Origin of the sequence: Pseudomonas sp. SR18 (assembly GCF_023701505.1) — a bacterium.
Taxonomy (GTDB): Bacteria; Pseudomonadota; Gammaproteobacteria; order Pseudomonadales; family Pseudomonadaceae; genus Aquipseudomonas; species Aquipseudomonas cyclaminis.
The window spans coordinates 1-228,129 of record NZ_JAMQAU010000005.1 but is presented as its reverse complement, the minus strand read 5'-3'; the positions used below and the strand labels follow the sequence as shown (position 1 = coordinate 228,129).

General features: G+C 58.7%; 212 protein-coding genes, 1 tRNA gene and 5 pseudogenes (1 of these 218 only partly in view). 91 read left to right on the top strand and 127 right to left on the bottom strand.

The window, feature by feature from the left end:
• Positions 1-1,549 carry the 3' portion of a GldG family protein gene (locus tag NDJ82_RS10445; protein WP_250925415.1) on the top strand. It extends 197 nt beyond the left edge of the window, so only the last 1,549 of its 1,746 coding nucleotides appear in the window; the start codon falls outside the window, past its left edge; the stop codon is at positions 1,547-1,549.
• Between the two features lie 4 nt (positions 1,550-1,553).
• On the opposite strand, the gene NDJ82_RS10440 is transcribed toward NDJ82_RS10445, so the two are convergent.
• The 3 genes from NDJ82_RS10440 to NDJ82_RS10430 form a co-directional block, all read right to left on the bottom strand.
• Positions 1,554-1,862 (bottom strand): hypothetical protein, encoded by a 309-nt coding sequence (locus tag NDJ82_RS10440; RefSeq protein WP_099586827.1) that lies wholly within the window; start codon positions 1,860-1,862, stop codon positions 1,554-1,556.
• Between the two features lie 260 nt (positions 1,863-2,122).
• Positions 2,123-2,557: a DoxX family protein gene (locus tag NDJ82_RS10435; RefSeq protein ID WP_099586828.1), complete on the bottom strand. Its 435-nt coding sequence runs from the start codon at positions 2,555-2,557 to the stop codon at positions 2,123-2,125.
• A gap of 101 nt (positions 2,558-2,658) precedes the next feature.
• On the bottom strand, positions 2,659-4,080 hold the full coding sequence (locus tag NDJ82_RS10430) for an MltF family protein (protein ID WP_250925414.1): 1,422 nt from the start codon (positions 4,078-4,080) through the stop codon (positions 2,659-2,661).
• Between the two features lie 236 nt (positions 4,081-4,316).
• Here NDJ82_RS10430 and NDJ82_RS10425 point away from each other — a divergent pair, with 236 nt between their 5' ends.
• The 6 genes and pseudogenes from NDJ82_RS10425 (at position 4,317) to NDJ82_RS10400 (ending at position 8,791) form a co-directional block, all read left to right on the top strand.
• Positions 4,317-5,123 carry a TatD family hydrolase gene (locus tag NDJ82_RS10425; protein WP_250925413.1) on the top strand — a complete coding sequence of 269 codons (807 nt, stop codon included), beginning with the start codon at positions 4,317-4,319 and terminating at the stop codon, positions 5,121-5,123.
• 96 nt (positions 5,124-5,219) lie between these two features.
• Positions 5,220-6,701: a methyl-accepting chemotaxis protein gene (locus tag NDJ82_RS10420; RefSeq protein WP_158878828.1), complete on the top strand. Its 1,482-nt coding sequence runs from the start codon at positions 5,220-5,222 to the stop codon at positions 6,699-6,701.
• Positions 6,702-6,899: 198 nt separating this feature from the next.
• A pseudogene (locus NDJ82_RS10415) lies at positions 6,900-7,685 on the top strand (type IV secretion protein Rhs); the annotation flags it as partial.
• Positions 7,674-7,865, top strand: coding sequence for an HNH/endonuclease VII fold putative polymorphic toxin (locus NDJ82_RS10410; protein ID WP_250925445.1), 192 nt, complete (start codon positions 7,674-7,676; stop codon positions 7,863-7,865). The pseudogene NDJ82_RS10415 and the gene NDJ82_RS10410, both read left to right, overlap by 12 nt.
• Positions 7,862-8,278: an Imm50 family immunity protein gene (locus tag NDJ82_RS10405; protein WP_250925412.1), complete on the top strand. Its 417-nt coding sequence runs from the start codon at positions 7,862-7,864 to the stop codon at positions 8,276-8,278. The genes NDJ82_RS10410 and NDJ82_RS10405 overlap by 4 nt, the downstream gene beginning before the upstream one ends.
• A gap of 150 nt (positions 8,279-8,428) precedes the next feature.
• Complete coding sequence (locus NDJ82_RS10400) at positions 8,429-8,791, top strand: DUF962 domain-containing protein (RefSeq protein ID WP_250925411.1); 363 nt, start codon at positions 8,429-8,431, stop codon at positions 8,789-8,791.
• Between the two features lie 3 nt (positions 8,792-8,794).
• Here the strand turns inward: NDJ82_RS10400 and NDJ82_RS10395 are convergent, their stop codons facing one another.
• The 3 genes from NDJ82_RS10395 to NDJ82_RS10385 form a co-directional block, all read right to left on the bottom strand.
• On the bottom strand, positions 8,795-9,592 hold the full coding sequence (locus tag NDJ82_RS10395) for an acyl-CoA thioesterase (protein ID WP_250925410.1): 798 nt from the start codon (positions 9,590-9,592) through the stop codon (positions 8,795-8,797).
• A 90-nt stretch (positions 9,593-9,682) separates the two neighbouring features.
• Positions 9,683-10,444, bottom strand: a complete 762-nt coding sequence (locus NDJ82_RS10390; protein ID WP_191960197.1) for a CHAD domain-containing protein — start codon at positions 10,442-10,444, stop codon at positions 9,683-9,685.
• A 45-nt stretch (positions 10,445-10,489) separates the two neighbouring features.
• Positions 10,490-10,768: a hypothetical protein gene (locus NDJ82_RS10385; protein ID WP_032888964.1), complete on the bottom strand. Its 279-nt coding sequence runs from the start codon at positions 10,766-10,768 to the stop codon at positions 10,490-10,492.
• Between the two features lie 218 nt (positions 10,769-10,986).
• On the opposite strand from NDJ82_RS10385, the gene NDJ82_RS10380 reads away from it, so the two are divergent.
• Positions 10,987-12,024: a patatin-like phospholipase family protein gene (locus NDJ82_RS10380; RefSeq protein WP_112194209.1), complete on the top strand. Its 1,038-nt coding sequence runs from the start codon at positions 10,987-10,989 to the stop codon at positions 12,022-12,024.
• Positions 12,025-12,078: 54 nt separating this feature from the next.
• Here the strand turns inward: NDJ82_RS10380 and NDJ82_RS10375 are convergent, their stop codons facing one another.
• The 6 genes from NDJ82_RS10375 to kdpF form a co-directional block, all read right to left on the bottom strand.
• Positions 12,079-12,768, bottom strand: coding sequence for a response regulator (locus tag NDJ82_RS10375; RefSeq protein WP_032892766.1), 690 nt, complete (start codon positions 12,766-12,768; stop codon positions 12,079-12,081).
• Positions 12,769-12,805: 37 nt separating this feature from the next.
• Positions 12,806-15,457 (bottom strand): DUF4118 domain-containing protein, encoded by a 2,652-nt coding sequence (locus tag NDJ82_RS10370; RefSeq protein ID WP_250925409.1) that lies wholly within the window; start codon positions 15,455-15,457, stop codon positions 12,806-12,808.
• A gap of 124 nt (positions 15,458-15,581) precedes the next feature.
• Positions 15,582-16,127: a potassium-transporting ATPase subunit KdpC gene (gene kdpC / locus NDJ82_RS10365; RefSeq protein ID WP_191960199.1), complete on the bottom strand. Its 546-nt coding sequence runs from the start codon at positions 16,125-16,127 to the stop codon at positions 15,582-15,584.
• 40 nt (positions 16,128-16,167) lie between these two features.
• Positions 16,168-18,225 (bottom strand): potassium-transporting ATPase subunit KdpB, encoded by a 2,058-nt coding sequence (kdpB, locus tag NDJ82_RS10360; RefSeq protein WP_250925408.1) that lies wholly within the window; start codon positions 18,223-18,225, stop codon positions 16,168-16,170.
• 14 nt (positions 18,226-18,239) lie between these two features.
• On the bottom strand, positions 18,240-19,934 hold the full coding sequence (kdpA, locus tag NDJ82_RS10355; RefSeq protein ID WP_099587314.1) for a potassium-transporting ATPase subunit KdpA: 1,695 nt from the start codon (positions 19,932-19,934) through the stop codon (positions 18,240-18,242).
• A 9-nt stretch (positions 19,935-19,943) separates the two neighbouring features.
• A complete protein-coding gene (gene kdpF, locus NDJ82_RS10350) occupies positions 19,944-20,033 on the bottom strand; it encodes a K(+)-transporting ATPase subunit F (RefSeq protein WP_003218754.1) in 90 nt (29 codons plus the stop codon).
• Positions 20,034-20,434: 401 nt separating this feature from the next.
• Here kdpF and eat point away from each other — a divergent pair, with 401 nt between their 5' ends.
• Positions 20,435-21,799 (top strand): ethanolamine permease, encoded by a 1,365-nt coding sequence (gene eat / locus NDJ82_RS10345; RefSeq protein ID WP_099587315.1) that lies wholly within the window; start codon positions 20,435-20,437, stop codon positions 21,797-21,799.
• A 111-nt stretch (positions 21,800-21,910) separates the two neighbouring features.
• Positions 21,911-22,078 (top strand): DUF2897 family protein, encoded by a 168-nt coding sequence (locus NDJ82_RS10340; RefSeq protein ID WP_250925407.1) that lies wholly within the window; start codon positions 21,911-21,913, stop codon positions 22,076-22,078.
• A 6-nt stretch (positions 22,079-22,084) separates the two neighbouring features.
• Here NDJ82_RS10340 and NDJ82_RS10335 read toward each other — a convergent pair whose 3' ends face one another.
• Positions 22,085-22,933, bottom strand: coding sequence for an urea carboxylase-associated family protein (locus NDJ82_RS10335; protein ID WP_250925406.1), 849 nt, complete (start codon positions 22,931-22,933; stop codon positions 22,085-22,087).
• A gap of 15 nt (positions 22,934-22,948) precedes the next feature.
• On the bottom strand, positions 22,949-23,593 hold the full coding sequence (locus tag NDJ82_RS10330; RefSeq protein ID WP_112194203.1) for a GntR family transcriptional regulator: 645 nt from the start codon (positions 23,591-23,593) through the stop codon (positions 22,949-22,951).
• Positions 23,594-23,723: 130 nt separating this feature from the next.
• Between NDJ82_RS10330 and NDJ82_RS10325 the strand changes: the two genes are divergently transcribed.
• On the top strand, positions 23,724-24,302 hold the full coding sequence (locus tag NDJ82_RS10325; protein ID WP_250925405.1) for a TetR/AcrR family transcriptional regulator: 579 nt from the start codon (positions 23,724-23,726) through the stop codon (positions 24,300-24,302).
• A gap of 16 nt (positions 24,303-24,318) precedes the next feature.
• Here NDJ82_RS10325 and NDJ82_RS10320 read toward each other — a convergent pair whose 3' ends face one another.
• The 20 genes from NDJ82_RS10320 to NDJ82_RS10225 all read right to left on the bottom strand — a co-directional run bounded on the left by NDJ82_RS10320 (position 24,319) and on the right by NDJ82_RS10225 (position 46,100).
• Complete coding sequence (locus tag NDJ82_RS10320) at positions 24,319-24,651, bottom strand: ComEA family DNA-binding protein (protein WP_099587319.1); 333 nt, start codon at positions 24,649-24,651, stop codon at positions 24,319-24,321.
• A gap of 111 nt (positions 24,652-24,762) precedes the next feature.
• A complete protein-coding gene (locus NDJ82_RS10315) occupies positions 24,763-26,760 on the bottom strand; it encodes a polysaccharide biosynthesis protein (protein WP_162633410.1) in 1,998 nt (665 codons plus the stop codon).
• A gap of 60 nt (positions 26,761-26,820) precedes the next feature.
• Positions 26,821-27,846: an MraY family glycosyltransferase gene (locus NDJ82_RS10310; protein ID WP_371929493.1), complete on the bottom strand. Its 1,026-nt coding sequence runs from the start codon at positions 27,844-27,846 to the stop codon at positions 26,821-26,823.
• Between the two features lie 17 nt (positions 27,847-27,863).
• On the bottom strand, positions 27,864-28,826 hold the full coding sequence (locus tag NDJ82_RS10305) for an NAD-dependent epimerase/dehydratase family protein (RefSeq protein WP_250925404.1): 963 nt from the start codon (positions 28,824-28,826) through the stop codon (positions 27,864-27,866).
• A 5-nt stretch (positions 28,827-28,831) separates the two neighbouring features.
• A complete protein-coding gene (locus NDJ82_RS10300) occupies positions 28,832-29,581 on the bottom strand; it encodes a glycosyltransferase family 2 protein (RefSeq protein ID WP_112194194.1) in 750 nt (249 codons plus the stop codon).
• A gap of 4 nt (positions 29,582-29,585) precedes the next feature.
• A complete protein-coding gene (locus tag NDJ82_RS10295) occupies positions 29,586-31,001 on the bottom strand; it encodes a mannose-1-phosphate guanylyltransferase/mannose-6-phosphate isomerase (RefSeq protein WP_112194192.1) in 1,416 nt (471 codons plus the stop codon).
• Positions 31,002-31,276: 275 nt separating this feature from the next.
• Positions 31,277-32,251, bottom strand: a complete 975-nt coding sequence (fcl, locus tag NDJ82_RS10290; RefSeq protein WP_352230436.1) for a GDP-L-fucose synthase — start codon at positions 32,249-32,251, stop codon at positions 31,277-31,279.
• 3 nt (positions 32,252-32,254) lie between these two features.
• Positions 32,255-33,379 (bottom strand): GDP-mannose 4,6-dehydratase, encoded by a 1,125-nt coding sequence (gene gmd, locus NDJ82_RS10285; protein ID WP_122306734.1) that lies wholly within the window; start codon positions 33,377-33,379, stop codon positions 32,255-32,257.
• Between the two features lie 29 nt (positions 33,380-33,408).
• Positions 33,409-34,365, bottom strand: coding sequence for a GDP-mannose 4,6-dehydratase (locus tag NDJ82_RS10280; protein ID WP_284738582.1), 957 nt, complete (start codon positions 34,363-34,365; stop codon positions 33,409-33,411).
• A gap of 3 nt (positions 34,366-34,368) precedes the next feature.
• Positions 34,369-35,475: a glycosyltransferase family 4 protein gene (locus NDJ82_RS10275; protein ID WP_250925403.1), complete on the bottom strand. Its 1,107-nt coding sequence runs from the start codon at positions 35,473-35,475 to the stop codon at positions 34,369-34,371.
• A 45-nt stretch (positions 35,476-35,520) separates the two neighbouring features.
• Positions 35,521-36,747 (bottom strand): O-antigen polymerase, encoded by a 1,227-nt coding sequence (locus NDJ82_RS10270; protein WP_250925402.1) that lies wholly within the window; start codon positions 36,745-36,747, stop codon positions 35,521-35,523.
• Positions 36,744-37,592, bottom strand: a complete 849-nt coding sequence (locus NDJ82_RS10265; RefSeq protein WP_250925401.1) for a glycosyltransferase family 2 protein — start codon at positions 37,590-37,592, stop codon at positions 36,744-36,746. Before NDJ82_RS10265 ends, NDJ82_RS10270 begins: the two co-directional genes overlap by 4 nt.
• Positions 37,593-37,645: 53 nt before the next feature.
• A complete protein-coding gene (locus tag NDJ82_RS10260) occupies positions 37,646-38,611 on the bottom strand; it encodes a glycosyltransferase family 2 protein (protein WP_502941229.1) in 966 nt (321 codons plus the stop codon).
• Positions 38,612-38,667: 56 nt separating this feature from the next.
• The gene (locus NDJ82_RS10255) at positions 38,668-39,993 is read right to left on the bottom strand and encodes an oligosaccharide flippase family protein (RefSeq protein ID WP_250925399.1); all 1,326 of its coding nucleotides are present in this window, start codon (positions 39,991-39,993) and stop codon (positions 38,668-38,670) included.
• Entirely contained in the window at positions 39,993-41,012 is a 1,020-nt protein-coding gene (locus NDJ82_RS10250; protein ID WP_250925398.1) for a GDP-mannose 4,6-dehydratase, read from the bottom strand. Before NDJ82_RS10250 ends, NDJ82_RS10255 begins: the two co-directional genes overlap by 1 nt.
• Entirely contained in the window at positions 41,009-41,893 is an 885-nt protein-coding gene (locus tag NDJ82_RS10245) for an NAD-dependent epimerase/dehydratase family protein (protein ID WP_250925397.1), read from the bottom strand. Before NDJ82_RS10245 ends, NDJ82_RS10250 begins: the two co-directional genes overlap by 4 nt.
• A 2-nt stretch (positions 41,894-41,895) precedes the next feature.
• Positions 41,896-43,209 (bottom strand): lipopolysaccharide biosynthesis protein RfbH, encoded by a 1,314-nt coding sequence (gene rfbH / locus NDJ82_RS10240; protein WP_250925396.1) that lies wholly within the window; start codon positions 43,207-43,209, stop codon positions 41,896-41,898.
• A 26-nt stretch (positions 43,210-43,235) separates the two neighbouring features.
• Positions 43,236-44,321: a CDP-glucose 4,6-dehydratase gene (rfbG, locus tag NDJ82_RS10235; protein ID WP_191947456.1), complete on the bottom strand. Its 1,086-nt coding sequence runs from the start codon at positions 44,319-44,321 to the stop codon at positions 43,236-43,238.
• A 2-nt stretch (positions 44,322-44,323) separates the two neighbouring features.
• The gene (gene rfbF / locus NDJ82_RS10230) at positions 44,324-45,097 is read right to left on the bottom strand and encodes a glucose-1-phosphate cytidylyltransferase (protein WP_191947457.1); all 774 of its coding nucleotides are present in this window, start codon (positions 45,095-45,097) and stop codon (positions 44,324-44,326) included.
• Between the two features lie 13 nt (positions 45,098-45,110).
• On the bottom strand, positions 45,111-46,100 hold the full coding sequence (locus tag NDJ82_RS10225) for an FAD-binding oxidoreductase (RefSeq protein ID WP_250925395.1): 990 nt from the start codon (positions 46,098-46,100) through the stop codon (positions 45,111-45,113).
• Between the two features lie 556 nt (positions 46,101-46,656).
• Here NDJ82_RS10225 and NDJ82_RS10220 point away from each other — a divergent pair.
• The 8 genes from NDJ82_RS10220 (at position 46,657) to NDJ82_RS10185 (ending at position 57,750) form a co-directional block, all read left to right on the top strand.
• Positions 46,657-48,750: a sulfatase-like hydrolase/transferase gene (locus NDJ82_RS10220; protein WP_250925394.1), complete on the top strand. Its 2,094-nt coding sequence runs from the start codon at positions 46,657-46,659 to the stop codon at positions 48,748-48,750.
• A 150-nt stretch (positions 48,751-48,900) separates the two neighbouring features.
• Positions 48,901-51,864, top strand: coding sequence for a PEP/pyruvate-binding domain-containing protein (locus NDJ82_RS10215; RefSeq protein WP_250925393.1), 2,964 nt, complete (start codon positions 48,901-48,903; stop codon positions 51,862-51,864).
• Positions 51,864-52,511: a gamma-glutamyl-gamma-aminobutyrate hydrolase family protein gene (locus NDJ82_RS10210; RefSeq protein WP_250925392.1), complete on the top strand. Its 648-nt coding sequence runs from the start codon at positions 51,864-51,866 to the stop codon at positions 52,509-52,511. The genes NDJ82_RS10215 and NDJ82_RS10210 overlap by 1 nt, the downstream gene beginning before the upstream one ends.
• The gene (locus NDJ82_RS10205) at positions 52,502-53,281 is read left to right on the top strand and encodes a phosphocholine cytidylyltransferase family protein (RefSeq protein ID WP_112194168.1); all 780 of its coding nucleotides are present in this window, start codon (positions 52,502-52,504) and stop codon (positions 53,279-53,281) included. Before NDJ82_RS10210 ends, NDJ82_RS10205 begins: the two co-directional genes overlap by 10 nt.
• A 2-nt stretch (positions 53,282-53,283) precedes the next feature.
• Complete coding sequence (locus NDJ82_RS10200) at positions 53,284-54,432, top strand: CDP-glycerol glycerophosphotransferase family protein (protein ID WP_250925391.1); 1,149 nt, start codon at positions 53,284-53,286, stop codon at positions 54,430-54,432.
• Positions 54,433-54,445: 13 nt separating this feature from the next.
• Positions 54,446-54,673 carry a hypothetical protein gene (locus NDJ82_RS10195; RefSeq protein WP_112194166.1) on the top strand — a complete coding sequence of 76 codons (228 nt, stop codon included), beginning with the start codon at positions 54,446-54,448 and terminating at the stop codon, positions 54,671-54,673.
• A gap of 118 nt (positions 54,674-54,791) precedes the next feature.
• A complete protein-coding gene (locus NDJ82_RS10190) occupies positions 54,792-56,384 on the top strand; it encodes a YidC/Oxa1 family membrane protein insertase (RefSeq protein ID WP_250925390.1) in 1,593 nt (530 codons plus the stop codon).
• 4 nt (positions 56,385-56,388) lie between these two features.
• On the top strand, positions 56,389-57,750 hold the full coding sequence (locus tag NDJ82_RS10185) for a formyl transferase (protein ID WP_250925389.1): 1,362 nt from the start codon (positions 56,389-56,391) through the stop codon (positions 57,748-57,750).
• Positions 57,751-57,834: 84 nt separating this feature from the next.
• Here the strand turns inward: NDJ82_RS10185 and NDJ82_RS10180 are convergent, their stop codons facing one another.
• The 12 genes from NDJ82_RS10180 to mtnA form a co-directional block, all read right to left on the bottom strand.
• Positions 57,835-59,211: a Wzz/FepE/Etk N-terminal domain-containing protein gene (locus NDJ82_RS10180; RefSeq protein ID WP_112194160.1), complete on the bottom strand. Its 1,377-nt coding sequence runs from the start codon at positions 59,209-59,211 to the stop codon at positions 57,835-57,837.
• A gap of 419 nt (positions 59,212-59,630) precedes the next feature.
• Positions 59,631-59,849 carry a lipopolysaccharide assembly protein LapA domain-containing protein gene (locus tag NDJ82_RS10175; protein ID WP_112194158.1) on the bottom strand — a complete coding sequence of 73 codons (219 nt, stop codon included), beginning with the start codon at positions 59,847-59,849 and terminating at the stop codon, positions 59,631-59,633.
• Positions 59,850-59,870: 21 nt separating this feature from the next.
• Positions 59,871-60,167, bottom strand: a complete 297-nt coding sequence (gene ihfB, locus NDJ82_RS10170; protein ID WP_003218804.1) for an integration host factor subunit beta — start codon at positions 60,165-60,167, stop codon at positions 59,871-59,873.
• Positions 60,168-60,299: 132 nt separating this feature from the next.
• On the bottom strand, positions 60,300-60,584 hold the full coding sequence (locus tag NDJ82_RS10165) for a hypothetical protein (protein ID WP_250925388.1): 285 nt from the start codon (positions 60,582-60,584) through the stop codon (positions 60,300-60,302).
• Positions 60,585-60,742: 158 nt separating this feature from the next.
• Complete coding sequence (gene rpsA / locus NDJ82_RS10160; RefSeq protein ID WP_027604177.1) at positions 60,743-62,428, bottom strand: 30S ribosomal protein S1; 1,686 nt, start codon at positions 62,426-62,428, stop codon at positions 60,743-60,745.
• 120 nt (positions 62,429-62,548) lie between these two features.
• Positions 62,549-63,238, bottom strand: a complete 690-nt coding sequence (gene cmk, locus NDJ82_RS10155; RefSeq protein WP_099587334.1) for a (d)CMP kinase — start codon at positions 63,236-63,238, stop codon at positions 62,549-62,551.
• Complete coding sequence (locus NDJ82_RS10150; RefSeq protein WP_250925442.1) at positions 63,235-65,445, bottom strand: bifunctional prephenate dehydrogenase/3-phosphoshikimate 1-carboxyvinyltransferase; 2,211 nt, start codon at positions 65,443-65,445, stop codon at positions 63,235-63,237. The genes cmk and NDJ82_RS10150 overlap by 4 nt, the downstream gene beginning before the upstream one ends.
• Positions 65,446-65,473: 28 nt before the next feature.
• Positions 65,474-66,586, bottom strand: a complete 1,113-nt coding sequence (hisC, locus tag NDJ82_RS10145) for a histidinol-phosphate transaminase (protein WP_191960222.1) — start codon at positions 66,584-66,586, stop codon at positions 65,474-65,476.
• A 9-nt stretch (positions 66,587-66,595) separates the two neighbouring features.
• On the bottom strand, positions 66,596-67,690 hold the full coding sequence (gene pheA / locus NDJ82_RS10140) for a prephenate dehydratase (protein ID WP_003172650.1): 1,095 nt from the start codon (positions 67,688-67,690) through the stop codon (positions 66,596-66,598).
• Entirely contained in the window at positions 67,690-68,775 is a 1,086-nt protein-coding gene (gene serC, locus NDJ82_RS10135) for a 3-phosphoserine/phosphohydroxythreonine transaminase (RefSeq protein WP_099587337.1), read from the bottom strand. The genes pheA and serC overlap by 1 nt, the downstream gene beginning before the upstream one ends.
• A 111-nt stretch (positions 68,776-68,886) precedes the next feature.
• Positions 68,887-71,547 carry a DNA gyrase subunit A gene (gene gyrA / locus NDJ82_RS10130; protein WP_099587338.1) on the bottom strand — a complete coding sequence of 887 codons (2,661 nt, stop codon included), beginning with the start codon at positions 71,545-71,547 and terminating at the stop codon, positions 68,887-68,889.
• Positions 71,548-71,971: 424 nt separating this feature from the next.
• On the bottom strand, positions 71,972-73,042 hold the full coding sequence (gene mtnA, locus NDJ82_RS10125) for an S-methyl-5-thioribose-1-phosphate isomerase (protein WP_250925387.1): 1,071 nt from the start codon (positions 73,040-73,042) through the stop codon (positions 71,972-71,974).
• A gap of 109 nt (positions 73,043-73,151) precedes the next feature.
• On the opposite strand from mtnA, the gene NDJ82_RS10120 reads away from it, so the two are divergent.
• From NDJ82_RS10120 to NDJ82_RS10105, 4 genes are all read left to right on the top strand, one after another.
• Positions 73,152-74,483: a TRZ/ATZ family hydrolase gene (locus NDJ82_RS10120; RefSeq protein WP_250925386.1), complete on the top strand. Its 1,332-nt coding sequence runs from the start codon at positions 73,152-73,154 to the stop codon at positions 74,481-74,483.
• 64 nt (positions 74,484-74,547) lie between these two features.
• Complete coding sequence (gene ubiG, locus NDJ82_RS10115; RefSeq protein ID WP_099587341.1) at positions 74,548-75,246, top strand: bifunctional 2-polyprenyl-6-hydroxyphenol methylase/3-demethylubiquinol 3-O-methyltransferase UbiG; 699 nt, start codon at positions 74,548-74,550, stop codon at positions 75,244-75,246.
• Positions 75,247-75,250: 4 nt separating this feature from the next.
• Complete coding sequence (gene mupP, locus NDJ82_RS10110) at positions 75,251-75,922, top strand: N-acetylmuramic acid 6-phosphate phosphatase MupP (protein ID WP_250925385.1); 672 nt, start codon at positions 75,251-75,253, stop codon at positions 75,920-75,922.
• Between the two features lie 179 nt (positions 75,923-76,101).
• The gene (locus NDJ82_RS10105) at positions 76,102-76,842 is read left to right on the top strand and encodes a YciK family oxidoreductase (RefSeq protein WP_150674640.1); all 741 of its coding nucleotides are present in this window, start codon (positions 76,102-76,104) and stop codon (positions 76,840-76,842) included.
• Between the two features lie 77 nt (positions 76,843-76,919).
• Here NDJ82_RS10105 and NDJ82_RS10100 read toward each other — a convergent pair whose 3' ends face one another.
• From NDJ82_RS10100 to NDJ82_RS10075, 6 genes are read right to left on the bottom strand one after another with little or no spacing between them, the layout of a single operon-like run.
• Positions 76,920-78,434, bottom strand: coding sequence for an ABC transporter substrate-binding protein (locus NDJ82_RS10100; RefSeq protein WP_250925384.1), 1,515 nt, complete (start codon positions 78,432-78,434; stop codon positions 76,920-76,922).
• Positions 78,435-78,469: 35 nt separating this feature from the next.
• Entirely contained in the window at positions 78,470-79,441 is a 972-nt protein-coding gene (locus NDJ82_RS10095) for an ABC transporter ATP-binding protein (protein WP_112194138.1), read from the bottom strand.
• A complete protein-coding gene (locus NDJ82_RS10090) occupies positions 79,438-80,394 on the bottom strand; it encodes an ABC transporter ATP-binding protein (protein ID WP_250925383.1) in 957 nt (318 codons plus the stop codon). Before NDJ82_RS10090 ends, NDJ82_RS10095 begins: the two co-directional genes overlap by 4 nt.
• Positions 80,391-81,248: an ABC transporter permease gene (locus NDJ82_RS10085; RefSeq protein WP_250925382.1), complete on the bottom strand. Its 858-nt coding sequence runs from the start codon at positions 81,246-81,248 to the stop codon at positions 80,391-80,393. Before NDJ82_RS10085 ends, NDJ82_RS10090 begins: the two co-directional genes overlap by 4 nt.
• Positions 81,245-82,192: an ABC transporter permease gene (locus NDJ82_RS10080; protein ID WP_250925381.1), complete on the bottom strand. Its 948-nt coding sequence runs from the start codon at positions 82,190-82,192 to the stop codon at positions 81,245-81,247. Before NDJ82_RS10080 ends, NDJ82_RS10085 begins: the two co-directional genes overlap by 4 nt.
• Before the next feature lie 3 nt (positions 82,193-82,195).
• Entirely contained in the window at positions 82,196-83,083 is an 888-nt protein-coding gene (locus tag NDJ82_RS10075; protein ID WP_099587349.1) for a proline iminopeptidase-family hydrolase, read from the bottom strand.
• A 183-nt stretch (positions 83,084-83,266) separates the two neighbouring features.
• Between NDJ82_RS10075 and NDJ82_RS10070 the strand changes: the two genes are divergently transcribed.
• Both NDJ82_RS10070 and NDJ82_RS10065 read left to right on the top strand, forming a co-directional pair.
• The gene (locus tag NDJ82_RS10070) at positions 83,267-84,031 is read left to right on the top strand and encodes a LuxR family transcriptional regulator (RefSeq protein WP_099587350.1); all 765 of its coding nucleotides are present in this window, start codon (positions 83,267-83,269) and stop codon (positions 84,029-84,031) included.
• Positions 84,032-84,124: 93 nt separating this feature from the next.
• Positions 84,125-85,051: a proline iminopeptidase-family hydrolase gene (locus tag NDJ82_RS10065; RefSeq protein WP_099587351.1), complete on the top strand. Its 927-nt coding sequence runs from the start codon at positions 84,125-84,127 to the stop codon at positions 85,049-85,051.
• Positions 85,052-85,179: 128 nt separating this feature from the next.
• Here the strand turns inward: NDJ82_RS10065 and NDJ82_RS10060 are convergent, their stop codons facing one another.
• Complete coding sequence (locus NDJ82_RS10060; RefSeq protein ID WP_112194130.1) at positions 85,180-86,682, bottom strand: nucleobase:cation symporter-2 family protein; 1,503 nt, start codon at positions 86,680-86,682, stop codon at positions 85,180-85,182.
• A gap of 157 nt (positions 86,683-86,839) precedes the next feature.
• Between NDJ82_RS10060 and NDJ82_RS10055 the strand changes: the two genes are divergently transcribed.
• Entirely contained in the window at positions 86,840-87,673 is an 834-nt protein-coding gene (locus NDJ82_RS10055) for a nucleoside-binding protein (protein ID WP_250925380.1), read from the top strand.
• Here the strand turns inward: NDJ82_RS10055 and punC are convergent.
• The gene (punC, locus tag NDJ82_RS10050; RefSeq protein WP_158877056.1) at positions 87,670-88,848 is read right to left on the bottom strand and encodes a purine nucleoside transporter PunC; all 1,179 of its coding nucleotides are present in this window, start codon (positions 88,846-88,848) and stop codon (positions 87,670-87,672) included. The two genes, NDJ82_RS10055 and punC, sit on opposite strands and share 4 nt — an antisense overlap.
• Positions 88,849-88,970: 122 nt before the next feature.
• On the opposite strand from punC, the gene punR reads away from it, so the two are divergent.
• Complete coding sequence (gene punR, locus NDJ82_RS10045) at positions 88,971-89,894, top strand: DNA-binding transcriptional activator PunR (RefSeq protein WP_112194124.1); 924 nt, start codon at positions 88,971-88,973, stop codon at positions 89,892-89,894.
• Here punR and NDJ82_RS10040 read toward each other — a convergent pair.
• Entirely contained in the window at positions 89,866-91,044 is a 1,179-nt protein-coding gene (locus NDJ82_RS10040) for an acetylornithine transaminase (protein ID WP_250925379.1), read from the bottom strand. The two genes, punR and NDJ82_RS10040, sit on opposite strands and share 29 nt — an antisense overlap.
• A 96-nt stretch (positions 91,045-91,140) precedes the next feature.
• Between NDJ82_RS10040 and NDJ82_RS10035 the strand changes: the two genes are divergently transcribed.
• Entirely contained in the window at positions 91,141-92,046 is a 906-nt protein-coding gene (locus NDJ82_RS10035) for a LysR family transcriptional regulator (RefSeq protein ID WP_158877061.1), read from the top strand.
• Here NDJ82_RS10035 and NDJ82_RS10030 read toward each other — a convergent pair.
• Both NDJ82_RS10030 and fabV read right to left on the bottom strand, forming a co-directional pair.
• Positions 92,043-92,666: an HAD family hydrolase gene (locus tag NDJ82_RS10030; RefSeq protein ID WP_158877063.1), complete on the bottom strand. Its 624-nt coding sequence runs from the start codon at positions 92,664-92,666 to the stop codon at positions 92,043-92,045. The two genes, NDJ82_RS10035 and NDJ82_RS10030, sit on opposite strands and share 4 nt — an antisense overlap.
• A 155-nt stretch (positions 92,667-92,821) precedes the next feature.
• Positions 92,822-94,018 (bottom strand): enoyl-ACP reductase FabV, encoded by a 1,197-nt coding sequence (fabV, locus tag NDJ82_RS10025; RefSeq protein WP_250925378.1) that lies wholly within the window; start codon positions 94,016-94,018, stop codon positions 92,822-92,824.
• A gap of 310 nt (positions 94,019-94,328) precedes the next feature.
• Between fabV and NDJ82_RS10020 the strand changes: the two genes are divergently transcribed.
• From NDJ82_RS10020 to NDJ82_RS10005, 4 genes are all read left to right on the top strand, one after another.
• Entirely contained in the window at positions 94,329-95,153 is an 825-nt protein-coding gene (locus tag NDJ82_RS10020; RefSeq protein ID WP_250925377.1) for an aspartyl/asparaginyl beta-hydroxylase domain-containing protein, read from the top strand.
• 148 nt (positions 95,154-95,301) lie between these two features.
• Positions 95,302-96,675, top strand: coding sequence for a nucleotide 5'-monophosphate nucleosidase PpnN (ppnN, locus tag NDJ82_RS10015; protein WP_099587360.1), 1,374 nt, complete (start codon positions 95,302-95,304; stop codon positions 96,673-96,675).
• A gap of 122 nt (positions 96,676-96,797) precedes the next feature.
• Positions 96,798-97,112, top strand: a complete 315-nt coding sequence (locus NDJ82_RS10010; protein WP_177411514.1) for an AbrB/MazE/SpoVT family DNA-binding domain-containing protein — start codon at positions 96,798-96,800, stop codon at positions 97,110-97,112.
• The gene (locus NDJ82_RS10005) at positions 97,109-97,501 is read left to right on the top strand and encodes a type II toxin-antitoxin system VapC family toxin (RefSeq protein WP_250925376.1); all 393 of its coding nucleotides are present in this window, start codon (positions 97,109-97,111) and stop codon (positions 97,499-97,501) included. Before NDJ82_RS10010 ends, NDJ82_RS10005 begins: the two co-directional genes overlap by 4 nt.
• A 43-nt stretch (positions 97,502-97,544) precedes the next feature.
• On the opposite strand, the gene NDJ82_RS10000 is transcribed toward NDJ82_RS10005, so the two are convergent.
• Both NDJ82_RS10000 and mqo read right to left on the bottom strand, forming a co-directional pair.
• Positions 97,545-97,874, bottom strand: a complete 330-nt coding sequence (locus NDJ82_RS10000; RefSeq protein WP_099587362.1) for a YXWGXW repeat-containing protein — start codon at positions 97,872-97,874, stop codon at positions 97,545-97,547.
• A 442-nt stretch (positions 97,875-98,316) separates the two neighbouring features.
• Positions 98,317-99,963 (bottom strand): malate dehydrogenase (quinone), encoded by a 1,647-nt coding sequence (gene mqo / locus NDJ82_RS09995; protein ID WP_099587363.1) that lies wholly within the window; start codon positions 99,961-99,963, stop codon positions 98,317-98,319.
• A gap of 480 nt (positions 99,964-100,443) precedes the next feature.
• Between mqo and NDJ82_RS09990 the strand changes: the two genes are divergently transcribed.
• A complete protein-coding gene (locus NDJ82_RS09990; protein WP_250925375.1) occupies positions 100,444-101,631 on the top strand; it encodes an MFS transporter in 1,188 nt (395 codons plus the stop codon).
• Between the two features lie 95 nt (positions 101,632-101,726).
• On the opposite strand, the gene NDJ82_RS09985 is transcribed toward NDJ82_RS09990, so the two are convergent.
• Complete coding sequence (locus NDJ82_RS09985; RefSeq protein ID WP_250925374.1) at positions 101,727-101,945, bottom strand: hypothetical protein; 219 nt, start codon at positions 101,943-101,945, stop codon at positions 101,727-101,729.
• A gap of 198 nt (positions 101,946-102,143) precedes the next feature.
• Here NDJ82_RS09985 and NDJ82_RS09980 point away from each other — a divergent pair, with 198 nt between their 5' ends.
• A complete protein-coding gene (locus NDJ82_RS09980) occupies positions 102,144-102,893 on the top strand; it encodes a metallophosphoesterase (RefSeq protein WP_250925373.1) in 750 nt (249 codons plus the stop codon).
• A 233-nt stretch (positions 102,894-103,126) separates the two neighbouring features.
• Here NDJ82_RS09980 and NDJ82_RS09975 read toward each other — a convergent pair whose 3' ends face one another.
• On the bottom strand, positions 103,127-103,492 hold the full coding sequence (locus tag NDJ82_RS09975) for a DUF6124 family protein (RefSeq protein ID WP_250925372.1): 366 nt from the start codon (positions 103,490-103,492) through the stop codon (positions 103,127-103,129).
• A 550-nt stretch (positions 103,493-104,042) separates the two neighbouring features.
• On the opposite strand from NDJ82_RS09975, the gene NDJ82_RS09970 reads away from it, so the two are divergent.
• Both NDJ82_RS09970 and NDJ82_RS09965 read left to right on the top strand, forming a co-directional pair.
• Positions 104,043-104,243 carry a hypothetical protein gene (locus NDJ82_RS09970; RefSeq protein ID WP_250925371.1) on the top strand — a complete coding sequence of 67 codons (201 nt, stop codon included), beginning with the start codon at positions 104,043-104,045 and terminating at the stop codon, positions 104,241-104,243.
• Between the two features lie 384 nt (positions 104,244-104,627).
• A complete protein-coding gene (locus NDJ82_RS09965; RefSeq protein ID WP_250925370.1) occupies positions 104,628-105,620 on the top strand; it encodes a protein kinase domain-containing protein in 993 nt (330 codons plus the stop codon).
• A gap of 468 nt (positions 105,621-106,088) precedes the next feature.
• Here NDJ82_RS09965 and NDJ82_RS09960 read toward each other — a convergent pair whose 3' ends face one another.
• Positions 106,089-107,039, bottom strand: a complete 951-nt coding sequence (locus NDJ82_RS09960; protein ID WP_250925369.1) for a helix-turn-helix domain-containing protein — start codon at positions 107,037-107,039, stop codon at positions 106,089-106,091.
• Positions 107,040-107,257: 218 nt separating this feature from the next.
• On the opposite strand from NDJ82_RS09960, the gene NDJ82_RS09955 reads away from it, so the two are divergent.
• The 4 genes and pseudogenes from NDJ82_RS09955 (at position 107,258) to tal (ending at position 110,057) form a co-directional block, all read left to right on the top strand.
• Positions 107,258-107,500 carry a CopG family ribbon-helix-helix protein gene (locus NDJ82_RS09955; RefSeq protein WP_250925368.1) on the top strand — a complete coding sequence of 81 codons (243 nt, stop codon included), beginning with the start codon at positions 107,258-107,260 and terminating at the stop codon, positions 107,498-107,500.
• Positions 107,490-107,753 (top strand): annotated as a pseudogene (locus NDJ82_RS09950) (type II toxin-antitoxin system RelE/ParE family toxin). Before NDJ82_RS09955 ends, NDJ82_RS09950 begins: the two are co-directional and overlap by 11 nt.
• 104 nt (positions 107,754-107,857) lie before the next feature.
• Positions 107,858-108,844 (top strand): tRNA dihydrouridine(20/20a) synthase DusA, encoded by a 987-nt coding sequence (gene dusA / locus NDJ82_RS09945; RefSeq protein WP_191958352.1) that lies wholly within the window; start codon positions 107,858-107,860, stop codon positions 108,842-108,844.
• 286 nt (positions 108,845-109,130) lie between these two features.
• On the top strand, positions 109,131-110,057 hold the full coding sequence (gene tal, locus NDJ82_RS09940) for a transaldolase (protein ID WP_099587410.1): 927 nt from the start codon (positions 109,131-109,133) through the stop codon (positions 110,055-110,057).
• Between the two features lie 192 nt (positions 110,058-110,249).
• Here tal and rssC read toward each other — a convergent pair whose 3' ends face one another.
• Positions 110,250-110,732 (bottom strand): anti-sigma factor antagonist RssC, encoded by a 483-nt coding sequence (rssC, locus tag NDJ82_RS09935; RefSeq protein ID WP_003172602.1) that lies wholly within the window; start codon positions 110,730-110,732, stop codon positions 110,250-110,252.
• On the bottom strand, positions 110,732-111,913 hold the full coding sequence (gene rssB, locus NDJ82_RS09930; RefSeq protein WP_099587411.1) for a two-component system response regulator RssB: 1,182 nt from the start codon (positions 111,911-111,913) through the stop codon (positions 110,732-110,734). Before rssB ends, rssC begins: the two co-directional genes overlap by 1 nt.
• A 277-nt stretch (positions 111,914-112,190) precedes the next feature.
• Here rssB and NDJ82_RS09925 point away from each other — a divergent pair, with 277 nt between their 5' ends.
• Positions 112,191-112,487: a PilZ domain-containing protein gene (locus NDJ82_RS09925; RefSeq protein WP_250925367.1), complete on the top strand. Its 297-nt coding sequence runs from the start codon at positions 112,191-112,193 to the stop codon at positions 112,485-112,487.
• Between the two features lie 63 nt (positions 112,488-112,550).
• On the opposite strand, the gene NDJ82_RS09920 is transcribed toward NDJ82_RS09925, so the two are convergent.
• Positions 112,551-113,240 (bottom strand): MlaA family lipoprotein, encoded by a 690-nt coding sequence (locus NDJ82_RS09920; RefSeq protein WP_099587413.1) that lies wholly within the window; start codon positions 113,238-113,240, stop codon positions 112,551-112,553.
• 195 nt (positions 113,241-113,435) lie between these two features.
• On the opposite strand from NDJ82_RS09920, the gene pcrP reads away from it, so the two are divergent.
• Together pcrP and NDJ82_RS09910 are read left to right on the top strand one after the other, a co-directional pair.
• Positions 113,436-114,044, top strand: a complete 609-nt coding sequence (gene pcrP / locus NDJ82_RS09915) for an HAD superfamily inactivated hydrolase PcrP (protein WP_191947481.1) — start codon at positions 113,436-113,438, stop codon at positions 114,042-114,044.
• Between the two features lie 110 nt (positions 114,045-114,154).
• Entirely contained in the window at positions 114,155-114,421 is a 267-nt protein-coding gene (locus tag NDJ82_RS09910; protein ID WP_099587415.1) for a DUF4404 family protein, read from the top strand.
• Between the two features lie 59 nt (positions 114,422-114,480).
• On the opposite strand, the gene queF is transcribed toward NDJ82_RS09910, so the two are convergent.
• Together queF and copI are read right to left on the bottom strand one after the other, a co-directional pair.
• Positions 114,481-115,311 (bottom strand): NADPH-dependent 7-cyano-7-deazaguanine reductase QueF, encoded by an 831-nt coding sequence (gene queF, locus NDJ82_RS09905; RefSeq protein ID WP_250925366.1) that lies wholly within the window; start codon positions 115,309-115,311, stop codon positions 114,481-114,483.
• Positions 115,312-115,436: 125 nt separating this feature from the next.
• Positions 115,437-115,949, bottom strand: a complete 513-nt coding sequence (gene copI / locus NDJ82_RS09900; protein WP_099587417.1) for a copper-resistant cuproprotein CopI — start codon at positions 115,947-115,949, stop codon at positions 115,437-115,439.
• 156 nt (positions 115,950-116,105) lie between these two features.
• On the opposite strand from copI, the gene NDJ82_RS09895 reads away from it, so the two are divergent.
• Both NDJ82_RS09895 and NDJ82_RS09890 read left to right on the top strand, forming a co-directional pair.
• A complete protein-coding gene (locus NDJ82_RS09895; protein WP_250925365.1) occupies positions 116,106-116,786 on the top strand; it encodes a heavy metal response regulator transcription factor in 681 nt (226 codons plus the stop codon).
• Positions 116,783-118,138, top strand: a complete 1,356-nt coding sequence (locus tag NDJ82_RS09890; RefSeq protein WP_250925441.1) for a heavy metal sensor histidine kinase — start codon at positions 116,783-116,785, stop codon at positions 118,136-118,138. The genes NDJ82_RS09895 and NDJ82_RS09890 overlap by 4 nt, the downstream gene beginning before the upstream one ends.
• A 53-nt stretch (positions 118,139-118,191) precedes the next feature.
• Here the strand turns inward: NDJ82_RS09890 and NDJ82_RS09885 are convergent, their stop codons facing one another.
• Genes NDJ82_RS09885 through NDJ82_RS09875 form a run of 3 tightly spaced genes read right to left on the bottom strand, consistent with a single transcriptional unit; the run spans position 118,192 to position 121,438 of the window.
• On the bottom strand, positions 118,192-119,436 hold the full coding sequence (locus tag NDJ82_RS09885) for a lipoprotein-releasing ABC transporter permease subunit (RefSeq protein ID WP_099587419.1): 1,245 nt from the start codon (positions 119,434-119,436) through the stop codon (positions 118,192-118,194).
• Between the two features lie 60 nt (positions 119,437-119,496).
• On the bottom strand, positions 119,497-120,180 hold the full coding sequence (gene lolD / locus NDJ82_RS09880; protein ID WP_250925364.1) for a lipoprotein-releasing ABC transporter ATP-binding protein LolD: 684 nt from the start codon (positions 120,178-120,180) through the stop codon (positions 119,497-119,499).
• Between the two features lie 7 nt (positions 120,181-120,187).
• Positions 120,188-121,438 (bottom strand): lipoprotein-releasing ABC transporter permease subunit, encoded by a 1,251-nt coding sequence (locus tag NDJ82_RS09875; protein ID WP_099587420.1) that lies wholly within the window; start codon positions 121,436-121,438, stop codon positions 120,188-120,190.
• 94 nt (positions 121,439-121,532) lie between these two features.
• On the opposite strand from NDJ82_RS09875, the gene NDJ82_RS09870 reads away from it, so the two are divergent.
• Both NDJ82_RS09870 and NDJ82_RS09865 read left to right on the top strand, forming a co-directional pair.
• Positions 121,533-122,111: a PilZ domain-containing protein gene (locus NDJ82_RS09870; RefSeq protein ID WP_099587421.1), complete on the top strand. Its 579-nt coding sequence runs from the start codon at positions 121,533-121,535 to the stop codon at positions 122,109-122,111.
• Between the two features lie 44 nt (positions 122,112-122,155).
• The gene (locus NDJ82_RS09865; RefSeq protein WP_099587422.1) at positions 122,156-122,878 is read left to right on the top strand and encodes a glycerophosphodiester phosphodiesterase; all 723 of its coding nucleotides are present in this window, start codon (positions 122,156-122,158) and stop codon (positions 122,876-122,878) included.
• A 42-nt stretch (positions 122,879-122,920) separates the two neighbouring features.
• Here the strand turns inward: NDJ82_RS09865 and sthA are convergent, their stop codons facing one another.
• Complete coding sequence (sthA, locus tag NDJ82_RS09860) at positions 122,921-124,315, bottom strand: Si-specific NAD(P)(+) transhydrogenase (protein ID WP_003189670.1); 1,395 nt, start codon at positions 124,313-124,315, stop codon at positions 122,921-122,923.
• A gap of 214 nt (positions 124,316-124,529) precedes the next feature.
• On the opposite strand from sthA, the gene NDJ82_RS09855 reads away from it, so the two are divergent.
• On the top strand, positions 124,530-125,063 hold the full coding sequence (locus tag NDJ82_RS09855) for a chalcone isomerase family protein (RefSeq protein WP_158877084.1): 534 nt from the start codon (positions 124,530-124,532) through the stop codon (positions 125,061-125,063).
• Between the two features lie 174 nt (positions 125,064-125,237).
• Here the strand turns inward: NDJ82_RS09855 and NDJ82_RS09850 are convergent, their stop codons facing one another.
• Positions 125,238-126,701, bottom strand: a complete 1,464-nt coding sequence (locus NDJ82_RS09850) for a glyceraldehyde-3-phosphate dehydrogenase (protein WP_099587424.1) — start codon at positions 126,699-126,701, stop codon at positions 125,238-125,240.
• Positions 126,702-127,041: 340 nt separating this feature from the next.
• On the opposite strand from NDJ82_RS09850, the gene mfd reads away from it, so the two are divergent.
• The 3 genes from mfd to NDJ82_RS09835 are packed head-to-tail and all read left to right on the top strand — an operon-like array spanning position 127,042 to position 133,769.
• Positions 127,042-130,491: a transcription-repair coupling factor gene (gene mfd / locus NDJ82_RS09845; RefSeq protein ID WP_099587425.1), complete on the top strand. Its 3,450-nt coding sequence runs from the start codon at positions 127,042-127,044 to the stop codon at positions 130,489-130,491.
• A gap of 11 nt (positions 130,492-130,502) precedes the next feature.
• The gene (locus NDJ82_RS09840) at positions 130,503-131,069 is read left to right on the top strand and encodes a CsiV family protein (RefSeq protein ID WP_250925363.1); all 567 of its coding nucleotides are present in this window, start codon (positions 130,503-130,505) and stop codon (positions 131,067-131,069) included.
• A gap of 9 nt (positions 131,070-131,078) precedes the next feature.
• Positions 131,079-133,769 carry a DEAD/DEAH box helicase gene (locus tag NDJ82_RS09835; RefSeq protein WP_250925362.1) on the top strand — a complete coding sequence of 897 codons (2,691 nt, stop codon included), beginning with the start codon at positions 131,079-131,081 and terminating at the stop codon, positions 133,767-133,769.
• Between the two features lie 80 nt (positions 133,770-133,849).
• On the opposite strand, the gene nagZ is transcribed toward NDJ82_RS09835, so the two are convergent.
• Together nagZ and NDJ82_RS09825 are read right to left on the bottom strand one after the other, a co-directional pair.
• Positions 133,850-134,860, bottom strand: coding sequence for a beta-N-acetylhexosaminidase (gene nagZ / locus NDJ82_RS09830; RefSeq protein WP_099587428.1), 1,011 nt, complete (start codon positions 134,858-134,860; stop codon positions 133,850-133,852).
• A gap of 144 nt (positions 134,861-135,004) precedes the next feature.
• Positions 135,005-135,712, bottom strand: coding sequence for a TetR/AcrR family transcriptional regulator (locus NDJ82_RS09825; protein ID WP_099587429.1), 708 nt, complete (start codon positions 135,710-135,712; stop codon positions 135,005-135,007).
• A 263-nt stretch (positions 135,713-135,975) separates the two neighbouring features.
• On the opposite strand from NDJ82_RS09825, the gene lexA reads away from it, so the two are divergent.
• Both lexA and sulA read left to right on the top strand, forming a co-directional pair.
• Positions 135,976-136,584, top strand: coding sequence for a transcriptional repressor LexA (gene lexA, locus NDJ82_RS09820; protein ID WP_003172575.1), 609 nt, complete (start codon positions 135,976-135,978; stop codon positions 136,582-136,584).
• Between the two features lie 10 nt (positions 136,585-136,594).
• Positions 136,595-137,068 carry an SOS-induced cell division inhibitor SulA gene (gene sulA, locus NDJ82_RS09815; RefSeq protein ID WP_099587430.1) on the top strand — a complete coding sequence of 158 codons (474 nt, stop codon included), beginning with the start codon at positions 136,595-136,597 and terminating at the stop codon, positions 137,066-137,068.
• Between the two features lie 107 nt (positions 137,069-137,175).
• Here sulA and NDJ82_RS09810 read toward each other — a convergent pair whose 3' ends face one another.
• The 7 genes from NDJ82_RS09810 to NDJ82_RS09780 form a co-directional block, all read right to left on the bottom strand.
• Positions 137,176-137,409 carry a hypothetical protein gene (locus NDJ82_RS09810; protein ID WP_032889274.1) on the bottom strand — a complete coding sequence of 78 codons (234 nt, stop codon included), beginning with the start codon at positions 137,407-137,409 and terminating at the stop codon, positions 137,176-137,178.
• Positions 137,410-137,527: 118 nt separating this feature from the next.
• Entirely contained in the window at positions 137,528-138,049 is a 522-nt protein-coding gene (locus tag NDJ82_RS09805; protein WP_099587431.1) for a DUF6586 family protein, read from the bottom strand.
• Between the two features lie 248 nt (positions 138,050-138,297).
• Positions 138,298-140,919, bottom strand: a complete 2,622-nt coding sequence (topA, locus tag NDJ82_RS09800) for a type I DNA topoisomerase (protein WP_095184112.1) — start codon at positions 140,917-140,919, stop codon at positions 138,298-138,300.
• A gap of 114 nt (positions 140,920-141,033) precedes the next feature.
• A complete protein-coding gene (locus NDJ82_RS09795) occupies positions 141,034-141,270 on the bottom strand; it encodes a DUF1653 domain-containing protein (protein ID WP_112194093.1) in 237 nt (78 codons plus the stop codon).
• Positions 141,271-141,367: 97 nt separating this feature from the next.
• Complete coding sequence (fadA, locus tag NDJ82_RS09790; protein ID WP_026136849.1) at positions 141,368-142,543, bottom strand: acetyl-CoA C-acyltransferase FadA; 1,176 nt, start codon at positions 142,541-142,543, stop codon at positions 141,368-141,370.
• 29 nt (positions 142,544-142,572) lie between these two features.
• Positions 142,573-144,720 (bottom strand): fatty acid oxidation complex subunit alpha FadB, encoded by a 2,148-nt coding sequence (gene fadB / locus NDJ82_RS09785; protein WP_099587434.1) that lies wholly within the window; start codon positions 144,718-144,720, stop codon positions 142,573-142,575.
• A gap of 482 nt (positions 144,721-145,202) precedes the next feature.
• Positions 145,203-145,640, bottom strand: coding sequence for a hypothetical protein (locus NDJ82_RS09780; RefSeq protein ID WP_250925361.1), 438 nt, complete (start codon positions 145,638-145,640; stop codon positions 145,203-145,205).
• 105 nt (positions 145,641-145,745) lie between these two features.
• Here NDJ82_RS09780 and NDJ82_RS09775 point away from each other — a divergent pair, with 105 nt between their 5' ends.
• On the top strand, positions 145,746-146,186 hold the full coding sequence (locus NDJ82_RS09775; RefSeq protein WP_099587437.1) for a universal stress protein: 441 nt from the start codon (positions 145,746-145,748) through the stop codon (positions 146,184-146,186).
• 181 nt (positions 146,187-146,367) lie between these two features.
• Here NDJ82_RS09775 and NDJ82_RS09770 read toward each other — a convergent pair whose 3' ends face one another.
• A complete protein-coding gene (locus tag NDJ82_RS09770; protein ID WP_099587438.1) occupies positions 146,368-148,287 on the bottom strand; it encodes an ATP-binding cassette domain-containing protein in 1,920 nt (639 codons plus the stop codon).
• A gap of 213 nt (positions 148,288-148,500) precedes the next feature.
• Between NDJ82_RS09770 and NDJ82_RS09765 the strand changes: the two genes are divergently transcribed.
• The gene (locus tag NDJ82_RS09765; protein ID WP_250925360.1) at positions 148,501-150,429 is read left to right on the top strand and encodes a transglycosylase SLT domain-containing protein; all 1,929 of its coding nucleotides are present in this window, start codon (positions 148,501-148,503) and stop codon (positions 150,427-150,429) included.
• A 65-nt stretch (positions 150,430-150,494) separates the two neighbouring features.
• Here the strand turns inward: NDJ82_RS09765 and NDJ82_RS09760 are convergent.
• Together NDJ82_RS09760 and NDJ82_RS09755 are read right to left on the bottom strand one after the other, a co-directional pair.
• Positions 150,495-151,262: pseudogene (locus NDJ82_RS09760) on the bottom strand (Fic family protein); the annotation flags it as partial.
• 63 nt (positions 151,263-151,325) lie between these two features.
• Entirely contained in the window at positions 151,326-153,101 is a 1,776-nt protein-coding gene (locus tag NDJ82_RS09755) for an ABC transporter transmembrane domain-containing protein (RefSeq protein WP_250925359.1), read from the bottom strand.
• A 236-nt stretch (positions 153,102-153,337) separates the two neighbouring features.
• On the opposite strand from NDJ82_RS09755, the gene NDJ82_RS09750 reads away from it, so the two are divergent.
• On the top strand, positions 153,338-153,511 hold the full coding sequence (locus NDJ82_RS09750; RefSeq protein WP_032888780.1) for a PA1571 family protein: 174 nt from the start codon (positions 153,338-153,340) through the stop codon (positions 153,509-153,511).
• A gap of 53 nt (positions 153,512-153,564) precedes the next feature.
• On the opposite strand, the gene pdxB is transcribed toward NDJ82_RS09750, so the two are convergent.
• On the bottom strand, positions 153,565-154,707 hold the full coding sequence (gene pdxB, locus NDJ82_RS09745; RefSeq protein WP_250925358.1) for a 4-phosphoerythronate dehydrogenase PdxB: 1,143 nt from the start codon (positions 154,705-154,707) through the stop codon (positions 153,565-153,567).
• A 165-nt stretch (positions 154,708-154,872) separates the two neighbouring features.
• On the opposite strand from pdxB, the gene NDJ82_RS09740 reads away from it, so the two are divergent.
• A complete protein-coding gene (locus NDJ82_RS09740; RefSeq protein ID WP_112194077.1) occupies positions 154,873-156,267 on the top strand; it encodes an MATE family efflux transporter in 1,395 nt (464 codons plus the stop codon).
• Here NDJ82_RS09740 and tusA read toward each other — a convergent pair.
• Complete coding sequence (gene tusA / locus NDJ82_RS09735; RefSeq protein ID WP_099587443.1) at positions 156,264-156,515, bottom strand: sulfurtransferase TusA; 252 nt, start codon at positions 156,513-156,515, stop codon at positions 156,264-156,266. The two genes, NDJ82_RS09740 and tusA, sit on opposite strands and share 4 nt — an antisense overlap.
• Before the next feature lie 13 nt (positions 156,516-156,528).
• Complete coding sequence (rlmM, locus tag NDJ82_RS09730) at positions 156,529-157,605, bottom strand: 23S rRNA (cytidine(2498)-2'-O)-methyltransferase RlmM (RefSeq protein ID WP_099587444.1); 1,077 nt, start codon at positions 157,603-157,605, stop codon at positions 156,529-156,531.
• 190 nt (positions 157,606-157,795) lie between these two features.
• Here rlmM and acnA point away from each other — a divergent pair, with 190 nt between their 5' ends.
• Positions 157,796-160,537: an aconitate hydratase AcnA gene (acnA, locus tag NDJ82_RS09725; protein ID WP_112194076.1), complete on the top strand. Its 2,742-nt coding sequence runs from the start codon at positions 157,796-157,798 to the stop codon at positions 160,535-160,537.
• A 72-nt stretch (positions 160,538-160,609) separates the two neighbouring features.
• Here acnA and NDJ82_RS09720 read toward each other — a convergent pair whose 3' ends face one another.
• Complete coding sequence (locus NDJ82_RS09720; RefSeq protein WP_099587446.1) at positions 160,610-161,548, bottom strand: aspartyl/asparaginyl beta-hydroxylase domain-containing protein; 939 nt, start codon at positions 161,546-161,548, stop codon at positions 160,610-160,612.
• 85 nt (positions 161,549-161,633) lie between these two features.
• Positions 161,634-162,608: a cysteine synthase A gene (gene cysK / locus NDJ82_RS09715; RefSeq protein WP_099587447.1), complete on the bottom strand. Its 975-nt coding sequence runs from the start codon at positions 162,606-162,608 to the stop codon at positions 161,634-161,636.
• A 125-nt stretch (positions 162,609-162,733) separates the two neighbouring features.
• Here cysK and NDJ82_RS09710 point away from each other — a divergent pair, with 125 nt between their 5' ends.
• The 3 genes from NDJ82_RS09710 (at position 162,734) to NDJ82_RS09700 (ending at position 165,939) form a co-directional block, all read left to right on the top strand.
• Positions 162,734-163,810, top strand: coding sequence for a DUF748 domain-containing protein (locus NDJ82_RS09710; protein WP_250925357.1), 1,077 nt, complete (start codon positions 162,734-162,736; stop codon positions 163,808-163,810).
• 105 nt (positions 163,811-163,915) lie between these two features.
• Positions 163,916-164,761, top strand: coding sequence for an AAA family ATPase (locus tag NDJ82_RS09705; RefSeq protein WP_003210690.1), 846 nt, complete (start codon positions 163,916-163,918; stop codon positions 164,759-164,761).
• Positions 164,761-165,939, top strand: coding sequence for a vWA domain-containing protein (locus tag NDJ82_RS09700; RefSeq protein WP_099587449.1), 1,179 nt, complete (start codon positions 164,761-164,763; stop codon positions 165,937-165,939). Before NDJ82_RS09705 ends, NDJ82_RS09700 begins: the two co-directional genes overlap by 1 nt.
• A gap of 75 nt (positions 165,940-166,014) precedes the next feature.
• Here the strand turns inward: NDJ82_RS09700 and NDJ82_RS09695 are convergent, their stop codons facing one another.
• Genes NDJ82_RS09695 through NDJ82_RS09685 form a run of 3 tightly spaced genes read right to left on the bottom strand, consistent with a single transcriptional unit; the run spans position 166,015 to position 167,900 of the window.
• Positions 166,015-166,557 (bottom strand): DUF2937 family protein, encoded by a 543-nt coding sequence (locus tag NDJ82_RS09695; protein ID WP_032888750.1) that lies wholly within the window; start codon positions 166,555-166,557, stop codon positions 166,015-166,017.
• 11 nt (positions 166,558-166,568) lie between these two features.
• The gene (locus NDJ82_RS09690) at positions 166,569-167,345 is read right to left on the bottom strand and encodes a class II glutamine amidotransferase (protein WP_024074057.1); all 777 of its coding nucleotides are present in this window, start codon (positions 167,343-167,345) and stop codon (positions 166,569-166,571) included.
• Positions 167,346-167,366: 21 nt separating this feature from the next.
• Complete coding sequence (locus NDJ82_RS09685; protein ID WP_099587450.1) at positions 167,367-167,900, bottom strand: MFS transporter; 534 nt, start codon at positions 167,898-167,900, stop codon at positions 167,367-167,369.
• 24 nt (positions 167,901-167,924) lie between these two features.
• Here NDJ82_RS09685 and NDJ82_RS09680 point away from each other — a divergent pair, with 24 nt between their 5' ends.
• Positions 167,925-169,967 (top strand): S9 family peptidase, encoded by a 2,043-nt coding sequence (locus tag NDJ82_RS09680; protein WP_250925356.1) that lies wholly within the window; start codon positions 167,925-167,927, stop codon positions 169,965-169,967.
• Between the two features lie 59 nt (positions 169,968-170,026).
• Positions 170,027-170,500, top strand: coding sequence for a cyclic nucleotide-binding domain-containing protein (locus tag NDJ82_RS09675; protein WP_099587452.1), 474 nt, complete (start codon positions 170,027-170,029; stop codon positions 170,498-170,500).
• Here NDJ82_RS09675 and NDJ82_RS09670 read toward each other — a convergent pair.
• On the bottom strand, positions 170,497-170,775 hold the full coding sequence (locus NDJ82_RS09670) for a hypothetical protein (RefSeq protein WP_250925355.1): 279 nt from the start codon (positions 170,773-170,775) through the stop codon (positions 170,497-170,499). The genes NDJ82_RS09675 and NDJ82_RS09670 overlap by 4 nt on opposite strands.
• 78 nt (positions 170,776-170,853) lie before the next feature.
• On the opposite strand from NDJ82_RS09670, the gene NDJ82_RS09665 reads away from it, so the two are divergent.
• Positions 170,854-171,540 (top strand): spermidine synthase, encoded by a 687-nt coding sequence (locus NDJ82_RS09665; protein WP_058411058.1) that lies wholly within the window; start codon positions 170,854-170,856, stop codon positions 171,538-171,540.
• An 85-nt stretch (positions 171,541-171,625) separates the two neighbouring features.
• Here the strand turns inward: NDJ82_RS09665 and NDJ82_RS09660 are convergent, their stop codons facing one another.
• Positions 171,626-172,546 (bottom strand): ParB/Srx family N-terminal domain-containing protein, encoded by a 921-nt coding sequence (locus NDJ82_RS09660; protein ID WP_250925354.1) that lies wholly within the window; start codon positions 172,544-172,546, stop codon positions 171,626-171,628.
• A gap of 101 nt (positions 172,547-172,647) precedes the next feature.
• Between NDJ82_RS09660 and NDJ82_RS09655 the strand changes: the two genes are divergently transcribed.
• The 3 genes from NDJ82_RS09655 to NDJ82_RS09645 all read left to right on the top strand — a co-directional run bounded on the left by NDJ82_RS09655 (position 172,648) and on the right by NDJ82_RS09645 (position 174,004).
• Positions 172,648-173,022, top strand: coding sequence for a YajD family HNH nuclease (locus tag NDJ82_RS09655; protein ID WP_003210675.1), 375 nt, complete (start codon positions 172,648-172,650; stop codon positions 173,020-173,022).
• Between the two features lie 96 nt (positions 173,023-173,118).
• Complete coding sequence (locus NDJ82_RS09650) at positions 173,119-173,586, top strand: RNA methyltransferase (RefSeq protein WP_003189607.1); 468 nt, start codon at positions 173,119-173,121, stop codon at positions 173,584-173,586.
• 67 nt (positions 173,587-173,653) lie between these two features.
• On the top strand, positions 173,654-174,004 hold the full coding sequence (locus tag NDJ82_RS09645; protein WP_099587454.1) for a YgaP family membrane protein: 351 nt from the start codon (positions 173,654-173,656) through the stop codon (positions 174,002-174,004).
• A 60-nt stretch (positions 174,005-174,064) separates the two neighbouring features.
• Here NDJ82_RS09645 and NDJ82_RS09640 read toward each other — a convergent pair whose 3' ends face one another.
• A complete protein-coding gene (locus tag NDJ82_RS09640; RefSeq protein WP_250925353.1) occupies positions 174,065-175,285 on the bottom strand; it encodes a hypothetical protein in 1,221 nt (406 codons plus the stop codon).
• A 13-nt stretch (positions 175,286-175,298) separates the two neighbouring features.
• The gene (locus NDJ82_RS09635) at positions 175,299-175,748 is read right to left on the bottom strand and encodes a YcgN family cysteine cluster protein (RefSeq protein WP_003172524.1); all 450 of its coding nucleotides are present in this window, start codon (positions 175,746-175,748) and stop codon (positions 175,299-175,301) included.
• A 153-nt stretch (positions 175,749-175,901) separates the two neighbouring features.
• Between NDJ82_RS09635 and NDJ82_RS09630 the strand changes: the two genes are divergently transcribed.
• Positions 175,902-176,486: a nitroreductase family protein gene (locus NDJ82_RS09630; RefSeq protein ID WP_158877118.1), complete on the top strand. Its 585-nt coding sequence runs from the start codon at positions 175,902-175,904 to the stop codon at positions 176,484-176,486.
• Positions 176,487-176,533: 47 nt separating this feature from the next.
• Here NDJ82_RS09630 and NDJ82_RS09625 read toward each other — a convergent pair whose 3' ends face one another.
• From NDJ82_RS09625 to NDJ82_RS09605, 5 genes are all read right to left on the bottom strand, one after another.
• Positions 176,534-177,466: a D-2-hydroxyacid dehydrogenase gene (locus tag NDJ82_RS09625; RefSeq protein WP_099587457.1), complete on the bottom strand. Its 933-nt coding sequence runs from the start codon at positions 177,464-177,466 to the stop codon at positions 176,534-176,536.
• A gap of 107 nt (positions 177,467-177,573) precedes the next feature.
• Positions 177,574-177,867 carry a YcgL domain-containing protein gene (locus NDJ82_RS09620; protein ID WP_099587458.1) on the bottom strand — a complete coding sequence of 98 codons (294 nt, stop codon included), beginning with the start codon at positions 177,865-177,867 and terminating at the stop codon, positions 177,574-177,576.
• Positions 177,864-178,997, bottom strand: a complete 1,134-nt coding sequence (rnd, locus tag NDJ82_RS09615; protein WP_099587459.1) for a ribonuclease D — start codon at positions 178,995-178,997, stop codon at positions 177,864-177,866. The genes NDJ82_RS09620 and rnd overlap by 4 nt, the downstream gene beginning before the upstream one ends.
• A gap of 122 nt (positions 178,998-179,119) precedes the next feature.
• Complete coding sequence (locus NDJ82_RS09610) at positions 179,120-179,719, bottom strand: class I SAM-dependent methyltransferase (protein ID WP_250925352.1); 600 nt, start codon at positions 179,717-179,719, stop codon at positions 179,120-179,122.
• Between the two features lie 101 nt (positions 179,720-179,820).
• On the bottom strand, positions 179,821-181,191 hold the full coding sequence (locus tag NDJ82_RS09605) for a glutamine synthetase family protein (RefSeq protein WP_099587461.1): 1,371 nt from the start codon (positions 181,189-181,191) through the stop codon (positions 179,821-179,823).
• A 344-nt stretch (positions 181,192-181,535) separates the two neighbouring features.
• On the opposite strand from NDJ82_RS09605, the gene NDJ82_RS09600 reads away from it, so the two are divergent.
• Both NDJ82_RS09600 and NDJ82_RS09595 read left to right on the top strand, forming a co-directional pair.
• Positions 181,536-182,309: a transporter substrate-binding domain-containing protein gene (locus NDJ82_RS09600; RefSeq protein ID WP_099587462.1), complete on the top strand. Its 774-nt coding sequence runs from the start codon at positions 181,536-181,538 to the stop codon at positions 182,307-182,309.
• A gap of 48 nt (positions 182,310-182,357) precedes the next feature.
• Positions 182,358-183,197, top strand: a pseudogene (locus tag NDJ82_RS09595) (cache domain-containing protein).
• 71 nt (positions 183,198-183,268) lie between these two features.
• Here the strand turns inward: NDJ82_RS09595 and NDJ82_RS09590 are convergent.
• Positions 183,269-184,786 (bottom strand): MDR family MFS transporter, encoded by a 1,518-nt coding sequence (locus tag NDJ82_RS09590; RefSeq protein WP_250925351.1) that lies wholly within the window; start codon positions 184,784-184,786, stop codon positions 183,269-183,271.
• A 66-nt stretch (positions 184,787-184,852) separates the two neighbouring features.
• The gene (gene pobA, locus NDJ82_RS09585) at positions 184,853-186,037 is read right to left on the bottom strand and encodes a 4-hydroxybenzoate 3-monooxygenase (RefSeq protein WP_250925440.1); all 1,185 of its coding nucleotides are present in this window, start codon (positions 186,035-186,037) and stop codon (positions 184,853-184,855) included.
• A gap of 189 nt (positions 186,038-186,226) precedes the next feature.
• Here pobA and NDJ82_RS09580 point away from each other — a divergent pair, with 189 nt between their 5' ends.
• The gene (locus NDJ82_RS09580; protein WP_099587466.1) at positions 186,227-187,105 is read left to right on the top strand and encodes a helix-turn-helix domain-containing protein; all 879 of its coding nucleotides are present in this window, start codon (positions 186,227-186,229) and stop codon (positions 187,103-187,105) included.
• On the opposite strand, the gene NDJ82_RS09575 is transcribed toward NDJ82_RS09580, so the two are convergent.
• Both NDJ82_RS09575 and NDJ82_RS09570 read right to left on the bottom strand, forming a co-directional pair.
• The gene (locus NDJ82_RS09575; protein ID WP_177411513.1) at positions 187,098-187,274 is read right to left on the bottom strand and encodes a hypothetical protein; all 177 of its coding nucleotides are present in this window, start codon (positions 187,272-187,274) and stop codon (positions 187,098-187,100) included. The two genes, NDJ82_RS09580 and NDJ82_RS09575, sit on opposite strands and share 8 nt — an antisense overlap.
• A 100-nt stretch (positions 187,275-187,374) precedes the next feature.
• Positions 187,375-188,280, bottom strand: a complete 906-nt coding sequence (locus tag NDJ82_RS09570; protein ID WP_112194048.1) for a LysR family transcriptional regulator — start codon at positions 188,278-188,280, stop codon at positions 187,375-187,377.
• A gap of 107 nt (positions 188,281-188,387) precedes the next feature.
• Between NDJ82_RS09570 and NDJ82_RS09565 the strand changes: the two genes are divergently transcribed.
• Positions 188,388-189,254, top strand: coding sequence for an MBL fold metallo-hydrolase (locus tag NDJ82_RS09565; protein ID WP_191958333.1), 867 nt, complete (start codon positions 188,388-188,390; stop codon positions 189,252-189,254).
• Positions 189,255-189,288: 34 nt separating this feature from the next.
• Complete coding sequence (locus NDJ82_RS09560; RefSeq protein ID WP_158877128.1) at positions 189,289-189,903, top strand: NAD(P)-dependent oxidoreductase; 615 nt, start codon at positions 189,289-189,291, stop codon at positions 189,901-189,903.
• 115 nt (positions 189,904-190,018) lie between these two features.
• Here NDJ82_RS09560 and NDJ82_RS09555 read toward each other — a convergent pair whose 3' ends face one another.
• Positions 190,019-190,897, bottom strand: coding sequence for a LysR substrate-binding domain-containing protein (locus tag NDJ82_RS09555; protein WP_250925350.1), 879 nt, complete (start codon positions 190,895-190,897; stop codon positions 190,019-190,021).
• Between the two features lie 110 nt (positions 190,898-191,007).
• Between NDJ82_RS09555 and NDJ82_RS09550 the strand changes: the two genes are divergently transcribed.
• The 4 genes from NDJ82_RS09550 to NDJ82_RS09535 all read left to right on the top strand — a co-directional run bounded on the left by NDJ82_RS09550 (position 191,008) and on the right by NDJ82_RS09535 (position 196,793).
• Positions 191,008-192,633 (top strand): 5-guanidino-2-oxopentanoate decarboxylase, encoded by a 1,626-nt coding sequence (locus tag NDJ82_RS09550; RefSeq protein ID WP_250925349.1) that lies wholly within the window; start codon positions 191,008-191,010, stop codon positions 192,631-192,633.
• Positions 192,630-194,072, top strand: coding sequence for an aldehyde dehydrogenase family protein (locus tag NDJ82_RS09545; protein ID WP_250925348.1), 1,443 nt, complete (start codon positions 192,630-192,632; stop codon positions 194,070-194,072). Before NDJ82_RS09550 ends, NDJ82_RS09545 begins: the two co-directional genes overlap by 4 nt.
• 460 nt (positions 194,073-194,532) lie before the next feature.
• Positions 194,533-195,720 (top strand): CynX/NimT family MFS transporter, encoded by a 1,188-nt coding sequence (locus NDJ82_RS09540; RefSeq protein WP_250925347.1) that lies wholly within the window; start codon positions 194,533-194,535, stop codon positions 195,718-195,720.
• 137 nt (positions 195,721-195,857) lie between these two features.
• Positions 195,858-196,793: a LysR family transcriptional regulator gene (locus NDJ82_RS09535; RefSeq protein WP_099587475.1), complete on the top strand. Its 936-nt coding sequence runs from the start codon at positions 195,858-195,860 to the stop codon at positions 196,791-196,793.
• A gap of 16 nt (positions 196,794-196,809) precedes the next feature.
• On the opposite strand, the gene NDJ82_RS09530 is transcribed toward NDJ82_RS09535, so the two are convergent.
• Both NDJ82_RS09530 and NDJ82_RS09525 read right to left on the bottom strand, forming a co-directional pair.
• Positions 196,810-197,172, bottom strand: a complete 363-nt coding sequence (locus NDJ82_RS09530) for a 5-carboxymethyl-2-hydroxymuconate Delta-isomerase (protein ID WP_158878790.1) — start codon at positions 197,170-197,172, stop codon at positions 196,810-196,812.
• 45 nt (positions 197,173-197,217) lie between these two features.
• Positions 197,218-198,141: a LysR substrate-binding domain-containing protein gene (locus NDJ82_RS09525; protein WP_017526706.1), complete on the bottom strand. Its 924-nt coding sequence runs from the start codon at positions 198,139-198,141 to the stop codon at positions 197,218-197,220.
• A 245-nt stretch (positions 198,142-198,386) separates the two neighbouring features.
• Between NDJ82_RS09525 and NDJ82_RS09520 the strand changes: the two genes are divergently transcribed.
• Both NDJ82_RS09520 and NDJ82_RS09515 read left to right on the top strand, forming a co-directional pair.
• The gene (locus NDJ82_RS09520) at positions 198,387-199,691 is read left to right on the top strand and encodes an MFS transporter (RefSeq protein ID WP_191958328.1); all 1,305 of its coding nucleotides are present in this window, start codon (positions 198,387-198,389) and stop codon (positions 199,689-199,691) included.
• Positions 199,691-200,449: a substrate-binding domain-containing protein gene (locus NDJ82_RS09515; protein ID WP_099587572.1), complete on the top strand. Its 759-nt coding sequence runs from the start codon at positions 199,691-199,693 to the stop codon at positions 200,447-200,449. The genes NDJ82_RS09520 and NDJ82_RS09515 overlap by 1 nt, the downstream gene beginning before the upstream one ends.
• Here NDJ82_RS09515 and NDJ82_RS09510 read toward each other — a convergent pair.
• The 9 genes and pseudogenes from NDJ82_RS09510 to dapA all read right to left on the bottom strand — a co-directional run bounded on the left by NDJ82_RS09510 (position 200,441) and on the right by dapA (position 207,464).
• The gene (locus tag NDJ82_RS09510; RefSeq protein WP_099587573.1) at positions 200,441-201,343 is read right to left on the bottom strand and encodes a LysR family transcriptional regulator; all 903 of its coding nucleotides are present in this window, start codon (positions 201,341-201,343) and stop codon (positions 200,441-200,443) included. The genes NDJ82_RS09515 and NDJ82_RS09510 overlap by 9 nt on opposite strands.
• Positions 201,344-201,461: 118 nt before the next feature.
• On the bottom strand, positions 201,462-202,271 hold the full coding sequence (locus NDJ82_RS27655) for a methyl-accepting chemotaxis protein (RefSeq protein WP_502941233.1): 810 nt from the start codon (positions 202,269-202,271) through the stop codon (positions 201,462-201,464).
• Between the two features lie 48 nt (positions 202,272-202,319).
• Positions 202,320-203,087, bottom strand: a pseudogene (locus tag NDJ82_RS27650) (MCP four helix bundle domain-containing protein); the annotation flags it as partial.
• Positions 203,088-203,258: 171 nt separating this feature from the next.
• On the bottom strand, positions 203,259-203,513 hold the full coding sequence (locus NDJ82_RS09500; protein WP_191958327.1) for a hypothetical protein: 255 nt from the start codon (positions 203,511-203,513) through the stop codon (positions 203,259-203,261).
• Positions 203,514-203,775: 262 nt separating this feature from the next.
• Positions 203,776-203,865, bottom strand: a tRNA-Ser gene (locus tag NDJ82_RS09495).
• 83 nt (positions 203,866-203,948) lie between these two features.
• Entirely contained in the window at positions 203,949-204,662 is a 714-nt protein-coding gene (purC, locus tag NDJ82_RS09490; protein WP_017736329.1) for a phosphoribosylaminoimidazolesuccinocarboxamide synthase, read from the bottom strand.
• 27 nt (positions 204,663-204,689) lie between these two features.
• Entirely contained in the window at positions 204,690-205,448 is a 759-nt protein-coding gene (locus tag NDJ82_RS09485) for an MBL fold metallo-hydrolase (protein WP_099587492.1), read from the bottom strand.
• A gap of 4 nt (positions 205,449-205,452) precedes the next feature.
• Positions 205,453-206,568 carry an NlpB/DapX family lipoprotein gene (gene bamC, locus NDJ82_RS09480; RefSeq protein WP_250925345.1) on the bottom strand — a complete coding sequence of 372 codons (1,116 nt, stop codon included), beginning with the start codon at positions 206,566-206,568 and terminating at the stop codon, positions 205,453-205,455.
• A gap of 17 nt (positions 206,569-206,585) precedes the next feature.
• On the bottom strand, positions 206,586-207,464 hold the full coding sequence (dapA, locus tag NDJ82_RS09475; RefSeq protein ID WP_191958325.1) for a 4-hydroxy-tetrahydrodipicolinate synthase: 879 nt from the start codon (positions 207,462-207,464) through the stop codon (positions 206,586-206,588).
• 272 nt (positions 207,465-207,736) lie between these two features.
• Between dapA and NDJ82_RS09470 the strand changes: the two genes are divergently transcribed.
• Both NDJ82_RS09470 and NDJ82_RS09465 read left to right on the top strand, forming a co-directional pair.
• On the top strand, positions 207,737-208,297 hold the full coding sequence (locus NDJ82_RS09470; protein WP_003172487.1) for a glycine cleavage system transcriptional repressor: 561 nt from the start codon (positions 207,737-207,739) through the stop codon (positions 208,295-208,297).
• 10 nt (positions 208,298-208,307) lie between these two features.
• The gene (locus NDJ82_RS09465; protein ID WP_099587495.1) at positions 208,308-208,778 is read left to right on the top strand and encodes a peroxiredoxin; all 471 of its coding nucleotides are present in this window, start codon (positions 208,308-208,310) and stop codon (positions 208,776-208,778) included.
• Between the two features lie 134 nt (positions 208,779-208,912).
• Here the strand turns inward: NDJ82_RS09465 and NDJ82_RS09460 are convergent, their stop codons facing one another.
• Both NDJ82_RS09460 and NDJ82_RS09455 read right to left on the bottom strand, forming a co-directional pair.
• A complete protein-coding gene (locus NDJ82_RS09460; RefSeq protein ID WP_027604314.1) occupies positions 208,913-209,983 on the bottom strand; it encodes an AI-2E family transporter in 1,071 nt (356 codons plus the stop codon).
• Positions 209,984-210,013: 30 nt separating this feature from the next.
• Positions 210,014-210,253, bottom strand: a complete 240-nt coding sequence (locus NDJ82_RS09455) for a sulfurtransferase TusA family protein (protein ID WP_191947515.1) — start codon at positions 210,251-210,253, stop codon at positions 210,014-210,016.
• Positions 210,254-210,348: 95 nt separating this feature from the next.
• Between NDJ82_RS09455 and NDJ82_RS09450 the strand changes: the two genes are divergently transcribed.
• Positions 210,349-211,782, top strand: coding sequence for a M48 family metalloprotease (locus NDJ82_RS09450; RefSeq protein ID WP_099587496.1), 1,434 nt, complete (start codon positions 210,349-210,351; stop codon positions 211,780-211,782).
• 67 nt (positions 211,783-211,849) lie between these two features.
• On the opposite strand, the gene NDJ82_RS09445 is transcribed toward NDJ82_RS09450, so the two are convergent.
• Positions 211,850-213,289, bottom strand: coding sequence for a DegQ family serine endoprotease (locus tag NDJ82_RS09445; RefSeq protein ID WP_112194023.1), 1,440 nt, complete (start codon positions 213,287-213,289; stop codon positions 211,850-211,852).
• 25 nt (positions 213,290-213,314) lie between these two features.
• On the opposite strand from NDJ82_RS09445, the gene NDJ82_RS09440 reads away from it, so the two are divergent.
• Positions 213,315-213,494 (top strand): hypothetical protein, encoded by a 180-nt coding sequence (locus NDJ82_RS09440; protein ID WP_250925344.1) that lies wholly within the window; start codon positions 213,315-213,317, stop codon positions 213,492-213,494.
• A 29-nt stretch (positions 213,495-213,523) separates the two neighbouring features.
• On the opposite strand, the gene NDJ82_RS09435 is transcribed toward NDJ82_RS09440, so the two are convergent.
• The 3 genes from NDJ82_RS09435 to rpoE are packed head-to-tail and all read right to left on the bottom strand — an operon-like array spanning position 213,524 to position 215,704.
• A complete protein-coding gene (locus NDJ82_RS09435) occupies positions 213,524-214,486 on the bottom strand; it encodes a MucB/RseB C-terminal domain-containing protein (protein ID WP_250925343.1) in 963 nt (320 codons plus the stop codon).
• A gap of 16 nt (positions 214,487-214,502) precedes the next feature.
• Positions 214,503-215,090, bottom strand: a complete 588-nt coding sequence (locus NDJ82_RS09430; RefSeq protein ID WP_099587499.1) for a sigma-E factor negative regulatory protein — start codon at positions 215,088-215,090, stop codon at positions 214,503-214,505.
• Between the two features lie 32 nt (positions 215,091-215,122).
• On the bottom strand, positions 215,123-215,704 hold the full coding sequence (rpoE, locus tag NDJ82_RS09425) for an RNA polymerase sigma factor RpoE/AlgU (RefSeq protein WP_003172477.1): 582 nt from the start codon (positions 215,702-215,704) through the stop codon (positions 215,123-215,125).
• Between the two features lie 462 nt (positions 215,705-216,166).
• Here rpoE and nadB point away from each other — a divergent pair, with 462 nt between their 5' ends.
• The gene (gene nadB, locus NDJ82_RS09420; RefSeq protein ID WP_099587500.1) at positions 216,167-217,783 is read left to right on the top strand and encodes an L-aspartate oxidase; all 1,617 of its coding nucleotides are present in this window, start codon (positions 216,167-216,169) and stop codon (positions 217,781-217,783) included.
• On the opposite strand, the gene NDJ82_RS09415 is transcribed toward nadB, so the two are convergent.
• Both NDJ82_RS09415 and NDJ82_RS09410 read right to left on the bottom strand, forming a co-directional pair.
• Positions 217,752-218,198 (bottom strand): protein YgfX, encoded by a 447-nt coding sequence (locus NDJ82_RS09415; RefSeq protein ID WP_099587501.1) that lies wholly within the window; start codon positions 218,196-218,198, stop codon positions 217,752-217,754. The genes nadB and NDJ82_RS09415 overlap by 32 nt on opposite strands.
• On the bottom strand, positions 218,182-218,436 hold the full coding sequence (locus tag NDJ82_RS09410; protein ID WP_158878794.1) for an FAD assembly factor SdhE: 255 nt from the start codon (positions 218,434-218,436) through the stop codon (positions 218,182-218,184). The genes NDJ82_RS09415 and NDJ82_RS09410 overlap by 17 nt, the downstream gene beginning before the upstream one ends.
• Before the next feature lie 140 nt (positions 218,437-218,576).
• Between NDJ82_RS09410 and ygfZ the strand changes: the two genes are divergently transcribed.
• Positions 218,577-219,518 carry a CAF17-like 4Fe-4S cluster assembly/insertion protein YgfZ gene (ygfZ, locus tag NDJ82_RS09405; RefSeq protein WP_158878795.1) on the top strand — a complete coding sequence of 314 codons (942 nt, stop codon included), beginning with the start codon at positions 218,577-218,579 and terminating at the stop codon, positions 219,516-219,518.
• 36 nt (positions 219,519-219,554) lie between these two features.
• Positions 219,555-220,376 carry an HDOD domain-containing protein gene (locus NDJ82_RS09400; RefSeq protein WP_099587504.1) on the top strand — a complete coding sequence of 274 codons (822 nt, stop codon included), beginning with the start codon at positions 219,555-219,557 and terminating at the stop codon, positions 220,374-220,376.
• On the opposite strand, the gene tctE is transcribed toward NDJ82_RS09400, so the two are convergent.
• Together tctE and tctD are read right to left on the bottom strand one after the other, a co-directional pair.
• On the bottom strand, positions 220,377-221,762 hold the full coding sequence (gene tctE, locus NDJ82_RS09395; protein WP_099587505.1) for a two-component system sensor histidine kinase TctE: 1,386 nt from the start codon (positions 221,760-221,762) through the stop codon (positions 220,377-220,379).
• On the bottom strand, positions 221,755-222,426 hold the full coding sequence (gene tctD / locus NDJ82_RS09390) for a two-component system response regulator TctD (RefSeq protein ID WP_099587506.1): 672 nt from the start codon (positions 222,424-222,426) through the stop codon (positions 221,755-221,757). Before tctD ends, tctE begins: the two co-directional genes overlap by 8 nt.
• 235 nt (positions 222,427-222,661) lie before the next feature.
• Between tctD and NDJ82_RS09385 the strand changes: the two genes are divergently transcribed.
• The 5 genes from NDJ82_RS09385 to NDJ82_RS09365 all read left to right on the top strand — a co-directional run bounded on the left by NDJ82_RS09385 (position 222,662) and on the right by NDJ82_RS09365 (position 228,043).
• Complete coding sequence (locus NDJ82_RS09385) at positions 222,662-223,954, top strand: OprD family porin (RefSeq protein ID WP_099587507.1); 1,293 nt, start codon at positions 222,662-222,664, stop codon at positions 223,952-223,954.
• Between the two features lie 48 nt (positions 223,955-224,002).
• The gene (locus NDJ82_RS09380; RefSeq protein WP_250925342.1) at positions 224,003-224,986 is read left to right on the top strand and encodes a Bug family tripartite tricarboxylate transporter substrate binding protein; all 984 of its coding nucleotides are present in this window, start codon (positions 224,003-224,005) and stop codon (positions 224,984-224,986) included.
• A 61-nt stretch (positions 224,987-225,047) separates the two neighbouring features.
• Complete coding sequence (locus NDJ82_RS09375) at positions 225,048-225,506, top strand: tripartite tricarboxylate transporter TctB family protein (protein ID WP_099587509.1); 459 nt, start codon at positions 225,048-225,050, stop codon at positions 225,504-225,506.
• 1 nt (position 225,507) lies between these two features.
• Positions 225,508-227,022, top strand: a complete 1,515-nt coding sequence (locus NDJ82_RS09370) for a tripartite tricarboxylate transporter permease (RefSeq protein WP_099587510.1) — start codon at positions 225,508-225,510, stop codon at positions 227,020-227,022.
• Entirely contained in the window at positions 227,015-228,043 is a 1,029-nt protein-coding gene (locus NDJ82_RS09365) for an AbrB family transcriptional regulator (RefSeq protein ID WP_191947529.1), read from the top strand. Before NDJ82_RS09370 ends, NDJ82_RS09365 begins: the two co-directional genes overlap by 8 nt.
• Positions 228,044-228,129: the final 86 nt, after the last annotated feature.

Genomic DNA, 228,129 nt, shown 5'->3' with positions numbered 1-228,129 from the left:
CCACAACGACCCGAAACGAAGCTACGCCTTGAAACGCTATGGCAAGCGCATCGAGGACGTATTGCTGGAGTACGAAAAAGCAGCGAAGGGCATGATCAACCTACACCTTATTGATCCCAAACCTTTTTCAGAAGATGCCTACAAAGCCAAGCTGTTCGGTCTCGACGACACTGCGGGCTTCCTGGGGCTGATCGGCACCCGCGCCGGGCACGGAGCGCAACGCATCGAATCGTTCAGCCTTGACCGGGAGCCATTGCTCGAATACGAAATCAGCCATCTGATCCATAAACTGCAACACCCAGAGCGAGCCGTCATAGGGCTGGTGCCAGGGTTGGAGATAGGGGCGTCAGCTGGCCGCTTGCTGAAGGAACTGCAGCGACACTTCAACCTGGTCAATCTGGGCGCAAACGCCGAGCGCATACCGGAGCAGGTCAAAACGCTCATGGTCGTGCATCCACGGGCACTGCCTGAGCGGTCACTGTATGAGATTGAACAATTTGTATTGAAGGGCGGTAGATTAATGATGTTTATCGATCCCCTCAGCGAGCAACACTCGAACACGCGTGCGCCCCATAACCGGCTGACTGAGTTGCTTGCGGCTTGGGGTATACAGATGCAGGAGGACAAGTTTCTAGTCGACAACCGCTATGCCGCGTCAATGACATCAGCACCCGGTCAGCCAGCAACGCCGCACCCAGGCGGTTTGGATCTGCCTCCCCAGGCAATGAATGCACACGACATCAGCAGCCGCAAAGTGAACAACGTAGCGGTATCGAGTAGCGGCGCCCTCACGCGTCGCCAAAAAGCGCGCACCACCTTCACCCCTCTCTTGGAAAGCTCTGGCCAATCTGTGTTGGTGGAAACCAACCGATTTGCCTCTCCAAACGAGTTCGACTCAATGGCCGATGAGGCGTCCACTCAAGCGCAACGCCATGTGATTGCCGCTCGCATAGAGGGTCCGGCTTATTCTGTATTCCCAGACAGCCTTGAAGGGCAGCCAGCAGGTGTGCAAAAAGCGGCGCTCATCCATGTGGTGGTGGTTGCCGACACTGACTTGCTGACAGATCAAGTCAACAGCACGGCACCCCACGGCAACACCCTGTTTGTGTTGAATACACTGGATAACTTGTCCGCAAGCGATGCGCTGCTCAATATCCGCCCACGCGCGGTGGCGAACAGGTCACCGAACATGCTCGAACGAATGCGTGACGACGCTGCACACACATACAGTGAGAAGGCGAGTGAGTTGGAGCGGCGCCTGCTACGTACTGAGCAGGAATGGAAAAGGCTGAGCCCAGAGCCCACCAACCTCAGTTCCCAGGCAGTAGACAGCACCGCCCAACTGCTTGCACTCAACAAAGAGCGCCTGCGCTTACCCATGGAATTGCATGCCTTGAAGGCCGAGGCATACGCACGTGTGCACTTCCTGGAGTTCGCTATGAAACTGGTGGTGGCGTTGGCGATCCCGCTGACGCTGTGTCTGATTGCCTGGGTGGTGTTTCTAGGTAACCGACGACGTCGCTTGCGAGCGGACGCCGTACGTCACTGAGGCTCTAACGCCTGGCAATCAGCCCCTGACGGGCAATGCGGGTCAACTCTCGGATGACCTCCTGCGCGTTGCTGGCGCTGGGCGCCTGAATAACCGCCAGGTCGAAGCTGTTATTTGCAAAGCGGGCCAGGGAATCGCCGTCTTCGACAAACTGGATCAGGAACGCCGAAGGCCGACCGGTGCGACGTGGCCAGCCGTCCAGATAACGTAGCAACGTCGGCTGGTGCTTGCCGCCCAAGAGGATTTTTGGATTGCGTTGAGTGAGGTCCGCAGTGATCGGAGCCAGGCGTATCAGGGGGCGTAGTGCATTCATCGTGTCGTGTCTCTGCCTCAAAAGTCTGCGGGCAGGTGAGAGGCAACACCGAACCAGCGCTTTAGCGGTATTTCGAAGCTGTCTCCTCAGGGGAAAACACGCTTCTGTCGGGCTGCATTGAGTCCCAGTGGCGCCCCGCAATTAGCTGTTTAAATCGGCGCATGGACAGCATCCTAGAGAAGCCGAAGGGCCGATGTCAAGAATCCAGAGCAATGAAAAGGCCCGCACATGGCGGGCCTCTTCGGGGTGCTGCAGAGCGGTCAGTTAGCGATGGCGCGGTCGGCAGACAGTTTGCCCGCACCTTCCAGCAGCACCGCCAGGGAACCGCCCAACAAGGCCAGTGCGAACTCATAACCGTTGTTGGCCATGAACAGGCCGTTGTGGATGTGTACCGAGAAGATCGCCACCAGCGACAGAATGGTCAGGCCCAATGCCGCCGGGCGCACCAGCAAACCGATGATCAGCGCCAGGCCGGCGAAGAACTCGGTTCCGCCCGACAGCAGCGCCATCAGGGTACCCGGTGCCAGGCCGATGCTTTCCATCCATTGCGCAGTGCCCGCCAAGCCATAGCCGCCAAACCAACCGAAGAGTTTTTGCGAACCGTGGGCGGCAAAGATGATGCCGACGACAATGCGCAGGACGGTCAGACCGTAGCCGGCACGGGTGGACAGCAGGCTTTTAATCATTGGGCTCATGGGGTAAATCCTTTTCGAAGTAGGTTGGTTGGCCGCTATATTAATCAGTTTAAGCAATGATAAAAGCCGAAAAAATGCCTAATTAATATCGATAAAATAGATTATTTGCGTGAGACAATCTTCGCCGCTGGCGGCTCCAGGGACTCCCGCTCCCGATCAAACGCCAAGTAGTACTTGTTCACGCTATTAACATAGCTGACGCCGCCCATCCCTACCTGCTCCATGGCAATGCGCTCCACCTGGAAGAACCATTGGTTGGGATTCAGTCCCCGGCGCTTGGCCTCGGTGCGCATCCCTTGCACCCGCTCCGGCCCCATGTTGTAGGCCGCCAGTACAAAGGCCATGCGTTCGCGCTCGTTGAGCTTGGGGCTGGAAAAGAACTTGCGACGGATCAACGCCAGGTAACGCGCGCCTGCCTGTACATTACTGTCGAGATTTTCGATGTTGCTGACGCCCACCCGTTGCGCCGCGGAGGGTGTGATCTGCATCAGCCCGGTAGGGCCGCCGCTGTTGCGCGCCCCAGGGTCGAGGGCAGATTCCTTGAAGGCCAGTGCGGCCAGGTTCAGCCAGTCCATGCCCTGTTCACGGGCGTGTTTTTGCAGCACAGGGCGTAGTTTTTCCAGGCGCTGACGGTCTGCGCGGGCCAGCGGATTACGCACTTGGTAGAGGCGTCTATAGATACGCTGGAATGCCACGTCCTGATCTGATGGCGTGCGATAGGTCTTGAGAAATCGATCAACACTGGCCCGCAGCATCGAAGCATCCTGGCGCACAAACCAGTATTCATCGCCGGGCTCGCTGATGACGACTTGTTTGTCGAAGCGCAACTTGGGCAGGATCTTCGACCAGCGTTCGGCAATCGGTTTCTCGACGATAGTGAGATGAAAAATCCCCGCTTGGACCATTTCCAGTACGTCTTCCACCGCCAGGGTCGGGTCCACCCATTCCACCTTGACCGGTGGCTGCTTGTGCAGGGCCAGCTTCTGATTGACCTGGCTGATGGCGTCCGCCGCCGCACTGCCGGTGGTCAGCGCCAGGGTTCGCCCAGACAATTGCTCCAACTTGGTAAACCGCCGCTCACCCTTAACACCCACCAGCCACAACGGAACATCGCTGGCAATCGGGTCACTGGTGCTGACTTTATGAGCCGCCTTCACATCCAGTAATTCGCCAGGCGCCACCAGATCGCCTTCGCCACGGGCCAGCGCGCCGAGCAACTGGTCCTTGGCCTTGGGGATAATCTTGAGGTTGATTTCCTGGCCATCCCGGGCGTGACCATTGAGGTATTGCTCAAAGGCGCGCAGGCGGTGGTATTCGACACCGATCGCCTGGCCCTGCACTTCGCCTGAGCTGTTGCGGCTCTGGTTGACCAATACCCGCAGGGTGCGGCTGGAACGAATTTGCGCCAGGTCACGAACCTTGCCGGGCTTGGTCACTTCCAGCGGCCCGTCCAGACGCGCAACCGCTGCCATGGGCAGCAATAACGTCAGGCACAATATAAGCAACGCCGAGGGTCGGATCATCCGCTCTCCGGAAAGAATACTGGCCAACGCGCTCGCGAAAAACGACGCGGTGGGGGTCAGAAACAGAGCGCTTTATGCGCAGGCTTTGCGCGCAACGGTGGCACAGTGCAAGGCGTTCAGCCAACCACCATGTCACTTGCGACGTTCAAAGACAGCTATAACTCGTTGTAGTTCTTCGTTTTTCTTATAAATCTACAGCTCTGATATGCTTTCCGGCCGCAGGCGGAGATAGCACCATGCAACTCATTGATATCGGCGTCAACCTGACCAACTCCAGTTTCGACGACAAGCACCAGGCCGTTCTCGACCGCGCCTACGCCGCCGGCGTGCAACAACTGGTACTCACCGGCACCAGCGTCGACGGTAGCGCACAGGCCCTGGAGCTGTGCGTCAACCTCGACGAAAGCGGCCAACGCCTGTTCAGTACCGCAGGTATCCACCCACACTCCGCCAGCGACTGGAACGGCGATAGCGCCCAGCGTTTGCGCGGTTTGCTCGGTGAGTCCCGGGTACGTGCGGTGGGCGAATGCGGCCTGGATTTCAATCGGGATTTCTCACCGCGCCCACAACAGGAAAAAGTCCTGGAAGAACACTTGGCCCTCGCCGTCGAACTAAAGCTTCCGGTGTTTCTCCATGAGCGTGACGCCAACCAACGCCTGCTGGAGATTCTCAAGGACTACCGCGACCACCTGACCGCCGCCGTGGTGCATTGTTTTACCGGCGAACAGGCGGCGCTGTTCAGCTACCTCGACCTCGATTTGCACATTGGCATCACCGGCTGGATCTGCGACGAACGCCGTGGGACACACCTGCACCCGCTCGTCAGGGAAATTCCCCGAGGCCGTCTGATGCTGGAAAGCGATGCGCCTTACCTGCTGCCCCGCACCCTACGCCCCAAACCGAAAAATGGTCGTAACGAGCCGGCCTACCTGACAGAAGTCCTGCGCGAAGTTGCCCTGCACCGCAATGAAAGCGCGCAAGACCTGGCCGAACACAGCACTGCCTGTTCCCGCGCTTTTTTTGGGTTGCCGACCGTGGATTGATGCGGCGCATTGACCCATGTCAAAACCGGCTTTCTGAATAGCGGCACAATAATGGCACCTTGCCAATGCTGTTTCCGCTATCAGAGAAAACCTTCCATGGGTGCCTGGCTTAGCAATATCTCGCTGAAGTACAAATTCTGGGCCGTCAACGCGGTTGCCTTCATCACCACCCTCCTGCTGGTGCTGTACGCCGTGCAGCTCGAACAACAGGCGCGCATCACCGCGTCCCAAGCGTCGGCGCAGGCCCAGGGGCGATTGCTGGGTGCCTGGCCAACCGATCAGCCACTGCCGAAGGACGCGCACTGGCTGACGTTTGCGCGAGGCCAAGTCCCACAGCTCGGCGATCTGGATCTGTCAGCCCTGAGCACCACCACCGGTTGGGTCGAACTCAATCACATGCCGCTGTTTGGCGAGAATCCATTGATGGGCGCCGAAGTCATCGCCCGCCCGGACGGGCAATATATTGGCGTGCTTGCCTATGCACCAAGCTTGAGCCAGGTGTTCGGCGAACGCTTCGTCAATTACGCCGTGGCGGTGGCAATCTTGATGCTCGCGATGCTGGGCGCTTCGCAGTTGCTGATCCGCTTCCTGCTCAGTCAGCTCAACACGCTCAAGGACGTCATGCTGCACGTGGAAAAAACCGGCGATCTATCGGCCCGCGTCCCCCTGGCCTGCAAAGATGAAGTCGGCCAGATGGCCAGCGCGTTCAATGCCATGCAGGCTGGCTACCAACGCGTGGTCAGCACCGTGGCGCGCACTGCCCGGCAACTCGACGAAGGCGCCGCGCGCCTGGCCAGCAGCATGAACGAGGTGCAACACGGCATGCTCGGCCAGCAAAGCGAGACCGACCAGGCCGCCACCGCCATCAACGAAATGACCGCCACCGTCTATCACATCGCCCAACATGCCGGCGCCACCCGGGACTTGTCCCAGACCGCCGACACCCTCGCCGGCAGCGGCCAGGCAGTCGTGACGCGGGTAAGACACTCGATTGCCGGGCTGTCCAGCGGTGTGCAACAAACCGCCGAAATGATCCAGAAGCTCGCCGAAGACAGCCAGAAAATCAACGGCGTGGTCAGCGTGATCCACAGCATCGCCGAACAGACCAACCTGCTCGCCCTCAACGCCGCCATCGAAGCCGCCCGGGCCGGAGAAATGGGCCGCGGCTTTGCCGTGGTCGCCGACGAAGTGCGCAACCTGGCCAAACGCGTGCAAAGCTCCACCGACGAAATCACCCGCATGGTCTCAGCGCTACAAGCGGGCACCCGCGACGCGGTGGACTTTATGCAGGAAAGCTCGTTCAAGGCAGACGACTGCGTGCAACAAGCCCAGGAGGCCGGCGCGGCACTCGCCGAAATCACTGGTGCCGTGGCGCAAATGCGCGAGAGCAACACCCAGATTGCCGTCGCCGCCGAGCAACAAAGCCATGTGGCCGAAGAGATGAACCGCGCAGTGGTGAGCATTCGCGATGTGACCGAAAACACCGTGCAGCAGACCGTGGATTCGGCCACGACCAGCAATGAGCTGGCGACGCTGGCCGGGGAGTTGAGCAAAGCGATTGGGCAACTGAAGCTGTAGGACTTCCCTACCTGTAATCCGACTCCTACGCTAGCCCCACCATTTACCCGAAATTTTGGCGAAACCTCCTAGCCATGCTGGCGAATAACGCCGACTTCTTTATCTGACGAACCTCTCCAAAGTCTCTCGCCTGATGATTCAGTGCGAGGGACCGCCGATGTACTTCTCAATGACCGCCCTGCCACATAGGGCTGCCTCTTGATTCCCGTCATCGCCAGCTTCGTCCTGGCCCCCATGGATCCCAAGGCGCCAGATAGTGAGCGCGTCTTCGGAGACTTCCGTAATTGCCTGAACACCTTTGATGCCTGGGCCGAAAGCTTCTGGAGCGGTTCGGCGCTGGAGGTCGAGCAGGTCTTCAAGGTGGGCGACGAGGTAGAGCTGGTCGCGCCGGTTTCGTCCAAGGCACCCAGTAAAACGGTCGCCATGTGCAGTGCCCAGGGCTCGCTGACCCTGGTGCATATGTTCGAAAGCACCCGCTTTGTACCTATCGGCAATACGCCAGTGATGCTCCAAGCCATTGCGGCGGATGGCAGCCCGATGGGCGCGCCGCTGCATCGAGTCATCGGCCTCAGCGGCATCCTCGAAATCACCGAGTGTGATCGCAATCAGCCGTACCAAATCACCTTCTACCCCACTGTTTCCGAGGATCACGTCAAGGCGCTGTATGCGTCTTATCAGTCGGTGATTGCGGGGCTAGAGGGTCGGCTGCGGGAAGAGTGGACGGCGACTTTCCAACCCCAATGGAAGGACTTTGCCAGCGCCAGCTCTTTGCAACGCAGCGCGATGCAGGGCGTGGCGTTTTCCAGCGGGATGGCCAAGGCGCTCTACAACCTGTGGGACAACATTTCCCAGCTGTACGACCTGTTGGCGGATATCAAGGCCAACAGCCAGAAGTTGTTGGCGTACCTCTCTCAGGCTGAGCTTGATGAACTGCTGAAGCTGGGCAGCGACGCGATTGCCAAGGGTTTGTTGGTGCTTAGCGATTATACGAGAGCCGATGGCTCCAAAGTATTAATACAAGACCATTCAGCGGGGCATAATTTCGGCGCGCAAGACGGAGCAGGCGATCAAGGCTCTCATTTCAACCTACGCCCATTTGATACACCGCGGACCGGCAAAGTCCCGGGAACAAAAGACCACTACACATTTAAGGGTAAAAAATGAAACATTGGAATGATCTTGAAGGAACCATATTTTTTAATAAATTGTTCAGTCAACCAATTGAAATTCGCGAAATTTATATACACTCGCTGACGATAGAAAACGACCAACCCTCTCTCTGCATTGGCTTTGACATACCAGACTTTCCAGATTCCTTACCTCCAAAATTGCAGGACAAAGGATACAACACATGCAGAATTGGACTGACCTGTCACGGAATAAGTAACCTGCAGATAATCAATCTTCCTCGCCGAGAAATTTTCATTGCAAAAATTACGCGAGAAAATGAGCACTATCTTTTCAACGCAAAATCAGAAAATGCCTCTATTGAATTCAAAGCAAAATGGTTGTCTATGGATGGGCCGTCAGTTTATATAAATTGTCCCGAACCAGGAGATCATAGCTGGTCACCTTAAGTTATCTAGAATGGATTTTTTTTTGGGGGGGGGGTTAAATGTTTTAGATAACAGAAACTATGACCTCTATAGCCAGCCCCAATTCGCCCACCCGCCCACCCCCGCCTAAACTCCATCCAAGTTATTTCAACGGACAGAGGACTCACCATCATGGGCAAACGGCACCCCAATCTCCCCGCCTGGCAATGGCGTAACTACCCGCAGAATCACCAGCCCCCCACCAACCTGGCCTTGCACCTAATCGCCGTGCCACTGTTTATCGTCGGGTTTCTGTTGATCGTTTCCGGGGTGTTCAGCCTGAGCCTGGCCAGTTTCGCCATTGGCGTGGTGGGCATCCTGGCCGGCCTGGGTTTGCAGCGTCATGGTCATAGTCTGGAAGCCCAGGCCAGCGAGCCTTTCAGTGATCGCAAAGATGCAGTGCAACGCCTGGTGGTCGAGCAGTTCGTGACCTTTCCGCGCTTTGTGTTGAGCGGTGGCTGGTGGCGCGCCTGGCGGCAGCGCCATCGGCACTGATGCTCAGGCGAACACTACAACGGTCTGGCGGCTGATCGCGATCAACGCGCCGGAGGGGCTCCACAGTGCTGCGGCAGCGTGGCCGTAGCCGTCGCGGGCGTGTTCGATGTTGACGTAGTACTGGCACCAATCGAGGGTTGTCAGATCCTGCAATGGTTGGATGAACTCGATGGTCCAGGTCAGGGTGCTGCCCGGAGCCGGTTTTTTCAGGTGTGGGAGCAAGGCCGGTGGCCAGGCGTCGACCAGGGCGAGGATATGCGCTTCGGTCAGCGGCTCTTCTTTCACCTCCCCACGCAAGCGAACCCAGCCGCCCATGCCGCGAGACTTATTGCCGGTAAATGGCAGGCCGCCGACGCTCCAGCGCATTGCCAGGTGCCGCATGAATTCAGGCGTGACGCCCTTGATATAGGGCAACTCCTGGCACTCGTCCCAGTGTTTGAACGCTGGCGGTGCTTCGCTTGCCACATCAATGACTGATTCACGGGAAGCGCCGAAACTGGCCTGTACCAGCGTCGCCACTTCACCGTTCTGCATGACCCGGCCGAGCAATTGGCTGACCGCCTTGCCTTCGCGCAACACTTCGACTTGATAGCTGGCAGAGACATCGGGCGCCACCGGGCCAACGAAGGTGATTGCCAACGAGCGCAACGGTCGATCCGCAGGCACCTGGGCGCGCAGGGCTTCGTATTGCAAAGCGGCAACCAGGCCGCCGAACGTCGCGCGACCTTGTGCCCATTCAGCAGGAATGGTGACATCCAGCGGTTGGCTACGGGCAGCGTCGAGCAAATCACTAAAGCGCATGGCAACCTCAGGTCAAAGGAAACAGATGAGGGATCTTAACCATCGTGGGGGTGAGGTACAGCGCCTATTCCGGCCAAAAGCCGGACCGATTCAGAAACAATCGGAGCTGAGTTTATCCAGCACCCGATCCGCCTGCCCCTCGGCTTTGGCCATGGTTTTGTGCCATACAGCCACACAGGGTTGCAGATCGGCCTGGTGTTCAGCCTGGGCCAGCCACTGCCAACAGTCGTGCCAATCGCCTAGGGCACCTTGGGCTTTCTTCAGGCGCGGCATGGCGTTGGTGGGCAACTTGTCCAATTCGGGATAGGCCTCGGCTGCATAACGCACGCGCTTGATCAACAGCCGCAGACGGTGGCGATCATGGCCAGGATCCTTGAGGGCTTCACCGAGGGTATGCCATTGCTTGGCCAGGCGCTTCTCGATCCGCGAGCGCACGCCCTTGAGCAATTTCTGATGCTGGGAGGCGCGAATAAAGCGTGGGAAGGCATCCAGAATTTGCAGCAAGTGCGCCAATTCCGAACTTTGCGCTACTTGGCGATAAGCATCGGGCTGCAGGCGCAGACGCCGATCCGCCGCGTCGTGATGACCATGCTGGTGCAGATAGGCGGCCAGCACCTCACGATCACGCAGTGGGGTGGTCAATTGGCCGACACTGCTGGCGGCCAGCTCAAGCTGTTCGACGCCCGGCAACCCGCGCAAGGGCCGCAACAGACTACGCAGGCGCCGCACCGTGGTGCGCAAGTCATGCAGCGCTTCGTCGTCGGTGACGGCAGCGAGGCGAGCCTGGCAGCTCAGTAACCCTACTTCCAGGCCAATGACCTGAGCGACTAACTGATCGACCAACGCTGACATCCTGCCCTCACTTCTTGATGAAAAATCCTACTTTCTGCCGACGGCTCAACGCCCGGCGCGCGACTCACGAATATAGAACCGTGCCTTTTCAGCCTTGTTGGAGCAGCCTTCAAACGCTTCAAACTGCTGCTGAGTCTTGGCACCGGTCAACAGGGACAACGCCTTGGAATAGCTGACGGTACCGGCGAAGCCTTCGGCCTTGGCCAGGTCGAGCTCTTTCCAGGCAGCGTCCAATTGCGCACCGCAACTGTCGCGGTAAGCAGTTTTGCCGGCACAACCGGCCAGGGCCAACAGAATCACAGGCACACACATCCAGGCTTTCATCGATGACACCTCAAAATAAAGAAAAACAGTCGTACGGTTGTAGACGTTACCTACAACAAAAAGTGCCTTGTCCTTAGCCTGAAATCGATAGTACCTATTGCCAGAGCATACCCGAGCCTAGTCGCTACTCTGGAAAAATATTACGCCGCTTAGCGAAGATTGAAGCCGCCCCCTCAATGGGTGCATTGTGGCTACCTGCCGATCAAAGGATATGGACCATGAAAAAACGTGTTGCCTTGGTGCTGGGCTCGGGCGGAGCCCGGGGTTATGCCCATATCGGAGTGATCGAAGAAATCGAACGACGCGGCTATGACATTGCCTGTATTGCCGGCTGCTCCATGGGCGCGGTGGTGGGTGGAATCTATGCGGCAGGCAAGCTGGACGAGTATCGAAACTGGATTGAAAGCCTTGACTACCTCGACGTGCTGCGCCTGGTGGACGTGAGTTTTCGCCTCGGTGCGATTCGTGGCGAGAAGGTCTTCGGCCAGATCCGCAAGATCGTCGGCGAGATCAATATCGAAGAGCTGCGCATCCCCTACACAGCCGTGGCCACCGACCTCACCAACCAGCAGGAAATCTGGTTCCAGGAAGGCTGCCTGCACCAGGCCATGCGCGCCTCGGCGGCAATTCCCAGCCTGTTCACCCCCGTGATGCAAGGCAACCGCATGCTGGTGGACGGCGGTCTGCTCAACCCGCTGCCCATCGTGCCGGTGGTGTCGAGCCATTGCGACTTGATCATCGCGGTCAACCTCAACGCCACCAACCAGAAGCACTACCACTTGCCGGTGATCCAGCGGCCGCCGGCCTTCAAGAGCCGCTTCAACAGCCTGGCGAAATCACTGGGCTCGCACTTGCCGTTTCGCCGCAAGCAGGCCGAGCAGTTGATGAAGCTGGAGCAGGAAGCCTTGCAGGCCCAGGCGGCCGAGATCAACCCGTGGCTGGATTCGGCTGAACCCGAGTCCCAACAACCCGCCGCCGCACCGGAAAAACCCGGCGCACCGAAGTCCGCCACTGGATCGTTCATCATCGATAATGTGGGGCCAGCGTCGTTGCTGGACCTGATCAACCAGAGTTTCGAGGTGATGCAGACGTCATTGGCCCAATACAAGATTGCAGGCTATCCGCCGGACGTGTTGATCAACGTGCCGAAGCGGGTGTGCAGGTTTTTCGAGTTCTACAAGGCGCCGGAGTTGATCGCGTTGGGCCGGGAAATTGCCAGTGACACGTTGGACCGCTATGAGAGTGAGCAGTCCTGAGTACTTCGCTGTTGCCCGCGACGACGATGGATCAGATAACAAACCTCTTCAGGCTCAAGCCCCCAACAACCGATACCCCACCCCCGCCTCGGTCACGATAAAACGTGGCTGAGTCGGATCATCCGCCAGTTTCTGGCGCAGATGGCCCACCACAATCCTCAGATAGTGACTGTCCTCGGTATGGGTCGGCCCCCAGATATCCTTGAGCAATTGCTGCTGAGTAATCACCCGCCCTGGATGCCGTGCCAACTGCGCCAGCACGGCATATTCCTTACGGGTCAGCGCCACTTCAGCGCCGTCCAGCAGTACGCGGCGATAGGCCAGATCGACCGTCAGCGGGCCGAAACTCAATGCTGCTTCCTGCGCTTCGCCTGCAGGTGCCTGGCGCAGCAGCGCGCGAACCCTGGCGAGAAATTCCTGGATACCAAAAGGCTTGGTCACATAGTCATTGGCGCCGCCGTCGAGGGCTTCGACCTTTTGCCCTTCGCTGGCGCGCACCGACAGCACCAATACCGGCACCGTCGACCACTCACGAAACTCCCGCAGCACCTGCTGGCCGTCCATGTCCGGCAGGCCGAGGTCGAGCACCAGCAAGTCCGGCTTGCTCAATGCCGCCTGGGCCAGACCTTCGTTACCGGTACCGGCCTCGATCACTTTGTAGCCCTGGGAGGCCAGGCTGATGCGCAAGAACTTGCGGATCTGCGGTTCGTCATCAATGACCAAAATCGTCGCGGTCTGGCTCATGGTGTTCCATCAAAATCCGTGGAGAAAGGAGGGTAGCTCACGACTCAGGCTCCAGGCCAGGCTGTGTCGGCAATGGCAAAAACAAGGTGATGCAGGTGCCGCGCCCTTCAATGCCATCGGCCACGCGGATATGCCCTCCGTGCGCCCCGACCATGCCCTGGCAGATCGCCAAGCCGAGGCCGGTGCCCTGCCCGCCCCGATCACCGCGTGCGGCGGTGTAGAACATATCGAAAATTTTCGCACGCTCGTCTTCGGGAATACCCGGCCCCTCATCGGCCACCGCGAAAAACAGTTGGTTATCCGACACGCCGGCACTCAATTGCAAACGCCCCTGAAGAGGTGAAAAGCGTGCGGCGTTCTCCAGCACATTGACCAGCGCCTGCTCGATCAAGGCTGCATGCACATACAGCAATGGCAGCTCAGGCGGCACCTCGGTGCTCACCTGCAACGGCGCCAGCACCGCACGTAAACGGCCGAGGGCACTGCCGACGATATCGCCCGGCGACACCCAATCCCGCGCCAGCTTGAGCGCGCCATGGCCCAGGCGCGTCATGTCCAGCAGGTTCTGGATATAACGATCGAGGCGCTCGGCTTCATCGCGCGTGCCTTCGAGTAATTCGCGACGGTCCTCCAAGGGGATGGCTTCACCCAACGCCAACAGGCTGTCGATACTGCCGCGCATGGACGTCAGCGGCGTGCGCAGATCATGGGACACCGACGCGAGCAAGGCGCTGCGCAGTTGCTCGGTTTCGCCGTGCAGGCGTGCGGATTCAAGCTCCTGCGCCAACTGCGCACGGGCCAGGGCCTGGGCCAGCGGCTGGCTCAACGCGGTGAGCAGGCGGCGGCGTTGACCACTCAACGCCTGGCCCGGTTTGGCACTGACACCCAGCAAGCCCAGCGGACCCTCCTCGCCCGACAATGGCCACCACCACCAACGCCCAAACGGCAAGGTGCCAGTGCCCATGCCAGCGGGCTGGTCATGTTGCCAGGCCCAGTCGGCCGCGGCGCGTTCGGCTTCGCTGAGGGTCAGCGGGCCGCCGGTCTCGACCTTCCAGCCGCCCTGACCGTCGCGATTGACCAGGCACAGGTCCAGATCGCTCCAGCCTTCCAGGTGATGGGCCGCCGCGCTGACCACCGCCTGGCGATCGGTGGCGGCCGTGAGTTTGCGTGACAGGTCGAGCAGCTCGCTGGTTTCTTCCTGAGTGTCGCGCAATGCCTGCAATTGTCGACGCTGGCGCGCCGCGAGGTTGCCGGTGAGCGCCGCCATCAGCAGGAAGAACAGCAGGGTCAGCACATCTTCTTCGCGCTGGATGGAGAAGGAAAAATTCGGCGGAATAAACAGGAAATCGTAGGTCAGAAATGACAACGCCGCGCACACCAGGGATGGCCCCAGGCTGCTGCGCACCGCCACCAGCAAGACGGCGGCGAGGAACACCAACGAGATATTCGGCAACGGCAACACACTGGACACCGCCCAGGCCACGCCCGCAGCCACCAGCGTTGCGAACACCGCCAAGGCGTAATCGAACCACACCAGCCCGCGCACCTGCGGCATACGCGGCGGTGCGGGAATGTCGTCGCTGTCGAGCACGTTGATTTCCAGGCCCCGCGCATTGCGTAACAGACGCGCCGCCAGGCCGCCCCCAAACAGGCGACGGCGCCAGCGCATCCGCGATTGCCCGACCAAGACCAGGCTGGCGCGGCGTTCGGCGGCGTGCTGGATCAACGTTTTGGCCACCTCCCCCGCCCGTAGCAACACGACTTCGCCGCCGAGACGCTCGGCCAATTGCTGGGCGTTTTGCAGGCGCAGACGCGACTGTTCATCCCGTGCGCGGCCGTTATCGACATGCACCAGGCTCCACGGCAAGTGCCGACGCTGTGCCACCCGACTCGCATGCCGTACCAGGCGTTCAGCCTGGGCATCACCGTCCACGCCCACCAGCAAACGACCGCGCACCGCCGGTGCCGCCTGACCAAGCTGGCGATAGCCCTGGGCCAAGTCGTCGTCTACATGGGCGGCAGCGGTCTGCATCGCCAGCTCGCGCAGGGCCATCAGGTTGGTCTGGGTGAAAAACGCATCGATGGCCGCTCGGGCCTGTTCCGGGACGTAGACTTTGCCGTCGCGCAGACGCTCCAGCAGCTCGCGGGATGGCAGGTCGATCAGCAGCAGTTCGTCGGCCTCTTGCAGCACCCAGTCGGGCAGGGTTTCACGCACGTGCACGCCGGTAATGCCGCGCACTTGGTCATTAAGGCTTTCCAGATGCTGGACGTTGACCGTGGTAAACACGTTGATGCCGGCGGCAAGCAGTTCCTGAATGTCTTGCCAGCGCTTCTCATGACGGCTGCCCGGGGCGTTGCTGTGGGCCAGTTCGTCCACCAGCACCAGCTTGGGTTTGGTGGCGAGCAGGCCGTCGAGATCCATTTCTTCGAGCATCACGCCACGGTATTCGCTGCGCAGCAACGGTTGCTGTGGCAGACCGCTGAGCAAGGCTTCGGTCTCGGCGCGGCCATGGGTTTCCACCACGCCGGCGACCAGCTTGACGCCCTGGCGCAGTTGGGTGTGGGCGGCCTGCAGCATGGCGTAGGTCTTGCCCACGCCCGGTGCGGCGCCGAGGAAGACTTTGAGCCGGCCACGGCCGTTGCGGGGCAGATCGGCGAGCAGGGCATCGGCGCGGCCGGAGTCGCTCATGCGTGAGGGTTCCTTCAGGTGTTTGTATAAAGTTTTTCAGGGCTCCATCGGGGGCAAGCCCACTCCCACATTTGGAATGCATTTCCCTGTGGGAGGGGGCTTGCCCCGACGGTGGTCTCAATGCCTACAACTTTTCCAGGGCCATGTTCAGCGCCAGCACATTCACTACCGGCGGCCCCACCAACGGGCTTTCGATGTGCTCATCCAGCAGCCGTTGCAAGGTCGACACCGGCACATTCCGCGCCGCCGCCACCCGCGCCAGTTGATAGGCAATCGCCTGAGGTGGCAAGTGTGGATCAAGACCGCTGCCAGAGGTAGTCAGCGAGGCCAACGGCACCGGCCCCTGACTGGGCACCCGCTGTTTATTCGCGTCATCGAATACACGGGTAGCCAACGCTGGGTTACTCGGGCCGAGGTTACTGGCGCTGCTCGACACGGTCGCAAAAGCACCTGCCGATGGGCGCGGGTGGAACCAGTTGTCACCGGTAAAATCCTGGGCGATCAGGCTGGAGCCGCGCACCTTGCCATCGGCGTCGCGCACCAGGCTGCCGTTGGCCTGGTCGGGGAAGGCCACTTGCGCCACGCCGGTGACCACCAGTGGGTAGGCCACACCGGTGATCAGGGTCATGAGGACCAGCAGGCTCAGGGCCGGGCGGATCATGTTAGTCATAGTCAAATCCTCAATAAATCGGCAAACCAAGGTAGCCAGTTCAAACCAGGTGCAGCGCGGTCAGCAGCATGTCGATGGCCTTGATGCCCACGAATGGCACCAGCAACCCACCCACGCCATAGATCAACAGGTTGCGCCGCAGCAACGCCGCTGCACTCGCCGCCTGTACGCGCACACCGCGCAATGCCAGCGGGATCAACACCACGATAATCAGCGCGTTAAACACAATGGCCGACAGAATCGCGCTCTGCGGACTCTGCAGGTGCATGACGTTGAGCACGCCCAGTTGCGGATAGATCGAGGCAAACAGCGCAGGCAGAATCGCGAAGTATTTGGCCACGTCGTTGGCGATGGAAAAGGTGGTCAGCGCGCCACGGGTCACCAGCAATTCCTTGCCGATCTGCACCACATCCAGCAGCTTGGTGGGGTCGCTGTCGAGGTCAACCATGTTGGCGGCTTCACGCGCTGCCTGGGTGCCGTCGTTCATGGCCATGCCCACGTCGGCCTGGGCCAGTGCCGGTGCATCGTTGGCGCCGTCGCCGCACATGGCCACCAGGCGACCGTCGTTCTGCTCATGGCGGATACGTGCAAGTTTTTTCTCTGGCGTGGCTTCGGCCAGCACATCATCCACGCCCGCCTCAGCGGCAATCGCAGCAGCCGTCAGCGGGTTGTCGCCGGTAACCATCACGGTGCGGATGCCCAATTTGCGCAACTCGGCGAAACGTTCGCGGATGCCGGGCTTGACCACGTCCTTAAGATGAATCGCACCGAGCAACTTGCCATCGGCGCACACCAGCAACGGGGTGCCGCCGCTTTGGGCGATCTTGTCGATTTCCCGCGACAACGCAGGTGCAAGGTCAAGGCGCTGCTGGCCGATAAATGCCAGCAGCGAATCCACTGCGCCTTTGCGATACACGCGGCCTTGGCAGTCAACGCCGGATAGCCGGGTTTCGGCGCTGAACGGCACGGCGGTCAACTCGTCCGGCGCAGGCTCGGCCTGAGGGTGCAAGGCGCGCAGGTATTCAACGATGGATTTGCCTTCCGCCGTGTCGTCCGCCAGGGACGCAAACAGCGCGCCTTCGGCCACCTCGCGGCCGCTGACGCCAGGCGCCGCGACCACCGCTGCGCAGCGGCGATTACCAAAGGTGATGGTGCCGGTCTTGTCCAGCAGCAACACATGCACGTCACCCGCGGCTTCCACGGCACGGCCGGACTTGGCGATCACATTGAGGCGTACCAGGCGGTCCATGCCGGCGATGCCGATGGCCGACAACAAGCCGCCAATGGTCGTAGGAATCAGCGTCACCAGCAGTGCGACCAGAAACACCAAAGGCAAGCTGCCATTGGCGAAGTGGGCGAACGGCTGCAGCGTCACGACCACCAACAGGAAGATCAGCGTCAGGCCGATCAGCAGGATATCCAGCGCAACTTCATTGGGAGTCTTCTGGCGCTTGGCGCCTTCCACCAACGCGATCATGCGGTCCAGGGTCGACTCGCCGGGGTTGGCGGTGATGCGGATCAGCAGCCAGTCCGAGACCAGCCGCGTGTTACCGGTGACTGCCGAGCGGTCGCCGCCGGACTCGCGGATCACCGGAGCGGATTCGCCAGTGATCGCCGCTTCGTTCACCGCCGCGATGCCTTCGATCACCTCGCCGTCACCGGGGATCATCTCCCCGGCGGCAACGCGCACCACATCGCCTTTGCGCAGGCTGGTGGCGGGCACGACCTTGAAGCTGCCATCGGCTTCCTTGCGCCGTGCGCTGAGGCCTTCGCTACCGGCCTTGAGGCTGTCGGCGCGCGCCTTGCCGCGCCCTTCGGCCAAGGCTTCGGCGAAGTTGGCAAACAGCACGGTGAACCACAGCCACACGGCGATCTGCACGGCAACGAAAGTCGGCACGGTGGTGTCAGGCACGAAGCACAGCACCGTGGTGAGGATCGCAGTCAATTCGACCACCAGCATCACCGGCGAGTGCTTCAGCTGGCGCGGGTCAAGCTTGACGAACGCCTGGACCAGCGCCGGGCGCCACAGAGCAGAGATGGCGGTTTTGGCAGGCTCCTGGGGTTTGACCGGGGCCGCGTTTTTTGCAGGCATATTCATGTTCATATCCCTTCTCAGAAGCCCATGCTCAAGTGTTCGGCGATAGGACCCAGCGCCAGCGTCGGCAGGAAAGTCAGGCCCCCTACCAGCAAGATGGTGACGGTCAACAGGGTCACGAACAGCGGGCCGTGGGTGGGGAAGCTGTTCTGGCCAATCGGTGCGCTCTTTTTCATCGCCAGACTGCCGGCCAGGGCCAGTACCGGGAGGATGTAGCCAAAGCGGCCGATCAACATGCCCAGGCCGAGCATCAGGTTATGGAACGGCGTGTTGGCGCTGAAGCCAGCAAACGCCGAGCCGTTGTTGGCACTGGCTGAGGTGTAGGCGTAGAGCAGTTGGCTGAAGCCATGGGGGCCAGGGTTGCTGATGGCACCGGCTGGGCCTGGCAGGCTGGCAGCAATGGCACCGAGCACGAGCACGCCAACCGGCATCACCAACAAGGTCACGACGAGCAGTTGCACTTCCTTGGCCTGTAGCTTCTTGCCGAGGTATTCCGGGGTGCGACCGATCATCAAACCGGCGAGGAACACCGCGATCAACACGTTGAGCAACATGCCGTACATGCCGGCGCCAACGCCGCCGAAGATAACCTCACCGACCATCATGTTGACCAGCGCCACCATCCCGCTGAGGGGGCTGAGACTGTCCTGCATGCCGTTGACCGAACCGTTGGACGCCGCGGTAGTGGTCACCGACCACAGCACCGTGCCGGTGGTACCGAAGCGCGTTTCCTTGCCTTCCAGCGGTGCGGTCTGCTCCACGGCCGGGTTGTTCAGGGTCGGATTGGGCTGGTATTCGGACCAGAGAGACGTCGCGCCGCCGATCAGGAACAACGCCAGCATGCAGCCAAGGATCGCGCGACTTTGGCGCAGGTCTTTGACGTAGTGACCGAAGGTGAAGACCAGCGCCACCGGGATCAGAATGATGGACGCCACCTCGAACAGGTTGGCCCACGCGGTCGGATCTTCAAACGGATGCGCCGAGTTGACCCCGAAGAAGCCGCCACCGTTGGTGCCCAGTTGCTTGATCGCAATCTGACTGGCCGCCGGGCCGAGGGGGATGACCTGATCCACGCCTTGCAGCGTCACGGCATCGACGTAATGGGCGAAAGTCTGTGGCACGCCCTGCCACACCAGGAACAACGCCAGCACCAGGCACAGCGGCAACAGGCCGTAGAGGGTAGCGCGGGTCATATCAACCCAGAAGTTACCCAATGTCTGGGCCGACTTGCGACCGATCCCACGGCACAGCGCGACCAGGACTGCCAGACCGGTCGCAGCACTGACGAAGTTCTGCACGGTCAGGCCGGCCATCTGGCTGAGGTAGCTCAGTGACGCCTCGCCGCTGTAGGACTGCCAGTTGGTATTGGTCATGAAACTGACCGCGGTGTTGAAGGCCAGCGTCCACTCCTGCCCTGGCAATTTCTGCGGGTTGAGTGGGAGATAGTCCTGGAACACCAGGATCGCGAAAAGCAGCAGGAAACCCGCGAGGTTGAATGCGAGTAAGGCCAGCATGTATTTCTGCCAGCTCTGCTCCTGCTGCGCGTCGACACCCGACAGGCGATAGCAGGCTTTTTCGACAGGCCCCAGGACCGGAGTCAGCCACGTGCGCTGGCCCTCCATCACCTTGTAGTAGAACCGCCCCAGGAAGGGGGCCGGCACCAGTACCACGGCAAAGAAGGCAATGATCAGCCAATAGTCATAACTGTGCATGGCCAGCTCCTAGTTCCGATCCGCGCGTAGCAGCGCAACCAGCAGATAAATGAACAGCGCCACGGCCAATAGCAGTGACACCCCGTCCAGAACGCTCATGGAAGTCTCTCCGTTCAGCGGCGAGTGCCGCGTGTGGCGCAATTGTCCGCAGGAGTGGTGTAAAGGAACGAGAGCGAGGGTGCAGGCGGGGCGTAAAGACGGCGTAAAGAGTGGGTTTATGCGGGGTTTACAGAGGGATCTGTGGTGGCTGGTAGGGCCTCATCGGGGGCAAGCCCCCTCCCACACTTGGCCCTGCATATACCGGTAAAAATGTGGGAGGAGGCTTGCCCCCGATAGCGTCGGCACAGTCCCCCCCGCACTTATCTGGTGCAACAAGGCAAAGTTTCAAACGCCAAACCATCCCCCAGACGACAGTTGCGCGCCTTTACGACAATGATTCTCAGGCTGGCATGGCCGCTGCAACACCTTGAATCATTCCAAACCGTTCAGGGAGCAACACAATGAACACACAACTCAAACCCACCCTAGGCACCCTGCATTTATGGGGCATTGCCGTCGGGCTGGTGATCTCCGGGGAATACTTCGGCTGGAGCTATGGCTGGGGCGTGGCCGGGACCTTGGGCTTTCTGGTGACCTCGTTGATGGTCGCCGCGATGTACACCTGCTTTATCTTCAGTTTCACCGAGCTGACCACCGCAATTCCCCATGCTGGCGGGCCATTTGCCTACAGCCGTCGGGCGTTTGGAGAGAAAGGCGGTTTGATCGCCGGCCTTGCCACACTGATCGAATTTGTCTTCGCGCCACCTGCCATTGCCTTGGCCATCGGCGCTTATCTGAATGTGCAGTTTCCAGCGCTGGACCCCAAACACGCAGCTGTCGGCGCGTATATCGTGTTCATGGGCTTGAACATCCTTGGCGTGAAGCTCGCCGCGACCTTTGAACTGGTGGTGTGCGTGCTCGCCGTCGCCGAGTTGCTGGTGTTTATGGGCGTAGTCGCGCCGGCCTTCAGCTTCAGTAACTTCGCCCTGAACGGTTGGGCCGGTTCCGACACGTTTGGGGCTCCGGCAATTGCGGGCATGTTTGCCGCGATTCCCTTCGCCATCTGGTTCTTCCTCGCCATCGAAGGCGCAGCCATGGCGGCTGAAGAAGCGAAAGATCCGAAGCGCACGATTCCAAAGGCCTACATCAGCGGCATCCTGACCCTGGTGATCCTGGCCATGGGCGTGATGTTCTTCGCGGGTGGCGTGGGCGATTGGCGCACCCTGTCGAACATCAACGACCCGTTGCCACAGGCCATGAAAACCGTGGTCGGCGAAAGCTCGGGCTGGTTGCACATGCTGGTGTGGATCGGCCTGTTCGGCCTGGTGGCGAGCTTCCACGGCATTATCCTGGGCTACTCGCGCCAATTCTTCGCCTTGGCCCGCGCCGGCTACCTGCCGTCATTCCTCGCCAAACTGTCGCGTTTTCAGACACCACACCGGGCCATCATCGCCGGTGGCGTGGTCGGCATCGCCGCTATCTACAGCGACGGCCTGATCAACCTAGGCGGCATGACCCTGACTGCAGCGATGATCACCATGGCAGTGTTCGGCGCGATCGTCATGTACATCATGAGCATGCTCAGCCTGTTCAAATTGCGTAAGACGGAACCGCTGCTGGAACGCACCTTCCGCGCGCCGGGTTATCCGATCGTGCCAGGCATTGCGTTGGTATTGGCGGTGGTGTGCCTGGTGGCCATGGCGTGGTTCAACACGCTGATCGGGTTGATCTTCCTGGGCTTCATGGTGGTGGGTTTTGTGTACTTCCAACTCACCGCGCAAGACCGCGCCGATGCGCCGGCGGATGCGATGTTGACTGGGCTCTAAGCTTTACGAGGCAGAACGGGCCTACACTGAACTACTCAGAAAGCCCGTTACTCAAAGCAGCTATTGCCGTGGGAAAATTCTCCCACGGGAATCTGCCTCAAGGAGAGCCTTATGCCGTGGTATGCGTGGTTGATTATGGTGGTCGCGATCGGGTCGATCGTGGGGGGGCTGATGATGCTGCGAGACAGCGCCAACAAAGTGGAGCTCACCGACGAGCAACGCAAACGCGTGGCCGAACGCAACGCCCAGGCGGAAGCCAAGGATTCACAGGATCGCTAGGATCGATTACTCCCAATCCGCCTTGGCAATCTGCAACCCGTGCTGCCCCTTGTAGGCAGCACGCTCTGGCTGGCTCCAGCCATTCAGTAACTCATCCTCCAACTGATAGATCTCGACACCCAGCGGACGACACACCGTCAGTGGATCCTGCGCATCCGGGCCCCACATCGGCAATGACAAATCCCCACCCGGGCAGGTCGACAGCGCACACAGCAAATCAATTTCGGCAAAAAACTCCAGGTAATCGCCCTTCTGTGCAGGACACGCCTTCATGAAATACATGTCGTCGTGATTGAGACCGGTGCACTGGAAAATATTCAACACGTCATGCACGTCGAATTCCGTCAGACCGTGGGGCAACACCGCACGCGTCAGGTTCGAGTGGCAGTGGTGATGGAAATCCTCCCCCGTCAGCATGCGGTTCACGTAAGGGTCGCAACGCGTGCCCAGCAAGTCATGCAAGCGCCCGCCGTGCTCGTCGATACCGTAGCCGGCCAGGCTGTCATCAGTGATCGTAACCAAAGGCCGCAAAAACGGCAGATTCGACCACAAGCGGTCATGGGTGCTGACATGAGCGCCCTGCAATTGGCGGGTGCGCGCCGCCCAAAGACGTTCGCGAGGGTCATTGGCATTCCATACGTTAAAGTCACCCACCTGCGGCCCCACCGGCGTGGTGACACGAAACACATGCCCGGCCGGCACCTTCCACGCCCTTCCAGTGCGAATCGGCACTTCAAACTGTTCGATCAACGTGCGCTGATCCGTTCGGTCACGAATACGCTCGTAAAACGCCGTATCGACCTGCAACGCCGAGCCTTTGCTGACCTGATAAGCGGCCGGATAGTCTTTATACATGATGCAGATCCTCAATCAGGGGTGGGTAAAAAGAGCCAACGAAATGCGTTCGGAATCCTCCAGGTACAGGCTCATCGCCTCCCCTGCCGCGGCTTTATTCGGCTGGACCAGTAACGTGTAAATCTCGCGGTCACGTTCCAGCCAGGGCGACTGGAATCGCTGCTCATCGAGCGCCGCGCAAAACACCAAGCGTAATTGGGCGATGACCTGGGCGAAAAACTCATCGAACAACGGGCTGCGCATCAACCCGACAATGTGCTGATGGAACAACAAACTGTGGGTGGCCACGGCGCGCCAGTCTTCGCGCTCACGGGCCAGGGTGGTGGCGTCGATGGCGTTTTGCATGCGTTCAGATTGTTCATCCGTCAACGCGCTGCTGTCGGCGATGGCCTGCAATTCGAGGGTGCGGCGCACGACAAACAGGTCGCGAACCTCCTCCCGCTGCAGTCGCCGGACCATCACACCCTTGTTGCGCACGTAACGGGTCAGCCCTTCCTGACCCAAACGGTGCAGGGCTTCGCGAATGGTGTTGCGCGACGCACTGTAGGCCCGGACCAGATCCACCTCGACCAATGCCATACCTGGCAATAACCGCCCGCCGATAATGTCGGCGCGCAGCTCCAAGGCAATCTGGTCGGCTAAAGACAAACTGGGAGTCATCATTCCCTCACGATTGTTGAACAATCTTTTGCGTAGAGGTAATCACTTTTCATGCCAACACCTTAGCTTCGCCAACCGTGTAAAAAAGTTCAGGTTGGTTAAAATGCCAGCCTGTCACCGAGGCCGCCCTATGCGTTATTCCCAAGACCACAAAGCCCAGACCCACCAACGCATCATCAAGGAAGCGTCAGCCCGCTTTCGCCGTGACGGCATCGACGCCACCGGCCGGCAGCCGCTGATGAAAGCGCTCAACCTGACCCATGGCGGCTTCTACGCGCACTTCAGGTCCAAGAAAGAGCTGGTGGAAAAAGCGCTACAGGCTGCGGCGGCCGACCTGGATGCCCATTGCGACATGCTGTTCAGCCAGGAACGGCCGCTGGACTCGTTTATCGACAGCTACCTGTCGGAATGGCACCTGACCTCACCGGACCAGGGCTGCCCGTTGCCAACGATGTCTTCCGAACTGGGCTTGAGAGGCCAACCCAGTGCAACCACCGACCACGTGCTCGACGCAAGGCTCAAGCAAATTGAAACGGCACTGGGCGCGGGACGTTGCGACGCAGAAAGTCTGATGATGATGTCGACACTGGTAGGCGCACTGGTCTTGGCCAGGAGTGTTGAAGATCCACAATTGGCAAGACGGATCATGGAAGTAGTACGGGAGAACCTGAAAACGCAAAATCTGCAGGAGAAAGAGGCCGATCAATGACCGGCCTCTTGGACGTTTAGTTGATCACCAACCTGTCGCGGTTCTTCTCCAGCAACGCCTTGCCGATCCCCTTCACTTCCAACAACTCATCCACCGCCGTGAACGGACCGTTGCTTTCGCGGTAGGCGATGATCGCCTTGGCTTTGGCCGCGCCAATGCCGAACAGATCCCGACGCAGGGTCTCGGCGTCGGCGGCGTTCAGGTTGACCTTGGCGGACTGCTCGACCTGAGTCATCTGCGCGGTGACAGGGGTTGGGGCTTCTGGCTTGATGGACGGCGCTGCGGTGGCGGCGACGGAGAGGGTTGTGAGGAAGGCGAAGATCAGCGAAGAAATGTAGGTTTTCTGCATGGGTGACGCTCCTTGACATCGTTGAGGGAAAAGCAGCTTTTCCGAAGCTGCTTTTCAAACTTAGGTGATGTTGGGGATTCGTCAAAAATGCTTGCGTAACAGAGTGTTAAATCAGGGTTCCAAGCGACGTTGCTGGTAGATCCAGTCGACGATTTCTCCGTCAGGGGAGTAGCCGCTTACAGTGTCGCGCAGGAGTTGGCGGACGCGGGTGTAGTCATCTTGTTCCACCGCGGCCAGCAGCTCCGTCAGCTTGTCTTTGAGCACATCCCAGGATAAATGATCTTCGTTGGCGCTCATGATCATGGGGTGTCGTGTAGCGACAACGTTGTCGCCGATCAGTAACTCTTCGTAAAGCTTTTCACCGGGGCGTAGGCCGGTGAATTCGATGGCGATGTCGCCATGAAGATTTTTGTCCGAGCGCACACTGAATCCTGATAGATGAATCATCTTTTCAGCCAGTTCAACGATCTTTACCGGTTCCCCCATATCCAACACAAATACGTCGCCGCCCAACCCCATCGAACCCGCCTGGATAACCAGCTGCGCAGCTTCAGGGATGGTCATAAAGTATCGGGTGATTTTCGGGTGAGTGACCGTCAACGGACCACCGGATTTGATCTGCTTATGGAACAGCGGAATGACTGAGCCCGACGAACCCAGTACGTTGCCGAAACGAACCATCGTGAAACGGGTTTTGTTGACGTGTGAAACGTTGGCTCTGTCACCAAATAAAACGGGGGCCAACTCACGACTGAGCGCTTGCAATGTAAGCTCTGCCAAGCGTTTGGTACTGCCCATCACATTGGTCGGGCGTACTGCTTTATCTGTGGAAATCAGGACGAAATTGGCAACCCCAGCCTGCAGGGCAGCCTGTGCAGTGTTAAGCGTTCCAATGACATTATTCAACACGCCTTCGGCAATATTGTGTTCAACCATCGGTACATGCTTATAAGCCGCAGCATGGTAGACCGTGTCGACGTGCCAGGTTTTCATGACGTCCATCAGCTTAGACTGATTGCGAACCGAGCCCAGGATTGGCAAGACCTTGACCGGCAACGACTCACGCAAAACCCGCTGTTCGAGTTCAGAAAGAATGCTGTAAAGGTTGAATTCACTGTGTTCAAACAGCAACAGGGTTTTGGGCGTTAGAGATAAGATCTGCCGACATAATTCAGAGCCGATAGAGCCGCCAGCGCCAGTGACCAAAACGCTCTGCCCTGCAATGCAATGCTCCAGTAAATCCGCCTGAGAAGGGACCGCGTCACGCCCTAGCAAGTCCGCAATGTCAACCTCTTGGATATCATCAACCTTGACCCGGCCACTGGCGAGATCCATGAAACCTGGAACACTTCGCACATGAAGAGGGAATCCTTCAAGAAAACCGAGAATTTCACGGCGTCTACCTCGGTTTGAGGACGGAATCGCAAGCAGGATTTCCTCAGCCCCCGTCATATCAATCATGCGTTGAATATGTTTGGGCTTGTAGACCTGAAGTCCCGAGATAACCCGATCAGAAATACTCGTGTCGTCATCGATAAACGCGACGGGTCTCATCACTCGCCCCATGCGCAGCGCCGCGACCAACTGGTTACCCGCAGCACCAGCGCCGTAGATGGCTACTTTCGGCAAGCCGTTATCGCGACGGGTGAAGGGGACATGTTGCGCCGCAGTGAACCAGTCCCCTAAAAAATACTGACGCATTGCCAGGCGCAGGCCGCCGATGGTAATAAGGCTGAGCCACCAATAATTGAAAATAATCGAGCGTGGCACCACGTTCTGGTGGTTGCTGTACCAATAAACAACCAATGCCAATATCAAAGATGAAAGGCTCACGGCCTTGATGATCGCAATCAAAGCATCATTACCAAAATAACGCATGACGGCGCGGTACATACCAAAACGGACAAACAGGGGAATGGCGATCAGCGGTGCGGAGAGAAACAGCCAGAGGTGCATACGGATAGGATTGATCATGTCGTCTATCCCTAAACGCACGAGAAACGCCATCCAGAGTGCAAACCAAACCAGTATGACGTCAGTCAGTACTTGGATAAATCGTTTATACCGGCGAGGCAGGCCCAACAAATAGGTCCGTAACATATCCATAATTACCTCCGAACAAGCACCGCAATACAAAAAAACAAAATGACTGAATACACTGACAACTTACTACACCGGTTCGTTTTTCTCGACGGCGCCCGCATGAAACATGCTGGCCAATATGAGTAACGGAATGTACGCAATTATCACGCCCAGTAAGCCATCCAGACCAAGCAGGGCAACACACAGCGCAATAGGTAGCAGCCAGATCAGATTCACCAGACCGACAGTCAACGTAACAGGTAAGTGGCGACCATACTTTCGGGATGCGTACTGATAGGCATGGCTTCGGTGGGCTTCATAGACTTTGTCTCCCCGAACCAGGCGCCTGATCAGTGTAAAGGTGGCATCCACTATAAAAACACCCATCAGGATCACCCACACCCAAATGAGTGAAGGAGAGACCCAGGCCGCTTGCACGGAAAAAATCCCCAGCGTTACACCTAGAAATCCACTGCCGGCATCCCCCATGAAAATCTTCGCAGGGGGGAAGTTCCAATACAAAAAACCGCCGACCGCGAATGACAACAGCAACGGCGCCCAGGCCAGAGAACCAAGCCCCAGCAATGCATAGATCATCGCCGCACTCAGGCAAACAAAAATAGCTTCAAGGCTGGCTAATCCGTCGATTCCATCCATGAAGTTGTAAAGGTTGAGCATCCAGACCAAATAGAGCGCGACCAGCACGATGCCAAACCAACCCATGTCAAATGTAGTGCCCATTACAGCCAAAGGGGGCGCTCCACCTAACCAGAAAAGTGCCCACACGGCAGCACTGAAATGCCCAAGAAGCCGCCAACGTGCTGCGATATGCCCATGATCATCCAGGAAACCCAGTACTGCGATGCCGGCGCCAGCGCCTAACAGCGCCCAGGTAAACGACCAAGATAAAAGCGAAAATATCGCAAGAACAGGCAACAAGAACAAAAAGCTCAACACGATCGCCACGCCACCACCACGAGGCGTTGGAACCGTGTGGGAACTACGCGCGTTGGGCACGTCTATCAGGCTTTTAGCAAGCGCGTAGCGTCGTAAAGCACTTGTCAGCAGCAGAGAAATGCCGCCCGTAATAATAAAAAACAGCCAAACCATCACTCAATACTCCAAACGCTTTACGAACCGACGATGCGGTTATTGAACTCTTGCCCAGCCCTGATCATTGCAGCCTCAGCTGACAGGGGCGGCGTCCAGCCAAGCAATTGCTTGGCTTTGGATGCGTCTATCTGCAAAGACCCACACAATTGGGTATAGACCCCCTGCTTCCCCAATAGTCTCGCAGACACCCGCAGCACCGACACTGGAACCGGGATTAGCGCCGCTTTTCGCCCCATGCCCTTGGCTAAAAGCCTGACCATTTGTCCCGTAGAGAAGTCAACACCATCTGATGCCAAGAAAACCTGATTAGCCGCCGCTGGGTGATCTATGCAAAAGGCGATGAAATCAACCAGGTTTTCCAAGGCAATCATGCTTCTGCTGTTATTAACTCGCCCAAAAGGCAAAGGAATGCCTGAATGAACCAGCTTGAGCAGCCTGCGAAAGTTCCCAGGGGCATGAGCGGCATAGACTAAAGGCGGCCGAATGATCACCACGTCCATCTCAGTAGTCTGTGCGAGTTGCAATAACCCGACTTCCGCCTCCTGCTTGGAGATTGCGTAATCTGCGTTAGGCGTAGGCGCGGACGACTCAGAGAAAGGGAGATCGGTGGTATACCCCCCGTTTACGCCAATTGAGCTGATGAAGATAAACCGTTTGACACCTTCGGCGGCCGCCTGCGAGGCCAAATTTAGCGTCGCCCGCGTATTGGCCTCTCGGAAGAGTTCAAGCGCGTTGGGCTCCTGTGTCAGGACGTGTGCACGCCCTGCCATATGAACTACGCAGCCAACGCCCCTTAGCGCGGGATGCCAGTTCGTTTGCGCGCCAAATTCGCCGAGGTTGAAAACCTGACAATCACGTTCAACCCCTACGGGTTCAGAACGGGAGGCAATAGCCACAGGATGACGCGCCTGCTCTTGCAAATAGGCCAGAAGCGCCGAACCAACAAAACCAGTCGCGCCGGTGAGCAAAACCTTGTTCACAGGCATCACTTAAAAAAGTAGCTGGCAAGCTTGAAAGGAATTTTCAAGGCAACCATAAGAATGTTGGTATAGATCCCGTTTTCTTTGCACGCCCTGACGATTTCCAAATTTTGGTGCACTTTCCACCAAAATCCCGTCGTGCTGATCCCGCCCTGTCGCATCTTGACCATGTTAGCGTCATGCCTTGAGAGCTTGATGCCTTGGGTAATGAAGCGCGTCATCAGTTCGAAGTCTGCCGAAACGCGATAACCCAATTTATAGTATCCAAATTGATCGAACAGGCTGCGACGAGCATAAAAAGTCGGGTGCGGAATCATGAATCCGAAACGTATTTTCCAGGTCGAGAAGCCAGAGGACGAATATTTGCGGGTAACGACATCAGTATTGTCCCGCTGGACGAACACTAGGTTTGCATAGGATGCATCGCACGCTGGATTGGCCTCCAGAAACTTGACCAAGTCTTCAATCGTGGACGTACTGGAGAACACGTCATCCGAGTTGAGGATGCCGACATAGTCGCCCGTCGCCAACTTGATGCCTTTGTTCATCGCGTCATAAATGCCCTTGTCAGGCTCGCTTAAAACCGTCGATATACGCCCTTCATATTCCGAGATAATCGCCAGTGTCGAATCTTTGGAGGCGCCATCTATGACGATGTACTCAATATCCTGGTAGGTCTGGGAGAGTACCGATTCCAGGGTGTCGCGAATGGTCGAGGCGCTGTTATAGCAAACAGTGATGATCGAAATTTTCACAGTATCAGCCTTTCACCCGACCATAGATGTCTTCAAAACGGACGATATCGTCCTCTCCCAGGTATGAACCTGATTGCACCTCGATCAATTCGAGTGGAATCATTCCAGGGTTTTCCAGCGCGTGAATCTGACCAATCGGGATATATGTCGATTGGTTTTCAGTGACCAAATAGGTTTTTTCACCATTGGTAACGCGCGCTGTTCCGCTCACGACAATCCAGTGTTCGGCACGATGGTGATGCATCTGTACTGAAAGCTTCTCACCGGGCTTAACGGTGATTCGCTTGACCTGGTAGCGCTCTCCATTATCAATGGAATCGTAGACGCCCCACGGACGATAGACTTCACGGTGATTCGCATGCTCTTGACGCTTGCAACCCTTGAGCTGGTCGACGATTTTCTTGACGTCTTGCACCTGATCTTTATGGGCGACAAGTACAGCGTCCTTGGTCTCTACAATAATCAGGTCTGTCACACCAACCGTAGTCACCAAACGATGTGTGGCATGAACATAGCTACCCGACGTATTTTCCGAAAGTACATCGCCCTTGAACAAGTTGCCTTCGGAGTTTTTTTCACCCGCCTCCCAGAGCGCAGACCAAGAGCCGATATCGCTCCAGCCAGCATCCAGAGGCACCATCACCGCGTCTGAGGTCTTCTCCATGACGGCATAGTCGATCGAATCATCTGGGCTGGTAACGAATATCGAACTGTCGACGCGGGTGAAGTGCATATCCTGCTGGCCGCCAGCCAACGCCTCCCGGCAAACAGAAACAATCTTCGGCTGAAAACGCTCAAGCTCTTGAAGGTAGCGGCTGGCCCGGAACATGAACATGCCACTGTTCCAAAAATAATCACCGTCAGATAAATACTGTTCTGCCGTTTTAAGGTCTGGCTTTTCAACGAAGCGATTGACCTTGAAGCCCCCCTCTCCTACAGGCGACCCCATTTGAAGATAACCGTAGCCCGTTTCAGGATGCGTCGGGGTAATTGCGAATGTCACGAGCTTACCCGCCTCAGCGAGAACCTGGGCTTTCGCAATGCTCTGATGAAACGCATCCACATCCTGAATCAGGTGATCTGCTGCCAACACCAACAGGATAGGGTCTTCCTGATCGGTCAGCGCTTGCAACGCAGCCAGCGCAATCGCGGGGGCGGTATTTCGTCCGACGGGCTCAAGAATAATGTTGGCTTCTTCCAGCCCTAACTGCCGAAGCTGTTCCGCCGCAAGAAAACGGTGATTTTCATTACAGATCAGACGAGGGACAGCATGCTCCAATCCATCAAGACGTTTGATGGTAGCTTGCAACATGGTCAGGTCCGCATCTACCAACGGCAGGAACTGCTTAGGGTTCAACTGACGAGACAAAGGCCAAAGACGAGTGCCAGAGCCGCCCGCCATGATTACCGGAAGAAACATTAAATCATCCTTTGATTCTTACTTGATCAGCACAACGGGACACTCGCGGAGGGGCTTATGCACGATGCGGTGACATTTACTAATAAGGGGCGTGGCGCTCATCATACGCCTGCCGGTGAATCACTGGCATTGCTAAAACTCCGGCATCACGCCCTACTTAGCACACGCATAGAAGATGAGTAAGGCGCCCTCGGTTCACCCAGGCACTAAAGGTCAGATTTCCAAAACGTATGGGATAGCGCCAGCGTTGTTACGCAGGCGCTATTCCCACACACTCAGCCTCGAGCATCCAGACGATTGGCGACAAACCACTTGTAGGCGTCTCTCAAGCCATCCTCAAGCCCAATGCTCGCCTGCCAGCCCATAGACCTGAGCCGAGATACATCCATCAACTTGCGTTGCGTGCCGTCCGGCTTACTGGCATCAAACGTCAACGCCCCCTTGAAACCGGTAACTTTCGCGATCGTTTCCGCCAGTTCACGAATCGTGCAATCAATGCCGGTGCCCACATTGATATGGGAAAGCATCGGCTGAGTATTGGCACGATAAACCTCACCCTCAAGTTCCATCACATGAACGCTGGCAGCCGCCATGTCATCAACATGCAGAAACTCACGCATGGGTTTGCCGCTGCCCCAAATCGCAACTTCTTCGACTGCGTTCTCGACGGCATCGTGGAAACGCCGTAACAACGCTGGAATTACGTGGCTGTTATCCGGGTGGTAGTTGTCGTGCGGACCGTACAGGTTGGTCGGCATCACGCTGCGATAGTCGCGACCGTGCTGGCGGTTGTAGCTCTCGCACAACTTGATCCCGGCAATCTTGGCGATTGCATAAGGCTCGTTGGTCGATTCGAGCGTTCCCGTCAGCAGCGCCTGTTCAGTCATTGGCTGCTCGGCCAGTTTTGGGTATATGCACGAAGAGCCCAGAAACAGCAGCTTCTGCACACCAGCACGATGCGCGGCTTCGATGACGTTCGCCTGAATCATCAGGTTGTCGTAAATGAAATCTGCGGGATAGGTATTGTTGGCATGAATACCCCCAACACGCGCAGCAGCCAGATAGACCTGATCGACCTTGTGCGAATCGAAATACGCCCGCACAGCGCCCTGATCAAGCAAATCCAGATTCTCGCGACCAAGAGTCAGGACATTTGTATAGCCTAAGGCAGACAAGCGCCGCACGATGGCTGAACCCACCATGCCGCGATACCCGACTACCAACACCGATTCGTTCAAATCACGAGCCACTGATCAGTTCTCCGTTGCAACAGGAACCTCGTGCCCGTGCTGCTTGAGCAAGGCATGACGCTGCGCTACTTTCAAGTCTTCACGCACCATCTCGGCACACATTTCCTGAACGGTAATTTCCGGGGTCCAGCCCAGCTTGGTCTTGGCTTTGGTCGGATCACCCAGCAAGGTTTCCACTTCGGCAGGACGGAAGTAGCGCGGGTCAACCCGAACCACAACATCACCCACATTCAACGCCGGCGCTTTGTCACCGTTGATCGCAGCAACGACAGCAACTTCGTCAACGCCCGTACCTTCGAAACGCAACTCAATGCCCAGCTCAGCAGCCGACCAACGCACGAACTCACGTACCGAGTACTGGACGCCCGTGGCAATGACGAAATCTTCAGGCTCGTCCTGTTGCAGCATCATCCACTGCATGCGCACGTAGTCCTTCGCATGACCCCAATCACGCAGCGCATCCATGTTGCCAAGAAAAACGCACTTCTCCAGGCCCTGCGAGATATTGGCCAAGGCACGAGTGATCTTGCGGGTTACGAATGTTTCGCCACGGCGCGGAGATTCATGGTTGAACAGAATGCCGTTGCAGGCATACATGCCATAGGCTTCGCGGTAGTTGACCGTGATCCAGTACGCATACATTTTCGCTACCGCATAAGGGGAGCGAGGGTAGAAAGGCGTGGTCTCTTTCTGGGGAATTTCCTGTACCAGACCATACAGCTCGGAGGTCGACGCCTGGTAAAACTTGGTTTTCTTTTCAAGACCCAGCAGACGGATGGCTTCCAGGATACGCAAGGTGCCCATGGCATCAACGTCAGCGGTGTACTCAGGCGACTCGAAACTCACGGCAACGTGGGATTGTGCGCCGAGGTTATAAACCTCGTCCGGCTGCACTTCCTGAATGATGCGGGTGAGGTTGGAGGAGTCGGTCAGGTCGCCGTAGTGCAGGACGAAATTCTGATTGTCGACATGCGGGTCTTGGTAGATGTGGTCCACGCGCTGGGTGTTGAAGGACGAGGCACGGCGCTTGATGCCGTGGACTTCGTAGCCTTTCTCAAGCAAAAACTCGGCAAGATAGGAGCCGTCCTGGCCTGTGATACCCGTGATAAGCGCTTTTTTAACCGACATAAAATTTTCCTTTTAAATAAAACCAGCTTCTAGCCCAGCATGCCCTTTACAACATCTGCAACCTTGTAACGCGCTTTCCAGCCAAGCTGCCTTTCAGCTTTGGACGGATCTGCGCGACTGACCAATAAATCGGTAGGACGCAAGAATTCAGCGTCTACTACAACATGATCCTTCCAGTCGAGACCTAGGCAGCGAAAGACCTCTGCCACAAACTCCTCCAGGGTCACCGTGGTTCCCGTAGCAATAACGTAATCCTCGGGAACATCCTGCTGAAGCATGAGCCACATGGCTTCAACATATTCAGGGGCCCAGCCCCAATCACGAGAAATGTCGAGTCTACCTAGTTTCAGCTTCTCAGCCGATCCGCTGGCGATACGGCTGGCAGTGCTAATGATTTTCTGCGTTACAAAACGAGTGGGCCGCAACGGCGACTCATGGTTAAACAAGATCCCCGTACACGCGTACAAGTTATAAGCCGTACGGTAATTCTCAACCAGCCAATAGGCTGAGGCCTTAGCAACCGCATAGGGGCTTGAAGGCTTCAAAGGCGTTGCCTCATTGGCGGCTTCGCCAAGTGTATCGCCGAAGCATTCACTCGATCCCGCTTGGTAAAGCCTGACTGGACGCTCGGCCATTCGGCATGCCTCCAGCATGTTTAGCGTACCCAAGGTAATACTCTGAATCGTCTCTGCTGGCTGCTCGAAGGACAAGCCGACAGACGATTGACCGGCTAAATAATAAATTTCGTCCGGGTCACTTTTACGAAGTGCCATGAACACACTCCGAAAATCTTCCGGCACCATAGAGAGTGTCTTTATTTGCCCAGGCTCGATTCCGATGCGAGCCCAGTTACCGAAAGAGGCACCTTGCGCGTCCCGGGAGCTGGCCCATACAACATAGCCCTTGCCCAACAAAAATTTGGCTAGGTAGGAACCATCCTGTCCACTGGCGCCGCAGATCAGTGCGACTTTTTGGTCACGATCCAATAATCACCTCACTACTTGAGTGTAAACATCCATAGTTTTCTCGGCACAGGAAGCCCACGAAAATTTTCGGAGCCGATTATAACCGGCACTGACAAGTGATTGTCTTTGAGATGAAGAGAAAACGACTTTCTCCATCGCTGATGACATGTCATCAATCGAGTGCGGGTCGAAATAGCAACCGGCATCACCAACAACCTCGGGCATGGAGCTCGAATGGCTGACAATGACAGGACACCCCTTAGCCATAGCCTCCAAGGGTGGCAACCCAAAGCCCTCATACATTGAGGGGTATACAAAAGCTACTGCCTGGCTGTACAGCTCTCCCAGAATTTTATCACTCCCCCCCCGATGAACCACACGATCCAAAGACAAACCTAACGTGCGAATCTGCTCCATCTCAGCCGCAGTGAAGGCGCCACCACCAAAACAGGCGATATCGTAGTCTGCTTTCAAAGCAGGCGACAAAGCGAACGCCTTCAAAAAGCCGTGAAAATTTTTGTAGCCTGTTCTATTTCCGACGAATAGAAGGTAAGGACGACTGGATGCGCCGACAATTTCCATATGCGTACTGGATCCGGCAAAATCATCAAACCCAAGATAAACAACTGAAACTTTCGACTCCTCGACATCGAAGGTTTGAATCAAGTCATTCCGGGTACTTTCCGAAATACAAATGACATGATCTGCTCGCTCTACGGCGACGCGTTTGCGAGCGCTGATATTACCCCACCGGGAGAACTCTTCAGGAAACTTTTCATGCACCATGTCGTAGACGGTCAATACCGTTGGGCAAGAACGGCGAGACGCATTGAACATCGAAAAATATGTTTCATGAGCTACGTCGGGCGCCCAAGACCCCATTCTGCTATTTGACAGCATCTGATTAACTGGAAGACTTAAGCGCATTAACTTTGAGTTTTTTCTCGAAATCCGTTTGCCTTCTACGATTTCAGGCGATGCCTTGGAGAGATACTCGTTGCAATGATAGGGGGCAAATATTTTTGGTGACTGCCCCAATGCAAGTAACTGCTCGGCCAGACTAACATAATAGCGAGATATACCGCCGTAAGTTTGGAGAGTGAAAATCTGATAATCAAATGCCAATTTCATTTTAATCCCCTAACCCTCAATCCCTTTACCGACAATCCAGCGCCATCAGAGACTTCTGGAGCGCGAAAATAGTACAACCCTAGAAAAAAACACTACCAAAGCAAAGTAAGCCAGGTAAACCAAAGTAAAAAATTCATTAAAATACATATTGATGGCCGAAGTAAATACGGCATACACCCAATAAGAGGAAAATAAATACAGAGTCAGCGAACGGCTCGTTACAATCCACCGTGAAACGTACCCCAAAAATAACGTATAGATAGACCCGAAATAACCAAAATCTAAAAAAACCTCGAGATAATAACCATAAGTATTGAACCCACCAGCAGAGGGGGGACGCAATGTAAAAAGCGACGCATAATATTCTTTGGCTTGGAATAGATTAAAAAAAGGTTTCAAAAAAGTATGCAAGCCATAGCCAAACCCTTGATCAAAATAATTAAAAACATCGTGAACATTTTCTAGCGGAGTCGTGAAATACAAATATATCCAGGCAAAAGGCAGTGACCAACTCGGCCACCCATCCAACAACCCAATTTCGAGGAGAGCATTTGGATCAGAAGAGGTTCGCATCGTGCCAAAAACGGTGATAATCGTCATGCCCAATACCGCGCCCACGATTAGCTTCTTCCAACGAAATAAAATATTGCGTTCTCTTACAATTATAAAAACCACCATAAATAGCTGAGTCATCAGCACCGCTCTCGCCAAAGTCGCCATCTGGGCAATAGCGATTACAATAGTAAAAGAGTAGCAGAAAAGTTTACGATACGAATAACGCTCAGCAATAAATACAAATACTGCACTAACAGCAATACCACAAACCACTAAGTAGTGAACAAACGTCTGCGGGAAATTGTAATAAGCCGACAGCTTGTCAGCTGCCAACAATGGAGGAACCCAACCAGCCTTAGCCAACTCATAAAGAAAAGCCACAATAAAAAAAACAAATCCCACAAAATTCAGCAAAAACAGCCTTTTCCCATCATACGGCACACTAAGCAAAATAGATGTCTTGGGCGAAGTAAAGTAATGCAAGGCATACCCAAGTATAAACCCAAGCAAATAAGACAACAGCAACAACAACTCCCACCAATGCATCGGACTCAACAACCCTGACTGATAGGTAAAGTACAACATCAAAGAGCTCAAATGAACGTTGGCAAAAACAAACACAACATCAAACTTCTTAAAGCAGTAAGCAACATTAAACAAAACCATCAGCAATAGCAAAAAAAAACTCACATAAAGACCTACAGCCTGATCTATCATTTTAGCCTTTTAACCCAATTAGTTAAGCGCTCAGGCATAACCAACTTCAAAGCATCAGCCCCCCTAATATATAGCTGCTGTGAGTACATACGGATTTTGTCTTGGGTTGACAACCTTACATGCGCACCCAGAATTTTCACCCGTTGGTTATGGCTCTCCAAACGGCGAACATCTGAAACCCCACCAGAACTTACGCTACTAACTACAAGATCTACACGACTGAAGCGATAATTTTTAGCCCATGACGAAACGATAAAATTATAATCAGCAGCTGTACGATAGGACGAGTCAAGCCCTAGATCTAAAAGAATAGCACGCCTGGCAAACAATGATTGATGGCTAAACTGCATACCCCGCTTAAGATTATTAACATCTCCCGCACGCCGTATTTTTCTGAATTCTCCGTAATCAATTTCGACGTCTCCGTAGACAAGATCAGTCGACGAGCTTTCACGGCCAACAAAAACACTCTCAACGACCTTTTCATCGAAAAAAATGTCGCCCGAGTTCATAAAATTTATCCACTCACCACTAGAACATCTTACGCCCTTATTCATGGCGTCATATATACCGTTATCACCCTCACTCAGCCAATAGTCAATTGACCCGCAACGCTGAATTATATCGAGCGTCCCATCGCGGCTTCGGCCATCAATAACAATATGCTCTATATTTTTATACGTCTGGGAAGCGATACTATCAATCGTCCGCTGCAAGTGGAGCACGTCATTAAAGACCACTGTAACAATAGTTACTCGCGCTGAACATCCAAGGGACCAAGGATTAACACCCTGGAGCCGACGCCCCCCTTCGAGTCGGACTACTTCAGAAAAATTAGCACTCATGACAACTTTCTCTCAGAAAACCATTAAACCTAGGATTTTGCCTCGCTGCAACATCATGAGTGGCGAGGCCTGAACCACCTAGAGCAACGAACAACTACTTTCCGCAAAAAAACCGCTGACAGCCAAAAAATTCGAACATGTGACTTTTCCTTAGAAAGATAAAAATCGGAGATATCATTAAGAGAAAATTTATACTTCTCAGGATACCGCCTCAGATCAAAAAAAATCCTGGCATTGAGCAAACCGATCAAATCATTCCGATAAATCTCTGCAAAATGCGCCCTAGCAAGATTATAGTGAAGCGGCAACTTGCCATCAGTAGAGCCAATACTTATTGACCCTGGATGAGCACGAAAATAGGACAAAACCTCAGATACATGCGCAAATTTTTCATATTGGTGTGCCGTAAGTAAAAACAACAATAAGTCATTACCAATAGCATGCATTGAAAAATCGCTGCCAACTGAATTAGGCACTTGCAACAGAAGGTTGTTTTTTACATCTTTGAGATAAAAAATCGCACACCCTGGTGAAAGCGGATAATTTTTGGCGTTGAAATCCCCTTTAATAAAGTTTTCAGCATCATAAACACCTGAAGCGCCAGCGCAGTAAGAAAGCACCCCATCATCGGGCCGCACGGTGAAGATCTTTGTTGCCGTATATACAAAGCCCACTCGGGGATCCTCAAAATACGGGATTGTTTTGGTCAGAAACTCAGGTGCTATCAGATCATCAGACCACAATATTTTAGCAAACTCACCTTTCGCCTCTTCAACACAACGCAACCAGTTACGCACTGGCCCTAAATTTTCCTGATTACGAAACGCTCTAACCCGAGGATCTGTTTTTGCATAATCGCAAATAATGTCCCATGTCCCATCGACACTCGCATTATCGACAATCACGACCTCTATATTCGCGTAAGTTTGAGCTAACGCAGAATTCAACGTTTCTGCAATGATGGCTGCACGATTGTAGACGGGAATTAGAATACTCACCAAAGATTGTGTAGACACCATAAATTCCAATCACCCATTAAAATTATAAATCAATCTGCGAAACTACGAGCATTAATTCATCGTATACCAGATAGCTCTACCCGAGTAAGCCTATACACCTGCAAGGGCAACAACACGGCCGAAAAAACAAGACTCAGAGTAGCCGCGAATACCACGCCTTCAACACCCATACCAAATCCTTTAACCATCAGAAGAGCCAGAGGTATATTGACAACCATCGCTGCAAGTGCCGTGTATAGTTGGACATTAACCGCTCCAGCGCCGTTCAACATAATCGCGAAAATATTATTCCATGTAGATACCGCAACGAAAAATGCGACAAATATAACCAAGGAAATAGAAACCACAAATTCAGCCCCAATCCAAAGCCCGACAATAAATCCGGCAAAAAAAACCAACGTACAGAGCGCCACAATAACAACAACATATAACTTTAACTGCGTACACAGCATCTTAATGATCCAAGAGGTATCTTCACGATGATAGGCATCGGTATATGCAGACCACAGCGGCGACGAAATAAGCGTATGCAAAAATGTGACAATACTAAACAGCTTAAAAACCACCTCATATTGCGTAACGTGCTCCGGCCCAAACAACTGGGTAATCAATATCTTGTCTGTCGTAAACACTACGAGAACCGCAAGTTGAATAACAAAAAACCGAACACCAACAGATAGCAGAGGCATAAGATGCTTGCGATCCAAGTGAAAACACGGTATCAAATATTTATAATTTTTAAAAAACCAAAAACTCAGTACTAAGTTTCCACCTAACAAACCGACACCATACATCCATGCCAAATAACTGATATGAGCGTCAGTAAAACAAAACAGCCCGTAAGTAACAACCAGCGCAAAAACATTGGTTATCAACTGCCCTAGAGAGATCAAAGCGCTTCTCTGTACCGCTCCCAGCAATGCTGTAACAAGCCCCACCCAAAAATTCAATAGCATAAAAGCAGCGACAATCAAAACAGAATATCTAAGCTCCTCCTCCGAAACAGTAACCGTATTGAAAACCACTTGCCAAGAAAATCTGTAGGAAAAAAACAAAAACACTAACCAAATGGCGCAAGCAAAACCGCCTATCAAACTATATGCAGAAGAGACGTAACTACGAGCCAATGCCTCTTGTCCGCAGGCCAACGACTCTGCAACTTTATTGCGGAGCCCGTTACCAATACCCAAATCAAAAAAAACAACCCAGGACATAATCGTTAGTAGCGTTGACCATATACCGAACTTAACTCCCCCCAAATATGAAATCATAATAGGGATTGCCAAGAAAGAGGCCGCGACAGCCCCTCCCTTATATAAAACAGAGCCCTTGACCTGCGTCAAATAGTTACGCGTTCGCTCAGCGGTAACATTATCGGACATTACTGCTGACTCACCCAATCCACCATTTTAGTTACACCCTCTCTTGACGTAACTACGGGCTTCCAACTTAGCAACTCATGGGCTTTAGTGATATCGGCTACAAACACTCTCTGATCACTCTCACGAACAGGCAGCTTGGTATACTTCAAGTCAATATCATTAATTTCATTCAGCAACCCAAACAACTCCAACAACGAAAGGCTATTGACAACTCCGCCTCCAACATTGAAGGCATGCCCTTTGGCCTTATCGATATTATTTACCGCACTCAGATATAACGTTTTAATGTCATTCGCGTGCAATACATCTCGGACCTGTTTACCAGTACCTGAGATAGTAAATGGAGCGTTGCTTTTACCAGTTTTCAATTCAATTGCTTTCTGACAGAACCAGCCAACCCATCCTTGGTCATAGGTCGCAAACTGACGTCCGCCATACATAGATGAGTGGCGAAAGACCACGGTATTCAGGCCAAAAATTCGTGCATAATCCAACATATATTGGTCAGCCGCTCCTTTAGAGCAGCCATATGGAGAATGGAAGTCGAGCTGAGTGGTTTCGTCAAAGCCGTTCAGCCTGTCAAGGCACTCATATCGCGTTTCCGTTTCACGATAAGAAAACTGCTCCAGATCTCCATATACTTTATTAGTCGAGGAATAGACTACAATCGCCTCTGGAGCATGTAAGCGCACAGCTTCAAGAAGGTTATGAGTACCCATGACATTCACTTCAAAATCCATACGTGGATTTGCTATTGAGGTGGTCATTGCAACTTGCCCAGCAAGATGAAATATCACATCTGGTACGAATGACTGTACAATCCGAACAATATCATTTTGATTTCGAATATCGCCGTGCTCAAAGCTCAAAGTCCCTTGACTTTGCAGCCAAGCTAGGTTTTCCCTTGAGCCACTGCGATATAAGCTATCAAAGATAACAACTTCATCCCCGCGCTGGATGGCGTCAGACGCTAAGTTACTGCCAAGAAATCCACAGCCGCCTGTAATAAGCAGTTTCATTGCACACGATCCTTATCAATTGTTTTTTGTATGCCGGCCGCTAGTGAAGTAGTAGGCAACCAGCCAAGGGAGCTAATGCGATTAATGTCAGCCTGAAAAAACATTGCTTCGTTAGCTCGATAGGGAACGACACCAAATTCGAGTTTCGTAAGAGAAGCCGTCATAGAGTGAACTGTTTCTACAAAACTTTTCACCGGCACCGCCTCACCCGAGCCAACCTCAATTGTTTCAACATCTGCCAGGCTGTTCATATTCGAGAGCATTACATCGTATGCACTTACAACATCGTCAATAAAAACAAAATCCCTTTGTTGAACCCCTGATGCAAGACTCAATCGATCTACGTTCGCTAAGCAGGAACTAATAACATGGGTCGTAAATTTACTATTATCATCACCAGGACCATACATATGCTGCAAGGCGACATTTATAAACTTGATGCCGCTGCCGCCTTGGGCTGCTTGAAGCGCCCCAATGGCACTGAAACTTTGTTTGGACATGGCGTAACTGCTGACAGCTGGGTCAAGAATCGTACCTGTATTTAAAAAAGCCACTTTTTTATTAAGTGACTTTGCTCCCTCAAGCAACAGGAGTCCAAAACGCACATTTGCGTCAAAAATACTGACAAGAGATTCCCCTGCTCGACCATACGAGCATGCTGTATGAACAATGTAATCAGGCGCTACATTTGCGATTGTGGAAAAAACATCCTCATCGCCTCCGTAACGATAAAGGTGGATGTTACCCGCAAGACCTTCGACTCGAGCTCGACGCGATGTCGAGCGAATCAAAGCAGAAACCTCGTAACCAGCGCCCAGCCAATGACGAGCGAGCGCATTCCCCAGAAACCCGGTTACACCCGTCAGGAGTATTTTTTTCATACTTAAAAATTAATACCGAAAAACTCTTCGAGCTTCTCGCCAATGTACTCGAACTGCTCCGAGCCCAAGCCAGGATAGATACCCAGCCAGAACGTCTGGTTCATCGTCCGATCGGTGTTAGTCAGCTCACCAACCACGCGGTACTCAAGTCCCTGGAAGTAAGGTTGCCGTGTCAGGTTGCCTGCAAACAACAAACGGGAACCGATGTTGTTCTGGTCGAGGAACTTCAGCAGATCGACACGCTGGACGCCCGAGCTTTCCTTCAGCGTCACAGGGAAACCAAACCACGACGGATCACTGTTTGGCGTCGCCTCGGCGATTTCCAGGAAGTCGGACAAGCTGCTCAACCGCTCCTTCAACAGCACGTAGTTGCGCTTGCGGGTGTCAATGAACTCCTGAGCACGATCCAGCTGTGCGAGGCCGCAGGCAGCTTGCATATCGGTGATCTTGAGGTTGTAACCCAGGTGCGCGTAGACGTATTTATGGTCATAGCCGGCAGGCAGGCTGCCAAACTGTTGACCAAAGCGATCGCCACAAGTGTTGTCACAGCCTGGCGCGCAGTAGCAGTCACGGCCCCAGTCGCGAAAGGACTCGGCAATCACTTTCAACTGTGGGCTGTTAGTGAATACTGCGCCACCCTCCCCCATCGTGATGTGGTGAGCCGGGTAAAAACTCAGGGTAGAGATATCACCGAATGTACCGACCAGCTTACCGTCGTACGTAGCACCCAGCGCGTCACAGCAGTCCTCGATCAGCCACAGGTTATGCTTTTCACAGATCGCTTTGACCGCTCCCAAATCGAAAGGATTGCCCAGTGTATGGGCGAGCATGATGGCTTTGGTCTTAGGTGTAATTGCAGCTTCGATCAGGTTCACATCAATGTTGTGCGTCTTCATATCGACGTCGACAAACACTGGGATGGCGCCGAACTGCACAATTGGGTTTACCGTGGTCGGGAAGCCAGCGGCTACGCCAATCACTTCGTCGCCCTTCTTGATTGCCCGCTCGCCCAGCTTGGGCGACGTCAGCGTGCTGAAGGCAACCAGGTTGGCGGAAGAGCCCGAGTTGACCGACAGCGCAAACTTTACGCCCAAGAACTCAGCCAGCTTGCGCTCAAACTCAGCATTGAAACGACCCGTTGTCAGCCAACCATCCAGGGAGGCTTCAACCATCAATTGCAGCTCGCGAGCCCCAATAACTTTTCCCGAAGGCGGGATAACGCTTTCACCGGCCACAAAAGGTTTTGGCGCCAGGGCGACTTGAGCGTACTGCTCAACGAGCTTACTGATTTCCTGGCGAAGCATATCGGGTGTCATAGCGTTTCCTGCTTAAAAAATATGAGTTACTTGCCGCATGAAGACATAGCGGCCATATAGGCATTGATTTCTGCGAGGCACAGAGCGTGTACGTCATTTCCGCTGAGCCAAGCTCTGTGCCACTTCACGATATAAGCCAGCGTTGTCTCCAAAGACCACGTGGGCGACCAGTGCAGATGTGCGCGGGCTTTTGACACGTCGAGCTTTAAATAACGAGCTTCATGAGGCTGGGGATTTCGGTCCAAAGCCCAGCTTGCACCCTCGCCCCACGTGTTCACCATATGGTCCAAAATCCAGTCCACGGGGCGGGCATCTTCGTCCTTAGGACCGAAGTTCCAGCCCTGTGCGACATCCTGACCACGCGCCCATAAATTCTCAGCCAATACCAAATAGCCACTTAGTGGCTCCAGCACATGCTGCCATGGTCGGGTTGCCTGGGGATTGCGGATAACCACTGGTTGCTGCTTTTCAAAGGCGGTGAGTATATCTGGAATCAGACGATCTTCCGCCCAATCGCCACCACCAATCACATTGCCAGCCCGCGCCGATGCCAGGGCAACGGGTTGATCCTTGCCAAAAAATGAGTTCCGATAAGCCGAAGTGACCAGTTCCATACAGCCTTTGCTGTTGCTGTACGGATCATGCCCACCCATGGGTTCATCCTCCCGATAACCCCATTCCCACTCACGGTTTTCGTAACACTTATCCGTGGTCACGTTGACAATCGCCCTCAGGCCAGGGCATTGGCGTGCAGCTTCAAGCACGTGCACCGTGCCCATCACGTTCGTGGCATAGGTCTCGACCGGTTGCTTATAGGACAGTCGGACCAATGGCTGGGCAGCCATATGAATCAGGATATCCGGACCATAGTCGACCATGCTGCGGGTGATTGCCTGCAAGTCTCTAATGTCGCCAATGTGCGACTGCATGCCATCACCGACACGGGCCTCGTCAAAAAGGGCCGGCGTCGTGGGCGGCGCAAGAGCGTAGCCCATCAAATCGGCGCCCATGCTCTGCAACCATAGCGAAAGCCAGCTCCCCTTGAAGCCAGTATGACCAGTCAGAAATACCTTTTTACCTTTCCAGAAGTCAGGTGTGACAGTAGCTTTCATCTTCACTCCCAAGTTTTCCAGGGCGCCTTGCCCGACGTCCAGAGGTCTTCGAGATGGTGCTTGTCGCGCAGGGTGTCCATCGGCTGCCAGAACCCCTGATGCTCAAAAGCCATTAGCCGATTCTCGGCAGCCAGATTCATCAAGGGCTCCTGCTCCCACACACTGCTGTCGTCGGTGATGTAATCCAACACTTCTGGGTTCAAGACAAAAAAGCCGCCATTGATCATAGCGCCGTCGCCCTTAGGCTTTTCCTTGAAGTTCAGTACCTGCCCTTGGCGAATGTCCAATGCGCCAAAGCGCCCTGGCGGATACGTCGCTGTGAGTGTCGCCGCCTTGCCGTGCTGCTTGTGGAACGCAATGGATGCACTGATATCGATATCGCCGACACCATCGCCATAGGTGAAGCAGAACGACTCTTCATCCTTCACGTAGTCGGCGACCCGACGAAGGCGTCCGCCAGTCATGGATTCATCGCCGGTGTCGACCAGGGTCACACTCCAGGCTTCGGCGCGCTTGTCATGCACTTGCATGGTGTTGTCACGCATGTTGAACGTCACGTCCGACATGTGAAGGAAGTAGTTAGCGAAGTACTCTTTGATGACGTAGCCTTTATAGCCACAGCAAATAATAAAATCGTTAATACCGTGAGACGAATACATCTTCATGATGTGCCACAAAATTGGCTTACCACCAATCTCGACCATCGGTTTAGGCCGGGTGCTGGTTTCTTCACTCAGACGCGTGCCTAATCCGCCAGCCAAAATCACAGCTTTCATCTTTTATCCTTAATTAATTCGAGCTCACAAAAGCGTCGGAATAGAAATTTTTGTGTGGAAGGCCAAGCGTCACAAGCTTTTCTTTGGCCGAGTGAATCATCTGTTCGGAACCGCAGGCGTATACCACAGCGTCAGCCAAGTCAATTCCATCGCGCACAAGCACATCCTGCACGTAACCTGTACACCCTTCCCAACCGCTGCCAGGACGTGACAACACTGGCACGAAAGAAACTGCTAGCGAACCTACCTCAGGCGTCCAATAAATGTCCTGGGCATGACGACCACCCCAGTAGACCCTCAGCTTTTTACCTGCCACCAAGGCAGGATCGGCTTGCAACTGTTCGAGAATCGCTTTGATTGGAGCAATCCCTGTGCCAGTGGCCAGGAAAACGAGATTTGTAGGCGAAGTATTGCGCAATGCGAAAGTACCTAGAGGCCCCTCAAGCCGTAGCAAGTCGTTGCTGGCAAGCTCTTCGAACCAATATTGGCTCATGACGCCCCCATCGACTTGGCGGATCTGGAACTCCAGTCGCCCATCCTGCCGCGGTGCATTGGCGATGGAGTAGCTTCTTCTCACTCCACTCTTGCCAATGATATCGACGTACTGACCAGGCAGATAATTCAGTGGGTCTTTGGGCGGCAATCTGAGAACCACCTCCACCACATCATCTGTCAGCGGCTCGAATGAGTCCACCCGACAAGGGAGAGTCTTGCTCTTAATGTTAGCGAATTGTCCCAAGTCCTCGATATTCAAGCGGACATCACTCAGAGCTGTACGACAACATGTCAAAATGTAACCAGACGCGATTTCTTCCGCCGTCAGCGCTGACTCATCGTGATGAATGACCTGAGTTTCACCGACCACATGGGCCTTACAGACCCCGCACCGACCAGAACGGCAGCTGTACTCAAGGACTACGCCATTTCTTCTCGCACTATCTAAAATCGTTAGGTCCGGCTCGCAGGAAAATTTTCTTTCGCTAGATAAGGTTACAGTTGACATGGCGACCACAATCAAATTTAAAAACACTGAAAATATACAGGTTCAAGCAGTCAGTCGGTGCCAAGCGTTCAATTTGAACCCTGAGTACATCCGAAAAATCACCACCCCGCCCAATCCAAACCTTCGAGTTAAGCAAATGCTGCCATTTAGCGGCTATTCCCCCGCGGCATCGACGATGCCGACAAATCATGTCTCACCAGCCAAGCCCTCAGTCCGTGTACCGAGCCTGCACACAATTGAAACGCAGGCGCCCACTAAAAGCGCGAGCATTTCTGGGTAGAAGTCAACATCATCGGCAATCCAATATGGAGCCATCAGCTGGCCGATTATATGGCTATTGGAAGCTTTCAGTAACCTTTGAATACCTCCAAAACCTTCCCCTCCCCAAAAGCCCCCCCCCTACACAAGCTGGAGCCCTTCCGCGCTAGGAGCAGCGCGCCAGGACAGCAAAACGAAAACAAAGTTCGCAAATCAAGCTGAAGCTTTAGGATTTTTCCTATAAAATAATCGGCCTTATAAAAACCAGCCCACGCTCGCAAACGGACTCGCCAACTGCATGCCTATCACCTTAAAACGCTTATTACTTTCGTTCTCGGCCGCTTCTACAGTTTTTCTATGGATCCCGCTATATATCGTTTACCTAGCACTGAGCGATGTCAATTTCAGCATAAAAGAGTTTTTTCTTTTTTCTGTCGCACTGACAAGCTTAACAACCATAATTCTTTTTTTAGCCTGCACCGCTTTAGCTTGGCTACGCCTCAACTGGCTGGCATCTGGAGCTCTTTACTTTATTATATTCTGGACTTCTCTCTCAGGATTGATACTGCCTCTTGCAGGCAAAGCAGGCATGGTTTCTCCGGAAGATCTGCCGATTGACTATCGAAATCTGTTAATTGTCGCCAGTTTAAGCATCATCCTCACACTACTAACCTACACAAAAATAAAACATGCCACGTTGGCATTCGTACTCATATTACTATCAACATCTTTAGGATCTGCAGCCTACACACTTATCGAAACCGGATCATCTATGGGGCGTTTCTCTGGGCTATCCAAAAATAACAACGTCATCGTTCTAAGTTTCGACGGCATCGCCGGCAACATTGCCAAGCAGGTCATCGAAGATCACCCTTCTTTGAAAGCTTCCTTCAAAGATTTCGTTTATTATGACAACGCCATCTCGACAGCTCCGGCAACTGTAGCATCATTACGGTCTGAAATTTATGGAAACACGGACTTCCGGGCGATAAGCGGAACATCGGGCATTCTAGATAAAAAGCTGACTGACAGTAAAAACTCAATAAAGCGCGAGCAATTAGCCTCCTCAGATGTAATGACATACGGTGTGTACAGCACATTCAACGATACGCTATCAGATATTATAATTCCCGGAACCCTCATAAATAATAGTTTTAGCGAACAGGCGTCTATCGCTCTAAGCTTTTATCCGCACATCGCAGCCAGGGTTGGATCGCCCGTACTGGCCAATTTTGTAATCAACGAACTTAAAACGCTCAAACAAGCCTATCTGCAAGATTCGAAAGCGGAGCGAACCCTTGCCCACCAAGGTGCTCCATGGGATGCCCAGAACACTCTTCAGCGTGACGACCTAATAGCCCTGACCCAAAACTTACACGTCACCGAATCTAAGCGTACAGTACGCTTCATGCATTTTTTGCACACTCACTTCCCCGTAGACTTCGACGAAAGCTGCGCTTACAGGAGCGACAACGCGGAGTGGTTCAGCAAGAACCAAAATTATCAAGGATTACTTAACGAAACCTACTGCGCTCTTCAGCAAACAGCAAACTACATAGAAAAACTGAAAGCCTTGGGTGTTTACGACGAAACAACGTTCATCGTAAAAAGCGATCATGGCGCACCGGCTAACTACTTTGAGTCCGACCCCGACGGCATCACATTCAACGACCATCCTCTATGGGGCTATAATCGGTACCGTCCATTGCTGATGATTAAGGCAGCGTCAAGCAACCACGAATCAATTGTGTACGACAGTAACTTAAGGAGCCTTTCTGACCTTGCTCTCACACTGTGCGTTCACGCTGCCACTGACTCGCCGTGCACCGATTACAACGGAGTGGATCTTTTAAGCCCCACTCCCCTACATGAAGATAAAAAACTCTATTTAGATATAGTCAAGGACAAGACGTCGTCTTTCGACTTTGATACCCAGATGACAGTAGCCATCCCCAGGGACAATGACTTCCTATCCGCACTAAAATCCACCGGTGCCATATCATTCGGCGCGTCCGAAATGGCGCGCTACGAACAGCGCTTACGCGATTTGGCTGAAATTCGAGACGCACTTGAAAAGTATCATCAAGTAAAAGGCAACTATCCGCTTAGTCAAGGTTTTGACGGTCTTTACAGCATCTGGGGGCGCTCATCTGCCGATTGGATTCAAGGCCTGACACCGACCTTTATCAAGAAACTACCTCGCGACCCCGCACTCAGCGACGACCAAATCCCTCAATACCTGTATCGATCCAACGGGGCTGGCTACAAGCTGCTCGCACACGGCACATACGCTTCCTGCATGATCGCCGCCAGACTAAACCCAGAACTCGTCGACCCAATCCGCCGCTGCTTCGCCTTCGGCTATTGGAGCGAAGGCGCTCAGGGCTGGTAATGAAAAACCACGCTCTCGAATCAACGATCACAGCAGTTCACGGATAACGAGAAAACACTCATGCAGTCAGCCGTAATTTTTCTCGGGGCAGGTAAGCCCTTCCAAGGTGATGAGCACGCTGCGTTACGCAGCGCCTCCGGACACACGCGTGTGATCGACTGGCTGCTCCACGCCACGAGCTCACGGTCTCCGGATGTTCATTTTGTGGGCGGCTATAAGGTCGACTCAATCAAGGAACGCTACCCAGAGTTCAATTATTGGATCAACACGGACTGGCGGGTGACTCAATCCGCCTATTCATTTCTGCAAGTCGATCTGACCGACAAAACCAGGAGCCTGGTCTCCTACTCCGACATCCTGTTTCGTCGCAGCCTGATCGACACGATGGTGGCATCGCAGGCCGACATCAGTGTTGCCGTCGATAGCCATTGGCGTACCCGCTTCGCAGGTCGGACACGTTCGGATCTGGAGCGCAGCGAGAAGGTGTGCCTGTTCGGGCAATTGATCACACGGCTGGGGCCAGATATTCCGTCGAGCCTTGCCTCGGCGGAATTCGTTGGCTGCGTCCATTTCGGCCCCCGAGCCGTCAAATACTTGCAGGAATCCAAAGTTGACCTGCTGCAGCGCTTCCAAAAAGGTCATCTCTCGGATCTCGTCGAGGCGCTGCGTTGCCAGGGGATGAATGTACAAGCGGTAGATGTGCAGGGCGATTGGGCTGAGCTCAATGCGCCTCAAGATTTGGCGCACTTTGTGTTAGGCACCAAGGCGCAAACGCTGCGGCGCCTTCGTCGAATGGTCACGCTCAGCAGGATTGAAGCCCAAGTCAGTTTCACCGTAGCCCAGTGGCGGGAAATTCCCGACTCGCTAATCGACACCATCCAGCGAGACTTCCCCGATCAGCACTTAGTGGTACGCAGTAGTGCGCTGTCCGAAGACGGATTTGCCAACTCCAACGCGGGCGCCTACACCAGCCTGTTGAACATCGACGGACGCAATGCGTCATGCCTGAGAGACGCAATAGAGCATGTGATTGCCTCTTATAGTGATACCAACCCTGACAACCAGGTATTGGTTCAACCGATGCTGGAAAAGGTACTTGCCAGTGGCGTGGTGTTTACACGTAGCTTGAGCAGTGGAGCCCCTTATTACGTCGTCAATTACGATGACACCAGCGGCAGCACCGAATCCATCACCAGCGGCAGCAGCCACGATGACAAGACTCTTTTGTTACGACGTGATGCGTGCACGCGCAGTCCAAACATTCCAGAGCGCATGCAAGGCCTGCTTCCTGCATTGCGAGAGATTGAATCCTTGCTGGGCTACGATTCCCTCGACGTCGAATTTGCGATTACCGCCGACGCGGGGCTGCACATCCTGCAGGTTCGCCCGATCGCGGTTGACCATTCCAAGTGGGACGGCAGCGACCAAGATATTCTGACGCGCCTGGACGATGCACGCGCAGTGTTCAACCGACTGCAACAACCAGCACCGTTCATTGTGGGGCAGCGGGGCATATTCGGGATCATGCCGGACTGGAACCCTGCCGAAATCATTGGTACCAAACCGACAGCACTCTCCGTTAGTCTGTATCAATATCTGATCATGAATGAAACGTGGGCCACTCAACGCGCCGAGTACGGCTACCGGGATGTTCGGCCCCAGCCACTGTTGATCAGTTTCGCCGGCCACCCCTATGTCGATATTCGCGCCAGTTTCAACTCGTTCATCCCTCAACGTCTTGACGACGCACTGGCAGGCCGGCTGGTCGACTTCTATCTGAATTGGCTGGAGCTCAACCCACACCTTCACGACAAGGTAGAGTTTGAGGTAGTGCCCACGTGTTTTGCCTTGGACTTTGATCGCTGGCATCAGCGACTGATTGCAGAGGGCGGTTTTTCCCCACAAGAAGTTGAACAACTTCGTGACTCTCTACGGGAAATCAGCCAGAACGCCCTCTCACGCAACGGTGCTGACCTGGCAGTTGTCAATGAACTGGAGCGGCGTTTTGCACAACTGGCAGCACACCCTATTGCGCCGCTGGAACAGGTCTGGACGCTGCTTCACGACTGTCGTCGATACGGGACCCTGCCTTTCGCACATTTAGCGCGCAGTGCTTTCGTTGCCGTTACCTTCTTGCGCTCTGCGGTCAGCACCGGAGTGTTGACCGAAATGGAAATGGACGATTTCCTGAGTTCAATCCGGACTGTCAGTCACACGCTGACTCAGGATGCGTTTAGCTGCTTCAACGGCAAGATGAGCAACGAAGACTTTGTGCACAAATACGGTCATCTGCGTCCGGGCACCTATGACATTAATTCGTTGAGCTATCGTGCAGATCCTGAACGCTACCTGACACCCATCATCGAAAGTGCAGCCCTGCAAGCGTCGACCCACTTGGCCAGTGGCCAATTGTGGCAGCAAGCCCGACTACGATTTACAAACGCCCTGAACGAACAGGGAATCGTCTGCAGCGCTGACGAACTGGAGCTCTTTTTAAGAGAGGCCATCGAGGGCCGCGAGTACGCCAAATTTGCTTTCACCCGCAACCTGTCCTTGGCGCTGGACGCCTTAGTGGACTGGGCCGAGCCCTTAGGTATTTCAAGGGAAGACTTGGCCCATATCGAAATCCATAAACTCATGGCGCTGAGGGGAGCGACGTCAGATCCAAAGGAACTCAGCCGGAACTTGCTCGCAGCAGCCAATAAAGGCAGAACCGAACATGAGCAAATTCAAGTTATCGAACTTCCACCCTTGTTGTGTACCGCAGAGGATTTCAACGTATTCCTCTATCCAGCCACGCAACCCAATTTCGTAGGCACTGGCCTGGTGCGAGGAAACTGCGTAGACCTGAGCCAAAGCACGGCCGAGCAAGACCTTGTTGGGAAAATCGCAATGATCCCCCAGGCTGATCCAGGTTTCGACTGGCTATTCGGCAGACAGATTGCTGGCTTGATCACCATGTATGGCGGTGCCAACTCGCACATGGCCATTCGTGCGGCAGAGTTCGGACTACCCGCGGCGTTAGGGATCGGCGAAACGCAGTACCGCGTACTGGCAGCGGCCCAAGGGCTGGAATTGGATGCTGGCAATCGTACGATCAGAGTGATCCGGTAATGCGTATTGCGATCACCCAACGCGTCGAACGGATCCCTGGATACGACGAACAGCGCGATTGCCTTGACCAGCGCTGGTCTACGTTGATGGAAGGACTTGGTATCGATTTGGTACCCGTGCCCAACGGAATGTCATCCGTTAGCGGCTGGTTCGAACGTCAGAATGTTACCGGCCTGATCCTGAGTGGAGGCAATGATCTTTCCCACCTCCCGGCTGCGAGCAATGCCTCACCCGAACGTGATGCTGTCGAAGCCTGTCTGTTGGCCAAGGCTAGAGAACTGGCCCTGCCGGTACTGGCTGTTTGTCGCGGAATGCAGATGCTGAATCACTTTCTGGGCGGCGACCTCACACCGCTTGTCGGACACGTCAACTGCGTGCACGCCATCAACGCTGCAGCTAGCGCACCATTGTTAGCCGCTTATAGACGAGTCAATAGCTTTCATGGCTGGGGCATTCGACCTGATGGTCTGGCAGAAAACTTGCTTGCTCAGGCTTGGGCAGATGACGGATCCATCGAAGCGTTCGTTCATAACGAACTACCCTGGACAGCCATCATGTGGCATCCCGAGAGACCCTCCGATAACGCCACTCACGATGCTCAGCTTATTCGTCAGATCTTTTTTGGTAAGGACACACCATGCGCGTAATTATTCTCGCCGCAGGCCAAGGCACACGGCTACGCCCGTTCACGAATGATCGGCCAAAGTGCCTGGTTGAACTGAATGGGCGACCTCTCCTACATCGCCAATTGGAGGTTTTGAGGGCTGCGGGACTGCACACGATTGCCGTGGTAGGTGGCTATCGAGCCGACTGCCTTGAGGGTCAAGGCGTCGAAGTACTGCACAACCCCTACTTCGCCACCACTAATATGGTGTCGACGTTGTTCTGCGCAGAAGAATGGATGGATGACGCAGAGGACCTGTTGATTGCATACGGCGACATCGTCTACGAGCCTTCAGTTCTTGCAAGCTTGCTCGCCGCCGAAGCACCACTCGCAATCTCGATAGATCGAGAGTGGCGCAGGTTCTGGGAGCTGCGCATGGAAAACCCTCTTTCCGATGCGGAGACCTTGAAGCTCAACAACGATAACTGCATCACTGAGCTTGGCAAAAAACCTACAAGCTATAGCGAAGTCCAAGGGCAGTACATGGGATTGATCAAGGTCCAAAAACGCTTTGTAAAAGCGTTTCGCGACGCTTGGCACGCGATGGACCGCACTGTTTTAAGAGACGGAAAGGATTTCGACAACATGTACATGACCACGTTTTTGCAGCACCTCATCGACACCGGATGGACTGCCCGGGCTGCGTTCACTGATAACGGCTGGCTGGAAGTCGATACCGTCGACGACCTGAACCAGTATCACGACCTGCTTCGCAGTGGGCGCCTGGATACATTCATCCAACTTAAGGACTGAGCATGCTCACGGCATTTCGCAGAATGCTCCGTGAATGGAGCGGCTTGCAGGCATTCAAACGCATCCCGCGTAAAGAGCGCACGCTGGTTTTCTATTCCGAGGGGCGTGGCTACTGGACTTACTTCGAGCCAATCTACAAGGCTCTTCAAGAGAACCATGCCGCGCCCATCCTGTACGTGACATCAGCTGAAGACGATCCATTGGTGCAAACGCCGCTGGCAGGAATGCACTCCTTCTATGTCGGTGAAGGCAGCGTGCGGACACTGTTTTTTTCAACCTTGGACGCCGATGTTCTGCTGATGACCATGCCGGACCTGCAGAGCTTTCATATCAAACGCTCGCCTTTTTCGGTCCATTATGTGTATCTGCATCACTCAATCGTCAGCACACACATGATTTATCGTGCAGCGGCATTTGATCACTTTGATTCAATTCTATGCGTGGGCCCTCACCATGTGAATGAAACCAGAACCAGGGAGCAACAACTCGGGTTACCTAAAAAAATACTGATAGAGCATGGTTACGGGCGTCTCGATACGATTCTGGATAACGGCCGCCAAGGCCCACCCGAACGTCATGGAGCTCCCATCCAGATACTGGTCGCACCGACATGGGGTGAGAATGGGCTGATTGAGCGCCACGGCCTTGACGTGATCAAACCGCTGATCGATGCGGGCCTGCGGGTTGTTTTACGCCCGCACCCACGCACGCGCAAATTAAATCCCGAGATGCTGGACAAGATGATCGCACCCTATATCGACGATCCTCGGTTCCGGCTGGATGAGAACGCCGACGCCACCACCTCGCTGCTTGAATCGGATATTATGCTCAGCGATTGGTCCGGCGCTGCCTTGGAGTTTTCATTGGGACTGGAACGCCCTATCATCTTTATCGACGTGCCACGCAAGGTACTCAATCCGAAATACGCCGCCATGGGTATTGAACCTATTGAAGTTCAAGCACGTGAACACTTGGGCGTTGTGGTAACAACAGATAAATTAGCGCAGCTGGGCGAGATTGCATGCACCGTGGCTGCGGAATCGAAAAAATGGCAAACAGCACTGAAAGATGCACGTGAGCGCTGGATTTATAACACAGGGAAAAGTGGCGAAACAGCCGCTGCCTATTTGGTGTCTTTAACTAAGCAATAATGGGGTGTAGTTCATGAAAAATTCTAACTTCTCAATGGTCGCCTTGCTGTGCCTGGCCCTATTGCCAATTAATGCATTCGCCTACCTTGATCCAGGTACCGGCAGTGCCATGTTACAGGGCATCTTGGGTGCATTGGCCGCAATCGCGATGGTCATGAAACTATACTGGCACCGACTGCTGCGCCTACTCGGGCTACGCAAAGATGTCATGAAAAAAGAAACTGATACTGAGAAAAAATAAGTTAAACCGTATCCGCAAGCAGCCAGCCGCAATCGTTTAGCGCGCCTGGCGCTTGCGCGGATTAGCTCGCCTGCGATCTGAAATACCCTCCCGTCAAACGCAGCCAAAAGTTGTTCTTATGCCCACGTTTAAAAATCGTACTTCGCGCAATTGGCTTTGTTGGTTAATGCTCCTGCTTACTCCGGTAGCGCAGGCAATAAATACACCAACAACCCAGCTTTCAAATGCGAACGTGCATTTGGGCTTCAATTTATCATCAGGCGCAGTCGAACACTGGACGCTGCCACAACTCCACGGGGCATCTGGACAAGCACAGGACATGGCTGCCCCCAAAGGACAACTGTTTTTGCTGCGTGGCGAGCTGGGCGGAAAACCTCTTTCTGACTGGGAAAAAATCGCGGGCGGATGGAGGGTCGTCGAACAGCAACCCAACGCCATCGTGCTTGGCCTGGAAAGTCCTGACCTACCTTTCAGTATCAGAAAAACCTGGCGCCTGCTGGAAAACCAGTGGCGTGTGGATTTCTCTCTGGATCTGAACCTAGAAAACCTACCGCCTAGACAGACGGATCAACTGACCCTGGAAATTGGCCCCGGCATTGGTGAAACGCCTGCCACGGGTTTAGGCATGGGGCAAGACATCTACTCGTTTACCGAGGTCGTCTATAGCAACCCAGAAGGCATTACCACTCTTCGGCTAAACCACACAGACCAACCGGGTGGTTATGCATCCAGCGATGCAGAACAGTGGACTTGGGTCGGCATACAAAGCCGATACCTGGCGCTGATCATGGCACCCTCCAACGATTTAGCGAGACGTGCGGGCTGGCTTGCCAGCCTACCGCAGCCCACGGAGGGCGCGGCTGAACCGAGCGAATTCGAAACTTCAATCAATGTTCAACTACCTATTCGGGAGTCGGGCAGCCCCCCCCAGCAGTCTTATCAATGGAACGTTTTTGGCGGCGGCAAAGCCTACTCGGCACTAACAGTTCAAGCACCCGAGTTAAGCGGGCTGTTGTTCTCCAATCTGTGGGGTTGGATGCGTTGGTTGAGTTTGACCATCATGCATTTGCTGCATTTTATTCAGGGAATCGTAGGCAATTGGGGCGTTGCGATCATCCTGCTTGCGGTGCTCGTGCGCATGGCGGTATACCCAATCGCCAAGAATGCAATTCTGGCACAAAAGAAGTTCGCCGCTATTCAAGCCCGCATCCAGCCTGAGCTACAAGAGATCAGAAAAAGGTATAAAGGAGGAGAGCAAAGCGAGAGAATTCTTCAACTTTATGAGCACCATAAAGTAAACCCGTTGGCAGGACTGAAACCACTATTGATCGTATTGATTCAGGTGCCCATATTTATTTCACTGTATCACCTGCTGGGCCAGACATTCGAATTGAGAGATGCGCCTTTCTTGTGGATAAAAACATTGGCTGAACCAGACCAATTATTTTCGCTAGGGGTAGACCTTCCACTGTTTGGCGCCTATTTCAATTTACTTCCCGTACTGATGTCACTTACGACAATATTGAGCATAAAGCTGAACCCAACACCGACGCAAGATGGGCAATCAGTTCTACGCCAACACCTTACTACTGGATTGATGGGACTAGGTTTTTTCCTACTGTTCTACTCTTTTCCCTCTGGGATGGTATTGTACTGGACTGTCGCTAACATCTTGCAAGTCGCCCATCAAAAAATAACAAAGGCTGCATAACCCCATGATGATCGAGCGCTTTATCAGCGATTGCGCGTCCACCCTAAATACGCCTACCAATCTGGATGTTTATTTTGACACGGCGTCAGTGTTGCGTGCGACAGCTCAGACCATCATTTGGGGGGATGAAGAGTATCGAGCAATGGAGTTCCTCTCAAAGCGCGTAGAGATTTCTCGATGCCTCTACGAGAGCTACCAAGAGAGCGGTGCGCGTACCTCGACCAACTCCTTGGCCGACGCACTGCAACCGTTAGCGTTGGCGCTGCTGTTCAAAGACTTTAGCCGCCTATCCAATAGCCGGGACACGCCAAGCGCAGTCAAAAGGCTCAATGGCGTACTTAAATTACTGGATACCCTGACGACAAAGAGCGTCACTTTGGATCCAGCCTTGGTTTCCCTGATTAAAACGCAAGCCCAGCAGTTTCTGGCAACGCTTCAACCAGTCGCCCCTGCCCCTACGACAATCAGCAACACCATCATCCCCCCTGCCCCCCGCACGCTGCCTTTAACCGTATTATTTTGGGAAGGACCCATTGCAAGGGCGTACTTGGCAACCCTAAAAAGTATGGGATTAAAGCCAGATAAAATAATCCATCTTGTATCCAAAAATGATTTGGTGACCCAAAAACCTATCGGGCGATTCGTGCCTAGATACTTTAAGTTGGCCTACGCACAATCCCGGCAAAAAAACAGCATTCACTATTGGTCATCAACACTTCAAAAAAACGAAAATACACTCTATCGCGCGATGAGGAGCACCATTGAAAACGGACTGAAATTTCCACCAAGCGTCATCGACGACGCGTTGGCGCTAGTTGAATTGAGCGAATACTCGCCACACATAGAAACATTAATGATAGACAACCTATCAGACAATGTACTGCACGAACACCTGAGCAAACTCCAGCAAACACAAATATTATTCACTGGAGGCGGGATAGTACCAAAAAAACTTCTGGAAATTCCTACTCTGAAGTTTATTCACATTCATCCGGGCCACTTACCTGAAGTACGTGGCGCCGATTGCGTGTTATGGTCAAACCTTATGATGGGACGCACCTCAGCGACATGTTTTTACATGGCGCCGGGCATCGATGATGGCGATGTAATCCTGGCGAGCTATTTACCGCCCCTGACGCCTAGGTTGCACATAGCCCAACGAGACATTAAAACTCTTTACAGGGCTACTTATGCGTTCTTTGACCCTTGGGTGCGCGGATTTGTATTAAGACAAGCACTGATTGAGACGGACGGATTTACGCGCATTAGCGCCACACCACAAGTCGAAGCCACCAGCGTGACTTATCACTTTATGCATGCACAAATTCAACACGCCGTATTTTCAAAACTTTTCGCAGACATATAAACAAATACTCTGGAGAGCCCCGTTAACCTTAGGGATCCAGGAGACCTGGATGCAGAAATTGCGCATTCAGGCATCCTTCAGTCTTCAGTTGCTGAGGGACCGCCCAGCATGAGCAGTGTCGGACACAGCATCACCCTGCCCTCGAGGCTGCAACAGCGGCACTGAAGAGGCTGTTGCCCTAATCTTTGCGTGGGTACTGCCTGCACCAAAAATGAGTCTGCTGAGCGCAATGCAAATCCCCAGAACCAACCCCGCAAACAGGCCAAGCGCTATGACCAGTATACGATTGGGACTAACTGGCGCTAGCGGCTCAAGAGCTTGCTGGTCAACCGTCACCAACTTCAGCCCCGTCATATCAGTGTTCAAGTTACTCAAACGAGCTAGCTCTGCGCGCAATGGCTGAACGCCCGCGAGAAAAACATCCTCATTTTTCCGTGCATTCAGCACTTCAACTTCTCGATTGGAGGCTAGTAACTGGAGCTCCTTGGCAATCTGGCTGACGCGTGGATCAGTAAAGTCATCCGACCGACGCTGGTCCAATGCAACAAGCTCAGCCTTAAGTGCGTCTACCCCCATAAAATACAGAGGGACTTGCTGGTTAGTGACTTCGGTACGAATCACGCTGCCACCACCAGCATTAACCGATTCACCAAAAGAAGATGGTGTTGTCGGCTTTTGTATACCCAACGACTTGGCAATTCCAATAGCTTCCTTCAACTGATCGATACGATCGTTGCGCAATGCTTTCAATTGAGTACGCAGAGCCTTTAACTCATCTTGCAATTGCGCGCGCTTCAATGAGTCAACTTCACGCAACGTAGCAATTTTGGCTTCTTTATCAACATTGTAGTTAAAACGAGCCGAGTCAAATTTACCTTTTATCTCATTGAGTCGGTTTTTAACAATAACATTCACGTCTGCGGCTATTTGCTCTCGCTCATTACTTATAGCGTAATCAACAAAGCCATTCATAATAGCAACACCATCAATACCCTTTGGATAAGTCATGTGAAGCTTTACGTAAGCATTCAATGAAGTCTTTTTATCCGAGTCGGGCATAGTCAAATTAATTGAGTCGCGGTTGAACGCCTCAAAGCTCTGCTCAAGAGTCTGTCCAGGCCGTACAAACTTCTCGAATAAATTTTGATTGGCTCTAAAAAAGGCCAAGCGGGTATCGTATGATTCCAGCGAAGCGCCAACTTTGAGAAGCGCATCACCAGGTGACAGCTGGTAAACCTCAGATCGATTCAGCGCATCCAGTTCATTGATAGCCGCAGGGCGCAACACTGCACTAATCTCATACTTCGGAGTTGCCAGAAACGCGTAGGAGGCCGCAATAAGCCCACCTGCCAACGTTATTAGAAGCAGTAATTTTTTTTGAGGCCAAAGGGACTTAAAAAATACAACGAGATCTATTTCATCCGAAGATCGAATAGGTGGCGCCCGAAAGTTGCTACTCACAACAAAAACCTGCCTTTAAAGAGAAACTGCGGGCTCGCTATCCAGACAAAATTTTTTATGTGTACGTTAAAAATGGATGCACGCCGAATCTAGCGCACCTGCCAAATCACACACATGAAATGCCCATACTCGAGAACAATTAGCATTTTGCCATTTATCTGGCATTTTACAAGCACCGACTGGTTTGCGCGCGGCATCAGAGCTACCTGACGACAACCCTCTCAAAATCGGCCCACTGATAAAGAAACGAAAAGCATCAGGAAAACAATATAGCGCCCAATGAAACCTCCAGGCCCACTACTGGTAGATCCGCAGCATCAAAAGATTGGGCGACCACTGGGTTGCTACTTGGAGGACAACATTTGAGAGATAGCAGCTGTGCTCACCTAACCACAGAGCCGCCAGGCTCCATAGTCAATCTACGACCGACGCAAACGAATCACAGCGCCAAGTACCGGCCCCACCAACATCCCCAGAATCAGCGCCACCACCAGGTATACCGATACCGGCAGTTGCTCAGTCGACAAACCTAGGAACGAAAGGGAAACACCTTGTTGATTTTCCAGCACAAACGCTAACACCACCAGCACAACCACTAGCGTTGAAAACACAGCAACAACACGCTTAATCCCACGCATACTCTTCTCCCCCAAAAAACGTCAGACGCCCTCTTCTTCGTCTTCGTTCACTCGATCCCGCAACTCCTTGCCTGGCTTGAAGTGAGGCACGAACTTACCATCAAGACTCACAGACTGCCCGGTCTTGGGATTTCGCCCAACCCGCGGCGCGCGATAGTGAAGGGAGAAGCTCCCAAACCCGCGAATCTCAATCCGATCGCCGGTAGCCAAGCACTGGGACATTTGCTCAAGCATGGTCTTGATAGCCAGCTCCACATCCTTGGATGAAAGCAGCCCTTGATGGGTGACAATTCGTTCGATCAACTCCGACTTCGTCATATTTTTCCCTTCTTTTTCAAGCAGCTAGGAAAAGCGCTTCGAAGGTTTTAGCATGACTTGATGAATTTGAACAGCCCATGCATCAACTTATCTGCTGGCTGAATAAGCACTCGTGGCGAACACGTAATGCGCTTAATTGCAGATCACAAGCATCGTGCGAGTGACTGCCCCAGCCGGGTTCCAGCCGAACAGGTAGTCGCCCTCCTCATCCTTGGCCTCGCTTGACCTGGTGATGACCTTGTAGCCTTGCATCTTGCATTCGCGGGCGGCGCGCTGCTCGCATCTCTCCCAATGATTGCCAAGCCCCGAACAGTCGACTTCAATCCCGCTGACGCCGCGCCTCACGTGAGTTTTGGCGCTGGTGGCGGAGCAGCCTGCAAGCATTACCACTAAGAACACTACGATAAGCTTGTTCATTGGGACTCTTATTAAAACAGCAACAGGAGAGTGCTTTTATCAAGACTATAGTCAGCTCTGACACTGAGCTGTAGGCCTTGGTTCTCACTTGTTGATTCAACGAATTTCAGGCACAAAAAAGGGCGACCGAAGTCGCCCTTTTTACAGCTTTACAGAACTTAGTTCTGCTTAGCCATTGCTTCGCGCAGCAGGGAGGCCATGGTGGTCTCGCCAGTTGCAGCTTCCGGAGCGGATTTCAGGCTCTGGATAGCTTCTTTCTCTTCAACTTCATCTTTCGACTTGATGGAGAGTTGGATCACGCGGCTCTTGCGGTCAACGCTGATGATCTTGGCTTCTACTTCCTGGCCTTCCTTCAGAACGTTGCGCGCGTCTTCAACGCGGTCACGGCTGATTTCGGAAGCTTTCAGAGTCGCTTCGATATCGTCGGCCAGAACGATGATGGCGCCTTTGGCGTCAACTTCTTTCACAGTGCCTTTAACGATGGCGCCTTTGTCGTTCTCTTGAACGTACTCGGAGAACGGATCGCTTTCCAGTTGCTTGATACCCAGGGAGATGCGCTCGCGCTCTGGGTCAACCGACAGGATAACGGTGTCCAGCTCGTCGCCCTTCTTGAAACGACGAACAGCTTCTTCGCCAACTTCGTTCCAGGAGATGTCGGACAGGTGAACCAGGCCGTCGATGCCGCCGTCCAGACCAATGAAGATACCGAAATCGGTGATCGACTTGATGGTGCCGGAGATTTTATCGCCCTTGTTGAACTGGCCAGAGAAATCTTCCCATGGGTTAGATTTGCACTGCTTGATGCCCAGGGAGATACGACGACGCTCTTCGTCGATGTCCAGAACCATAACTTCCACTTCGTCGCCGACTTGTACGACTTTCGAAGGGTGGATGTTCTTGTTGGTCCAGTCCATTTCGGAAACGTGTACCAGGCCTTCCACGCCTTCTTCCAGCTCAGCGAAGCAGCCGTAGTCGGTCAGGTTGGTAACACGCGCGGTTACGCGGGTGCTTTCTGGGTAACGAGCTTTGATAGCAACCCATGGATCTTCGCCCAGCTGCTTCAAGCCCAGGGAAACGCGGTTACGCTCACGATCGTACTTCAGAACCTTGACATCGATCTCGTCGCCAACGTTGACGATTTCGGAAGGATGCTTGATACGCTTCCAAGCCATGTCGGTAATGTGCAGCAGGCCATCGACGCCACCCAGATCGACGAATGCGCCGTAATCGGTGAGGTTCTTGACGATACCTTTGACTTGTTGGCCTTCCTGCAGGGATTCCAGCAGAGCTTCACGCTCGGCGGAGTTCTCTGCTTCCAGGACGCTGCGACGGGAAACGACAACGTTGTTGCGCTTCTGGTCGAGTTTGATGACCTTGAATTCGAGTTCTTTGCCTTCCAGGTGCGTGGTGTCGCGCACAGGACGAACGTCGACCAAAGAACCTGGCAGGAACGCACGGATGCCGTTAACGTCGACAGTGAAGCCGCCTTTAACCTTACCGTTGATAACGCCCTTGACCACTTCTTCAGCTGCGAAGGCTGCTTCGAGAACAATCCAGCATTCAGCGCGCTTGGCTTTTTCACGGGACAGCTTGGTTTCACCGAAACCGTCTTCAACCGAGTCCAGAGCAACGTGAACTTCGTCACCGACATTGATTGTCAGATCACCAGCATCGTTGTAGAACTGTTCCAGCGGGATCAGAGCTTCAGACTTCAGACCAGCGTGAACGGTTACCCAGCGAGCTTGGTAATCGATATCAACGATAACACCGGTGATGATGGAGCCTGCCTGAAGGTTCAGGGTTTTTAGGCTTTCTTCAAAGAGTTCCGCAAAGCTTTCGCTCATTTTAATTCCTGTTGATAAGGGCGAAGAATACGCCCATCTCCACACCCCAGACGGTGTGGGTCAGTTTCAGTTAAAAGAAGCCACCGCAGGACTATGACTGGTCCCCTGCGGCCTTCTTGATCACCCGGCGATATCGCGAATGGCGATTTCACTCATGATGCGTTCCAGCACCTGCTCGATGGACAACTCCGTGGAATCCAGCTGTATGGCATCAGCCGCCGGCTTTAGCGGGGCTACTGCGCGCTGGGTATCACGCTCATCGCGTGCACGGATCTCATCTAGCAGACTCGACAGACTAACACCATCGACTTTGCCCTTCAACTGCAAGTAACGGCGGCGTGCCCGCTCCTCGGCGCTGGCGGTCAGGAAAATCTTCAGCGGCGCCTCGGGAAACACCACCGTGCCCATGTCACGACCATCTGCCACAAGGCCCGGTGGCTCCTGAAAAGCCCGCTGACGCTGCAGCAACGCGTCGCGCACGGCCGGCAGCGCGGCGATCTGGGAGGCCCAGGAACCCACTTGTTCGTTACGCAGGTCATCCGTCACATCATCCCCTTCCAGGATAATGCGCTGAGGATGACCTTCCGTCGCCCCGACGAACTGCACATCAAGGTGCGCCGCCAGCAGCTTCAAGGACTCTTCGTTGGTCAGGTCCACGCCATGGTTGCGTGCGGCAAATGCCAGCAGGCGATACAGCGCGCCGGAATCCAGCAGGCACCAGCCGAGGCGCTTGGCCAGGATGCCGGCGATCGTGCCTTTGCCCGAGCCACTTGGCCCGTCGATGGTAATCACCGGTGATTTGATATTCACAATTGAGCCTCTTGGGCAACACGGATGCCGACTTGGGCACACAGTGTAAGAAAATTCGGAAAAGACGTAGCAACATTGGCGCAGTCACGGATACGAATCGGCGCAGTCGCCCTGAGGGACGCTACGCTGAACGCCATGGCAATCCGGTGATCACCCTGGGCATGAACTTCACCCCCGCCCATCAGGCCGCCGTCAATGATAATCCCATCGGAGGTGGCTTCACACTTCACGCCCAGCGCCAGCAGACCGTCGGCCATCACCTGGATACGGTCAGACTCCTTTACGCGCAGCTCCTCAGCCCCACGCAAAATGGTCCGACCCTCTGCGCAGGCCGCCGCAATAAACAACACTGGAAATTCATCGATGGCCAATGGCACAAGGGCTTCTGGAATCTCGATACCCTTCAGCGACGCAGCACGCACATGCAGGTCTGCGACAGGCTCACCACCGACTTCGCGCTGGTTTTCCAGGGTGATATCTGCGCCCATCAGCCGCAGGATATCGATTACCCCGGTGCGAGTAGGGTTGATGCCGACATGTTCCAGCAGCAGCTCGGAACCCTCGGCAATCGACGCCGCCACCAGGAAAAACGCAGCAGAGGAAATATCCCCTGGCACTTCAATATGGGTAGCCGTCAGTGCATATCCCGATTCAACCGACGCAGTAGCGCCCTCCACCAGCACCGGATAGCCAAAACCGCGCAACATGCGCTCGGTATGATCGCGGGTCGGTGCAGGCTCGGTCACCGCAGTTTTGCCGTCGGCATACAACCCGGCCAGCAACAAGCAGGATTTGACCTGGGCGCTGGCCATCGGCAACGCGTAGTCCAAGCCTTTAAGCGACTGCCCGCCACGAATGGTCAGCGGCGGACGCCCTTGCGGCGCGGTCTCGATCACTGCGCCCATTTCCCGCAGCGGCTTGGCCACCCGGCTCATCGGCCGCTTGGACAACGACGCATCGCCTGTCAGCACGCTGTCAAAGCGTTGCGCCGCCAGCAACCCGGACAACAGCCGCATGGACGTGCCCGAGTTCCCCAGATAAATCGGCCCCGGCGCTGGCTTCAAGCCATGCAAGCCCACGCCATGAATGATCACGCGCCCATGGTGCGGGCCCTCAATGACCACACCCATGTCGCGAAACGCCTGCAAGGTCGCCAGGGCATCTTCGCCCTCAAGAAAACCTTCAACCTCGGTCACGCCATCAGCCAATGAGCCCAACATGATCGACCGATGGGAGATCGACTTGTCACCCGGCACCCGGATGCGCCCGCTCAAGCGGCCGCCCGGATTGGCGAGAAAGGCCAGCTCATCGACGTTCACAGCGGTTTCCATATAGGCACGCCGCGCCAGGATCTTGCTGAAATGCTCACGCGCCACCCGCGCACGGGTGAACACGCCCAACAACTGATGACCATCACCCGCATCGACCGCATCACGCAGCGCATCGAGATCACTGCGGAAGGTGTCCAGGGTGCGCAACACCGCTTCGCGGTTGGCGAGGAAGATGTCGTGCCACATCACCGGGTCGCTGCCGGCAATCCGCGTGAAATCGCGGAAGCCACCGGCGGCGTAGCGGAAAATGTCCAGGTTCTCGTTGCGCTTGGCCAGGGAATCCACCAGGCCGAATGCCAGCAAATGCGGTAAATGGCTGGTCGCCGCCAGCACTTCGTCGTGACGTTCGACTTGCATGTGTTCAACGTCCGCTCCCAGCGCGCGCCAGAGACGATCCACCACGGCCAACGCAGCCGGGTCGGTTTGTTCAAGCGGCGTCAGGATCACCTTATGCCGACGGAACAGCTGCGCATTGGACGCCTCCACCCCGCTCTGCTCGGAACCAGCAATCGGGTGGCCCGGCACGAAGCGCGCAGGCATACCGCCAAAAGCCAGTTGCGCCGCGCGCACTACATTGCCTTTGGCACTGCCGACGTCCGTAAGAATCGCCTGACCCAAGTCCATGCCAGCCAGCACTGCCAGCAACTTCTCCATGGCCAGGATCGGCACCGCGAGCTGGATCACATCAGCCCCCTGGCACGCGAGCGCCAGGTCTGCTTCACAGCGATCCACCACGCCCAGCTCAACCGCGAGCTTGCGCGACTGCGGGTCCAGGTCGACGCCGACCACTTCGCCACACAGCCCGCTTTCACGCAGGCCTTTGGCGAAAGAGCCGCCGATCAACCCCAGCCCGACCACCACCAGGCGACCGATCATAGGCACAGCAGGTTGCAATGCAGTGACATCAACCACGAGCCAGAACCTTGGCCAGCGCCTCCAGGAAGCGACTGTTTTCAGCCGGCAAACCGATGGTGATACGCAGGTGGTTCGGCATGCCGTAGTTGGCCACCGGACGCACAATCACACCCTCGCGCAACAGGCCCTGGAACACAGGCGCAGCCACTTGGCCGAGGTCGACGCAGATGAAGTTGCCCTTGGACGGAATCCAGCCCAGGCCCAACTCACGCAAGCCTGCCTGCACCTGCAGCATGCCGCTTTCGTTGATCCGGCGACCCTCTTCCAGGTACTCGGCATCCTTCACCGCCGCACAGGCCGCCGCCAGGGCGAGGCTGTTGACGTTGAACGGTTGGCGCACGCGGTTCAGCACATCAGCCACGACCGCCGTGGACAGGCCATAGCCAACCCGCAGCGAGGCCAGGCCGTAAGCCTTGGAGAAGGTGCGCGACACCAGCAGGTTCGGGTACGCCGCCAGGAAGTCCAGGCCATCCGGCAGGTCGCCGCCTTCGGCGTATTCGATGTAGGCCTCGTCCAACACCACCAGCACGTGCTCTGGCACATCCTGCAAAAACTCGTTCAGCGCCTGCTCATCGAACCAGGTGCCGGTCGGATTGTTCGGGTTGGCGATAAACACCACGCGGGTCTGGGCATCGATGGCCGCCAGCATCGCTGGCAGGTCATGGCCCCAATCCTTGGCAGGAATCACACGCGCGTCAGCACCGACGGCCTGAGTGACGATCGGGTAGACCGCAAACGCGTGCTCACTGAACACCGCATTCAGGCCCGGCGCCAGGTAGGCACGACCGACCAGCTCAAGGATGTCGTTGGAGCCGTTGCCCAGCGTCACCTGGTTCAGCTCAACCCGGCATTTTTCTGCCAGCAACGACTTGAGGGCAAAGCCGTTGCCATCGGGATAACGGGTCAGCTCGGCCAGCTCTTCACGAATCGCCGCCAACACTTTGGGGCTCGGGCCCAGCGGGTTTTCGTTACTCGCCAGCTTGACGATTTTGGACGGGTCCAGGTTCAACTCACGCGCCAGCTCGTCCACAGGCTTGCCCGGGACGTAAGGCGACAGTTGTTGCACGCCCGGCTGAGCCAGGGCGAGGAAGTTGCCACTCATGTTAACGCCTCACAAAACCGCTTTCGGGTAAGAGCCCAGCACCTTGAGTGCCACAGCCTCTTGACTGATTTTCTCGAGCACACCTTTGACCAGCGGGTCGCGGTGATGGCCGATGAAGTCGATAAAGAACACGTAGGTCCATTTACCGCTGCGCGAAGGACGAGTCTCAATGCGCGTCAGGTCAATCCCATTGTCATGGAACGGCACCAGCAGCTCATGCAGCGCGCCGGGCTTGTTGCTCATGGAGACGATGATCGAGGTCTTGTCGTCGCCGGTCGGCGGCACTTCCTGGCTGCCGATCATCAGAAAGCGCGTGGAGTTATCCGGGCGATCCTCGATTTTCTCGGCCAGGCGCGTCAGGCCGTACAGGCCTGCGGCCATATCGCCGGCAATCGCCGCCGAGTTCCACTCACCCTTGACCCGCTTTGCCGCTTCGGCGTTGCTGGACACCGCCACGCGCTCGACATTCGGGTAATGGGCATCCAGCCACTTGCGGCACTGGGCCAGGGACTGGGCGTGGGAGTAGATGCGGCTGATGCTGTCGGTCTTGGTGTTCTCGCCCACCAGCAGGTGGTGGTGGATACGCAGCTCGACTTCGCCGCAGATCACCATGTCATGCTCAAGGAAGCTGTCCAGGGTGTGGTTGACCGCGCCCTCGGTGGAATTTTCCACCGGCACCACGCCAAAGTTCACCGCACCGGCCGCGACTTCACGGAACACTTCGTCGATGGCCGCCATCGGCTTGCTGATCACCGCGTGGCCGAAGTGCTTCATGGCTGCCGCCTGGGTAAACGTACCTTCAGGACCGAGGTAAGCCACCTTCAGCGGCTGCTCCAGCGCGAGGCACGACGACATGATTTCACGGAACAACCGCGCCATCTCTTCGTTGCCCAGCGGCCCCTTGTTGCGCTCCATCACGCGCTTGAGCACCTGGGCCTCACGCTCGGGACGGTAGAACACCGGCACTTCGCCTTCAGCCAGGGACGCCATCTTTACCCGTGCCACTTCCTGGGCGCACCGCGCACGCTCACTGATCAGTTCCAGGACTTTCTCGTCCAGGCTGTCGATGCGTACACGCAGGGCCTTGAGCTCTTGTTCAGACATTAGCCGTGTTCCTTTTCGAACTCTGCCATGTAGGCCACCAGCGCGTTGATCGCGTGGATGTCGACAGCGTTATAGATGGAGGCGCGCATGCCGCCGACTGAACGATGGCCCTTGAGGTTCAGCAGGCCACGCTCGTCGGCACCGGCCAGGAATGGCTTGTCCAGACGGTCGTCAGCCAGGCGGAACGGCACGTTCATCCACGAGCGGTCGGTCAGGTTGATCGGGTTGCTGTACAGGCCGCTGGCGTCGATGAAGTCGTACAGGGTGCGCTTCTTCTCTTCGTTGAGCTTGCCCATGGCGGCGACACCACCCTGCTCTTTCAGCCACTCGAACACGAGGCCGGACAGGTACCAGGAAAACGCCGGCGGGGTGTTGTACATCGAGCCATTGTCGGCCGCGACCTTGTAGTTGAGCATGGTCGGGCACAGCGAACGGGCACGCCCCAACAGGTCTTCGCGGACGATGTTGACCAGGATGCCACTTGGGCCGATGTTCTTTTGCGCACCGGCGTAGATCATGCCGTACTTGGACACGTCGATCGGGCGCGAAAGGATGTCCGAAGACATGTCGCACACCAATGGCACATCGCCAACTTCCGGCACCCAGTCAAATTCCAGGCCGCCGATGGTTTCGTTCTGCACGTAGTGCACGTAGGCAGCGTCCTTCGACAACTTCCATTCGTTCTGACCAGGAATGGCGAAGTAGTCGTAGGGCTTGGCGGTGCCGGCCACATTGACGTGACCGTAGCGCGAGGCCTCTTCAATAGCCTTCTGACCCCAGATGCCGGTGTCGATGTAGTCGGCCGTGCCGTCTTCCGGCAGCAGGTTCAGCGGGATCTGAGCGAACTGCTGGCTCGCGCCGCCTTGCAGGAACAGCACTTTGTAATGGGAGGGGATGTCCAGCAAGTCGCGCAGATCCTGCTCGGCCTTGGTCGCAATGGACACGAACTCATCACTGCGATGGCTCATTTCCATCACGGAGAGGCCTTTTCCATGCCAGTCGAGGAGTTCACCCTGCGCACGCTGCAGGACTGCTTCAGGAAGCGCCGCGGGACCGGCACAGAAGTTATAGGCTCTCTTGCTCACATCCAATCTCACTCTGATCTGGTGGGGTGGTGCAATAAACGGGTATTTCAATACTTTCATAAGGGACAAACAACAAGGGGGCGAATCTTCATCCGCCCCCTGTGTGTCCGCTTATTCCTGCGGTTCTTCTTCGTCTGCGGCAGCGTCGAGGGTTGGCTCGTCGACGATATCATCGCCGCTTGCCATTACCTCACGTGCGAACTCGGCATCGGCCTCGTCCAGCTCTTCACCTTCCACTTCCGATGGTTCCTGGACACGCTCCAGGCCTACCAGTGTCTCGTCGCTGGCCAGCTTGATCAGCGTCACGCCCTGGGTGTTACGGCCCAGGCTCGACACTTCAGCCACACGGGTACGCACCAGGGTGCCCTGGTCGGAAATCAGCATGATCTCCTCGCCGTCGAGCACCTGGACCGCGCCGACCAGACGGCCGTTGCGATCGTTGCTGACCATGGCGATAACGCCCTGGCCGCCACGCTTGTACTCCGGGAACTCGCCGATGGCCGTACGCTTGCCATAGCCACGCGCCGAAGCGGTCAGGATCTGGCTGCCTTCTTCCGGGATCAGCATCGAAATCAGCTTCTGCCCTTCCGGCAGACGCATGCCGCGCACACCGCGGGCGGTACGGCCCATGGCACGCACGTCGGATTCCTTGAAGCGCGTGACCTTGCCGCCGTCGGAGAACAGCATGACTTCACGCTCGCCGTCGGTGATGGCGGCGGAGATCAGCACGTCGCCTTCGTCCAGCTCCAGGGCGATCAGGCCCACGCTGCGCTGGCGGCTGAAGGATTCCAGCGGGGTCTTCTTCACGGTGCCTTTGGCAGTCGCCATGAAGATGAAGTGACCTTCGGTGTATTCGTCTACCGGCAGCATGGTGGTGATGTATTCATCACTGTCCAGCGGCAGCAGGTTGACCAGCGGACGACCACGGGCGGCGCGGGAGGCTTCCGGGATTTCGTAGGTTTTGAGCCAGTACACCTTGCCCTTGCTGGAGAACAGCAGCAGCGTGGTGTGGCTGTTGGCGACCAGCAGGTGAGCGATGTAGTCCTCATCCTTCACGCCAGTAGCCGATTTACCTTTACCGCCACGACGCTGGGCCTGGTACGCAGCCAATGGCTGGGTCTTGGCATAGCCGCCGTGGGAGATGGTCACCACGCGCTCTTCTTCCGGGATCATGTCACCCAGAGTCAGGTCGAGACGGGCATCGAGAATTTCGGTGCGACGCACGTCGCCGTATTCGGCGCGGATCACTTCCAGCTCTTCGCGGATCACTTCCATCAGGCGCACGGCGCTGTTGAGGATGCGGATCAGCTCGCCGATCTGGTTGAGGATCTCCTGGTACTCGGCCAGCAGTTTCTCGTGTTCCAGGCCGGTCAGACGGTGCAGACGCAGTTCCAGAATGGCCTGGGCCTGTTCCGGCGACAGGAAATACTTGCCTTCGCGCAGACCGTATTGCGGGTCCAGGGTCTCCGGACGGCACGAGTCGGCACCGGCACGTTCAACCATGGCCACTACGGCGCTGGATTCCCACGGCATCTTGATCAGTGCTTCTTTTGCTTCCGACGGGGTCGGGGAAGCTTTGATCAGGGCGATAACCGGGTCGATGTTCGACAGTGCAACCGCCTGGCCTTCCAGGATGTGGCCGCGTTCGCGGGCCTTGCGCAGTTCGAACACGGTACGGCGGGTGACTACCTCGCGGCGGTGACGCACGAAGGCTTCCAGCAGGTCCTTGAGGTTCAGAATGCGCGGGCGGCCATCGATCAGCGCAACAACGTTGATACCAAACACGCTTTGCAGCTGGGTCTGGGCATAGAGGTTGTTGAGGATCACCTCAGGCACTTCACCGCGACGCAGCTCGATCACGACGCGCATACCGTCTTTGTCGGACTCGTCGCGCAGCTCGGTGATGCCTTCCAGCTTCTTCTCTTTGACCAGCTCGGCGATCTTCTCGATCAGGCGCGCCTTGTTAAGCTGGTATGGGAGTTCGGTGATGACGATCTGCTGGCGGCCACCGACCTTGTCGATGTCTTCGATCATCGAGCGGGCACGCATGTAAATGCGGCCACGGCCGGTGCGGTAGGCTTCGATGATGCCGGCGCGACCGTTGATGATCGCGGCAGTCGGGAAATCCGGGCCCGGGATGTACTGCATCAGCTCATCGACGGTCAGCTCGGGGTTGTCGATGAGGGCCAGGCAACCGTCGATGACTTCACCGAGGTTGTGCGGCGGGATGTTGGTCGCCATGCCCACGGCGATACCGCTGGAACCGTTGACCAGCAGGTTGGGAATACGGGTCGGCATGACAGCCGGGATCATTTCGGTGCCGTCGTAGTTCGGCACCCAGTCCACGGTTTCTTTATGCAGGTCGGCCAGCAGCTCGTGCGCCAGCTTGGTCATGCGCACTTCGGTGTATCGCATGGCCGCGGCGTTGTCGCCGTCGACGGAACCGAAGTTACCCTGGCCGTCTACCAGCAGGTAGCGCAGGGAAAACGGCTGGGCCATCCGAACGATGGTGTCGTACACCGCAGTGTCGCCGTGAGGGTGATACTTACCGATCACGTCACCGACAACACGGGCAGATTTCTTGTACGGCTTGTTCCAGTCGTTACCCAGCTCGCTCATCGCGAACAGCACACGCCGGTGCACGGGCTTCAAGCCATCGCGCGCATCAGGCAGTGCCCGACCGACAATTACGCTCATCGCGTAGTCGAGGTAGGACTGTTTCAGCTCGTCTTCGATATTGACCGGGAGGATTTCTTTGGCCAGTTCGCCCATGAGAAGCCTGATTCCTTTTTCGGGTGAAACCTCGTCACATCCATATGGGACGAACGAAGCTCGCCGCTGCCGGCAGAGTGCCTGACAACGACTTACGACAAATCAACGAGTTATGACACGGATCTGCACGTTATAGGCAACCCCTCGGGGCGGCCCTGGAAACCGCCGGATGTTATCACAATCGCCGCCACGCACCTATCCCCCTCATGCGCATGGAGACTAGTAATTTGACGGATGACAGGCGTGAGGGAGACGAGAGGGGCTCAGAGGCGCGGTGGTGCCATTTTTTGAGATCGGATCCGAGGGTTTTGTTGACTTTATAGACCCATCGGGGGCAAGCCCCCTCCCACATTTTGACTGTGCTCACAATCCAAGTGTGGGAGGGGGCTTGCCCCCGATAGCATTTTCACAGACGCCAAGGCCCTCAATGCAACCGCTTACGGCACATCAACTTGGCCAGTTTGGCTGTATCCGGCCGCTCGACAACCCCCTTCTCGGTCACGATCACATCAATAAGATCAGCCGGGGTCACATCAAATACCGGATTAAAAGCAGCCACTTCCAGGCGCTGACCCTTCACGTCCAGCAACTCGCCGGGATCACGTTCTTCCAACGCAACATCATCGCCAGTGGCCATCATCAGATCCAGAGTCGAACTCGGCGCCACCACCATAAAGCGCACGCCGTGATGCATGGCGCACACCGCCAACTGGTACGTGCCGATCTGGCCGATCACATCGCCATTGGCCGCAATGCAGTCAGCCCCGACGATTACCCAGGTCACGCCTTTGGTCTTGAGGATATGTGCGCCCGCAGAATCAGCATTCACCGAAACCGGGATGCCCTCGCCCGCCAACTCCCAGGCCGTCAGCCGCGAACCTTGCAGCCAGGGCCGGGTTTCATTGGCATAGACGTGCTCGACCAACCCCTCAAGAAAGGCGGCACGCACCACCCCGAGGGCCGTGCCGACACCCCCCGTCGCCAATGCGCCGGCGTTGCCATGGGTCAGGATCGCCTGGGCGTTGCCTTGGTGCTTGCGAATCCGCTCGACGCCCAGTTGGGCCATCACCAGATTGGCTTCGCGATCACTTTCATGGATTGCAATGGCCTCTGCTTCCAGGACAGCCAGCGGGTCAGCGTGTGCCTTGACGCGATCCAGACGGTCACGCATGCGTTTGAGGGCCCAGAACAGGTTAGCCGCAGTGGGACGCGTATCGGCCAACAGCGCGTAGTCTTCCTCCCACGCGGCCTGCCAGTCACCGCCCTCGGCAACGCGATCACGGGCGGCCAGTACCAGGCCATAGGCCGCACTGATACCGATGGCCGGCGCACCGCGCACGACCATGGCGCGAATGGCGGCAGCGACGTCATCGACGGTGGAGCAGGCCACCCAGGTTTCCTGGGAGGGCAAGGCACGTTGATCGAGCAGGTACAGCGCGCCATCACGCCAATCGATGGCCTTCACTTTCTCCGCTGCCAACAGTCGATCGCGCATCCCTTACTCCGCACTCATGAACAAAAGCCGCCGATTATAGCGATCCGCCAGCCAGGACGCTCGGGTATACTTCGCGCTTCTTTTATAGCTGCCCGGGAAGAAGCCTGCGATGACCTCCACTGCCGCCCCGCTCGACTTACTGCTACTGCCAACCTGGCTGGTACCTGTCGAACCTGCTGGCGTGGTGCTCAAGGAACATGGCGTGGGCATCCGCGATGGGCGCATTGCCTTTATCGGGCCACGGGCCGCGGCGTTGAAGCTGGCGGCCAGCGAAGTGCGCGAACTGCCGGGCATGCTGCTCAGCCCCGGCCTGATCAACGCCCACGGCCACGCGGCGATGAGCCTGTTTCGCGGCCTCGCCGATGACCTGCCCCTGATGACCTGGCTGGAAAAACACATCTGGCCCGCCGAGGCCAAGTGGGTCGATGAAGCCTTCGTTCGTGATGGCACCGACCTGGCCATCGCCGAACAGCTCAAGGGCGGCATCACCTGCTTCTCTGACATGTACTTCTACCCCAAAGTCGCCAGCGATTGCGTGCACAACAGCGGCATACGTGCACAGATCGCAATTCCGATCCTCGACTTCCCGATTCCCGGCGCCAGCAGCGCCGATGAGGCGATTCGCCAGGGCATCGAGCTGTTCGGCGACCTCAAGCACCACCCGCGCATCAAGATCACGTTCGGCCCCCACGCGCCCTATACCGTGTGCGATGCCAACCTTGAAAAGGTCCGGGTAATTGCCGAAGAGCTGGACGCCGCAATCCATATGCATGTGCACGAGACCGCCTTCGAGGTGCAGCAAGCCGTCGAACAGACCGGCGAACGCCCGCTGGCACGCCTGGGCCGCCTCGGGCTGCTCGGTCCGCGCTTCCAGGCCGTTCATATGACCCAAATCAGCGAGGACGACCTGGCTTTACTGGTAGAAAGCAACACCAGCGTCATCCATTGCCCGGAATCCAACCTGAAACTGGCCAGCGGCTTTTGCCCGGTGGAGCGTCTGTGGCAGGCTGGGGTCAATGTGGCCATCGGCACCGATGGCGCCGCCAGCAATAATGACCTGGATTTGTTGGGTGAAACCCGCACCGCTGCGATGCTGGCCAAGGCGGTCGCCGGCTCGGCGACTGCCCTGGACGCGCACCGTGCACTGCGCATGGCTACGCTCAACGGTGCGCGAGCCATAGGCCTGGAAAGCGAGATTGGCTCACTGGAAGTGGGCAAGGCAGCGGATATCGTCGCGTTCGACCTGTCAGGACTGGCGCAACAACCGATCTACGATCCGGTCTCACAGCTTATATATGCCACCGGACGCGATTGCGTGAAACACGTTTGGGTCGCCGGCAAGCAGTTGCTCGACGACCGGCAATTGACCCGCATGGATGAACACCAGTTGACCGCCACGGCCATTGCCTGGGGCAAACGCATCAGCGGGCACACCGAATAACGCCGGCCCTGGACCCGCGTGTCCAGGACCGACAAACCGATTTATCAGATTTAGAGGATGCACCATGAGCAACGTCGACCACGCCGAAATCGCCAAGTTTGAAGCCCTGGCCCACCGCTGGTGGGACCGCGAAAGCGAGTTCAAGCCCCTGCACGACATCAACCCGCTACGGGTCAACTGGATTGACGAACGCGTCAACCTGGCCGGCAAAAAGGTGCTGGACGTCGGCTGCGGCGGCGGCATTCTCAGCGAAGCCATGGCCCAGCGCGGCGCCACCGTAATGGGCATCGACATGGGTGAAGCGCCGCTGGCCGTGGCCCAGTTGCACCAGTTGGAGTCCGGCGTGAGCGTGGAATACCGCCAGATCACCGCCGAAGACCTGGCTGAAGAGATGCCCGAGCAGTTCGACGTGGTCACCTGCCTTGAGATGCTTGAGCACGTGCCGGACCCGTCCTCGGTGATCCGCGCCTGTTTCCGCATGGTCAAGCCCGGCGGCCAGGTGTTCTTCTCCACCATCAACCGCAACCCCAAGGCTTACCTGTTCGCGATCATCGGCGCCGAATACATCATGAAGCTGCTGCCGCGCGGCACCCATGACTTCAAGAAATTCATCCGCCCGTCCGAGCTGGGCGCGTGGAGCCGCCAGGCCGGCCTGACCGTCAAGGACATCATCGGCCTGACCTACAACCCGCTGACCAAGCACTACAAGCTGGCCAACGACGTTGACGTCAACTACATGATCCAGACCCTGCGCGAGGAGTAAGCCTGTGAAGTTGCGAGCGGTTCTCTTCGACATGGACGGTACCCTGCTGGACACCGCGCCGGACTTTATCGCCATCTGCCAGGCCATGCGCGCCGACCGTGGCCTGCCACCGGTCAACCCGCAGCACATCCGCGATGAAATCTCCGGCGGTGCGCGGGCGATGGTCGCCGTGACCTTCTCGATGGACCCGGAGTCGCCGGGTTTTGAGGAACTGCGCCAGGAATTCCTGGAGCGCTACCTGAAGGACTGCGCGGTGCACAGCAAGCTGTTCGACGGCATGGCCGAGCTGCTGGAAGACATCGAGAAGGCCAAGCTGGTCTGGGGCGTAGTCACCAACAAGCCACTGCGCTTCGCCGAACCGATCATGCAGCAGTTGGGCCTGGCCGAGCGCTCGGCCTTGCTGATCTGTCCGGACCACGTGACAAACAGCAAGCCGGACCCGGAGCCGATGATCCTGGCGTGCAAGATGCTCGGCCTGGACCCGGCCAGCGTGTTGTTCGTGGGCGATGACCTGCGTGACATCGAGTCCGGCCGCGATGCCGGCACACGCACGGCGGCGGTGACCTATGGCTACATCCACCCGGACGACAACCCGCGCCATTGGGGAGCGGATGTGGTGGTGGATCACCCGCTGGAACTGCGCAAGGTGCTGGATAACGCGCTGTGCAGTTGCTGACTATTCAACGCCCCCTATGAAGATGCAATGTGGGAGGGGGCTTGCCCCCGATAGCGGTGTGCCAGCCCGCACCTCTATTACTGACAGGCCCTCATCGGGGGCAAGCCCCCTCCCACAGGGGATCTTCAGTGTTTTCAGATTTGGGGTTCATAAGCTGCTGAATTCTGTCGAGGCTATTTATGTTTGATTACTCCGCACGTCCAGAACTGCTCAAAGGCCGGGTCATCCTGGTGACCGGTGCCGGTCGCGGGATTGGCGCTGCGGCGGCCAAGACGTATGCCGCCCATGGTGCCACCGTCTTGCTGCTGGGCAAGACCGAAGCCAACCTGGCCCAGGTGTACGACGAGATCGAAGCCGCCGGCCAGCCGCAGCCAGTGGTGATTCCATTCAACCTGGAGACCGCCCTGCCCCATCAGTACGATGAGCTGGCAGCGATGATCGAAAAGGAGTTCGGCCACCTCGACGGCCTGTTGCACAACGCCTCGATCATTGGCCCACGCACGCCCATCGAGCAGTTGTCCGGTGAGAACTTCATGCGGGTGATGCACATCAACGTCAACGCGATGTTCATGCTCACCAGCACCTTGTTGCCGCTGCTCAAGCTGTCCCAGGATGCATCGGTGGTGTTCACCTCCAGCAGCGTCGGGCGCAAGGGTCGGGCGTACTGGGGCGCTTACGGGGTGTCGAAGTTTGCCACTGAAGGCTTGATGCAGACCTTGGCGGATGAGCTTGAAGATGTGGCGGCGGTGCGGGCCAACAGCATCAACCCCGGCGGCACACGTACCAGCATGCGGGCCCAGGCGTATCCAGGGGAAAACCCGATGGAAAGGCCGGCGCCGGAAGAAATCATGCCGGTGTACCTGTACCTGATGGGGCCGGACAGTACCGGCATCAACGGGCAGGCGTTTGACGCGCAGTAACATCTGACACGCCCTGGATTTGAATGTGGGAGGGGGCAAGCCCCCTCCCACATTGGTATTGCAGTGCTCTCTAGAACTTAGTTCTTCACCACTTCTTCAAGCGTGAAACGCCCCAGCGGGTTCTGCAGGAAGTTGCTCACGTTCTTGCGAGAGATGTTGATGTAGGGGCTGTAGTACAAGTCGATCCAGTTCACATCCTGTTTCGCCAGTTTCTGCAGTTCGACATACATCTGCTCACGCTTGGCCGGGTCGGCCTCGATGCGCGCTGCGGCCACGAGGTCCTTGACCGTGTCGTTCTTGTAGCGGGTCATGTAGTTCTGGTTGGTGTCGTGGCCCAGCACGAAGGTGGTTTTCTGGTCCGGGTCGAGAATGTCGTTGGTCCAGTACATCACCGAAATATCGTACTCACCGTCCACCAGCATCTGCCAGCTTTGGGTCGGGTCGACCTTCTGCAGGTTGGCCGTCACACCCACCTTGGCCAGTTGGTCCTTGATGATCACCGCAATCTGCTCGTCAGCCTCATTGCCGGCGTTGACCACGTAGTTCAGCTTCAAATCCTTGGCACCGGCAGCGGCCAGCAGTTTCTTGGCTTCGGTCGGGTCGTACGGGCGTTGCAGATTGTTGGCGTAGTGGTACAGCGAGCCTTTTGGAATGTAGGAATAAGCCACGGTGCCCTGACCGTAGGTGGCGGTCTTGACCAGCGATTGTTTGTCGATGGCCATGTCCAGCGCCTGACGCACTTCGGGCTTGGCCAGCAGGCCGTGGGCGTGGTTGATCAACAAGTGATCTTCACGGGTGGACGGGTCGGCGTGGATCACCACGTTCTGGTCTTTCTTGAGCTCTTCCACACGGGAGAACGGCACGAAGATCGCTGTGTCCAGTTCGTTGTTCTGCACCATGCGCATGCGCGTGTTGTCGTCGGTCACCGAGACCCATTCCACACCATCCAGGCTGACGTTCCTGGCCTGCCAGAAGTTCGGGTTCTTCTTCAGAATCACCCGATCACCCTTGCGCCACTCTTCCACAGTAAACGCGCCGGACGTCACCGGGTTTTCCGAGTAGGCGTCTTCGCCCATTTTGGTCATGGCTTTTTCCGACAGGATCGAGACCGTCGGCGAAGCCAGTTGCGAGAGGAAAGCCACGGCCGGCGTCTTCAGGGTGACGACCAGGGTTTTCGCGTCGGCGGCCTTGGCCGTGTTGATCAGGTTGAACGGATCGGCCCACAACGAGGCTTTGTTATCGCGGATGCGCAACAGGCTGAACGCCGCGTCTTCAGCGGTGATCGCCGAGCCATCGGAGAATTTCGCATCGCGCAGTTTGAAGGTGTAAGTCAGGCCATCCTTGGAGATGTCCCAGCTTTCGGCGAGGCCCGGTTCCATTTTGGTGCCCAGGTTATCCACGCGCACCAGGGTGTCGTAGACGTTGGCGAACACCCAGGTGTCGCGGTTTTGGGCACTTTTGATCGGGTCGAAGGTGGTGCTGTCTTCACGGCAGCCGATGGTGAGCACGCCAGCGGCCTGAGCCAAACCAGCGGTCAGGGACCAAGCCGTAAGCGTAGCGGCGGCGAGCAACTTCAAGTGACGGGATTGCATGTCATAACTCCTTGTTCATGAATGGCAGGGAAAGGTCAAAGCAAAGGTGCTTCAAGCACGCAACTGTATCGATGCTCGTGCAGGAAATGAGTAGGCGGCAACACCACGGAACACATCGCGCGGGCATACCGGCAACGTGGGTGAAAGGCACAGCCGGTGGGTAAACTCAGTGGGCTCGGCGGCTCACCGGGCAAAGGTTCTGCAGGCAACGGCCGATGGGGATCGATCTCCGGGATCGCCTGGATCAACGCCGCTGTGTACGGATGGCGCGGTGCGCTGAACACAGCCTCCACCGGCCCTTCCTCGACGATCTTGCCCAGGTACATCACCGCCACGCGGTCGCACAGGCGCCGCACGATGGCCAGGTCATGGGCGATAAACAGGATGGCCAGGTTCATGCGCTGTTGCAGTTCCAGCAGCAGGTTGATGATCTGCCCCTGGATCGACACATCCAGCGCCGCCACACACTCATCGGCGATGATCAACCGCGGCTCTACCGCCAGGGCGCGAGCAATGCCCACGCGCTGGCATTGGCCGCCACTGAGGGAGCCGGGCTTGCGATTGGCCAGTTCGGGGCGCAAGCCGACCAGATCGAGCAGTTCGTTGACACGCGCCGGGATGCGCTCGGCCGGAACCTTGCGCTGTACCCGCAGCACTTCAGCGATGGTTTCGCCGATGGTGTGGCGCGGGTTCAACGCCGCATAGGGGTCCTGGAAGATCATCGCCGTTTCATGGCGCAGGCGGGCAATGTCGATGGCACTGCCATGGGCCATGTCGACGCCATCGAACAATACCTGCCCGGCGCTGATCGGGTTGAGGTGCAGGATCGCCCGGCCGAGGGTGCTTTTACCGCTGCCGGACTCGCCCACCAACCCCAGGGTTTCGCCCGCCGCCAGGTTCAGCGACACACCGTTCACCGCCCTCACCCACTGCTTGTTCAGGCCAAACAAACCGCTGCCGGACGCCGCGAAGCGCACCTCCAGATCCTTGATCTGCAACAGGCTCATGGACGCTCTCCCAGCGGATAGTGACAGGCGACGCGCGCGCCTTCGGGCAGTAACTCGGTACATAAGGCGCCGACCTGCGGACAGCGCGGGTTGAACCGGCAGCCATCGGGCAACGCATCCAGCAACGGCGGCTGGCCGGGGATGGTGCGCAACAAGGCGTGGCCGCTGCTGTGGGCCGGCTGGCAGTCGATCAGGCCAGCGGTGTAGGGATGTTGCGGATGGGCCAGCAGGTCGTACTTGCTGCCGTGCTCGCACAGGCGCCCGGCGTACATCACCGCGATGGAATCACAGGTTTGCGCCACCACGCCCAGGTCGTGGGTGATCATGATGATCGACAGGCCACGCTGGTCGCGCAGGTCCAGCAGCAGGCGCAGGATTTGCGCCTGCACGGTCACATCCAGGGCGGTGGTCGGCTCGTCGGCGATCAGCACCTTGGGGTTGCAGCCCAAGGCCACGGCGATCATGGCGCGCTGACGCATGCCGCCGGAAAACTCGTGCGGATAATTGTCGACCCGCGCCAGGGGATCGGGAATGCCCACTTGGCGCAGCACGCCGATGGCCAGTCGCCGGGCGTCTTTTTTCGACGCGCCCTGATGCAGGCGAATACCCTCGGCGATCTGCTCGCCGATGCGCATCAACGGGTCGAGGTGGCTGCTGGGGTTCTGGAAAATCATGCCCAGTTGCCCGCCGCGTATCGCACGCATGCCCGCGTCATCCAGTTGCAACAGATCCTGGCCGGCAAGGCGCACCGCACCGCCCTGCACCCGCAGGCTGGGCGACGGCAGCAAGCGCATCAGGCCGCGACAGGCCATGGTTTTGCCCGAGCCGCTTTCGCCCACCAGACCCAGGATTTCGCCTTCGGCGAGGTCGAAAGACACACGATCGACCAGCGTCACATCATGCCCGGCATTGTTGGCGATAACACTGAGGTCGCGCACTTGCAGCAGGCTCATGCGCGATCCCCCAGCACTTGGGCAACGCCATCGGCCAGCAGGCTGAAGCCCATGGCCAGGGTCACGATGGCCAACCCAGGAAAAGTGCAGATCCACCAGGCCGTGGTGATAAAGGCCTGGCCCTCGGCGACCATCGTGCCCCACTCCGCCGTCGGCGGCTGCACGCCCAAGCCCAGGTAGCTCACGGCGGCGCCGTTAAGCAGCACCAGCACCGCATCGGACATGGAAAACACAATCGAGCCAAACATCGCGTTGGGCAGCAAATGCCGGAACAGGATGCGCCCGTGACCAAAGCCCAGGCTCTTGGCCGCCAGGGCGAAGTCGCTTTCCTTGAGTACCAGGATCTGCGAACGGATCAGCCGCGCATACGAAACCCACCCCACCAGCGCCATGGCGATATAAAAGCTCTTCAAGCCAGGGCCGAGGATGGCCATGATCGCCAGCATCAGCACCAGGAAGGGGAACGCGAGGATCACATCAATCACTCGCATGCAAAAACTGTCGAAACGCCCGCCGATATAACCCGAGACTGCGCCCACAAAGGTGCCAATCATGAACGGGAAAATCACCCCGATGATCGCCAGTTGCAGGTCGATGCGTGCGCCCCAAATCACCCTCGAAAGAATGTCACGACCGTAGTTATCAGTGCCAAATGGATGGGCCAGGCTGGGACCGATCAAGCTGATATCGGTGTTCTGCGCAATCGGATCAAACGGCGCGATCCACGGCGCAAACAGCGCCAGGGCCAACCATATCAACAGGATCAACAGCCCCCACGCGGCCGTCAGCCGGCCATTGCGAAAACCAAAACGCAGGCGCAAGCGCCATGGGGCGATCATCGGGCGGCTGCTCATTGCATCTTCACCCGTGGGTCGAGGGCCACTGTCGCCACATCCGCGATGAAGTTGACCACCACCGTGGCGCAGGCCAACACCATGGCCACGCCCTGCACCACCATGTAATCGCGGGTAAAGATGCCGCGCACCAACAACTGGCCGATACCGGGAATGGCGAACAGGCTTTCGATCACCACCGTGCCGCTGATCAGCCAGCCGATGTTCACCGCCAGCAGATTGACCGCCGGCACCAGGGAGTTGGGCAGCACATGGCGGCGAAACACCGCGGCTTCCGACAGCCCGCGCGCACGGGCGGCGGTGACGTGGTCCGCCTGCAGCTCCATCAACATGCTCGCCCGCAGGTTGCGCACCAGCACCGCCGCCAGCGCCAGCGCGATGGTCAGGCACGGCAGGACCATATGGTGCGCCTTGTCCAGCCAGGTGCGACCGTAGCCGGACACGGGGAACAGGCCCCATTTCACACTCAGCAGCAGGATCAGCATCAAGCCCAGCCAAAACGCCGGCATGCCCAGGCCCACCGTGGTGAACACGCGAATCAGGTTATCCGCCCAACCGCCTTTATTGCGCGCCGCCCAGGTCGCCAGCGGCACCGCGATCAGCAGCGCCAGCACCACGCTGCCGAATACCAGCACCAAGGTCGGCTCGATACGGGTGACGATCAGCTTCAGCGCGTCGACTTTGTACAGCAGCGATTGCCCGAGGTCGCCCTTGAGCAGGTTCTTGAGAAAGTAGAAATATTGCAGCCACAACGGCTGATCAAGGCCGTACTGGGCGCGGATCTTCAGCAACGCGTCCGGTGTGCTGCGCGAGCCGAGCAAGGCTCGCGCGGGGTCGCCGGGAATGGAGCGCACCAGCACAAAGGTAATCAGGCTGATGCCAAACAGCACCGGCAGCAATTGCAGCGGCCGGGACAGCACAAAACGGTAGCGCGCCAGGTTCATCCGTCAGCCTCGGTGGCGAGCGAGAAAGTCCAGCAGCACCGGGAAATATGCCTGGGGTTCTTCGTAGAACGGCATATGGCTGCTGTTGGGGAATACGTGCAGTTCGGCGTGCTTGGCCGCCATCTTCATGCGCATGGCGCAGGCCGGGGTGAGTTCATCGTGCTGGCCGGTGGTGATCAGGATCGGCATCGTGAAGTCGGCCATCTCGGGGATGCGGTTCCAGTCTTTGAGGTTGCCGACGTAGAGGAATTCGTTGGGGCCTTGCATGGTTTCGTAGGGGCCCATGTTCCAGTCGCCGAGGGAACGTTTGACCGGCTCCGGCCATTCGTCCAGGCGGCACACATGGCGATAGTTGAGCAACGTGATCGCGGCCTGGTACTGCGGGTGGTCGAGGGTGCCCATGGCTTCATGGCGTTGCATCATGGCCACGGTTTCGCTGCCAAGGGCACCGCGCAGGCGCTCCAGTTCCTGGGACAGGTGCGGAATGTCGCCGACAGTGTTTTCCAGGATCAGGCTTTTCAGCGCGTCGGGGTAATGGATGGCGTATTCAATGCCCAGCCAGCCGCCCCAGGAATGCCCGAGCAAATGCACGCGGCCCAGGCCCAGTGCCTGGCGCACGGTTTCGACTTCTTCGACATAACGGCGGATTTCCCACAGCCCAACATCGGTCGGTCTGGCTGATGCGCCCGTACCAAGCTGGTCGAATGCAACCACTCGCAGGTTATGCGCCTTGAGCCAGCCATGGGCGTCGCGCAAGTAGTCACACGGCAGGCCCGGCCCGCCGTTGAGGCACAACAGCACCTCATCGCCTTCGCCAAAGCTGTAGACCACGAGGTTATAGCCGTCGACTTGCACGTTGTACTGCTGGTCGGGGGCAATTTCACGCCACATGCATACATTCCTTGTGTTGTATCGGCCTGGCGGGTAGCGGCCGTTTGCCAGGCCAACACTACCGAGGATGCCGCGCGTCCATAACCTAGTAGTTCTTATAGGTTTGGCCTGGCAGTCCTTCGCCGGGGCGTGGCATTCTACTTGCAGCAAGTCGAGATTCAAATGAATTCAGGAGCAGAACGGATGCTGGCCAAGCTGACTGCCTTCAACAAACGTCTGATGCCGGGCAGGAGCCTGGACGAGCAGATGGACAACGCCTTTATCCTCGCTCAACAGCTGGGTTTCGATGCGCTGGTCTACGACTACTCGCCCGTGCCGATCGACCAGGAAGGCGCCTTGATCACCCCATCGGTGCTGGAACTGCGCAATACCCCGCCCGACTGGCACGCGTTATGGTGCAGCAAAGGGTTTTACCAGATCGATCCGGTGCAACATCTGGCCCTGAGCACGGTGTCGCCGTTCGTGTGGTCCTACGAAGCCAAGACCGATACCCCGCTGCAAAAAATCATCGATCCGTGCCACGCCCCGGTTTCATCCTACCTGCATGACCAGCAACTGACCTGCGGCGTCAGCGTACCGATCCACCTGCCCCGTGGCGGTTTTGCTTCGCTGACCGGCCTGCGCATCGGTAGCGCCGGCACAGTACTGCAGGAGGCACAGCAGACCCTGTCGGACTTCAGTGTGATTTCCCATGCATTGCAGGAAGCGGCCTACCCGCTGTTCAGCAAGGAACTGCGCACCTACCCCCATATCCACCTGACCAAACGCGAGCGCGAGTGCCTGAAATGGGCCGCCGACGGCCTGACGGCGGCCGAGATCGCCACTCAGTTGAGCCGCTCGCTGGCGGTGGTCACCCTGCATCTGGCCTCGGCAATGCATAAGCTGGGGGCAAAGAACCGCGTCCAGGCGGTGGTTCGTGCCACCCATTACCGCCTGCTGGAAGATTGATCCATCGGCAAAACCTAGCTGTTTTGCTAGTTACCTAAATTTCACGTGCAGACTATCGTGTCCCTGATCCTTTTTTTCAGAGCAGGGTACGAAATGGAATTCATCGAACAAATCCGCGAAGGGTATGCCGCGTTTGGCGACTACCAGACCTGGTACCGCGTAACGGGCGACCTGGCCAGTGGCCGTACACCGCTGGTCGTCATCCACGGCGGCCCCGGCTGCACCCATGATTATGTTGACGCCTTCAAGGACGTCGCGGCCAGCGGCCACGCCGTCATCCACTACGACCAACTGGGCAACGGCCGCTCCACGCATTTGCCTGAAAAAGACCCGTCCTTCTGGACTGTCGATCTGTTCCTCAAAGAACTGGATAACCTGCTGGACCACCTGCAGATCAGCGACAACTACGCGATCCTCGGCCAATCCTGGGGCGGCATGCTCGGCAGTGAACATGCGATCCTGCAACCCAAGGGCCTGCGCGCGTTTATCCCGGCCAACTCACCGACCTGCATGCGCACCTGGGTCAGCGAAGCCAATCGCCTGCGCCAATTGCTGCCGCAAGGCGTGCACGAAACCCTGCTCAAGCACGAAGCCGCCGGCACCTACCAGGATCCGGAATACCTCGCCGCGTCGCGGGTGTTCTATGACCAGCACGTGTGCCGCGTGAACCCTTGGCCGGAAGAAGTGGCGCGCACCTTCGCCCAGGTCGACTCAGACCCCACGGTGTATCACGCCATGAGCGGCCCGACCGAGTTCCATGTGATCGGCAGTTTGAAGGACTGGAAATCCATTGGCCGCCTGTCCGCGATCAACGTGCCGACCCTGGTAATCTCCGGCCGACATGACGAGGCGACGCCACTGGTGGTCAAGCCGTTTCTGGATGAGATCGCGGATGTGCGCTGGGCGCTGTTCGAAGACTCCAGCCACATGCCCCATGTGGAAGAACGCCAGGCGTGCATGGGGACGGTGGTGAAGTTTCTGGATGAGGCGTGTTCGAATAAAGTGCTTAAAATTGCGTAGCTACCGTCTTGATGCTCACCGGGCAAGCGCCCGTTTCGCCCGGTAGCAGCTGTCGAGCGCAAGCGAGGCTGCGTTGGCGCCCCGCAGATCGCACGCAGCCTCGCCTAGGCTCGACAGCAGCTACCGGGTCAGGCCTGGCTGACCTCAGTTTTTACCGCTTTCTTCGGCACCTGCGCCACTAATGGAATCTCCTTGCCCTCGGCATCAAACAACTTGCCGCCCCTGAAGTAATCCCCGTCCCGCAGGCCTGCAACGTCGTGGAAACACAAACTGCGCTCAGTCCCTGCCACGAACACCGACTGCTGGTCCGAGTTACCCGCCGTGAAGTGGTTGAACGCCAGATTCAGCAGGATCGCCATGATCGCCGACGAGCTGATGCCCGAGTGAAATATAGTCGCGAACCAGCTGGGGAATTGATCGTAGAAACTCGGCGCCGCGATGGGGATCATGCCAAAACCGATGGAGGTGGCGACGATGATCAGGTTCATGTTGTTGCGGTAATCCACCTTCGACAACGTGCGAATACCACTGGCCGCCACCGTGCCGAACAGCACAATCCCGGCACCGCCGAGCACCGAGGTCGGCACCGCCGCGATGACCCGGCCCATAAACGGCAGCAGGCCGAGGATCACCAGGAACAGGCCACCGGTGGCCACCACGAAGCGACTCTTCACCCCGGTCACCGCCACCAGGCCGACGTTCTGGGCGAATGCACTCTGAGTGAATGAACCGAAGATCGGCGCGAACATGCTCGACAGCATGTCGGCGCGCAGGCCGTTACCCAGGCGTTTGGAGTCAACTTTGGTGTCGATGATTTCGCCCACGGCCAGGATGTCCGCCGAGGTTTCCACCAGGGTCACCATCACCACGATGCACATGGAAATGATCGCCGCGATGTGGAAGGTTGGCATGCCGAAATGGAACGGCGTCGGGAAACCAAACATCGGGCCCTGGGTTACGCCGGAAAAGTCCGCCATGCCAAGGAACACCGCGATCACCGTGCCGATCACCATCGCTAGCAGGATCGACAGGCGCGAGATGGTCGCGCTGCCAATCTTGCTCAATAGCAGCACCAGCACCAGGGTCAACGCCGCTAGGCCGATATTGGACATGCTGCCGAAATCCGCCGCACGGCTGTTACCGCCCATGGCCCAGCGCGCTGCCACGGGCATCAAGGTCAGGCCGATGGTGGTGATCACAATGCCGGTCACCAAGGGTGGGAAGAACTTGGTGATCCGCGAGAACACCGGCGTGATCAGCAACCCGATAAACGACGCGGCCATCACCGCCCCAAGAATCGCCGGCACCCCGCCAGCACCGTCGCTGCCGACAATCGCCACCATGGTGGCCACACCGGCAAACGACACGCCTTGCACCAGCGGCAACTGACAACCAAAAAACGGCAGGCCAAGGGTTTGCAACAGGGTCGCCAGGCCTCCGGCAAACAGCGAGGCGGCGATCAACAAACCAATATCGGCAGGTGACAACCCGGCCGCCTGGCCGACGATCAAGGGTACTGCGACGATACCGCCGTACATGGTGAGCACATGCTGCAGGCCGTAAGCCATGTTGGCGGCGACGCCGAGATTCTCATCTTCTGGCCGCTGCGGTGACGCCTTCGGGATAGTCATGGTGAGGGGTTCTCTGTTTTTGTTGTGCGGCCACTGTATGCAATGTTAGGACTAGATGTCCATAGAGTTGTATACAATCAATCGAACAAGATACCCTCCGTCGGCGTTACAAAAACAATCCGGCCGTGATGAGCCAGAACGCCAAAGGACCACAACCATGAAAAAGGTATTACAAGGCGCCACCGTTGCACTCACCCTCCTCGGCGGCGGGGAGGCTGTCGCGGTGGAATGGATGAACAACAGCCTGGGCTTTCGCTATGGCCAGCAGTTCACCAACCCGAACAATCCCGACGACTTCAGCAAACGCATCTACAGCTTCACCCACGCCAGCGGCTACCAATACGGCAGCAATTTCCTGAATCTGGATGTGTTTCTGTCCGACAGCAGCGACCCACGCAAGGGCACCGATCACGGTGGCAGCGAGGTGTATGCCGTATACCGGCATCAGTTGTACGCCTCACGTGTATTGGATGTGCCGCTGGGCACCGGGCTGATCAAGGATTACGCGCTGACCCTGGGCTTTGATGCCAACCGCAACAACAACTTTGCCTCGGCGAAAAAACGCGCGCTGGTGATTGGCCCGACCTTGAAGTTCAACACCGTGGGCGTGCTGGACCTGAGCCTGATGTACTACAAGGAAAAGAACCACACCGGCATCACCGGCGCGCAGGAATCGAACCACACCTTCGACGACACCTACCTGCTTAACCTGACCTGGATGCGTCCATTCGAGATCGCCAGCCACGCGGCGAAATTCCAGGGGTTTATCAATTACGTCGGGGAAAAAGGTGAGGACTACCATGGCCGCGACACGGCGCCGGAGGCCTTGATGCGCACAGCGTTGATGGTGGCGGTACGGCCGGGTAAAAGCGTGAAGCCGAACCTGTACCTCGGGGTGGGTTACGAGTACTGGCATAACAAGTTCGGTGTAGACGGCGGCCGGGGCAGCCGCACGTCGACGCCGACGGTGAATATGGAAATAACGTTCTAGGCAGCGGCCAACTCGGAGTCGTCCGCCTTCGGCCGCGCCAGCCAGTAGCCCAACACCGCCAGTGGCGCGGTCGCCAGCATCACGATCACGGTAATCAGCAGCGGTTGCTCGATCATCGACGACACCAGCAGGCTGCTGAGGAAACACAGGCCCAGTTGCAAGGTGTTTTGCAGCGCCGCCGCCTTGCCGGAGTTTTCCGCAAACGGCATCAGCGCATTCGCTACCACAATCGGATAACTCGCACCGTTGACCAACGCCATCAGGCAAAACGGAATCAGCAACGTGGTGAGGGTCGGCACGGTCAAGGTCGCAACCAGGTACAGCGCCAGCATGCTGATGCAATAGGCCACCAACAACCAGGGCAGCAGCGTCTTGCCCTGGAAACGCTGCAGGGCACTGCGGCAACTGTAGCCACCTACCAGAAACGCCAGTGTCGGCAGTACGTAGCTCAGGCCGATGTCATTCGGGCTGTAGCCCATGTCGCCAAGGATGAAGGGCGAAGCGGTCAGCCAGGCAAAGAAACTCGCGGAGCAGGCAGCGAAGATCATTACGTTGCCGGTGAACACCCGAGACGTCAGCAACTGCGTATAACCCAGGCGCGATGGTGCTTCAGTCTGCAGCTTCGGCACGCTGCGCAGGAACAACGTCGGCAGCAGCAACAGCAGCGAAACGCCCAGCAGCACCCCGAAGATCGCCTGCCAACCGAAGTGATTCAGCACCATCGCGCCCAGCAGCGGCGCCAGGGCCGGCGACAGCGACATCAACGGCATGATGCTGGCGAACACCCGGTGAGCCTTGTCGGCCGGATAGCGATCAATCACCAGCGCCTGCCAGCTCACGGCAGCAGAGCACACGCCAATCGCCTGCATAAAACGCAAGGCCAGCAGTTGCGGTGCTGTCTCGACCCAGAACATCCCGGCGCAGCCCAGCACAAACAGGCTCAAGCCTGCGAGCAGGATGGGCTTGCGGCCCAGGCGGTCGGACAACGGCCCCCACAACAACTGTCCCAGGGCAAAGCCGGCGAGGAAAATGCTCAAGCTGGCACCCACCGCGCCCGCGCCAATCTGCAACTGTTCGCCCATGGCGCCGAACGCCGGCAAGTACATGTCCATGGCCAGATAACCGAGCATGCTCAGCCCCGCCAGATACCAAGTGAAACCAAAAGAATTTTTCATTGAAGCCTTGTCGATCCTGCCATCAAACTATTTGCTGACTGGCGCCCATTATGAAGCTGACAGATTGCGTGTGAAGCGATAATAATTGGACACTCCTATCAATAATTTTGAAGACAAGCATTATGTGGTCTGAATACTCTCTGGATGTCGTCGATGCAGTGGCACGCCACGGCAGCTTCAGCGCCGCCGCTCAAGAGTTGCACCGCGTCCCATCGGCTATCAGCTACACGGTGCGCCAGCTTGAAGAATGGCTGGCGGTGCCGCTGTTTGTGCGGCGCCATCGCGACGTCGAGCTGACCCCCGCAGGCCGTCTGTTTATAGACGAAGCCCGAGGCGTGATGAAAAAAATGCTCGGCACGCGGCGATTGTGCCAGCAGGTGGCGAACGGTTGGAGCGGCCAGTTAAAGGTAGCCGTGGACTCCATCGTCAAACCTCAGCGCTGCCGGCAATTGGTGCTGGATTTCTATCGACAGTTTCCCGAGGTGGAATTGTTGCTGGAGTACGAGGTGTACAACGGCGTGTGGGATGCCCTGGCCGATGAGCGCACCGACATAGTGATCGGCGCCACCAGTGCGGTGCCGGTGGCCAGTCACTTCACTTTTCGCGACATGGGCTTGTTGAACTGGCTGTGTGTGGTCAGCGCCAGGCATCCATTGGCGGCCGTGCAAGGCCTGCTCAGTGATGACCAACTGCGCCCGTTCGCCTCGCTGTGCATGACCGACACCTCACGTAACCTGCCCAAGCGTGATACCTGGACGCTGGATAACCAACGGCGGCTGGTGGTGCCGAACTGGGCATCCGCCATCGATTGCCTGCGCGATGGCCTGTGCGTCGGCATGGCGCCGGCGCATCAGGTGTTGCCATGGATCGAACGCGGTGAACTGGTAGCGCTGCAATTGACCCGGCCCTTCCCTGCCAGCCCGTCGTGCGTGGCCTGGGCACAGAACAAACTGTCCCCGGCCATGGCGTGGTTGCTCGAATACCTGGGCGATAAAGAAACCATGAACCAGGAATGGCTCAATGGGCCTGATCCAATAACCGGGTGATGGCCCGCACGATCATCTCGACCTCTTTGGCATCCAGGGTCAGCGGCGGCAACAGGCGAATGACCTTGCCCCGCGTCACGTTGATCAATAGCCCATGTTCCTGGGCGGCGCGCTGGGCAAGGTCGCGGCAGGGGCTGGCCAATTCGATACCGATCATCAAGCCCTGCCCGCGAATCGCCAGCACCTGCGGGTGCTCGTCCAATTCCATGCGTAACCGCGCCAGCAAGCGTTCGCCTTGTTGCGCAGCGTTCTGCAACAGGCCCTGCTCGTCGATGATGTCCAGCACGGTGCAGCCCACCCGACACGCCAGCGGGTTGCCGCCGAAGGTGCTGCCATGGCTGCCCGGCGTGAACAACTGAGCGACCGCCGACCGGGCCAGGCAGGCGCCAATGGGCACGCCGTTGCCGAGGCCTTTGGCCAGGGTGATCACGTCCGGCACGATGCCTTCGTGCTGGAACGCAAACCACGCGCCGGTACGGCCGATGCCCGTCTGAATTTCATCGAGCATCATCAACCAGCCATGGCGCGTGCAGTGGTCGCGCAAGGCTTGCAGGTAACCCGGTGGGGCTGGCAACACGCCACTTTCGCCCTGGATCGGCTCCAGCAAGACCGCCGCGATCCGCGTACCAAGGGTTTTGGTGAGCGCTTCGATGGCCGCCAGATCACCAAACCGGACTTTGAGAAAATCCCCAGGCAAGCGCTGAAAACCAAGACGCACCGATGGCCCATCACTCGCGGCCATGGTACCGAGCGTGCGGCCGTGGAAGGCGTTTTCCATCACCACCACCAACGGTTCTTCGATGCCTTTTTTCCAGCCGTGCAATCGCGCCAGTTTCAGTGCGGTCTCGTTGGCTTCGGCGCCGGAGTTGTTGAAGAAGGCACGGTCCAGGCCGGACAGTTGTGTCAGGCGCTGAGCCAGCCGCTGCTGCCAGTCGATGCTGTAGAGGTTGGAGGTGTGCAGCAACAGGCCGGCTTGCTCGCTGATGGCTGTCACCAGTTTCGGGTGGGAGTGACCGACGTTGGTTACTGCCACGCCCGCTACCGCGTCCAGGTACTCTCGGCCCTGCTGGTCCCATAGGCGTGTGCCCAGGCCACGGGTAAAACTCAAGGCCAAAGGTTGGTAGGTGGTCATCAGGCAGGCGGCAGTCATGGTGGCAGGCTCCGGTTGGGGTGGTTGAAGTATCGTTAGCCACCTCAGCTGGATAAACTGCACTTTCCTGCAATGACTTTAAATCAGGGATTGATAATGGATCTGTTCCAAGCGATGTCGGTTTACGTGAAAGTGGTGGAGACCGGCAGCATGACCGCCGCCGCCCACGCGTGCGGGATGTCGACCACCATGGTCGGCAACCACCTGCGCGCCTTGGAGCAACGCCTGGGCGTCAGCCTGCTCAAGCGCACCACACGCAAACAGAGCCTGACGGAGTTCGGTGGCCAGTATTACCAGCGTTGTCTGGAAGTGCTGGGGCTGGTGGCCGATTCCGAGCAATGGGCTGAACAAGCCCACAGTGAAGTTCCCAAAGGCACCCTGCGCATCACCGCCCCACCTGCCTTCGGCACCGAACGCCTGGCGCCCGCCTTGAGCGAATTCTCCCTACGCTACCCCTTGATCAAACTGTACGTGGTGCTCAGCAATCAGCGCATGGACATGGTCGACAGCGGCTTTGACGTCGCGATCCGCCTGGGGGAACTGGAGGCGTCGAGCCTGATCGCGCGGCCGATGCAGGACTACACCATCACCCTCTGCGCCTCACCGCACTACCTGGCACGGCGCGGCACGCCACAGACGCCCGAGGACCTGCAACATCACGACTGCCTGGCCTTCGCCTACCCGTCCACCGACGACTGGCGCAATGCAGACAAGCTCTGGCGCATGACCGGCGCAGAGGGCGAAGTGGAAATCCCGGTGTCCGGCTCGCTGACCATCAACAGCTCCCAGGCCCTGCGCCAGGCGGCGGTGCAAGGCATGGGCATCGTCATGCTGCCCGACGCCCTGGTACAACCCGACCTGCAGACCGGCAAGCTGGTGGCTTTGCTGACCACCTACCAACTGCCCAGCCGCCCCATGCACTTGTTGTACGGCCAGGACCGTTATCGCCTGCCAAAGCTGCGCGCCTTTGTCGATTTCGCCCTGGAGAAGTGGGCGCGCTAGAACCCCACGCCCAACTCACGCAGCCGAGCCGCCGTGTGTTCAGCCGACACATGGTGAATGCCTCGCCAGCCGAGCGCGACGGCAGCGTCGACATTGTCGGCAACATCGTCGATAAACACGACTTCCCCTGGCTGGATATCGGGCAAATAGGCACGAACCTGACTGAGGCTGGCGTCGTAGATCGCCGGATTGGGCTTGATCAGCTTCAATTCGCCAGACACCACTATGTCGCGAAAACACTTCAGGAATGGGTAGTTGGCCCGGGCATAGGGAAAGGTTTCGGCAGACCAGTTGGTGAGCCCGAATAACGGCATGTTGGCCGTATGCAGCGCCTTGAGAATCGCCACACCGTCAGGCAACGGACCACGCAGCATCTCGTGCCAACGGTCGTAGTACGCAGTGATCAAGGCTTTATGGTGCGGGAATTGATCGACCAGCACTTGCGTGGCTTCGGCCAACGGCCGGCCAGCGTCCTGCTCGGTGTTCCAGGCCTGGGTGCAGATGGTATCGAGGAACCATTGCCGCTCGTGTTCGTCGGCAATCAGCTTGCGGTACAGGTGTTGCGGGTTCCAATCGAACAAAACACCGCCGAAATCAAAAACTACTGCACGAATCGTCATCAGATCCTCCGTTAGCGTGGCTTGATAGCGGGGGAAGTCTGGCAGATTGAGGCGGGAATGGGAGCGCAACGGCGTGTAGGAATGTTCCCATAAGGAAGCATCTACACCAATCAAATGTGGGAGAGGATTGCTCCCTCCCACAGTTTCAACCGCGTTTAGGCCTGGACCAGACCGTTGATCTTGACGGTCGGGTTCACATCAGCCTCGTAATCCACGCCATCGACTTCAAAGCCGAACAAGCGCAGGAACTCTGCCTTGTAGCCGGCAAAATCGCTGATCTCGTTGACGTTTTCGTCGGTAACCTGATCCCACAGTGCCGCGACGGCGTCCTGGACCTTTGGCTCCAACTCAGCCAGGTCGGCACGCAAACGACCGTCGGCGTCGAGTTTCGGCTCGCTGCCGTACAGGCTGTCTTTGAACAGGCCGTAGACTTGCTCGATGCAGCCTTCGTGAGTGCCCTGCTCTTTCATTACGCGGAACAGCAACGACAGGTACAACGGCATGATCGGGATCGCCGAGCTTGCCTGGGTAACCACCGCCTTGAGTACCGACACACGGGCGTCGCCTTTCAGTGCGGCCAGGTTGTCGCGCAGGGTCAGGACTTTCTTGTCGAGGTCTTTCTTGGCTTCGCCGATGGAGCCGTTCCAGTAGATGTCCTGGGTCAGCTTCTCGCCGAGGTAGGTGAACGCAGTGGTCTTGGCGCCTTCGGCCAGGACGTCGGCGTCACGCAGGGCGTCGATCCACAATTGCCAGTCAGCGCCACCCATGACATTCACGGTGCCGTCGATTTCTTCCTGGGTCGCAGGCTCAAGGGTGGTGTCGACCACAACGCCTTTGTCGGTATTGATACCGCGCAGGGTCACGGCTTTGCCGATCGGCTTGAGGGTGGAGTTATAGACTTCACCGGTTTTAGGATCGGTACGGCGTGGCGCGGCCAGGCTGTAGACCACCAGGTCGATCTTGCCCAGGTCTTTCTTGATGGTTTCGATGGTCAGGCGCTTGATGTCGTCGGAAAACGCGTCGCCGTTGATGCTCTTGGCGTACAGGCCTTTTTCGACGGCAAACTTCTCGAACGCAGCACTGTTGTACCAGCCCGCAGAGCTGAGCTTGCCTTCTTCGCCTTCTTTCTCAAAAAACACGCCCAGGGTATCGGCGCCGCAGCCAAACGCAGCACTGATGCGCGCGGCCAGGCCGTAGCCGGTGGAAGCGCCGAGGACCAGCACCTTCTTGGGGCCGCCTTCGATGACGCCGTTTTCAGTTACGTAGTTGATCTGCTCTTTGACGTTCGCTTCACAGCCAACAGGGTGAGCGGTCACACAGATAAAGCCACGAACCCGCGGTTTGATGATCATAAAAATTTCTGCCTCTTCCAAGGTGCCGAAGGCCAATGGTGGCCATTCAACTTCAATCGTACCGGTCTATGACGCCCGAAAAACCGAAGCGTCACGATAGACGTAAATCTTCCGTTTACAAAATCCAATCCACACAGGGCTGGCAAGGCTTGAAAACGGTGCAAAGCCTTCACAATTTCGCACTATTTAATACGCCCTTGCGTCGCAGAACGTCTTATCATGACGCAGTTGTTTCAATATGTTTCAAAAACCCCACCACTCGCGGCCACGGATCCGACTGTCGAATGGCGTCCTCCTGGAGCTGAGTTGCATGAACAAGCCTGCTTTGCGTAAAAAAGCGGTATCGGTCGCCTGGGTACTCGGCGTGCTGCTGATTATCGATGTATTCCCCGAAACCACACTGGTGTTCCTCTGCCTGGTACTGGTGTGCGGTATTTACGACTTCCTGCGTAACGGCCTGTATGACAAGAGCACCATCAAGAAATACTTTATTGGCAGTGGCCGCAACACCTGGCTGTTGGCGCCGTTCAACACGCTGTTCGACCTGCTGAGTTCGCGTAACCGCCACGTTTACACGATGCATGACCTGCCACTCGCCTGGCGACAGGACCTGCAACAGGTGATCGACGACGCCATGGCGCACAAGGACGAAATCATCGGTTACCTGGACGAACGCATGGCCGAGAAGAAGCGCGGCATGTTGTTTTTCCAATGGTACGGCCGGCCGATCGAGACCACCCTGGACATCCCGAAACTGCGGGAGAAACTGCCGTTCGTGAAGACCATCGCTGTGTCCGTCTTCAACGAAAACCGCTCGACCTCCTTTCACTTCGGCCCGCTGCGCATGATGTTTCGCGTGCTCTACAACATGGCGCCGGCGCCCCACCACGAGGGCGTCTACATCCAGGTGGGCAAGCACAAGCATTACTGGCATGACGACCCGCTGTTTATCTTCGATGACACGCTGATGCACGCGTCCTTCAACAAAAATGACGCCAAACGTTACTGTCTGTTTATCGATATCGTACGACCGACGCCGCTGCCGTCCGTGCTCAACGCCGTGATCGCTGGGTTTTCGGGGATGGTCTTTACCCTGCGTCGGGTTTTCTACAAAAACTGGAAGCTGATTCAGTAAGTTCTGCGGCATGATGGGGGTGGACGGTATTTGCGCTGGGCCCTGCGCCTGAGGTAAATATCCGGCTCGTGCGACCGTTTACGGCGCCCACCATTCTCAAGCCATCGCGCCTCCACGGCTGCGGTGGCTGTGCTTTCAAGGAATCAGAATGCTCCAACGCCAAGTCATCAATGCCTCCGTCAGCCCCAAGGGCAGCCTCGAAACCCTGTCCCAACGTGAAGTCCAGCAACTGAGCGAAGCCGGTACCGGCAGCATCTATACCCTGTTCCGCCAGTGCGCCCTGGCGATCCTCAACACCGGCGCGCACATCGACAACGCCAAGACCATCCTTGACGCCTACAAAGACTTTGAAGTGCGCATCCATCAGCAGGATCGTGGCGTGCGCCTGGAACTGCTGAACGCCCCAGCCGACGCGTTTGTCGATGGTGAAATGATCGCCAGTACCCGTGAGATGTTGTTCAGCGCCCTGCGCGACATCGTCTACACCGAGAACGAACTCGACAGCCAGCGCATCGACCTGAGCAACTCCCAGGGCATCACCGACTACGTGTTCCACCTGCTGCGCAACGCCCGCACGCTGCGTCCGGGCGTGGAGCCGAAGATCGTGGTGTGCTGGGGCGGGCACTCGATCAATACCGAAGAATACAAATACACCAAGAAAGTCGGCCACGAACTGGGGCTGCGCAGCCTCGACGTGTGCACCGGTTGCGGCCCCGGCGTGATGAAAGGTCCGATGAAGGGCGCGACCATTTCCCATGCCAAGCAACGCATCACCGGCGGGCGCTACCTGGGCCTGACCGAGCCGGGCATCATCGCCGCCGAAGCGCCGAACCCGATCGTCAACGAACTGGTGATTCTGCCGGACATCGAAAAACGCCTGGAAGCCTTTGTGCGTGTAGGTCACGGCATCATCATCTTCCCGGGCGGTGCCGGCACGGCTGAAGAGTTCCTGTACCTGCTCGGCATCCTGATGCACCCGGACAACCGCGACGTGCCCTTTCCGGTCATTCTCACCGGGCCGAAACAGGCCGCGCCGTACCTGCAACAGCTGCACGCCTTCGTCGGCGCCACCCTCGGCGAAGCGGCGCAGGCGCACTACCAGATCATCATCGACGACCCGGCCGAAGTGGCCCGCCAGATGACCGCCGGCCTCAAGGCGGTGAAACAGTTCCGCCGCGAGCGCAACGATGCGTTCCATTTCAACTGGCTGCTGAAAATCGACGAAGGCTTCCAGCGCCCCTTCGACCCGACGCACGAGAACATGGCCAGCCTGCAACTGAGCCACACGCTGCCGCCCCACGAACTGGCGGCCAACCTGCGCCGGGCCTTCTCGGGGATCGTGGCCGGCAACGTGAAGGACAAGGGCATCCGCCTGATCGAAGAGCATGGCCCGTACGAGATCCATGGCGACCCGGCCATCATGAAGCCGCTGGATGAGCTGCTGCAGGCGTTTGTTGCCCAGCACCGCATGAAGTTACCGGGCGGCGCGGCGTATGTGCCTTGTTATCGCGTGGTGCAATAAGGCAACAGGGCTGGCGGTAGGTCATAGTTTGTATCGCTTTGGCCCATGGCCAAGGGTGTGAGTACGGGGAATCCGGACTAGGGTTTGACTATTGCGACTCACTCACACCTGCGAGCCACCCTATGGACCAACGGATATTGTCCTCCATCATTCCTTACCCTAAGGTAAGGAGCATCATGTTGGAGATACTCACTATGGCCACCGCCACACTCACCTCGAAAGGGCAAATCACCATCCCCGTACAAGTCAGGACCGCACTCGGCCTCGAAACAGGAGACCGCGTCGAGTTTGTCGAAATGGAAGACGGCAGATTTTCGATCATTGCAGCGAGCAAGACGGTGCAGGACCTCAAGGGGCTGATCCGCAAGCCTGCAGAAGCGGTGTCCATTGACGATATGAACCGCGCCATCGCTGCACGGGGAGCGAATGGCGGATGATCGGGCTGGATACCAACGTACTGGTGCGCTACGTCACCCAGGATGATCCGGTGCAGTCCCCCAAGGCATCCGCCCTGATCGAATCCCTCACCACCCTTGCGCCAGGCTTTGTCAGCCTGGTGTCCGTGGTGGAGTTGGTCTGGGTGTTACAAAGCTGTTACCCGTGCACGAAGAGTGACGTGGTCACCGTTCTGGAAACGTTGCTGCGCACCCGCGAACTGACCATCGAACACGCCGAAGTCATCTGGCAGGCGCTTCGGCGATTCGCGGCGAACAACGCTGATTTTGCCGACTGCCTGATAGAACGCTGCGCCCACGCAGCCGGGTGTGAATACACCGCCACCTTTGATCTCAAGGCCGCCAAGGCGGCTATGAGACGACTGACCTGAGTCACGGCGTTGCGGCACCGTGCAGGTTTTGTTGATACGAGGCTCAGCGAACCCAACCCCCTACCTGCCAGTGATACCCGTCATTGCGCGGCACCCAGTGCGGATGCACATAGCGATAGCCTTCGCGCACCGGCTCCCAGTGGCCGTGTACCGCCACGTATCGCCCGCCTTCCCAGCGCCAGTAACCGCGCGACCATATGTAACCTTCGCGCACAGGTGGCTCGACTTCAATCACCTGCACCGGCGGCGGTTGCGGCGCAACCACCTCGACATATTCACGCTGCGGCGGCCGGCGCTCATGCACCACACGCTCTTGCACACACCCGGATGCCGCGACGACCACCGCCGCCAATGCCGCATAACGTAGCAACATAGAAAACCCTCGGGCGCTGACGCCCAACACCTGCACCAGTAAAAAATCCTCCTGTGTTACAGCCGCGCTCCTGCGTGGCATGGGTACTTTTTTAACAGGCAGTATCTGTCAGGTTGCTGAACCCAAGGGCATCAAGAGGCACATGCGACAGTCGGTCGTTTCGACCGTACCAGCACCAGGCCTGCGATCACTACGGCAATACCGACAGCGCAAACCATTTGGCGCTGCATCTGCATGAGCAACTGAAAAAAGGCTTCAATATTTGAATACTGATCTTCAAGAACCGCTGAACGTTAGCGGTTAAACGTGCAGACCAAATTCCCAGGCAGGCTTGAATGAAGCGCTTGCGCACTTAACACGCACAAAAAAGCCCGCTGACCGTTATCGGTTCAGCGGGCTTTTTGTTACCGGTAGGGTCCTGATTCAGCCCCCCACGGGCGATTTACAGCGCCAGGTCAGACGCCGGCTTGCTCGGCTCAGCCGCAGGCTTGGCAGCCTCGGTCGCCTTGGGAGCAGCCTTCGCCGGGATTACCGGCGGTGTAGGCAGTTGCAGGATATTGGCGGTGTAAGCCCATTCCTTCGCAACAGCTTCAGGGCTGTCATTCAGCTTGGTGCCGTAGCTTGGCACGATCTGATGCAGTTTTTCCTGCCAGGCCGGGGTAGCGACCTTGTCCTTGAACACTTTCTGCAGCACGGTCAGCATGATCGGAGCCGCGGTGGACGCGCCTGGCGATGCACCCAACAGGCCTGCAATGGTGTTGTCGGCGGAGCTGACCACTTCGGTACCGAGTTTCAGGACGCCGCCCTGCTCTTCGTCACGCTTGATGATCTGCACGCGCTGACCGGCTTGCCACAGGCGCCAGTCGGATTGCTTGGCGTTCGGGAAGTACTCTTGCAGCGCCTTGAAGCGGTCGTCATCGGACAGCATCAGTTGACCGGCGAGGTACTCGACCAGTGGGTATTCACGAATACCAACCTTGGTCATCGGCCAGATGTTGTGGGTGGTGGTGCTGGTCAGCAGGTCCAGGTACGAGCCTTCTTTCAGGAACTTGGTCGAGAAGGTCGCGAATGGGCCAAACAGGATCACGCGCTTGCCATCCAGCACGCGGGTGTCGAGGTGCGGAACCGACATCGGTGGCGCGCCAACCGAAGCCTTACCGTAGGCCTTGGCCAGGTGCTGCTCGGCCACGGTCGGGTTATCGGTCACCAGGAACGAACCACCCACTGGGAAGCCAGCGTATTCCTTGGCTTCAGGAATACCCGACTTTTGCAGCAGGTGCAGTGCACCGCCGCCGGCGCCGATGAACACGAACTTGGCGTCGGTTTCAGTCTTGGTGCCGTCTTTCAGGTTTTTGTAGCTGACACGCCACGAACCGTCGGCGTTCTTGGTGATGTCCTGCACTTCGCTCGACAGCTTCAGGTCGAACTTAGGCGTGGTTTGCAGGTGAGCAACGAACTGACGGGTGATCTCGCCGAAGTTCATGTCGGTACCCAGCGGGCTCCAGGTGGCCGCGATTTTCTGGTTCGGGTCACGCCCTTCCATCATCAGCGGAACCCACTTGGCGATCTGCGCCGGGTCTTCGGAGTACTGCATGCCGGCGAACAACGGGCTCGCTTGCAGGGCTTCGTAGCGCTTCTTGAGGAACTTGATGTTGTCATCGCCCCACACAAAGCTCATGTGCGGAGTGGTGTTGATGAACGAACGCGGGTTCTTCAGCACGCCCTGCTGGACCTGCCAGGACCAGAACTGACGGGAGATCTGGAACGCCTCGTTGATCTCGACCGCTTTCGGGATCTCAACGTTGCCGTTCTTGTCTTCCGGGGTGTAGTTCAGCTCAGCCAGGGCCGAGTGACCGGTACCGGCGTTGTTCCAGCCGTTGGAGCTTTCTTCGGCCACGCCATCGAGGCGCTCGACCATTTCCATCGACCATTCCGGTTCCAGCTCGTTAAGCCAGACACCCAGGGTCGCACTCATGATGCCGCCGCCGATCAGCAGCACATCGACTTTCTTTGCCTCTTCCGCGTGAACGGACGTGATCCCCATCGACAAAGCCAGCCCCAGCAGGGCAGTGTTTACTTTCTTAAACATCAGTAGCACCTATGATAAAACGCCATCCGCCCCGCTACCCCAGAGAACGGGCAACCCTCGATCACGCTACGCCAGGCAACGTACCGCGGGGTTTGCACATTCACACGAGGGCCGCAGGGTGGGCACACAAGGCCGACGTATCGACCTCACTTTTATGTCCCTTCTGCGCTGACTTCTTATCATTATTGGCTTCAGCTACCTGGGCGACAGCCAATCGCTGGGACGTATACGGGTGTACGCACCAGGAAAGACTAGCCCAAGACGGCGCGCAGAATATCACGCTAAACAGCGTTTATGCGCCGTTTGGCCAATTGACAGCTCTAAATCGCGGCTTTTATCGGGCCGGTGTCAAGTATGGTAGGCGCGACGTGGGGTCACAGGCACGGAACTCTGCCTGAATCAGCGGTTCTAGACACCTTCGCCGCAGCTTGCGTAGCATCGGCGGCTCTCCTTTATGCACTCCTTCCAAACAGGCGATCCATGTCTATCCACCAAACACCCGGGCACGTGCTGCCCGCGCGCAGTGCCGCCAAAATGGAAGCGGCCATGGCTGTGGGCGCTTTCGCAATCGGCACCGGCGAATTCGCCATCATGGGCCTGATGCCCGACATCGCCCAGAACCTGGGTTTAAGCGAACCCCAGGTCGGCCACGCCATCAGCGCCTACGCGCTGGGTGTGATGGTCGGCGCGCCCCTGCTGGCCATCCTCGGCGCCAAGCTGCTGCGCAAACACATGCTGTTGTTGTTGATGGGCCTGTATGCACTGGGCAACTTCGCCACAGCCTTCACCCCGACCTTCGGCTCGCTGGTGGCCTTCCGCTTTATCAGCGGCCTGCCCCACGGCGCCTACTTCGGCATCGCCGCCGTGGTCGCCTCCAGCATGGTGCCCAACGACAAACGTGCCGGCGCCGTCGCCCGGGTAATGCTCGGCCTGACGCTGGCCATGTTGCTGGGCAACCCCATCGCCACCTTCCTCGGCCAACACCTGGGCTGGCGCTCGGCGTTTGCGCTGGTCAGCGTCATCGCCCTGTGCACCATTGCGCTGGTCTGGCAATTCGTACCCCACCGCCACGACGAACAACGCAGCGACCCGCGCAAGGAACTGCGCGCCTTCACCAAGCCCCAGGTGTGGATGGCCCTGTCCATCGGCGCGATTGGCTTTGCCGGCATGTTCTGCGTGTTCAGCTACCTGGCGCCGACCATGCTCGAAGTGACCAAAGTGTCACCGCAGTGGATCCCCTTCGGCCTCGCCGCGTTTGGCGTCGGCGGCATCATTGGCAACATCGCCGGCGGCAAGCTGTTTGACCGCATGCAATTTCGCGCGGTGGGTTGGATTCTGGTTTGGTCGATGGCCGTGCTGGTGTTCTTCCACTTTGCAGCGAGTTCGCTATGGGGCGTGCTAGTGGGCATCGCATTGGTCGGCACCATGATCGCCCTGGCCGCCCCGTTGCAAATCCGCCTGATGGACATCGCCCATGAAGCACCGAGCCTCGCGGCGGCATCCAACCACGCGGCCTTCAACCTGGCGAACGCGCTGGGACCATGGTTTGGCGGAATGGCGATTACGGCGGGGTTGGGCTGGACCAGTACCGGCTATATAGGTGCCGCTACGGCGCTGGTCGGGCTGGGCATTTACCTGATAGCGCGGCGCATGAAGGGCGGCCACTGACATTTCCCGCCCCAATCTCAGTTCCAATGTGGGAGGGGGCTTGCCCCCGATAGCAATGGGTCAGTCACCACCCCAGTGACTGCCCCACCACCCCATCAATCATCATGCAACAACCCCGCCCCATACTCTCCATAACTACTCCCCAACCCACTGCCACCAGCATTCATCTTGGTGGCTTTGTTGGGACTGTGGTCGCCAAATGCCTGGCATCCACCTGAAAAGCACGGGTCACTGCTCACGGCTGGGGAAGATGAACAAGCGCTCAACAACAACGCGCCGGTGATCATTGCGACTTTGACGAGGTTTGAAATCATGGTTTCAGTTCCCTGTGGGCTGGAGGCGCTGGGGTCCTCTCTTGCAGGGAATCGTAGACCTCAACGGCGCAGGGAATTATGAAGCTTTGCTGGGCGACAGGTAGGGTTCAGGTTGCCTGATTTGGGGATGACGCCAGGTTTTCGCAGGCATTGGCAATGATATAGTCCGTTAATGTCCACCCCATCGAAGCCTTGAACATGTCCAGCATCAAAGTATTTGAATCCAACCCAAAGGGCCGCGACTTTGTGGTGGGTGATATTCACGGGCATTTCAAGCTACTCGCGTCACTCCTGGAAAAAGTAAACTTCAACACCCAACAGGATCGCTTGTTTTGTGTGGGCGATCTTATTGATAGAGGCCCTGACTCTATTGACGTGTTGAAGTGGCTCAGCGAACCATGGTTTTACGGCGTACGTGGCAACCACGAGCAGATGCTTATTGATTGCCTATCCGGTCGCGGCGACATCAACAGGCACACGCGAAACGGCGGAGCGTGGCTTTACGCGCTGTCGCCCAGCGTCCAGAACGAGATCTACAACCTGCTGCAAACGCTCCCAGTCATGATTGAGGTCAACTTATCGGATGGTCGAAAAATCGGCATTGTCCATGCTGAAGCCTTTCTTTCATGTGCTACCCAAAGTTGGCAAGACGCCAAAGACGCTATCAGCGGCATGCGCGGGGAATCCGCCCAACAACAAGCGTTGAAAACCGCACTCTATGCCAGGGAAAGAATAGAACAGCAAAACCAGGCACCGATCATAGGTCTGGATAAGTTATATGTGGGCCACTCGACAGTCCCCCATGTGCATGCATTGGGCAATGTCGTTTATACCGATACCGGTTGTTCTTTTTCGGACGGTACATTGAGCGTGATAGACATTGATACTGGAGAGGTTAGCCATGTAAGCATGCGTTTATTGCATGACTCTCTGGGCGCCGGGTCGTGATAACTGACTCTGCTTTACGCCGACTACCCTAGGTGAAGGGCTTGGGTTCTACCCGCGTCACCGTGAGTGGCGGATTGCGGTTCTGGAGTGGTTTTCGCCCTGGGAGAATCGGCACATTCCACCTGCGCGCCACGCCATGGCGACGCAGTTGAAGACGGTTTCCGAGGGTTGGAGGCGCAGGGTTACTTGACCAGTTCAAGTTGCCGCCTTGGGGTAAGGCGGCAGGTTGCGTGTCAGGCTGTGGTCGTACTTGACGTCGCGTCGACTTGCTCTAGAGCTCGGTCGATAAGCAGAGAGCTCAACTCGATCAGTTGCTGAATGCCCAAGGCGATGGAGCGCTGGGAGTCGTCGAGATCGAAAGCCAGGGTGGCGGCCATTCGGTTAGCAGATGCGAGGTTTTCGGCGGCGTTGGCTAGCAGCGTTTCGGTGTCGATGTTGGGGCTGACGAGGAATAGATTGCCACTGGGTTGGTTGATCGGTGCATTTTCATCAGACGGTGGAAAGTAATGATGAATCGCACGCCCAGCCGCTGCGTACAGCTTGGCGTCAGGGGTTGCTGCATTTGAGGCATGAGGCGGATTAGGTGTGACCTTGTGCATGGCGAAGCTCCTTTAGCGTTTCAGGAACTGCCTATCTCACTTCCACATGAGGGGTGGCAGCTGTACGCAGGTGTGGAAGACCAGGGCTAAAGGACCCGGCGCACCGAAGTGCCCCGCGCACAGCCGCCATAAGCAATCATACAGACGTAAAAAAACGCCGGTAGGTGTTCATGGGCGATTGAGCGCCTTCAGCTTGATCGGACTTCCACATCCGGCCGCTGGATTGGCAGCGGCTGGAGGAGGTTAGCTAGGGGTGGTCTGAGGGGCAAGCTGAGAAAAGTGTGGGAAGTTTCTCACGGAGTATCGTGGCCTGCCCACGATGGATATCGGGGTCAGACCACGATACCCGCTAGACTATTTGGCTTGGTCACTGGATCAGTTGGTCGCTCCGATGATGGATTGGGCGTAGCCCCCTCGTCTGCACCCGGCGACCCTGAGGATGCCCTCAAAGACATAATGATTTGTAGCAATTTCTAAGCATCCAACAACTACCGTCCACAAAGGGCACTACCGGTACTACGCTCCTTCTTTTTCGAAAGGAGACGATGCTATGGCTGGCGAATATCCGTCGTCGGATGTGCTGGAAAGGATATACCAGAATCAGCTCGGTCTGGAGCCGGCCCTGGCGGAGTTGACGCGTCATGCTGAGCAGCAAGGCTTCATCGAAGTGGGAGACGACGTTCGCGGTGCCCTGTGGTCGATTGGAGAGAATGCCGGACACACCAAACAGGGCTTAATCAAAGGTCTCTGAACGGCCGCACTCCTATTGTGCTGGAGCATTTCGGTCGTTAAGCCCAAATCCATTTGTTTATGGGGCTATGCGCATACCACCCCGGCATGCACAAACGCAGGACTGGCATTGAATGGCATGGAATGGCGTACCGTTTGCCCCATCCTCGCCCACCGAAACGCCCTTGTTCACGGTGACGCAGGCAACCCTGACGGTGACCAATCTAAGGCTTGCTGATGGTCCGATTTCGGCCAGCAGCGATCCTCACAGATGACTAAAAATTATGGATAACACTCATTCCAAAAAAGCAATAAACTCTCCTTGCAAAGACTCGAAGAAACCGTATGTATTAAGTTGAAAAGCTTGACCCAATAGCTTTACAGCTACAATTAAGGAAATCTCTTGATGGACGCAAGTGATAGCTCAGACAGCCTTGACATAATGACTGATGGAGTGTCGATTCATATTCCCGGATTCACTATAATCAGGGAAGTTGGCAGAGGCGCAAATGCGGTGATCTACGAGGCTGTTGATGTATTATTAAACCGTAGGGTTGCTGTAAAGGTATGGAACGCTCGAGGTATGTCGCGCGCAAAATTTGAAACTGGGAAGATCGCAAAGTTTGAGCACCCTCTCGTTGTTAGAACCTATCAATTTCAATGGAACGACAGATACCCATTTGCGGTGATGGAGTTGATTCCCGGCATATCATGCAAAGAATGGCTCAAAGATGGGCCCTCTCTTAAATTGCGTTTAGCTGTCTGGTGGAGATATTCTGCGGCATTAAAATTCATTTATACATCTGAGGATACCCACGGTGACCCTCACTTAGGCAATGTATTGATTTTTCCAGACCCGGGCCGCGCTTATGATATTTATGCCCCGTCAGGCGGAACTTCTATTGGCTTAAAAGTCGCAGACATGGGAACCAGTAAGTTTGTTAAATCGAAGAAAATGAAAGCTCGCGAAGCAAAAATTATATGGGAAACTGCTCGAAGAATTGTTAACGACCAAGCACTTGATCGGCTTTGGTCGCATCAAGACAACCTCTCCCCTGAAACCACTTTATGCTTGCTCGACGGCCTTTTCAGATACATCTCTTTTAGCACCTGGAGCGAGGGAATTGTAGATGACAAATCTGCTAATGCTTCGGTCCTCGCCGACCTAATAATTCAAGCCCCGCTACTTAATTTGGCTGAAGCATTAAGTCGTGTCAATCCAGGGGTCGCGGGTCCTAGGCGCCTGGCTAGAAGGATCAATAATCGACTCTTTAAAACTTTTACAAAAGATGTCAGCGACATCATCAATGAAGATTCAATGCGCGCTTATGCGATGCATCAGAAAGAGTTTGTAACCAAGCTAACCGATTTGAGCTTGAAACCTAAAAAATATAGTTAACGACACTGCTGCCTGATCTGGCCTTGGGCTCTTGGGTTTTCGCGCTGGTTCTTTGTTAGGTTGCTGCGCTGCGGCTGATGAGCGGCGGTGATAATGAACTTGATCCAGTCTGCGCTTATAAATCAGGGCGATGCAGAAGCTGCTAGGCCCACCGGCCGCTTTGGAAAGATTGCCGTCCTTGGGAACCCAATTACAACCATAGGGATTCGAACCCGACCAGCCCGCCCCACAACCCGCTCTAGGCCGCGATTATATTGGGTTTTGGGTCAGCTGCAAGGATAGAAATGGCCTACCGCGGCCCAGCATATGCCCTAAATTTGCCCTAAGCCGTCGCTACCGTTCTGTTCATCAAACCACTGGGCGTATTGGTCCTCTAGCCCCATTTCGCGATCCCGGTCCTTGTCGGGCTCACACAAAAATATTGCGACTTAACCCCTGATACTTTTCACTATTAGTGTGTTCATATTTTTAATGAATATGAAGGTCGTTTTCGTCCAACTTAAACTCATCTTCCATACCGAGCTTCTTCATGATAGCTGGCAATACTTGATGGATGACTCGCATCCCCACCAAAAGCTCATTCATATAAATATCTGGGTGTATACGTGAAGCATTCAGCCCTAGACTTTCCGCCTCAGCTACGTGCCCGAGACCATCATGACCTCCGTGAACCAAGTCAAGAAGCTCTGCTCTTAGTGGCGCCCCAACTCGAAATGCTCTCGCTTTCACCAAACCAAGCCACTCTTCATAATCTCTTTCAACTTTATACTTAAAAGCCATAAAGCCAGGTGCAAACTCTGAAGCCATATTAACTTTAGAGGCAGCAAGCGATATGAGGCACGGTTCAATATTTTCCGCAGGGGAGTCAAACAGCTCCATATCATCATTGATCAGATCAGCTACATACGCAACGTAGAACCCGTAAATGTCCGTAAAAGCCTTAAAAACATTATATATGGCAGATGAATATTGATTTCTATGAACCGCCTCCCAAAAGCTGTCATCTTCGTCATCATCGCCCCGCTGAATATCCAGCTCAATAGGAAACTCCTTAGGAATGCTAACCCCCATCTCACGGAGAGTATCAAAAATATTCCAGCATAATAGACCGTTTTCATCCATTAAAGGCTCGGCCTCATACCCCGTCTCATCGCTAAAACGGGCCATTTCAGCTAAAGAATGAATAAGCTGCTCCCATTTTTTAGCATTTTCACGAGAACCACTCCATAGAATAAATTCGGGATTCTGGTCACCAACCCCAGAAATCTCCCTTAACTTCTCTTCCATCTCATTAGAAAGGTGTTCTCCTTTTTTCCACTTACTAATCTGTGTAGAGGAGACGCCAACTCGAAGAGCAAGGTCTTTTTGGGTACATCCAAGCGCTTCCAATGACAACTGAACGAGAGCCTCACTGTACATTTCACACCCCTAAAATTTAGTAAATACCTCTAAAGATAAAGTGAATATATCTATTTTTTTAGGTCATTGGAAGAGGCATTTACTAAAAACTTGAATCTTGATTCAAATCGTTCGACTGGGGAACGAATCACTTCCGATACAACACTCGACGATCTGCTGGCTCGGGCCAGCGTTCCACGGTGTAGGATGCCCAACATCCATCCACCATTGAGGTCGCCATGACTGGGATATCCCTAACCCTTCCAGAAGACGTGTCCAACTCTCTCGCCGACCTGGCCAAAACCGACGGTCAGACAGCGAGCTACCTAGCGATGGACGTTCTTCGCGACTACATCAAGAACGAAAAAACGCTGAACGCCCAAATCGAGCAGGCACTAAAGGAAGCCGACGAAGGCAAATTCGCCACCGAAGACCAAGTAGCAGCCATGCGCGCTAGGCGTTGGAGCAAGAATGCGGTTTGAGTGGCTTGAAAAAGCACTCAAAAGTCTGGAAGACGAAGCGAACTATATCGCTCTCGAAAATCCAAAAGCCGCCGACGACTTCTCGGATGCCATTTTCGCAAGTGTCGACAGGCTGGCTTAGTTTCCTTCCATGGGCCGTGAAGGTCGGGTGAAACATACCCGCGAATGGGCAGTTCCCAACTTGTCCTATCTGATCCCGGATAGAGTGCGGGGTGATCGACTGCAGATCCTTGGCGTATTCCACACGCGGTAACGTCCTCGTTCGAAGTGGTAATGCGCGCAAAACTTACCTCTCCGCCCCCAAGACCCATCCCTGATAAACTGCACCCCATTCGCCTCGCTGACTCAGATTCCCCCATGCCCCTACAAACCGCCCCACTCTCCCGCCGCTTCTCCGTCGCCCCGATGATGGACTGGACCGACCGCCACTGCCGGTTCTTCCTCCGCCTACTCTCCAAGCACGCCCTGCTCTACACCGAAATGGTCACCACCGGCGCAATCCTCCACGGCGACCATGACCGCTTCCTGCGCCACAACGAAGCCGAGCACCCGCTGGCCCTCCAGTTGGGCGGCAGTGTCCCGGCCGATCTAGCCGCCTGCGCCCGCATGGCCGAAGCCGCTGGTTACGACGAAGTGAACCTGAACGTCGGCTGCCCAAGCGACCGCGTTCAGAACAACATGATCGGCGCGATCCTGATGGCTCACCCTGCTCTGGTGGCCGATTGTGTGAAGGCGATGCGCGATGCGGTGTCGATTCCGGTGACGGTGAAGCACCGTATCGGCATCAACGGGCGGGACAGCTACGCCGAGCTGTGTGATTTCGTCGGGACGGTGAAGGACGCGGGTTGCACCAGTTTCACCGTGCATGCGCGGATTGCAATTCTGGAAGGGTTGTCGCCGAAGGAGAATCGGGACATTCCGCCGTTGCGCTATGACGTGGCGGCGCAGTTGAAGCAGGACTTCCCGGAGTTGGAGATTGTGCTCAACGGGGGCATCAAGACGTTGGAGCAGTGCCATGAGCATTTGCAGACGTTTGATGGGGTGATGCTGGGCCGGGAGGCTTATCACAATCCGTATCTGCTGGCGGAGGTGGATCAGCAGTTGTTTGGCAGTGAGGCGCCGGTGATCAGCCGGGCTGAGGCGTTGGCGCAATTGCGGCCTTATATTGCTGAGCATTTGGCCGGTGGCGGGACGATGCATCATATTACGCGGCATGTGCTGGGGCTCGGTACCGGGTTCCCTGGGGCGCGCAAGTTCAGGCAGTTGTTGTCGGTGGATATTCATAAGGCTGCGGATCCGTTGGCATTGCTGGATCAGGCTGGGGCTTTGTTGGAAGGGCGTTGATTGGTTGGCTTGCAGCGGGTCAGTGGGTATGGACCGACTGATACAGTGCTATCAGGGACAAGCCCCCTTCCACATTTTTAACAGTGTGCATCACGAGACCGCGTTGCCCACATGGCAGTTGGGTTGAACCTGCGGTCAGTTTTGTCCTCCTATTGAGCAGTATGGCCGAGCATTCAACCGGCTGTTTTCAGGTTGTTGCCCTCGCAAACGATCGAACGCATTTGCGCCCTTGAGCACCTGTCGGCGCTCGGGTAATGTCATCAGACCCACAGGACAGAGCACGCCCATGACTTCCAAGCTGGAACAACTCAAGCAATTCACCACTGTCGTAGCCGATACCGGCGATTTTTCTACCCTCGCCAAGCTCAAGCCGCAGGATGCGACTACCAACCCTTCCCTTCTGCTCAAGGCCGCGTCGATTCCGGGCTATGCCAAGCTGCTCGATGAGTGCGTGCAAGATTGCAACGGTGATGTGGGCCTGGCCAGTGACCGTTTCGCAGTAGCAGTAGGTCAAGAGATTCTGAAAGTGGTTCCGGGCCGTATTTCCACTGAGGTGGATGCGCGCTTGTCCTTCGACGAAGGCGCGATTCTCAAGCGTGCGCACCGTCTGATCGACCTGTACGACAAAGCCGGCGTTGGCCGTGACCGCGTGCTGATCAAGATCGCTTCCACCTGGGAAGGCATCCGCGCGGCGGAGAAGCTGGAAAAAGAAGGCATCCAGACCAACCTGACGCTGCTGTTTTCCTTTGCCCAGGCCGTGGCGTGTGCCGAGGCTGGGGTATTCCTGATTTCGCCGTTCGTGGGCCGTATCTACGATTGGTACAAGAAGGCCAATGGCAACGACTACACCGGTTCCGATGATCCGGGCGTACAGTCGGTGACGCGCATCTACAACTACTACAAGGCCAATGGCTACAAGACCGTGGTGATGGGTGCGAGCTTCCGTAATCTGAGCCAGATTGAAGAGCTGGCCGGGTGTGACCGCCTGACCATCAGCCCGGACCTGCTGGAGAAGCTGGCGGCGGATGAAGGCAAGCTGGAACGCAAGTTGTCGCCAGGGCATGCCGGTGAAGCGCGGGTGCATATGACTGAAGCGCAGTTCCGCTGGGAATCCAACGAGGATGCGATGGCGACTGAGAAGCTGGCGGAGGGGATTCGTCAGTTCGCGCGGGACCAGGAGAAGCTGGAGGCGTTGTTGTCGGCCAAGCTGTAAAGGCGGATAGCGGCAAAAAGGGCGGTACCTTTGGGGTACCGCCCTTTTTTTGTGCGCCAGTCTCAAGCCAGTCGCAAACTAAATGTGGGAGGGGGCTCGCGATAGCAGGGGGTCAGTCAACTTATTTGTAACTGACAGTCCGCCATCGGGGGGCAAGCCCCCTCCCACTGTTTGATAGCGTTTGAATTGGGATCAGTGACGTTCCAGGGCATTCACGAGGTCGTGGAACGCTTCGCGATTGGACTCGTTGAGGCCCATCAGGATTTTGTGCGCTTCCAGCACCTTCACCCGCACGACTTCCTCGGACTGGTCCTGGGAAGGCAGGTCGGTCAGGCATTCCGGGCACGGGATCGGGCGATCAACGATGTTGAACACCTGGTCGAAGCCCATGGATTGCAGCAGCCGGGTGATGTCTTCGTGGGTGGTGACGACTGTCGGCAAGAGGCCGACCTTCTGCCGAGACAGAATGGACAACTTGGCCAGCAGGCCAAGGGTGGTGCTGTCGATGCTGCGGGTTTCGGTCAGATCGATCACGATCGCCGAGAAATTCAGCGCAGTGAAGATCCGCTCAATCGTCGCATCCAGCGCCGAACACAAGGTCAGGCGCACTTCACCGACAAATTTCAGGACGAAGGTCCCGTCTTGCTCAGCGAATTGGATTCTTCCGGTACTCATCAAAGATTCCTGCTCAACACCAATAGGGCGATATCATCCGGCATCTCCCCTAGCGTGGCCAATCCAAAAACCTGCCGCAGGCCATCCAGGCTGCCGCCCGCTGCCTTGACCCGTTGGGGCAAGGCGGCTTCTTTCTCTTTGAGTGTAGGCTCTGGAAGAAGGTCCAGGATGCCGTCGGACATCAGCGTCAGGCTGAAGGTCGGCGGCAGTTCCAGGATGTGGTCTTCGTAGGTGGCTTCATTGAACAAGCCGACGGGCAGACCACGCCCTTCCAGGTAACGCACACTGTCGGGAGTGTATAAAACAGGCATCGGCAGGTGACCGCCAATACTGTAGGTCAAAAGACCGGTTTCTTCATCGATAACGCCGCCGACCATCGTCACGTGCTTGCCCAGCTTGCAGCTGATCAGGCCTCGGTTGATGTGGCCCAGCACCTCGGACGGGGTGAACTCCGGCAAGGTGCCATTGCGCTTGGATTCAAACAACAGTCGCGTGGTCATGAACTTCAACAACACGGTGACAAAAGCAGAAGACGCGCCGTGACCCGAAACGTCGGCCAGGTAAAACGCCACACGTCGCTCATCCACACGGAAATAGTCGACAAAATCACCCGACAGGTACAGCGAGGGGATGATCTGGTGCGCAAACTTGAACTCGTCGATGGTCCAGGGGCTGACCGGCAGCATGTTCATCTGCACCTGGCGACCGGCGTTCTGGTCTTCCTGGAGCAGGTTGAGGCTGGCTTCGAGTTCGCGGTTGGCAGTTTCGAGCTTTTCGCGGTAACGCTGATTCTCGACCAGCAAACGTGCACGATCCAGGGCACGGCGCACCGAGTGCTCCAGCACCGCCAGGTCTTCCAGGGGTTTGATCAGGTAGTCGGCAGCCCCCAGGCGCAAGGCCTCGACGGCATCGTTCATCACGCCGGCGCCGGACACGACAATCACCGGCGTCTGCGGGGCAATCTCGGTCACCTGGCGAATCAGCTCCAAGCCGCCCATCTGGGGCATGCGCAGATCGCAGATCACGAGGTCGGGCTGGTCGCGCTCGAATACCTGGAGACCCTGTTGGCCATTGCTGGCCTGCAGGACGCTGAAGCCACTGTCTTCCAAATAGGCCGCGAGGCTCGCGCGCACTACTTCGTCGTCATCGATTATCAGCAGCGTGGCACTGGTTTTTTGCATGTGGGCAAACGGCGCCAGAATTAGGTTGGCGTAGGCGACTCGGCAATGGCCGGGGTCACGCTACTGGATTCGCTTTCTAGCCTCTCTGTCCTACAAAGCATAGGCGTTTTGCCCACGCACAACTGTAAAGCAGAGGTGCCCTTCTAAGGCGCAGACGGTACTCCCATCCGCCAGGTGTTTCAAGCTCATGCCGATGGTCGCCGGGCGTCTTTACATCGCAAATCACCGGGAGTTATAAGAACAGCCACGACCACAACACAAAGTAAGGATGGAACTCATGAGCGAACGCGAGCGCGACTACGCCGAGAAACGCGATTTCATCCGCATGCGAGTGGATGCCGAGGTGTCTTTGATCCACGCCGGGCAGGAGATTGCCGGGGTTTGCGTGGACCTTTCCAGCTCTGGGATGCAGGTGCAAGCACCCCGCCAGTTCAACGTGGGAGATGAATTGACCGTACGCATCGATTCGGAGCATGCAGCCCTTGCCGGCCTGGAAGCAGATACCCAAGTGGTATGGGCCAAGAACGAGGGCCAAAACCAGCACCTAGGCCTCAAGATCCTGAAAATGCGCTGAAACCCGCGCATAAAAAAGGCGACCGCCAAGCGTCGCCTTTTTTTCATTTCAAAACATCACGGCTTAGAAGTCGTCGACGACCTTGCCATCCTTGACCTTGAATTCGCGGTTCTGCAGGTAGGCGTTACGGATGAAGGTGTACTTGTCGCCGGTGATCAGCTTCTCACTGTCGAGCAAGCTGGCACGGGTATCGACAATGTTCAGGCCCATGGTGCTGTTGCGCCAGCCGATATCGTTCATGTAGCGATACGGTTGAGTATAGCTGTCGACGTATTTGGACGGTGCATCACGCAGTGTGCTCGGGCCCAGCAAAGGCAGCATCACGTAGGGACCGCTGCCCACGCCCCAGTAACCCAGGGTCTGACCGAAGTCTTCATCGCTGCGTTGCAGCCCCATTTTGGTGCCGACATCAATGAAGCCCAGCACGCCGAAGGTGGTGTTGACCAGCAAACGCGCCGTATCAACGCCTGCGTTATGCGGCTTGAGTTGCAGCACATTGTTGGCCAGGTTGCCGACATCGCCGATATTGCGGAAGAAGTTGTGGATACCGTCTTCGACAAATTGCGGCGTGATCCACTCATACCCCTGGGCCAAGGGCTTGAGGGCATAGGTATCAACGGTGTCGTTGAAGGTAAAGATCGGGCGGTTGACGCTTTCCCATGGATCATCTTCCGTCGCAGCCTGGGCAGCGAACGGGGCCAGCATGACGGTGGCACACACCGACAGCTGAGCGAAGTAATGGCTCCAGCGCATAGCTTTTGCTCCTTGAATGGTCTGTCATGGGCGCTATGCCCTGAATGAGGCCGTCAGTATATGACGGAAGCGTCCATTTAGGCAGTCGTCAGGAAACGACACACAGAAAATGGACAAAATTCCTACAATTAACCTCCCTGTCATCGGCTTGTCATCCGACCCCGATAGCGTCACAGCTATTTCAGGGATGTCGACATGCCTCACGCCGAGATAGCCATCGCCAGCGCACCCGCCTTGACTGCTGTTCTGTTTGGCCTGAGTGGTTGCCTGGTGGACTTTGGTTCCCAGGCGCGTACCGATTCACCCTCCCAGGACTCCCAAGCCACGCCCGGCGCCCTGAAAATCCTGCGCAGCCTCAAGGAACAAGGTGTCCCCTGCGCCTGGCTGGATGAGCTGCCGCCTTCGGTGACCACACCATTGGCAGCCGTATTACCTGGTTGGCTCAAGGCCGCCTCTCCCTCTTCCATCCGCTGGCCCGCGCCCCATGCCTGTTGGGAAGCCTTGATGGAACTGAACATTCAACGCCTTGAAGGCTGCGTACTGGTCAGTGGCGAACCGCGATTGCTGCAATCGGGGCTCAACGCCGGGCTGTGGACCATCGGCCTCGCCTCCTGCGGCTCGCTATGCGGACTGGCACCCGAGCAATGGCAAGCGTTGAGCGACAAGGAACGGGAACACAAGCGTGGTAAAGCCACCGTGGCGCTGTATGGGCTGGGCGTACATTCGGTGATCGACCACCTCGGCGAACTCGGCACCTGCCTGGCGGACATCAGCCTGCGCCAGCTCAAAGGCGAAAAGCCCTGATCGAGATCATGCACAGTCGGCGCCGGTGGATTAATCTGCAGGTCAGCCCGTAGACCTTTCTCGGCGTGCCGCGGTCTATGCCAGTGCCTATCGATAAAAGGAAGAACGTCATGCCTGATCGCGAGAAATTACAACAGCAGGCCGATATTGTGCGTGAGCAACTGGAGAACCATCCCGAGTTGCCCCCCGAGAAACGTCAAGCATTGGAAGAGCTGATCGCCAAGTTCAACGTACAGCTGGAGATGGAACCTGCCACTCAAACACCCAGCATTTCCGACGATGTGAATAAAGCGGCCATAGAGTTCGATGAGGAGCACCCGGTGATTTCCGGGACGCTGCGCAATATCATGATCACCTTGGGCAATATGGGCATCTAACCCGAACCCAAGCCAAGGACAACACTAAAATGTGGGAGGGGGCACCCTCCCACATTTACTTACTGACGAGCCAGGCGCACATTCTGGAACGGCACATCCTCCGTACTGCGATACGGGTTGATATCCAACCCGCCGCGTCGCACATACCGCGCATACACCGTCAATTTCTCCGGCTTCAGCAGGCGCTGCAAGTCCAGGAAGATGCGCTCCACACACTGTTCATGGAAGTCTGAGTGCTGGCGAAAACTCACGATGTACTCCAGCAGGCTGGCATGATCCAGCGCGTGACCACGGTACTCCACCACCACGCTGCCCCAGTCCGGCTGGCTGGTGACTGGGCAGTTGGACTTGAGCAGATGGCTGTGCACGCTCTCCTCGACGATCCGCGAGTCATCGCAACGCAGCAGTTCCGGCCGCGGGTGCTCGTAGTTGCTGACACTGATGTCGAAGTCGTCAATGCACACACCCGGCAACGCCATCACCCCTTCGGCCTCGATCTCGGCCAGACGGCGGATGCGCACGGTCACCGGCTTGCCGGCGGCGGCGCTCAGGTCGGCGCACAGTGTGGCTTCCAGGCTTTGGGTATCGGCAAAGGCCGTCTGGTTCAGCGAGTTGAGGTACAGCTTGAAGGACTTGGATTCGATGATATTCGGCGAGTCTGCCGGGATACTGAATTCACCGATGGCCACCACCGGCTTGCCCGACGGCAATAACCAGGACAGTTCGAAGCAGTTCCAGAAGTCCACGCCCTTGTAAGGCAGGGTCGCGGCACTCAGGCCCAGCTCGGCCCACTTGGCGGCGCGCGGAATCGGGAACAGCAATGAAGGCGTGTAGGTGCTGATGTATTCACTGGACTTGCCCAGCGGCGAATGTTCGGCTGCGGGATGCATGGCGGAAACCTGGCTAAATAAACCGCGCCAGTCTACCAGCCTTTGCGCTGCCTCAAAAACCGCACCACCACCCACACCCTCCGTAGATACCGCCGTGAAGCTCGCCGGGCAACTGCGCGTTGCGGTCATTCGACGTTAAGCTTTCCGACCATGCCAGCCTGGTAATGCCCGGGCAGGTTGCAGGCGAACTCCAGGCCGGTGGCCTTGCTGAACGTCCAGGTCAGCTCAGCGGTTTTACCGGGCTCCACCAACACGCTGTTCGGGTCATCGTGCTTCATCGCACCATGGCCCATGGCACTGTGGTCCATCTTGCCCATGCCGGTGGACGTGAGCATGCCGCTGGCCTGCATCTGCAACATTTCTTTCTGATGCGCCGCATGCATCGCCGCGTCGCCGAGGTTGAATTCATGCAGCAACTGGCCTTTGTTGACCAATACGAAGCGCACCGTCTCGCCGGCTTTTACATCCAGGGACTTGGGCGCAAAGGCAATGTCCTGCAGCGTCACTTCCACGGTGCGCGTGGCCTTGTCAGCCGCAGCGGGTTGACCAAACGCGTAGGTATGGGCGGCATCCGCCATCGCATTGAAACTCAACGCCAACAGGCAACCCGCCAACAACAGGGGTGTACGCAACGTCATCTTCGTTCTCCAAAAATATAAAACCAGCCTGCGCGGCACTTTAAGATTACGCCGCTGCCAGCCAGCTGACTGCTAGATTACAACTTTGTCAGGTTGCGCCCTTGCCCTCGCCTCCACGGTATAAAGCCCCTCGTCACCCGCTGCCAAGAGTTGCCCATGAAACTGCTGATCGTCGAAGACCAACCGAAAACCGGCCATTACCTGCGCCAGGGCTTGGCCGAGGCGGGATTTACCACCGAACTGGTGGCCGACGGCACCAGCGGCCAGCACCTCGCGCTGACTGGCGACTACGACCTGCTGATCCTCGATGTGATGCTGCCTGGCCGCGATGGTTGGCAGATCCTGCAAGCCGTGCGCAGCGCGAGCCTGGATATCCCGGTGCTGTTCCTCACCGCCCGCGACGCGGTAGAAGACCGCGTGCATGGCCTTGAGCTGGGCGCCGATGATTACCTGGTCAAGCCGTTTGCCTTCTCCGAACTGCTCGCGCGGGTGCGCAGCCTGTTGCGGCGCGGCAGCAGCGCACCGCAGGAAACCGCCCTGCAACTGGCCGACCTGCGTCTGGACCTGATTCGCCGCCGGGTCGAACGGGACGGCCAGCGCATCGACCTGACCGCCAAGGAGTTCTCCCTGCTGGAGTTGCTGCTGCGCCGCCAGGGCGAAGTGCTGCCCAAGTCGCTGATCGCCTCCCAGGTGTGGGACATGAACTTCGACAGCGACACCAACATCATCGAAGTGGCGATCCGCCGCCTGCGCCTCAAGGTCGATGACAGCTTCCCTACTAAACTGATCCACACCGTGCGCGGCATGGGCTATGTGCTGGAGGAACGTTGCAATTGATCAAGCACCTGTCCCTCGCCAGCCGCCTGGCGCTGTTGTTTGCCGCCTGCACGGCGGTGGTCTCGCTGATTGCAGGGGTGCTGTTCAATCAAGCCAGTGAGGCGCACTTTATCGAGTTGGACCAGCAGCAACTCGACAGCAAACTGATGGCGTTGCGCAGCACTTTGCAGGGCGTAGACTCGCTGCAAGGTTTCAGCCAACGTGAGGCGCAACTGCGCGCTGAGCTCAACCGACAGCCCGACCTTGCACTGCGCATTACCTACGCCGGCCAGCGCTGGCTGGACGATGCGCCGAGCGTCACCCTGCCCTCCGCGCCTGGCCTGCATAACCTGCAAAACGCCGGCACCGACTACCGCGTCTACAACGCGCCCCTCAACGCTGGCCAAGCCGACTCACCGCAACTGAGCCTGATGCTCGACATCACTCACCATCAACATTTCTTGCAACGCATGCAGCATTTGATCTGGCTCACGGTCGGACTCTGCGCCCTGGCCACCGCGCTCCTCGGCGCCTGGGCTGCACGCAGCGGGTTACGGCCGTTGCGGCGCATGGGTGAAGTGGCCGCCAGTGTGTCGGCCCACTCTCTCACCCAACGCCTGCCTCAGCAGCATATGCCGGTGGAACTGGCTGAGCTGGCCCAGGCCTTCAACGCCATGCTGGGACGACTGGACGATGCGTTCCAGCGCCTGTCGGCGTTCTCTGCCGATATCGCCCATGAACTGCGCACGCCGCTGTCGAACCTGCTGACCCAGACCCAGGTCATCCTCACCCAGCCGCGGCCGCTGGAGGACTACCGCGAGGCGCTGCACAGCAACCTCGAAGAGCTGCAATGGATGGCGCAACTGGTCAACGACATGCTGTACCTGGCCAAGGCGGATCATGGTTTGTTGGTGCCCAAGCGCGAACCTTTGGCACTGGCTGATGAAGTGGAGGCGTTGTTGGAGTTTTTTGCGTTGCTGGCGGAGGACGCGCAGGTCTCGCTGGTGCGCGAAGGCACTGCCCACACAGCGGGGGATCGCGGCATGTTGCGCCGGGCCTTGTCGAACTTGCTGGATAACGCGCTGCGGTTTACCCCGGCAGGCGGCGAGGTGCGTGTGCGCATGAGCGAAGATGAACGGGGCGTGAAACTGACCGTGGAGAATACCGGCGCAGGCATCCCGGCGAATGTGCTGCCGAGGCTGTTTGATCGGTTCTACCGGGCCGATCCGGCACGGCATGAAGGCAGCAGCGAGCACGCGGGGCTGGGGCTGGCGATTACCCAGTCGATTGTGCGGGCGCATGGGGGGAGGATTTTTTGTGAGTCCGAGGCGGGGGTTACCCGGTTTGTGATTGAGCTGCCCAACCAGGATTGATGCAAGCTGGGCGGGCGCTATCGGGGGCAAGCCCCCGATAGCGGTCTAAAACACTAGGAGTATCTCAAGGCATGCGCCGGCTCAATCTTCGCCGCCCGATACGCCGGATACAACGTCGCCAAAAAGCTCAACACAAAGCCCGCCGTGCAGATCAGCAGCACATCCCCACCCTGCAGCTCCGAAGGCAGGTTGCTGACGAAATACACATCCGAACTGAAGATATGCTGCCCGCTCACCCGCTCGACCCAGCCCACCAGTTCGCTCACGTTCAGCGCTGCAATCACGCCCAACACGCCGCCGATCAAGGTGCCGACAATGCCAATCACAGTGCCCTGCACCATGAAGATCGCCATGATCTGCCGGGGCGTGGCGCCGATGGTGCGCAGGATCGCGATGTCCGCGCCTTTGTCGTTTACCACCATGATCAACGTAGCGATGATGTTGAACGCCGCCACGGCAACGATCATCAGCAACAACAGGCCGATCATGGTCTTTTCCATCTTCATCGCGCTGAACAGGCTGCCTTGAGTGTGGGTCCAGTCATCCGCCTTGTAGGCCGCGCCGAGGCCGGTGGCAATGTCCGTCGACACCTTGGGCGCCGCGTACAAATCCTTCACGGCCAGACGCACGCTCTGCACCTGGTTCGGCTGCCAATGCTGGATTTCCGCCGCGTCAGCCATGTGGATCAACGCCATGGAGCCATCCAGCTCGGCGCCGACCTTGAAGATCCCGACCACGTTCAAGCGCTGCATACGCGGGGTGATACCCCCTGGCGCGGTACTGATTTCCGGCACGATCAGCGTGAGCTTGTCGCCCACATTCAAGCGAAAACGCCGTGCAGTGATTTCGCCGACCACCACGCCGAACTCGCCGGGCTTCAGGTCTTCGAGTTTGCCCTGCACGATGTGCTGGGCCACGATCGACACCTTGCCTTCCTGGGCCGGGTCAACGCCGCTGATCTCGATCGGCTGCATGGCGCCCTTGTAGGAGAACATGCCGTCCATCTGCGTGAATGGCACCGCAGCAGTGACTTGTGGATTCTTCATCGCGGCGGCGGCCACCGGCTGCCAATCATCAATCGGGTTCACACCGACGATAGTGGCGTGGGGCACCATGCCGAGGATGCGCGAGCTCATTTCGCGCTGGAAGCCGTTCATCACCGACAGCACCACGATCATCGCCAACACGCCCAGGGCGAGGCCGATCATCGAGGTCATCGAGATAAATGAAACAAAACGATTGCGGCGCTTGGCGCGGGTATAGCGCGTGCCGATGAAAATCGATAACGGTCTGAACATTCGCGGGCACCGCCTGAAAAATTGAAAAAGCCCGACGCCAGGCGTCGGGCTTGAAACGGGTCAGATGGCGACCAGATGACCTTCCTGCAGGTGCAGCACGCGGTCCATCTGGCGGGCCATGCTCATGTCATGGGTCACCACCAGGAACGCGGTGCGCATCTGGGTGCTCAGTTCCAGCATCAAGTCCTTGATGCCTTGGGCGGTGTGGGAGTCGAGGTTGCCGGTGGGCTCGTCGAGCATTACCAAGCCTGGGTTGTTCACCAGGGCGCGGGCAATTGCCACACGCTGGCGCTCGCCGCCGGACAGCTCGGCCGGCTTGTGCTCCAGGCGATGGCCGAGGCCGACGCGCTCCAGCAGCGCCTTGGCACGCTGACGGGCTTCCGGGATCGCAGTCTTGCCGATCAGCAGCGGCATGCACACGTTTTCCAGGGCGGTGAATTCCGGCAGCAGGTGGTGGAACTGATACACAAAACCCAACGAACGATTGCGCAGTTGGCCTCGGGCCTTTTCATTCAACGCCGACAACTCTTCGCCGGCCAGCCACACGCTGCCCTGGGACGGCGTATCAAGGCCGCCCAACAGGTTCAGCAAGGTACTTTTGCCGGAGCCGGAACTGCCGACGATCGCCACGCGTTCGCCCGGATGCAGTTCCAGTTGCAGGTTGGTCAGCACCACCACCGACTCCGGGCCTTCCTCGTAGGATTTGCCCAGGTTGCGGCAGCTCAGGATTGCTTTTTCACTCATGCCCGATTCACTCATAACGTAAGGCCTGTGCTGGCTGGGTACGTGCCGCGCGCCAGGCTGGATACAGGGTGGCAAGGAAACTCAGGACCAACGCAGCGCCGCCCACCATCAACACGTCCTGGGCCTGAACCTGGGACGGCAAGTAGTCGATGAAGTAGACGTCGGCGTTGAGGAACTTGTGGCCGATCACTTTCTCTAGCAACGCGATGGCGGCGCTGACGTTCAGCGCGGCCAGAATGCCCACCGCGGTGCCGATCAAGGTGCCGACCACGCCGATCACGGTGCCTTGCACCATAAAGATCGCCATGATCTGCCCCGGCGTGGCGCCAAGGGTACGCAGGATGGCGATATCGCCTTTCTTGTCGTTCACCACCATCACTAGCGTGGAGATGATATTGAACGCGGCGACAGCGACGATCAGCAACAGCAGTAGGCCGATCATGGCTTTTTCCATGCGGATGGCCTGGTACAGGTTGCCGTGGGTACGGGTCCAGTCACGGGCGTAATACTGGGTTTCACCCAAGTGCTGGGCAATGTCCCAGGCGCCGCGCGGGGCGTCGAACAGGTCGCTGAACTTCAGGCGCAGGCCCTGCACCTGGTCCGGCTGCCAGCGCTGCAGGCGGGCCAGGTCGGTGAGGTTGGTCAGGCCGAGGTAGCCGTCGATTTCGCCAGCGCCCACATGGAAGGTACCGATCACGGTAAAGCGCTTCATGCGCGGGAACATGCCGGCCGGGGTCACGGTGACTTCCGGTGCGACGAAGGTCAGCTTGTCGCCAAGGCCCACGCCGAGCTTGGCCGCGGCCTTGTCGCCGATCACGATGCCGAAGCTGCCGGGGGCCAGGTCGTCGAGTTTGCCCTGCAACATGAACTTGTCGATGATCGACACGTTGCGTTCCTGGGCCGGGTCGATGCCATTGAGCAGGATCTTCTGCACCTTGCCGTCATGGGTTAGCAGCCCCTGCATCTGGGTAAACGGCGCAACGGCGACGACCTTGGGGTTCTGCTTGACCTTGGCGGCCAGGCTTTGCCAGTCGTTAATCGGCTCACCGGACTCGATGGTCGCGTGGGGCACCATGCCCAGCACGCGGGTGCGCATCTCATGATCGAAGCCGTTCATCACCGACAGCACCACAATCATCACGACCACGCCCAAGGCGAGCCCGATCATCGAGGTCAAGGAAATGAACGACACAAAATGATTGCGGCGCTTTGCACGGGTATAACGCGTGCCAATAAATACGAAGAGAGGTCTGAACATGTCGGGGCTTGTTCGGAGGAAAAGAAGACGTCCCGGTGGCGGGGTCTGGTAAGCAGCTTTACACTCTGACCATTACCGTTACCTGGGGTTCGCCATGTCGACATTAGATGAAGAAGAGCGCCGCGAATACTACCGTATCGACGACATGATCGCACTCCAAATCAAAAGCCTGTCGGCCCCCGAAGCGGCGAGCAAGGAAGTGTTGCTGGATGATTCACCGCTGTTCAACCTGCTCAGTGAGCTGCACCTGAGCGAGTTCGAAGCCCAGCACCTGCTGCGCCAACTGAGCGAAAAGGACCGCACCCTCGCCGCCTTCCTGCGTGTGCAGAACAAACGCGTGGACCTGCTCAGCCAGATCATGGCGCGCGGCCTGCTGGACGAGGTGGGCGCACCGCAGCCGGTGATCATCTCCGAAGGCGGCATCGACTTCCAGCACCCTGCCCCCCTGGCCACCGGCGTCCATCTGGCGGTCAAGCTGGTACTGATGCCCCAGGCGCTCGGCCTGCTGCTGCGGGCGCGGGTCACCCATTGCGATCCCAAGGGCGATGGCTTTGACGTAGGCACGGAATTCGAGTCCATGACCGATGCCCAGCGCCAATTGCTGGCCCGCTACATCCTGCAGAAACAGGCCCAGGAACGCCGCCTGGCGCGGGAACAAAGCGACGATCTCTGAATTCGTATTCACTCCGCCAGCCAGCCTGGCGCATAGGAGCAACTGTGACCCTGATTTACGGCCACCGCGGTGCCAAAGGCGAAGCACCGGAAAACACCCTGACCAGCTTCCAGGAGTGCCTCAAGCACGGCGTACGCCGTTGCGAACTGGATCTGCACCTGTCCATGGACGGCGAGCTGATGGTCATCCACGACCCGACCCTCAAGCGCACCACCGACCGGCGCGGCAAGGTCGTCGAGTATTCGGCGGCAGACCTGGTGAAGATGGACGCCCGCAAAGGCGGCCCAGGCTGGGTCAAACCCTGCCCGATCCCACGCCTGGAAGAGCTGTTCGAACAATGCGACTTCGATCACTGGCAACTGGAAGTCAAAAGCGCCTCGCGCACCCGCGCCGCAACCACGGTGCTGGCAATCCGCGAGATGGCGGTACGTTTCGGCTTGATGGACAAGGTCACCGTGACCTCAAGCTCGCGGGAAGTGTTGAAAGCGGCGGTTGATCTCACCCCGGACCTGTCACGTGGACTGGTGGCCGAATACGCCTGGCTCGACCCGCTGAAGGTCGCGCAGAACTATGGCTGTGAGTATCTGGCGTTGAACTGGACGCTGTGCACCCCTGAGCGTCTGGAGAAAGCCCAGCGCCAGGGTCTGCATGTGTCGGTGTGGACGGTCAACGAACCTGCGCTTATGCGCAGGCTCGCCGACTTCGGCGTAGATAGCCTGATTACAGACTTTCCCGGTTTGGCCACTGCCACTCTCGGGAATTACTGAAATCGGTCTCCCCGGCCGGCTCAGGCCACCGGCCGGAGCCGCTCAAAAAAGCCGGTTGAGGCCATCGTAGGCCGCTACCCGATAGGCTTCAGCCATGGTCGGGTAGTTGAACGTGGTGTTCACAAAATACTTGAGGGTATTTTGCTCGCCCGGCTGGTTCATGATGGCCTGGCCGATGTGCACGATCTCCGAAGCCTGGTAGCCGAAGCAATGCACGCCGAGCACTTCCAGGGTCTCGCGATGGAACAGGATCTTCAGCATGCCCTGGGGCTCGCCGGCGATCTGCGCACGCGCCATGCTCTTGAAGAACGCCTTGCCCACTTCGTAAGGCACCTTGGCCTTGGTCAGCTCGTGCTCGTTCTTGCCGATCGAGCTGATCTCGGGAATCGTGTAGATCCCGGTCGGTACGTCGTTCACGTAGCGCCAGCTGCCATTGTCGACAATGCTGCCAGCGGCCGAACGGCCCTGGTCATGTGCCGCACTGGCCAGGCTTGGCCAGCCGATCACGTCACCGGCGCCGTAAATGTTCGGCACGCAGGTGCGGTAGTTCTCATCCACTTCGATCTGGCCACGGCTGTTGACCTTGACCCCGATATTTTCCATGCCCAGCTTGTCGGTGTTGCCGGTACGACCGTTGCACCACAGCAAGGCGTCGGCCTTGATCTTCTTGCCGGATTTGAGGTGCAGAATCACGCCGTTATCCAGGCCTTCGACCCGCTCGTACTCTTCGTTGTGGCGCACGGTGATGTTGTTGTTGCTGAAGTGGTAGCTCAACGCCTGGGAAATTTCCGAGTCGAGGAAGCTCAGCAACTGATCGCGGTTATCCACCAGCTCCACCAATACACCCAGGCCGCTGAAGATCGAGGCGTATTCACAGCCAATCACGCCAGCGCCGTAGATGATCAGTTTGCGCGGGGTGTGGCCCAGGCTCAGGATGGTGTCGCTATCGTAGATACGCGGGTGGTGGAAATCGATGTCCGCCGGACGATACGGACGCGACCCGGTGGCAATGATGATGTGCTTGGCCACCAGCTTCTCGACCACACCGTTGGCGCAGACCACTTCGACGGTTTGCTCGTCGGCAAAACTGCCGGTGCCGAAGAACAGGTCGACGCGGTTACGCGCGTAGTAGCCAGTGCGCGAGGCCACTTGTTTGGAGATGACTTTCTCGGCGCTCTTGAGCACGTCCGGGAAAGAGAACCAGCGCGGCTCACCAATGGCCCGGAACATCGGGTTGGTGTTGAACTGCATGATCTGGCGGACCGAGTGACGCAAGGCCTTGGACGGGATGGTACCCAGGTGGGTGCAGTTACCGCCGACCTGGCGACGGCTATCGACCATCGCCACCTTGCGCCCTGCCTTCGCGGCGTTCATCGCCGCACCTTCTCCAGCCGGGCCGGAACCCAGTACCACCACGTCGTAGTTGTAGACAGCCATGCGTACTCCTCAGAACAGGCCAGGCGTACGGTTGGACGCCTGGCTAAATCATGCCGCGGCCAGCGGTCATGAAGGACAATTTGGCTCAAGTGTGTGAACCGGGGCACAGTCTATATAAGGGTCAACGCCGCGCACATTAACCCTTGGTCGCGTCGTAGGCCAGTCTTGCCATACTACATGACGCAAATCAGCGCCAATTTCGGGATGAACCATTATGCGACAACTCTTTATCTGTTTGATGCTGATGATGTCGATCACGGCTCACGCCAATGACGCCGACCGACTCAAGCAGGCTGATTTCCCCGCACAGTTCGAGGGCCTGGCCCGCAAAAACCAGGCGGTGCTCACCTACCTGTGGGCCGATGTGTACGCTGCCGCGTTGTATGCCTCTGCGGATGTGAGCGCCAGACAGGCCTGGGCACAACAACAGGACCTGCGCCTTGTGCTGTATTACTTTCGCGACATCGACCGCAACGATGTGATAAAGGCCGCCACCGCGACGTTGGAGCGCCAGCAAGCCAGTGCTCGTTTGAAGCCTGAGCTGGATCAACTGCATGCGCGCTTTCGCAATATCCGCAGCGGGGATCGTTACGCCCTGGATTTTCGGTCGGGGCGCGGTTTGAACTTGGAGATCAATGGCCAGGTGGTGTTCAGCAGTCGAGATACTGAATTGGCGAAAGCCTATATGGGTATCTGGCTGGCGCCGAAGGGGTTGTCGGACAGCTTGCGCGGGCAGTTGCTCAATTGATGCGTCGGCTGAACTACCGCTATCGGGGGCAAGCCACCTCGCACATTTGAATATATTCACAAATCAAACTGTGGGAGGGGGCTTACCCCCGATGAGGCCCTCACAGGCAGCCCGAAACCCACAGCCATAAAAAAGCCCCGAACCAGTCGGGGCTTTTTCATCTACTGCTGATGTTTAGCGCGGAAACGCAGGCGGGTTGACCCCGGCCATGTCTTCCATCACACGAACCACCTGGCAGCTGTAGCCGAACTCGTTGTCGTACCACACGTACAGCACAACACGGTTGTCCTGGCTGATGGTCGCTTCGGCATCCACCACACCGGCGTGGCGCGAACCGACGAAGTCGGTGGATACCACTTCCTGGGAATTGACGAAGTCGATTTGCTTATGCAGATCGGAGTGCAGCGCCATGTAGCGCAGGTACTCGTTCATCTCTTCACGGCTGGCGGCAGTCTCAAGGTTCAGGTTGAGAATGGCCATCGACACGTTTGGCGTAGGAACGCGGATCGCGTTACCGGTCAACTTGCCGGCCAGCTCAGGCAGCGCCTTGGCAGCAGCGGTAGCAGCACCGGTCTCGGTGATGACCATGTTCAGCGCGGCGCTACGGCCACGACGATCGCCTTTGTGGAAGTTGTCGATCAGGTTCTGGTCGTTGGTGTACGAGTGAACGGTTTCGACGTGACCGTTGACGATGCCGAACTTGTCGTTCACAGCCTTGAGCACCGGCACGATGGCGTTGGTGGTGCAGGAAGCGGCGGAGACGATCTTGTCGTCAGCGGTGATTTCACCGTGGTTGATGCCGTGCACGATGTTCTTCAGCTTGCCCTTGCCAGGCGCGGTCAGAACAACGCGATCAACACCAGGGCAAGCCAGGTGCTGGCCCAGGCCTTCGGCATCACGCCATACGCCGGTGTTGTCCACCAGCAGGGCGTCCTTGATGCCGTACTGGGTGTAATCCACCTCGGACGGGTTCTTCGCGTAGATCACCTGGATCAGGTTACCGTTGGCGGTGATGGTGTTGTTTTCTTCGTCAATGACGATGGTGCCGTTGAACGGACCGTGTACCGAGTCGCGGCGCAGCAGGCTGGCGCGCTTGGTCAGGTCGTTGTCGGCGCCTTTGCGCACAACAATGGCACGCAGGCGCAGGCCGTCGCCGCCACCGGTTTTTTCGATCAGGATGCGCGCCAGCAGGCGGCCGATACGACCGAAGCCGTACAGCACAACGTCAGTGCCTTTGCGGGCTGCTGCGTTTTGCTGGCCAACCACATCGGCCATTTCTTCACGCACGAACTGCTCGGCGGTGCGGCCGGCGCCTTCCTTGCGGAATTTGTACGCCAACTTGCCCAGGTCTACCGAGGCCGCGCCGAGCTTGAGCTCGCTCATGGCCTTGAGCAGTGGGAATGTTTCGTGGACGGAGAGTTCGCTGTCGTCGGCAGAGCGATGGCGCGCAAAGCGGTGCGCCTTGAGAATCGCGATGACGGACTGGTTGATCAGGCTGCGGCCATAGATCGAGCTCACCACATTGTTATTGCGGTACAGCTGACCGATAAGCGGGATCATCGCTTCTGCGAGTGCTTCACGGTCGATCCATTCACCAAGACACTGGTCGGGCTTCTGAGTCACGGGAACCTTCCACATGTAGGGGCTGAAAAAAGGGGCTACATTATGCCGCCCGACTGCCCTCGTCGCAATGCGCGCCAGCCAACAAAAAGTCCTTGCTAAAAAATACCGCCCCGCTGCAGCCCAGTAAATACGCGGGTTCCAGAAGGCCACTAGTTGGACGAGTCGTCCGACTTGTCCGTAACCCTCCTAAACATTCGCGCTTTTTGGCACTACATATTGAGTCAAAACACGCCATTGTTTGTCTTAGCCACTACATTTCCTACAAACCGTAATAGGCACAGTCAGCAACTGACAGGCGGCACCTTGGCCCGTTACAATTACCGACTTTGTCGCAACGCTTGGAGCTCAACCTTCCGTGCCCGTTCTGCGTCTACCGCTACTCCCTGCCGCGGCAGGTAAACAGCACTGGGGCAATCTGCCCGGTGCCGCCCTGAGCCTGGCCATTGCCGAGGCTGCCAGCGCAGCCAAGCGCTTTACCCTGCTGCTCACCGCCGACAGCCAAAGTGCCGAACGGTTGGAGCAGGAGCTGAGCTTCTTCGCCCCCGATTTGCCGGTGCTGCATTTTCCCGACTGGGAAACCCTGCCCTACGACCTGTTCTCGCCGCACCAGGACATCATCTCCCAGCGCATCGCCAGCCTGTACCGTCTGCCGGAACTGGCCCACGGCGTGCTGGTGGTGCCGATTACCACGGCGCTGCATCGCCTGGCCCCGACCAAGTTCCTGCTGGGCAGCAGCCTGGTGCTGGATATCGGCCAGAAGCTCGACGTGGAACAGATGCGCACGCGCCTCGAAGCCAGCGGCTACCGCTGCGTGGACACGGTGTACGAGCACGGTGAGTTCGCGGTGCGCGGTGCGCTGATCGACCTGTTCCCGATGGGCAGCAAGTTGCCGTACCGCATCGACCTGTTCGATGACGAAATCGAGACCCTGCGCACCTTCGATCCGGAAAACCAACGCTCCATCGACAAGGTCGACTCGGTCAAGCTGCTGCCCGCACGGGAATTCCCACTGCAAAAGGACGCGGTCACCCGCTTCAAGGCGCGCTTTCGTGAACGCTTCGATGTCGACTTCCGTCGCTGCCCGATCTTCCAGGACTTGAGCAGCGGGATTACCCCGGCCGGTATCGAGTACTACCTGCCGTTGTTCTTCGACGAAACCTCGACCCTGTTCGATTACCTGCCCCAGGACACCCAAGTGTTCTCGCTGCCGGGCATCGAGCAAGCCGCGGAAAACTTCTGGAACGACGTGCGCAACCGTTACGAAGAGCGCCGCGTCGACCCGTCCCGTCCATTATTGCCGCCGGCCGAGCTGTTCCTGCCGGTGGAAGACTGCTTCGCCCGCCTGAAAAACTGGCCGCGCGTGGTGGCCAGTCAGCAGGATGTGGAAGCCGGAAGCGGCCGTGAGCGCTTCCCGGCGGCCACGCTGCCGGACTTGGCGATTCAAGCCAAAGCCACGCAGCCCCTGGAGGCCTTGTCCAACTTCATCAGCGACTTCCCCGGCCGCGTGCTGTTTACCGCCGAGTCCGCCGGCCGCCGTGAAGTGTTGCTGGAGTTGTTGGAGCGCCTGAAGCTGCGGCCAAAAACCGTCGACAGCTGGCCGGATTTTGTAAAAGGCAAAGAGCGCCTGGCGATCACCATCGCCCCGCTCGACGAAGGCCTGCTGCTGGATGACCCGGCCCTGGCGTTGATTGCCGAGAGCCCACTGTTCGGCCAGCGCGTGATGCAGCGTCGCCGTCGCGAAAAACGTGCCGACGCCAACAACGACGCAGTCATCAAAAACCTCACCGAACTGCGCGAAGGCGCGCCGGTGGTGCACATCGACCACGGCGTGGGTCGCTACCTCGGCTTGCAGACCCTGGAGATCGATAACCAGGCCGCCGAATTCCTCACCATGGAATACGCCGAGGGCGCCAAGCTCTACGTGCCGGTCGCCAGCCTGCACCTGATTGCCCGCTACACCGGCAGCGACGACGCCCTGGCGCCGTTGCACCGCCTGGGCTCCGAGACCTGGCAGAAGGCCAAGCGCAAGGCTGCCGAGCAGGTTCGCGATGTTGCCGCCGAGCTGCTCGACATCTATGCCCGCCGCGCCGCCCGCGAAGGCTATGCCTTCGCCGACCCGAAAGCCGACTACGCCACCTTCAGCGCCGGCTTCGCGTTCGAAGAAACTCCGGACCAGCAAACCACCATCGAAGCCGTGCGCGCCGACATGCTCGCGCCCAAGCCGATGGACCGCCTGGTGTGTGGCGACGTGGGTTTCGGCAAGACCGAAGTGGCCATGCGCGCCGCCTTTATCGCCGTACACGGTGGCCGCCAGGTCGCGATCCTGGTGCCGACCACCCTGCTCGCCCAGCAGCACTACAACAGCTTCCGCGACCGCTTTGCCGACTGGCCGGTGACCGTGGAAGTGATGAGCCGCTTCAAGTCGGCCAAGGAAGTGAACGCTGCCGTCGCCGATTTGGCCGAAGGCAAGATCGACATCGTGATCGGCACGCACAAGCTGCTGTCGGACGACGTAAAGATCAAGAACCTGGGCCTGGTGATCATCGACGAAGAACACCGCTTCGGCGTGCGCCAGAAAGAGCAGCTCAAAGCCCTGCGCAGTGAAGTCGATATTCTTACGCTCACAGCAACGCCGATCCCACGCACGCTGAACATGGCGGTGTCGGGCATGCGCGACCTGTCGATCATCGCCACGCCGCCGGCGCGCCGCCTCTCGGTGCGCACCTTCGTCATGGAGCAGAACAAAAGCACGGTAAAAGAAGCCCTGCTGCGGGAATTGCTGCGCGGCGGCCAGGTGTATTACCTGCACAACGACGTGAAAACCATCGAGAAATGCGCCGCCGACCTCGCCGAACTGGTGCCGGAAGCGCGGATCGCCATCGGCCACGGGCAGATGCGCGAACGTGAACTCGAACAGGTGATGAGCGACTTCTATCACAAGCGCTTCAACGTGTTGATCGCCTCGACCATCATCGAGACCGGTATCGACGTGCCGAGCGCCAACACCATCATCATCGAGCGCGCCGATAAATTCGGCCTGGCGCAGTTGCACCAACTGCGTGGCCGCGTCGGTCGCAGTCACCACCAGGCCTACGCCTACCTGCTGACGCCGCCGCGCCAACAGATCACGTCCGACGCCGAAAAGCGCCTGGAAGCGATCGCCAACACCCAGGACCTCGGCGCCGGTTTTGTACTGGCCACCAACGACCTGGAAATCCGTGGCGCCGGCGAACTGCTGGGCGACGGCCAGAGCGGGCAGATCCAGGCAGTGGGTTTCACCCTCTATATGGAGATGCTCGAACGTGCGGTGAAAGCCATCCGCAAGGGCGAGCAACCGAACCTCGACCAACCCTTGGGCGGCGGTCCGGAAATCAACCTGCGCTTGCCGGCGTTGATTCCCGAAGACTACCTGCCGGACGTGCACGCACGGCTGATCCTGTACAAGCGCATCGCTTCGGCCACCGACGAAGAAGGCCTCAAGGACTTGCAGGTTGAGATGATCGACCGCTTCGGCCTGCTGCCGGAACCGACCAAGAACCTGGTGCGCCTGACCCTGCTTAAATTGCAGGCCGAGCAGCTCGGTATAAAGAAAGTCGACGCTGGGCCGCAGGGCGGGCGTATTGAGTTCGAAGCGCAGACGCCGGTAGACCCGTTGGTGCTGATCAAGCTGATCCAGGGCCAGCCCAACCGCTACAAGTTCGAAGGGGCTACGCTGTTCAAGTTCATGGTGCCGATGGAACGCGCCGAAGAACGCTTTAATACCCTGGAGGCGCTGTTTGAGCGCCTCATCCCGAAATCTGTTTGAAGGACGCCCCAATGCGCCTGTTCCGCATGCTGAGCTTGTTGTTGGTGGTATTGGCGCCTTCGGCATTTGCCGACAGCCCCTACCAGGTAGAAATGATCCTGGTGCGCCAAAATGCGGAACCGGTGATCAACAGCCGCGCCGCGCCGGAAAACTGGGATGCCGGGGCCGTGCGCCTGGGCGATAAAATGAGCCCGCCGCGCCTGAACAACATCGTCGACAAGCTCAGCGCCGATAACAGCTACACCGTGCTGGCGCACAAGGCCTGGGAACAGAACCTCGGCGAACAACCGGTCAAAATCGCGATCACCGACGGCCAGGAACAGTTCGGCCAGTTCCCTATCGAGGGCACGCTGAACCTGCAACTGGGGCGTTTTACCGATATCGACACGCAATTCTGGGTCAATCAGTTCGACAGCAACGGCAGTGTGATTGCCAGCGAGCACCTGAACCAGACCGACGTGCGCACCAAGAACAACCAACTCAACTACCTCGATGGTGGTCACCTCGCACTGCTGATCAAGATCACTTCGCTGACCGCCAAGCCGCCCAGCGCACCCCCGCCTGACATTCAGGACTGATCCAGCGCCATGCCCCAGACGTCGTCGTTGACCAAACCCCTGGCCCCTTCGTGGGCCAATCGCTTCAAAGAGCAGAGCCTGGAGCGCGGGCGACGTTATGCGCTGGAGAATCGGGTACGCATCGTCGAATCCGGTGACAGCACCATCATCGCCAACTGCGAAGGCTCGGGCGGCAACGTTTACCGACAGACCATCTCGCTGCGCGAATCGGCCAAGGGCTCGCTGATCCTGGTGGACAGCCGCTGCACCTGCCCGGTGCATACCAATTGCAAACATATCGCCGCCGTCTTGCTCAAGGTCCAGGAAACCCTGGCCTACCCGGCCGCCGCCCAGGATGCCGAGCTGCTGGAGAAGCTCCAGGCTGTGCTGGACAACCGCGTGGTGTTACCGCAGGTGGTGATGGAGGACGTGCTGCCGATCCCGCGCCTGTGGCTGGCGAGTGTCGAGTTCAGTGCGTTCGAACCGCGCAACGGCAGGATGCAGCGCTATATCCAGCACCGTGCGGCGCTGTCGTTCAACTACTTGGGCCACTATGTCAGCGGGCAAAAGAACGCCGACATTATCGTACGCCAGGAAACCCAGAGCCTGCGCATCAAGCGCCACCCGGGGCTGGAACAACCCTATCGCGAACAACTGCGCCTGCTGGGCTTCAAGATCGCCACACGCCAGAGCAAGGCACTGCCGGAAAGCGCTGGCGAGCTGTTCGAGATGGTCAATGAAAGTGCCTGGCTGAACTTCACCCTCAACGTTTCGCCCACTTTGCGCACCGAAGGTTGGGAGTTGCAGATTGATGAGGATTTCGGTTTCGACCTGAGCACGGTGGACGACTGGTACGCCACCGTCGACGAAGGGCCGGAGCGCGACTGGTTTGACCTGGAACTGGGGATCATCGTCAACGGTGAACGGCTGAGCCTGTTGCCGATTCTGCTGAACCTGATGCGCTCTCACACCGAGATTCTCAACCCGGAGAAACTCGCACGCCGTCGCGATGACGAACTGATCCTGGTGAACATCCCTGGCCTGCCCAACGGCCACGGCCCACTGCAAGTGGCATTGCCTTACGGACGCCTGAAGCCAGTACTGGCGACGCTTGGCGAGTTTTACCTACAGGAAGCCGGCAGCACCACGCTGCGCCTGGCCAAGGCCGATGCTATTCGGTTGAACCCGCTGGAAGACCTGCCGCTGCAATGGGAAGGCGGTGAGAAGATCCGCAACTTTGCCCAACGTCTGCGGGATATCAAGGACTTCACCTGCGTCGCGCCCGAAGGGTTGAACGCGACTTTGCGCCCATACCAGTTGGAAGGCCTGAGCTGGATGCAGTCGCTGCGCCAGCTGGACGTCGGCGGGATTCTTGCGGATGACATGGGCCTAGGCAAAACCCTACAGACCTTGGCGCATATCCTCAGCGAAAAGATCGCCGGGCGCCTGGATCGACCGTGCATGGTGGTGATGCCCACCAGCCTGATTCCTAACTGGCTCGACGAGGCAGCCCACTTCACTCCGCAACTCAGGGTGCAAGCCCTGTACGGCGCGACACGTAAGAAACATTTCGCCAATCTGCAGAAATATGACCTGCTGCTTACCACGTACGCGCTGCTGCCAAAGGACATCGACACCCTCGCTGCCCTGCCCTTGCATGTGCTGATCCTCGACGAAGCCCAATACATCAAGAACCCGTCGAGCAAAGCAGCCCAGGCAGCGCGTGAGTTGAATGCACGACAGCGCCTGTGCCTGAGTGGCACGCCGCTGGAAAATCATCTGGGCGAGCTGTGGTCGCTGTTCCACTTCCTGCTGCCGGGCTGGCTGGGCGACGTAAAAAGCTTCAACCGTGACTACCGCGTGCCCATCGAAAAGCGCGCCAGCGAAGTGCGATTGCAGCACCTCAACGGTCGGATAAAACCCTTCCTGTTGCGCCGCACCAAGGAACAAGTGGCGACAGAATTGCCGCCCAAGACCGAAATCATCCACTGGGTCGACCTTCACGAAGCCCAGCGCGATGTGTACGAAACCATGCGCCTGGCCATGGACAAGAAGGTCCGCGACGAGATCACCCGCAAAGGTGTGGCGCGCAGCCAGATCATCATCCTTGAAGCGCTGCTCAAGCTGCGCCAGGTGTGCTGCGACTTGCGCCTGGTCAACGACGCCACCCTGCCCGCCCGTGGCAGCAGCTCGGGCAAGCTCGACAGCCTGCTGGACATGCTCGACGAGCTGTTTGCCGAAGGCCGGCGGATCCTGCTGTTTTCCCAGTTCACCTCGATGCTGAGCCTGATCGAAGTCGAACTGAAAAAGCGCGGCATTGCCTACGCACTGCTCACCGGTCAAACCCGGGATCGGCGCACGCCGGTGAAGGACTTCCAGAGCGGCAAGTTGCAGATTTTTCTGATCAGTTTGAAGGCCGGCGGTGTAGGCCTGAACCTCACAGAAGCAGACACGGTGATCCACTACGACCCGTGGTGGAACCCCGCAACGGAAAACCAGGCGACCGACCGTGCGTATCGCATCGGGCAAGAGAAGCCGGTGTTCGTCTACAAGATGATTGCCCGAGGCACGGTGGAAGAGAAAATCCAGCACCTGCAAAAAGAAAAGTCCGACCTGGCGGCGGGTGTGCTGGATGGACGAACCACCGGGGATTGGCAGTTGGGCAACGAGGATATTGAAGCGTTGTTTGCGCCGCTGCCCAATAAGCAAGAGAAGCGCTGACTGGCGGATCGCCATCATGGGCAAGCCCCCCACATACAAATGTGGGAGGGGGCTTGCCCCCGATAGAAGCGACTCAGTCTTCAGTCGATCAGCTGAGCATCCCGCAACGCCCTAAGCGCTGCCAACCAGCGCGGATCCTGCTTGTACTCCGCCGAAGCAATCCCTTGCCCGCGCATCCGCGCAATACGGGCAGACGGTGTGACCTTCATCCGCTGCGCCGCAGTCAGAGCAAGCTCGGCTGCTGCACGATCATTGCACACCAGCCCCATGTCACAACCGGCCGTCAATGCCGCTTCGATACGACTGGCCGCATCGCCGACCACATGGGCACCGGCCATGGACAGGTCATCGCTGAAAATCACGCCGTCAAATTGCAGCTCGCCGCGCAGGATGTCCTGCAACCATCGGCGCGAGAAGCCGGCGGGCTGGGCGTCAACCTGTGGGTAGATGACGTGCGCCGGCATCACTGCTGCCAATTGCTTGCTCAGGCGTGCGAAAGGCACCAGGTCATTGGCGCGAATCTGTTCCAGGCTGCGTTCGTCATTGGGAATGGCGACGTGGGAATCGGCCTCAGCCCAACCATGACCCGGAAAGTGCTTGCCCGTGGCGGCCATACCGGCGCTGTTCATGCCACGAATAAAGGCGCCCGCGAGCACGGCGGCACGCTCGGGGTCGCCCTCGAAGGAACGGGTGCCGACCACGGCGCTGCGCTGGTAGTCCAGGTCGAGTACCGGGGCGAAACTCAGGTCCAGGCCGACGGCAAGCACTTCCGTGGCCATGACCCAGCCGCACTGCTCGGCCAGGTATTCAGCGTTGGAGTTGTCCGCCAGTGCGCGCATGGCCGGCAGGCGCACAAATCCCTGGCGCAGGCGCTGTACACGACCGCCTTCCTGATCGACGGCCAGCAGCAGGTCTGGGCGCACGGCACGAATCGCCGCACTCAACTCCCGCACCTGGCGCGGGTGCTCGATATTGCGCGCAAAAATGATCAGGCCGCCCACTTCAGGCTGGCGCAACAAGTGGCGATCCTCGGCCGTCAGCCAGGTACCGGCAACGTCGACCATCAAAGAACCTTGCAGGGCAGCAGTCATAAACCTTCCTTAAATAACGCAAACAACCCGTTGCCCTTGCTTCACGCGATAAGAGCAGCAAGCACAACGGGTTGCGAGTAAATAGCTGAATTCGACATGGCGGCTAGCTTAGCGGATGCAAGCTGCCGCGCACACCCGGCACCGTCAAACCTTGGCGGGGGCTGGTGCAGATTTGCTGCGTGGGCGCAGTTGCGCGGCGGCCATGCCAGGGTCGGTCACGCCGGTCTCGGCGCGCATGCCTGCGGCGAGAAACGGCACCATCAGGCGCATGACCTGTTCGATGGAGGTGTTAACGCCGAAATCGGTCTCGGCAATCGCACGCAATGCCTTGATACCGGACATGCTGAACGCTGCCGCACCGAGCATGAAGTGCACGCGCCAGAACAGTTCGATAGGAGGAATACGCGGCGCCGCTTCGTTGACCAGCAACATGTAGCGACGGAAAACCTTGCCGTACATGTCTTCCAGGTAGCGCCGCAAGTGGCCTTGGCTCTGGCTGAACGCCAGGCCTAGAAGCCGCATGAAGATCGACAGGTCGTTACCGCTGCGAGGCTGAACCACCAAGGCTTGCTCGACGAGGATCTCCAGCAGCTCTTCGAGGCTGGGTTTGTGGTCGGCCTTGGCTTGGCGACGCTCAAGTTCACGATCGAGACTGGCGCAGAACGGCCCCAGGAAGCGCGAGAACACCGCCTGGATCAGGGCTTTTTTCGAGCCGAAATGGTAGTTCACGGCAGCGAGATTGACCCCGGCCTTGCTGGTGATCAGCCGCAATGAAGTTTCAGCAAATCCTTTTTCCGCGAACAATTGCTCGGCAGCATCGAGAATGCGTTCAACGGTTTCCGACTGGGCCATGACTACTCCGCCTGACAAACACTTGTTTGAAACATACGTTTCAGGGTGTGTCTTGTCAAGCCTGCGGGTTCGCTTTCCGGCCGGGTAGTCATCTATTTCATCACTATTTAATCACATCCTTACGGGTCTGTAGGCAGCGCTATCTCTGCGCTGTAGGAAGGATGGCGAACGACCGTCCAGCGGAGGCGAACAAAAGGATGATTGCCAAGCGCAGTCCACTGTATATAATCCCAGTCACTGTATAAAAAGACAGAGCGATCAACATGCTAAAACTGACGCCACGCCAAGCTGAGATTCTGGCTTTTATCAAGCGCTGCCTCGATGACAACGGCTACCCGCCGACACGAGCCGAAATTGCGCTGGAACTGGGGTTCAAGTCCCCAAATGCCGCTGAAGAACACCTCAAGGCCCTCGCTCGCAAAGGCGCGATCGAGATGACGCCCGGTGCCTCGCGCGGTATTCGTATCCCTGGCTTCGAAGCCAAGGCCGACGAATCGACACTCCCGATCATCGGCCGTGTTGCCGCTGGTGCGCCGATCCTGGCACAGCAGCACGTCGAGGAGTCCTGCAACATCAACCCCACCTTCTTCCATCCGCGTGCCGACTACCTGTTGCGGGTACACGGCATGAGCATGAAAGACGTGGGCATCTTTGATGGCGACCTGCTGGCCGTCCACACCACCCGCGAAGCCCGTAATGGCCAGATCGTCGTCGCTCGCATCGGCGATGAAGTCACCGTTAAACGCTTCAAGCGCGAAGGCAGCAAGGTCTGGCTCCTGGCTGAGAACCCTGAGTTCGCTCCAATTGAAGTGAACCTGAAAGATCAGGACCTGGTGATCGAAGGCTTGAGCGTCGGCGTCATTCGCCGCTAGAGGAGGCACCATGCAGCTCATACACACCCCACAACACACTCAACTGTCGCTGTTCGAGGCCTTTATGGCCCAACCCCTTTCGCCCATTCTCAAGGAAACGGTCGAGGCGCCCTGGAGCGCCGAACCCGAGGCGTTCAGTGAACTGTCGTTGCGCGGTGCGGCTGGGAGCTGCCTGAGCCTATTGGCGCCGATTCTTCGTGATCTGAGCGAAGAGCAGGATGCACGCTGGCTGACCCTGATCGCCCCACCCGCCAGCCTGACCCAGGCCTGGCTACGGGACGCCGGTCTTAACCGTGAGCGTATCCTGCTGCTACAACCGCGTGGTGCGCAAAGTGCGCAGCAGTTGACATGTGAGGCGTTGCGCCTGGGTCGTAGTCATACGGTGGTGAGCTGGCTGAACCCGCTGAATGCGGCAGCCAAGCAGCAATTGGTCAGCGCAGCACGCACGGGCGATGCACAGAGTTTGAATATTCGATTGGGATAAAAGGCCAGGCCTTATAAGGGAACGGAGCGGGCTTCTGTGGTGAGCATGCTCATTATGGTGAGCCCGCTCACCACAGAAGCCCGCTCACCACAACAGCGAACCCACATTCAGTGGAGAACCCGCGAACCATCCTCTTTTTCCGGTTCGCCTTCCGCCAGGCGGCCAGCCATCTGCACGCCCACGCTCAACATGGCTTTTGCCACTTCCACGTGTTGGCCTTGCAGGAACGCTTTTGCGTCCTCGGAAAAATCCAGGATAACCAGAGAACCCTCGTCCTCAGCCCGGCGCAGCTCGATTCGGCCGTCAGGCAACTCAACAATTTCCAGAAAGGACGTCGGCATAAAAGTCTGTTCTCCACCAAAGGCCGGGATTATATCAGTCATCCTCCCAGCCTCGTTGAGGTTCTGGCGAGGTTTCTTTACAGCTTGATGAACGGTGCTTTCTGCGCCCGCCCAAGCTTCAGCACTCGTTCAGGCCTTCACGAAAGCGCAGCGCCATCTTTTTCAGCTCCTGACGCCAGCCTTCCAACTCTTCCCGGCTCAGTGGCTTCGGCTCGTCCTCTTCCAGCGCAATTGCCACGATCAACGGCTGAGTCACATCCCCCTTAGGTACGTGGGGAACACGCGGCGGCTGGAACATATCGGCATGGGCCTTGAGCAGGCGCGCCACCCAGCTGTCAGGGCTCTGGGCCATTTCTACCAGTTCCGACAGCTCAGGAATCGCCATGCTCTCCAGCACTTCACGGTTCATGATCATTTCCGCACGGGGCGAACCGGCCTGTGGCAAACGGTAGAAGCCGGCGATTTCATGACACAGCCCCAGCAACGCGCCGTACAGGTGAAATAAAGCTGCTTCACGCCCCGCCTGGACCAACGCGATAGCATTCATCTCCTTCCCTTCCTCGGCACGGCCAAGGGCTTCCAGGGACAAACCCGCGAAGTAAATTTTCTGATTGGTACGGGTATAGAGTTCGTTGGCCATGACGGCAAATCTCCACAACGAATAGGCGTGATGCTGGCTGAACAGTGTCACGGATCAGCCGAGTCGACTGCAAGTGCCATGTACGGCTGCTTACGTGAGAAGGAACTTCACTTACACAAACACGCCGATGCAAATGTGGGAGGGGGCTTGCTCCCGATAGAGGTCTATCAGCCGACATGTGTATGACTGATGCACCGCTATCGGGGGCAAGCCCCCTCCCACATTGGATCTTCGGGGTATTCGGCGGATCAAGCGCCCTGGCGCTTGTCTTCGACCTTCCACTTGCCGCCGTCGTAGAACGCTTTCCAGCCGGTAGGCTTGCCGTCCACTTCGGTCTGCACGTACTGCTCCTTGGTCTTGCGGCTGTAGCGGATCACGGCTGGACGACCATCCGGGTCCTTCTTCGGCGCTTCACACAGGAAGTGGTACTTAGGATCGATCTCGTCCTTGTGCGGCACGATCTCCAGCACCAATGGCGCACGGGTCTCACGGTTTTTCGGGAACTGGCTCGCTGCCAGGAACAACCCCGAGGCGCCGTCACGCAGGATATAAGTGTCGTTGACCTTCTCGCACTTGAGTTCAGGCATCTTCACCGGGTCCATCTTCGGCGGCGCTGCGTCACCGCTTTTCAGCAGTTTGCGGGTGTTCTTGCAGGTCGGATTGGTGCAGCCGAAGAACTTGCCGAAACGACCGGTCTTAAGCTGCATCTCGCTGCCGCACTTGTCGCACTCCAGGCTCGGACCTTCGTAGCCCTTGATGCGGTAAGTGCCCTCTTCGATCTCGTAGCCGTTGCAATCCGGGTTGTTACCGCAGATGTGCAACTTGTGCTTCTCGTCCAGCAGGTAGGCGTCCATCGCCGTGCTGCAGATCGGGCAACGGTGCTTGCCACGCAATACCAGCGACTCGGACTCACCCTCGTCGTCGGCCGCGATTTCATCACCAGGGACCAGGTTGACCGTGGCCTTGCAGCGCTCTTTCGGCGGCAGGCTGTAGCCCGAGCAACCGAGGAACACGCCGGTGGACGCGGTACGAATCTGCATCGGGCGGCCACAGGTCTGGCACGGGATGTCAGTCATCACCGGCTGGTTGGCACGCATGCCGCTCTCAGGGCTTTCAGCTACCTCAAGTTTCTTCTTGAAGTCGCCGTAGAACTCGTCGAGTACGTTTTTCCAGTCGCGTTCGCCCTGGGCCACGTCATCGAGGTTCTCTTCCATGCCGGCGGTAAAGCCGTAGTCCATCAGGTTGGAGAAGCTCTCGGACAGGCGCTCAGTCACGATGTCGCCCATCTTTTCCGAATAGAAACGACGGTTGTGCAGCGCGACGTATCCACGGTCCTGGATGGTCGAGATGATCGCCGCATAGGTCGAAGGACGGCCGATACCGCGCTTTTCCATCTCCTTGACCAGGCTGGCTTCCGAATAACGCGCCGGCGGCTTGGTGAAGTGCTGGGACGGGTCGAGCTTGATCAGCTTCAACGTGTCGCCCTGGGCCATGTCCGGCAACACATCGTCGTCACCCGGCTTGGCGATTTGCGGCATTACGCGGGTGTAACCGTCGAACTTGAGGATACGGCCCTTGGCACGCAGCTCGAAGTCACCAGCACCCACGCTGACGGTCGTCGACAGGTATTGCGCCGGCAGCATCTGGCAGGCCAGGAACTGGCGCCAGATCAGCTCGTAGAGGCGCTCAGCGTCGCGCTCCATGCCGCTCAGCTTGCTTGGCTCGGTGTTGGCATCGGAAGGACGAATCGCTTCGTGAGCCTCCTGGGCGCCTTCCTTGCTGCTGTAGACGTTCGGCTTTTCCGGCAGGTACTTCTTGCCGAACTCGCTTTCAATATACGTACGCGCCATCGCCACCGCGTCTTGCGACAGGTTGGTGGAGTCAGTACGCATATAAGTGATGTAGCCGGCTTCGTACAGACGCTGGGCCATCATCATGGTTTTCTTCACACCAAAGCCCAGGCGGTTGCTCGCGGCCTGTTGCAGGGTGGAAGTAATGAAGGGTGCAGACGGCTTGCTGCTGGTCGGTTTGTCTTCGCGCTTGACGATGCTGTAGCTGGACGCCTTGAGCTTTTCCAGCGCAGCCATGGCCTGGGCTTCGTTCAGCGGCTTGAAGGCTTCGCCTTTCTCGCGGGCCACTTCAAAACGGACGTTGTTGCCCTTGGCAGTACCGAGGTCGGCGTGGACTTCCCAATATTCCTCAGGGTTGAACGCACGGATCTCACGCTCACGCTCCACCACCAGCTTGACCGCTACCGATTGCACACGGCCGGCGGACAGGCCACGGGCGATCTTCGCCCACAGCAGCGGCGAGACCATGTAACCCACGACGCGGTCGAGGAAACGACGGGCCTGTTGGGCGTTGACGCGGTCAATGTCCAGCTCACCTGGCTTGGAGAAGGCTTCCTGGATGGCTTTCTTGGTGATTTCGTTGAACACCACACGCTTGTAGCGGCTGTCGTCACCGCCAATGGCTTCCCGCAGGTGCCAGGCAATGGCTTCCCCTTCGCGGTCCAAGTCCGTTGCGAGATAGATGGTGTCAGCATCCTTGGCGAGCCGGCGCAGCTCTTCGATGACCTTTTCCTTGCCCGGAAGGATTTCGTACTTGGCCTTCCAGCCATGATCCGGGTCCACACCCATGCGCGAGACCAGCTGCTTGCGCGCTTTCTCTTTTGGCGTGAGCACCGGGCCTTCGCCCGCAGCCGCCTTGCCGCGCTTGGCGGCAGGCTCCTTGCTGGCGCTAGCCGAACCGCTGGTGGGCAGGTCTCGGATATGGCCGATACTCGACTTCACCACGTACTCGTTACCCAAGTACTTGTTGATGGTCTTGGCCTTAGCCGGGGATTCCACAATGACCAGCGATTTGCCCATGGATCGGAAAATTCCTGAATTCGAGAAGTGAAAGGCAGTTGGCGCCTGACGCGGCAACGCTATATATAGTGGCAACAAGGTGAGGTCAAGCGCAGCATTCTGCGCGGCCTGCCGTTATTGCCCTGAAAAAAGACTGGGTTCGGCCTGGACCAAAGCAAAGCGCGGGACCTGTTCGCCGTCAACTTCGACGGTCTCCAGGAACATGCTCAAGGGGCGCACCCAAAAGCCGTATTCACCATACAGCGCTTGGTAGAACACCACTTCTTCTTCAGTTTCAGAGTGCCGTGCCACATTAAAAACGCGGTACTGCGGCCCCTTGTAATGTTGGTAGAGCCCTGGTTCAACTTTCATGCTCTGGCCCTCTTACAAAATTTGTTAAAAAAAAAATACAAGACCACCCAAAAACAAAAACCGGGGCACTGGGCCCCGGCTTCCGTCAACTCAACGCTTAGACGCGTTCGAAGACGGTGGAAATGCCTTGGCCGAGACCAATGCACATGGTGGCAACCCCAAGGTTGCCGCCATTTTGCTTCATCACGTTAAGCAAAGTGCCGGAAATACGTGCACCGGAGCAACCGAATGGGTGGCCCAGGGCAATCGCACCGCCGTGCAGGTTAACCTTCTCATTCATCTTGTCGAGTACTTTCAAATCTTTCAGCACTGGCAGGGCCTGTGCGGCGAAAGCTTCGTTGAGCTCGAAGAAGTCGATATCAGAGATGGTCAGGCCCGCGCGCTTCAAGGCTTTTTGTGTGGCCGGTACTGGACCATAGCCCATGATTGCCGGGTCCACACCCGCCACGGCCATCGAACGGATCACCGCCAGTGGCTGGATGCCCAGGTCCTGGGCACGCTGCGCCGACATCACGATCATGCATGAAGCACCATCGGTGATTTGCGACGAAGTGCCGGCTGTCACGGTGCCGCCCTTTGGATTGAAGGCAGGTTTCAAGGCTGCCAGGCTTTCCAGGGTGGTATCCGGACGAATGGTTTCGTCGTAGTCGAACAGTTTCAGGAAACCGTTCTCGTCGTAGCCGTTCATCGGGATGATTTCATCCTTGAACTTGCCTTCCACCGTCGCCTTGTGGGCGAGTTGGTGGGAGCGTACGCCGAACGCGTCCTGGGCTTCGCGGGTGATGCCGTGCATTTTGCCGAGCATTTCCGCGGTGAGGCCCATCATGCCCGAGGCTTTCGCCGCGTAGAGGGACATGTGCGGGTTAGGATCAACGCCGTGCATCATGCTGACGTGGCCCATGTGCTCCACACCACCGACCACGAACACATCACCGTTGCCGGTCATGATCGCCTGGGCGGCGGTGTGCAACGCGCTCATCGACGAACCGCACAGGCGGCTGACGGTCTGGCCCGCCGCAGTGTGCGGGATCTGGGTCATCAAGGAGGCCATGCGCGCGATGTTCCAGCCCTGCTCCAGGGTCTGGTTGACGCAGCCCCAGATCACGTCCTCGACTTCGTTCGGGTCGACCTTGACGTTGCGTTCCAGCAGTTTGCTGATCAGGTGCGCGGACATGTCTTCAGCGCGGGTGTTGCGGTGCATGCCGCCCTTGGAGCGGCCCATCGGCGTGCGACCGAAGTCGACAATCACCACGTCTCTTGGATTCAAGCTCATAAATATTCTCGCTCTAGTCGTCTGGGCGCTTAACCGAAGAAGCTCTGGCCATTCTTGGCCATTTCACGCAGCTTCGCGGTCGGGTGGTACAGCGGGCCCAGATCAGCGTATTGATCAGCCAGGGCAACGAATTCAGCCACACCGATCGAGTCGATGTAACGCAGCGCACCGCCACGGAATGGAGGGAAGCCAATACCGTACACCAGGCCCATATCGGCTTCGGCGGCGGTCTCGACGATGCCGTCTTCCAGGCAGCGCACGGTTTCCAGGCACAGGGCGATCATCATCCAGTTGATGATGTCCTCGTCGGACACCTCACGCTGTTCGTAGATGACCGGCGCGAGCACTTCGTGCACCGATGGATCGGCGACTTTCTTCTGCTTGCCCTTCTTGTCCGCCTCGTAGGCGTAGAAGCCCTTGCCATTCTTCTGGCCCAGGCGCTTGGCCTCGTACAGCGCGTCGATCGCCGAGCGGCGGTCGTCTTTCATGCGGTCCGGGAAGCCTTCAGCCATTACGTCGCGACCGTGGTGGCCGGTGTCGATGCCGACCACGTCCATCAGGTACGCCGGGCCCATTGGCCAGCCGAATTTTTCCATGACTTTGTCGATACGCACGAAGTCCACACCGGCGCTGACCAGCTTGGCGAAACCGCCGAAGTACGGGAACAGCACGCGGTTGACCAGGAAGCCCGGGCAGTCGTTGACCACAATCGGGTTCTTGCCCATTTTCTTGGCGTAGGCAACGGTGGTGGCAACGGCCAGTTCGCTGGACTTCTCGCCACGGATCACTTCCACCAGCGGCATCATGTGTACCGGGTTGAAGAAGTGCATGCCGACGAAGTTTTCCGGACGCTTGAGGGCCTTGGCCAGCAGCGAGATGGAAATGGTCGAGGTGTTCGACGCCAGGATCGTGTCGTCTTTGACGTGGCTTTCAACTTCAGCCAGTACCGCCTGCTTGACCTTCGGGTTCTCGACAACGGCCTCGACGACCAAGTCGACATGGCCGAAATCGCCGTAGGACAGCGTAGGACGAATGCCGTTAAGCACTTCGGCCATTTTTGCAGCGGTCATGCGACCTTTATCAACGCGACCTACCAGCAGCTTGGCCGCTTCGGCCAGGCCTTGCTCGATACCGTGCTCGTTGATGTCCTTCATCAGGATCGGCGTGCCTTTGGACGCCGACTGATAGGCGATACCGCCGCCCATGATACCGGCGCCGAGTACGGCGGCCTGTTTCACGTCCTTGGCGATTTCGTCGTAGGCCTTGGCCTTTTTCTTCAGTTCTTGATCATTCAGGAACAGGCCGATCAGGCTTTGGGCCGCCGAGGTTTTCGCCAGTTTGACGAAGCCTGCCGCTTCTACTTCCAGTGCCTTGTCGCGACCGAAGTTCGCGGCTTTCTGGATGGTCTTGATCGCTTCAACCGGCGCCGGGTAGTTCGGGCCGGCCTGGCCAGCCACGAAACCTTTGGCGGTTTCGAACGACATCATTTGTTCGATGGCGTTGAGCTTGAGTTTTTCCAGCTTCGGCTGACGCTTGGCCTTGTAGTCAAATTCGCCGCTGATGGCGCCCTTGATCAGGTTAAGTGCAGCTTCGGCGAGTTTGTCCGGGGCAACCACGGCGTCGACAGCGCCGACTTTCAGCGCGTCTTCAGCACGGTTTTCCTTGCCTGCGGCAATCCATTCGATGGCGTTGTCGGCCCCGATCAGGCGCGGCAGACGTACGGTGCCGCCGAAACCTGGGTAGATGCCCAGCTTGACTTCAGGCAAGCCGATCTTGGCAGTGGCCGACATGACGCGGAAGTCTGCGGCCAGGCACATTTCGAAGCCGCCGCCCAGCGCGATGCCATTGATCGCGGCAACGGTCGGTACGTTGAGGTCTTCGAAATCGCTGAAAATCTTGTTGGCTTCGAGGTTGCCAGCCACCAGCTCGGCATCGGGCAGCTTGAAGTTGTCGACGAATTCGGTGATGTCAGCGCCGACGATAAACACGTCCTTGCCGCTGGAAACGATCACGCCCTTGACCGAAGCATCTGCTTTGATGGTGTCTACGGCCTGACGCAGTTCGTTCAGGGTTAGACGGTTGAACTTGTTGACGGACTCACCCTTGAGGTCGAATTTCAATTCGACGATGCCACTTTCAAGAGCCTTAACCGTGATGGCTTTACCTTCGTAAATCATCAACTGATCTCCACGATATGGAAGCTGAACAGTACACATTGGACGCTGGCCTCTGGTTGGACACTGGCCGCTAGGTCAATGCTCACTCCAATCCGCCAGGCACACCCGCCAATGCGATAGTCGGGATGCATGTATGAGCGGTCTGACAGACAAACGCTCAATTCATACGCCCGTTTGATTTGGGTACGCCACCTTCATCCAATTCCAGGCAATTGTCAATCGCTCGAAAGGCTAGGAAAAACGCGACTTTCCAGTCATTTCAGAACCCCAACCATAGGCCCACGCTTCGCCAATATTCAAATATTCACGAAATCAATTATAGGAAAGATGTGGGAAAAGACTGTACAGAACGGGATATCCGGCTAGGCTAGCCGCAACCGTAACGCGCCTGGATGAACATCCGACGCGGCAACCAGAGATTTACCGGCCTGCCTGGCCAACTCCAGCCCGATGATGATGTCGGGCTTTTTATTGCCTGGCTTTCATGCCAACGCCTTGAGCAGTGCATCAATGGCGAGCAGATCACTCGCTTCGCCCTTCTCGCCCCAATACAGGGCGATCATCTGCTTGTCCGCCTCGACTTTGTAGACGTTGGCCGGCAGCGTTGCAAAATACGGCAACAACTTCTCGTCCTCACAGACTTCGCGCCACTGGTTGACCCACATCCCCGGCTCCAGCTGCCAGTAGCTCCAGATGGCCGGCGTGCTGCCACGCCGTGGCCGGCAGTACTGCGCGCAAGGGCTCGGCGGCTCCTGTTTGAGCCAGTGCGGCCACTCCTGGGGTGCCAACTGCATGGACAGCCCGATGCGGCGCGCCTCCATGCGCAGGGCCATCCGCCCGCTCTGATGGCGCGACGGGCGCAGCCATGCCAAAGGGCTCAGAACCACCACAAGGATTGACACCACTATCCAGACCGTCATATGTGTACTCCCGAATTTCTAGATGAGCGGATTTGACCGGATACAACCCGATCCGCTTGAAAGCAGCCATACTTAATTTATTGCAGTCCCCTGGAGGAACGCCTCATGCCCTACCAACATATTCTGGTCGCTGTCGACCTGACCGAAGAGTGCGATCCAGTGATCAAGCGCGCGCAGGAATCTGCATTGGCCAATGGCGCCATACTGTCGCTGGTGCATATCGTCGAGCCCATGGCCATGGCCTTCGGCGGTGACGTGCCGATGGACCTTTCCCAGTTGCAGCAACAACAATTTGACCAGGCCAAGGAGCGCCTGGATCGTTTGATTCTCAAATACCCGCACCTGAAAAAGGAAGACTGCCACCTGACATACGGCCAACCGCGCCAGGAAATCCATCACCTGGCCAAGGAAAAGGCTTGCGACTTGATCGTGGTGGGTAGCCATGGTCGTCACGGCTTGGCGTTGTTGCTGGGTTCTACTGCCAATGATGTACTGCACGGCGCGCCGTGCGATGTGCTGGCCGTAAAGCTTGTAAAAACCTCATAAGGCGAATGAGGACCAAATGTGGGAGGGGGCTTGCCCCTGATAGCAGTCTGTCAGTTGATACATTTGGAGACTGATACACCGCCATCGGGGGCCAGCCCCCTCCCACATTTGAACTGCATTCATATGAAAAACCCGGTGTTCATACTAGTGAACACCGGGTTTTTTATTGCATGCGGATCACTCAGGCATCCAGCTCGGCCCAACGCTCCATCAGCACTTCCAGTTCCTGGTTCAGCGCCTCCAGGGAAGCAATGACCTTGGCAGTTTCCGCTGCCGGACGCAGGTAGAAACCCGCATCAGCCATGTCCGCTTCAACAGCAGCAATCTGCTTTTCCTTGGCGTCGATATCACCCGGCAACGCTTCCAGCTCGCGCTGCAGCTTGTAGCTGAGCTTCTTCTTGGCCGCCGGCGCAGCTTCGGGTGCAGGAGCCGCGGCGGCAACCGGTGTTACCACCGCCGAGGTCAAGTCGGCCTTGCCGGACTTGCTCTCGGTCACGCCCAACAGGCGCGGTGAACCGCCCTGGCGCAGCCAGTCCTGATAACCACCGACGTATTCGCGAACCTTGCCTTCACCTTCGAAGACCAGGGTGCTGGTAACCACGTTGTCGAGGAATGCCCGGTCGTGGCTGACCATCAGCACGGTGCCGTTGAAGGTCAACAGGACCTCTTCCAGCAGTTCGAGGGTTTCTACGTCGAGGTCGTTGGTTGGTTCGTCGAGTACCAGCAGGTTGGCCGGCTTGCTGAACAGCTTCGCCAGCAGCAGGCGTGCGCGCTCACCACCGGACAACGCTTTGACCGGCGTACGTGCACGCTGCGGGCTGAACAGGAAGTCGCCCAGGTAGCTCAACACATGGCGGCTCTGGCCGTCGATATCGATAAAGTCGCGGCCTTCCGCCACGTTGTCGATCACGGTTTTTTCCAGGTCCAACTGATGGCGCAACTGGTCGAAGTAGGCCACGTCGATGCGCGTGCCCTCTTCGACTTTACCACTGGTCGGTTGCAGGCCATTAAGCATCAGCTTGAGCAAGGTGGTCTTGCCGGTACCGTTGGCGCCCAGCAGACCGATACGGTCGCCGCGAGCCAGGACCATGGAGAAGTCCTTGATCAGGAACGGGCCATCCGGGTGATGGAAGCTGACGTTCTCCAGCACCATCACCTGCTTGCCCGACTTGTCGGCGGTATCCAGCTGGATATTGGCCTTGCCGGTACGCTCGCGACGTTCGCTGCGCTCAACGCGCAGGGCTTTCAGCGCGCGTACACGGCCTTCGTTACGGGTGCGGCGGGCCTTGATGCCCTGGCGGATCCAGACTTCTTCCTGGGCCAGTTTTTTATCGAACAGGGCGTTGGCGGTTTCTTCAGCCGACAGCGCCGCTTCCTTGTGCACCAGGAAGCTGGCGTAGTCGCCGTTCCAGTCGATCAGGCCACCACGGTCCAATTCGAGGATGCGCGTGGCAAGGCTCTGCAGGAAGGCACGGTCGTGCGTGATGAACAGCACGGCGCCCTGGAAGTCCTTGATGGCTTCTTCAAGCCACGCAATGGCGCCGATGTCCAGGTGGTTGGTGGGCTCGTCGAGCAGCAGCAAATCCGGCTCGGACACCAATGCCTGGGCCAGCAGCACGCGGCGACGCCAGCCGCCGGACAATTCGGCGAGGGTCTTGTCGGCAGGCAGTTGCAGGCGGCTCAGGGTGCTGTCGACCAGTTGCTGCAGGCGCCAGCCGTCACGGGCTTCGAGGTCCTGCTGGACGTGCATCAGCTTGTCCAGGTCTTCCTCGGTGACGCAGTTCTGCGCCAGGTGATGGTATTGCGCTAGCAACTCACCCACGCCGTCCAGGCCTTCGGCAACCACGTCGAACACTGTCCGTCCGTCGGCCACCGGCAATTCTTGCGGCAATTCGCCAATCTTGAGGCCTGGGGCGCGCCAGACAGAGCCGTCATCGGGCTTCTGGTCGCCTTTGACCAGCTTCATCATGCTGGACTTGCCGGTGCCGTTGCGGCCGATGATGCACACCCGCTCACCACGGGCGATCTGCCAGGACACCTTGTCCAACAACGGCATAGCGCCGAAAGCAAGGGACACATCGCTGAATTTGAGCAGGGTCATACGCTTCTCCAAAAACTGGGCGCGCATTCTACCTGACTTGAGGGTGGGATGCGGCCAGCATTTTCAAGGCCGACACGTTCTGTAGGACATTTCCGGTAAACCTGAACGAACCGGCCGGCAAAGCTTTCGCCGGTCGCTGGCAAAAGGCTAAGCTAGGGGCAATCAGCGTCGGCGGTGCCGGCGCTAGTCGTGATTTCTCTGCACGGACGTCTCATGCGCAGTCGCCTTTTCAACTTTTTATCTTGTCTGCTTCTTTCCGCCACCGCCGTTCAATCCGCCCAGGCCGTGGACCTCACCACCCAACGTCAATATTACGATGAAGCCAAGCGCGCACTGGCCAAGGGCGATACCGGCCCCTATATGCAATACAGCCAGGCCCTGGCCGACTACCCGCTGACGCCGTACCTGGCCTACGACGAGCTGACCGCGCGCCTGAAAACCGCGAGCAATCAGGAAATCGAGCAGTTTCTCGCCAAAAACGGCGACCTGCCCCAGGCCAACTGGATGAAGCTGCGCTGGTTGCGCTGGCTGTCCGAGCGTGGCGATTGGCAGACCTTTGAAAAGTACTACGACTCCAAACTCAATTTCGTCGAACTGGACTGCCTGCACGGCCAATACCAGCTCACCCACAACCTGAAGGCCGAAGGCTACAAGACCGCCGAAAAGCTGTGGATGACCGGCAAATCCCAACCCGCCGCCTGTGATGCCACCTTTGGCCAGTGGGCCGCCGACGGCCAACTCACCGAACAGAAAATCTGGGGCCGCACCAAGCTCGCCGCCGAAGCGCGCAACTACGCGCTCGCCAACAGCCTGGTGAAAACCCTGCCGACCCTCGGCGCCCAAGGCCGCCTGATGGTGGATGTGGCGCAAAAGCCCGACATGCTCAGCGATCCATCGCGCTTCCAGCCGGCCACCGAGGCTATGTCTGACGCCGTGGGCCTGGGCCTGCGTCGCCTGGCCCGCCAGGACCCGGACAAGGCCATGGCCCTGCTCGACGGCTACGCCAGCAGCATGCACTTCTCCCGTGACGAAAAAGTGTCGATCGCCCGCGAAATCGGCCTGACCCTGGCTAAGCGCTTCGACCCACGCGCCCTTGAGGTGATGACCAAGTACGACCCCGAGCTGCGCGACAACACCGTCTCCGAGTGGCGCCTGCGCTTGCTGTTGCGCCTGGCACGCTGGGAAGATGCCTACCAGTTGACGCGCAAACTCCCACAAGACCTGGCCACCACCAACCGCTGGCGCTACTGGCAGGCCCGCAGCCTGGAACTGGCCGAGCCGAAGAACCCGCAAGCCCTGGTGCTCTACAAGAACCTGTCCCGGGAGCGGGACTTCTACGGATTCCTCGCGGCTGATCGCTCCAAAGCCCCGTACCAACTGAACAACAAGCCGCTGGTGATGAGCCAGGCGCTGGTCAATAAAGTCCGTAACACCCCCGGCGTACGCCGCGCCCTGGAGTTTTACGCCCGTGGGCAGATCGTGGACGGTCGCCGCGAGTGGTACCACGTCAGCCGCCACTTCAACCGCGATGAGATGGTCGCCCAAGCCAAGCTGGCGTACGACATGAAGTGGTACTTCCCGGCGATCCGCACCATCAGCCAGGCCCAGTACTGGGACGATCTGGACATCCGCTTCCCGATGGCCCACCGCGACACCCTGGTGCGTGAAGCCAAGGTTCGTGGCCTGCATTCGAGCTGGGTATTCGCCATCACCCGTCAGGAAAGCGCTTTTATGGACGATGCCCGCTCCGGCGTTGGCGCCAGCGGCCTGATGCAACTGATGCCCGGTACCGCCAAGGAAACCGCGCGCAAATTCAGCATCCCCCTGGCCTCCCCGGCCCAGGTGTTGGACCCCGACAAAAACATCCAGCTCGGCGCCGCCTACCTGAGCCAGGTGCACAGCCAATTCAACGGCAACCGCGTACTCGCCTCCGCCGCCTACAACGCCGGCCCCGGCCGCGTGCGCCAGTGGTTGCGCGGTGCCGATCACTTGAGTTTCGATGTATGGGTGGAGAGCATCCCATTCGACGAAACCCGCCAGTATGTGCAGAACGTGCTGTCTTATTCAGTGATCTACGGGCAAAAGCTCAACTCGCCACAGCCGCTGGTGGATTGGCATGAGCGGTATTTTGATGATCAGTAACACTTGAAACGGAAAGGAAAAATGCCCGCATTGAAAAATGCGGGCATTTTTTATGAGCCTGCCCGAGGCTCGCTTTGCACGGCTTCAGCCAAGGCCAGGCTCAACGCCTGCAGCATGAACTCAACGAAGGGCGTGGCCTCGGCCTGCCGGTCTGCAGTTGAAAGCGCGGCATAGTAAGCGTCCTGCTGTTCACGAATAACCGCTTCCACTGGCAGGTAGGCCAATACAGGACGCCATTGGCTGAGAATCAGCGTTTGCCAGAGCCGTCCCATGCGCCCATTACCATCCGCAAAAGGGTGGATAAATTCAAACTCATAATGGAATACACAGCTGGCGATCAACGGGTGCCAATCGGAAACCGACAACCATTGGAGCAGGTCATCCACCAGATGCGTTACACGGCTCGCGGGCGGAGCCATGTGTACCAATTGCTCGCCACGATAGATACCAACACCCGCCTGCCGAAACCGTCCGGCATCGTCGATCAAGCCATACATCAGCAGTTCGTGAGCCTTCAACACATCCGCGCGATTACTCGGCAGCCACTGCGGCATTGCCTCGTAGGCAGCAAACGCATTACGCACTTCCTGGATTTCTCTAGGCAGCCCCAGTACTCGTCGGCCTTCCAGAACAGCAGTCACCTGCTCGACGCTGAGGGTATTGTTCTCGATCGCCAATGAGGCCTGAATCGTACGGATTCGATTGCCCCGCCTGAGCTGTGGCGTCTGACGGGTGTCGTCACCGACTGAGAGCTGACCAATCTGCTCACTGATATCAGCCACCAGGGCCAGCATCTTTGTGGTCAGTGTCAACGGAGGTTGATAACGGCTCATGTCCTCATCCAGATCAATAGCGAAAGATTGCATAATGCCTTAAGAAGCAAGCACACCGCAGCTTCATTCCATATCCCCACCAGCACTGAACTGCAACGCCGCCAACCGCGCATACAGCGGATTGCTCGCAATCAGCTGCTGATGCGTGCCCACCGCCACCAGCTTGCCCTGGTCCATCACGGCGATCCGATCAGCATTCTTCACCGTGGCCAGGCGATGGGCGATCACCAGCGTGGTGCGCCCTTGCATCAGTTGCGGCAAGGCTTGCTGGATCAGGTGTTCACTCTGGGCATCGAGGGCGCTGGTGGCTTCGTCCAGCAGCAGGATCGGTGCGTCGACCAACAAGGCGCGGGCGATGGCCAGGCGCTGGCGCTGGCCGCCGGAGAGGCCCTGGCCACCGTCGCCCAGGTGAGTCTGGTAGCCGTTGGGCATTTGCAGGATGAAATCATGGGCGTGGGCGATGCGCGCAGCGGCTTCGACCTGCTCGCGGGTCGCGCTCGGGTTGCCGTAGCGGATGTTTTCTTCGACGCTGCCGAAAAACAGCGCCGGGCTCTGGGACACCAAGGCGAAATGGCGGCGCAGATCCAGGGGGTCGAGTTCGGTCAGCGGGTGACCTTCGAGCAGTATGCGGCCGTGCTGGGGGTCGTAGAAACGCAGCAGAAGGTCGAAAATGGTCGACTTGCCCGCGCCGGATGGCCCGACCAAGGCCAGGGTTTCGCCGGGGTTGATCGTCAGATTCAAACCGTCGATGGCGTAGCTGTCGAGTCGTGACGGGTAGGAAAAACGCAAGTCCTGCAGCTCCATACGCCCACTGACCCGCGCCGGCAACTGCACCGTGCCTGCGGCCGGCGCCTGGATTTCGTTAGTCGACTGCAACAGCTCACCAATGCGCTCGGCTGCACCGGCGGCGCGTTGCAGCTCACCGAGCACTTCGCTCAGGGTGCCAACGGCGCTGCCGACGATCAGGCTGTAGAACACAAACGCCGCCAGCTCGCCGCCGGAAATACGCCCACTGATCACGTCCATGCCGCCCACCCACAACATCACGCCCACGGCACCGAGCACCAGCATGATCACCAAGGTGATCAGCCAGGCCCGCTGGGCAATACGTTTACGCGCCGTGGCAAAGGCTTCTTCGACGGTCACAGCAAAGCGTTGTTCGTCCTGGACCTGGTGGTTGTAGGCCTGCACGGTCTTGATCTGGCCGAGGGTTTCGGACACATAGCTGCCCACATCGGCAATCCGGTCCTGGCTCAGGCGCGACAGGCTACGCACGCGGCGACCGAAAATCAGGATCGGTGCCAGCACCAGCGGCAGCGCCACCACCACGATACTGGTGAGCTTGGGGTTGGTGACGAACAGCAGCACAATGCCGCCGATGACCATCAAGGCATTGCGCAGGAACAGCGACAGCGACGAGCCGATCACCGATTGCAACAAGGTGGTGTCGGTGGTCAGCCGCGACTGGATTTCGGAGCTGCGGTTGTTCTCGTAGAAGCCGGGGTGCAAGTAGATGAGGTGGTTGAACACCTGCCGACGAATATCCGCCACGACCCGCTCGCCAATCCAGGACACCAGGTAAAACCGTGCAAAAGTACCCACCGCCAGGCCCAGCACCAGGATCATGAACAGGCCGATGGACTGGTTGAGCAGGTGCGGCGACTGGGTCATGAAACCCTGGTCCACCAGCAGGCGGATGCCCTGCCCCATGGACAAGGTGATGCCGGCGGTGACGATCAGCGCCAACAGGGCGCCCAGCGCCTGCCAGCGATAGGGCGCGATAAAGCGGCTGGCCAGGCGAATTGCGCGGCGTTGACGGACTGAGAACATGGAGGGCATTACCGATGAGGGGTCTATACCTCAACATTGGGGGAACTTGGGTAAATAACAATGAGTCAGGTTAATTATGCCCGCCGATGCTGGCCCCTAGAGGCTATCGGTCTAACACCCGGCTGGAAATCGACAGCGGTTTCTGGTGGACTGGATGTTCGAACCGGTGGTCGTGCAGGGAGTTGTCACAGCGCGGTCACGCGGAGGGTTCAAAGTAGGTACACAACCTGATGAGGAGACAGGCCATGACCTTGCAAAACAGCAGCGATGCCAAGATTGAAGTGATCCGCCAACCCCAGCAGTTGCCTTGCTCCGTCATCGACGCCCAAGGCCATGAGGTTCAGATCACCGAAGAGATGATCCAGCAAGCGTGCCGCGAACTGGAAGAAAAACTGGTCAAGCCTGCCCAGCAAGGCTGAAACGCCCAAGCTCTTTCAGACCCGGCCGCGATGGCCGGGTTTTTTATGGGCGCTTAAATAGCCACTGCGCCCAATGCGGACACAATCTTCGACAGCGCCTCCGACTCCCCATTGATACGCACCTTCAAGCCCTCGATCTCCCGACGCTCCGGGTAATGCTTGCGCAGCAGGTCGAACGCCTTACGCTGTTTTTCCACAGTTCCCACCAGGCTGCGACGGAAATCCGCATCATCCCGGCGCGGGTCGTACACGCTGCGGCACAAGGTCGCCAGCGCCCAGGCGGGGTCGGTCGAAGCATTCAGGTGCACTTCAGACAACCACGGCGCCGGCAACAGTTCGCTCAAGTGGATGCTCGGTGCCTGGCCCAGGTACGCGCAAAACGCCTGGTAGATCTGCGCCGTGCCGCGCTGACGGCCTTCCAGGCTGTAACCGGCGATATGCGGCGTGGCCAGCACGCACAAGTCGGCCAGGTCCGCATCCACTTCGGGCTCGCCTTCCCATACATCCAGCACCGCTTGCAGGTCTTCGCGCGCCAGCAACACCTCGCGCAGGGCAGCGTTGTCCACCACCGGGCCGCGGCTGGCGTTGATCAGCCAGGTGCCGGGCTTGAGCTGCTCCAGGCGCTGGCGGTCGAACAAATGCCAGGTCGAGCCATTGCCGGACTTGGTCAGCGGCGTGTGCAAGCTGATCACGTCGCACTGCTCGACGATCTGCGCCAGGCTCACATAGTCGCCGTCTTCGGCGATCTGCCGTGGCGGGTCGCACACCAGCACGTTCCAGCCCAGGCCCTTGAGCACCTTGACCAGGCGCCCGCCGACTTCACCGGCACCGACGATGCCGTAAGTACGCTTATTGAGGTCGGCGCCTTCGATCTCGGCGAGGATCTGCAGGCTGCCCAGCACGTAGTCCACTACCCCACGGGCATTGCAGCCGGGGGCGCTGGACCACTGGATACCGGCTTGCTTGAAGTAGTCCAAATCCAGGTGGTCGGTGCCGATGGTGCAGGTGCCTACAAAGCGCACGTTGGAGCCCTCCAGAAGCGCGCGATTGACGTTGCTCACCGAGCGCACCAGCAGCACATCCGCCTGCTCGACCGTGGCGCGGTCAAGGGAACGGCCGGGCACCCGGCGAATCTCGCCAAATCCTTGGAAGAAGGCATCGAGCAGCGGGATATTTTCGTCGGCAACAATCAGCATGGCAGGCTCCTTTGGCGGACCCGCAGTGTACAGGCTTGCGTGGATTCAATGTGGGAGGCGGCCTGGCAGGTTGCTTACAAATCCCCAACACAGGTTTTTTCCTGACCATTGCGTCAGGGCGTAGAATCCGCCGTCCTTGCGCTCCTCTCAATTGGACACCTGTACGTGAACACTGCCACCACCGCCCTCACCCGCCCCGCCCGCATCAGCCGGGAAGTGCGCGACCTGCTGACGCTCGCCCTGCCGATCATGATCGGCCAACTGGCCACCACCGCCATGAGTTTTGTCGACGCGGTCATGGCCGGGCGGGTCAGCCCCCAGGACCTGGCGGCGGTGGGCCTGGGCAACTCGATCTGGATCCCGGTGTACCTGCTGATGAGCGGCACGCTGCTGGCCACCACGCCGAAAGTCGCCCAGCGCTACGGGGCAGGCCAGTTCAACGAGATCGGGCCGCTGGTGCGCCAGGCGTTGTGGCTGGCGGTGGTCGTGGGGATCATCGGCGCATTGCTGCTGCTGTGCGCCGAACCGATCCTGCATGCCATGAAGGTCGAGCCCGACCTGATCGAACCATCCATGGGCTACCTGCACGGCATCGCCGCCGGGATGCCGGCGATTGCGCTGTATTACGTGCTGCGCTGTTTCAGCGATGGCCTGGGCCGCACGCGGCCGAGCATGGTCATGGGCCTGGTCGGCCTGGCGCTGAATATTCCGCTGAACTACATCTTCATCTACGGCCACTTTGGCGTGCCGGCCATGGGCGGCGTGGGCTGCGGCTGGGCCACGGCCATTGCGATGTGGGTGATGATGCTCGGCCTGGCCGTCTGGACGCGCTGGGGCCCGGCCTATCAGAGCAGTGAATTGTTCAAACGGTTTGACTGGCCGCAATGGGCAGTCATCAAGCGTGTGCTGGGGATTGGCCTGCCGATTGGCGTCGCGATCTTCGCCGAATCGAGCATTTTTGCGGTAATCGCCCTGTTGCTCGGCAGCCTGGGCGCCACGGTGGTGTCCGGGCATCAGATCGCACTGAACGTCAGCTCGCTGGTGTTCATGATCCCCTACTCCCTGAGCATGGCCGTCACTGTGCGCGTCGGTCAGGCCCTCGGCCGTGGCGAGGCACGGGAAGCACGCTTCGCCGCCGGTGTCGGCATGGGCACCGCGCTGGCGTATGCGTGCCTGTCGTGCAGCCTGATGCTGTTGTTCCGTGAGCAGATCGCGACGATCTACACCCCGGACCCAGTGGTGATTCACTTGGCTTCGACGCTGATTGTGTTCTCGGCGCTGTTCCAGTTCTCGGACTCGATCCAGGTCACGGCAGCCGGCGCCTTGCGTGGCTACCAGGACACCCGCGTGACCATGGTGCTGACCTTGTTCGCCTACTGGGGCGTGGGGCTGCCGGTGGGTTATGCCCTGGGGCTGACCGACTGGCTCGGCGCCCCAAGCGGCCCCAGCGGTTTGTGGCAAGGGCTGATCGTGGGCCTGAGCTGTGCGGCGGGGATGTTGCTGGTACGCCTGGCGCGCAGTGCACGCCGGCGTATCCGGGCGGACAAGGCGCGAGGTTAGTCGGCCTTCTTGCGAATCCAGTACAGATAAGTGCCAGCCTGTTCCTGCTGATCCACCAGTTCGTGGTCCAGGAACACGCAGAACTTGGGTATATCGCGACGGGTCGACGGGTCCGTTGCGATCACCTTGAGCAAACCGCCTGCCGGCAGGTCGCGGATGTGCTGGTGCAGCATCATCACGGGTTCCGGGCAGTTGAGGCCGGTGGCATCGAGAATGCCGTCGACAGGGCTTTCGTTGATATCGCTCATTGATGACTCCTCGTTAACGGGCCTTGGTTTTCTTCGCATCCACCAGGCGGCGCAGGTGGCAGGTCACTTCCTCACGGTCGTGGTACAGCTGCTTGCAGCCGATTTCCACGCGAATACCGCGGGCCTTGAAGCCCTCTTCGATACGCTCCAGCAGGCGTTTGACTTCGGCATAGCGCTGCTTCATCGGCAACTTCAGGTTCACCACCGCCTCGCGACAATGCCCCTCGCCGATCCAGGTTTCCAGCAACGCGGCGTTGCGCGCCGGTTTCTCGACGATGTCGCACACCATCCAGTCCACCGGCTGCTTGGGCACGAAGGTGAAACCGTCGGCCATCAGGTGCTGCACAAGACCGGTGTCCATCAGGCTTTCGGCCATGGGGCCATTGTCGATGGCGGTCACCAGCATGCCACGGTTGACCAGTTGCCAGGTCCAGCCGCCCGGCGCAGCGCCGAGGTCGACGCCAGTCATGTCGCCGTGCAGGCGCTCGTCCCATTGGTCGCGGGGGATAAAGTGGTGCCAGGCCTCTTCCAGCTTCAACGTCGAACGGCTTGGCGCGTCACGCGGGAACTTCAGGCGCGGGATGCCCATCGGCCACATGGCCGAATTGTTCGACTCGGCCAGGCCCATGAACACTTCGCGGCCGCTCTTGAAGGTCAGCAGCAGGCGCGGCTTGCTCGGGTCGTCCACCAGCTTGCCGGCACCCAGCAGGGCTTTGCGCAGGTGCACTTCAAATTTCTTGCAGAAGTTCGACAGTTCCTTGCCATCGTTGGTGTCGACCATCTCCAGCCACAGGCTGCCGCACACCGGGAATTCGCGCAGGTGAGCGAGGATCACGCTGATGCGGTCGGTTTCCGGCAGGTCGATAAACACCCCGCGCGCCCACTGCCGGGGGAAGATCAGCTCGGCAAAGCGCTGGCCGTGCATCAGGCGCTGGGCGCCGTCTTCTTCGGTGCAGACAAATTCGGCGCAGGCGCTGCCGGTCTTGGCCTTGGCGTAGCCGGAAACGTTCAGGCGCGCAGCGAGGTCCGCGATCTCGGAACAGACTTCGCCTTCAAAACCCGGGCGGCAGTGCATAAAAAGGGTGTTCATTGAATCTCCTGGCAACTGGCTTGCTCTATCGCAATGCCTGTCATGAAAACGCGCGCATGATAGCCGAGTTCGGAACCTTGGACTTGCCCATAGAGTCCAGTTATTAGCCTGCTAATGAAAACGGGGCTAGTTTGATAGCTCTGTTCGTCCCGTCAGGTCCGTAGCCGTGCGGACCATAAGGAGTCGCGTCATGTCATCGCTTGATAGCCTGAGAACCCTTAAAACCCTGCAAATCGACGACAAAACCTACCACTACTTCAGCCTGCCCGAAGCCGCCAAGAGCCTGGGTGACCTGGACAAGCTACCGATGTCACTGAAGGTGCTGCTGGAAAACCTGCTGCGCTGGGAAGACAACAAGACCGTCACCGGCGCCGACCTCAAGGCCATTGCCGCCTGGCTCAAAGAGCGCCAGTCCGACCGTGAGATCCAGTACCGCCCCGCCCGCGTGCTGATGCAAGACTTTACCGGCGTACCCGCCGTGGTCGACCTGGCCGCCATGCGCGCCGCCGTGGCCAAGGCTGGTGGCGACCCGCAGCGCATCAACCCGCTCTCCCCGGTGGATTTGGTGATCGACCACTCGGTGATGGTCGACAAGTTCGGCAATGCCGATGCCTTCGAGCAAAACGTCGATATCGAGATGCAGCGCAACGGCGAACGCTACGCCTTCCTGCGCTGGGGCCAGAGCGCCTTTGACAACTTCAGCGTGGTGCCGCCGGGCACCGGCATCTGCCATCAGGTCAACCTGGAATACCTGGGCCGCACCGTGTGGACCAAGGACGAAGACGGCCGCACCTACGCCTTCCCCGACACGCTGGTCGGCACCGATTCCCACACCACCATGATCAACGGCCTTGGCGTACTTGGCTGGGGCGTGGGTGGCATCGAAGCGGAAGCGGCGATGCTCGGCCAGCCGGTGTCGATGCTGATCCCGGAAGTGATCGGCTTCAAGCTCACCGGCAAACTCAAGGAAGGCATCACCGCCACCGACCTGGTGCTGACCGTGACCCAGATGCTGCGCAAAAAAGGCGTCGTCGGTAAGTTCGTTGAGTTCTACGGCGACGGCCTGGCCGATCTGCCTCTGGCTGACCGCGCCACCATCGCCAACATGGCCCCGGAATATGGCGCCACCTGCGGCTTTTTCCCGGTGGATGAAGTGACGCTGGACTACCTGCGCCTGTCCGGCCGGCCGACAGAAACCGTGAAATTGGTCGAGGCCTACACCAAGGCTCAGGGCCTGTGGCGTATTGCCGGCCAAGAACCGGTGTTCACCGACAGCCTGGCCCTGGACATGGGCAGCGTCGAAGCCAGCCTTGCCGGGCCGAAACGTCCGCAGGACCGCGTGGCGCTGCCGAATGTCGGCCAGGCCTTCAGCGACTTTCTCGACCTGCAATTCAAACCCACCAACAAGGAAGAAGGCCGCCTGGAAAGCGAAGGCGGCGGCGGTGTCGCCGTGGGTAATGCCGACCTGGTGGGCGAAGCCGATTACGAATACGAAGGCAACACCTACCGCCTGAAAAACGGCGCGGTGGTCATCGCCGCGATTACGTCGTGCACCAATACCTCCAACCCCAGCGTGATGATGGCCGCCGGGCTCGTGGCCAAGAAAGCCGTGGAAAAAGGCCTGACGCGCAAGCCGTGGGTCAAAAGCTCCCTGGCGCCCGGCTCCAAGGTGGTCACCGACTACTACAACGCCGCCGGCCTCACCCACTACCTGGACGCGCTCGGTTTTGATCTGGTGGGCTATGGCTGCACCACCTGCATCGGCAACTCCGGGCCATTGCCCGAGCCGATTGAAAAAGCCATCCAGAAAGCCGACCTCACCGTGGCCTCGGTGCTGTCGGGCAACCGCAACTTTGAAGGCCGCGTACACCCACTGGTGAAAACCAACTGGCTGGCCTCGCCGCCGCTGGTGGTCGCCTATGCGCTGGCCGGCACGGTGCGCATCGACATCAGCAGCGAGCCGCTGGGTAACGACAAGGACGGCAAGCCGGTCTACCTCAAGGACATCTGGCCGAGCAGCCAGGAGATCGCCGACGCGGTGGCGCAGGTCAGCACTGGCATGTTCCACAAGGAATACGCCGAGGTGTTTGCCGGCGACGCGCAATGGCAGGCCATTGAAGTGCCTCAGGCTGCGACGTACGTGTGGCAGAAGGATTCCACCTACATCCAGCATCCGCCGTTTTTCGACGACATTGCCGGCCCATTGCCGGTGATCGAGGACATCAAGGGCGCCAACGTGCTGGCCCTGCTGGGGGATTCGGTGACCACCGACCACATCTCCCCCGCCGGCAATATCAAGGTCGACAGCCCCGCCGGCCAGTACCTGCGCGAGCAAGGCGTGGAACCGCGGGACTTCAACTCCTACGGCTCACGCCGGGGTAACCATGAAGTGATGATGCGCGGCACCTTTGCCAATATCCGGATCCGCAACGAAATGCTCGGTGGCGAAGAAGGCGGCAACACGCTGTACATCCCCACCGGCGAAAAAATGGCGATCTACGATGCGTCGATGAAATACCAGGCGTCGGGCACCCCGCTGGTGGTGGTTGCGGGGCAAGAGTACGGCACCGGCTCCAGCCGCGACTGGGCGGCCAAGGGCACCAACCTGCTGGGCGTCAAGGCGGTGATCGCCGAGAGCTTCGAGCGAATTCACCGTTCCAACCTGGTGGGCATGGGCGTGCTGCCGTTGCAGTTCAAACTCGATCAGAACCGCAAGACTCTCAAGCTCAGTGGCAAGGAGAAGATCGACATTCTTGGGCTGAGCGAGGTGGAGATCGTGCCGCGCATGAACCTGACGCTGGTGATTACGCGAGAGGATGGCAGCAGCGAGAAGGTCGAGGTGCTGTGCCGGATCGATACGCTCAATGAGGTGGAGTACTTCAAGGCGGGCGGGATTTTGCACTACGTGTTGCGCCAATTGATCGCCAGCTAAAGATCACCGGAGATCAAATGTGGGAGGGGGCTTGCTCCCTCCCACATTTTTGACCGCGTTTAAACTTTCAGATCAGCCGAACAGCCATTTCCACAGCAGTACCAGCACGACCACCGCCAACACCGGCCGCGCAATGCGGTAAGCCTTGGGATGTTTGCGCTTCCACTGCTTGACCTGGCCGCTGAACTTGTCGCTGAAGGTCTTGCTCCAGGCATACGCCTGGTTGATCCCGCCCACGCGCTCGTCATCCAGGTTCTGCGGCGCGGTCGCACGGCCCAGTTGCTTGCTGACCCAACGGTTGAGGCGGGTCATCACGCGGTTGCTCAGGGGACGCTCAATGTCGCAGAACAGAATCACGCGGGTCTGTTCGGTTTCATTCTTCACCCAGTGCACGTAGGTTTCGTCGAACATCACGTCGTCGCCGTCGCGCCATGCGTATTCCTGGCCGTCGACGAAGATGCGGCAGGCATCGGAGTTGGGCGTGGACAGCCCCAGGTGATAACGCAGGGAACCGGCAAACGGGTCGCGGTGCGGGTTGAGGTGGCTGCCGCCCGGCAACAGCGCAAACATCGCGCCCTTGACGTTGGGAATGCTGCTCACCAGTGCCACAGTTTTCGGGCACAGCGCCTCGGCCGATGGCAGGGGTTTGTCGTACCACTTGAGGTAGAAACGCTTCCAGCCCTTCTTGAAGAACGACCCGAAACCGGCATCGTTGTTCTTTTCGGCGGCGCGGATGTAACCCTCGTCGAACAGGTGCATGGCCTCTTCGCGGATCACCTCCCAGTTGTCCTTGAGCACATCCAGTTCCGGGAACTTGCTGCGGTCCAGATAGGGTTTGGACGGCACCGCCGAAAACAGATACATCAAGGCGTTATACGGGGCGAACAGCGCCGAATGGTTTACGAACTGGCGCAACATCGGTAGACGGGCCTTGCCGCGCAAGTGGACATACAGTGTGCTGCCGATAAACAGCAGCAGCACCGACAGTTTGGCGGCCAAAGAAAAGGTCATGCAGCAACTCCTGGAAATATGCGCCGGGCATCATAAACACTTGGGCCAGTATGCAGAAGGCCCAAGGTATCGGCGCTGACATACATCAAGCCTGGTTTTCCTGCTCGGTGAACAAATCGCTGAACAGCATGCTCGACAGGTAGCGCTCACCGGAGTCCGGCAGAATCACCACGATGGTCTTGCCCTGCATTTCCGGTTTCTCGGCCAGGCGCACGGCCACCGCCATGGCGGCACCGCAGGAGATGCCGCACAGAATCCCCTCTTCCTGCATCAGGCGCAGGGCCATGGCCTTGGATTCGTCGTCGGTCACCAGCTCCACGCGGTCAACCATCGACAAGTCGAGGTTTTTCGGTACAAAACCGGCGCCGATGCCCTGGATTTTATGCGGGCTCGGCTTGATCTCATCGCCAGCCAGCGCCTGGGTGATCACCGGCGACACCACCGGCTCAACGGCCACCGACAGAATCGGCTTGCCCGCGGTGTTCTTGATATAGCGCGATACGCCGGTGATGGTGCCGCCGGTGCCCACGCCCGCTACCAGCACATCCACCGCACCGTCGGTGTCATTCCAGATTTCCGGGCCGGTGGTTTTCTCGTGGATCGCCGGGTTGGCCGGGTTTTCGAACTGGGCCGGCATAAAGTAGGTGGCCGGGTCGCTGGCGACGATTTCGCCGGCCTTTTCGATAGCGCCCTTCATGCCTTTGGCCGGCTCGGTCAGTACCAGCTCGGCACCGAGGGCCTTGAGCACTTTGCGGCGCTCGATGCTCATGGACGCCGGCATGGTCAGCAGCAACTTGTAGCCACGGGCGGCGGCGACAAACGCCAGGCCGATGCCGGTATTGCCCGACGTCGGCTCGACAATGGTCATGCCCGGCTTGAGTTTGCCGGTGCTTTCCGCGTCCCAGATCATGTTCGCGCCGATGCGGCACTTGACCGAGTAACCCGGGTTACGCCCTTCGATCTTCGCCAGGATGGTCACGCCACGCGGGGCGATGCGGTTGATCTGCACCAGGGGCGTGTTACCGATGGAGTGCGCGTTGTCTGCAAAAATGCGGCTCATGACGGGTCCTTGTAGGCAATTTCAAGAAGGCAACAAGGGTATGCCTCGTAGTACAAAGCGTCCAGTCAGAGGAACGTTGCGCGGATCAAGACAGTCCATGTTTCATCTGCAAGGAGAACTGCCCGATGAAACGTCGCTACAGCTGGCCACTATGGACCGTCGCCGGAGTGCTGGTGGTCCTGGTCGCCTTGAGCATCGCCCTGCCCTACCTGGTGCGCAACTATTTGAATGACAAACTCGCCAATATGGGCGATTACCGAGGCCAGGTGACCGACGTGGACCTGGCGCTATGGCGGGGCGCGTACCGGATCAACGGCCTTGAAATCGTGAAGGTCGACGGCAAAGTGCCCGTACCGTTTGTCAACGCCCCGCTGATCGACCTGGCGGTGAGCTGGCATTCGCTGTGGTACGACCATGCAGTGGTCGCCAAGGTGCGGTTTATCAAGCCTGAAGTGAACTTCGTCGACGGCGGCGCCAACAAGCAGGCGTCCCAGACAGGTAAGGGCACCGACTGGCGCGAGCAGTTGAGCAAGCTGGCACCCATCACCCTTGATGAAGTGCGCATCGAAGACGGCAAGATCGCCTTCCACAACTTCAGCTCCAAACCTGCGGTAAAAATCGATGCCACTGACGTCAACGCCAGCTTCTACAACCTGACCAACGTGGTCGACGTCAAAGGCAAGCGCGACGCCCGCTTCGACGGCAAGGCCCTGCTGCAAGGCCAGGCCCCGCTGGAAGCCAGCGCCACCTTTGACCCACTGAGCAATTTCGAGACCTTCGAATTCCGTTTCCGCGCCAAGGACCTGCAGCTCAAGCGCATGAATGACTTCGCCTCGGCCTACGGCAAGTTCGACTTCAAGGCCGGTAACGGCGACGTGGTGATCGAAGCCCAGGCCGAAAAAGGCCAACTGACCGGCTACATCAAGCCGTTGTTAAGGGATGTGGAAGTGTTTGACTGGCAGCAGGACGTGGAGAACAAGGACAAGAACATCTTCCGCTCGATCTGGGAGGCGGTGGTTGGCACCAGCGAGACGGTGCTGAAGAACCAGCAGAAAAACCAGTTCGCCACCCGCGTCGAGCTCAGTGGCAGCGTACATCAACAAAATGTCAGCGCGTTCTCTGCGTTTTTGGGGATTTTGCGCAATGGTTTTATCCAGGCGTTCAATGCACGTTATGAGCAACCCAAGCCATCGGCAGACTGATATCCCATGTGACCGGCCATTCAGAGACTGAATAACCCGTCTGCGTTCACAGTCGCCGGGGCTGCGCGGTATAGTCGGGGCATTGATGAATGCGAGGAAACACCGATGAAGTTCGAAGGCACCCAGGCCTATGTGGCTACCGATGACCTGAAACTGGCCGTCAACGCCGCCATCACCCTGGAGCGGCCGTTGCTGGTCAAGGGCGAACCGGGCACCGGCAAGACGATGCTCGCCGAGCAACTGGCCGAATCCTTCGGTGCCAAGCTGATCACCTGGCACATCAAGTCCACCACCAAGGCCCACCAGGGCCTCTACGAGTACGATGCGGTCAGCCGCCTGCGCGACTCGCAGTTGGGCGTGGACAAGGTGCACGATGTGCGCAACTACCTGAAGAAGGGCAAGTTGTGGGAAGCGTTCGAGTCCGAAGAACGGGTGATCCTGCTGATCGATGAAATCGACAAGGCCGACATCGAGTTCCCCAACGACCTGCTGCAAGAACTCGACAAGATGGAGTTCTACGTCTACGAAATCGACGAGACCATAAAGGCCAAGAAGCGCCCGATCATCATCATTACCTCCAACAACGAAAAAGAGCTGCCGGACGCATTCCTGCGCCGTTGCTTCTTCCACTACATCGCCTTCCCCGACCGCACCACCCTGCAGAAGATCGTGGATGTGCACTACCCCGACATCAAGAAAGACCTGGTCAGCGAAGCCCTCGACGTGTTCTTCGACGTGCGCAAAGTCCCGGGCCTGAAGAAAAAACCGTCCACCTCCGAACTGGTCGACTGGCTCAAGCTGCTGATGGCCGACAATATCGGTGAAGCGGTGCTGCGCGAACGCGATCCGACCAAAGCCATCCCGCCGCTGGCCGGCGCCTTGGTCAAGAACGAGCAAGACGTGCAATTGCTGGAGCGTCTGGCGTTCATGAGCCGTCGCGGTAATCGCTGATGTTGCTCAACCTGTTCAACGAGATGCGCGCCGCCAAAGTGCCGGTGTCGGTGCGCGAGTTGCTCGACCTGATCAACGCGCTCAAGCAGCGCGTGACCTTCGCCGACATGGACGAGTTCTACTACTTGGCCCGGGCGATTCTGGTCAAGGACGAGCGGCATTTCGACAAGTTCGACCGTGCCTTCGGCGCCTATTTCAACGGCCTGGAAAAGCTCGACGACCATTTGCAGGCGCTGATCCCCGAAGAGTGGCTGCGCAAGGAATTCGAGCGTTCGCTGAGTGACGAAGAACGCGCGCAGATCCAATCCCTCGGCGGCCTCGACAAGCTGATCGAAGAGTTCAAGAAACGCCTGGAAGAACAGAAAGAACGCCACGCCGGCGGCAATAAATGGATCGGCACCGGCGGTACCAGCCCGTTTGGCTCCGGTGGCTACAACCCCGAAGGCATCCGCGTCGGTGACGCCGGCAAGCGCCAGGGCAAGGCGGTGAAAGTCTGGGACCAGCGCGAGTACAAGAACCTCGACGATCAGGTGGAACTGGGCACGCGCAACATCAAGATTGCACTGCGCCGCCTGCGCAAATTCGCGCGCCAGGGTGCCGCCGACGAGTTGGACATCGACGGCACCATCGACCACACCGCCCGCGACGCCGGCTTGCTGAATATCCAGATGCGCCCGGAACGGCGCAATACCATCAAGCTGTTGCTGCTGTTCGATATCGGCGGCTCGATGGATGCCCACGTGAAAATCTGCGAAGAGCTGTTCTCCGCCTGCAAGACCGAGTTCAAACACCTGGAGTACTTCTACTTCCATAACTTCGTGTATGAGTCGGTGTGGAAAAACAACCAGCGCCGCACCTCGGAGCGCACTTCCACCCAGGACCTGCTGCACAAGTATGGCGCCGACTACAAAGTGATTTTTATCGGCGACGCATCGATGGCGCCGTATGAAATCACCCAGGCCGGCGGCAGCGTCGAGCATTGGAACGAAGAGCCGGGCTATGTGTGGATGCAGCGTTTCATGGCCAAGTACAAGAAGCTGATCTGGATCAATCCGTATCCGAAGGACACTTGGGACTTTACGGCGTCCACGGGAATTGTGCGGGAGTTGGTGGAGGATCAGATGTATCCGCTGACCCTGCGCGGGCTGGAAGAAGGCATGCGCTTCCTGTCCAAATAAACGCCGACCCCCATAATGCAGGAGATCTAATGTGGGAGGGGGCTTGCCCCCTCCCACCTTGGACCGGGTTGGGCGTTAAAGACCTTTCAGGTCCCGCTCTTCAATCGGCCGGCTCTGGCGCAGGCGCTTGCCGCCCAACACCACCCAGTCGATCAGGCGGAACAGGCATTCCAACCCAAACGACAGCAGCATCGCCCCGCCCAGGCCCCAGCCCATGGCTTCAGGGGTCAGCAGGATCTGGTAGCTGTAGCCGTTCCAGGTTTCCTGGCGGATATCCGGGTCGGCAGCCACCGCCACTTGCAAGGCGCGGATGTACCACGGGCCTTGCATGGCCTGGAATTGCTTGTCCAGCGCCACCTGGCGATCAAGCATCGCGCCCAGGCTATTGGCGTCGCTCTGGAACACGGGGTCGTCACTGGCGCGGTAATGCGCCACCAACGCTTTCAAATCACCGTTGAAGAACTGCCGCGCAGTGGTTTCAAACCCGCTCAGCCCCGTCTGGGCCTCGATCAGGTGGGCTTCGACGCGCTTGGCATAGTCGTTGATAAAACCCGGCACTTGCACGCCGACCAACAGGCCAATGGCAAACAGCACCAACCGCAGATAGCTGAGCAACATGGTCGATATCCTTACTCAGTAATGCCCTGGCTGACGCATTCACCGCGTCGCCACAGGCTCCATTGGCCCGGTTCGTAACGGGTCCAGTTTTCGTTGTCGGTCAACGGTTCGGTGGCGATCACCGTCACTACATCATTGGGTGTGGTTTCGGCCTGGAAATCGACGATCACGTCGACATCCTTCAACCGCGCCGGGCCAAACGGGGCACGCCGGGTGATCTGCGCCAACTTGGTCGAGCAGTAGCAGAACAGCCAGTCGCCATCGCTGAGCAGGCAGTTGAACACGCCTTTGCTGCGGTATTCGGCACAGGCGGCGATCAGGTCGGGCAGCATCTGCTCGATGTCCACCGGCTCGGGAAAGGCCTCGCGCACGCGGTTGAGCAAGTCGCAGAAGGCTGCCTCGCTGTCGGTATCGCCGACCGGGCGGTAGAACGTGGCGCGCGGGTTGAAATCCGCCAATTGGCCGTTATGGGCGAAACACCAGTTGCGGCCCCACAGTTCACGCACGAACGGGTGGGTATTGGCCAGGCTCACTTTGCCCACATTGGCCTGGCGGATATGGCCGATCACCACTTCACTCTTGATGGGATAACGCTGCACCAGCAGCGCGACTTCCGATTCACTGCTCGCGGCCGGGTCCTGGAACAGGCGCAGGCCACGGCCTTCGTAGAAGGCGATACCCCAACCGTCGCGGTGGGGGCCGGTGCGCCCACCGCGCTGCATCAGCCCGGTAAAGCTGAACACGATATCGGTGGGGACGTTGGCACTCATGCCCAATAATTCACACATGCCAGGGCTCTCGCTGCAACGTTAAAGGCGCGGTTCGACCCGCATGCCGCTGACAGGCGCCGGACGGCGGAATGGCTCGTCGTCCTCTTCCACCGCTTCAGCGGCCAGGGCTGCATCGGTGGCGGCCTTGCGCTCACGACGCGCATTGGCGGCGCGCTCGATGGGCCAGCGGATCAACACAATCACCAAATACACGCCAAAGGCGATCATGGTGTACATGAACAAATCGGAAATCGCCCGCCAGGCGTTGTTGCCGACCTTGAGCACCAGGTCCAGGGCGGTAATGGCCACGGCCGGCGCGAACTGAGTCTTGACCGGGTCGACGATGGTCGGGCTGAACAGCAACACGGCCATCAGCAATTGCAGCGGCTCGCGCAGCCAGCGCCAGATCCAGCGCGTCATGCGCCACCACACCAACAGGCAGCCCAAAGCGGCGAAGGCGTAAAGGCCCCAAGCGGTCAGATAGTCGTTCTCGGTCATGGTGTCCATGGCAAGGCTGGCAAAGAGGCGGCTATGATAACGGCTTTTGCGTGTCGCGGCTGCAAAGCCTGCCACCGTCCGCCAGATAGAGAATAATCCATGCCTGTATCGCGCCCCCCGATTGCCCGCAAGGCCCCAGGCCAGGATCCTTACGCCTGGCTGCAAGAACGCGACAGCACTGAAGTACTCGATTACCTCAAGGCCGAAAATACCTGGCAGGAAGCCCAGCTCGCCGATCAGGCAGACTTGCGCGAAAGCCTGTTTGAAGAGATCAAGGGCCGCATCCTCGAAACCGACCTGTCGCTGCCCTCCCCGTGGGGCCCGTACCTCTATTACACCCGCACCACCGCCGGTGACGAGTACGCCCGGCACTACCGCTGCCGCCGTCCGGCCGATGACAGCAACCAGGTCGACGACAGCAGCGAAGAGCTGTTGCTGGACCCGAACGAACTGGCCAATGGCGGCTTTTTCTCCCTCGGCGCGTTCAGCATCAGCCCCGACCACCAGCGCCTGGCCTACAGCCTGGACACCAGTGGCGATGAGATCTACACCCTGTTCGTGAAGGAATTGGCGACGGGCAAGGTCAGCGAACTGGAGTTCCAGGACTGCGACGGCAGCATGACCTGGGCCAACGACAGCCTGACCCTGTTCTTCGGCGAACTGGACGACACCCACCGTCCGCACAAACTGTATCGCTATCGCCTGGACGGTACGGCAGCGCAGGAAGTGTTCCACGAGCCCGACGGGCGTTTCTTCCTGCATTGCTACCGTTCCAGCTCCGAGCGCCAGTTGCTGCTGGCCCTGGGTAGCAAGACCACCAGCGAAGTCTGGGCGCTGGACGCCGACCAGCCGCACCTGGCCTTCACCTGCCTGGCGCCTCGGGTCAAGGACCACGAATACGACGTCGACCACGGCCAACTGAATGGCGCGTGGACCTGGTTTATCCGCAGCAACCGGGATGGCATCAACTATGCGCTGTTCGTTGCAACCGACATTGGCGATGTGCCCACCGAGGGTGAGTGGCAAAACCTGATCCCCCACAGCGATGACGTGATGCTCGACGGTGTGAGCCTCAATACCGGCGCCATGACCCTGAGCCTGCGCATCGGTGGCCTGCCGGTGATCGAAGTGCACCCGCAGGGCCTGCCCGCGTATCGCGTGGAATTGCCCGACGCCGCCTACAGCCTCTACGTACAGAACAGCCTGGAATTCGTCAGCGACAAAATTCGCCTGCGGTATGAGGCCCTCAATCGCCCGGCCCAGGTGCGTCAGCTGGAACTGGCCAGCGGCGCGCAGCAGGTGCTCAAGGAAACCCCGGTGCTCGGCGTGTTCAATGCCGACGATTACGTGAGCCAGCGCTTGTGGGCCACCTCTGCCGATGGCACCCAGGTGCCGATCAGCCTGGTGGTCAAGCGCGACCAGCTCGGCAAAACCACGCCGCTTTACCTGTATGGCTACGGCGCCTACGGCCAAAGCCTCGACCCGTGGTTTTCCCACGCGCGCCTCAGTCTGCTCGACCGTGGCGTCGCGTTTGCGATTGCCCACGTGCGTGGCGGCGGCGAGCTGGGTGAAGCCTGGTACCGCAACGGCAAGCAGGAACACAAGCAGAACACCTTCAGCGACTTTATCGCCTGCGCCGAACACCTGATCGCCCAAGGCTTGACCACCGCCAAGCAACTGGCCATCAGCGGCGGCAGTGCCGGCGGCCTGTTGATCGGCGCGGTGCTCAACCAGCGTCCGGAGTTGTTCCAGGCGGCGATTGCCGAAGTGCCGTTCGTCGATGTGCTCAACACCATGCTCGACCCGGAGCTGCCGCTGACCATCACCGAGTACGACGAGTGGGGCAACCCCGACGAGCCCGAGGTGTATGAGCGCATCAAGGCCTACGCGCCTTACGAAAATGTCCAGGCCCAGGCCTACCCGCATCTGCTGGTGATCGCCGGCTACAACGACAGCCGCGTGCAGTACTGGGAAGCCGCCAAGTGGGTGGCCAGGCTGCGTGACACCAAAACCGACAACAACCTGCTGTTGCTCAAGACCGAACTGGGCGCCGGCCATGGTGGGATGAGCGGTCGTTACCAGGGATTACGTGACGTAGCGCTCGAATATGCATTTGTGTTCAAGGCGCTGGGGTTAATTTAGGAACTTAGTGCGGCGGTTCTGTCTGAACACAGGACCGCTTACCGATTGATGGACCAGTCATGCCACAACCGACTTTACTGAACGATGAAATCCGCGACATGCTCATGGACTGCGGCCTGTTCGACCCTCTGCTGCCGGAGGATTTTCACGTCGCCGCCGGCTACTTCAATATCAGCAGCATTGCCCAGGACGAAGCGATTTTCCTCGAAGGCGATGCCGGCACCTTTATGTGCATCATCCACAGCGGCCAGGTGGCGGTGCAGAAAACCAATCACGACGGCCAGCGCCTGACCATCGCCACCCTGCGCAGTGGTCGGGCCTTTGGTGAGATGGCGGTACTTGACGGCGAGCGGCGCTCCGCCAGTTGCGTGGCGGCCAGCGACTGCGTGTTGTTGAACCTGGGCAAGGACTCCCTGGAAAAAATGCTCAACGAAACACCACGGGTGGCCGCCAAGATCATCCGGGCGATTGCGATTGCCTTGTCCAAGCGCCTGCGCATGGCGGATGGGCAGTTACTGTCCCAACCGTTTTAACCGCCGGGGGTTTTCGGTTTGCTGTCGTTCTGCTGCAGACCGGGCACCGTCTGGTCCTTCGGTGGCGTCGGCAGCACGATGGGCGCCAAGGGCGGCGAGCCGTTGGTCTTGGGCAGCGCTGGCGGGCTGACCTGGGGATACAGCGTCGGCGTCGGCGTGCCCGGCGCACCTGGGGTTGGCGCGGGCGCGATCGGTACGGTTTGCAACTCCTGAGCCTGCGCCGCACCCAATGCGAGCGCGCTCAACACAATGACCGTTAGAATGCTGCACTTCATCGATGGCTCCATGGCCTGACCGGAATGTCGTAAGGCTACTCCCAACCGCGCAAGAATGCCCTTCCCAATGAGATTTCCATGAAACGTTTCGTTCTGCTGGACACCACCCCGATCCCCGACAACGGCGGTGCCTTGTGCCTGTTCGAATACGGCGAGGATTTTGTCATCAAGATCCAGGGCGGTGACGGCGGCCAGTTGATGAACACGCGCATGCACGGCTCCGAAGATGCCCTGGCTGAGATCCCCTGCCGCAAGGTTGCCGGTCGTCCGGGGTCTCGGGTGTTGATTGGTGGTCTGGGCATGGGCTTTACCCTGGCCTCGGCGCTCAAGCATCTGGGCAAAACCGCCGAAGTGGTCGTGGCCGAACTGGTGCCGGGCGTCGTGGAATGGAACCGTGGGCCGCTGGGGGAAAAGTCCGGCCGTCCACTGCTGGACCCGCGCACCGTGATCCGTATGGAAGACGTGGCCAAGGTGCTGCAAGCCGAGCCCCAGGGCTTTGACGCGATCATGCTGGATGTGGACAACGGCCCCGAAGGCCTGACGCAAAAAGCCAACAGCTGGCTCTACTCCGCCGGCGGCCTCGCAGCCTGCGCCAAGGCCTTGCGGCCCAAGGGCGTGCTGGCGGTGTGGTCGGCAAGCGCCGACAAACTGTTCAGCGACAAACTGCGCAAGGCCGGTTTCAAGGCCGAGGAAGTGCAGGTGTTTGCCCATGGCAACAAGGGCACGCGTCACACCATCTGGATTGCGGAAAAGCTCAAGGGCTGAGCATGCGTCCCCGACAGCGTAAATCTAATGTGGGAGGGACGGTGCGACGATTCGACTTGCCCCCTCCCACATTTTTGATCCCTGGTCAGTTGTGGGATTTGCGGTAGTCGATGACATACGGCACTTTTTTATCGAAGGTCTTTTCCAGCTCATCGCGATCCAGTTTGCTCATGCCGCCCAGTTGCTGCGCAGTGAAACCGCTGTCCCCGACCTGTGAGCCGGGCGCCAGGCTGACCATGCGCTTGGCCACCGCTTCGATAGCGGCCTTGTAGCCGCCTTTTTTATTCAGGTCGTACTGGCCCAGATCAATCTGCGTGCGCAGCCAGTTGCCCCAATAGAACTCCAGAAATTCCGGTGCGACCTTCCCCACGTCCGGCTTGCCGTAGGCAGCCTTGCGGGTGAAATACACCAGGCTGCGAAAGGTGTCGTCCTGCAGGTTCTTGAACCCCAGGTGGGCCGGCAGTTGCGCAGGCGGCAGGGTCTGGCCCTGATTGTCCTTGAGCCAGACCTTGCGGGCCGCTTCCATGCGCAGCCAGAAGGTCGCAAGGTCTGGGCTGCTGCTGAAATCGTCGGTCACCCTCACCCACATTTTCAATCGAGGGCCGGCCCCCGGCGTTTCCCACAGGGTGGTGAAGCTATGATGACCATCGGTCAGGTACAACTGGCCGCCGGGGCCGACCACCACGGTTTTCATATCGTCGGGGTGGGTGCCTACCGGGTCTTTGCAGGTGAAGCTGGTGGGCTGGAGCAGCTTGGCGTTCTTGGGCACCTTGTCGGCCTCGCCCTGACCGTTGGTCTCGCAGTATTCATCGAAGGCTTTGGTAGGTTTGTCGGCAAACAACCCGAGGCTGTAATAGATCTGATCTAAGCCCACTACGGCCTGGGTCGGGTGCAACTGTTCGAGGGCGACCTCGATCACCTGGCCCGGCTGAGGTGTGGAGAACGCCTGGGCGTGAGCCGCCAGGGCGCCGAAGAGCAGTGCAACTGTCCATGTGTGCCAACGCATAGGTTTCAGATCCTTGTGAAATGAATGAACCGATACTACAAACGCCCGCCGACGGCTAGAATCAACGCTATCCGTGACCCACCAAATAGCCAGGAGCCATCATGAGCTCGACCAACCCGCCCTCCCACACTGCCAAGCTGGACCGCATCCTGGCCGATGCCCAGCGCGACCGGGAAATGGGCTACCGCGACAAAGCCCTCAAAATGTACCCCCACGTGTGCGGCCGCTGCGCCCGTGAATTCGCCGGCAAGCGCCTGAGCGAACTCACCGTACACCACCGTAACCACAATCATGATGACAACCCCCAGGACGGCTCCAACTGGGAGTTGCTGTGCCTGTATTGCCACGACAACGAACACTCGCGCTACACCGACCAGCAGTACTTCGGCGAAGGCTCCACCAGCAGCCCGACGATTGCCAAGGCGACGCACAACCCGTTTGCGGCGTTGGCGGGGTTGATGAAGAAGGACGACTGAAAGCTGTAAGTTGGGAGCTGCAAGAAAAAGCCGCCCTGCTTTTAACTTGCAGCTCGTAGCTTGCCGCTATAATGCTGCCTTTTTAAAGGCACTCCCGTGGGCAATAAACGCTACAGCTGCATCGGCCTGTATAACCCCAAATCCCCCGAAAACGTCGGCTCGGTCATGCGTGCCGCCGGCTGCTACGGCGTGGCCTCGGTGTTCTACACCGGCGTGCGTTACGAGCGCGCCCGGGACTTCATTACCGACACCAAGAAGGTCCATCACGACATTCCGCTGATCGGCATCGATGACCTGAAAAAAATCCTGCCCCTGGGCTGCATCCCGGTCGCCGTGGAACTGGTGGAAGGCGCCCGCCCGCTGCCCGAGTACACCCACCCCGACCGCGCCCTGTATATCTTCGGCCCGGAAGACGGTTCGCTGGATAAAGAGATTCGTGACTGGTGCGAAGACGTGGTCTACATCCCGACCACCGGCTGCATGAACCTCGCCGCGACGGTCAACGTGGTGCTTTATGACCGCCTGGCCAAGGGCAACAACACCCGTTCGGGCCCCAAGTACTGATTTTTTGGGAACATCCGACGCCCGCCAGCAGTCAGCTACTTACACTTGCCCTTGTTGGAGACAGATCATGAGCGACAGCAAAAACGTGCGACCTATCATCGAACACACGCCGTTCCAGACTCAGCCCACGCAAAACGTGCACGGCTGGGAGCGCATCGGCTCGGTGGCCGGTGGCGTGATGATGGTGGGCAAAGGCCTGCGCCGTGGCGGGATTTTCGGTTTGATTCAGGTGGCGATCGGCGGTGTGGCACTGGCCCGTGGTTTTACCGGGCACAGCTCGCTCAAGGACAAGCTGGAACAGGGTCGTCAGGAAATGAACAGCCTGCGCACCAAGGTCGAGCGTGCCGGGGCAGAGCTGAAGAACCTGAAGACCAAAGCTGAAGTGGCGGCTGAGAAGGCCGTTAAAACCACTGGTTAGATTCAAATGTGGGAGGCGGCAAGTCCCCTCCCACATTTTGTTTCGTGCATGACGGGGACTTCAGCGCAGTAACTTGCTGTCCAGCATCACCGACGACTCGCCAATGATGCTTTCGGCCAGTTGCACAAACTCTTTCGTCGTAATGCTATTGGCCCGCATCACTGCCTGCGCAAGGTCGTCGAGCGAGCGCTTGTTATGGGTTTTCACGCGAATCTCGCGGTCCAGCTCCTGCAATACCACCACTGCGCGCGCCACGGTTGCGCCGCTGACGTGCTCGCCACGTAACGTCGTGACGTCCTTGCCTTCCTTGCTCAGGCGCACCTGTATTGCCTGATATCGCTCATCAGTGATCCCGCCGGCACGGCGCAGCAGTTCGATGGCGTAATACTCGCCAAACCCTTCGCTGATCCAGTCACTGGTGTCGTGATCGTTGAAGCGTGCAATCGCCTGCACCACTTCACGAATCAACGGGCTGCTGCCGTTTTCGCTGACCAGCGGCGTGCGGCTGTTGAGGTAGATCGAGTCATGGGCCGAGAACACGCCCCGGCGCATCGGGTCGCTGGCGCCCACCACCAACAGCTTCGCCGGATGACGCGGGAACGCAGCCTCGACCTGCGGCCAGACAAAGGTCAGCAACGTCAGCACATCCATGCGGCGCATGGCCTGGCCCTTGGGCGACGCTACGGTGACTTCGGTTTCGCCCAGGCGCACGCGGCGGCTGCCCAAGGTGCCGGCGAGCATCCAGCCGGTGGGCCGGTCGAACAGGCGGGAAACGTTGTCGATGCGGAATTTGTGCTTGCCGATACGCGGCCAGGCGGTTTCGACGCTTTTCCAGCCCGCCGGCAGTTCGAACACCAGGCGCGAGACCAACTCGACGCCATCCTGCTGGTCGAGCCGCGCGGTCGGCACCAGGTCTTCGCCGCGAAACAGCGCCCAACTCGGGGTCATGCGCGCTTCATAGCTGCCCGGCTTGCGCGCTTGGGTGAGGTGCACGCGGTAGGTCAGGCTGGCCTTGTCGGCGCTGGGTTGCCACACGCCACGCTCGCCGCTGACCTGCCACTGGCCGTCGGCCTTGAAGTCGCTGTAACTGCCGGTACGGCCCAGGTCGAAGTCGAGGCTGCGTACCGCCGAGCCTTGTGACAGGCTAAGGCGCACTTCAGCCTGATCGCTCTGGGGCAGCAGTTTGACGTGATAATCCAGGTCGACTTTCCTGGCGCACCACGCAGGCACGCTCAGCGCCAGCAGCACCAGGCTTGCCGCCAGCTGGGTTGCCACCTTCATACACACTCCTTTTTCAGCCTGCGCGGAAGATCAGGTAATCCTCCCAGTCGTCTTCGGGCACGCTGCCTTCGCTGAGCATGCGCCCGGACTGGGAAATGCGTTCGTGGTGCACGGCGTCGCGGTCGCCGCAGACCAGGTGGTGCCACAGCGGCAAGTCCTTGCGCTCGCTGACCAGGCGGTAGCCACAGGTGGGCGGCAGCCATTTGAACTGGTCGGCCTGGCCTGGGGTGAGCTGGATGCAGTCGGGCACCGAGGCGCGGCGGTTGGGGTAATCGGTGCACTGGCAGGTCTTGAGGTCGAGCAGTTTGCAGGCGATGCGCGTGTAGTAGACGCTGTTGTCGTCTTCGTCCTCAAGCTTTTGCAGGCAGCACAGGCCACAGCCGTCGCACAACGATTCCCACTCCTCCTGGTCGAGGTGTTCGAGGGTTTTGCGTATCCAGAAAGGTTCGACTTTGGCGGCCATGGCTCAACATCAGTATCGGTAGGTGAAAAGGCCGCCAGTCTAGTGCCCAAGCCCCTTGGAACCAAGCGCTTACGACTGGCGGTGTAACAACACTTGTCAGTCTAGCGGGCGCGCAGTAGCTTTGAGCGCCGAATTGACGATCAGGAACCGCTCATGACACGTGTTGCCGACCATCCGATCCACACCCAGTTCACCGACCGCTGGTCGCCCCGCGCCTTTACCGGCGAGAGCATCTCGCAAGAGACCCTGCTGAGTTTCTTCGAAGCCGCCCGTTGGGCACCGTCGGCCTACAACTCGCAGCCGTGGCGGTTTCTCTACGCGCGCCGTGACACGCCGGACTGGGAACGTTTCCTGGGTCTGCTCAACGAGTTCAACCGCGGTTGGGCGCAGCATGCCTCGGCCCTGGTGATCATCGCCTCGAAAACCGACTTCGTCGCCCCCGGCGCCACCGAAGAAACCCCGGCGCTGTGGCACACCTTCGACACGGGCTCGGCCTGGGGCCACCTGGCGCTGCAAGCCAGCCTCAGCGGCTGGCACACCCACGGCATGGCCGGTTTCGACCAGGAGCTGACCCGCAAGGAACTGAAGATTCCAGAAGGCTATGCACTGCATGCGGCCGTGGCCGTTGGCAAGCTGGGAGACAAGTCGACCCTGCCGGAGTATCTGCAAGGTCGTGAAGCGCCAAGCCCGCGCAAGCCGCTGAGCGAGCTGGTATCGGAAGGTGACTTCAGCCTTTAAGACGGACGCTTTGCCACTGTGGGAGGGGCCAAGCCCGCTCCCACAGTTCAGTAACCCCGCTCGAAATCCACGGTTCCGCGCAGCGCTTCATTGGCCTTATAGGCCCGCAGGTTCTCCAGAAACAACTCCACCATCATCGGCGGCGACGTCGGCGCAGAGCTGTGCCCGGTCAACAGCAAACCCCAGGCGGTCCAGAACGGATGGCGCTGTGGCAGCGGTTCCTGGCGGCACACGTCGATCACGGCGCCGGCCAGGTGCCCTTCTTTCAGAGCTTCGACCAGATCAGCATCCACCACCGCCACACCGCGCCCGACATTGATGAACAAGCCGGTCGGTTTGAATTGTTTGAACAGCGCCGCGTCGTACAGATCGTGGGTGTTCGGCGTGTTGGGCAGCAGGTTGATCACGTAGTCCACTTCGCCCACCAGACGCCCGAGCTGATCAAGCCCGGCCACTTCGATAAACGGCGCTTGCTCACGCTCAGTACTGGCAATGCCATACAGCTTGACGCCAAACGGCACCAGGAACTCGGCCACACTCTGGCCAATATCGCCGGTGCCCACGATCAATGCCTTGCGCCCCGCCAGGCTCTGGCCGGTGCGGCTGTCCCACTTGCGTTCGACCTGGCTGACCAGCCGCGCCAGCACTTCGCGCTCATGGCCGAGCATATACGTGAGGACAAACTCAGCCATGACCTGGCCATAAATGCCGACGGCGCGCGTCAGGCGGTAGTCGCGGGGCAAGCCTTCGGCCAGCAGGGGCGTGATACCGGCCCAGGTCGATTGCAGCCATTGGGGTTGGTGGCCTTGGCGCAGCAATGTCGCCAGCAGGTCCGGCTGGCCCAGCCAGACCGGGCAATCGGCGGCCAGGCGTGACAGTTCGGCCGAGTCGCCACTGGTGAGCACCTCAAGGTCCGGCGCCACATCGTTGAGCAGTTGGGCGTAGAGCGGGTGATCCTGTTCAGCAATCAGAACACGCATGGTTCAAACCTTTCAAAAACAATGCAGACGGCCGCCCGCATCCTTACGGCCACCGCCCACTAATACGATTCCATTGAAACCTGTGCCCTGAAGCAGGCACTGACCGATTACATCGGGTCGTTGCGGCGCAGCAGCTCTTCGGGCAAGTGTTCGATGTACTCGTCCTCGGCCGGCGGCATTTGCAGGTGGTAGCCCTGTTTGTCGAGGTTTTCCAGGACCACCAGGATGTCTTCGCGCGACAGCTTGCGCTCCGGCGTCAGGATCATCTCGAACGCCAGATGGGCCTTGCCGAAGGCGGCCATCAACGGTTCCGGCACACGCTCAAGGGCATCGCTCTTGAGCACGTAGAGGTACATGCCGTCTTTTTTCAGGCTGCGGTAGATGGAGCAAATACGTTTCAAGGCTGTTCTCCGGCAGTGGCCAGGCTGTCGAGCAGCGCCTGGCCCATCAACTCGCGGCGCCAGCCACGCAGCGAGTCTGGCAATTTATAAGGCCCATCGGGGTAGCCGCTTTTAACCAGGGCTTCGAGGGTTTTCTTGCGCAGCATCAGTTCCGGCGCCATCTCCAGGCGTTCGGCGAACGTCTGGCCCAGGGCACGCAGTTGCTTGATCAGGTTGGCGGCGTCCACCGGCAGCGGTTCCGCCACGGCCGGCGGCCATTGGTCCATGGACACACTGCCGGCACGTTTGATCAGGTCCAGCAGGAACTGGCCATCCTGACGCACGGTGCGCGGGTGCATGTCTTCGATCTTGCCCAGGGCCGCGAGGTTATCCGGCTGGGATTTGGCCAGGGGCCACAACGAGTGCTCGCGAACGATGCGGTTGCGCGGCAAGTCACGGGCGCGGGCTTGCTGTTCGCGCCAGGCGCACAGTTCACGCAGCACGGCGAGTTGGGCGCGAGACAGTTTCCACGCCAGCTTGGCGTCGCGGTACACCTCGTACGGGTCGACTTCGCGGCGCAGGTTGGCCACCAGTTCGGCGCCGTCCTCCAGCACCCAGGCGTATTTATCGTCCGACAGCTGCGGACGCAGGCGAATGTAGACCTCGGCCAAGTGCACCGCGTCTTCGGCGGCATAGCTGACCTGGGTCTCGGACAATGGTCGCTGCAGCCAGTCCGAGCGGGTCTCGCCCTTGGGCAGATCGATGTCGAGCACGGCGTGGACCAGTCGCGAGTAGCCCATGGAGAAACCGAGATTCAGGTACGCGGCTGCCAATTGGGTGTCGAACAACGGCACCGGCAGGCTGCCGGTCAGGCGCAGCAGGACTTCGAGGTCTTCGCTGCAGGCGTGCACCACCTTGATCACCGCCGGGTTTTCCAGCAGGTCGGCCAAGGGTTGCCAGTTGTCGATGGTCAGGGGATCGATCAGGTAAGCGCGTACGCCATCACCGATCTGGATCAGCCCGGCAATGGGATAAAAGGTGTCGACCCGCATGAATTCGGTGTCGAGGGCGACGAATGGCAACTGCTGCCATTCGGCGCAATGCTGGCCGAGGCTATCGTTGTCGCAGATCCAGTGAATATCGATGGCCACACGGCTCTCCCTTGAAGAATGGCGCGCAGTATATATCGCGAAAGGGGCTAGCGAGCATCCGCAGTGCACTGGCAACCATGAAAACTCAGACAGGAGATGAAGAATAGCCCTACGGGACGGAGTTATCCTTTCTTACGCAGCACATAGACCCGCCACAGGTTTGAGCCTGGCATGAATTCCTGCTGGTTCAGGACTTTGAAGCCGGCCTGGCGAAACTCGTCGTCTACCGCAGTGCGTGAATTGACCGAGACAATCACCGTATCGCGGCTCACGCGGTGAAACTCGCCCAGCAACGCCAGGCGTCCCTCGCTGTTGGGCACATGGCGAAACAACTCCAAACAGAAGATGCAGTCCACCGCGTTCTCCGACAAACCGATGGAAAACGCCGAACCCTGAAAGGTCTTGACCCGCTTGAGCAACGCCGCCGGGTGGTGGGTGCACGCGTGGTCGAGCATGTCCTGGGAATTGTCCGAGGCGAGGATCACCCGGTTGATGTGTTCGGCCAACACCGGCCAGAAACGCCCTGAACCGCAGGCCAGGTCAAGGATCAACCCCGGTTCGCCGGCAACCTTGAGCGCCTGGCGCACCAGCCACTCGTCACGCCACGACGCCAGCCGCCGACGCAGTCCCGGTGGGCGCGTGTCTGCGCAGACCTTGGCATGTTCAAGGCCGCAGCGCTCGGCGTATTCGATCTCGATGGAGGATGGTGGTTGTGGCGACATCACGGGCTCATTGGGGTTAAACAGGGGTGAACGACCTTGATTCGCAGCTTAACCAGCGCAACGTGAAAAAAAGGTCGAAGCGTCCACTCCCCTTCATCCACTCAGGCCTGATGCAGGTACCAACGCCAATCCTGCTCGCCCACCTCGCCCATGAACTGGCGATACTCAGCGCGTTTTACCGCCAGGTACACACCGAGGAATTCACTGCCAAACGCTTCTCTGGCCCAGCTTGAGCCTTCCAGCGCACGCAAGGTGGTGAGCCAATCGGTGGGCAGAAACTCCGTGGCCTGGGCGTAGCCGTTGCCTTCCACCGGCGCGCCGGGGTCGCGCTGTTCGCGGATCCCTCGGTGAATGCCGGCCAGGATCGCGGCAGCGGCCAGATAAGGGTTGGCGTCGGCGCCGCAGATGCGGTGTTCGATATGCCGCGAATGTGCCGGGCCACCGGGCACGCGCAGGCTGACGGTGCGGTTGTCCACGCCCCAGGTGACGGCCAGGGGCGCGTAGCTGTTGGTTTGGAAGCGGCGATAGGAATTGGCGTTGGGGCAGAACATCAGCAGGGAATCGAGCAAGGTGCCGAGCATCCCGCCCACGGCCTGACGCAGCAGCGGCGTGCCGTCGGCCGCCTCGCTGGCGAACAGGTTATGGCCTTGGGCATCCGCCAGGCTGACGTGCATGTGCATGCCGGTGCCTGCCAGATCGTCGAACGGTTTGGCCATGAAGCACGCCGTCATCCCGTGCTTGTGCGCCACGCCCTTGACCAGGCGCTTGTAGCGCACTGCTTCGTCCATGGCTTGCAGCGCGTCGGCGCGGTGTTCCAGGGTGATTTCCACTTGGCCGGGAGCGTATTCGGAGATGGCCGTGCGCGCCGGGATGCCTTGCAGCTTGCAGGCGCTGTAGAGGTCGGCGAGGAAGGGCTCGATCTGCTCCAGTTCGCGCAGGCCGTAGACCTGGGTCGAACGCGGGCGACCGCCATCCCTATCCCGCGCTGGTTGCGGGCGGCCGTGGCTGTCGGGCTTCTGGTCGAGCAGGTAGAACTCCAGCTCGGCCGCCATCACCGGGTAATAGCCATCGGCGTTGAGCCCGTCGATGACCCTGGCCAGCACATGCCGGGGGTCGGCCACGGTGGCGGGTAGGCCTTCGGTGGGGTGCATGCTGACTTGCACCGCTGCGGTGGGGATCAGCCGCCACGGCATGCGCTGCAAACTGCCGCTGATGGGGTAGGCGCGGCAGTCGATATCACCCACCTCCCACACCAGGCCGGAGTTCTCCACGTCATCGCCATTGATGGTCAGGCCGAGGATGGTGCTGGGCAATGGCCGGCCGCTTTCATACACCGCCAGCAGTTCATCGCGGTGCAGCAACTTGCCACGCGGTACGCCGTTGTTGTCGAGGATAAACAGCTCGAACATCTCGATGTCCGGGTGCTGCTCAAGGAAAGAGTGGGCTTCGTGCAGGCTGGCGAAATCGCGCATAGGGTTTCTCATACGTTTGCTTCAGGCAGATGCGCACACAGGCGCGTCATCCATGGGGTAAATCAACGTAGGAGAAAGGCATCCGGCGGGCGCGCATGCCGACAATGGAACAGCGCCCAGAATGCCAGTATGGACGGCAGTGTCGCGAGGTGAGTGGCGGCGGAACCGTCCATGGGCGCATCACGGTGATGGAGATGCCCGCAGCCTCACACGCCGGGATAGGCGCGTAAATTCAGGGATGACGGAGTTTGGTTACGCGCCGGCTAAACATTCGCCACGCCTTGCCACCCTGCCCCGCGCTGGAAATAATGGCTGCCCCCACCCTGCCCCAAGGACTCGACCGCATGAAAGCACCCTTAGCCCTGTGTGTACTGGCGAGCCTGGCCACCAGCGCCCTGGCCGACACTGCCCCGTCACGCCTCGACGAGGTGCTCCAGCGCGGCACCCTCAGCGTATGCACCACCGGCGACTACACGCCCTACACCAAGCTGCGCGCTGATGGCACCTATGAAGGCATCGACATTGCCATGGCCGAGTCCCTGGCCAAGAGCCTCAACGCGAAGATCACCTGGGTGCCCACCACCTGGAAAACCCTGATGCCGGACTTCCTCGCGCAACGCTGCGATATCGCCGTCGGGGGGATTTCGGTGTCCCTGGAGCGTCAGAAAAAAGCCTTCTTCAGCCAGTCCCTTGGCGTCGACGGCAAGATTCCGCTGGTGCGCTGCGCCGATGTGCAGCGCTACCAGACTGTCGAGCAGATCAACCAGCCCCAGGTACGGGTGATCGAACCGGCAGGCGGCACCAATGAAGTGTTTGCCCGTGCCCACCTGGGCCAGGCGCAGATCCGCCTGCACGACAACGTGACCATCTTCGACGAACTGCTCGCTGGCAAGGCAGACGTCATGATCACCGATGCCAGCGAAGCCCGTTACCAGCAGAAGCAAAAGCCCGGCCTGTGTGCAGTCAATCCTGAGCGGCAGATGCAGTACAGCGAAAAAGCCTTTTTGCTGCCCCGCGATGACGTGGCCTGGAAAAGCTATGTCGACCAGTGGTTGCACCTGAGCGTCGCGACCGGTGTGTACCAAGGCATTGTCGACCAATGGTTGGCAGCGCCCTAGCCAAGGCCGTCTACGCTCTTGTCACATCAATAAAAACGAGGACGGACCATGAAGGGAATGCTCCGCGTCACCTGGCTGCTGCTGTTGTGTTTCAGCCAAGTGCACGCCGCCACAACTCAGGATGAGGACGCGCAGGCGGCCAAGGCCCTGCTGGAAAAAGCCCTGGTCTACTACCAGAGCAATGGCGACAAGGCCTTTGCCGCGTTCAGCCGCCAAGGGGAATTTATCGACCAGGACCGTTACGTGTTCGTGATCGATACCCAGGGCGTACTGCTGGCCAGCGGCGGTCCCTCCTCCGCGTTGATCGGCCGGGACGTCAACGAGGTACTGGGGCCGGACTTGCGCGAGTCGTTCAAGACCGCGCTCAAGACACCGCAAGGCCAGGGCATCCAGCAGGCGGATTATCGCTGGCAGAACTGGAACGACGGCAAGGTCGAGCACAAGCACGTGTTTTATCAGCGGGTGGGTGAACGCATCCTGGCCGTGGGCTATTACCTGCCACGGGCGACCCCGTAACAGGCCCGGGCCTTGCGCAACAAAGCGGTTAACGCGTTGCTCAAGGATGAAGCCGGTACGCTCAAGGCCATCAACTCATTGCAGGGCGGCTTCCTGCAGGATGATCTCTATGTGTTCGTGGTCGACCTGGACACCCAACGCTACGTGGCCCACGGCACCACCCTGCGGCTGATCAACACCGACTTCAGCAAGATCAAGGACCCGGACGGCAGACCGGTGGGGGAGCCGATCCTCAAGCTGATGGCGGAGCAGGATCAGGGAGAATACAAGTACCGCTGGAAAAACCCGGTGACGGACAAGGTCGAGAACAAGCATGCCTATGTGCGCAAGGCCGGGCATTTCATGGTTGCGGTGGGTTACTACAGCCCGTGATCTGGACGCGGATGCCTGAAATTGTGGGAGGGCGCTTGCTCCCTCCCACACGTTGATCTCTATCGCGCCAGTTACTTCGCTTTGTCTTCCCGCCCGCGCAGCACCCGATTCGGCATCGCAATCGCTGCCGCCAACCCCAGCAGCGACACCGCCGCACTGACCATCAGCAAATGCCTGAACGTCACCCCCAACTCCCCGCGCAGTGCATCCTGCGCCGGGCCTGGCGCGGCGTTCAGACCGTCGAGCAGCACATTGCCAGAACTGCCCTCGGCCACCAGCGCACCGCTGGCCAGATGCGCGAAGCTCGAATCCTGCAACAACGCCAGCAGCAGCGCCGACATGCACGCCACGCCCACCGCACCGCCAAGGGAACGGAACAGGTTGGTGGTGCTGGTGGCGACGCCGATGTCGCGCTGTTCCACCGAGTTTTGCGAGCCCACCAGGGAGGTGGGGAATTGCATCCCGGCGGCGATCCCGCACAGCAGCATGAACATACCGGTCAGCAGCACATCCTGGGGCGCACTGAAGGCCATGCCCAGGATTGCCAGCGGGCTTAACAGTGCGCCACTGAGAATCATCGGTTTATAGCGCCCGGTCACTGAGGTCATGCGCCCGGCGGAATACGCGCCAATCGGCAAGCCAATCGCCAGGGGCAACAAGTGCAAGGCCGCACTGTCGGCACCGCCTCCGGTTACGGTCTGAAAGCGCAGGGGCATCAGCACCGTCAGGGAAATCGCCTGGAAACTGGTGAAAAACACCGTGCACCAGCACAACACTGCGCTGCGGTTGACGAACAGGTGCATCGGCAGCAAAGGCTCCCGCGCACGGCGCTCGTGCCACACAAACAGCGTCAACGCCACCAGCGCGCAGGCCAGCAAGCCCAGCACCTCAGGGTCACGCCAATGATGGCCCTGGCCGATTTCGGTAATACCCAGCAACAAGGCGGTCAGGCCGACGATCATCAAGACGGTACCGAGGTAATCGATGATCGGCTTGCGCTGCGGCACCGGCAGCCCTACCAGCGTGCGATGCGCCACATACCAGGCGCCGGCGCCCAGCGGCAGGTTGATCAAGAACACCCAGCGCCACGACAGATACTCGGTCATGTAACCGCCCAACACCGGCCCGGCCACGCTGGCCACTGCGTACATGCTGCTGAAATAGCCCTGGTAGCGCCCACGCTCACGGGGCGGGATGATGTCGCCGATGATCGCCTGGCTCACCGAGATCATGCCGCCAGCACCGATGCCCTGCAGCACCCGCGCCAGCACCAGTTGCTCCATGTTTTGCGCCATGCCACAGAACAGCGATGCCACGGTAAACAAGCCCATGCCGATCAGCATCATCGGCCGGCGCCCGTACAGGTCGCCAAGCTTGCCGTAGATCGGCACCGCCACCGTCATTGCCACCATGTAGCCGGAGATCACCCAGGCCAGCAGGTTGACGTCGTGAAATTGCGCGGAGATAGCGGGCATGGACACGGCGACGATGGTCTGGTCCAAGGCGCCGAGGAAGATCGCCATCATCAACGAGGCGAGGATACTGCGCACCGCCGGGAGCGGTGGCGTAGGCTGATTGAGCTGAGTCACGACAGAACCTTCAAGCAAGGCCCGTAGGAAAAGACGGCCCACGGGAATGCTGAATACGATAGCAGGCTATTCGATAGCCTCGTAAGGAAGCCCGACGTAATTTTCCGCAATGGTTTTGCGCCCGGCTTCGGAGTGGATGAAGTACTCCAGTTCGCTCTGAGCGATGCGCTGGCTGAAGCCGTCCGCCTCCGGGAATTGATGCAGCATCGAGGTCATCCACCACGAAAACCGCTCGGCCTTCCACACCCGGCGCAGGCAAATGGCCGAATAGCGCTCCAGCAAATCCACGCGCCCCTCGCCATAGACCTTGAGCAGAATCCGGAACAAGGTGCTCACATCACTGGCCGCCAGGTTCAGGCCCTTGGCGCCGGTGGGCGGAACGATATGCGCGGCATCCCCGAGCAGGAACAGGCGCCCGTACTGCATCGGTTCCACCACAAAACTGCGCAGCGGCGCGATGCTTTTTTCAATCGATGGGCCGGTGACCAACTGCTCGGCCAGGCGGCTGGGCAGGCGGGTTTTCAATTCATCCCAAAAGCGTTCGTCCGACCATTCGTCCAACGGTTCTTCGGCAGGCACTTGCAGGTAATAACGGCTGCGGGTCGGCGAGCGCATGCTGCACAGGGCAAAGCCACGGGGGTGCTTGGCGTACACCAGTTCGTCGTGTACTGGCGGGGTGTCGGCGAGGATGCCCAGCCAGCCGAAGGGGTAGACGCGTTCAAAGATTTTCAGTGACTCAGCCGGGATCGACTGGCGCGCCACGCCGTGGAAACCATCACAGCCGGCGATGTAATCGCACTCCAGGCGGAACGCCTCGCCCTGGTGTTCGAAGGTCAGCCAGGGTCGATCAGTTTTAAGATCATGGGGCTGCACGTCACGTGCTTCGTAGAACGTGACGGCGCCGGCCGCGTCACGGGAGGCCATCAGGTCGCGGGTGACTTCGGTCTGGCCGTAGATCATCACCGATTGGCCGCCAGTCAGGGCCTTGAGATCGATGTGGGTGAGATGCCCGTCCAGCGCCAACTCAAAGCCGTCATGCACCAGCCCTTCGGCATCCATGCGTTGGCTGACACCCGCCTGGCGCAGCAGGTCGACCATGCCTTGCTCCAGCACCCCGGCGCGGATGCGGCCTTGCACGTAATCGGCGCTCTGGCGCTCTAGGATAAGGGTCTCGATGCCGGCATTGTGCAGCAGCTGGCCGAGCAACAGTCCAGAAGGACCGGCGCCGATAATGGCGACTTGGGTTTTCAGCGTTTTCATTATTTTTATCGCCCGCAAGTTCCACTCGAACGGATCAAGTGAAAGAGTTGTCATTGATCTTATGGCTGACATTTTTCACTTGAGTGAACGGCATAAGAAGGTGAAAACTGCGACAAACCCTGCGCTTTTTGCCAATTTGGGCGATTACCGCACAACCGTCCTGAGTATCGGATTGAAACCATGACAGACACCGCGATTCCGGTCTTCAAGCTTTACGGGGAAAACCAGCAATGGCCGACCCCCGATTTGTTGCACTGCGAAACCATTTCCCGGCGCAGTCGGGAATACCAGTGGGAAATCCAACCCCACCGGCACGCGGATCTGTGCCAGCTGCTGTATGTGCACAAGGGCCAGGCCCAACTGGAAATCGAAGGCCAGCGCACCACGCTCAACGAAGCCACGCTGCAGGTATTGCCGCCGTTGTGCGTGCATGGGTTTCGTTTTGCCGAAGATGTCGAAGGGTATGTGGTGACACTCTCTGCGCCACTGGTGAGCCACTTGCAGGCACAACTGGGTGCGACGGCGGGCGGTTTGCAAACCTTGGGAAGTTACCCGGCCGGCAAGGACAGTGACTACCTCAACGCCCAGTTCGCCCGCCTGCAGGACGAATACGCCGACGACCAACCGGCCCGGGACATGATGATGCACGCCCTGGTCAGCGTGCTGCTGGTGTGGGTCAGCCGCCAGGCCATCCAGCGCCGCCATCCGCGCGCGCCAAGGGGCCGCGAGTATTTCCGGCGGTTTACCCAATTGGTCGAACAGCACTATCGGGAACACCCGAAGATTGAGGATCTGGCCCACAAGCTGGGTATCTCGGTCTCACACTTGAATGGGACATGTCGGGAACTGGGTGGGCAGCCTGCGTTGCAGATCATGCATGACCGCCAATTGCTGGAGGCCAAGCGCCTGCTGACTTACACCAGCATGACCATCAATGAAATGTCGGAGGTGCTGGGGTTCTCCGACCCGACCAACTTCTCTCGGCTGTTTCGCCGACGGGTCGGGTTCTCACCCAAGGCGTTCCGCGAGCAACTCAAAGCCGAATCGCCGGCTACCTGAGCGCGCTGAAACTGCCGGTGTGGGGCACGCATTGGTCCTGATGGCAGCTGATCGCAAAGGTCGGCTGCATGCGGGTCTGTTCGACGCGGTAGGCGGCAGTCCCGTACAGCGCACTGGCCAAGGCGCAGAGCGTGACAATCATCAGGTATTTTCTGGTTTTAATGCTCATGGCACAGACCTCTGGACGGATCCACACGGTGCTGTTTAAAGCATAGGCCAGCCAGGGCGAGTTGCCATTATTGGACGACATTCAACAGGCTTATGTCGCCTTACAGACCGACGTCCCACGCCGGCTCTTCAGGGAATCTCAATACCAGGAAATCCAGCAGGCTGCGCAGCGCCGACGGCATGTGTTTGCGTGAGGCGTAGACCGCGTAGATATTCATCTGCCGAGGCTCGGCGTGGGGCAGCAGGCGCACCAGTTCGCCACGGCGGATGTGATCGCCGGCCTGGTAACTGGGCAGCATGGCCACCCCGGCCCCGGCCAGCGTCAGGCGTAACAGCGTGCTGGCCTCGTTGGCCGTGATATTGCCGTGCACTGGCACCGACACGTGCTCGCCATGCTCCTCGAAATGCCACAGGTTTTTGCCGAAGTACGAGTGGGTCAGGCAGTTGTGCCGGGCCAGGTCTTCGACTTTTTGCGGGGCCGGAAGCTCGCGCAGGTACGCCGGGGTGGCGCAGACCACGGAGCGACAGACCGTCAGGCGCCGTGCGATCAGGTTCGGGTCCAGGTCATTACTGGTGCGGATGGCCAGGTCGATGCGTTCATCCACCAGGTTCACCGTGCGGTCGAGCATCTGCAGGTCGACAGTGACCAAGGGGTAGCGCTTGACGTACTCGGCAATGGCCTCGGCCAATTGCGCCTGGCCGAACGAGGTGCTGACACTCAGGCGCAGCAGGCCACGGGGTGCGTCATCCGGTTCGCTGACGGCGGCCTGCATGTCGCCGCACAACTCCAGCAATTGTCGGCAGCGCGGCAGGGTTTCGCTGCCTGCCGCCGTGAGGCTGAGTTTGCGCGTAGTGCGGTGCATCAGACGCGCACCAACCCAGTCTTCCAGCTCGGCCAGGTAACGTGAGACGACCGGGCGCGACAGGTCCAGGTGGTCGGCGGCGGCAGACTGGCTGCCCAGGTCCACCACGGTGACAAACACGCGCATTGCTTGAAGACGATCCATGATTTGCCCGATTTCAGAAACAAACTATGTTCCAGCATCGCATTTTTAGTCCCGTTTGGTGCAACTAAGCTCTGTGCATCCTTTGAACCGATTGCTGGAGCTGTCCGATGTTCTCAACCCTCAAGCGCTTGACTCTGGCCACCGCCGCCCTGGCATTTGCCGCCCATGCGTCGGCGGCCGACCTGACCCTCGATGTGTACAACCCTGGCGAAGCGGCGATTTTCCCGGTGACCTCGGTGCTGGTCAGCGGCGCCAAAGACGCGATCCTGGTGGACGCACAATTCGGCAAAGGCCAAGCCGAGCAACTGGTACAGAAGATCCGCGCCAGCGGCAAACACCTGACCACCATCTACATCAGCCATGGCGACCCGGATTACTACTTCGGCCTCGACACCCTGACGGCTGCGTTCCCGGAGGCCAAAGTGCTCGCGCCGCAACCGGTGGTCGACCATATCAACGCCACCGTGGCCGGCAAACTTGAGTTCTGGGGCCCGAAAATGGGCGCCGACAAACCGGCTAAAACCATCGTGCCGCAGGTGCTGCAAGGCCACAGCCTGACGCTGGAAGGTAAGCAGTTGGAGGTGATCGGCCTGGACGGCCCGCAGCCGGATCGCAGCTTTGTATGGATCCCGTCGATCAAGGCCGTGGTCGGTGGCGTCGTGGTCGCCGAAAACATTCACCTGTGGATGGCCGACACCCAAGGCGCGCAATCCCACAAGGACTGGCTGGCCACCCTGCAACGCATCGAAAACCTGAAACCGCGCACCGTGATTCCCGGTCACTACCTGGGTACGCCGTCCCTGGCTTCGGTCAAATTTACTGCTGACTACATCAAGGCCTTCGACGTAGAAACGGCCAAGGCCAAAGACTCCGCCGCCCTCATCGCAGCCATGAAAACGCGTTACCCCACCCTGGCCGACGAAAGCTCCCTGGAGCTGAGTGCAAAAGTCGCCAAGGGCGAAATGAAGTGGTGAAACCTCTCACACCTTAACCGTACTGGAGAACGTCATGAGCAAGATCGCAATCATTGGGGCCACAGGCCGTGCCGGCAGCCAATTGCTGGAAGAAGCGTTGCGTCGTGGGCACAGCGTCATCGCCATCGCGCGTAATACCGACAAGCTGGCAGCGCGCCCGAACGTCACCGTCAAACAAGTGGACGCGCTGGACGCCGATGCACTGCAACAGGCCATCAGCGGCAGCGACGTGGTGATCAGTGCCGCGCACTTCGCCACCCTGCCGGCCAGTGCCGTGATCGGGCCGGTGAAGAAGGCGGGTGTGAAACGCCTGCTGGTGGTAGGCGGCGCAGGTTCGCTATTGCTGCCCGGCGGCGGTCGTGTGATCGACAGCGAAGGCTTCCCGGCTGAGTACAAGGCAGAAGCCAGCGCAGGTGCTGAGTTCCTTGAGACCCTGCGCAAGGAACAAGCACTGGATTGGACATTCCTGTCGCCATCGGCCTTGTTCGATGGCACTGAGCGCACCGGTCAATTCCGCTTGGGCCAGGATGATTTGCTGGTGAGCAGCGAAGGTACAAGCGCGATCAGCTTCGCCGACTATGCCATCGCGATGATTGATGAAGTGGAAACACCGAAGCATTCGCGTCAGCGCTTCACCGTCGGTTACTGACACAACTAGGTCAAGAAATGTGGGAGGGGGCTTGCCCCCGATAGCGGTGGTTCAGTTGGAGCATCTTTGACTGACACATCGCTATCGGGGGCAAGCCCCCTCCCACATTTGCCTTTCAGTGTTCTGGAAATTGTGCCTGGCTGACTAACCAATCCATTAACGCTTCAAGCCCGGTCGACGGCTTCGTCCCCGGCGGATACACCAGGTAATACCCCATCCCCGTCGACACCCGCAGTGCGAACGGCATGACCAACCGCCCCGCCTTCACATCCTCGCCAATCAACGCGCTATCGCCAATCGCCACCCCGGAACCCTGGGAGGCCACCGTCATTGCCAAGTCCAGCGTTTCGAAATGATGACCCTGGCTCAGATTGCTCACATGGGTATTCGCCGCCTTCAACCATAACGCCCAATCCCGCTCATCCCGCGTGGGATGCAGCAGCACCTGTTGCTGCAAATCCTGCGGTGCGTGCAAGCCCGTCAGTAAACCCGGCGCGCAGACTGGCGTGAGTTGCTCGTCGAACAAATGCCGCGCCTCGGCGGACTGCTCGGCGGCGGGCGCGTAGATCACCGCTGCGTCGAACTGCTCGCGGCGAAAATCCACGGTGTAGGCCACGGTGGTGGTGAGCTCCACCGGCACGTCCGGACGCTCCTTTTGCCACTGCATCAAGCGCGGCAGCAACCAGCGCATCACGCAGGTGGACGCCTTGAGCTGCAAGGTCTGGCGGCGATTGCCGATCTGCTCCACGGCGTCACCGAGCAAGCCAAACACCTGCTGCGCCCGCAGTGACCATTCGCGCCCCTCTTCGGTCAGGCTCAAGCCCCGCGCCTGACGCTGGAACAGGGTGTAACCCAAGTGGCTTTCCAGCCCGGCGATCTGCCGGCTCACCGCGCCCTGGGTAATGTGCAGTTGCTCGGCTGCGCGGGTGAAATTGCAGCACTGGGCCGTGACCCAGAAGGTGTGCAGCGCGGGCAGCGGTGGAAGGCGTTTCATCGGGTTCAGCCATGACGTGAGGACATGGCTAGTATGACTTTTAATCGATTGTTGCCGCTATGGGCCAGCCGTTCCAATACCGCCTCGAATCCATAACAAGAGCGACCTGTATGGCGACCTGCGGCGAAGTGTTGGTCAAACTCCTCGAAGGCTACGGCGTGGACCAGGTGTTTGGCATCCCCGGCGTGCACACCGTGGAACTCTATCGTGGCCTGGCCCGTTCCAGCATCCGTCACGTCACCCCGCGCCACGAGCAAGGCGCCGGGTTCATGGCCGACGGCTATGCGCGTACCCGCGGCAAGCCCGGCGTGTGTTTCATCATCACCGGCCCCGGCATGACCAACATCACCACTGCCATGGGCCAGGCCTACGCCGACTCGATCCCGATGCTGGTGATTTCCAGCGTGCAATCACGCAGCCAGTTGGGCGGCGGGCGCGGCAAGTTGCATGAACTGCCGAACCAGAGCGCGATGATCGCGGGCGTGGCGGCGTTCTCCCATACCTTGATGTCGGCGGCGGAGTTGCCAGGTGTGCTGGCAAGGGCGTTTGCGCTGTTCCAGGCCGGTCGGCCGCGCCCGGTGCATATCGAGATCCCGTTGGATGTACTGGTGGAAAACGCCGACGCCCTGCTGGGCAGCGAGCCGATCAACGTGGCGCGTGCGGGTGCCGCACCTGCGGCGATCAAACAGATGGCTCAGTTACTGGCCTGCGCCAAGCGTCCGCTGATTCTCGCCGGAGGCGGCGCCATCGATGCCGCCTGCGCGTTGACCCGCCTCGCCGAAACCCTCGGCGCGCCAGTGGCGCTGACCATCAACGCCAAAGGCCTGCTGCCCGCCGCGCACCCGTTGCTGATCGGCTCGACACAGACTTTGGTCGCCACCCGCGCATTGGTCGCCGAAGCCGACGTGGTGCTGGCCATCGGCACGGAGCTTGGGGAAACCGATTACGACGTGACCTTCGCCGGCGGCTTTGACATTCCCGGCGCGCTGCTGCGCATCGACATCGATCCCGACCAGACCGTGCGCAATTACCCCCCTCACATTGCCTTGGTCGCCGATGCGCAAATCGCCGCCGAAGCCTTGCTCGCCGAGTTGGACAGCACATCGTTACCGCCGCGCTGCAGCAGTTGGGGCGGCGAGCGCGTCGCCCGTTTGTGGGCTGAACTGACGCCCACCTGGGACGCCGCGACCCGCGCGCAAACCCTGTTGCTCAACACGGTCCTGGAGACACTGCCCGGCGTCGTCATGGTCGGCGACTCTACCCAACCGGTGTACAGCGGCAACCTGACCCTCAACCTCGACCACCCGCGCCGCTGGTTCAACTCCTCCACCGGCTACGGCACCTTGGGATACGCTTTGCCCGCCGCCATCGGCGCCTGGCTGGGGCGCGGCGATGGGCAACCGGTGGTGTGCCTGATCGGCGACGGCGGCCTGCAGTTCAGCCTGCCGGAGCTGGCCAGCGCGGTGGAAGCCCGCACGCCGATCATCGTGTTGCTGTGGAATAACCAGGGCTATGAGGAGATCAAGAAATACATGCTCAACCGCGCCATCGAGCCGGTCGGCGTAGACATCTACACGCCGGACTTTATCGGCGTGGCCAAGGCCCTGGGTTGCGCGGTTGAACGCATCCAGGGCGTCGGATCTTTGCGCAGCGCCCTGCTGGCCGCCGCTGAGCGCCAAGGGCCGACGCTGATTGAAATCGACCAGGGGCTTTGGATGAAGGAGGTCGCGGTATGAACGCAGTCATAAACGGTGTGTATATCGACGGCGAATGGCGTGCAGGCCATGACGTGCTGGAGGTGATCAACCCGGCGACCGAAACCCGCTTGGCCGAGGTCAGCGCAGGCGACAGTGTTGCCGTGACCCAGGCAGTGGACGCCGCCAGCCGGGCGTTTACCGAGTGGTCAAAAACCACCGGCCACGAACGCGGTGCCCTGTTGCGCAACATCGCCCAGGGCGTGCGCGAACAGCGCGAACCGTTGATGCACCTGCAGTCGCGCAACAACGGCAAGCCGCTGTTTGAGGCCGGCATCGATGTGGACGACGTGATTGCCACCTTCGAGTACTACGCAGCTGTCGCCGAGGACCTGGACGCCGGGCAAGACCGCCCGGTGGCGCTGCCCGGCGATGATTTCAGCGCTCGCCTGCGCCGTGAACCCTGTGGCGTGGTGGGGCTGATCGTACCGTGGAATTTCCCCATGGTAACCACCGCCTGGAAACTCGCCCCCGCCCTCGCCGCCGGCTGCTGCGTGGTGCTTAAACCCTCGGAGGTCACGCCGCTGGCGGAGCTGCAATTGGCGCGGATCATCGCCGATTCCGGGCTGCCCGCCGGCGTGTTCAACCTGGTCTGCGGCACGGGCCTGGCGGTCGGCGCGCCCCTGGCAGCGGACCGTCGCGTGGCGAAGATTTCCTTCACCGGCAGCAATGCAGTGGGCGTGCAGGTGATGCAACGCGCCGCCGAAACCATCAAGGGCGTCAGCCTGGAACTGGGCGGAAAATCTTCGTTGCTGGTGCTGGCGGATGCTGATCTGGACTTGGCGGTAGAACTGGCGTGTGGCGGTGGATTTTTCAATGCCGGGCAAATGTGTTCCGCGACAAGTCGCGTACTGGTGGCCGACAGCCTGGCGGATGAATTCCTGCAACGCCTGCAGGTGCGGGCTGAAGGGATTCACGTGGCGGACCCGTTTGCCGAGGACGTGGAAATGGGCGCGCTGATCAACCGCGCGCAGTATCAACGGGTACAGGCGCATATCCAGCGTGGCATCGAGGATGGCGCGCGATTGCTGTGCGGCGGTGAACGTCCGGCGGATCTGGCGACAGGTTTTTTCATCCGCCCGACCGTGTTCACCGAGGTGCCGCTGGACAGCGCGTTATGGAACGAGGAAATCTTCGGCCCGGTGCTGTGTGTACGACGTTTCGCGACTGAGGATGAGGCGATTGCCCTGGCCAACGACAGCGATTTCGGCCTGGTGGCCAGTGTGGTCAGCGCCGACGCCGGGACCGCCGAACGCGTGGCGAATGCCTTGCAGGCCGGGCTGGTGTGGATCAACGCACCGCAAGTGATCTTCCCGCAGACCGCGTGGGGCGGCTACAAGCAGAGCAGCATCGGCCGCGAGTTGGGGCCGTGGGGGTTGGCGGCGTTCCAGGAGATCAAGCATGTGATTCGGTCTAACTGACACCGCTTCGACCCATGTGGGAGGGGGCTTGCCCCCGATAGCCATAGGTATCTACACAACTTCCCATGGATGCTGAATCTATGGCAACTCGGCTGCTGTGGTGAGCGGGCTTGTCCCGCGCTGGGCTGCGAAGCAGCCCCATCAAAGCCACCGCGTTTTTTCAGAAAAACCAAGTTGCCTGGTTTTGGGGCTGCTGCGCAGCCCAGCGCGGGACAAGCCCGCTCACCACAGCGTTATGTATAAGCCTTTGAGAGTTGTGTAGATACCCATGCCCCGATAGCGGTGGATCAGTTACAGATGCTTAGACTGAAACACGGCTATCGGGGGCTTGCCCCCTCCCACATTTCGATTTGCGGTGTTTGTGGGAAATGCATTTTTTAGATACTCCCTGCGACTTTCTCATTTGCCCCCCCGCCCCCATGCGTGGCCTGATTCGCCCTTGTTCACTCAAGGTCGGCCCATGGAAAACGTTCAGGCAAAACCCACCACCGCCGTTTGGCTGATGATCAGCGTGGTGCTGGTCGCCCTTAACCTGCGCCCGTCGATGGCGGCCGTGGGGCCATTGTTGTCGTCGATTCGTGGCGATGTGCCGTTGAGTTTCAGCAGCGCGGCGTTGTTGACCATGCTGCCGGTCATGGCCATGGGCCTGGCGATGTTCCTAGGCATGGGCCTGGCCAGGCGTTTCGGCGAGCACCGCAGCATTGTGCTGTCGCTGCTGGTGATTGGCGTGGCGACGCTGTCGCGGCTGTTTCTGGATTCGGCGCTGGAGCTGATCGTCAGCGCCATTGCAGCGGGGGTCGGTATTGCAATGATCCAGGCGTTGATGCCAGCGCTGATCAAGTCGCGCTTCAGCGATAACGTGTCACTGTTCATGGGCCTGTACGTCACCGCCATCATGGGCGGCGCGGCGCTGGCGGCTTCGTTCTCCCCTTTCGTGCAAATGCGCACCGGCAGCTGGCGTATCGGCCTGGCGATCTGGGCCGTGCTGGCGTTGCTCGCCCTGGTGTTCTGGCTCGCCCAGCGCTCAACTATGCCGCCATTGCCCCAGGCCGGTTCCGGCCCGCAGGCGTCATTTTTTGGCAACCGTCGTGCCTGGTTGCTGGCGATCTTTTTTGGCTTGGGCACCGCGTCCTACACCTGTGTTCTTGCGTGGCTGGCGCCGTACTACGTGGAGCAAGGCTGGAGCGAGCAGAACGCCGGGCTGCTGCTGGGCTTCCTGACGGCCATGGAAGTGGTCTCCGGCCTGATCACACCCGCCATCGCCAACCGTCGCCGGGATAAACGCGGCGTGGTGGCGGTGTTGCTGGTGCTGATCATCATCGGTTTCTGCGGCCTGATTCTCAGCCCGCAAGCCCTGAGTTTGCTGTGGCCGTGCCTGCTCGGCGTGGGCATCGGCGGCCTGTTCCCCATGAGCCTGATCCTGTCCCTCGATCACCTGGACAACCCGCGCCGTGCCGGCGGCCTCACGGCCTTTGTGCAGGGCATCGGCTACCTGATTGCAGGCTTGTCGCCGCTGATCGCCGGGATGATTCGTGACCAATTGGGCAGTTTCGAATGGGCCTGGTGGTCGCTGACAGCGGTGGTTGTACTGATGCTGCTGATCGTCACGCGCTTCAACCCAAGGCACTACGCGCACCATATCCGCTGAGGTCGTGTTGCAAACATTATTTGTCCCACGGCAAACATAGAAACGCCCTACAGAGCTTTCTATTGGCACGTACGTTCCGTTAAGCTTTTGCGCTGTCTTGTACTGAATTCGGTACAAAGGGTTTACGGACGAAACCGATGTTAAACAGTAACTTGCTCAGAAAACTCGATATGCAGGACTTGATGGTGTTTATCGCCGTCTACGACCAGAGCAGCGTTACCGAGGTGTCCGAAACGCTGTTCGTCAGCCAGTCCACCGTGAGCTACAGCCTGAAGAAGTTGCGCACCAGCTTTGAAGACGAGCTGTTTATCAACACCCGGGCGGGCATGCGTCCTACGTACAAGGCCACCACCATGTACGGCCATGTGCAGAAAATCCTCGAAAGCATCAACCTGTGCCACGCCGGTGGCCAGGCCTTCGACCCGACCCAGAAGGCGGTGACCTTCAACGTCTGTGCACCGGAATACTTCGAACAGTTGATCCTGCCGCGCCTGCTGAAAAGCTTCGACCGTGCTGACCTGCCGGTGATCGTCAATGTGCAGAAGCTGGAAACCCAGATCCCCGCCGATGACCTGCGCGAAGGCCGCCTGGACCTGGTGATCTGCTTCGGCCCGCACTTTCATCGCGCCCACAAAGACTTCAAGACCCAGATGCTGCTGGAGGACGACCTGGTGTGCGTCTTCGATAAACGCTCGGCGCCCAGGGAGCCGGCATTCAGCCTGCAATCCTTCGTCGAACGACGCCACGTGTTCCCCACGCCGTGGACCTCCGACACCAACATGATCGACGGCTGGCTGGCGCGCCAGGCCCACAAGCGTCATGTGGTTGCCCGGGCCAACAGCTACAGCGCCGCCTTGAAGATGATCACCGGCACCGACTTTATCGTCACACTGCCGCGCCGCGTGCAAAAGCTGTTGGCGCCAGCGGCGGTGTTCGGCCATTGCGAGGCGCCCAACGGGTTGCCGGGGTTCACCCTGGACATGCAGTGGAACGAAACCAGTGAACAGGACAGTGCCAATACCTGGTTTCGCGAGCAGGTGGTGAAGGTCTGCGCAGACCAAGGATTACTCTAAGCCCTGCGCAAGGGTGTCAGCCGATGGCGGCTTTGCTGTAGGAATCACGGTCCATATCCACCAGCTGGACGCTCAGTTGAACCTGTAAAGCCGCTGGCCAATCGCCGAGATCCTGCAACGCCGCCAGCAGGCTTTGCGACAACTGCTGCTTGACCTGCGGTGACCGCCCACTGAGCAGCGACAGCTTCACCGCGATAAAGCCACGCGGAATGAGGGAAGTGCCCACCTGAAAACTCTCAAGCTTTACCGCACGGCTTTTGATATCGAACTCGGAGCCGAACTGACCGGACGCCATCAGCACATTGTTGAGCCGCAACAGGGTTTTATCGACGGCCAGGTCTGTCAGGTTGGCGGTGTATTCCAGGTGCAGGTGTGGCATGGGTTGCTCCGAGCTTGTTGTAGGAAGATTCTTGAATATATCGCGTCAGGCCTTGGCGCCCAAGCCTCTATCGCTCATGAATGCCTCCAGTCGCGAGCGCACCCAACGCTCGGCCGGGTCGGTGTCGACGTGGCTGAGCCAGACCATGGACAAATCCAGCGTCGGCGTCTCGAACGGAAACGGCTCACAAAACAGATTGCCCGACACCGCCATGGCTTCGGCGGTGTAGTCCGGCAGGCTGGCAATCAGGTCGGTGCCGGCCAGCAAGGCAGGCAACGCGCTGTATTGCGGCACCGACAGCACCACGTGGCGCTTGCGGCCGATCTCGGCCAGCCACTCATCGGCAAACCCTGACACGTTGGCGGTGTGGGACACCAGCACATGGGGTCGTGAGCAATATTCATCGAGGGTCAGCGGCGTGTCCGAGGCATCGGCGCGCAGCAGTCGCGGGCGGATATGGCGCAGCAACTTGCGCTTGGCATTCGCCGGCAGGCCACGGGTTTGGGTAATGCCTACGGTGATGTCGCCGGACGCGAGCAGGTCGGGAATGCGCCAGTAATCCACATGCTGCACCACGAACACCACTTGCGGCGCCTCCTGGCGCAACGCGCGCAGCAGCGGCGGCAACAGACCGAACTCGACATCATCGGACAGCCCGATACGAAAGGTCATGGTGCTGATGGACGGATCAAAATCGTGGGTCAGGCTCAAGGCCGACGACAACGAATCCAGGGCCGGCGACAAATGCTGAATGATTTCCTCGGCGCGCGCGGTGGGCTCCATGCGATGGCCGACACGAATGAACAACGGGTCGTTGAACAAGGTACGCAGGCGGTTGAGGGCCGAACTGATGGTCGGCTGGCCGAGAAACAGCTTCTCGGCCACCCGCGTCACATTGCGCTCCAGCATCAGTGCTTCGAAGACCACCATCAGATTGATGTCGGCCTTGCGTAATTCATTGCGATTCATCGGCGCCTGCCCTTTCCCCAAGACAGGTCGCAGTGTAGAAAGCGCGGCGTGCGGCGTCTATGCGCATCGTGGGGTGCTCCCTCGCTGCAATGACAGCCACACAAAACGCTTCAGCATTTTCGATTGATAGCTTGAACGCATCAATAAATCCAAATCTTTCACTTATCATTTCTAAATGTGTCAGCCACTATCCTCAGTCTTAAGCGAAACAAGCACTTTAAAAAGAACGCTGGAGACACAAAACCATGACTAGCCCTTCCCGGCCCGACGCTGCCAGCTCGAAAATTGGCGCGGTATTTCGCGTTACTTCGGGCAACTTCCTCGAACAGTTCGACTTCTTTCTGTTTGGCTTCTACGCCACCTACATCGCGGCGGCGTTCTTCCCGGCCGCTAATGAGTTTGCGTCATTAATGATGACCTTCGCCGTGTTCGGCGCAGGCTTCCTGATGCGTCCCCTCGGCGCAATCATTCTGGGTGCCTATATCGACGACGTGGGTCGCCGCAAAGGGCTGATCGTAACGCTGTCGATCATGGCCAGCGGCACGCTACTGATCGTGCTGGTGCCGGGTTATCACACCATTGGTCTGTGGGCGCCTCTGCTGGTGTTGCTTGGCCGCTTGCTGCAAGGCTTCTCGGCCGGTGCGGAACTGGGCGGCGTGTCGGTGTACTTGTCCGAGATGGCCACCCCCGGCCGCAAAGGCTTCTACACCAGTTGGCAGTCGGGCAGCCAACAGATCTCCATCGTGGTCGCCGCTGCGCTGGGCTACGGCCTGAACGTGTGGATGGAACCGGCGGTGGTTGCCGACTGGGGCTGGCGCATTCCGTTTGCCGTCGGTTGCGTGATCATCCCGTTTATTTTTGTGCTGCGTCGCAACCTGCAGGAAACCGAAGAGTTCGCCAACCGCAAGCATCGCCCGACCATGCGCGAAGTGCTGGCCACCCTGGTAAAAAACTGGACCGTCGTGATCGGCGGCATGCTGATGGTGGCCATGACCACCACCGCGTTCTACCTGATCACCGTGTACGCGCCGACCTTCGGCAAGACCGTGCTGCAATTGAGCACGTCGGATGCCCTGCTGGTGACCTTGCTGGTGGCTGTTTCGAACTTTGTCTGGCTGCCCATCGGCGGCACCCTCAGCGATCGCTTTGGCCGCAAGCCGGTACTGATCGCCATGACTGTGCTGACGGTTCTTACCGCGTACCCAGCGCTGTCCTACGTGGTAAATGCACCGAGCTTCGGCCATATGCTGGAGACCCTGCTGTGGTTCTCCTTCCTCTATGGCATGTACAACGGCGCGATGATCCCGGCGCTGACCGAAATCATGCCGGTGGAAGTGCGCGTGGCGGGCTTCTCCCTGGCCTATAGCCTGGCAACCGCGATCTTCGGTGGCTTTACCCCGGCGATCTCCACCTGGTTCATCCACATCACCGAAGACAAGGCTTCGCCGGCCTACTGGATGATGTTTGCGGCAGTGTGTGCGCTGTGTTCGACCCTGGCGTTGTACCGCCGCGCCAACACGCGCGGGCAAGTGATGCAGGGGGCGGCATGATGCAGCCTCTGTTCAAGACCCTGGCGGGCCTGGCCCTTGGCGCGCTGGCGCTGACGGCCCAGGCCGAGGAGCTCAAGGTGATGACCTCCGGTGGTTTCACCGCCGCCTATAAATTGCTCGGCCCGCAGTATGCCCAGCGCAGCGGTGACACCCTCGATACCATTCTCGGCCCGTCCATGGGCAAGGCGCCGGAAGCGATTCCCAATCGCCTGGCCCGGGGCGAACACGCCGATGTGGTGATCATGGTCGGCTACGCACTGGATGACTTGATCAAACAAGGCAAGGTCGACCCGGCGTCCCGCGTGGAACTGGCAGACTCGCGCATCGGCCTGGTGGTGAAGGCAGGCGCGGCGAAACCCGCCATCAGCACCGACGCAGAATTGAAAGCGGTGCTGAGCAAGGCCAAATCAGTGGCCTACTCGGACAGTGCCAGCGGTGTGTATGTCGAGAAAGAGCTGTTCAAGAAGCTCGGCATGCCGGCCAAGGGCACGATGATCGAACGCATCCCGGTGGCTGAACAGGTGGCCAAAGGTGACTACGAAGTGGGTCTACAGCAGGTAGCGGAATTGTTACCGGTAGCCGGCGTGACCTATGTGGGAAAAATCCCCGAAGACGTGCAATCAGTGACGCGCTTTGCCGCAGGCATTCCGGTGAACGCCGAACACCCCGCGCAGGCCAAGGCGCTGCTGAAGTACCTGGCGTCGCCCGAGGCGCAACCGGTGGTGCAATCCACCGGCCTGGACTCGGTGTCACGCTGACCGAAACGGCATCTCCCGCACCAACCGCTCCAACTCCAGCGCCGCCGGCGGCAATGTCCGCCCGCGGCGTTTGATCAAGCCAACATTGCGCATCACCTGCGGCTCCACCAGCGGCACACTGACCAGAATCGGGTGTTCGCACGCTGGCATCGCAATCGATGGCACCATCGCCACGCCCAACCCCGCTTCCACCAGACCAATCATGGTGGTCACGTGGTGCGTCTCGCAGATACTCGGCTTCTTCACTCGCACGCCGCGCAAGGCCTGGTCCAACAGGAAGCGGTTGCCCGAGGTCTTGTCCACGGTGATGTAGTCGTGCTCGTAGGCTTCGGCCCAGGTCACGCTGTCCCGTTCTGCCAACGGATGATCACGCCGACAGGCCAACACGTAGCGCTCCTGCAACAGCAATTCGAACTCCACTTCATCGGCCAGGCTGCCGCTGAAACTCACGCCAAAATCCGCCTCGCCACTTTCCACCGCCTGGCACACCTCGCCAGCACTGGCGTCCAGCACCCGCAGGCGAATCTTCGGATACAGTTTGTGGAATTCGGAGATCACATGGGGCATGAAGTAGTACGCGGTCGAGGGCACGCAGGCGATGGTGACATTGCCCATGCGCGTGGACGCGACGTTACTGATGCCCATCAGCGCGATGTCGAGGTCGTCGAGCATGCGCTCGACTTGCGGCAGGAAGGCACGGCCCACCATGGTCAGGCTGACCCGCCGCGTGGTGCGTTCGAACAGCTTCACGTCGAGGGCGGATTCGAGTTTTTCGATGCGTCGGCTGAGGGCCGGTTGCGAGATACGGATGGCCTCGGCGGCGCCGCGAAAACTGCCCTTGTCCACCACGGCGCGGAAGGCTTGGAGGTCGTTGAGGTCGAAGTTGATGATCACGGGAGTCGCCAGTGTGGTCGATTTGACCGGCATTATCTTACGAATGCGTTAGCGCATGGCCCACGCGCATTGAAAAAAAACGCACCTGCGTAGGCTGCACGCCCTCAACCTGACCTCACTACAACTGAAACCGTGCGACCGCGTCGTTGAGCGCCACCGCCAACCGCGCCAGCTCCTGGCTTGAGCCGTTGATCTGCCCGGCGCCGGAAGACGATTGCGCCGACAGGTCGCGGATATTGACGATATTGCGGTCCACTTCCTTGGCCACCTGGGCTTGCTCCTCGGCAGCGCTGGCGATGACCAGGTTGCGTTGGTGAATCTGGTCGATGGAGTTGGTGATCTGACTCAAGGCGCCACCTGCCCCTTCGGCCAGGGTCAGGGTGTCGGCGGCGCGCTGGGAGCTCGACTGCATGGAGGTCAATGCATCGTTGGAGCCGGTGCGCATGGCGGTGACCATCTGATCGATTTCAAGGGTCGATTGCTGGGTGCGATGGGCCAATGCACGAACCTCATCGGCGACCACCGCGAAGCCACGCCCGGACTCACCGGCCCGCGCCGCCTCGATGGCGGCGTTAAGTGCCAGCAGGTTGGTCTGCTCGGCGATGGAACGAATCACATCGAGCACTTTGCCGATGTCCCGCGATTGCTCAGCCAGGTTCTGCACCAGGGTCGAAGTCTCGCCGATATTGCTGCCCAGGGCCTGAATCGCGCTGACCGTTTCACCGACGCGGTCCTGGCCTTCACGCGCGGTTTCATTGGACAGACGGGTGGATTCGGAGGTGGACACCGCATTGCGCGCGACTTCTTCAGCGGCCGAAGTCATTTCATTGACCGCCGTCGCCGCCTGCTCGATCTCAGCCGTCTGCTGTTGCAGGCTGCGGCTGCTCTGGTCGGTAATGCCGTTGAGGTCGGTGGCAGAGGCCGCCATCTGTGCCGCCGACTGCCGGATCAGTTGCAAGGTGCTGCGCAGGCTGCCTTGCATGGAGTGCAGGGCTACGAGCAGGCGGGTTACCTCGTCGTTTCCACTGACCTCCACCGTCTGGGTCAGGTCGCCTCGGGCCACGTTTTCGGCTGCGCGCATGGCCTGCCCCAACGGACCGACAATGCTACGCGTGAGGAGCCAGGCCAGGGCCACCGTGCTCAGGCCCGCCAGGATCACGAAGCCAAACACCATGGTGCGCGAACGACTGTACTGCGACTCGGCCACCTGCCCCTGTTGGTTGATCTGGGCGTTGTAGTAGTCGGCGAGTGCGTTGAGCTGGGCGCCGGAGCCGTCGACCACAGTTTTCATGTCCACCAGCAGCAGCTTGTTGAGTTCGGCGCCCTGCTGTTTATCGGCAAGGATGAACGACTGCGCCAAGCCCTGTTGGTACTGGCGCAGCGAAACCTGGAACTGGTCATAGAGCGTGCGCACCTCAGGCGTGTCGATCACCTTATCGAGGTCGGCCAGCCGTTTCGTCAGGTCCTGGCTGCGGGTATCCATCTGACTGCGGTATTGCGGGAGGCTCGTAGGGCTGGGGTCCAACGCCATCCGCAAAGAAATCGTACGAATGCGCAACATAATCTCGCGAATGTCAGCCACCAGCCGCATCTTCGGCACCAGCCCGCTTTCCACCTGCACCGCACTGGCGCGGATACTTGCCATGTTCGACAGCGCGAAAAAACCCAGCAGGGCCACGAGCAAAGCAATCAAGGCAAAACCCAAACCCGCACGGCGGGCGATGGAAAGGCTGCGAAGGGACATTTAGGGGGGCACTCTTATTAGGGATACGACATCGTATGACAGCATTTCGGCCGCGCGGGGGAGGACTTTAGGCGGGACGGAAACTGATGGGCATTCCTAGTGAAAAATGGACAGCCTTAGCCAAGTAAGGCGGTCCATGAGTAAAGAGTTCTTTGGCCAGAGGGTCTTAGCTCAGCTTCTGCGCTCTTTATTGGACTGAGAGAGGACCGACGCGGCAAGGGCTTTCGTCTCATCGCTGTACTTATCACTGTGAAGCGCCTTGCCAGCTTTCGCCTCCATCTCCGCACTTGTCTGCTTATCCGTACCACTCTGGGCCAGTGCTGACGCGGCAAGACTTTTGGCGATGGCTGAAGCCTTCGGATTACCGAGGGTTTCAGCTGCGAGGGTCGCCATTTTTTCGGAGGTTTGTTTTGTGTTCTTGCTCATTACGCATTTCCTTTGCCGTTTGAGGTGAGACGCACGTGACAACGAAGCCAGAGCCCTGAACGTAGGGCCTGTCTCGCACAAACCAAACGATAGTGAAGTGCAGGCGGGGCCACAACGGTATACCTGTAGGCAGCATCGTGGAAACACAGAAGAAAGATGCATCCGTTGAGTAGTACGAATTTCGAATGGCAAACGGCCCAAGCAAACGCCGGAAACGAAAAAGCCCCGTAGCTTATTCAGCTACGGGGCTTGTTCTGTGTAATGGCGGAGAGATAGGGATTCGAACCCTAGGTACCGGTGAAGGTACAACGGATTTCGAATCCGTCCCATTCGGCCACTCTGGCATCTCTCCAACGGCGCGCATCATAACAGCGTGGATCAGGAAAGCAAAGCGCCGAAGTGATTTTTTTCCGTGCTATCAGATGCTTGCGTCGATTACAGCGGTACGCCGAGACGATTGGCGACTTCTTCGTAGGCTTCGATAACGTCACCGAGGCCTTGGCGGAAGCGGTCTTTGTCCATCTTCTTCTTGGTGTCCTTGTCCCACAGGCGGCAGCCGTCCGGGCTGAATTCGTCGCCCAGGACGATGGAGCCGTCGTGGAATACGCCGAATTCCAGTTTGAAGTCGACCAGCAGCAGGCCGGCGTCGTCGAACAGTTTGTTCAGCACGTCGTTGACCTTGAGGGACAACTCTTTCATGCGGGCCAGTTGTTCAGCGGTGCCCCAGCCGAATGCCACGACGTGGGACTCGTTGATGAACGGGTCGCCCTTGGCGTCGTCTTTCAGGAACAGTTCGAAGGTGTAAGGATTGAGCTTGAGGCCCTCCTCCACACCCAGGCGCTTGACCAGGCTGCCGGCGGCGTAGTTACGTACGACGCATTCGACCGGGATCATGTCCAGCTTCTTCACCAGGCACTCGTTGTCGCCCAGCAGTTTGTCGAATTGGGTCGGAATACCGGCCTCTTCGAGTTTCTGCATGATGAAGGCGTTGAACTTGTTGTTCACCATGCCTTTGCGATCAAGTTGTTCGATGCGCTTGCCGTCGAACGCCGAGGTGTCGTTGCGAAACAGCAGGATCAGGCGGTTGGCGTCGTCGGTCTTGTACACCGACTTGGCTTTGCCGCGGTAGAGTTCTTCACGTTTTTCCATGATGGGCTCCGCTTTGAGTGAGGTGGGCTAGGCGATATGTCGCCAGTCGAGCCCTGAATCTTGATCGGCCAGTTGCAGCCAGTCCGGGTCGCACCCGAGGGTGTCGACAAAACATTGCCGGGCAAGCGTCGGCAGGTTGTTCTTGCTGCTCAGGTGGGCCAGGACCAGGTGTTGCAGGTCTTGCCAGCCCAACTCATACACCAGGTACGCCGCCTGGTGGTTGTTCAAATGTCCCAGTTCGCCGCCCACCCGCTGCTTGAGAAAGTAGGGGTAGTGACCGCGAGCCAGCAGGTCTCGGCAGTGGTTGGACTCGATCATCAAGGCATCGAGGTTCCGGTAACCGTCCAGCACCTTCGCGCAGTAGGAACCCAAGTCGGTCAGCACGCCGAAGCGCCGCTGGCCATCACTGAATACATACTGCGTCGGCTCCTGGGCGTCGTGCGCCACGGCAATCACATCGATGCTCAAGGCGCCGATTTGCAATTGCTCACCGCCAGCCAGGAAACCTGCGGGTTCAATGGGTTTGCGCATCCCGCGCAAGGTGCCGCGACTCAGGTACACCGGAAGATTGTAGCGCCGAGACAGCAAACCCACGCCATGCACGTGGTCGGCATGTTCGTGGGTCACCAGAATCGCGCTCAGCTGCGCGGGGTGAACCCCCAGGCGCAGCAGGCGCCGCTCGGTTTCTTTTAACGAGAAACCACAATCCACCAATACGTACGTGTCGTCGTGGGCGACCAGCGTGCCGTTCCCTTGGCTACCGCTACCGAGAACAGCAAAACGCATCGGATCAGCCCAGGTTGTCCTGAATCACGCCCAACACTTTGCGCGCTGTTTCAGCTGGCGCAACGGTGTTGATGTTCTTCTCGACGGTGACCTGCACGGTCTCGCCAACCTTGCTCAAGCGAACCTGATAACGCTCGGCGCGGGTCTCGATTTCTTCCTTGGTGGGCTGGCTGCCGAACAGCCTGCCGAAGAAACCAGGCTCGTCGTCTTTACGCTCGGCCTTTTCAGCCACGTTGATGTAGTAGAGGCCCAGGCTGCGGTTGATGTCTTCAACACGCCAAGGGCCCTGCTCCAGGGCGCGACCGACGCTGGCCCAGGCACGATCCAGGTCTTCGCCCAGGTTCAGCACCACGTTGCCGCTGCCATCCTCGGTGAGGCTGACGCGGCTCGGGGTGTCGTAATCACGGGCGGCGAGCAGGGAAACGGAACCGCCCTTCTCGGAGATACGGCTCATGCTGGCCAGCATTTCGTCGACCAGCGCCGAGTCAACGCCGGTGTTGACCGAGCGGTTGGTGAAGTCGACGTTGGCCGTGCTGCCGGCAGGACGCTCGGCGCTCACGACGTAGACTTCACTGGTGTTGCGCTGCACGCCTGGCTCGATGCGCACACGCACGCGGGCTTCACTGTCGGCGGCTACACCACTGGCCTGCAAGCGTTTGGCCATCGTGGCGGACAGCTCGTTGCCTTGCTGCCATGCCGTGGTGAATTCACCGGTCTGCGGGCGCTGCTCGTCAATACGGAAACCGTTGTCCTGGAAGAACTGCACGGCCACTGGCCAGACTTCGGCAGGTGGACGCTGAGCCACGATCCAGCGGGAATCACCGCTCTTCTGCAAGCTGTAGTCGCTGGCGTCCGCCACGGCCGAGATCGGCTGCGGACGTGGCACCACGTACTCACCTTTAGTGGTGTCGTCGGCGACGTTGCGTGGAATCGGCAGCAACGGATCGAGGCGCTTGGCGACGTTGACGTCCGGCGGCAATTGCATCGGTTTGGTTGCTTGTGCTTCCAGGTAATCGCTGCCGCGGTCACGGAAGTAGCCTTCCGGGCCCCAGATCCAACCGCAGCCACTGGTGCTGGAGATAATCAAGGCAAGTGCGGAAAGTCCGGCCAATCGCTTCATGCGTAGTGCTTCCTCAATTAAACCAGGACGCCGGACTGGCGCAGGGCCTGTCGCAGCGGTTCGTGACAGGCTTCGCTGAGGCGGGTGAGCGGCAGACGGATACCGTCCGGCATCATGCCCATTTCAGTCAGCGCCCATTTCACGGGAATAGGATTGGATTCGATAAACAGTGTCTTGTTGAGCGGCATCAGCTTCTCGTGGATTGCACGAGCAGTGGCTGCATCGCCGGCAATGGCGGCGGCACACATATCGCTCATGGCGCGCGGGGCCACGTTGGCGGTCACGGAGATGTTGCCCTTGCCGCCCAGCAGGATCAGCTCGACAGCGGTGGCGTCGTCACCGGAATACACCAGAAAATCGCTGCTCACGCCGGCCAGGATGTCCTTGGCGCGCTGCAGGTCGCCAGTGGCTTCCTTGATGCCGATGATGTTCGGCACGGTGGACAGGCGGATCACGGTCTCGGCCTGCATGTCGCACGCGGTGCGACCCGGTACGTTGTAGAGGATCTGCGGGATCTGCACAGCTTCGGCAATGGCTTTGAAGTGCTGGTACAAGCCTTCCTGGGTCGGCTTGTTGTAGTACGGGGTCACCAGCAGGCAGGCGTCGGCGCCGGCCTTCTTGGCGTTCTTGGTCAGCTCGATCGCTTCACGCGTCGAGTTGGCGCCCGTACCGGCAATGACGGCAATACGGCCCGCGACACGCTTGACCACGAACTCGATCACCTGGATGTGTTCTTCCACATCGAGGGTGGCCGATTCACCTGTGGTGCCGACCGCCACAATGGCGTTGGTGCCTTCTTGCAGGTGGAAGTCCACCAGTTTGCCCAGGCTGTCCCAGTCGAGATGACCTTGTGCATCCATGGGTGTGACCAGTGCCACCATACTGCCCGCAATCATGCAACCGCTCCTGCCGGAAAAAGAGAGCCGTAATGGTACTGGCGCCAAGATGCTTGTACAAGCGAAGTACCGCGTGAGGATGCGTTATGGGGCAACTAAACGATGGGCAATGCCATCATTGGATGAACGCAAGGGTTACAGCAGGGTGTAATCACGCCGTTCACGTAATGAAAACGCCACCTCCTATCCCTTGGCGGCGCTTTTCGCTACCCTTCATGCTTTGATCGATACGGCTCTCAGAGTATCGACCGCTCATCGTTTAGGAAGGCTGCATGTCCACCCCCACAGTTCGCGAACAATTCCTTGTTATCAGTGCCCTCGGCGCCAACCCCATGGAGCTGACCAACGTCCTGTGCCGCGCCAGCCATGAAAACCGCTGCGCCGTCGTGACTTCCCGCCTGACCCGCCACGGCGAGTGCAGTGCGCTGGTCCTGCAGATATCCGGCACCTGGGACGCCCTGGCACGCCTGGAAACCGGCCTGCCGGGCCTGGCCAAGAAGCATGACTTCACCGTCAATGTTGTGCGCAGCGCCGCGCTGGAAAATCGCCCGCAAGCGCTGCCATACGTCGCTTACGTCAGCTCAGCCTACCGCTCGGACATCGTCAATGAGCTGTGCCAGTTCTTTATCGACCACAACGTCGAATTGGAAAACCTGACCTGTGACACCTACCAGGCCCCGCAAACCGGCGGCACCATGCTCAACGCCACCTTTACCGTGACCTTGCCGGCCGGTGTGCAGATCAGTTGGCTTCGCGACCAGTTCCTGGATTTCGCCGACGCCCTGAACCTAGACGCGTTGATCGAACCATGGCGCCCACAGAACCCAATGTAAGGAAGTACCCATGGCAGTAGTCATCGACCAACCCGTAGCCGACTTCGAAGCCCAGGCCACCAGTGGCCAGACCTTCAGCCTTGCCGCCCTCAAGGGCAAGCAGGTGGTGATCTACTTCTATCCGAAGGACAGCACTCCGGGCTGCACGACCGAAGGTCAGGGTTTTCGTGACCAGTACGCGGCGTTCAAGGCGGCCAACACCGAAGTGTTTGGCGTGTCGCGCGACAGCGTGAAGTCCCACGAGAACTTCAAGGGCAAGCAGGAATTCCCCTTTGAGCTGATCAGCGACAAGGACGAAGCGGTCTGCCAGCTGTTTGATGTGATCAAACTCAAAAAGCTGTATGGCAAGGAATACCTTGGCGTGGATCGCAGCACCTTCCTCATCGACAAGAATGGCGTGCTGCGTCAGGAATGGCGTGGGGTGAAAGTGCCTGGGCATGTGGATGCCGTATTGGCAGCAGCACAGACTCTGAACAGCTGACTATTGTAGTGAGCGGGCTTGCCCCGCGCTGGGCTGCGGAGCGGCCCTAAAACCAAACGCCGCGTTCTTTCTGTAAGAACGCGGCGTTTTTTATCGGGGCTGCTCCGCAGCCCAGCGCGGGGCAAGCCCGCTCACTACAATAATGGCGCAACAACGGGCTCCTGCCGTGGCCATGCATCCAGCACCGCCTTGAACAGCGTTGCCAGGGGAATCGCAAAGAACACTCCCCAGAATCCCCACAACCCGCCAAACAACAACACCGCGCAGATGATCGCCACCGGGTGCAGGTTGACCGCCTCCGAGAACAGCAGCGGCACGAGCACGTTGCCATCCAGTGTCTGGATGATCCCGTACACCGCCATCAAGTAGATGAACTGGTCACTCCAGCCCCACTGGAACAGCGCAATCAGTGTCACCGGCACCGTCACCACCACCGCACCGACATACGGCACCACCACTGAAATACCGACCAGCAATGCCAGCAAGGCCGCGTAATTCAGGTCCAGGGCAATAAAGGCGATGTAGGTAACGCCGCCGCAGATGATGATTTCAATGACTTTGCCACGAATGTAGTTGGCGATCTGGCGGTTCATCTCCTCGGCCACCCGCGTGATCAGCGCTCGCTCACGCGGCAGGTAGCCACTCACCCAGCGTCCGATCATTGCGCGGTCCTTGAGGAAGAAGAACACCAGGATCGGAACGAGCACCAGGTAGATCATGATGTTGACCAGCAGCGGCAGACTGGACAGGGAAAACGTCAGCGCCCATTGCCCGAACTTTCCGATTTCGCCGCGCGCCACTTCGATAGCCTGCAACACCTGCTCATCCGACACCAGATGCGGGTAGCGCTCCGGTAACAGCAGCAACAGCGACTGCCACTTGGCAAGCATGCCCGGCAGCTCATTGAACAGCGTAATCAGTTGATGCCACAGCAGCGGCAACACCACTACGACAAACACCACCAGCAGGCCCATGAACAAGGCAAATACCAACCCCACCGCCGCACCACCCGGCAAGCGCAAGCGTTCAAGGGTAGTGACCAGGCCCTGCATCAGGTAAGCCAGCACCATCCCCGCGAGTACGGGCGCCAGCATGCCGCCCAGGGTGAGCACGGCAGTAAAGGCCAGGAACAGCAGGACGGCCAGCACCACGGCCTCTTCATCGGAGAAGTAGCGCTGGATCCAGTCTCGTAACACTTTGAACATCAATCAACCTCGGTTGGTAGGGGCAGCGGCTCAGGCCTTGCGCAACCAGTAACGGTAAACACCGGCGGCATCTTCTTCATGCAGCAGGGTGTGGCCGGCCAGTTTGGCAAAGGTGCGGAAATCGCGCCGGGAGCCTGCGTCCGTGGCGATCACCTTGAGCACAGCACCGCTGGCCAATCGATTCAATTCCAGCTTGGCCTTCAGCAAAGGCAACGGGCAATTGAGGCCGCTGGCGTCAAGCTCGGCATCAAAGGCTACAGCGTCGGTCATGGGTTTACTCCGGGCAAGCGTTCGGGGCGCTTAGAATATCTGGTCCGACGCTCAGTGTCCGGCTACAGTAACCTCTTTGTCCAAAGGCTCTGTGCATGACTTTTTTGCGCCCTACCCTGCTGACGCTGGCTTGCCTGCTGGCCTCTCCGGGCTTTGCTGACGACCTGCCGTCGCTTGGCGACGCCAGTTCTGCCATTGTCTCGCCACAACAGGAATTTCAATTGGGCCGTGCCTGGCTGGCTTATCTGCGCGGGCAGGTTTCCCAACTGAACGACCCGCAACTCAAGGATTACGTCGAAACCAGCGTGTACAAGCTGGTAGAAACCAGCCAGGTGAACGACCGACGCCTGGAGTTCATCCTGATCAACAGCCCGCAGCTCAACGCCTTTGCCGCGCCAGGCGGCATCGTCGGCGTGAACGGCGGCCTGTTTCTCAACGCCCAGACCGAAGGCGAATACGCCTCGGTGCTGGCCCACGAATTGGCTCACTTGTCCCAACGTCACTTCGCCCGGGGTGTTGAAGCGCAACAGCGCATGCAAATCCCGATGATGGCCGCCCTGCTTGGCGGCATCATCGCGGCAGCCGCCGGCGCAGGCGATGCGGGCATTGCTGCGATTGCCGGCACCCAGGCGGCGGCGATCCAGGAACAACGGCGGTTTTCTCGGCAGAATGAACAAGAGGCGGACCGTATCGGCATCGTCAACTTGGAGAAAGCCGGTTACGACCCGCGCTCCATGCCGACGATGTTCGAGCGTTTGGGACGCCAATACCGCTTCGACGCCAAGCCACCGGAATTCCTGCTGACGCACCCGGTCACCGAATCGCGGATCGCCGACACCCGCAACCGCGCCGAGCAATCCAAGCCCGGTGGCAAGGAGGACAGCCTGCGCTACCAACTGATCCGCGCACGGGTGCAGCTGCAATATGAGGACACCTCGGGACTCGCCGCCAAGCGCTTCCAGGCGCAACTGGACGAGAACCCGAAAAACGATGTGGCGCGCTATGGCTTGGCCATCGCCCAAATCAAGGCCTCACAGTTCAAGCTGGCGCGAGAGAGCCTGCAGCCCTTGCTGGCCAAGGCACCCAATGACATCACGTACAACCTGGCGCAGATCCAGCTGGATATAGACAACAGCCATCTGCCCGATGCCCAGCAACGAACCGATCGGATGTTGACCCAATACCCTGGCAACTACCCACTGAATCAGATCCGGGTCGACTTGCTGCTGAAACAGAATCGTACAGCCGACGCGGAAAAGGCCCTGGACGGCTTGCTCAAGTCCCGCCCAGACGATCCAGACGTGTGGTATCAAGTCGCCGAGACCCGTGGGTTGTCAGGCAACATCATCGGCCTGCATCAAGCACGCGCCGAATACTTTGCCCTGGTGGGTGACTTCCAGCAGGCGATTCAGCAATTGGACTTCGCCAAGCGCCGCGCGGGCAGCAACTTCCCGCTGTCGTCACGTATCGACGCACGCCAACGTGAGCTGATCGAACAGGAACGCCTGGTAAAAGGGATGATGGGCTAAACCCATCACCCATAAAAAAGCCCCGCCATCGTTAACCGACAGCGGGGCTTTTTATTGGCTTAGCGGATTACTCGGCCAGCTTGAAGGTAATGAAGCTGGCACGCCCCTGACGCAGCACACGCATCGACACCGAGCGATTCTTCGGCAGCGCTTTGGCGATGTCGGTGAACTGCTTGGTGGTGTCGATTGCTTGATTGTTCAGGTGGGTGATCACGTCGCCTGGCTGCAGGCCGATCAAGGCAGCGGGGCCATCCTGCACTTCCTTGATCACTACGCCGCCCTTGAGGTCGAAAGTTTTCTTCTGCTCGTCGGTCAGCTCAACCACTGCAATGCCCAGGCGGTTACTGCTGCGCTCAGCCCCCGGTTTGTTATTGCCCAGGGCGTCCAGGGTGGCACCCTCTTCAGGGATGGCGCCTACGGTCAGCTCAACGTTCTGGCGCTTGCCCTCACGAATCACTTCCAGCTTGGCCTTGCTGCCCGCCTTCAGTGCACCTACCAGATGTGGCAGGTCTGCCGACATGACAATCGGCTGGCCATTCATGCTCAGGATCACGTCGCCGACTTGCAACCCGCCTTTGGCGGCAGGGCCATCATCCTGGATCTGTGCAACCAGGGCGCCGGCCGGTTTGTCGAGACCGAAGGACTCAGCAAGGTCTTTATTCACTTCCTGGATCACCACGCCCAACCAACCACGGCTGACCTTGCCACCGCTTTTCAGCTGGTTGGAAACATCCATGGCGACGTCGATCGGGATAGCGAACGACACGCCCATGAAGCCGCCGGAGCGGGTGTAGATCTGCGAGTTGATACCCACCACTTCACCGGCCAGGTTGAACAGCGGACCACCTGAGTTACCCGGATTGATCGGCACGTCGGTCTGGATGAACGGCACGTAGTTTTCGTTCGGCAGGCTGCGGCCAATGGCGCTGACGATGCCCTGGGTCACAGTGTGGTCAAAACCAAACGGCGAACCGATGGCCACAACCCACTGCCCAGCTTTCAGGTCCTGGGATTTGCCCAGTTTCAGCACCGGCAGGTCCTTGCCTTCGATCTTCAGCAGCGCAACGTCGGAACGAGGATCGGTACCCACCAGCTTGGCTTTCAGCTCGCTACGGTCGGCCAGGCGCACGAGAATCTCATCGGCGTCGGCAATTACGTGGTTGTTGGTGAGGATATAGCCATCAGGGGAAATGATGAAGCCCGAGCCCAGGGACTGCGCTTCACGCTGACCGCCACCGCCGCCACGAGGCGTGCGGGGTTGTGGCATGCCTCGCTCGAAGAACTCGCGCAACATCGGCGGCAGGCCTTCCAGGTCAGGCATCTGCTGATTCGACACTTTGCGATCCGGCAGTTTCTGCGTGGTGCTGATGTTCACTACGGCTGGCGAGGCTTGCTCAACCAATTGGGTGAAATCAGGCAACTCGACCGCTTGCGCAGGCACGGCCTGGCCCAGCACAAGCACCGTTGCGACGATGGATAGGTAGGATTTCAAACGTGGTATCGACATACAGCTCCCGTTACGACGAGCAGGGTTGAGCGACAGGGTTCAAGAAACGCCGAAAACTGCGACCGACATTTTTGTTCCGCGAACAAAACAAGGCCAGAGCCGCCAAGCCTTGACCTATAAAAAACATGGGGGATTTTTGCAAGTGAAAATGCTGATCCAGACATTTCATGCTCTCGGCAGCCAACCTGGCATGAACGTACAGTGAAAGAGCCGGATGAACATAGGATTAACAACTCACGGCTGGGTGGGGGCCTTTTTTTCACCGCGCACCGACAGCGCGATACGCTCGGCGGTGCCGATAGGAATTTCACCAACGACCGTCACCATCATTTCGCCGTCCACCGTATTAAGACGACGGGACACTGCAACCGTAGGGCCTAACTGGGTGCGAGTCTCGGTCACGCTCACATCGCTGATCGGTTCAAGAAACACCGAAAAGCGCGCCAGCCCATCTTCATACATCAGACTGTCGACCGTGACTTTGGTATGGGGATCCTTACGCGCACTACTATTGGCCAACTGAAAACCCGGTGGCAACCACTCCAAGTGCCAAGCCTCGGTGGGCTCGACTTCTGGCGCCTTTGTGTCGGCGACGGCAATCGATGTGCACTCGGTGCTTGGCTGCAAGTCTCGATCACTGGGCGCGGTGGACGTATCCAGGCGGGTGAACTGAAAGCGCTCCAGCAACTGACCTTGATCGTTCAGCAACAAGGACTTAAGTGGCAGTGCGGTCTCACGATCCAGGTGAAGTTCAAACCCATAACGGTATTGATCACGCGGCGCGATCGACACAATGACTGCATTACGACCGGCCACGCGGGATTTTCCGATGACGGCCAGCTCATAGAATTGATTGAGTTTTTGCGGATCAAGGGAGCGCGAAGGGGCATCAGGCGAATTGCCAAGGCCGGCGACCAGCGTGCCGCTGACACATCGGGTATGACCATCCACTCGCACAACTTCCTGTGCAGAACCATCAAGCTGCAAAAGCCGCTCGCGGACCTGACCATTCTGGACGCGATGCCAGATGTCATGGGTGGAAAAACTGCCGTTACGCTCGTAGACGAACGTACCTTCAAAGCTTTGTTTCTGCTCGGCACGCCCAAGTCGAATCAGCCAGTCTTGGGCTTCATCGGCATGGGCGGGTAGTGCAAACCAACCACTGAGCAACAGCGTAAGGAGCGGTATGGCGCGCATAATGCTCCCTAGCGGTTTAGCGGTTTTCCAGGCTTGCAGCGCGAGCGTATGGCAGAGCGCTTTCAGTGCCTTTCAGGGCCGATTCCTGTGCGTGTTGGCGCAGGTAACCTGGAAGACGCTGGTCTTGCCAGCCGGATTGCCCTTGAAGTACACCGTTGGCCATAGGACCGGTGGTGTCCGAGCTTTCCTTGTAGCCTGCCAGTACTGCTGGGCCTTTGACTTGCGGACCGGCCATGACCGGTTGCTGAGTCTGTTGGGCCAGTTCGGCACCAGCGATATCGTCCTGGTTGTACAGGCGAACACCGGCAAGCACTGCAACTGTCACCGAGGCAGCGACTGCCAGGCGACCGAGGCTACGCCAGGGACCACGAGCAGCTTTTGCCGGAACGGCTTCATCGGCCAGCGCAGCAGAAACCGCCGCAGCAATATCCAGACGAGGGATTAGAAGATCCTTGTGCATCACCGCCCGAGCGACTTGGTAACGAGACCAGGTATCACGGGTTTCGGCATCATCAAATGCGTTGAGCACTCGACGAAGTTCCAGTTCATCCGCTTCGTTATCCATCACTGCGGACAGCGATTCCTGCAGGGCATCACGACTCATGGCGGTTCCTCTCTTGGCTGTCGCCGCTGTCTTTAGTTCTCTTGCAACAACGGTTGCAAGGCTTTATCGATGGCTTCCCGGGCCCGGAAAATCCGTGACCTTACAGTCCCCACCGGACACTGCATGACGCTCGCAATGTCTTCGTAACTCAGACCATCGAATTCACGTAAAGTTAACGCTGTACGCAAATCTTCTGGCAATTGCTGAATAGTGCGATGGACGGTGCCTTCAATCTCGTCGCGCAGCAATGCACGCTCCGGCGACTCGAGATCTTTGAGGCCGTGATCACCATCGTAAAATTCTGCATCTTCCGAACTAACATCACTATCCGGTGGGCGGCGTCCGCGAGACACCAGATAGTTCTTCGCCGTGTTGATGGCGATGCGGTACAGCCACGTGTAAAACGCACTGTCACCGCGGAAATTGCCCAGTGCACGGTAGGCCTTGATAAAGGCCTCTTGTGCAACGTCCTGCGCTTCATGGGTGTCGTGCACAAACCGCACGATCAACCCGAGAATTTTGTGCTGGTATTTCAGCACTAGCAGATCAAATGCTCGCTTGTCGCCGCGTTGAACGCGCTCGACCAGCTGCTGATCCTCTTCCTGGGTTAGCATGAACACTCCTCGTTGTACTTGAAGGAGGCTTGCATAACTAAACGATCAGGCTTGCAAACATAGACTCGGACTTTTCGCAAAAGTTCTCCCCCTTCAAGCAAGTTTCCGGCATGCACTGATTTGGCACGCACGAAAAACGCAGCGCGGGTAACGCCGGCTGCGCGAATAATCTTGTCGCCGGTTTTCTGACGCGTCCAATGCTCCCGACGGGCCAATAAACTCAACGTTTCCCAGCTTTCGGGCAACCTGCTATTGAGTCAGGGCTTATGCAAAAAGTTCCCGCCTCAATAACCAGCTGATTTTACCCAAGCCGTGCACCGTAATCTCACATTGCCACGAATGCCTGGCTATTGTGCCGCTCCCCCCCTCTATATACTAGTGGCCCGTGTGACCCTTTGATTCGCCGATCCAGGCGTCCTGTTTGCGCCTGTCCTCTGGATCGCTTTTTGCGGAATCCTTCAAATGAGCCAACAGTTTCAACACGATGTCCTGGTGATCGGCAGCGGCGCGGCCGGATTGAGCCTTGCGCTGACCCTTCCCAGCCATCTGCGCATTGCGGTCCTGAGCAAAGGCGACCTGGCCAACGGCTCCACATTCTGGGCCCAGGGCGGCGTAGCCGCTGTGCTGGATGACACCGATACGGTGCAATCCCACGTCGAAGACACCCTTAACGCCGGCGGCGGCCTGTGCAACGAAGACGCGGTGCGTTTTACCGTCGAGCACAGCCGCGAGGCGATCCAATGGCTGATCGACCAGGGCGTGCCGTTTACCCGAGACGAACACGCGAGCAGTGACGACGGCGGCTTCGAATTCCACCTCACGCGCGAAGGCGGCCACAGCCACCGCCGCATCATCCACGCCGCCGACGCCACCGGTGCCGCGATCTTCAAGACCCTGCTCGACCAGGCTCGCCAGCGCCCCAACATCGAATTGCTGGAGCAACGCGTCGCCGTCGACCTGATCACCGAAAAACGCCTGGGCCTGGACGGCGAACGCTGCCTCGGCGCCTACGTGCTCAACCGCGCCAGCGGCGAAGTCGACACCTATGGCGCACGCTTCACGATTCTCGCCTCGGGCGGTGCGGCCAAAGTCTACCTTTACACCAGCAACCCCGACGGCGCTTGCGGTGACGGCATCGCCATGGCCTGGCGGTCAGGCTGCAGGGTCGCCAACCTGGAATTCAATCAATTCCATCCGACGTGCCTGTATCACCCGCAGGCCAAGAGTTTCCTGATCACTGAAGCCCTGCGCGGAGAAGGTGCACACCTGAAACTGCCAAATGGCGAACGCTTCATGCAGCGCTTCGACCCACGTGCCGAACTGGCCCCACGGGATATCGTGGCCCGCGCCATCGACCACGAGATGAAACGCCTGGGCGTCGACTGCGTATACCTGGACATCAGCCACAAACCGGAAGATTTCATCAAGACCCACTTCCCCACCGTCTATGAGCGCTGCTTGGCGTTCAACATCGATATCACCAAAGGCCCGATCCCCGTGGTGCCGGCCGCGCACTACACCTGCGGCGGCGTGATGGTCGACCAGCATGGCCGCACCGACGTGCCCGGCCTGTATGCGATCGGTGAAACCAGCTTCACCGGCCTGCACGGCGCCAACCGCATGGCCAGCAACTCGTTGCTCGAATGCTTTGTTTATGCCCGCTCAGCCGCTGCGGACATTCTCGACCAATTGCCGCGCATCCCCGTGCCGGCCGCCCTGCCTCGCTGGGATGCCAGCCAGGTCACCGATTCGGACGAAGACGTGATCATCGCCCACAACTGGGACGAACTGCGGCGTTTCATGTGGGACTACGTGGGGATCGTGCGCACCAACAAGCGCCTGCAACGGGCTCAGCACCGCGTGCGTTTGCTGCTCGATGAGATTGATGAGTTCTACAGCAACTATAAAGTCAGCCGTGACCTGATCGAATTGCGCAACCTGGCGCAGGTCGCTGAACTGATGATTCGCTCAGCCATGGAGCGCAAGGAAAGCCGGGGCCTGCATTACACCCTCGACTATCCGCAGATGCTGCCTGAGGCCCGCGACACTATTCTGGTGCCAACCACCTACGGCGGCTGAACTTCAGGCGTACCCGCAGGCGCCGATGCACATCGGCGACCTGCGAATCACGCGGCACACAGACCGAACGCAGCCACCACTCGCCCTGCACCCGATAGCGCAACACGACAATCAGCGGCAACGCCAGGCTGTCAGGGCGCAACTGCACGCTGTGCCATCCCCGCTCATGACTGAACAACTGCCAACCCTCCTCATCACGACGCAGGCCAACAACCGACGAGCGGTGGGTCAAGAGGATATGACGTGGCAGCACCCAGGCCGCATGGGCCAGGCACACCAGCACGCCAAGGAAAGCAAAGGGAACATCGAGGACCAAACAGGCGCCCAGCGCAAACAGCTGGGCAAGCACATACGCCGCAAGCAACAGCCGTGAGGCCTGCCAACGGCATTCAAAGCGATTACTTGGGCTGAACACGGTCCAGAATAATCCGAACCATACGCTGCAGCTCAGGATCTTCCGATTCGGCGCGTTCCATGAACCAGCCGAACATGTCCTGATCTTCGCATGCCAGCAGACGGACATAAAGGTCGCGATCTACCTGATTGAGCGTCGCATAAACCTCTTTGGTGAAAGGCACCAACAACACATCCAGTTCCAGCATGCCACGACGGCTGTGCCAGTAGAGGCGATTGATTTCTACATCTTCGACCATGGAGCGCTCCTCAAATAGAGCGCAAGTATACAGGCCCGACGGCACCGGAACAGTCGGCTTTGGTCGCCCCATATGGAAACTATCCATTTGCCGGGCGCCCCTCTATGATGCACCCATGACTTTTTGACCTGCGATGACCCATGGCTGACTCCGCTTTTTTCTGCTCGCTGTCCCACGAAGGCGTTCTGGCCGTCCGCGGTTCCGACGCTGCCAAGTTCCTGCAGGGCCAGCTCACCTGCAACCTCAACTACCTGAGCGACACCCAGGCCAGCCTTGGCGCGCGCTGTACACAAAAAGGCCGCATGCAGTCGAGCTTCCGCATCCTGCTGCAAGGTGACGGCGTATTGCTGGCGATGACCACTGAGCTGCTGGAACCACAGCTGGCCGACCTGAAGAAATACGCAGTGTTCTCCAAGTCCAAGCTCACCGACGAAAGCGCCGCCTGGGTGCGTTTCGGGCTATCGGACGCTGACCAAGCGCTTGGCAGCCTGGGCCTTGAGCTACCGGCCGAGACCGACAGCGTGGCGCGTGCTGAAGCGCTGGTCGCCATCCGCGTCTCGCCAGCCCGTGCCGAACTCTGGGTGCCTGCCGAGCAAGCTGACACCGTGCGCAGCCAACTCGCCGCGCACTTGAAGGAAGCCGACTTGAACGAATGGCTGCTCGGCCAGATCCGCGCCGGCATCGGCCAGGTAATGCCGCAAACCCGCGAAGTCTTCATCCCGCAGATGCTCAACCTGCAAGCGGTGGGCGGCGTGAGCTTCAAGAAAGGTTGCTACACCGGCCAGGAAATCGTCGCGCGCATGCAGTACCTGGGCAAACTCAAGCGTCGCTTGTATCGCCTGAGCCTCAACGCGGCTGACATGCCCGAGCCAGGCACCCCGCTGTTTTCACCCAGCCACAACAGCTCGATCGGCGAAGTGGTGATTGCCGCAAAAGCTGACCAAGTGATTGAACTTCTGGCCGTATTGCAAGCCGAAGCAGCCGATAGTGGCGATGTGCACTTAGGCACGCTGGAAGGCCCCGTTTTGCAGCTGCTTGAGCTGCCTTACACCCTCGACCGCGATCGAGAAATCCAGCGTTAGTCGCCGTACCTTTTTGCAGCACCCTAGAGAGCATGAATGAACAAACTGGCGGAAAAAATCCAACAGGCGTTGGTTAAGGCCATCAACAACGATGACCTGGTTCTGCCGACATTGCCGGAAGTGGCCCTGAACATCCGTCAGGCCGCTGAAGACCCGGAAATCAGCATCAGCCACTTGAGCAAAGTCATCGGTCGCGACACCGCGCTGTCGGCGCGCCTGATCAAAGTGGTCAACAGCCCGCTGTTGCGCGCCACCCAGGAAGTCACCGACCTGCACACCGCCATCACCCGGCTGGGCACCAACTACAGCAGCAACCTGGCCATCGGCCTGGTGATGGAACAGATCTTCCATGCCCGCTCCGAAACGGTAGAACAGAAAATGCGCGATGTGTGGCGCCGCAGCCTGGAAGTGGCGGGCGTCAGCTATGCCCTGTGCCGCAGCCACAGCCAGCTCAAGCCGGACCAGGCTGCGCTGGGCGGCTTGGTGCATCAGATCGGCGTGCTGCCGATCCTGACCTACGCCGAAGACCATTACGAACTGCTGTCGGACCCGGTCAGCCTCAACCATGTGATCGACAGCATCCACCCGGCACTGGGTGACAAATTGCTCAGCGGCTGGGACTTCCCGGAAATGCTGGCGAAACTGCCGGGCCAGTACCTGAACCTGGAGCGCGACTCCGCCAGCCTCGACTACATCGACCTGGTGCAGATCGCCGTGCTGTACTGCCATCACGGCACCGACCACCCTTTGGCAAGGGTAGAAGTCTCCAACGTGCCGGCAATGAAGAAACTGCGCGTCGACCCCTACAGCGAAAAACTGCGCGCAGAGCTGGATGAAGCCCGCTCGATGTTCGATTGATCAACCGGCGATAAAACTCACCCGCACCTTCAACCCCGCCTGCGCACCATCGTGCAGGCTGATCTGCGCCAGATGGGCGCGGCAGATTTCGCCGACAATCGCCAGCCCCAGGCCGGAGCCCATGCCTTGCTGGCTGCGGCGGTAGAAGCGCTCGAACACCCGGTCGCGCTCATCCAGCGGAATACCTGGGCCGTCATCTTCCACCTCCAATACCGCCGGCGCCGTCACCCGCAGAATTACGTTGCCGCCCGGCGGCGTATGGGCCAGGGCGTTGTCCACCAGGTTGCTCAGCAATTCGTTCAGCAGCGTCGGCTCGCCGCGCAACCACACCGGCTCGTCGGCCTCCAGCGCCAACGCCACGCCACGTGCATGGGCCAATGGCGCCATGGCCATGCCCAGCTCGCGGGCCAACTGGCTCAAATCCAGCAACTGCGCGCCACCTTCGGCAATTGCTCGGGCGCCGTTTTCGATACGCGCCAGGGACAGTAATTGATTGGCCAAATGGGTCAGACGGTCGGTGCCTTGGGCCGCGGTTTCCAGCGTGCTGCGCCAGGTCGCCGGGTCTTCGGCGCGCAGGCCGAGCTCCAGGCGTGCCTTGAGTGCCGCCAAAGGCGTACGCAGTTCGTGGGAGGCGTCGGCGATAAACTGCGCCTGGCGTTCGAACTGCCCGCGCAGGCGTTCAGTAAAGTGATTGAGGGAACGCACCAGCGGGCCGAACTCGTGCTGCACTTCCACCAGCGGCAATGGCCGTAAGTCGTCGGGCTGGCGCTCTTCGACTGCCGTGCGCAGGCGCTCCAACGGGCGCAGCGCCGCACTCACGGCAAACCACACCAACAGCAACGCGCCAATCGCCAGCATGCCCAGGCGCAGCAAGGTGTCGGCCATCAGGCTGCGGGCCATGCTCACGCGGGCTTCGTCGGTTTCGGCCACGCGGATTTCCGCCATGCCGTTCATGTTCGGCTCCGAGACAGCCTTGAGCAGGCTGACCACGCGCACCTCCTGGCCCAGATACATGGCGTTGTAAAACCGCGCAAGCGCCGGATAGTCATCGGTGCGCGGCGTGCCAGGCGGCGGGCCGGGCAGGTTCTCGTAACCGGAGATCAGCTTCTGGTCGATGTCATTGACCTGGTAATAGATACGCCCGGCGCTGTCGTAGGCGAAGGTGTCCAAGGCCACATAGGGCACGTTGGCGCTGAGGGTACCGTCGACTTGGGTCAGCCCAGCGGCGATGGTCCGCGCCGAGGCCAGGAGCGTGCGGTCGTACGCGGTGTCGGCGGCTTCGCGACCGTTCCAATAGGCGCTCATGCCGCTGGCCAGCATCAGCAGCACCAGCAACAGCGCCAGGTTCCACAACAGGCGCCAGCGCAGGCTGCTGGGCTTATGCATCGCGGGCTTCCAGCAGGTAGCCGAGGCCTCGGAAGGTCACGATGGCGATGGGCTGGCCATCGAGTTTCTTGCGCAGGCGATGCACGTAGATTTCGATAGCATCCGGGCTGGCCTCTTCGTCCAGGCCGAACACCTGGGACGCGAGTTGCTCCTTGCTCATCACCCGGCCGGGCCGGGCGATCAACGCTTCGAGCACGGCTTGCTCGCGGGAGGTCAGGGTCATCAGCTCGCCGCCCACGGTGAAGCGCCGCGTATCGAGGTCGTACACCAGCACGCCACAGGCCTGCTGGCGCTCGCCGCCCAGCACACTGCGGCGCAGCAGTGCCTTGACCCGTGCTTCCAGCTCCGTCAATTCGAAAGGTTTGGCGAGGTAGTCATCGGCGCCCAGATTGAGGCCATGCACACGGTCTTTCACATCGCTGCGGGCGGTCAGCATCAGCACCGGCAGATTTTTTCCACGGGCGCGCAGACGGGCCAGCACCTCGAAACCGTCCATGCGCGGCAGCCCCACATCAAGGATCACCGCCGCGTATTCCTCGCTGCTCAAGGCCAGGTCTGCGGCCACGCCATCGTGCAGTACGTCGACGGTCAAACCCGTGCTCTTGAGCGCCTGGGCGACACTTTCGGCAAGTTGCAGATGGTCTTCAACCAGGAGGACACGCATGGATTTCTACCTCGTTCATGGGTGGTCGATGCCACGCCTTGGCGGGCAGTTTACAGGCGCCGCCTGCCCTGTGAAGCCCGAAAACATTGAAAGGCAGTTGAAAGGTTAGTGAAAGCTTCGCCCTTTAGCATCCAGACACGGTAGGCCCTGCCTGCCCAGCTACCTCAACCGTAGCGCCCGAAAAACGCCTCGATGCGTTTTCGCCAGAATAAGAACAATAACGGAGTGCACCACGATGCTGTCGACCCAGCCCCAGGCTTGCCCGCCTGTTCGTTTTTCCCGCCTGACTCACACCGCCCTTGCCAGTGCCGCGGCCCTTGCCGGCTTTTCGCCGCTTAGCCAGGCTGCCTTCTTCGAAGACAGCAGCGCGACCCTGGAAACCCGCAACATGTACTTCAACCGCGACTTTCGCGATGGCACCAGTGCGCAGCAATCCAAGCGCGACGAATGGGCCCAGGGCTTCATGCTCAACCTGCAATCAGGCTACACCGACGGCACCGTCGGTTTTGGCGTGGATGCGCTGGGCATGCTCGGGGTCAAGCTCGACTCCAGCCCCGACCGCACCGGCACCGGCCTGCTGCCGACCCATGACGATGGTCGCGCCGCCGATGAGTATTCCAAGCTGGGTTTGACCGGCAAGGTGAAGATCTCCGCCACCGAGTTGAAGATCGGCTCGCTGATGCCTGAACTGCCGATCCTCAAGCCCAACGACGGCCGCATCCTGCCGCAGACGTTCAACGGTGGCCTGCTGACCTCCAGGGAATTCAAGAACCTGACGTTCACCGGCGGCCGCCTGGACAAAGCCAAGGACCGCGACGACAGCAACTACGAGGACATCGCCCTCAACAACAAGAACAGCCGCTTCCTCAGTGGCGCCACCGGCAAGCACTTCAACTTCGGTGGCGTGGACTATAAGTTTGCCGACAAGATCACCGGCAGCTACCACTTCGCCCAACTCGACGACGTGTACCGCCAGCACTTCCTCGGCCTGGTAGCCGCACGCCCGATGGGCCCCGGCACCTTCGCCACCGACCTGCGCCTGGCCATCAGTGATGACACGGGTGCCGCCCGTGGCGGCAAGATCGACAACACCTCTCTCAACGGCCTGTTCAGCTATGCGCTCAATGGCCATAAGCTCAGCGCCGGCTACCAGCACATGTCCGGCGACAGCGCCTTCCCGTATGTGGATGGCAGTGACCCGTACCTGGTCAACTTCGTTCAGATCAACGACTTTGCCGGTGCCGACGAGCGTTCCTGGCAGGCGCGCTATGACTACGACTTCGCCAAGCTGGGCATTCCCGGCCTGAGTTTCATGAGCCGTTACCTGTCGGGTGACAACATCAAGCTCAAGAACGGCGAAACCGGCAAAGAGTGGGAGCGCAACACCGAGATCAAGTACGTGGTGCAAACCGGTACGTTCAAAGACGTTGCCGTGCGCCTGCGCAACGCCACCTACCGCTCCAACTATTCGGCCCGTGACGCGGATGAAATGCGCGTACTGGTCAGCTACAGCGTTGCCCTTTGGTAAGGGTGCTCAGGCAGTAGAACCTCACAACAAAAAAAGACGGAGATAACCATGACCCCTTCACTGCGTAAGTTTGCCCTCGCCGCCGGTTGCATGCTGTTCGCCGGCCAACTGCTGGCCGCCGATGAGCCCAAGCGCCCGGAATGCATCGCCCCGGCCTCCCCCGGCGGTGGTTTTGACCTGACCTGCAAACTGGCGCAAAGCGCGCTGGTCAACCAGAAGTTGCTGAGCAAGCCGATGCGCGTGACCTATATGCCTGGCGGCGTGGGTGCGGTGGCTTACAACGCGGTGGTCGCCCAGCGCCCGGCCGATGCCGGCACTCTGGTGGCCTGGTCCAGCGGTTCGCTGTTGAACCTGGCACAAGGCAAGTTCGGTCGCTTTGACGAAAGCGCCGTGCGTTGGTTGGCGGCCGTCGGCACCAGCTACGGGGCTATCGCCGTGAAAAGTGATTCGCCCTACAAGACCCTCGACGATCTCGTAAAAGCCTTGAAGAAAGATCCGGGCAGCGTGGTGATCGGGTCCGGCGGCACCGTCGGCAGCCAGGACTGGATGCAAACCGCCCTGATCGCCAAGGCTGCCGGGATCAACCCCCGCGAGCTGCGGTATGTGGCCCTCGAAGGCGGCGGCGAAATCGCTACGGCCCTGCTCGGTGGTCACATCCAGGTGGGCAGTACCGACATCTCCGACTCCATGCCGCACATCCTGAGTGGCGACATGCGCCTGCTGGCGGTGTTCTCCGAGAAGCGCCTGGACGAGCCGGAAATGAAGGACATTCCGACCGCCAAGGAGCAAGGCTACGACATCGTCTGGCCAGTGGTGCGCGGCTTCTACCTCGGGCCAAAAGTCAGCGATGCCGACTACGTCTGGTGGAAAGACGCGTTCGACAAACTGCTGGCCTCCGAAGAGTTCGCCAAGCTGCGTGACCAGCGCGAGTTGTTCCCGTTCGCCATGACCGGCCCGGAGCTGGACACCTACGTGAAGAAACAGGTGGCTGACTACAAAGTGTTGGCCAAAGAGTTCGGCCTGATCCAGTAATCGACCCCCTGTTCGCGCAGCCACGTCTGTGCAGAGCACAGACGTGGCTCAGGAGTTTCCCATGCTCTTACAACGCATTTTCGCGGCCGTGCTGTTACTGGCCTGTGTCGGCCTGGCGCTGATGGCCTGGCCCTATCAGGCGGCTTTTTCCTACGAGCCCGTAGGCCCAAGGGCCTTCCCATTGCTGCTGCTCGGGCTGATGGGCCTGGCACTTTTTTACATGCTGATTCGTCCGCAACCGACCAAACACACCGACGATGAACCCGCGCTGGACCGACCCACGCTGATCAAGATCGGGATCTGCGTGGCCTTGTTGCTGGTGTTTGCCGGCACTTTCGAATCCCTGGGTTTCATCCTCAGCAGCATGCTGATTGGCATTCCGATGGCTCGGCTGTATGGCGGCCGCTGGCTGCCCGGTGCGGTGATCATCACATTGATGAGCGTCGGTCTTTATCTGCTGTTCGATAAAACCATGGACGTACCGCTGCCCCTCGGTCTGCTCGACGTTCTGGAGAACTGATATGGATACTTTTGGCTATTTGGGCCAGGGCTTCGGCATCGCGCTGAGCCCCTACAACCTGGTGACCGCGTTGTGCGGCACCTTGATCGGCACGGTGGTCGGCCTGTTGCCGGGCCTGGGCCCGATCAACGGCGTGGCGTTGTTGATCCCTATCGCGTTTGCCCTGGGCCTGCCGCCGGAATCGGCGCTGATCCTGCTGGCGGCCGTGTACCTGGGCTGCGAATACGGCGGCCGTATCAGCTCGATCCTGCTGAACATCCCGGGCGAAGCCTCCACCGTGATGACCACCCTCGACGGCTACCCGATGGCCCGCAAAGGCCTGGCCGGCGTGGCGCTGTCGTTGTCGGCATGGAGTTCGTTCATCGGTGCGTTTATCGCCACCTGCGGGATGGTGCTGTTCGCCCCGCTGCTGGCCAAGTGGGCGATTGCTTTCGGCCCGGCTGAATATTTCGTCCTTATGGTGTTTGCGATTGTCTGCCTGGGCGGCATGGCCGGTGACAAACCGCTGAAGACGTTTGTCTCGGCGCTGATCGGCCTGTTCCTCGCGTGTGTCGGCATCGATGCCAACAGTGGCGTGTACCGCTTTACCGGTGACAACATCCATCTGACCGACGGCATCCAGTTCGTGGTGCTGGTACTGGGCCTGTTCTCGATCAGTGAGATTCTGCTGCTGCTGGAGAAAACCCATCGCGGCCAGGAAGCGGTGAAAGCCACCGGACGCATGATGTTCAACGCCAAGGAAGCCTTGTCGGTGTTGACCGTGAACCTGCGGTGCGGCGTGTCGGGCTTCATCATTGGCGTCTTGCCAGGCGCCGGCGCGACCATGGCTTCAGCCGTTGCCTACATGACCGAGAAACGTATCGCAGGGGCCAGCGGCAAGTTCGGCCAAGGCGACATGCGCGGCCTGGCCGCTCCGGAAACCGCGATCGGCGCGTCGGTCTGCGGCGCCATGGTGCCGATGCTGACCCTCGGCGTACCCGGATCGGGCACGACAGCGGTGATGATCGGCGCACTGTCGCTGTACAACATCACGCCAGGCCCGCTGCTGTTCCAACAGCAACCGGACATCGTCTGGGGCCTGATCGCGTCGTTGTTTATCGCCAACATCATGCTGGTGATCCTCAACATCCCGATGATCCGCATCTTCACACGCATCCTCGCCGTGCCGAACTGGGCGCTGGTGCCGGTGATCGCCATCATCACCGCGATTGGCGTCTACGCGGTGCATGCCACCACCTTCGATCTGTTCCTGATGATCGCCATCGGCATCTTCGGCTACATCCTGCGCAAGCTGGACTTCCCACTGTCGCCGCTGCTGCTGGGCTTTATCCTCGGTGGCCTGATGGAGCAGAACCTGCGCCGTGCCCTGTCGATCTCCAACGGTGCGCTGGAAATCCTCTGGTCGAGCCCGATCACCTTTGGTGTCTGGGTACTGACCGCCATCATGCTGCTCGTACCGTTGCTGCGTATCTGGCGCAAACGTGCGCAACAGCGTCGTGCCGTGGCCGATGTCTGAGGTCACCTTCAGACATTGGTGGGGAACACCGCTGGTCGGCCTGGCCGGCGGTTACCTGGCCAGCCTCGTCGGCTGGCCGTTGCCGTACATGGTCGGCTCGTTGCTGGCGATCATCCTGGTGCGTTGTCTCACGCCTTGGCAGTTGGCCGAGATTCCCGGCGGGCGCAAATGCGGCCAATGGGTGGTGGGCATCGGTATCGGCCTGCACTTCACCCCGGTGGTGATCGAACAGGTGATGAGCCACTTCGGCCTGATCTTCTTCGGCGCGCTGGTCACCAGCCTGTCGAGCGTGGTCGGTGTGTGGCTGATGCGCCGCAGCGGTGAAGACCGCGCCACTGCGTTTTTCTCCAGCATGCCGGGCGGTTCCGGCGAGATGGTCAACCTCGGCGCGCGCAATGGCGCGGTGCTCAGCCGTGTCGCGGCGGGCCAGAGCCTGCGGGTGCTGGTGGTGGTGTTGTGTGTGCCGGCGATCTTCAAGTACTTGCTGGAGGGCGGTGCGCCGCAGTTTCATCCGGCGCCGGTAAGTTGGGCCTGGCTGGCGTTGCTGTTTCCAGTCGGTGCACTGGTAGCCTGGGGATGGCAGCGTTTGCGTCAGCCAAACCCGTGGTTGTTCGGGCCGTTGCTGGTGAGTGCCACCGCCAGCGTGGTGTGGGATCTGCATATCGGTTTGCCTGACGGCGGCAGCCAGATCGGCCAATGGCTGATCGGCAGCGGTTTAGGCTGCCACTTCAACCGTCAGTTCTTCCGGCGCGCTCCGTCGTTCATGGCGCGCACCCTGATCGGCACCGCGCTGACCATGGCGCTGGCGACGCTGGCGGCAGTGGGCTTGAGCGCCCTCACCCATCTGGACTTGCGCTCGTTAACCCTGGGCATGATGCCCGGCGGCATTGCCGAGATGAGCCTCACGGCAGAAACCCTGCAACTGTCGGTGCCGTTGGTGACGGCGATGCAGGTGATGCGGTTGTTGTTTGTGTTGTTTCTGGCGGAGCCGTTGTTCCGGCATTGGAACCGTCAGCCCTGACCCCTCTGTTTCAAGTGGCCCGTCCTGGGCCACTGCCATTCGTCGGCACTGTTATTTCTCACAGGTATCCGAACAGTTCCTCGTGA

What these genes read in the sequence shown, in the direction of transcription:
- NDJ82_RS10430 (WP_250925414.1), bottom strand. Translation starts at nt 4,080, where the DNA reads ATGATCCGACCCTCGGCGTTGCTTATATTGTGCCTGACGTTATTGCTG.
- NDJ82_RS09750 (WP_032888780.1), top strand. Translation starts at nt 153,338, where the DNA reads ATGACCTTGCAAAACAGCAGCGATGCCAAGATTGAAGTGATCCGCCAA.
- pheA (WP_003172650.1), bottom strand. Translation starts at nt 67,690, where the DNA reads ATGTCTGAACAAGAGCTCAAGGCCCTGCGTGTACGCATCGACAGCCTG.
- NDJ82_RS09525 (WP_017526706.1), bottom strand. Translation starts at nt 198,141, where the DNA reads ATGAATCGCAATGAATTACGCAAGGCCGACATCAATCTGATGGTGGTC.
- NDJ82_RS10190 (WP_250925390.1), top strand. Translation starts at nt 54,792, where the DNA reads ATGCCCACGTTTAAAAATCGTACTTCGCGCAATTGGCTTTGTTGGTTA.
- NDJ82_RS10330 (WP_112194203.1), bottom strand. Translation starts at nt 23,593, where the DNA reads ATGACTCCCAGTTTGTCTTTAGCCGACCAGATTGCCTTGGAGCTGCGC.
- NDJ82_RS10010 (WP_177411514.1), top strand. Translation starts at nt 96,798, where the DNA reads ATGGACCAACGGATATTGTCCTCCATCATTCCTTACCCTAAGGTAAGG.
- NDJ82_RS10175 (WP_112194158.1), bottom strand. Translation starts at nt 59,849, where the DNA reads ATGCGTGGGATTAAGCGTGTTGTTGCTGTGTTTTCAACGCTAGTGGTT.
- NDJ82_RS10000 (WP_099587362.1), bottom strand. Translation starts at nt 97,874, where the DNA reads ATGTTGCTACGTTATGCGGCATTGGCGGCGGTGGTCGTCGCGGCATCC.
- sulA (WP_099587430.1), top strand. Translation starts at nt 136,595, where the DNA reads ATGCAGCTCATACACACCCCACAACACACTCAACTGTCGCTGTTCGAG.
- NDJ82_RS09535 (WP_099587475.1), top strand. Translation starts at nt 195,858, where the DNA reads ATGTTAAACAGTAACTTGCTCAGAAAACTCGATATGCAGGACTTGATG.
- kdpA (WP_099587314.1), bottom strand. Translation starts at nt 19,934, where the DNA reads ATGCACAGTTATGACTATTGGCTGATCATTGCCTTCTTTGCCGTGGTA.
- NDJ82_RS10060 (WP_112194130.1), bottom strand. Translation starts at nt 86,682, where the DNA reads ATGACTATCCCGAAGGCGTCACCGCAGCGGCCAGAAGATGAGAATCTC.
- nadB (WP_099587500.1), top strand. Translation starts at nt 216,167, where the DNA reads ATGAGCCAACAGTTTCAACACGATGTCCTGGTGATCGGCAGCGGCGCG.
- NDJ82_RS10275 (WP_250925403.1), bottom strand. Translation starts at nt 35,475, where the DNA reads ATGAAATTGGCATTTGATTATCAGATTTTCACTCTCCAAACTTACGGC.
- gyrA (WP_099587338.1), bottom strand. Translation starts at nt 71,547, where the DNA reads ATGGGCGAACTGGCCAAAGAAATCCTCCCGGTCAATATCGAAGACGAG.
- pdxB (WP_250925358.1), bottom strand. Translation starts at nt 154,707, where the DNA reads ATGCTGATTGTTGCCGACGAAAATATCCCGCTGCTCGATGCCTTCTTC.
- NDJ82_RS09775 (WP_099587437.1), top strand. Translation starts at nt 145,746, where the DNA reads ATGCCCTACCAACATATTCTGGTCGCTGTCGACCTGACCGAAGAGTGC.
- NDJ82_RS09660 (WP_250925354.1), bottom strand. Translation starts at nt 172,546, where the DNA reads ATGCGTTGGCACACATGGACAGTTGCACTGCTCTTCGGCGCCCTGGCG.
- ubiG (WP_099587341.1), top strand. Translation starts at nt 74,548, where the DNA reads ATGAGCAACGTCGACCACGCCGAAATCGCCAAGTTTGAAGCCCTGGCC.
- NDJ82_RS09840 (WP_250925363.1), top strand. Translation starts at nt 130,503, where the DNA reads ATGCGCCTGTTCCGCATGCTGAGCTTGTTGTTGGTGGTATTGGCGCCT.
- NDJ82_RS09370 (WP_099587510.1), top strand. Translation starts at nt 225,508, where the DNA reads ATGGATACTTTTGGCTATTTGGGCCAGGGCTTCGGCATCGCGCTGAGC.
- NDJ82_RS10320 (WP_099587319.1), bottom strand. Translation starts at nt 24,651, where the DNA reads ATGCAGAAAACCTACATTTCTTCGCTGATCTTCGCCTTCCTCACAACC.
- NDJ82_RS09515 (WP_099587572.1), top strand. Translation starts at nt 199,691, where the DNA reads ATGCAGCCTCTGTTCAAGACCCTGGCGGGCCTGGCCCTTGGCGCGCTG.
- pcrP (WP_191947481.1), top strand. Translation starts at nt 113,436, where the DNA reads ATGCCTCACGCCGAGATAGCCATCGCCAGCGCACCCGCCTTGACTGCT.
- NDJ82_RS10395 (WP_250925410.1), bottom strand. Translation starts at nt 9,592, where the DNA reads ATGCGCTTTAGTGATTTGCTCGACGCTGCCCGTAGCCAACCGCTGGAT.
- NDJ82_RS10340 (WP_250925407.1), top strand. Translation starts at nt 21,911, where the DNA reads ATGCCGTGGTATGCGTGGTTGATTATGGTGGTCGCGATCGGGTCGATC.
- NDJ82_RS09565 (WP_191958333.1), top strand. Translation starts at nt 188,388, where the DNA reads ATGTTCTCAACCCTCAAGCGCTTGACTCTGGCCACCGCCGCCCTGGCA.
- NDJ82_RS09985 (WP_250925374.1), bottom strand. Translation starts at nt 101,945, where the DNA reads ATGATTTCAAACCTCGTCAAAGTCGCAATGATCACCGGCGCGTTGTTG.
- rssB (WP_099587411.1), bottom strand. Translation starts at nt 111,913, where the DNA reads ATGCAAAAAACCAGTGCCACGCTGCTGATAATCGATGACGACGAAGTA.
- punC (WP_158877056.1), bottom strand. Translation starts at nt 88,848, where the DNA reads ATGAAAAATTCTTTTGGTTTCACTTGGTATCTGGCGGGGCTGAGCATG.
- fadB (WP_099587434.1), bottom strand. Translation starts at nt 144,720, where the DNA reads ATGATTTACGAAGGTAAAGCCATCACGGTTAAGGCTCTTGAAAGTGGC.
- NDJ82_RS09980 (WP_250925373.1), top strand. Translation starts at nt 102,144, where the DNA reads ATGTCCAGCATCAAAGTATTTGAATCCAACCCAAAGGGCCGCGACTTT.
- topA (WP_095184112.1), bottom strand. Translation starts at nt 140,919, where the DNA reads ATGGGCAAATCGCTGGTCATTGTGGAATCCCCGGCTAAGGCCAAGACC.
- NDJ82_RS10335 (WP_250925406.1), bottom strand. Translation starts at nt 22,933, where the DNA reads ATGTATAAAGACTATCCGGCCGCTTATCAGGTCAGCAAAGGCTCGGCG.
- nagZ (WP_099587428.1), bottom strand. Translation starts at nt 134,860, where the DNA reads ATGACTGCTGCCCTGCAAGGTTCTTTGATGGTCGACGTTGCCGGTACC.
- NDJ82_RS09460 (WP_027604314.1), bottom strand. Translation starts at nt 209,983, where the DNA reads ATGTTCAAAGTGTTACGAGACTGGATCCAGCGCTACTTCTCCGATGAA.
- NDJ82_RS09670 (WP_250925355.1), bottom strand. Translation starts at nt 170,775, where the DNA reads ATGAAGTGCAGCATTCTAACGGTCATTGTGTTGAGCGCGCTCGCATTG.
- lolD (WP_250925364.1), bottom strand. Translation starts at nt 120,180, where the DNA reads ATGAGTGAAAAAGCAATCCTGAGCTGCCGCAACCTGGGCAAATCCTAC.
- NDJ82_RS09825 (WP_099587429.1), bottom strand. Translation starts at nt 135,712, where the DNA reads ATGGCCCAGTCGGAAACCGTTGAACGCATTCTCGATGCTGCCGAGCAA.
- mqo (WP_099587363.1), bottom strand. Translation starts at nt 99,963, where the DNA reads ATGTTTAAGAAAGTAAACACTGCCCTGCTGGGGCTGGCTTTGTCGATG.
- NDJ82_RS09675 (WP_099587452.1), top strand. Translation starts at nt 170,027, where the DNA reads ATGCCACAACCGACTTTACTGAACGATGAAATCCGCGACATGCTCATG.
- NDJ82_RS09410 (WP_158878794.1), bottom strand. Translation starts at nt 218,436, where the DNA reads ATGGTCGAAGATGTAGAAATCAATCGCCTCTACTGGCACAGCCGTCGT.
- NDJ82_RS10255 (WP_250925399.1), bottom strand. Translation starts at nt 39,993, where the DNA reads ATGTCCGATAATGTTACCGCTGAGCGAACGCGTAACTATTTGACGCAG.
- tctE (WP_099587505.1), bottom strand. Translation starts at nt 221,762, where the DNA reads ATGCATAAGCCCAGCAGCCTGCGCTGGCGCCTGTTGTGGAACCTGGCG.
- kdpC (WP_191960199.1), bottom strand. Translation starts at nt 16,127, where the DNA reads ATGACTAACATGATCCGCCCGGCCCTGAGCCTGCTGGTCCTCATGACC.
- ygfZ (WP_158878795.1), top strand. Translation starts at nt 218,577, where the DNA reads ATGGCTGACTCCGCTTTTTTCTGCTCGCTGTCCCACGAAGGCGTTCTG.
- NDJ82_RS09910 (WP_099587415.1), top strand. Translation starts at nt 114,155, where the DNA reads ATGCCTGATCGCGAGAAATTACAACAGCAGGCCGATATTGTGCGTGAG.
- purC (WP_017736329.1), bottom strand. Translation starts at nt 204,662, where the DNA reads ATGGAAAAACGTGAAGAACTCTACCGCGGCAAAGCCAAGTCGGTGTAC.
- NDJ82_RS09385 (WP_099587507.1), top strand. Translation starts at nt 222,662, where the DNA reads ATGCTGTCGACCCAGCCCCAGGCTTGCCCGCCTGTTCGTTTTTCCCGC.
- NDJ82_RS10100 (WP_250925384.1), bottom strand. Translation starts at nt 78,434, where the DNA reads ATGCAATCCCGTCACTTGAAGTTGCTCGCCGCCGCTACGCTTACGGCT.
- NDJ82_RS09365 (WP_191947529.1), top strand. Translation starts at nt 227,015, where the DNA reads ATGTCTGAGGTCACCTTCAGACATTGGTGGGGAACACCGCTGGTCGGC.
- NDJ82_RS09835 (WP_250925362.1), top strand. Translation starts at nt 131,079, where the DNA reads ATGCCCCAGACGTCGTCGTTGACCAAACCCCTGGCCCCTTCGTGGGCC.
- NDJ82_RS10165 (WP_250925388.1), bottom strand. Translation starts at nt 60,584, where the DNA reads ATGAACAAGCTTATCGTAGTGTTCTTAGTGGTAATGCTTGCAGGCTGC.
- NDJ82_RS10150 (WP_250925442.1), bottom strand. Translation starts at nt 65,445, where the DNA reads ATGATCGGTCGCCTGGTGGTGGTCGGGCTGGGGTTGATCGGCGGCTCT.
- NDJ82_RS09380 (WP_250925342.1), top strand. Translation starts at nt 224,003, where the DNA reads ATGACCCCTTCACTGCGTAAGTTTGCCCTCGCCGCCGGTTGCATGCTG.
- NDJ82_RS09560 (WP_158877128.1), top strand. Translation starts at nt 189,289, where the DNA reads ATGAGCAAGATCGCAATCATTGGGGCCACAGGCCGTGCCGGCAGCCAA.
- lexA (WP_003172575.1), top strand. Translation starts at nt 135,976, where the DNA reads ATGCTAAAACTGACGCCACGCCAAGCTGAGATTCTGGCTTTTATCAAG.
- NDJ82_RS10200 (WP_250925391.1), top strand. Translation starts at nt 53,284, where the DNA reads ATGCTCACGGCATTTCGCAGAATGCTCCGTGAATGGAGCGGCTTGCAG.
- NDJ82_RS10195 (WP_112194166.1), top strand. Translation starts at nt 54,446, where the DNA reads ATGAAAAATTCTAACTTCTCAATGGTCGCCTTGCTGTGCCTGGCCCTA.
- NDJ82_RS10055 (WP_250925380.1), top strand. Translation starts at nt 86,840, where the DNA reads ATGAAAAAGGTATTACAAGGCGCCACCGTTGCACTCACCCTCCTCGGC.
- rfbG (WP_191947456.1), bottom strand. Translation starts at nt 44,321, where the DNA reads ATGAAAGCTACTGTCACACCTGACTTCTGGAAAGGTAAAAAGGTATTT.
- NDJ82_RS10250 (WP_250925398.1), bottom strand. Translation starts at nt 41,012, where the DNA reads ATGAAACTGCTTATTACAGGCGGCTGTGGATTTCTTGGCAGTAACTTA.
- NDJ82_RS10090 (WP_250925383.1), bottom strand. Translation starts at nt 80,394, where the DNA reads ATGAGCCTGCTGCAAGTGCGCGACCTCAGTGTTATCGCCAACAATGCC.
- NDJ82_RS09870 (WP_099587421.1), top strand. Translation starts at nt 121,533, where the DNA reads ATGTCGACATTAGATGAAGAAGAGCGCCGCGAATACTACCGTATCGAC.
- rlmM (WP_099587444.1), bottom strand. Translation starts at nt 157,605, where the DNA reads ATGAACACCCTTTTTATGCACTGCCGCCCGGGTTTTGAAGGCGAAGTC.
- NDJ82_RS09805 (WP_099587431.1), bottom strand. Translation starts at nt 138,049, where the DNA reads ATGGCCAACGAACTCTATACCCGTACCAATCAGAAAATTTACTTCGCG.
- NDJ82_RS10210 (WP_250925392.1), top strand. Translation starts at nt 51,864, where the DNA reads ATGCGTATTGCGATCACCCAACGCGTCGAACGGATCCCTGGATACGAC.
- NDJ82_RS10435 (WP_099586828.1), bottom strand. Translation starts at nt 2,557, where the DNA reads ATGAGCCCAATGATTAAAAGCCTGCTGTCCACCCGTGCCGGCTACGGT.
- NDJ82_RS10380 (WP_112194209.1), top strand. Translation starts at nt 10,987, where the DNA reads ATGAAAAAACGTGTTGCCTTGGTGCTGGGCTCGGGCGGAGCCCGGGGT.
- NDJ82_RS09430 (WP_099587499.1), bottom strand. Translation starts at nt 215,090, where the DNA reads ATGAGTCGTGATGCCCTGCAGGAATCGCTGTCCGCAGTGATGGATAAC.
- queF (WP_250925366.1), bottom strand. Translation starts at nt 115,311, where the DNA reads ATGCATCCCGCAGCCGAACATTCGCCGCTGGGCAAGTCCAGTGAATAC.
- NDJ82_RS09855 (WP_158877084.1), top strand. Translation starts at nt 124,530, where the DNA reads ATGCGACAACTCTTTATCTGTTTGATGCTGATGATGTCGATCACGGCT.
- mtnA (WP_250925387.1), bottom strand. Translation starts at nt 73,042, where the DNA reads ATGCGCGATCGACTGTTGGCAGCGGAGAAAGTGAAGGCCATCGATTGG.
- gmd (WP_122306734.1), bottom strand. Translation starts at nt 33,379, where the DNA reads ATGTCGGTTAAAAAAGCGCTTATCACGGGTATCACAGGCCAGGACGGC.
- dusA (WP_191958352.1), top strand. Translation starts at nt 107,858, where the DNA reads ATGCCCCTACAAACCGCCCCACTCTCCCGCCGCTTCTCCGTCGCCCCG.
- NDJ82_RS09575 (WP_177411513.1), bottom strand. Translation starts at nt 187,274, where the DNA reads ATGAGCATTAAAACCAGAAAATACCTGATGATTGTCACGCTCTGCGCC.
- ihfB (WP_003218804.1), bottom strand. Translation starts at nt 60,167, where the DNA reads ATGACGAAGTCGGAGTTGATCGAACGAATTGTCACCCATCAAGGGCTG.
- NDJ82_RS09690 (WP_024074057.1), bottom strand. Translation starts at nt 167,345, where the DNA reads ATGTGTGAATTATTGGGCATGAGTGCCAACGTCCCCACCGATATCGTG.
- NDJ82_RS10400 (WP_250925411.1), top strand. Translation starts at nt 8,429, where the DNA reads ATGGGCAAACGGCACCCCAATCTCCCCGCCTGGCAATGGCGTAACTAC.
- fabV (WP_250925378.1), bottom strand. Translation starts at nt 94,018, where the DNA reads ATGATCATCAAACCGCGGGTTCGTGGCTTTATCTGTGTGACCGCTCAC.
- NDJ82_RS10080 (WP_250925381.1), bottom strand. Translation starts at nt 82,192, where the DNA reads ATGAACCTGGCGCGCTACCGTTTTGTGCTGTCCCGGCCGCTGCAATTG.
- bamC (WP_250925345.1), bottom strand. Translation starts at nt 206,568, where the DNA reads ATGAAGCGATTGGCCGGACTTTCCGCACTTGCCTTGATTATCTCCAGC.
- NDJ82_RS09700 (WP_099587449.1), top strand. Translation starts at nt 164,761, where the DNA reads ATGTTGCTCAACCTGTTCAACGAGATGCGCGCCGCCAAAGTGCCGGTG.
- NDJ82_RS09470 (WP_003172487.1), top strand. Translation starts at nt 207,737, where the DNA reads ATGTCCACCCCCACAGTTCGCGAACAATTCCTTGTTATCAGTGCCCTC.
- NDJ82_RS09555 (WP_250925350.1), bottom strand. Translation starts at nt 190,897, where the DNA reads ATGAAACGCCTTCCACCGCTGCCCGCGCTGCACACCTTCTGGGTCACG.
- NDJ82_RS09640 (WP_250925353.1), bottom strand. Translation starts at nt 175,285, where the DNA reads ATGAAGGTGGCAACCCAGCTGGCGGCAAGCCTGGTGCTGCTGGCGCTG.
- NDJ82_RS10245 (WP_250925397.1), bottom strand. Translation starts at nt 41,893, where the DNA reads ATGAAAAAAATACTCCTGACGGGTGTAACCGGGTTTCTGGGGAATGCG.
- NDJ82_RS10085 (WP_250925382.1), bottom strand. Translation starts at nt 81,248, where the DNA reads ATGAGCAGCCGCCCGATGATCGCCCCATGGCGCTTGCGCCTGCGTTTT.
- NDJ82_RS09500 (WP_191958327.1), bottom strand. Translation starts at nt 203,513, where the DNA reads ATGAGCAAGAACACAAAACAAACCTCCGAAAAAATGGCGACCCTCGCA.
- NDJ82_RS10120 (WP_250925386.1), top strand. Translation starts at nt 73,152, where the DNA reads ATGACCTCCACTGCCGCCCCGCTCGACTTACTGCTACTGCCAACCTGG.
- NDJ82_RS09765 (WP_250925360.1), top strand. Translation starts at nt 148,501, where the DNA reads ATGCGCAGTCGCCTTTTCAACTTTTTATCTTGTCTGCTTCTTTCCGCC.
- NDJ82_RS09680 (WP_250925356.1), top strand. Translation starts at nt 167,925, where the DNA reads ATGCCTGTATCGCGCCCCCCGATTGCCCGCAAGGCCCCAGGCCAGGAT.
- NDJ82_RS09925 (WP_250925367.1), top strand. Translation starts at nt 112,191, where the DNA reads ATGAGCGAACGCGAGCGCGACTACGCCGAGAAACGCGATTTCATCCGC.
- eat (WP_099587315.1), top strand. Translation starts at nt 20,435, where the DNA reads ATGAACACACAACTCAAACCCACCCTAGGCACCCTGCATTTATGGGGC.
- NDJ82_RS10375 (WP_032892766.1), bottom strand. Translation starts at nt 12,768, where the DNA reads ATGAGCCAGACCGCGACGATTTTGGTCATTGATGACGAACCGCAGATC.
- NDJ82_RS09850 (WP_099587424.1), bottom strand. Translation starts at nt 126,701, where the DNA reads ATGTGGAAGGTTCCCGTGACTCAGAAGCCCGACCAGTGTCTTGGTGAA.
- NDJ82_RS09530 (WP_158878790.1), bottom strand. Translation starts at nt 197,172, where the DNA reads ATGCCACACCTGCACCTGGAATACACCGCCAACCTGACAGACCTGGCC.
- NDJ82_RS10020 (WP_250925377.1), top strand. Translation starts at nt 94,329, where the DNA reads ATGAACAAGCCTGCTTTGCGTAAAAAAGCGGTATCGGTCGCCTGGGTA.
- rfbH (WP_250925396.1), bottom strand. Translation starts at nt 43,209, where the DNA reads ATGACACCCGATATGCTTCGCCAGGAAATCAGTAAGCTCGTTGAGCAG.
- tal (WP_099587410.1), top strand. Translation starts at nt 109,131, where the DNA reads ATGACTTCCAAGCTGGAACAACTCAAGCAATTCACCACTGTCGTAGCC.
- ppnN (WP_099587360.1), top strand. Translation starts at nt 95,302, where the DNA reads ATGCTCCAACGCCAAGTCATCAATGCCTCCGTCAGCCCCAAGGGCAGC.
- sthA (WP_003189670.1), bottom strand. Translation starts at nt 124,315, where the DNA reads ATGGCTGTCTACAACTACGACGTGGTGGTACTGGGTTCCGGCCCGGCT.
- NDJ82_RS09610 (WP_250925352.1), bottom strand. Translation starts at nt 179,719, where the DNA reads ATGTCGCCACAACCACCATCCTCCATCGAGATCGAATACGCCGAGCGC.
- NDJ82_RS10065 (WP_099587351.1), top strand. Translation starts at nt 84,125, where the DNA reads ATGGAATTCATCGAACAAATCCGCGAAGGGTATGCCGCGTTTGGCGAC.
- NDJ82_RS09435 (WP_250925343.1), bottom strand. Translation starts at nt 214,486, where the DNA reads ATGCGCGCCATACCGCTCCTTACGCTGTTGCTCAGTGGTTGGTTTGCA.
- rfbF (WP_191947457.1), bottom strand. Translation starts at nt 45,097, where the DNA reads ATGAAAGCTGTGATTTTGGCTGGCGGATTAGGCACGCGTCTGAGTGAA.
- acnA (WP_112194076.1), top strand. Translation starts at nt 157,796, where the DNA reads ATGTCATCGCTTGATAGCCTGAGAACCCTTAAAACCCTGCAAATCGAC.
- NDJ82_RS09645 (WP_099587454.1), top strand. Translation starts at nt 173,654, where the DNA reads ATGAGCGACAGCAAAAACGTGCGACCTATCATCGAACACACGCCGTTC.
- NDJ82_RS09465 (WP_099587495.1), top strand. Translation starts at nt 208,308, where the DNA reads ATGGCAGTAGTCATCGACCAACCCGTAGCCGACTTCGAAGCCCAGGCC.
- NDJ82_RS09975 (WP_250925372.1), bottom strand. Translation starts at nt 103,492, where the DNA reads ATGCACAAGGTCACACCTAATCCGCCTCATGCCTCAAATGCAGCAACC.
- NDJ82_RS09780 (WP_250925361.1), bottom strand. Translation starts at nt 145,640, where the DNA reads ATGACGGTCTGGATAGTGGTGTCAATCCTTGTGGTGGTTCTGAGCCCT.
- NDJ82_RS09540 (WP_250925347.1), top strand. Translation starts at nt 194,533, where the DNA reads ATGGAAAACGTTCAGGCAAAACCCACCACCGCCGTTTGGCTGATGATC.
- NDJ82_RS10005 (WP_250925376.1), top strand. Translation starts at nt 97,109, where the DNA reads ATGATCGGGCTGGATACCAACGTACTGGTGCGCTACGTCACCCAGGAT.
- NDJ82_RS10325 (WP_250925405.1), top strand. Translation starts at nt 23,724, where the DNA reads ATGCGTTATTCCCAAGACCACAAAGCCCAGACCCACCAACGCATCATC.
- NDJ82_RS09635 (WP_003172524.1), bottom strand. Translation starts at nt 175,748, where the DNA reads ATGGCCGCCAAAGTCGAACCTTTCTGGATACGCAAAACCCTCGAACAC.
- NDJ82_RS09485 (WP_099587492.1), bottom strand. Translation starts at nt 205,448, where the DNA reads ATGCGTTTTGCTGTTCTCGGTAGCGGTAGCCAAGGGAACGGCACGCTG.
- NDJ82_RS10035 (WP_158877061.1), top strand. Translation starts at nt 91,141, where the DNA reads ATGGATCTGTTCCAAGCGATGTCGGTTTACGTGAAAGTGGTGGAGACC.
- NDJ82_RS27655 (WP_502941233.1), bottom strand. Translation starts at nt 202,271, where the DNA reads ATGGCGGCCTCTGCCACCGACCTCAACGGCATTACCGACCAGAGCAGC.
- NDJ82_RS10095 (WP_112194138.1), bottom strand. Translation starts at nt 79,441, where the DNA reads ATGAGCCTGTTGCAGATCAAGGATCTGGAGGTGCGCTTCGCGGCGTCC.
- NDJ82_RS09605 (WP_099587461.1), bottom strand. Translation starts at nt 181,191, where the DNA reads ATGCGCGATTTCGCCAGCCTGCACGAAGCCCACTCTTTCCTTGAGCAG.
- NDJ82_RS10385 (WP_032888964.1), bottom strand. Translation starts at nt 10,768, where the DNA reads ATGAAAGCCTGGATGTGTGTGCCTGTGATTCTGTTGGCCCTGGCCGGT.
- NDJ82_RS09990 (WP_250925375.1), top strand. Translation starts at nt 100,444, where the DNA reads ATGTCTATCCACCAAACACCCGGGCACGTGCTGCCCGCGCGCAGTGCC.
- NDJ82_RS09600 (WP_099587462.1), top strand. Translation starts at nt 181,536, where the DNA reads ATGAAAGCACCCTTAGCCCTGTGTGTACTGGCGAGCCTGGCCACCAGC.
- NDJ82_RS09970 (WP_250925371.1), top strand. Translation starts at nt 104,043, where the DNA reads ATGGCTGGCGAATATCCGTCGTCGGATGTGCTGGAAAGGATATACCAG.
- rssC (WP_003172602.1), bottom strand. Translation starts at nt 110,732, where the DNA reads ATGAGTACCGGAAGAATCCAATTCGCTGAGCAAGACGGGACCTTCGTC.
- NDJ82_RS09545 (WP_250925348.1), top strand. Translation starts at nt 192,630, where the DNA reads ATGAACGCAGTCATAAACGGTGTGTATATCGACGGCGAATGGCGTGCA.
- NDJ82_RS10270 (WP_250925402.1), bottom strand. Translation starts at nt 36,747, where the DNA reads ATGATAGATCAGGCTGTAGGTCTTTATGTGAGTTTTTTTTTGCTATTG.
- NDJ82_RS09810 (WP_032889274.1), bottom strand. Translation starts at nt 137,409, where the DNA reads ATGCCGACGTCCTTTCTGGAAATTGTTGAGTTGCCTGACGGCCGAATC.
- NDJ82_RS10420 (WP_158878828.1), top strand. Translation starts at nt 5,220, where the DNA reads ATGGGTGCCTGGCTTAGCAATATCTCGCTGAAGTACAAATTCTGGGCC.
- NDJ82_RS10185 (WP_250925389.1), top strand. Translation starts at nt 56,389, where the DNA reads ATGATGATCGAGCGCTTTATCAGCGATTGCGCGTCCACCCTAAATACG.
- NDJ82_RS10405 (WP_250925412.1), top strand. Translation starts at nt 7,862, where the DNA reads ATGAAACATTGGAATGATCTTGAAGGAACCATATTTTTTAATAAATTG.
- kdpB (WP_250925408.1), bottom strand. Translation starts at nt 18,225, where the DNA reads ATGAATATGCCTGCAAAAAACGCGGCCCCGGTCAAACCCCAGGAGCCT.
- NDJ82_RS09445 (WP_112194023.1), bottom strand. Translation starts at nt 213,289, where the DNA reads ATGTCGATACCACGTTTGAAATCCTACCTATCCATCGTCGCAACGGTG.
- NDJ82_RS09665 (WP_058411058.1), top strand. Translation starts at nt 170,854, where the DNA reads ATGAAACGTTTCGTTCTGCTGGACACCACCCCGATCCCCGACAACGGC.
- NDJ82_RS09955 (WP_250925368.1), top strand. Translation starts at nt 107,258, where the DNA reads ATGACTGGGATATCCCTAACCCTTCCAGAAGACGTGTCCAACTCTCTC.
- NDJ82_RS09550 (WP_250925349.1), top strand. Translation starts at nt 191,008, where the DNA reads ATGGCGACCTGCGGCGAAGTGTTGGTCAAACTCCTCGAAGGCTACGGC.
- NDJ82_RS09770 (WP_099587438.1), bottom strand. Translation starts at nt 148,287, where the DNA reads ATGACCCTGCTCAAATTCAGCGATGTGTCCCTTGCTTTCGGCGCTATG.
- NDJ82_RS09965 (WP_250925370.1), top strand. Translation starts at nt 104,628, where the DNA reads ATGGACGCAAGTGATAGCTCAGACAGCCTTGACATAATGACTGATGGA.
- NDJ82_RS10105 (WP_150674640.1), top strand. Translation starts at nt 76,102, where the DNA reads ATGTTTGATTACTCCGCACGTCCAGAACTGCTCAAAGGCCGGGTCATC.
- NDJ82_RS09795 (WP_112194093.1), bottom strand. Translation starts at nt 141,270, where the DNA reads ATGAAAGTTGAACCAGGGCTCTACCAACATTACAAGGGGCCGCAGTAC.
- NDJ82_RS10205 (WP_112194168.1), top strand. Translation starts at nt 52,502, where the DNA reads ATGCGCGTAATTATTCTCGCCGCAGGCCAAGGCACACGGCTACGCCCG.
- NDJ82_RS10220 (WP_250925394.1), top strand. Translation starts at nt 46,657, where the DNA reads ATGCCTATCACCTTAAAACGCTTATTACTTTCGTTCTCGGCCGCTTCT.
- NDJ82_RS09570 (WP_112194048.1), bottom strand. Translation starts at nt 188,280, where the DNA reads ATGGATCGTCTTCAAGCAATGCGCGTGTTTGTCACCGTGGTGGACCTG.
- NDJ82_RS10440 (WP_099586827.1), bottom strand. Translation starts at nt 1,862, where the DNA reads ATGAATGCACTACGCCCCCTGATACGCCTGGCTCCGATCACTGCGGAC.
- NDJ82_RS10070 (WP_099587350.1), top strand. Translation starts at nt 83,267, where the DNA reads ATGCTGGCCAAGCTGACTGCCTTCAACAAACGTCTGATGCCGGGCAGG.
- tctD (WP_099587506.1), bottom strand. Translation starts at nt 222,426, where the DNA reads ATGCGTGTCCTCCTGGTTGAAGACCATCTGCAACTTGCCGAAAGTGTC.
- NDJ82_RS10040 (WP_250925379.1), bottom strand. Translation starts at nt 91,044, where the DNA reads ATGACTGCCGCCTGCCTGATGACCACCTACCAACCTTTGGCCTTGAGT.
- NDJ82_RS09875 (WP_099587420.1), bottom strand. Translation starts at nt 121,438, where the DNA reads ATGTTCAGACCTCTCTTCGTATTTATTGGCACGCGTTATACCCGTGCA.
- rpsA (WP_027604177.1), bottom strand. Translation starts at nt 62,428, where the DNA reads ATGAGCGAAAGCTTTGCGGAACTCTTTGAAGAAAGCCTAAAAACCCTG.
- tusA (WP_099587443.1), bottom strand. Translation starts at nt 156,515, where the DNA reads ATGAGCGATATCAACGAAAGCCCTGTCGACGGCATTCTCGATGCCACC.
- NDJ82_RS09695 (WP_032888750.1), bottom strand. Translation starts at nt 166,557, where the DNA reads ATGTTGCTCAGCTATCTGCGGTTGGTGCTGTTTGCCATTGGCCTGTTG.
- NDJ82_RS09625 (WP_099587457.1), bottom strand. Translation starts at nt 177,466, where the DNA reads ATGCGTGTTCTGATTGCTGAACAGGATCACCCGCTCTACGCCCAACTG.
- NDJ82_RS09920 (WP_099587413.1), bottom strand. Translation starts at nt 113,240, where the DNA reads ATGCGCTGGAGCCATTACTTCGCTCAGCTGTCGGTGTGTGCCACCGTC.
- dapA (WP_191958325.1), bottom strand. Translation starts at nt 207,464, where the DNA reads ATGATTGCGGGCAGTATGGTGGCACTGGTCACACCCATGGATGCACAA.
- NDJ82_RS10260 (WP_502941229.1), bottom strand. Translation starts at nt 38,611, where the DNA reads ATGGTGTCTACACAATCTTTGGTGAGTATTCTAATTCCCGTCTACAAT.
- NDJ82_RS09705 (WP_003210690.1), top strand. Translation starts at nt 163,916, where the DNA reads ATGAAGTTCGAAGGCACCCAGGCCTATGTGGCTACCGATGACCTGAAA.
- NDJ82_RS09450 (WP_099587496.1), top strand. Translation starts at nt 210,349, where the DNA reads ATGACTTTTTTGCGCCCTACCCTGCTGACGCTGGCTTGCCTGCTGGCC.
- cysK (WP_099587447.1), bottom strand. Translation starts at nt 162,608, where the DNA reads ATGAGCCGCATTTTTGCAGACAACGCGCACTCCATCGGTAACACGCCC.
- NDJ82_RS09455 (WP_191947515.1), bottom strand. Translation starts at nt 210,253, where the DNA reads ATGACCGACGCTGTAGCCTTTGATGCCGAGCTTGACGCCAGCGGCCTC.
- copI (WP_099587417.1), bottom strand. Translation starts at nt 115,949, where the DNA reads ATGACGTTGCGTACACCCCTGTTGTTGGCGGGTTGCCTGTTGGCGTTG.
- NDJ82_RS09895 (WP_250925365.1), top strand. Translation starts at nt 116,106, where the DNA reads ATGAAACTGCTGATCGTCGAAGACCAACCGAAAACCGGCCATTACCTG.
- NDJ82_RS09520 (WP_191958328.1), top strand. Translation starts at nt 198,387, where the DNA reads ATGACTAGCCCTTCCCGGCCCGACGCTGCCAGCTCGAAAATTGGCGCG.
- NDJ82_RS10425 (WP_250925413.1), top strand. Translation starts at nt 4,317, where the DNA reads ATGCAACTCATTGATATCGGCGTCAACCTGACCAACTCCAGTTTCGAC.
- NDJ82_RS10265 (WP_250925401.1), bottom strand. Translation starts at nt 37,592, where the DNA reads ATGAGTGCTAATTTTTCTGAAGTAGTCCGACTCGAAGGGGGGCGTCGG.
- NDJ82_RS09375 (WP_099587509.1), top strand. Translation starts at nt 225,048, where the DNA reads ATGCTCTTACAACGCATTTTCGCGGCCGTGCTGTTACTGGCCTGTGTC.
- NDJ82_RS10390 (WP_191960197.1), bottom strand. Translation starts at nt 10,444, where the DNA reads ATGTCAGCGTTGGTCGATCAGTTAGTCGCTCAGGTCATTGGCCTGGAA.
- hisC (WP_191960222.1), bottom strand. Translation starts at nt 66,586, where the DNA reads ATGAGTGGCAACTTCCTCGCCCTGGCTCAGCCGGGCGTGCAACAACTG.
- NDJ82_RS10295 (WP_112194192.1), bottom strand. Translation starts at nt 31,001, where the DNA reads ATGTTTCTTCCGGTAATCATGGCGGGCGGCTCTGGCACTCGTCTTTGG.
- NDJ82_RS09885 (WP_099587419.1), bottom strand. Translation starts at nt 119,436, where the DNA reads ATGTTCAGACCGTTATCGATTTTCATCGGCACGCGCTATACCCGCGCC.
- NDJ82_RS10075 (WP_099587349.1), bottom strand. Translation starts at nt 83,083, where the DNA reads ATGTGGCGTGAAATTGCCCCCGACCAGCAGTACAACGTGCAAGTCGAC.
- NDJ82_RS09720 (WP_099587446.1), bottom strand. Translation starts at nt 161,548, where the DNA reads ATGACCTTTTCTTTGGCCGCCAAACTGTCGGTGCTGCTGCTGTTTATC.
- NDJ82_RS09400 (WP_099587504.1), top strand. Translation starts at nt 219,555, where the DNA reads ATGAACAAACTGGCGGAAAAAATCCAACAGGCGTTGGTTAAGGCCATC.
- fadA (WP_026136849.1), bottom strand. Translation starts at nt 142,543, where the DNA reads ATGAGCTTGAATCCAAGAGACGTGGTGATTGTCGACTTCGGTCGCACG.
- kdpF (WP_003218754.1), bottom strand. Translation starts at nt 20,033, where the DNA reads ATGAGCGTTCTGGACGGGGTGTCACTGCTATTGGCCGTGGCGCTGTTC.
- punR (WP_112194124.1), top strand. Translation starts at nt 88,971, where the DNA reads ATGTGGTCTGAATACTCTCTGGATGTCGTCGATGCAGTGGCACGCCAC.
- NDJ82_RS09580 (WP_099587466.1), top strand. Translation starts at nt 186,227, where the DNA reads ATGACAGACACCGCGATTCCGGTCTTCAAGCTTTACGGGGAAAACCAG.
- NDJ82_RS09755 (WP_250925359.1), bottom strand. Translation starts at nt 153,101, where the DNA reads ATGCCCTCCATGTTCTCAGTCCGTCAACGCCGCGCAATTCGCCTGGCC.
- NDJ82_RS10225 (WP_250925395.1), bottom strand. Translation starts at nt 46,100, where the DNA reads ATGTCAACTGTAACCTTATCTAGCGAAAGAAAATTTTCCTGCGAGCCG.
- NDJ82_RS10030 (WP_158877063.1), bottom strand. Translation starts at nt 92,666, where the DNA reads ATGACGATTCGTGCAGTAGTTTTTGATTTCGGCGGTGTTTTGTTCGAT.
- NDJ82_RS09960 (WP_250925369.1), bottom strand. Translation starts at nt 107,039, where the DNA reads ATGTACAGTGAGGCTCTCGTTCAGTTGTCATTGGAAGCGCTTGGATGT.
- rpoE (WP_003172477.1), bottom strand. Translation starts at nt 215,704, where the DNA reads ATGCTAACCCAGGAAGAGGATCAGCAGCTGGTCGAGCGCGTTCAACGC.
- NDJ82_RS09710 (WP_250925357.1), top strand. Translation starts at nt 162,734, where the DNA reads ATGAAACGTCGCTACAGCTGGCCACTATGGACCGTCGCCGGAGTGCTG.
- NDJ82_RS10370 (WP_250925409.1), bottom strand. Translation starts at nt 15,457, where the DNA reads ATGAGCGACTCCGGCCGCGCCGATGCCCTGCTCGCCGATCTGCCCCGC.
- NDJ82_RS09630 (WP_158877118.1), top strand. Translation starts at nt 175,902, where the DNA reads ATGACACGTGTTGCCGACCATCCGATCCACACCCAGTTCACCGACCGC.
- NDJ82_RS09655 (WP_003210675.1), top strand. Translation starts at nt 172,648, where the DNA reads ATGAGCTCGACCAACCCGCCCTCCCACACTGCCAAGCTGGACCGCATC.